Genomic DNA, 230,686 nt, shown 5'->3' with positions numbered 1-230,686 from the left:
AAAGATACCTATTAAAATCTGTGCATATAAGTGTTTGAATACTTTCATTCTTAGTTCACATTTTTATATATGCTAAATTTAATATAGCCCATAACAAAGCTATAAAGCTAGATAATTTTGATAATACATAGTAAAGAAGAAATATTTTTTGATTAGTCTAAATGTGTTTTCTGACTAACCATTAGTATATAAAAGATAATTGATACTGGAATAAATATAGTATAGAAAAGTCCATGATTTGAAATGCTGTCATGGATTATAGCGGCAATAAGTTCAAAAGCTAAATATGCAAATATACTCCAAGATGATGCAAAAGCTTTGATGATTTTATTAAGTTGATGTTTAGAGTTTACATAGGCATATATCACAAAGAATCCTACATGAAGGATTAGGGCTATAACTAGATTAAGTATTCCAGCGATCATTAATAAATATGTTAAAACTAGATACACACAGAATGCTACTAACTGAGGAAGAGGAAGATAGCTAATCGGTAGAGGATCAGATTTGTTAGCTTTAAGCTTTGCATAAGAAACTGGTAGGGCCACACACGACACAAGAATGAAAGTTGTAGTTAATGAAGCAATCATCTGCCAGTTACGGAAAAATAGTATCAGTAACATTGAGCAGATTAGTGTGAAGATCAAAGAAGTACGAGAGACATTCACAGTAGGGTTTACTCTATTAAAATACTCGGGCATTTGCTCTGATTTTGCCATTTCATTAAGCATACGAGTAGAGCCACCTAGATAAACTATCCCAGTACCAGAAGGGCTAACTAAAGCATCTGCATAAAGAACTATAGTTAGAGCATTTAAGCCTAAAATCCCAGCAAGTTGAGCAAGAGGAGATTCAAAATTTAAAGCACCCCAACCATTTTTAACCATCTCTGTAGGCACTGCGCCTATGAATGAGATTTGTAGCAATAAATAAATCATTAGTACTATAACCACACTACTTATAAGCGCAATAGGGATATTACGTTTAGGATTTTCTAGCTCAGCTGAGAAACTTGCTGCCATCTGAAAACCAAAGAAAGAGTAAAAAATACCGCAAGAAACTATAGCACTAAAAATACTTCCAACTCCATTTGGCATAAAGCTAACATATTCACCACTAAAGTTACTACTATGAAAAGCTGTGATCATTACAATAATAGCTGTAGCAATAGGTATTACTATTTTTAGTAGAGTTAGCCAGTTATTTATTTTTGAAAGTGATTTTATACCCCAATAGTTGATTAAGGTGTAAATTATCATAAATAAGGCAACTATAATAACACCACTAAAAGTTAGTGCGCCATTAGCAAATATATAAGGTGTAGATGGTGGATAAATAGATGCTATATATTGTGTTGTAGCCATCGCTTCTGATGGGACAATTATAAGACCTAGCATCCAGTTTGATAACCCTGTCACAAAACCAAAATGTTTATTGTGAGATATAGTCGTTAGTTGTGTGAAAACACCATTATTTGGATATTTAACTGCAATCTCTGATAAAAGAAATGCCATAGCTAATACGATAATTGCACCAATAATCCAAGAAAGTATAGAAGCTGCTCCAGCTGCTTGAGATGCATAGTATGAGGCATAAAGCCATCCACTACCAACCATTGTTCCAACGCTTAGCGCAATTGCAGTAAATAAACTTGGTTTTTTAGTTTTCATTCTTCTTCCTTTATTTAAAAAAATATTTCTAACTAGATTATTTAATAAAGTTATAAGCAATATATTATATTGTGAGTTGATAGAGATCACTATATTTTTATAGAGTCTTTAATTGAGTAAAAATTGTTTATTTGAAAGGAAGATAGTTGGTTTGCTCACAGATATTTTTCCCTACTTCTGGCTTGTAGTATGCATCTAGATCATCCATGTGGATAATCAGTTTTGCTGCAGCTAGCGGTATAAACATTCTATCTTCTGGATCTAAAGCTGACATATTCCATAGAGTTAAATATGCTATACATGCAATCACAAGCTTTTTACCATTAACATGGTATAGCTTCGACTCTTTTAGATTTTCTTCTGTCTTATTATCATCTTGCTTTATAAGAGTTAATAAGAATAAAGGGATAAGATTCCAACATATATCTCTACCCCAGTCAACGGTAATAGCCATAATAGTAAGTGTCATTACAACTGCTGCTAAGAATAGAAGTAAAAGTACTTTGTCTTTAAAGATATATGCTAGTCTTGATCTTATCGGTATGAAAGCTAGGCATGCTAGAGCAAGTCCCAGTGAATAGTAGATGATATATTTTAAGCTTATAATTACTTGTAAATCACATGATAAAAACTCGATAGATCCAGCTTCTTTAAACGTATACCCAAGGGCAGCAAGAGATTTTTTAATCATCAGCATTTGGTCTAATGGGATATATCTAGCAAATATAATTACTCCCCAGAAAACTACAGCAGCGGGTATAGATATAACTATCATCTTAATAAAGCTTTTTATAGTTACTTTATTAACGTATAAATAAGTAATAAGGAAGTATGGTACAAAAATCATAGTAGCTTCATGAGCTAATAGTACGATTGGAAATCCGATCACCATCAGAGCGTAAAAGAAGATATTGAAATGCTTCTTACTTAACTTGTGTGTGAAAACAATTGTTAAAGCTAATAATGCATAGCAAATTGCTGGTTTTCTTATATCCTCAGGAGAGGTTACCTGAAATGCAAGTGTAAACGGTGCAAATACCAAAAATACATAAGGAAGAATATGTTCTTGTTTTTTTAGTAAGTAGTTTATACAGTAGTAATATAAAGAAAATAGGCTTAATAATATAAGAAAAACAAAAGTTCCAGGAGAAATAGCAGTTAGCTCTGAAAGCTCATATATTACTTGACCAATGATTCCTCTTCTTACAAAACCACCCTCATAGTTTATTAGCCAGTCTCCTGCAATCCATTTATCATGGGTGATGATGGTCGTAATAAAAGATGATGTGATAGCTGCAAACCAGCAAAAGGCAACATAATAAGGAATGATTTTTCTGACAGTAGCGTCTCTGTTAGATAGCATTAAAAGGTTAATTTAATATTTTTGAAAAAGGTTATAGTATTTTAGTCTGTGTTGCAACTATGTGGGTTGCTAATATTGGTCAAATTAATTCATAATTTACTTCCAACCTTTTAGGCTATCATTTATCCTATAAGTACTCATTTAAGATGGGTTTATTTTTATCTATGGATCAAAAAAAGATTATTGCCTATACGATTGGGGTGATTATGTTAATGGAGCTCATTGATGGATCTGCTCTAAATACAGCTTTGCCTCAGATAGCTATTAGCTTACAAGTTAACGCTATTACATTAAAAGTTGCTATAACAGTTTATTTATTAACTTTAGGGTTATTTATACCAGCATCAGCATGGTTTGCAGATAAATTTGGAAATAAAAATTTATTATTTATTTCTATAAGTGGTTTTGTAATTTCTTCAATGGCTTGTGGCTTATCAACTAACATTACCTCGTTAATTATTTTTAGAGCATTTCAGGGGGTGTTTGGTGCCTTTACTATGCCTGTGGCTAGATTGACTATGGTTAGGATATTTAAAGGAAATATGTTAGCAGCAATGTCAGTAGTGGCGGTCATTGCTACAATAGGACCTATGATTGGACCATTGGTTGGAGGAATTATTACGACATATATTGGCTGGAGAATGATATTTTTCATAAATTTACCTATAGGGATTGTCGCTATAATATTAGTCTATTTTTATTTACCAAGAACTAAGTTGGAGAAAGTTCAAGCAAAGTTTGATTTAAAGGGATTTTTAATTATAGGGAGTTCTATAGCATTTTTAATGCTTTTTGTTGATTTAATGATTGATCAGGAGATTTCCTTATTATGGAAAACATTATCTCTTACTTTATCGATTATATTAGGATTCTTTTATTTAGGGCATGCTAAAAAATTACAAGATAATGCTGTTATTAACTTAAATGTATTTAAAAATGAATGTTTTAGATATTTTATAGTTATTAGTACGCTTTCTCGTTTAGTTATTATGGGGATGATGTTTATATTTCCTTTATATTTACAGACTAAGCAAGGCTTTAGCGCTTTTTACTCTGGATTATCTCTTATGGCTTTTATTATTCCTGTATGGCTAGTAAAGAAATTAGTCAAATCAATATTGGCAAAGCTTCATTTTTATAAATTCTTTATTATAAATGTAGGTTTAATGGCTCTAATTTATATAGCTATTGGTTATGTGTTTTTATATTTCAATTTTATTGAGTTTCTTGTTTTATTAACTTTGTTAGGTTGTTGTTTTGGTACTTTCACTATAATAATTAATGCAGCAATTTATAATTCTTTAGATAATAATGATCACATGGGCGTAGCAACAATTATTAATAGCACAATAATTCAGCTTACAAGTGCTTTTGCTATTTCTTGGGTAGGGATTGTTTTGGCTACTTTATCCGGAGTAACCAATTTAAGCTTTCATTCAGTAATATCTTTTTCAGCATACGCATGGACTCAGATAATCTATGCGATAGGGCTTTTTATAATAATGTTTTATATTTTTATTTTTAAGCCTAAGAATTTAGAAAATGTCCCAATCACCTAACTTATAATTTGCTTAAGTCTTATTTGGATTTAACATATTAATAATTTATCATGTAAAGGTATGACTTATTTTTAAAAGAGATATTAACTTTTGTTATTAAGCTCAGTAGTAAGAACTTTGAAAAGTTCTTTTGGCAATATTATAGAATGGTATGATTTCTCGTTATATGGGTATTTTGCTACTATAATAGCAATTCAATTTTTTCCCTCTAATAATCATTGGATATCTCTAATGGCTGCTTTTGGAGCCTTTGGCGTCGGTTTTATTGCTAGACCAGTTGGTTCTATATTATTTGGATATATAGGCGATAAAGTTGGTAGGCATTATGCTATGAATATCTCTATAACCTTGATGTCTATAAGTACTATGGCTGTAGCATTTTTACCAACATCTAAACAAATTGGACTATTTGCTCCTTTACTATTAATAATGATTAGATTATTACAAGGTCTTTCAGCTGGAGGACAGTTTGGTAATTTGCTAACTATTACTGCAGAAGATAAGGCTCTGAAGTATAGAGGATTAAGTCTTGGAATAGCTTATTCTACTTCTGTGGTTGGCTATCTTATAGCTGCAGGGGTAAGTTATGGATTGTTTAGTTTATTACCCAAAGAAGATCAGAGTTGGGCTTGGCGAATTCCTTTTGCGTTAAGCTTTATTTTACTGATAATTCACTTATTTTTACGAGAGAATGATAAAGGTGAGGTAAACAATGCCCCAAGAGAAAAGACTCCGGTACAAATTTTGTTAAAACATTATAGTAATAGACTTATTCTTATAGTGGTTTTATCTACTTGTACAGGAGGATTATATTTCTTGGTTGTCACCTATATGGTTTCTTATATGGAAACAGAACTAGGCTTATCAATAAGTACAGCTTTAGGTGTTAGTACATTAGGATTAATAGGTATTTGTATATTAACACCTTTATTTGGGTTTTTATCAGATATTATCGGAAGAAAAAGATTTCATATAGCTGCTTATTTGATAGTAAGCTTAATTATGATCCCTCTAGTTTTAATAATGCATTTACAAAACATTTATATAATTTCAATAAGTGTATTTTTGCTTGCGGTTACTACTGCATTAACACAAGGAGCTTCAAATCCATATTTTACGGAAGTTTTCCCTCCTCAAGTAAGGGCTATAGGGTGTTCTATAGGGTTGGGCTTTGGTAATGCCATTTCTGGATTTATGCCAATGATTGCTACATATGTGATGGGAGTAACATCATCAATTATAGGTTTAAGTATGTTATTAGTATTAATTTGCTCCATTGGTTTGCTAGTAGCCGTAGTCATTCCAAGCCAGCAAGCAGAAGTCAGAAGGATAAATAGTATAAAGATCAGTTAGATGATAGTAATTTTAAGTTATAAGTTTTCTATTTTTCGTCATCATTTTCTCCTCATTTCTTATTTTAATTTTTTTAATTTCTCAAATCTCAAAGGCAATATTATTTGTTTTATTATCTTTTGTCAATTGGCTTAACAAGCCTGATATATTCTTGGCATCATTTTAGCGCTTTAAGATGACATAAGAGTTGACAAAATATTTTGTAACAAATATTATTGAATCAATAGCCTTAATGATTATTCATGGAGTGATTATGCCTTTGATAAAAGGAAAAAATAAAGAAGAAAAAGTTCCTTTAAGAATAAGATTAAATGAAAGTGTTTTTAATGAAATGATTGAATATATGAAGTGGGCTGAAATAAAGTATAAAGATCATTTCATAGAGGAAGCATGTAGATATGTATTAAGTTTAGATAAAAAATGGCAGAAGTATAAGAAAGAAAATTACGAAGAAAATCTTTCTGATAAAGAAGAAACTGTTACTGACTTAGAGCATAAAATGATAGCTGATGATGAGGGTATGATGAATCTTTCAAAAGATGAGAATGTTGGTAATAAACTTCAAAAAAAATGAATAGTAATTATTAAAAATCTTTTTTTGAGTTTTTCTCTAAATATTTTCGCACTTCTGTAGAGTTTGCCGGAGTGTTTTTAAGATTCAGATCTTTTGATTCAATATAATTGATCATAACTTTTGTAGCTATATTCCCAGCAATTTCAGAAGTATCTAAAGAAGCATATATTTCATCTTCAATATATTTTTCATCTACGCTAATACCAGTTTGTTCAAAAATAGTTTCATGGATTTGGTTTAATATATTTTTTTTCATATATAATCTTCTCCAAACTAATAAACTATACTTAAATGTTTACATATAAATACCTATGCGTCAAAGTCGATTTTTAGCAAAAGTAGCTTGCTATAACAAGAATTGCTTAACCGGTTTTAAAGGAGTATCTTAGCTGGTCGTTAGTCATAGGGCATATAAAACTAAGATAAAAGGATATAAAAGATGTGGTCAATTATTTTTGGTAATCCAATATCTAAAACAAAATTAGAACAATATACTCTTTCTAAAAAACATGGGTTAGCTACTTTTTCTTCAGATGCTTTGTCATCAGTTGCTTATGCTACAGGGGAAATTTTAACTACTCTGGCAATGGCTGGGACCTTTGCTTTAACAATGTCTCTTAATATTTCTTTCTTCATCGCTGCTTTAATTATTATTGTAGGGATTTCATATATCCAAACTATTAATGCTTATCCAAATGGTGGAGGAGCTTATGTAGTAGCAAAAGAAAATTTGGGTATATTTATGGGGCTGATAGCTGGAGCAGCTTTACTTGTAGATTATATATTAACCGTTTCTGTAAGTACCTCTGCTGGAGTACTTGCTATTACCTCAGCCTTTCCCTCGCTCTATAATCATTCTGTACAGATAGCAGTTTTTTCAATAGTTATTATAGCTTGGCTAAATCTGCGAGGAATCAGGGATTCAGCTTCTATTCTTATTTGGCCAACTTATGGTTTTATTATCATAATTCTATTGATGATAATAATTGGTTCATATAATTTGTTTACCGGAAACCTTCATCCTATAGACTATAGAAGAACGACTCAAACTCTTGAGACTGTGAATCAGGCTCTTACAGTAACTTTGTTATTAAGAGCTTTCTCTTCGGGATGTTCAGCAATGACAGGAATAGAAGCTATAGCAAATGGTGTTGCTTCTTTTAGACCTGATAAAAGAAGAAATGCTAATATTACCCTTATTTGGCTGATAGTTTTACTAATTTCGATGTTTTTAGGGATAGCTTATTTATCGTTTAAATTAGGCATCCGTCCGGTTGAAGAGCAGAGCTCTCTTTCTCAATTAGCTCATTTAATATTTGGTGATGGCTTCTGGTATTACATTTTGCAATTAGCAACCTGTTTAATATTGCTTGTTGCGGCAAACACATCCTTTGCGGCCTTTCCTGTCTTAGCTTCAATACTTAGTAGGGATGGTTTCTTACCAGCACAGCTAAAAAATAAGGATGAAAGGTTAGCTTTTAGGAATGGAATTATAATATTGGCAATATTGGCGATATGTTTAATAGTAGCATTCCATGCGGATACAAGTGCTTTAATTCCTTTATATTCTATTGGGGTATTTTTAGCCTTTACTTTATGCCAAGCAGGCTTGATAGTCTTTTGGTATAAGAGAAGAAGGAAAGTCAAAAGCTGGGTATTCAGATCTTTTATAAATTTAGTTGGATGTATTGCTACTTTTATAACAGTTTTAGTTATTACTGAATCTAAGTTTACTGAGGGGGCATGGATTGTTATCGTTGCACTTCCAGTACTTATAGCTATTTTTTATAGAATAAGAAAACATTATTTGAAAGTTGATAAGAGCTTAAAATTACGAATAGAGGATGTTTATACAGAAAAGGAGATTTTCACAGAGCAGCCAAAAATTCTAATACCAATATCAAAATTACACAGAGGAACTTTGAAAGCCATAGATTTTGCTAAAACGATATCTTCTAATATAGAGGTAGTTACAATCAATATTGATAGAGAAGAAACTCAAAAACTAGAAGCAGCTTGGAAAGAATTTAATATTAAGCAAAAACTTACTGTTATAGAAACAGACTTTCAATCATTTCTTTATTATTTTGTTAAGTATGTACAAGAAGCTGATGCTCAGAATAAAGATGGAAGCCTATGTACAGTAATTATCCCAAGAGTTGAAGATAGTAAGTTTTGGCATAATATTTTGCATAATCAGAGAGTTTTCTTATTAAAATGGGCATTAAGAGGTGCTAGAAAAGAAACAAAAGGAAAAACTAGAGTTATTATAGAAATTCCTTATCAAATATAAATTAATTCTTCATCAATCCAATATAAGGAAGTTCACGATATTTCTCATCAAAGTCTAGTCCATATCCAACGATAAATTTATCCTCTATCTCAAAGCAAATATAGTCTAAATCAACTTCTCTCTCTAGCCTAGCAGGTTTAAAAAGAAGAGTTGCGAACTTTAGAGATTTTGGTTCATATTTTTTTAAACCCTCCATTATTCTATGAAAGGTATGACCAGTATCTACAATATCCTCGATGACTAATATATTCTTATTTTTAATATATTCTTCTTTTAGAGCATCAACAGTTGAGGCTACTTTGCCTGAGCTTTTTGAACCAGATCCATAAGATGATGCTGTTATGAATTGTGTTCTTACATCTAGATCTAGTTTCCTTACAAGGTCTGCAAAGAACATGAAGGAGCCTTTCAGAACACAAACAAGAGTGAGTTCTTGACCTTTGTAATCATTGTTTAACGTTTCAGCTAATTTAGAAACTTCTTTTTCAATAGCGTCAGCTGTAATATATACATCTGCTTTTGTAGAAGCACCCATTTTAAATTCTCCGTATTATGTAAATTTTAGTGAAATAAATTTATTTAAAATAATCTTCTAAAAATAATATTTGCTCTCTAGAAGGACCGTATGCAACTGCGGATACAGGTATTTCTATGAAGTTTTCAATTATTCTCACAAACTTTCTAAAAGCATTAGGAGCATTTTCTTTTGTAACAGTTTCATCTAGAGTAAACGGGTCTAAATCTACATATATAGGCTCAACCTTATATAAATCTATTCCTGGATAAGCACAATATATTTCTTTTCCTTCATACTTATATCCTATACAGACTTTTAATTCATCCATACCTGATAAAACATCTACTTTTGTTAATGCAATAGAAGTTAAATTAGAACATTTTGCAGAATATTTAAGCAAAGGTAAGTCAAGCCAACCACATCTACGAGTTCTTCCTGTAGTTACGCCAACCTCACCACCTTTTTTCTGTAGGAAGTCGCCAGTATCATTAAAAAGCTCTGTTGGGAAAGGACCTTCACCAACTCTAGTTGTATAAGCTTTAGCAATGCCTATAACATGCTTTATCTCTTTACCTGCTGTGGTTGCACCAGAGTAAACACCAGCAACTGATGTACTAGAAGATGTTACAAAAGGATATGTACCATAATCCACATCTAATAGCACGCCTTGAGCACCTTCATAAACAATGCTTTTGCCTTCTTGAGTTGCCAAGTCTATTAGAGAAAATGTATCAGCAGCAAAACCTTTTAACTCTTGACCTAGTTCATAAAGTCTCTCAACTTCTTCATCTAAAGAAGGATAGTTTACTTTATAAAGATCTTTGAACAATATTTCTTTTTCTTGAAGGCTATTTGCTAGACGTGTTCTTAATAATTCTTTATCAAATAGGTGTTTAAATTTTAGACCTTTTCTTGCAACTTTATCTTCGTATGCTGGGCCAATTCCTTTGCCTGTTGTGCCTATTTTCTCTTTTCCATTACTTTCTCTTAAAGCATCTAAGATTTTGTGGTAAGAAGTGATTATTGAGCAAGATTCAGAAACGAATAGATTTTCTTTAGTTATTTTAATACCACTATTTCTAATTCTATTAATTTCTTCTTTAAGAGCTAGAGGATCAACCACTACACCGTGCCCTATAACGCATTTGGTATGTGGATGTAAAACTCCTGAAGGAACTAAGTGAAGGAAGGTTTTCTTTCCATCAACCACTAGAGTATGTCCAGCGTTATTACCACCTTGGTAACGAACAATGAAATCAGCTTTTTCTGCTAAAGTATCAGCGATTTTACCTTTACCTTCATCACCCCACTGGGCACCAACAATTACTATATTTGTCATATTTTAGCTTTTAGAGAAATATATGATTTAATGTTATCTATATTAATATATTGATTAAGAAATCAAAAGTAATAAATCTTAGGTTATAGGTTTTTTGAGATTAAAATTGTTATAATTTAGCGTTAAATAATTTTTCTAATTAATTGTGTGATAGGAGTTTTCTAAAAAATGTCTAAAATTCAAAGAGTTTTAATATCTGTTTCCGATAAAACAGGAGTTGTTGAGTTTGCTAAAGGTTTAGCTATGTATGGGGTAGAAATTTTGTCTACTGGAGGTACTTCAAAATCATTAAAAGATGCTGGTATAAAAGTTAAAGATGTTTCTGAGCATACACACTTTCCTGAAATAATGAATGGTAGAGTTAAAACCCTACATCCTCTAATTCATGGTGGAATTTTAGCTGATAGAGATAATCCAGAGCATATCAAGGCTATGAGAGAAAATGGTATTCATGGCATAGATATGGTTGTAGTTAATTTATATCCATTTGTTAATACTGTTAAGTCAGGTGCAAGTTTTGCAGACTGTGTAGAAAATATTGATATTGGTGGGCCATCAATGGTGCGCTCTTGTGCAAAAAATCATAAGCACACAACAATAGTTACAAATCCTAGACAATATGAAGAAGTGTTAAGAGAAATGGCAGAAAATGAAGGTGCAACAACTCAGTATTTGCGTAAAAAGTTTGCATTAGAAGCGTTTGCGCATACAGCTGAATATGATGCACATATTGCAGAATGGTTTAGTACACAAGTATGTGAAGAATATCCAGAGAAGCTTTTCTCAGTTGGAACTTTGAAGCATATATTAAGATATGGCGAGAATCCTCACCAAAAAGCTGCTATATATACTACAGATACATCAGAAGTTTGTGTGACTAATGCTAAGCAATTACAAGGTAAAGAACTATCCTACAACAATATTAATGATGCAGATGGTGCATTTGAGATGGTTTGTGAATTCACAGAGCCGTCTTGTGCGATTATCAAGCATGCGAATCCTTGTGGTATAGCATCTGGTAAAAATGCTTTAGATGCTTGGGAAAAGGCTTTATCTAGTGATCCGGTATCAGCATTTGGTGGTATTGTGGCATTTAACTGTGAAGTAGATGAAGCATTTGCAGAATCATTAGGTAAAATGTTTTTAGAAGTGATAGTTGCACCATCTTATACAGAAAAAGCATTAGAAGTTCTAGCATCTAAGAAAAATTTAAGAGTGCTTGAAACAGGAGCTGTGTTTGATACAAAATCTAGCCGTATGATTAGTAAGAATGTTAGTGGCGGTATTTTATCTCAATCTTACGATAATGGTTCGGTGAAGAAAGAAGAGTGTAAAGTAGTTACAGATAGACAGCCAACAGCTGAAGAGTGGGCAGATTTAATGTTTGCATGGAAAGCAGTTAAATATGTTAAATCTAATGCTATCGTCTATGCTAGAGATACTCAGACAGTTGGAATTGGTGCTGGGCAAATGAGTCGAGTTGATTCTGCTAGAATTGGTGCAGAAAAAGCAAATGCTTTTGAAGGGGCTAAAGGTTCTGTAGTTGCTTCAGATGCATTCTTTCCATTTGCAGATGGTTTAGAAGAGTGTATAAAAGTTGGAGCTACTGCAGTTATCCAGCCAGGAGGATCTAAAAATGATCAGGAAGTTATCGATGCAGCAAACAAGGCTGGTATAACTATGGTCTTTACTGGAATGAGACATTTTAGACATTAGTCTCTTCTTCATGTATAAATTGGTTTAAATATTCTGGAAAAAATGGTCTCCCACCTGTTGCTGGAACACAAGTGATTTCACATCTGTTGGTGCTAGCTACTTTGTCATCAACTTTTATTTCTTGTTCAGCGACAAATTTTACTTTTGATAATCTTGTAAATTTGTTTGTTATTTCCACTTCACCAGCAGATATTGGTTTCTTAAATTTTATATGTTCATCTAGTAATACAGCATTTATTCCATCTTTAGCTAATTCTTCAACGCTTTTACCAAATGTTGCAAAATGCTCATGTCTAACTATTTCATAATAATAAGATAGTGGATATTATCTAATATGTTTTGACAATCTATATGGCTAAAATCTATATTAATCTTTTTTGAATACATCAATTTCTCCAAATTATTTAAATTTCTTCTAAAGATGATTCGTTTTTTCTTAAATGATTCCATATTTTTGGAACTAAACCAATATTATTCTATTAGAAAATCTAATATAAATATTTATAATTAACGCATATTGATATGCATGAAGAATAATCTATATATTTAATATGATTTACATTGATTTAGAGAAGATTTATGAAACATACTCCTTTGTTAAGAATAAGATTGAGCTTGAATATAGATCAAGGCTCGAAAAAATATATAAATTAATACTTGAAGATTATAAAAGTACATTCTATATCGATTTAGGCAATTCTCTTAAAATATCATTTGTGCTAAATGAAAATTTAAATTCTGTCGGAATAGAAATACCATGGGTTTTTAAAGATTATATGCCTAAGGGTATTTATCCTAATCAAATGATTATTTTCTGTGTATATATAATATTCTCTAATCATCAAGTACTGAAAAAATATCCAAATATAGCTTACATTAAATTTATAAAGGTAATTGAGAAAAATATAAACCAAGTATATGAAAACACTATAAATAATTCTGATAATAAATTATATTCTTATTTCAAGAATAAGTCTGATATATGGAGTAAATTGCATACTCGTATATACTCTTCTTATATTTATGATGATTTTTATCTTAATGGGTCACATAATCACTTGCAAGATCATCCATTTTATAAGCTGGTATTAAGAATTATTAGATCATTTAATGTTCAGTCCGTTATTTATAGCATTGATTTTAAGAAAAACAATATAGAAGAAAAAATAAATGAAATATCCTACTTTGTTCATGATCATCATTTAATGACAGTCTATGATTCAAAGCAGTTATTTCATAATAGGAATGTTTATAATAGTTTTGAATCAAATGTTCAATCTATGCACAGAATGTCATCAAAATTAGTAATTAAAAATTCTATGAGAGATATTAAAGAGATACGTAATTATATAGAATTATCTAGATATTATAATACATATGATAAATCAGAAATAGCTCATATAGCTCAATTAGAAAGAATTATTTTAAAAGAATTATATTTCTATAAAAACCATTATGCGCAATCATTAAAAAGTGATGTATTATATGGCTTTATAGGATTTTCTTATAAAGCAAAAGATATGTATGAGGCTATTTCCTCTATAATAGAGTGTTTCCAATATAAGTTAAGAGATAGAAAAAAAAATCTAGATCTAAATCAATATATGAATATGTTAATTAGTAGCGATTTAAGTAGATCTATTGAGGAAAAAATATCTACTAAAGAGAGTATTGTGAGTATTTTTAGAAAGGTAGGGCTATAGATAGAATATTCGATAGCATCAACAAATAATTTAATATATGAACTAATGTTTAAAAGAACTCATTTTGAGTGGATATTATAAGAATAATGGAAATTATCTGATATGTTTTGACAATCTATATGGCTAAGATTTATATTAATCTTTTTTGAATACATTAATTTCTCCAAGTTATTTAAATTTTTCTAAAGATGATTTGTTTTTTCTTAAATGATTCTATATTTTTGGAACTAAACCAATATTATTCTATTAGAAAATCTAATATAAATATTTATAATTAATGCCATTGATATACATGAAGATATAATCTTGTAGGTGTATCATATTTATGATGAGATTAAATTATTTTTTGAAAATAATAGAGAGTGAGAAATGATAATAACAAAAGAAATTGCATATCGTGGAGATGGGATATCCTTAAGAGGTTTTTGTGCATATCCAGAAAAAAGAACTCATTTACCTGCTGTTTTGATAGCGCCATCGTGGGCAGGAAGAGATAAATTTACTTGTGAGAAAGCTATATATATGGCTAAAAAAGGGTATGTGGGATTTGCTTTAGACTTCTATGGAGATGCAAAGGTCGGTGCTTCTAAAGAAGAGAATGCATCTTTATTGAATAGCTTATTAGCAGAGAAATATGCGCTAATGACAAGACTTAAAACTGCCTATACAACTGTTAGTAGAATGCATATGGTTGATAAGTCAAATATAGCAGCCATTGGTTTTTGTTTTGGTGGTAGATGTGTATTAGATATGGCAAGATCTAATATATTCCTAAAGGCTGTTGTAAGTTTTCATGGGAAACTAGAGTCTAATATTCATAAAACTGAAGATATAGATACTAAAATACTAGTTTTACATGGATATAATGATCCTATGGTAACTCCAGAAGAAGTTAATAAATTCCAAGAAGAAATGAATCGTCGTAATGCTGATTGGCAACTTCATAGTTTTGGTAATACTATGCATGCATTTACTAATCCTGAGGCGAATGATCCTGAGTTTGGTACTGTTTATAACCAGTTGACAAATAAAAGAGCTTGGAAACTAGCAGAAGATTTTCTTAGAGAATCCTTTATTCCTAGTTATTTCTAGTAAAGCATATAAAATCTTTGTATGTTGAAGAGTCTATTTTAGTAGACCTTCTCAAGTAACATTATAATTCGAAGATAGTAGGATTAAAGAGCTATGGATATTAAAAGAAAAGCTGTAATAGCTCTATTTATAGTTACAATTTTTTGGGGTGTAACTTTTCCATTAATTAAAATATCCCTTGAATATATTTCTCCAGGACTTTTTGTTACTTTAAGACTTTCTTTATCTTTTTTATTGCTTCTACCTATAGTTATAAAAACTAGTTTTAAGCACAAGTTATACTTATTAAAAGTTGGATTTATTTTTGGTTCTCTTGAAGGAGTAAGCTTTTATTTTCAAACTAGAGGGTTATATACAGTCTCCTCAAGTGAATCAGCCTTTTTAACCGCGTTAAGTGTGGTGATGATACCGTTTATAGCGAGTTTCTTTAAGATAGATCGTTTAACAGTGTATGGAGCTATCGCATCTATGATATCTTTAATTGGGATATATGCTTTATCAGGAGCTGATTTTGAAAACTTTACTATAGGGTATTTATGGTCTGTGTTATGCGCCTTAGCCTATGCGGCATCTGTAGTTTATCTTAGCTATGAAACGAGAAGATTTGATAAAAGTGAAGTATTTAAAGATATGAAACTTTTAATAATATTCCAAGTGTTTTTTGGTATTCCTTTACCTTTCATTTCAGATATTTCTTCTATGTATCTTGATTTGAACTATATATTAATATTAGCAATTCTATTTTGTTCAGTTAGTACTATTGTGTGTTACTACTTACAAAATACTTATCAAAAGTATTTAAGTATGTCTCAAGTTGCAGTTATTTTTTCTTTCGAGCCGATATTTGCGACAATTTTTGGTAGGATCATAAATCACGAAGCTATATATGTATCTACAATACTTGGTGGAGTATTAATATTATCAAGTTACTTTATTATAGATTTTGGTAATAAAAGAAGGCTTAAGGTTTAGATTATAGCTATATGCTCTAAGGAGTGTTTACTATTAGTGAAATAATAGTATTGATACTATAAACTAACTATTGATAATAATAATTTATATTTTCTATGACTGATTCAAATAAATTAACAATAAAACAAAAGGTTTTTTCGATTTTCCAACAAAGTAAGATGTTTGTAATGTTTGTATTGGGGTATTCATCCGGTTTACCCTTGATGTTGACAGCATCATCGTTATTTTTATGGTACAAAGATAATGGTATAGAAATAAAAGATATTGGTCTTTTAACTCTTATAGCAGTACCTTATACATTTAAATACTTATGGGCACCAATTTTAGATAAAGTTACTATAAAAGGATTTGGTAGAAGAAAAGGGTGGATTTTATTGACTCAAATACTGATTATATTTTCAATCATATTAATGAGTCAATTTTCTCCAGATAAATCACCTTTGTTAATAGCATTTATAGGGTTTTTGATCTGCTTTTTTTCAGCAACTCAAGATATAGCTATAAATGCTTATCAGACAGAAATACTGGATGAGCATGAAAGAGCTCTTGGTAATGCAGTAGCTGTGATGGGCTATCGAATTGGTATGCTTGTTACTGGCGCTCTAGTATTAATAATTGTAGAAAAATTAAATAACAATTGGAATATGGGGTGGTTGGCAATAGTACCATTTTTTCTAATAGCACCTGTTATAACTTTATTTATTAAAGAGAATGAAGTTCAAGTGATTCCAAAAACTTTTAGAGAAGCTTTTACATTGCCATTTATAGAGTTTTTTGAAAGGAAAGGATTTAAAACCGCTTTAATTATTATAGCTATATTAATAGTTTATAAATTAGCTGATGCGATGGCATTTTCACTAAATTCTATTTTCTTTGTTGATTTGGGATTTGACAAAACAACAATCGCCGTGTCTTATAAAACAGTTTCACTTGTTTTCACTATGGCAGGTTTGGTTTTTGGTGGACTAGTAGCTAAGAAAATAGGAGTTTTTAGAAGTTTTTTATATTTTAGTATTATTATGGCTTTTGCAAACTTAACTTATGTTTTATTAGCAGTAGTAGGGAAAAACTATGCTCTGATGGTTGCTTCTGTTGGAGTTGAATATTTTTGTGGTGCTATGGGTACGGCTATATTGGTGGCAATGATTATGAGTTTAGTAAACACAAGTTTCTCCGCTACTCAATTTGCTATATTAAGTTCAATAGACTCTTTAGGAAGAGTCTTTGTTGGTCCTTTAGCAGGAAATATACAGCAATCTTATGGTTGGGCTAATTTGTTTTTATTTAGCTTTATGGTAGGAATAGTTACATCAGTAGTAATTTATTTCTTTAGAAGAAGAATAAAAGAAATGGCAAATCTTGACTAGTTTTTATCTTTTTTAAATAAAGATAAAGACATAAAAAATAAGAAACTAAGCCAAGGAATTAGTAGTATTCCCATTATTATATTTTTAACAATAGGAGTTAAATGTATGTTTGGGAATATATTTGCAATTAACAATATTACAAATATGAAAAGTACACCTGAAATAAAAGACCAAAGTGTACCTTTTTTAATCTTATCTACGGACACTATTAACTAGCAAGTTGATTTGAAACGAAATCCCAGTTAACAATTCCCCATAAGCTTTCTACATATTTAGGTCTAGCATTGCGATAATCTATATAGTAAGCATGCTCCCAAACATCAAAAGTAAGTAAAGGAGTTTTGTTATCAGTTATTGGGCAGCCAGCATTGCTAGTTGTCACGATTTCTAATTTACCTTCTGAGTTTTTAACTAACCAAGCCCATCCAGAACCAAAAGTTGCAACAGCAGCAGCAGCAAACTCTTCTTTAAATTTATCTACAGATCCCCAAACCTCGATTAAAGACGCTTTTAACTGACTTGATGGTTCAGTTTTCTTTGGAGTTAAACAATTCCAGTAGAAAGTATGGTTATAAACTTGTGCAGCATTGTTAAAAAGCCCACCTGAAGAAGATCTGATGATATCTTCTAGTCTTTGACCTTCAAACTCTGAGCCAGCTACTAGTTTGTTCAAGTTTGTAACATATGTTTGATGATGCTTTCCGTAATGATATTCAATAGTTTCTTTTGATATAACCGGAGCTAATGCATCTTCTGCGTAAGGTAGTTTAGGTAATTCAAATGACATATGATTTCTCCTTTTAATTTTAAACTTTTAGTATGCTTTACTTTAATAATTATACCACTCTAGTATAATATGCTATCATCTTGTCGTAGTAAACCGTTAAATTTGTAAAAAAAGCTGATAAAAGGAAGGAGTTTATGTACACACCTGAAGAACAAGCTGTTGTAGATAGAATAGAAAAACAAATAAAAGAAAATAGTATAATTTTATATATGAAAGGCACACCTAATATGCCTCAGTGCGGGTTTTCAGCACACGCTGCTGCTGCTGTTAGAGCTTGTGGTAAGCCTTTTGCTTTTGTGAATATCTTAGAGAATCCTGATATTAGAGCTATCTTACCAAAGTATGCTAATTGGCCAACATTCCCTCAGTTATGGATTAAAGGAGAGCTAGTTGGTGGTTGTGATATTATAATGGAAATGAAAGAATCAGGCGAACTACAAGAGCTAATTGATAAAGTTTAATTTTATTTCAATAAAGCTGTCTCAAATACTTTCTTTTTATTTATAAAATTATATGTTTTAGTAAAAGTTTAAGAAGAATCAGTAGAGTATCTATATTTAAAATAATTCTTTTTTTAGTATTTCAGGATATGTATCAGAAAGCTTTAGAAGCTTATTTTGTATACTAGAAGAAAGATCGCTTGCCTTATCACTTTTAAGATTTAAATGCTCCTTATATTTTGCGTAAGGAAAATATTTATTTAGACTATCTGCAGCATATTTTGTTACGCTCCATAATTCTTTAATTTGAGCATCCAAGTTGTTTATTTTATCTTCTTTATTTTTATTTTCTATAGTTTTGTAGTTATAAAAAACTTTATGTTTCTTAATATAATCTTCGACCTTATCAAGAAAAACCTTAAAATTTTCATATTTAGGAGTGCCACGAAAAAGATTATGTATGCTTATAATATACTTATTAATATCATTGTAACAAGTGTTAGATATTTTATAATATATATCTTCATATGGGTATTCAGTTAATATATTGGCTGGTGAGAGTATTATATTTGTAACGCCAGACCAATTTTTTTTATCTTTTTTCATATTATAAGTTATATAATTATCATCTCTTATATGTATGTCTTTTTTTGAATAATTTGACCAGTGGCTAGAGGAATCATTATCTATACCAGCATATATAAAGTAATTATTGTTCAAATTAGATAATTCTTTTGGAAAGCTATATACATCTATATCTAGTATATTTTGTTGATTTTTCCAATCAGTTTTTGAGATGTGATAAGAATTTTTGATATTTAACTCTGTTTCTTGAAATAAAAATGATTCTTTTTTATCTTGTGCTAACGTTTCATAAAAATCAGTTAATATGCTTGGTCCTGCTAAGTTAAGAATTTCATTCGTATAATCTTCTTTTTGTATAATTTTAGTATTTAATTTTTCCCAGTAATTATTTCTAGTAAAATTCTTTGTGATCATTTTAATTAAAGAAATTAAATCATTTCTTAAAATGATAGGGACGTTTATTATATTGTTATAAACATAATCATCACATAGATTTACAGTAATTTTTTTTCTTTCACAGAAAAAATTTAAAATATCAATTGCATCACTTTTTTTATAAGCTGTACCAAATTGGTTTTCAGGAGCCTTGTTATATATTTCAACATCTACATCTAAATAAAGGCCTCCATATTCACGTAGTATTAGGTATCGATATAAATCAGACAATAAAGCAAAATTTATAAAAATTGATTTTTGGATGGAATTAATTATTTTTAAATAATATTTGGTATCAACATCCATATTTAATTCATTTAATATATCTATATTTCGGATCTTAATATTTTTGACTTTATTTAGAGTATCGTTTAAATATTCGGTATTATTATGATCAGTCCAAAAGTTCACTGTAATTTCCTTTGAGGAGGAGTTTATGAGTCCACTCCAAAACTTAATATTATGGATGATCTTTTTATTGGGTATTGAGCCAAGCCATATAAAATGGATATTTTTCATAATTTATGATTGAAATTGCATTTTAGCAAAAAATGCTAAGATTATTTTTATGCTTTGTCAAATAAAAATCTTTAATCTAAGTCTAGGTAGCCCTATTTTTTATAAAATTTTTATGAAAATAAAAAACATAGAGTTTGTGTAATCTCAGGCTATTGATAAAAATATAGTTATTGTTTAAGATTGATAGTCCTGATCTTATATTCAGCTTGTAAAGGAGTTTAAATCTTGTGTAGTATTTATGAGTTTATGCATTCGTCAAACTATATAACGATGTCTGCGGGGCTTATCTTGCTATTCGCTATAGTGTCACAATATTTATCATGGAGATTAAAGCTTCCTTCAATTTTATTCCTTATTTTAAGTGGTATTTTATTAGGGCCAATATCAGAGGTTATACTATCTGATGGATTTAGATTAGTTGATGGTAATATAATTTTTGGAAAAGCGCTGCCACCTTTTGTTTCTATATGTGTAGCTATTATACTTTTTGAGGGAAGTTTATCTCTGAACTTCCAAAAAATAAAGCATGTTAGTAGGGTTGTATTTCTTTTGATTACTCTAGGGATAGGTTTGACTGTAGTTTTGACAGCGTTGTTTTGTTATAAGCTACTAGGGCTATCTATGGAAATGTCTTTATTAGTAGCTAGTATAACGTGTGTTAGTGGACCAACAGTTGTTCCGCCTCTTATGCGGACTATTCGCCCAAGAAAGCATGTTGCAAGCATCCTACACTGGGAGTCAATTATAGTAGATCCAATAGGTGCCTTAATAGTTGTATTTATAATGTCTTGGCTTTTTGCATCAGCAAACATTATTGGCGATTTTATTGGATATATTGTTTGGGCTTGTGTATTGGGCTTATTTTCTGGATTAGCTTTTGGATACTTTATTGGAGTGAGCTTTAGAAGGCATTACATTCCAGAATACTTAAAAAGTTTTTTTGTGTTAGCAGTTACTATAGTAAGCTTTATTATAACAGATGCTATTATCCATGGAGCGGGTCTTCTAACTGTTACAGTTGCTGGTTTAGTAATGGCAAATATGAAAGATCTCAAAATGTCAGATATAGTTTCTTTCAAAGAAAACTTAAGTGTAGTGCTTATATCAGTTTTATTCATAGTGCTAGGAGCTGATATTAACTTTAGTATGATAAAAGATTACTGGGCTGATGTATTGCTACTGTTTTTATTCCTACAGTTCATTTTAAGGCCGATAGTAGTCTTCTTATGTACTATCCGTTCAAACACTACGTGGAAAGAAAGAATAGTTTTGGGAATGGTATATCCTAGAGGTATCGTTGCTGCCTCAGTTGCCGCTTTAGTTGCTATGAAAATAATGAAAGTAGCTCCAGAAGAAGCAGATGCTGCAAATACTCTAGTATTCTTTGTTTTCATGATAATAGTTCTAACAGTTATCTTTGAAAGCCTATTTGTACCGTTTCTTTCTCGTGCTTTAAAAGTTTCTGAGCCAGAAGGAAAAGGTTTCTTAATTATAGGTGGCAATAAGTTTGCTAGAGAGCTTGCTGAAGTATTTGCTAAACATGATATTGAGCTAACTATTACTGATTCCTCTTGGGCAAATGTACAGAAATGTCGCCAGTTAGGATTAAATACTTATTATGGAAGTCCAGTGTCTTTACATGCTGACTGGAATATTAATTTGGTTGGTATAGGCTCGATGTTGGGGCTTTCAACAAGTGAATATGTTAATGCAGTTTCGGCTGTGAAATATGTTCATGAATTTGGTGCAAGTAATATTTTTGTATTAAGGACACCTCAAAAAGAAAGTTATAAAGGTATAGGAGCTATTGAGACTAATATAGCAAATCTACTTTTTGAAGAAGGTGTTGATTATAATTATCTTCTTGAAAGGCTAAATAATGGTGCAAGAATTAAGAGTACAAACATTACTGAAAATTATACACTTGATAATTTCCTTTCAGATAATCGAAACGCAGTACCGTTATTTATAGTTGATGAAAATGGATATGTCCAACCTTTTGTGAAAAACAGAAAAATAAAACCTGTGACTTTTAGTTTAATTTCTTTAAGTGATAACTAAAGGAGAAAGCCTTTATGTCAAACATCAGAGAATTTTGTGGTATTGCTCCAGATATTAGTGAAACAGCCTATATTGATCAATCTGCTGTAGTTATTGGTAAAGTAGTTATTGGAGAGGATGCTTCTGTTTGGCCACAAGTGAGTGTGAGAGGAGATCTTTTAAAAATCACAATAGGTAAAGGAACTAATATACAAGATTGTAGTACATTACACACTACAGAATATCCTAGAAATTCAGGTGAAGGTTTTGCATTAAGCATTGGTGAAAATGTGACTATTGGTCACGGAGTGGTTTTGCATGGATGTGAGATAAAAGATAATTCTTTGATTGGAATGGGAGCTATAGTTCTTGATGGGGCTGTCGTTGAAAAAGAAGTTCTTGTTGGAGCTGGTAGTTTAGTGCCTCCAGGAAAAGTTTTGGAGTCAGGATATATGTATTTAGGCTCTCCAGTAAAGAAAATAAGATTATTAACACAAGAAGAAAAAGAAGATATATTAGCTAATGCAAAGAATTATGTTTCTACAAAAAATAAATATAAAGCTTAATTTTTTTATAGTTCTAGTAACTTTATTGTTAACCGCATGCGCAACAGTTAAAAGTAATTCAATACCTGTTGAGGAAACATCTCAATCATTTAATAAGGTGACATTAAAAAATCAGTTAGATAATTTGTCAAAATGGCAGGCTAGTGGAGTAATAGGCATTAAATATGATAATAAAGCAGATTCTGCTAATTTCATATGGAATCAGGATGGAAGTGATTTTCATCTGAAAATATACGGACCTCTTGGTATGGGTGCAATAAGTGTTATAGGAGATGGTGAGTCTGTATCATTAATTGATAGTAAAGGAGATGTAACGAAATCTAAAGATATTAGCTCTCTTTTAGCAGAAAAATTTGGTTGGTATATTCCTATAGAAGGTCTTAAATATTGGATAAAAGGAACATATGTTCCAAAAGAAATTAAAGAAGTAAATTATTCTAAGTTGGGCTTAGTTGATGATCTAAAACAGTCAGGCTGGGAGATAACTTATAAAAACTATATGTTAATTGATAAAAAAGTCCCTTTACCATCAAAAATAGTTTTATTTAGAGATGGTTTGACTTTAAAAATAGTGATTAAGTCGTGGCAAGTATGAAAGGTAGAGAATATTTATCCTTTGCTAAAATAAATCTCTTTTTACATGTTTTAGATAAAAGAGATGATGGATATCATAATCTTCAAACATGGTTTCAGTTTATTGATTTAAAAGATAGATTATATTTTGTATTCAATAATTCAAATTTGATAACTATAAAAAGCAATAAAAATATAAGTTCTGATAAAGATAATTTGGTTTATAAGGCGATAAAGTTATTCCAAGAGACATATACTGTACTAGATGTGGGCTTAGACGTATTTATTGAAAAGAATATTCCAATGGGGGCAGGCTTGGGTGGCGGTAGCTCAAATGCTGCTGTAACTCTTATGGCAATGAGAGATAGATATAGACCAGATATTTCAAATGAGGATATGCTTGATTTAGGTAAAAGATTAGGTGCAGATGTTCCTATTTTTTTATTTGGAAAGTCAGCATGGGCTGAGGGCATTGGTGAGAAGCTATTTTCAAAAAACTATAAAGAACAATATACCTTATTAATAAAACCAGATATCCATATAAGTACAAAAGAGTTTTTTAATAGCCAGTATTTGGTAAAACATGAGAGCCTAATATCTAGGGAGTTAGACTTGGATAGAAGTGTTATGAAAAATGATTTTGAGGTAGTCTTTTTAAAAATGTTTCCAGAATTTAAAAATAGACTTTCAGTAGCAGAAGCACAGTTTCATATGACGGGAACAGGTTCTTGTTTTTATGTGTTATCTGATAATAAATGTCAGCTTGAAAAAGTTGCTGCAAAAATAGATAAAGACCTTGACAAATGGCTTGTTAAGACATTAAACTATGTCTACTGACTTTTTCACAAGTCATGTTCATTGTTGGGCTATCGCCAAGCGGTAAGGCAACGGGTTTTGATCCCGTCATCCCCAGGTTCGAATCCTGGTAGCCCAGCCATAGAAAATAATCAAAAAATCACTTTAAACTAAAAGTTTTGAATAAGAGCTACCTAAATTTATTAGATACTAAAACTCTAGAGTATCTCCATGTTTATCTATGGCTCTATATAAATATTTTTACCTTTATATTTTTAAATATGTTTCATCCATTTTCCAACTGATATAGGCATCGTACTTTTAAAACTATTACTAAATACTTCTTTTAACTCTTTATTATAGGCTCTAACTGTATATTTGGTGGTAAATTCCCGCTACAGTGAAAAATTATCGCAATTTTTTAAATCTTCTGCTAGAAGATAATAAATTAAGCTATAATTTTATTATAAATAAATCTGATATTTAATGTTAATAAGTGATCTGTATTGAAGAAATGCATGCCATTGGTGTTTCTCTTATAAATACAATAAGAGAATACATAAGCTTTTCTACTAACCTTCCAACAATTTCAAATAATTTCTCCACTGACAAATCATTTAAAATTTATGAAGACTTAATAGATTCAACTAGAGATAAGTATAATGATAGATATAACACAGATGAGTATGCAAAAGCGATACTAAGTAATAAATTGGGATATTGTCTAGAGTTAAGTATTCTTCTTACATTTATATCTCAATATATTAATCTTGATACTATGGGAGAAAGATTATATTTAACTGTAGTTGAAACTAATTGTCATATTTTTATTGTAATGCATCAAAATGTTACCATCCATCAAGACAAAACTTTGTTAAAGATGACAGAAAAACAATTTATAAATTACGATAACGTAGGTAATGCTATTATTTTAGATCCTTGGATATATAGTGTAATTCCCTTGAAAAACTATAATAACATATTAAAAGTTGCAGAAAATCTTAATGTTGATGATGACTACTCTACAGGAAAAAAGCTATTCTTTGCATTATATAACTATTCCAAGATCTTTGGTAGTCAAAAAGAAACTAACGATGCGAAAATAACACATCTAATTAAGACTTTTAATAACTACTACTATATTAGTAAATTCTCATATCCTGAAAAGTATGATAATTATAAAATACAAGAAGAATATATATTTAGAACACAGTATGAAACATTAATAGATTCAATCATTTTATTATTTAAACTAATACTTGATGAAGTCTATCCAAACTCTTTTTGTATACTACATAAAACTCACGAGTATATGGTTAAGACTAAACAGCATAAAATAACAATCTCAAGACTCAAGATTATCAGGGTTTTTAATTCTTTTTTTTATATATGCTTTATATCAAAACTTATTGACTATAGTAAACTTTTCAAAATATTAATGTTTAATAGGTTTGCTTTTGAAGATCTTGTAGATGTACCTTTGATTAAAGAGTTAAGAATTCGTTTAAATACAAGACATTCAATAAATAGTTTGAATGAAAGCATTTTAGATTTAGTTACTTCCATACAAGATATAAAAATAATTTATGAGTCAGAACTGAAATTTTTAACATCGTATTAGATCCATTATTTATAATAGTACGTTTGAAACTAAATATAAGGTATACAGAGTATTTTTTTAATATTCTAATAATGAACGTTTACCATAATTCAAAATTATTGCATAACGGGTCTATAACACAATAATATTTATTTAGTTTTACGTAAGAAAATAGGTTAATAGTAAAATAATGAATTTTGGATATATTCGAGTTAGTACTGATAAGCAAAATTTAGATAGTCAGAAAAATATTATTAGTAGATATTGTATTGACCATAGAATAAATATTGACAGGAGGTTTGGATTAGAAATATCATCAAAAAACTACTCAACAAAGAAAAATTGATGAGTTAATAAACTAACTCGATGAAGATGATTTGATTATTGTTTCTGAATTATCTAGGCTTGACAGATCAATAAAAGATGTTTTGGATATAATTGAAAATATAACAAGAATAAAAAGAACCTGCCTAATTAAGGATTAAAAGCTGTTAAAGCTCAAGGGATTAAGCTTGGAAAGCCAAAGTACTTTACATAAATCTATGTATGACGAAGATTTACAAAGAATTGAGCATCTCTATAAGTTAGGTGTTCCAATCAGAATGATAATAGATACACATCTAAAATATGGTAAATATTTATCTTTAAAAATATTCATTTATAAAAAAATTCATAGCTGCGGGAATTTATGACCAAATATGCAGTTAGAGCCTTATATTTAATGACGCAACGATTAATTATACTTTATACTTCTTTCTTTCGTTGCCTCCACATCTCTGTATTTAGTGGATATGATAAGTATCAGCGTAATGCTTGAAGAGCTATTAGTTTAGCAAAGTGTTTACCAGTGAAATTTAATATAAATAAGTGAAGTATGAATTATGATAGTTATGCAATTGCCAGTTTGCGACAGAATGAACCTTAAATATAAATATACTGCTTTAGGTTTGCTCTTCTAATCAAGTTAGAATTTTGAGAAAATGGTTTAAATTAGCGCTTTACCAAGCTTGCATTTCAATTATACATAGATCTCGCGATAAATACTCTCTAATTTCTCTATAATCTGATTCATGATCCAGCTCAGGATCATCCCTAAAATTATGATATTTTATAGTTATATCACTTGCTTTTTCACCAGAAGAGTCAGTAAAATTTTTTCGATCAAATAAAATAATAAGATACTCTCTTCTTGCTAAAGAATTTAACAAAAAACTTATATAAGAGTCTTTGTTTCTATTAATTGAACCTCCAATAAGATGCCCATTAGTATCTCTAATTTGATTCCTAAAAAAACGACCTAAGAATTCTTTAATTGTAAATAAATCACTACTAGCATCATTTTTCAATAATTCCATTAATCTTGATACTTTTTTAATTCCCCTAGAACCATGATATCCAAAAAATGAAAATCCAGAATTTTGAGAACTATGGACTATATATGCAGTACAAGACTCAATTATAGCTTTTTTTAATTCTTCTGGATCTATTTTTATTATTTCGCTAGCTGAAAAAATTTTTCTACAGATCGGACAAGTCTTACAATTCTTACTCCACTCACGAATACATGAGTTACAAAATGAATGTTTACAACTTAAATCAGTTTTATTATCTATTTCCGTTTGACATATAGGACATTCCATATTCAATAAGCTAAATTATATTTTTTATAAAAAAGTATATACTTTTTTAGGACCTTATCTAGTGATTCTGTCGTAAACTGACAATTGCATAAATTGACCTAGCCTGCCAATCTGAGACAGTTGTTAAACTCATTTCCCCAAACTCTATAGGAGTCATATAATTAATTGATGAATGGTGGTGTGTAATAAATCTCGATATATTTAAATTTTGAAGTTTGTGCTTGTGTTTAGTTTTATAACTTTTATCATAATAGCATCCTCTACTACTCATGCTAGCTATGAGATTGTTTTTACTTATTATTTTCCTGAAATCTTTGGAACAATAGAGAAATTATGCCTAAACAAAGCCATATTTAAAACACTATAAACTAAATCACTTTTCATCCTTTTGTCCATTGACCATCATCCCATCATAGAACGTGAAAATAAGTCTATAATTACAACTATCCATCTTGCGTTGGAATATATGTGATGTCAGTGACCAGTTTTTCATTTATATTAATTGCAGTAAAGTTTTGATTCAACAAGTTAGGTGCAACATCTTTGCTATGTTTTGAACCAGTAGGTGCTTTATATTTATTTTGAGATTTATTTTAGATCTAGTATTTTCATATGCCTAGATTCTCTAGGCTATGTAATTTTATAACCAATAGTTTTTTAAAGCTTTATATATGCGTACAACATCATATCTACTTTCATGCTCGTTAAGTATTCTTAGTATTTCTTGATTTAATTCATAATTACTTTTATTTCTTTTACTAATAGGATTTTTTAACCATCTATAATAGTCTGAGCTACTTACACCGACTGTTTCACAAGGAAATGTGACAGAGCTTTCACTTATAATAATATCCCTTCAACTTTTAGATTATTTATTATAACTATTTTGTAGCTTAAGATATTAACCTAATAGCAAAAGCCTGTTAAAATTATAACTTAAAAGTAAGACTTTAAGATATAAAATGACAAATGGTTTAATAAATGTAGCAATTTTTCTAATTAGCACAATTTTTAGCTTATACGCTTTTATTGTCTTATTAAGATTCTTTTTGCAGTGGGTAAAAGCAGATTTTTATAATCCTGTTTCTCAAATGATTATGAAAGCCACGAATGTTGTTGTTATGCCCTTAAGAAGGGTGGTGCCAGGATTTTTTCACTTAGACTGGTCGTGTATAGTAGTAGTTTATTTCATCTTTTTAATAGAGAACCTATTAGTAGGTTTGTTAAAAGGATATGGTTTAGACCTTTTATTTATCTTTGTTAAACCTCTTTTAGATATGCCATTTGCTATAATAAATATGTTTGTTTATTTAATAGTGATAAGAGCTATAGCTAGTTGGTTCATTCATGGTGGATACAATCCTATTTTTGTGGCAATTTTTCAAATTACAGAGCCACTTTTATCTAGAGTTAGAAGATTTATAAAACCTACTGCAGCAGGATTTGATTTTTCACCGATAGTAGTTTTAATTGTATTATTCTGTGTACAAATATTCTTACAGAGTGTAATTGCTGAGATATTTTAGTGAGCTTCCTTTTGTCAGTTTATATACAGCCAAATTCTTCTAAGAGCGAGATATGTGGCGAGCATGATGGAGCTTTAAAAATTAAAATCGCATCTCCAGCTGTAGATGGTAAGGCAAATAAAGAGTTAATTAACTTTTTAGCCAAGTATTTTAAGCTTAAAAAGAGTTTGATAAATATAAAAAGAGGTGAAATTTCTAGGCATAAAGTTTTAGAAATCTTTTTAGAGAAAGAAGATATAAACTCTGAAATAAAAGAATATTTAATCTCTTCGTAGGGTCATTTTATAAGCACTATCTCCATTTTCATAATAATTAGATATAGTTTTAGAGATAACAAAATTATTCTTTTGATATAGCCTAATAGCTCCAAGATTATTTGTATTAACTTCTAGGTAAATATTTTTAGTAGTTAGTTTAAATAAATGATTTAGCAATGATTGAGCTATTCCTTTACCTTGATGAACTGTACTCACAGCAAGTGAGTAAATTCTTATTTGTTTTTTATATTCAAAACAAAGTATATATCCAGCTAAACTATCGTTACTGACAGCAGTGAAAAAGAGTTTCTGTTTTTTTATATTATAAGTCATTTGCCTTCTAGATATTTTATCGCTATTAAATAGAGAGTTTTCTATTTCAATTAGATCATCTAGCTGGTTCAAATTAGCATGAGATATTAATATATTATTAGCTTGCATAAGGTAGTTTCTTAAAATTCATTCTATTTAAGAACTCAAGCATGATAGTGCTATATAAAGCATCACCTATATATGCATCTTCATATCCAGCATCTAAAGAAGGGTTATCATTTATTTCTATAATCATAGGTTTGCCATTTACAACTTTTATATCAACTCCATATAAACCCGTACCTACAAGCTTGGTTGCTTTTAAAGCTGCTTTCATAATAGATTTATCCACTTGATGAGTCGCATAGGCATCTGCACCACCAGCAGTAACTGTATTTTTCTTATAGTTTACAATCTGCCAATGGTTTTTAGCCATGTAGTATTTACAAGCGTATAAAGGTTTACCATTTAAGACACCTATACGCCAATCAAATTCTGTAAAGTAATATTTTTGAGCTATTATTATTGCAGAATCAGCTAACATCTCTTTCAATATAACTTCTAATTCTTCAAAAGATTTTGCTTTTTTAACGCCTTTTGAGAAAGAGCCATCAGGAATTTTTAGAACTATTGGAAAACCTAATTCATTAACTATTTCTTCCAGTTCAGATTTTTTAATATCTTTAAATATAAGCTTGGACTCAGGAGCTGATATTTTATGTTTTGTCATTAAGTTGTGTAAGTAAACTTTATTTGTGCATCTTGTAATAGACTTCGTGTCATCGATTACTACTAAATTATTATCTTCAGCTTTTTTTGCAAAAGCATAACTATAGTGATTAATCGCAGTAGTTGTTCTAATGAAAAGAGCATCATATTCAGGAACTTTCATGTAGTCATCTTTAGTGATTAGATCCACATGTATGCCTAAATCATTAGCAGCTTTTACAAATTTAGAAATCGCTTTTTTATTACTAGGAGGTATTTTTTCAGATGGGTCATGTAAAATCGCTAAATCATATAAGAAACTCTTCTTAACTTTTTTCTTTCTCCAGACTTTACTACTGAAAGCATTTAATGATTCTGCAAATACTGTTTGCTCCTCATCAGATAAGGTACTAATTTTACCTAATGTGATATTGCTAATTTGCCAGATGTCTGCACTTTTAGTAATAGTCAGAGCTAATATCGGTGCGCTATAATATTCAAATACTTTTTTTGCTAATTTTTCAAAACCATTTATAGATGGAACACCAAAAAATACTTTTATATTTATGATATTTTCATCTTTATACATTTTATTTAATTGTTGTTGATTTAGCTTTATACCTGAAGATAGTAAGGCAATATGATCAAAATACTTTAAGCTATTAAGTGTAGTAATATCAGGTAGAACACTATCCTTATTTGCTTCACCTAATAAAGATGCATAATAACCCTCTTCTAGATACTCCATCTTTTCGGATAGGTTGATTATGTAATTTTCATTTTTTGAAGTTTGTTGAAGATAATTCGAAATAGTTATTACATTATCGCTTGGATAATATGGAGACCAGATATCTTTATGATCAATTAAAATTTTAAGTGTTTTCACATAATTCCTTAGGTTAAAGTGCCGTAAAAACGAGAGTATTATCCTCGGTTTTTATTTTTTTGCAATAGGTATTTTTAAAAGAATATTTCTACTCTATTAATATCTGAATTTTAGAATAAATTTTGTTCGAAGAATAGAAATATTACAGATAAATTTTAGTCTTAGATTATTAGTGAATTGCATGCATGATTGAGCCAATATCATTTATTAAAATTCTAATATCAGCATCTTCAATATTACAAGGAACTTTGCGATCAACAACCACCTCAGCAGCAATACGTCCAGGGTGGCTACCTAGTACGATTACTCTGTCAGCCATAAGGACAGCTTCTTCAATATTGTGAGTTACAAGCACAATTGCTTTGGTACTAGTTTGTTTATTTATCCAAAGATCCATAATGTCATTTCTTAATGTTTTAGCAGTTACAATGTCTAAGGATGAGAAAGGTTCATCTAAGAGCAATATTTCAGGCTCTACCATTAAAGCTCTAGCAAAGCCAACACGTTGCTTCATTCCTCCAGAAAGTTCACTTGTGTAGGAATTTTCAAATCCTGATAAACCAATTTTTCTAATAATATTTAAAGCTTTGGGTTTGCTAACTGATCTTGATATTCCTAATGCGTCATTTCCAAAGAGAATGTTATCAGCTACTGTTAACCATGGAAGTAAAGCAAAGTTCTGAAATACCATGCTCATGGCCTTTAAGGGTTCAGTAACGAGGTCTTCTTTATAGTATAGCTGACCAGATGAGGGTTTGATTAGTCCAGCTAATACTCTTAATAAGCTAGATTTGCCGGCACCAGATTTACCCACAATAGCAATTATTTCATTCTCTTTAAGTTCAAAGTCTATGTTTTCTAAGACTCTAGTTTTTCTCTCTTTTTCTTGTTCATATGATAAAGAGATATTTCTACATTTAATGAGAGTTGGATATAATTTATTCATGTTAAACTCCTTTTAAAATTTATTAGTTTAATTCTTTGTTGATTAGCTACATTTGTATTTTGTTTCAGCTAATCTATATAACGGCTTCCAGATAAAAATCACACATAAAGCAACTAAAGAGCATAAGGCAACGACGGCTAAGGCTGCTTCAGGAAGTTGATTGTTGCCTGTAGTTATTGATACTAAAGCTCCAATTCCATCAACTTTGATAGTATTTGCTCCCCAAGTTACAAGTTCAGCAGCGATTGCTGAATTCCAGGCACCACCAGCAGCACTAATGATTCCACATACTATATAAGGAAACACAGCAGGAATCACAAATTTGAACCACCATTTTAGACCTTTCAGTTGGAATGATTTTGTCATTTCAACTATTTCTGTTGGTAAGCTAGAAACACCAGCTATTACATTAAATAACACATACCATGATGTACCAGTCATAATTAAAGGAATACACCATATATTAAGTGATCCGTCACCTGTTAGAATTAAGATTGCAACGATTGGAAAGAAAATTGGCTGAGGTATTGCCGCCAAAATTTGTATAATTGGCTGAACAACCTTAGTTCTTTTTTGAGATATTCCAATCCATATACCTAATGGAGTGCATATAATAACACTTATGCCCATGGCTATAGTGACTCTTAATGTAGTTTCTAGCATAAGAGGGATAAGGTATGTCATATCTCCATTAGGAAAGAACTTCCATAAGGCATAACCACCCCAGCTAAAAAGCCCAATAATACATATGTACCATAATATGCAAAGACTAAATTTAATCTGACTAGATAGCTTAGCTCTGAATTTAATATTTAATTTATAAGTGATCATACTGAAACCATTGATAAACCAGAAAGCAATCAAAGAGAAAATATCTCTAATATAAGAAAATATTGGAGATACTATACATAAATGATATAGCCAAGGTTTACTAGCGTTTCGACTGTTAAGAGACTCATACTTGAATTTTTCAGACCATTTTACAAGAGGCCTAAAAATGATTTGATCAAGTAATATTATGTTGATGATAATAGCCATTAGAGCATATAAAATTGCATAGGTGTCAGAGTTTTGTAAAGCCACTGCAATGTATGATCCGACGCCTGGTAGATTTACATCTCCTGTAGCAACAGGTATTGCTTCACTTGCAGTGATTGCAAACCATGCTGCGGATTGGGATACCATAATATTCCATAATAAGCCTGGTACAGAATAAGGCATTTCTATTTTCCAAAATCTTTGCCAAGCATTTAGGCCAAAAGAGTTAGCAGCATCAACAAGTTCTGCAGGAACAATTCTTATGGTTTGATATAGTATTAGGGCCATATTCCAAGCTTGGGAGGTGAAAATTCCAAATATAGCAGCAGCTTCAAGTCCCATTACTGAATGTGGAAATAAAAATAGAAAAAATGCTGTTGTAAATGTTAAAAAACCAAGTAGTGGAGCAGACTCTAGAAAGTTAATGATTGGCAAACATACTCTTGCAATATGTTTGTTTTTTGCACATGCATAACCTATAGATAATGCAAAAACAAATGAGAATATCATTCCAATGATTAACCTCATGGTTGTTCGTAACATATAGTAAGGTAAATGTCTTGGATCAAGAGAAATTGCTGAAATAGACGAAGCATCAACAAAAGCTTGATGCATGTCATGCCATCCGTAATATAACAATCCAAATGATGAAATTATAAGTAAAGTAATAATAATATCTGGAATGTTGATAAAATTTTTTTGAGTAACAAACATGATAGTACTCCTTATTAATAAATAAAGTTTTAAGTTATTGGATAACTATTTATTAAGTTGGAATAACCACATATATATTTTAGTGATATAGCTATATTGATAATTACAATTAACAAATAAATATATCAATAAAATAAATAATGGTTACAAACTAAAGTTTGCTTTTCTAAAACTAAGAAATGATATTCTTCTCTTTGAAGAAGAATGGTAGTTAGTATTAACTTTACTTAATTTATGAAAAAGCAAATTACTTTGGGATTGTTATTTAGAACAACTTGGTGGTTGTAATGAGTGAGTTATGAACATCATAGACTCCTTTTTTCTTGAATTAATAGTTTTAATGCAAAAAATGCATTAAAGCTAGTTGTGTTGCGGATTCTATAAGCTTTATAACGGGCTGTCAATATAATTTTTAGGAAAAAATAAATAAACTGTAAAAAGACTTAAAATTATATAAGCTTATAAGAGAAATACATTTTTAGAGACATTCTTTGCTTTTAGAAAATACTATAAGGAAATATATAGTTAAGAAACTTTATATTTGTTTTATTATTCTAATTTTATTATCTTTATCTAGTTGTTCTTCAGAACATAAAATAGAGGCTTTTAAGTATCAAGGAACGATTCTTTTAGATGGAATAGTTAGCTCATTACCAAAAATAAAAGATCAAAATATAGAGTTTGTTTTCCATACAGATAAGTATGGGGATTTCTTATTAAAAGCAGATGAAAGCTTAAGTCATTATTTGATTCCTGCAAATGAATTAAAAGTGGAAGTTAAGCTCTATAAAAATTATGAGAGTGAAAATGTAGAAGCATTTAGTTATTCAGAATATTTAAAAAATAAAAATATTGTAGCAGAAGGACGGGTGGCTACGGATACGGAAATTAAGTTTAAGGGTATTGCATTTAGATATTTACCTGAACGGATAAGGTATGAAATAAAGAGTCGAATAGATAATGATTTGCAAAGCTATGATGTTAAATCTTTAGCAGTAGCTTTACTAATAGGAGATAAGGATTTTTCAGATTTTTATAAAAATCTTTTTCAGCAGACTGGAACATCTCACTTAATGGTGATTTCAGGGTTGCATGTAGGGCTTTTAGCTTTGATAGGCTTTATATTAGCTAGAGTTTTATGGTCGTTATCTCCTCGTTTGTGTAGGAAAGTCCCTGCTCAGTATATAGGGGTTATATTTTCTCTTATAGTAGCTTTGTTTTACAGCCTATTGGCTGGATTTAGTGTACCTACACAGCGAGCAATGTTAATGCTCCTAATATTTGGATTGTTTTGGCTTTCTACTAGAAAAGTTACTTTAGTGAGAATATTAATTATTTCATTTTTTATAATTCTGCTATTAGATTACAAATCTATATACAGTGTAAGCATGTGGTTAAGCTTTTGCGCTGTAGCATTTTTAATATTTATATCAATAGTCTTACAACAGTATGAGGGTAAGTATAAGCTTTCGATATTAGCACAAGTTTATTTATCAATATTTTTAATACCAATAACGGTTTATTATTTTACAGGCTTTTCAATTGTCTCAATCATCGCCAATATCATTGCTATTCCATTAGTCAGCTTTGTGATAGTTCCACTACTTTTGTTTAGTCTACTATTATCGTTTATAGGCATAAAGGTATGGTTTTTAGCTGTAATGTTTTTACAGCTCTTAGTTTCTTTTCTAGAATTATTGATTGGGAAATTTAGTTTTATTGATTATTGGGGATATTTTTCATTTACCTCTTTGGTAGTTGTTATCTTTGGATTAGTTTTAGTTGTTTTACCTTTATCGAATTCATTTAGGTTATTAGGATTAGCGATGTGTTTAGTGTTTTTTCAGAGCACAGAGAATGTTTCACAGCAATATGGTGATTTTAGACTACATATCTTTGATACTCAAAATCAACTTGTTTTAGTTCAAGATAAAGGAGTTGATGTGTTATATACAAATGAAGCAAACCTTCAAGATGCTTATACTTTGAATAACGTATTAAAACCATATTTAAGATTAAATGGTATCGATAAACTCGATTATGTAATTGTTAGTAATGCTAATGAAAATATAAATATTAACGAGTTGGATAATATTGTTCTAGTAAGAAATATAATTGCAAATACCATAAATGATAGTTTCAAAGATAGATTTATAAAGTGTGATTATGATAATAGTTTACATATAGAGAAAGACACTTTCTATTTATTGGAGAGTGATGGGTATTGTTATTTGAATCTTCATAATCAATATAAAAATTTTCTTTTGGTGCCTGATAGCCCACATAAAAATCAAAGAAAGGTTTTTAGTTTATATAATCGTTTTATTAAAGCGGATCTAATAGTTTCACCAGTAGATTTATATTACAAATTCTTTCATAAGTTAAAGCCGAAATACTTTATTTATAGTTCTTCAAATCTTTTTGATAAAGATAAACTAAAGTCACTTAATGCCAAAAATATTGGCGTTGTCGATATTCATAATAATGGGGCAATAAATATAATCATAGATAATAAAGGTCATATGCAAATAAAAAGCTTGTTAAAAAACTATTAGAGAAGTGATAAGATAAATTCACTAGTACTATGTATTTTTTAGCGATGTTAGAAAAAATTAAAAATTTTTACTACGGAATGGTTTCTATAGTTTTACTTTTGATTAATACAGCGATTGTTGCAGTTCCTATAGTTTCATTATCTTTACTGAAATTATTAATTCCTATAAAAAGCTTACAGTTTTTCTTAGGATCGATATTGGAATTTTTTGCACGGATATGGGTGAGCCTTAATATTTTTGCTGTGAAACTAATTTCTCCAACCGAGATAATCTTTGAGCAAGATGAAAAATTAAAAAAAGATGGATCTTATCTTGTGATATGTAACCATAAAAGTTGGTTAGACACTTTGCTTTTACAATTAGTTTTTCATAAAAAGATAGCATTTCCGAAGTTTTTCATGAAATACCAAATGATTTATGTGCCATTTATTGGATTAGCTTGTTGGGCTTTAGATTTTCCTGTTATGAGGAGATATTCAAAAGAATATCTTGAGAAAAATCCCGAAAAGAAAGGTGAAGATATTCGTCGTACAAAAGAGTATTGTGAGAAAATGCCAAAAAGACCAACAACTATAATAAATTTTGTTGAGGGTACTAGATATACTCTTCAGAAGGCTAAAAAAAGCAAATACAAGAATTTATTAAATCCTAAAGCTGGTGGTATAGCCGTTATTTTAGAGGCTTTATCGGGTAGGCTTGATGGTATCTTAAATACAATTATTATTTATGAATCTTCTAAAGAGACTTTGTGGAGATTTATGACCAGACAAACAAAGAGAATCAGAATAAAAATGGAATTTATTCCTTTACCAAAAATTCCTCTAAAAGATTATTTTGGTAATGAACAAGATAAAGAAGAATTCCAACAATGGCTAAATAAACTTTGGCAGAAAAATGATAACTATATAACTGCGGCAACAGAAAAAATAAATTATGATAGATAAAGATAGATTTAATAAATTCGATTTTGGATGGCTTATAGTCAGTTTTGGTATGGCTATTGGGGCTGGCATTGTTTTAACCCCTGTAAGTATAGGCGTAGTGGGTTTTACGGTATTTGCGTTATCTATTTTAATTGCTTATCCAGGAATTTATCTCTTCCAAAAATTATATATTCAAACGCTTTTCGCATCGAGTAAACCTAGAGTTTATAAAGAAGTTATAAATGAACTTCTAGGACCTAAGTGGGGAATCTTCTTAGGAATATTATATTTCTTAATGATGTTAACATGGACAGTAATATATGCTGAAGTAGTAGCTAAATCATTAGCTTCTTATTTATATGAGTTTGGACTTATATCAACCCTTCATATTGATCAAAATATAATCTTTAGTGCTATATTAATGATTGTTTTGATTTTTACAGGTATAAAAAGTCAGAGGTTGCTTGTTAGGGTTTCAACATTCTTAGTTTTTATATTGGTTATTTCTATTGTTTTAGCATCAATATCACTAGTACCTTTATGGAAAATTGGTAACTTAACATCTTTACCTGATACGGGTGGAGACTTTATTGCAAAAACTATAATTATGTTGCCGTTTTCATTAACATCTATTTTATTTATACAATCGCTAAGTCCAATGGTTATAGGCTATAGACTTCATCATCATAATGAAACTAAAGAAATAATTATGGCAAAAGCTCTTAGAACAATGAAGATAGCTTTTATATTGCTTGTAATAATTATAGGTGCATATATATTTTCATTTTCTTTAGTTATTCCGCATGATGTTGCAGTTAAAGCTTCTCAGACAAACCAGTCAGCATTTCTACTGTTGGAGAAACAAGGGCATTCAAATATGATTCTTCATATATGTGGAGTCATAATAAGTATTTGTGCAATTTTAACTTCATTTTTAAGTATTTTGGGTGGGATGGCGGAATCACTTAAAGGGATTTTGAAGATAGGATTTAATAGAGTTGGCTTAGAAAAGCAGAGCAATTCTAAATTTATGGATGTCACTGTGGTTGTAGTAATATTCTTAATTACATGGCTTTCTATAGTTTTCCAAGCACCAGTATATAAGCTGGTGCCTTTATCAGGTCCTATATTTGGTATTTTAGGGTGCTTAATTCCAGCATATATAGTTTTTAAAACACCAAGTCTTAAAAGTTATAGGACAAAGAGTATCTATTTTATAATTTTTGTTGGTATCGTTTTAACCATATCTCCACTACTAACTTCAGCACTATCTTAAAAAATATATCTTGAAAAAAAATCCTTTGCCCTTAGTTATATAGATATAAGTCTTAAGGACTTTATTTTATAAGGGGAATATAAGTAATGGATATAAATAAGTTTACAACTAAGTTTCAAGAAGCTTTAGCAGAAGGGCAGTCTTACGCATTTCAGCAGAAAGCAACAGAGTTTGGGTCTATACATGTACTAAAAGCTTTGCTAGATCAAAATGATAGTGTTGCAAAAGCTATATTAAGTGTCTGTGGAGTAAGTCTTTCTAAATTTGAGCAAGCAGTAAATGATGCTGTTGAAAATGTTGCTGTATTAGGAAGTGAAAGCTCACAGCAAATTCAACCATCAAGAGATTTAGTTTTAGATTTGCAAAAAATGATGAGCCATGCAAAAGAAAATGGAGATGATTTTGTTTCAAGTGAATTATTTTTGCAAGCTTCAATTGAGGATAAAAGCTTAACTAGTTTATATAATAAATTTGGTATTACAAAAGAGAGAGTTATAAAAGCGGTAAATGATTATCGCGGAGGAGAGAAAGTGAGTAGTCAAAATCAAGAAGATGTTAAAGGTGCTTTAGATAAATATACAGTTGATTTAACAGAGCTAGCAAGAAAAGGAAAGATAGATCCAATTATTGGTAGAGATAGTGAAATCCGTAGAACTATACAGGTATTACAGAGAAGAACAAAGAATAACCCTGTACTAATAGGTGAGCCAGGTGTTGGTAAAACCGCAATAGTTGAGGGATTGGCACAAAGAATAGTTAATAATGAAGTTCCTGAAGGAGTTAAAGGTAAAAAAGTATTATCTTTGGATATGGGTGCATTATTAGCAGGAGCTAAGTTTAGAGGGGATTTTGAAGAGCGTTTAAAAGCTGTATTAAAAGAGTTATCTAAGCAGGAAGGTAATGTAATCCTATTTATAGATGAGTTACATACTATGGTGGGAGCTGGTAAAGCAGAAGGCTCTATGGATGCTGGGAATATGCTTAAACCAGCACTAGCTAGAGGCGAATTAAAGTGCGTTGGGGCGACAACTTTAGATGAGTATCGTGAATATGTAGAGAAAGATGCTGCATTAGAAAGAAGGTTTCAAAAGGTTTTAGTTGATGAGCCAACTGTGGAAGATACTATAGCTATTTTAAGAGGTCTTAAAGAAAGATATGAACTGCATCATGGTGTGAATATAACTGACTCTGCAATAGTTGCTGCAGCTACGCTATCTCATAGATATGTAACAGATAGACAGCTACCAGATAAAGCTATTGATCTAGTTGATGAAGCAGCTAGCCAAATCCGTATGGAAATAGATTCAAAACCAGAAAAGATGGAACAGCTGTATAGAAGAATTATTCAGCTAAAAATGCAAAGAGAACAGCTTAAAAAAGAAAAAGATGAAGCTACTAGAAAGAGATTGGAAATATTAGAAGAAGAAATAAAAGGACTAGAGTCTGAATATAAAGGTTTTGAAGAGCTTTGGAAGGCTGAAAAGCTTAAAATGCAAGGTACTAGTGAGCTAAAAGAAAAACTAGAAAAAGCTAAGTTCGAGCTTGAAAAATATCAAAGAGCAGGCGATTTAAGTAAAATGGCTGAACTGCAATATGGGAAAATTCCTGAGTTAGAAGCTCAAATAAAAGAAATAGAGAAAACACAAGCAGAACCTTCTGAATCTAAACTTGTTAGAACATCTGTTACAGAAAGTGAAATTGCTGATGTTGTATCTAAAGCAACTGGTATTCCCGTATCAAAAATGATGGAAGGAGAAAAAGAAAAACTTCTACACATGGAAGAATTTTTACATAAGAGAGTGATAGGGCAAAATCAAGCTATTAAAGCGGTATCAAATGCTGTTAGAAGATCAAGGTCTGGTTTATCTGATCCTAATAGACCTATCGGTTCATTTATGTTTTTAGGACCAACAGGAGTTGGTAAAACTGAGTTAACTAAAGCTTTGGCAGAGTTCTTGTTTGATGATGAGAATGCAATGCTTAGGGTAGATATGTCAGAGTTTATGGAGAAGCATTCTGTAGCTAGGCTTATAGGAGCACCTCCAGGATACGTTGGCTATGAGCAAGGTGGTTATTTGACTGAGCATGTTAGAAGAAAACCATATTCTGTGATACTTCTTGATGAGGTAGAAAAAGCTCATGCTGATGTATTTAACATCTTGCTCCAAGTGTTGGATGATGGTCGTTTGACAGATGGTCAAGGTAGAACAGTAGACTTTAAGAATACTGTGATAGTTATGACATCGAACCTTGGCTCTCATAGAATACAAGAAATGCAAGGTGAGGATTATGATAAAGTTAAATCAGCTGTTATGGAAATGGTATTAACACACTTTAGACCAGAATTTGTAAACAGAGTTGATGATGCTATTGTATTTGAACCTTTAGATAAAGAAATGATAGCTCAGATAGCTAAGATTCAGATTAAGCGTTTAGAGAAACGCTTAAGAGACTTGGAAATAGGCTTAGAAGTTACTCCAGAAGCTATGGATAAGTTGGCAGAAGCTGGTTTTGATCCTGTATTTGGGGCAAGACCACTGAAAAGAGCTATACAGACTAACTTAGAAAACCCATTAGCTTTAAAACTTTTAGATGGAGAATTTAAGGCTGGTGAGAAAATCATAGTTAATGTTGATGAAAATAAAAATATAACTTTTTCTAAATAATTTATAATCTTTAAAATTTCTAAATCTTTATTTTTTATAAAATCAATAAACCTTTATAGTATATAATCATAATTAGATACATTATCTTTTTATAGGAGTAGTCGTGAAAAAAATATTGTTTACTATTATGGTTATTTTACCAATGTTTGGGTTTTCAGTATCTGTAACAGATCAAATTACCAATAATGGCGTTGTACAGAGCAATATTGATAAGAATACCGTAAATAATGCTTATTCTATTTATAAAAAATGGAGAAGTAGTCAAGAGCAGAGTGAAGATCCTGATGCTCCTCAATTCGATGAGGAAGATGAGCAAAGGTCTTAATAAATTTTATTTTTTTATATTCAAATTTGCAGCTTTTATAAATTGAGTCCAGTCATACGGAAGTAGGTTATGACCTCCAGATCTGATGTGATAACTTACTATGCCTATTTTCGGATCATCAACTTTTGGTTGCTCAGCTGGTAAAGTAACCTCTTCTCCAAATAAAGCATAAACTGGAGTGGTTGCTTTTGCAGATAGGAATTCTCCTTTTGGATCTGCCCATTGGTCATCATTTGCACTAGCGACATATAGAGGTCTAGGAGCTATTAAAGATAACAACATATGCTGATCAAGTGGTAAAGATTGTGGATCACTATTATACTTTTTGAAGTTATCTGAGAACCAATGAGGGAACTCAGTGTTTATAGAATATACAGTTTCGCCATATTCTCTTTTTGTTAAGCTAGCTCCACCCATTCCAGAATCAACGGATATAACCATAGCAAAATTTTGATCTAAAGCTCCTGCCCATAAAGCAGCTTTCCCTAGTCTAGAAAAACCATATACAAGTATCTCTTTCTGATTAACAAGCGGCTCATCTTTTAAAGCTTTTGAAATTTCTATCAGTCCCCATGACCATAGGCTAATAGCAGAGTATTGTTTTGGATCTTTAATGCTAGAAGAGACATTGTCATAAACTTTATCGGGACTGTCAGGTGCGACATCTCCATAATATGCTGTTACAAAACCATAACCGTTATCTATAATATCTCCTAAGCTATATCTATAAGCCCTTATACCTCTAGATTTTTCTGTGAATTTATCATCAACAACAGCTCCAGCAGGATCATCAGGCTTTTGACAAATGCTAGAGTTAGCCCAGTTAGAGTCTATTAGTACTTTAGAATCTTTTGTGATGCTTTGATTTCCACAAAAGTTATACCCTAAAAATACAGGATAGTTTTCTTTACCTTGTTTAGGAAAGTACATTAATAAGTATACTTTAGTTTCTCCTATAGTAACTTCAGCTTGCTGTTCAATAGCTTTTCCATTTAAAGCATTATCGTCTTTTTGAGTAATCTTGTAGCTTATTGAAACATTATCATTTGGGACATTGCCATAAACGTTATCTTTAAATAGTTTAATTATTTCTAAACGTCTCTTTTGCCATTGTTCAGGATTAGTAACCTTTTCATCATTTTCCATAGTTAAAGGATCTACCAGCTTATATTCAGGAACTTTACTTTCATCATAATTTATATCTCCAATAGCATATAAATTATTAAAGCAGAATAAACTAATTAAGGTTAGAAAATATATTTTTGTACGATTAAGCATAGCTATTTAAATATAGTAAGTACTGACTTAAAGTATATTTAGGTTAGTGAAGGTCTTCAAGCAAAAGGCTACCTTTTTCTTATTAGGTTAACCCCGTCCCCAATTGGAATAATACAAGCATCAACACGACTATCGTTGTGAATTATAGAGTTTAGTTTTCTAATAGTTTCTGTTTGTGAGTCTATATGATTTTTATCAGCTACTTTGCCAGACCAAAGAACATTATCAATAGCTATAACTCCACCATTATTCAGTAGTTTTAAAGACTCTTCATAATAGTTAATATAGTTTTCTTTATCAGCATCAATATAGATGAAGTCAAGTTTTAAGCCATCTTTTTGCAGTTTTTCTAAAGTCTCTAGAGCAGGGGCTATGTGTAACTGAATTTTGTCTTTTACATTCGCTTTTTCCCAGTATTTTATATATGGTTTTATAAAACTATCATTTATGTCACAAGCATATATTTTGCCATTATCTGGTAAAGCTTCAGCCATTGCTAAAGTCCCAAAACCTCTAAAAACTCCAACTTCTAATATTAGCTTAGCATTAAGCATTTTTATTATAAGGCTTATCATTTGAATCTGATTTGGAGAACTAAGCATATGAGAGTATTCATCACTCTGAGCGTTTTCAAAAAGCTCCATAACTATAGGGCTTAAGTTAATAGAGCTCTCATCAATATAGGTTTGTAAGTTTTGATTATTTAGTAAAGTGTTTATAGACATACTTACTATAAATTTATATGAATTATATTAGAAGAATATTGAAGATTTAGAGTGTATACAAAGAAAAATATGGCGTATTATTTTTCTTTATTTAGAGAAAAAGTCCAGAACCAGAAGATTAAAGAGTAAACTCCCCACCATTCGACAATGCTTTGATTCTTATATGTTTGAGCCATAAAAAGTGAAACAATAGCCACTATTAAAGTAATTCCTATAGCTATTCTTCTTAGTGTTACAGGTAGTTTATTAACTTTGCTTGTATATTTACTTTCTATTATGGTGTACCAAACTTGGCAGATTGTCATCGATACAAAAAATATTCCTACAGCTTTTAAATGAAGTTGCATAATGGTTTTATCACCGTCTATTACTGCTGTACCTATTACTAAGCCTATGCAGCCAATAGTTGATATCCATAGCATTATGTTTGCTTGTTTAGTAACTTTAGGGTTATTGCTGCTTATATGAATTAACCATTCTTTTATGAAAAAGAAAATTACAGCCATTAATGTTGCAGTAGGTATTAAAATCGCTTTTAACATATATGATTCATATGGAAAGAAACCAGCATGTGTAATATCAGAACAACCTGATATAAAAGGAAGGCATAATTGATTATGACCATTTATGACAGAAACTATATATGTAATGAAAAATAAAACAGCTACTGATATAGTAGTAAATGAAATTAATTTTTTAGGATTAAATCTAGCAGTCATCATTAAAAGAGATTTAACTTTTTAGTTCTTTAATCCTAGCACATTACAACTAAATTACTAGTTAAATAAGGTAGCCTTATTGTTTATTTAGTAACTTAGAAGATAAATTTTTTAAGAAAAGGAGAGAGTTTATGAGAGGTTTAAAATTTTTACCATGTATCTTAATTTCTGTATTATTTTTCAGCAATAGTTTCTCTCTGGAGTCAACAGAGCAAGAAATCATAGTAAATGATCAACAAATAAGTAGTGAAGGACAATTAGAGCTTGCTGATGATGTTAGCAGTAAGGCTAAAGAAACTGCAAAAAATTTAGATTCTGCTGATCCAACTCCGCAGCAAAGTGTTAAGAATAATAACTTTATGCATAAAATAAGCTAGAGAAAAGAACAGTTTTTTATAAATTATATGTAAACTTTATGATAGTAATAATATTGTCTTCTTAAGAAAGCATTATGAAGCTATTACGCTTTGTGTTGTTTATTGGCTCTATTTTGTTTGTGAATATAACTTTTTCATTAGAGAATACAGTATCAAAAGATATTACAATTATTTCTAAAGGTAAGTTAGATAGTGAAGGTCACATGAAAGTTGAGACTAGTAATAATTATCATGAAGATAATAAAGCACTTTCAAAGATAAATTAATATTATTTGCTTCATAGTATAAAAAGCCTTAGTATTTATCTTTTTTTTATCTATGTTATAATTTTCAAATATTTTTATGTCTGAAATACTATTTAGAAGGTTTTATTTATGCCGTTTGTTGTTACGGAAAGCTGTATAAAATGTAAATATGGTGATTGTGTTGAAGTTTGTCCTGTAGACTGTTTTTATGAAGGTCCTAATATGCTTGTCATTAATCCTGATGAGTGTATTGATTGTGCTTTGTGTGAGCCAGAGTGTCCTGTAAATGCTATTAAGTCAAGTGATGATTTAACAGAGGCAGAAGAGCAAATGTTAGATTTAAATAGAGAGCTTGCTGGGGTTTGGCCAAATATCGTTGAAAAGTGCGAGCCTTTTGAGGATGCTGATAATTGGGCTTCAGTTCCAGATAAGTTAAAATACTTAGAAAAATAATGTCAAAGGCATCAGGATTTTTGAATAAACCATCTTTTATAATTCTAGATAGAGATGGTGTTATAAACGTTGATTCTGATCATTATATTAAGTCTGTAGATGAATGGATTCCTGAGAAGGGAAGCATTGATGCGATAATAAAATTATCAAAATTAAATATTCCAGTGGCTGTAGCAACTAATCAATCAGGAATTGGCAGAGGTTATTTTAGCTATGCCGAGGTTTTAAAAATGCATGCAAAATTTTTAGAGCTACTTGGGGAACACGCTAATATTATTAAATATATTTCTCTTTGTCCTCATTTACCCGAGATTGATTGTGATTGTAGAAAACCTAAAACTGGTTTATTAACTGAGATAGCTGCTAAATTAAATATAGTGTTTGATAAAAATGTATTCTTTGTTGGAGATTCTTTTAAAGATATTGAAGTAGCTAGAAAAGTAGGGTGTACACCTGTTTTAGTGAAGACAGGAAAAGGAAAAAAAGTGTATAATGAGCATAAAGCAGAGTTAAATGACTGCCAAATTTATGAGAATTTAAATGCTTTTGTGGAGACTATTAAATGAAGCTTTTTATAAAAAAAATATGGAACCTATTGATGTTAGCTAGGATGACAGCTTTTCATCTGTACTCTTATGCGGTAATAGGCGGTAGTTGTATTCTTATTAATATTTTTACATTTTTTAAGCTCCCAATTTCTTGGCGCATGGCTGTTTGCTATGTATGGACATATCTATATTGGATAGGCATGTTAGTTTTTTTACAAGTTTATATTAGAGTTACTGGTAGAGAAAATATAGATAAAGATTACCCTTGTATATATGTTTCTAAACATCAGTCAATGTTAGAGACTTTCCTATTTTATGGGTTTATAGGGAAGTGTCATTTTATTATGAAAAAGGAGCTTTTTGAGGCTCCAATATTTGGTACTGCTATGGAAAATCTTGGCAGTATAGCAATAGATAGAGAAAAACCTAGAGAGTCTTTGAAGAAAGTTGTTACTGATGGAAAGGAAAGTCTTAAAAATGGTATAAATGTAGTAATTTTTCCAGAAGGTACTAGAGTTGCAATAGGTGAATACCCAGAGTTTCAGCGTTCAGCAATGAAGCTTGCCACAGATGCAAATGTACCTATTATTCCAGTTGCACATAATTTTGGCAAATTCTTTCCTAAAGGTTTTAATGTAATTAAGCCAGGAATAGCTAGAATGCATTTTGGCAAAAGAATAGATCCAAATGATTATGATTCTAAAGAACTTACAGCATATTGTCATAAAGTCATCACAGAAAAAACAAAAGAATTTAAAGGTTAGTTAAGGCAGTGAAATGAAAAAAATATGGCGAGCTATACTTTTATTTAGAATGCAGGTTTTTAAGTTTTACGCTTATATAACTTTGCTTTTTTGTTGTGTTCTAATGAATATAGTAGGTGCATTGAAAGCCCCTTTACAAGTTAGGCTTTTTGTTTGTTGGCTGTGGTCATTTTTATATCGCCTTGGAGTTTTGTTTATTCTTCAGATTTATGTAAAAGTTGAAGGTAAAGAAAACATCTTAAAAGAACCATGTATATATGTTTCAAAGCATCAATCAATGTTAGAAACCTTTATGTTTTATGGTTTGGTCTATAGATGTTGTTTTGCTATGAAAAAAGAATTAATGGAAAAGCCTATCTTCGGAAAAGCACAATTTCATGCTGAGGCAATACCTGTCGATAGGGAGCATAGTATTTCCGCTTTAAGAAATGTTTTAGCTGAGGGCAAGGATAGAGTTTCAAATAAAAAGCTAAGCATTATCGTATTTCCGGAAGGCACTAGAGTGGCTGTTGGAGAGTATCCAAAATTTCATCGTTCAGCAATGAAACTTGCTACAGTTACTGGTGCGATGATTGTTCCAGTATCACATAATTTTGGAGCATATTTTGGTCGCAGAAAAGGTGACTTTATGAAACCAGGAATAGCAAGGATGACATTTGGATCACCAATAAACCCAAATGATTATAATGTTAAAGATCTTACTGAAAAATGCTATGACATTATAAACTTTAGAACAAAAGAGCTTGGCGGCTAATCTTTACTAAAATAAGTAATAATAGGATTATGGTCTGAGATTTTATTACAATCTAAAGCTAAAGCTTTTTCTAACTTTAAATCTCTATACAATACGAAATCTAAAGGATTGTTTTGGAAAGATTTAATAAGCTCTTTACCATCTAAAAAAGCTACCTTAAAATTAAACTCTCTACAAAAATCCTTTATAAGTTTAATCCTTGTTCTATTCCAAGTATTAAAATCACCAGCAATAATAATAGGGTTTTTGTTGTTTTTGAGATTTAGAAATTCTTTTATTCTCTCAAATTCATATTCATATACTTTATTGCTTTTGAAATTAATAGCATGAATGTTTACTATTATTAAAGTTTGCTTTCCAAATGAAAAATGGCTTATTAAAGATGCTTTATGTGTGTTTATAACAGATTCTTTATGTGTTGTTAAAATCCTTATGTTTTTTTTTGTAGGAATATGGCTAGCAGTTGTTACACCATAGTCATGGTTTTTAAGAGCTATATTTGAAGCGAAGTTGATATGAAATTTGCTTATTGGAAATGTCGTAGCATCAGAGTACTTTGATTCCTGAAGGCAAAATATATCGATATTATGTTCATCATGAGTAGCTTGAATATATTTATTAAAAAGTTCAGTTCTTTTATGATCAATTTTAAAAATATTCCAACTCATCAAACAGAAGTTTTCTGGTATCTTGTCAAAGATCTCTTCGTCAAACATAGCTTCTTGTATAAACACTTGTAGTAAATATTATACTTAAAAAAATATAAATAATTTAGTTAGATTTGTTAGAAGCTATTCTAAGAACAATATAGCCAATAGTTCCAGATAAAATAGAGCCTATTAAAACTCCTAATTTAACTAGGTTTAAAGTATAGTTATCATCAAATGCTAAGGTTCCTATAAATAAACTCATAGTGAATCCAACTCCACAAATAAGTCCTATGCCATATAGTTGTAAGAGAGAAAATTCTTTTACTATATTAAAAAGAGAGGTTTTTCTTAAGATATAAATAGAAGAGAAAATACCTATTTGCTTTCCAATAAATAGTCCAAGAATTATTCCAATAGTCACAGGCTCTAATAACATTGATAAATTGAAATTTGAAAAATTGATTCCAGCATTAGCAAAGGCAAAAATAGGTAGTATAAAGTATATAATCCAAGGCTCTAGTCCATCTTCTAGGAGTTTTATAGGAGACTTGCCTTCATCATTGTTAAAAGGAATACATAATGCTGTTGCAACACCAGCTAGAGTTCCATGGACACCTGACTTTATAGTACATGCCCAAGCAAAAAATCCTAAAACGAGATAAATCGATGTTCTTTTAATATTTAAGAAAAGGTTGCAAATGATCATTATAAAAATAAAAAATAAACCTAAAGCTAAAGATAAAATAGATAGATCAGATGTGTAAAAAACAGCAATAATAATAATTGCGGCTATATCGTCAAAAATAGCTATTGTGACTACTAGGAGTTTGAGTTTTGGAGATATTTTTGAGCCTAACAGAGCAAGAATTCCTAGTGTAAAAGCTATATCTGTTGCTGAAGGAATAGCCCATCCAGATAATAAATCTGAGTGGTTTATATTTATTAAAAAATAAATCAATGAAGGTATAACCAAACCAGTCATTGCTATAATAGCCGGGTTTATTAGGTTTGATGGTTTAGATAATATGCCGCTACTAATCTCTCTTTTAATTTCTAAGCCAATGTATAAGAAATATATTGCCATTAACCCATCATTTATCCACTGAAGTAAATTTTTATCAATTTTTAACTCATTAATACCAATAGATGCATGTACAGATTCAAGGATATTATAATAATCTGCAAAACTACTATTATTAACAATCATTGCTAAGATGGCTGCTATAAAGAGTAATGAGCCACCGATAATTTCTTGCTTGTTGCTACTAGAGTTGCTCATTTGATAATTGATATAAAATTCTTATCTAGAAGTATTATGTACTAATTTGATGAATAACTCTACCACCAGCCTAGGTGACAGAATAATTGCCACCATTGACACTGTTGTTGAGGAGCTGAATTATTATTTACAGGCGTATCATTAGGCTCTTGAGATTCCTCATTCGAAGTAGAATCGTCAGAGTCTATACCTTTTAGAGAGTTTACTGCATTTTCATCTGAGAAATCTCCTATATACTGGCAACCTGGTATGACACTATCTTGTCTGTCAGTTACACAGCTTTGTATAGCGAAGGAAAGATTATTTAAAGTTATTAACATAATAAAAGCCAATATAGTTTTTTTCATATTTTATTCCTTATATCCAGATGGAGCAAAAATTAAAGTTTCTCCGCCATTAATTGTAGTATGAATTTTTATAAATCCACTTTCTAAGATATTTACTGAGTCTATATAGTTACTGGTAAAGGGTTCAGTAATACCAATATCTTCATTGCTGTTAGGAAGCTGTCCATATAAAGAGTAATATTCAGCAACATGATTATTGCATACTCTTAAAGCCTCATGTATTTCAGCAGCTTTTGCTCTATTTGAATAAGAATTATAAAGAGGTATAGCTATAGCTGCGATTATGCTTAAAATAGTTATTACAACCATTAACTCTATAAGAGAAAACCCTTTGCGTTTCTTAAACACTAGTGAAATATATGCATAAAACTTTGCGATTGAAGTATTTTATATTAAATTAATTTATATGAAAATTAAGTTACAGCAGAAAAGGGTTTTATAATAAAAATAGTTAATTAACAGATATTCTTTTATATTTTATTTTTGTAATTTGGTCATAGTTATCGCCTAATCTGCGTTTTTTATCTTCGATGTAAGCATCATAGTTTCCTTCAAACCAAACAACTTCACTATTACCCTCAAAAGCAAGCATGTGAGTAGCTACACGATTTAGGAACCATCTATCATGCGAGATAACCATAATACATCCAGGGAAAGCTAATATGGCTTCCTCTAAGGCTCTTAATGTTTCAACATCTAAGTCGTTTGTAGGTTCATCTAGTAGGATAACATTACCACCGCTTCTAAGTAGCTTAGCAAGGTGAACACGATTTCTCTCACCACCTGATAGTTGAGAAATATATTTTTGTTGATCTGCACCCTTGAAGTTAAATCTGCCAACATATTGACGCGATGGGATAGTAAACTTACCAACAGTGATTACATCTAAGCCATCTGCAATTTCCTCCCAAACAGTTTTGTTATCGTTTAGGGCATCACGTGATTGATCTACATAAGCTAGATTCACAGTTTCTCCAATATTTATATTACCAGCATCAGGAGTTTCTTTGTTTGTCAGCATTTTAAAGAAAGTTGATTTACCAGCACCGTTGGCACCAATAATCCCGACAATCGAACCTGGATATACATCCATATCAAGACCATCGATTAGTAGTTTGTCATCAAACGATTTAACAAGGTCTTTGACCTTGATTACATTATTTCCTAGACGTTCTCCAGGTGGAATATATAACTCTTGAGTTTCATTACGTTTTTGGAACTCTTGAGAGCTTAACTCATCAAATTTTGCTAATCTTGCTTTTGATTTTGCTTGTCGACCTTTAGCATTTTGGCGCACCCACTCTAGTTCTTCTTTAAGTGCTTTTTGATGTGAAGATTCACGTTTTTCTTCCATTTCTAAACGTTTTTGTTTTTGCTCAAGCCACTCTGAGTAGTTACCTTTAAATGGGATACCTTCTCCTCTGTCGAGCTCTAGAATCCATTCAGCAACATTATCTAAGAAATATCTATCATGGGTAATAGCGACAACTGTACCTTTGTACTCAGCTAGGAACTTCTCTAACCATGCTACTGATTCAGCATCTAAGTGGTTAGTAGGCTCATCTAGAAGTAAAATGTCAGGGGTTGATAGAAGTAATTTACATAAAGCAACACGACGAGCTTCACCACCAGATAATTTAGTAACATCAGCATCCCATGGCGGTAAACGCAGTGCTTCTGCAGCAACTTCAAGTTTACGGTCAATTTCCCATGCCCCAGCTGTATCGATAGCATTTTGAAGTTCACCTTGCTCTTCCAAGAGTTTTGCCATTTCATCATCAGACATTGGCTCGCAGAACTTCATACTTATCTCATCAAAGCGAGTAAGCATATCTTTTAAGTGAGAAAGAGCTTCTTCTACATTTCCCCTTACATCCTTTGTTTCATCTAGCTTAGGCTCTTGAGGAAGGTATCCAATTTTTACACCTTTGCGAGGAGCTGCTTCACCAATAATCTCAGTATCTATACCAGCCATGATTCTAAGAAGAGTTGATTTACCAGAGCCGTTAAGACCAAGAACACCAATTTTTGCACCATCAAAGAAAGATAAAGAAATATCTTTTAGTATATATTTGTTAGGAGGAACAACTTTTCCTACTCTATGCATTGAATAAATATATTTTTCAGACATTTAGTAACCCTAAATTTATTTTTTAACGGCTAATTATAGCATTTTATAACTATTTTAGTTTCAGATTTTAGATATTGAAAAATGAATGTTTAATAAAATTTATTAAATATTTTCTTAAAGTTACTAAAAAACTTTTTAAAAATATAATAATTGTATGATAATTTAAATTATAAAAAATTCTTATTTAATATTTTATGAATAAAAGATTTTATATCCTTTTTACAGTTTTAATATTTTCTTTTATGTTAAGTGGATGTAAGGGGCTTCTTGGTCCAGATCCTAATCATTTAAAGATGGGGGATATTGCGATTAGAAACTACATTGTAGGTGCTTCTTTAGAAGAGTTGCCAGAGGGATTAAGATTTGCTGATCAAAAACGACCAACACCAGTTAATTATAAAGTTACAGGTAGTGTTGTTGGCAAGTGTGATTTTGAAAAAATAAGTGTTAAAAATCAAAATTATTTAAAAGCGGAATCTGAAGGAGTTACATATATTTATGATAAATATGATCAAGACTTCTTAATCATATTATGTGCAAATGCTCCAGATGGCGATTATGTGGCTAATGTCCATCTTGATTTTGAAGTGAATGGACAAAAATATAGTGGTGACCAAACTTATAATATAAAGAAAACAAGCGAGAAGAAATTCTCAAACACTCCTGCTTAATATACAATTTATTCATAAGTAATACCTTATTTCATTTAATGAATACTATATCAACAGATTTATATCATGTAATAGGCTATCCAGTTAAGCATAGTCTTTCTCCAAAAATTCAGATGCAATTAGCAAAAGAGTATAACCAAAAAATGCTTTTTACTGCTGTAGAGGTGACCCCTGAAGATTTAGAGCAGAAAATTAAAGAGTTTAAAAATAATCCTAATATAAAAGGTTTAAGTGTTACTGTTCCACATAAAGAAAAAGTATTTGCAATGTGTGATGATGCCGATGGTTTAGCTAAAGATGTTCAAGCTGCAAGTAATGTGATTTTTACTGATAATAGAAAAATGATAGCTCTAAATTATGATGGGTTAGGAATCGTTAATGATATAAAAAACAATCATAAAGTAGCTTTCACAAATAAAAATATTTTAATAATTGGTGCTGGAGGTGCAGCTAAGGCAGTGATTGCTGCAATTATTAATGAGAAACCTAAAAGTATTACAATTAGTAATAGGACAAAATCTAAAGCAGAAGATATTAAGAAACTATTTTCATATAAGTTTGATATATCAGTAGAGGATTTTGATAGTATCTATGGGTGTTATGATATTGTTATAAATTCGACTTCTGCAAGTATTAATGGAGAGATGTTACCTATATATGGCAAAAACTTTTCAGATAATGCTTTTGCATATGACTTAATGTATGCGGAAGGTGGTACAGTTTTTACAAATTGGTGCTCAAAAGAGAAAATAAAATCTTCAGATGGCAAGGGAATGCTTTTAGAATTAAGCAAGGCTGCCTTCTCAAGATGGAGAGGAGTTAACATAAGGTGAATAATAAATTACCTTATTATTTATCTCGAGGTAGATTTTCCAATTCACCAGGGGGCCCTAGACGAACGATGGGAGGGCTGGGTTTTATAAAGTTTCTAATTTCATTATTTTTATTAAATCGTAAACCATCAATACCAGAAAATCATATATTACCTACGCAAGCAGTTTTGGATCAATTAAAAGAATTTTCAACACCATCGGTGACGTGGCTTGGTCATGCTGCTTTTCTAATTCATATGGCAGATAAAATTATACTGACGGATCCTTTTCTAAGCGAAAATGCAGGTCCTTGGTTTCTTGGGCCTAAAAGATTTGTTAGACCAGCTTTAGATTTATCACAACTACCTAAAATTGATATTATGGTAGTTAGTCATAATCATTATGATCATTTAGATTCTAAGGTATTAGATGAATATCCATATAAAGCATATACGCAAGTGGTTGTACCTTTAGGACTTAAACTATTCTTTATTAGAAAAGGATTTTTAAATATTGTTGAATTAAGCTGGTGGCAGCAATTTAAGATAAAGAATATTTCTATTAAAGCCTTACCTGCCGTACATTTTTCGGGTCGAGGATTATTTGATAGAAATAAAACTTTATGGGCGAGTTTTTCTTTCTCTGATGGTAATAAAAAGGTATGGTTTTCTGGAGATACTGCAAAAGGAGATATCTTTAATGAAATTGGAATTAGTGAGGGACCTTTTGATTTAGCCTTAGTAGGCATAGGAGCATATGAACCACGAAGTTTTATGCAATCAGTACATGCTTCGCCGGAAGATGCCATAGAAATAGTTAAAGCAATTAATGCAAAAAAAGCAGTCGGTATGCATTGGGGATCTATCATGTTGACTACTGAACCTCCTTTTGAACCCCCTGTACGATTTAAAAAAGCAGCTATAGATCAAAACTATGGTGAGGATAACGCTTTAATACTAAAAATAGGTGAAACAATATCTATTTAAATATTTATAGCTTAATTTATAAAAATATATAAAAGTGCTACACTAACTGAAAGATATATAATATTTCTGCATAGTTAGAAGGTCTTGTTTGAAAAAGCGAATCTTATTTTTAGGTGTTGGTGGTATAGGTGTTTCAGCCTTAGCCATTGCTGCAAAAAAACTTGGTGCAGAGGTGAGCGGTTATGACACAAAGCCATCAAAAATAACTGCAAAACTTGTACAGAAAGGTATTAACTTATATTTAAGTCTTGATCAAGTTGTAGTTGAAAACTATGATATGCTTGTCTTTTCTTCAGCGGTTTCACAGAAAAACCCTCTTATATTAAAAGCAAAAGAGTTAAATATTCCAACTTTACAAAGAGCTATGTTTTTAGCAGTTCTGATGAAAGACTTTAAGCAGAGTATTGCGGTGACTGGGACACATGGTAAAACAACAGTTTCAAGCGTGTTAGCAACATTACTACATCATCTTGATAGTAAAAGTAGCTTTGTAGTTGGTGGTATAGTAAAAGCGACAGGTTCAAATATAGAGATAAATGGCTCAGGATTTCTAGTTTTAGAAGCAGATGAGAGTGATGCTTCTTTTTTACATCTCAAGCCTCAGGCATCTATAGTTACAAATATAGATTTAGACCATATGGCAACTTATAATAATTCTTATGAGAATCTTTTAGAAAATTTCTATGAGTTTTTAAATAAGAGTAGTATAGAGACGATATTTTTATGTATAGATGATAAAGGCTGTCAAGATTTACTTTCAAAATATAGTCAGTTGCATTCTAAGAAAGTTATAACTTATGGGTTTTCTAAGGAAGCAGATATAAATATATTAGCTTATGAAATAAAAGATAATTTTAACTGTTTTAAAGTGAAGTTTCCTAGTGGAGAGAAGCTTAATTTTAAGACAATCTTGCCAGGAAAATATAATGCTTTGAATTGTTCAGTAGCAATAGCCTGTTGTAAAGAACTGGGTTTTGACTTAAAGAGTTTACAAACTCTTCTGCCTGAAGTTCAAGGAGTTGGGAGAAGGTTTGATATTTATAAAATAAATATTAATGAAATAAATATAGATGCGATAGATGACTATGGACATCACCCTGTAGAGGTATCAAGCTGTTTACAAGCAGTTAAAGATAAATATCCAAATAAAAAAATAATCCATATTTTCCAACCACATAGATACTCAAGAAATAAAGATCTGTTTGACTCTTGGAAGGCTGTTTTGTCTACAGCTGATAATCTTTTTTTATTACCAACTTACGCTGCTGGAGAAGAAGAAATTTTAGGAGCAACTAGTAAAGATTTGGCTGAAGGGCTATCAAATTGTTTATTAGTTAATGATTTTGAACATGTAAAAGAAGAGTTAAAGAATATAGTTGATGAAAATTCAGTTATCTTGATTCAAGGTGCTGGAGATGTGACGAATTTAATAGATTTATTATCCAATGAAAAATAATATAAAAACCGGTGTTTTATACGTTGTAGCAACGCCTATTGGTAATTTGCAAGATGTTACTTTAAGAGCATTAGATGTGTTAAAAAATGCTCAAATCATATTTGCGGAGGATACTAGAGTAACTTCTAAATTACTTGATCAGTTAGGTATTAAAGATTCTCAAAAAATAATATCCTGTCATGATTTTAATGAAGAAAGTCGAATAGAGAGTGTTAAGAAATTCCTAAGTGAACAGCAAATTGTAGCTTTGGTTAGTGATGCGGGAACACCATTGATTTCAGACCCTGGTTATAAAATAGTAAATGAATTAAGAAGAGAGGATTTTGAGATTATCCCAATACCTGGAGTAAGTGCTGTAATCTCTGCTCTTTCAGTGGCAGGTTTACCTTCAGATAGTTTTTTATTTAAGGGTTTTTTGTCTGCAAAGAAAGCCAAAAGGCAACAACAAATTCAAGAGTTTGAAAAAATGGATACTACAGTCGTTCTTTATGAGTCTGTACATAGGATTGAATATTTGTTAGAAGATTTAGTAAATATCATTCCTAATAACAATGTTGTTGTTGCAAAGGAAATAACCAAACAATTTGAAAGATTTGTATCTGGAACTTCTACAGAAGTAAGGAAATATTTTTTAGAAAATAGTGATATCGTTCGTGGAGAGTTTGTTGTTCTTATCGACTGTAATAAAATGGACATGGAAGATTCTTCCCAAATAGATTTATCATTAGATAAATTATTGGTGAAGCTTTTAAAAGAGCTTCCTTTAAAGAAGGCAGTTGCTTTAGCTGTTGATTTAACTGGGCATAAAAAAAATGAAATATATCAAAAGGCTTTGGAACTAAAAAGTGGAGAATATTAATGTTTAAAAGGTCTTTGTATACTTTAGGAAAAATGTTTAAGCATAAAAAACAAATATCTGCAGTAAAAGATAATAGTTGTTTAGATTGTGTAATCAACCTTAGTCAAGATTATTTAGAATCTAAGGGAATAAAATATTTAGCCTTAGATTTTGATGGAGTTCTAACCTCTCATGGTAAAAATGAATTATATCCAGAAGTAGTTGAGTGGCTTAATGCTTTTTCTAAAAATTTTGGTGAGGAAAATATCTTTATTCTTTCAAATAAGCCTGAAAAAAAAAGGTTAGGTTACTTTAAAAAAAAATATCCTAAAATAAGATTTATAGATAACGTTGCTAAAAAACCATATCCAGATGGGATGCTAAAAATCCAAAGTTTAGTTAATTGCGGTTCTCAAGAGTTAGCTTTAGTTGATGATAGACTTTTAACAGGGTGTCTTGCTTGTATATTGGCAGGATCTCAACCAATACTTATTACTAAGCCATATGTAGACCGAGAAAATTATGATAGAAAAGAAAGATTTTTTAATTTCTTAAGGTATTGGGAACAGAAAATATTTTTTTAATCCAAAGCTGGCTTTTTTCTTTTATATTAAATAAGATGTTTAGCAATTAAATAAATAAGATAGAAAATGAAAAAAATACTTTTAACTTTCTTTTTAGTGCTTGTCGGTTATGAAATTTATGCAAATTATACTTCTGCTCAAACATTTTTTGATGACTATAATTATTCAACGGAAGGTAAGTTTTCGAATAAAAATGATGATTATAGAAATGACAATCGAGATGACAACTTTAATGATGTTAGTATTAGAGGTACGAAAGTAACTTCTGGTGCTGACTACAGCTGTCAACTTATAACTAATGGAAAAGTTAAATGTTGGGGCTATAATAATGAAGGAGCTCTTGGTGATGGGACTAATGAGAGCTCACTTCAGCCAAGATATGTTAAATCAGATGTTAAGTTTAAACAGCTTCACTCAGGAGATGACTTTAATTGTGCTCTTGATGATGGAGATGATGTCTATTGCTGGGGTAGTAATGAAAGAGGACAGCTTGGGGCGGGCACTAAACAAAAAAATTCTAGCGTTCCTGTTAAGTTGGATGCAAATGTTAAATTTAGACAAGTTTATACAGAGGCCCACTATGCTTGTGCTTTAGATGAAAATAATTATGCATATTGTTGGGGAGATGGTTCATCAGGAGAGGTTGGTAATGGTGAAAAGGGCTATTTTGATGCTCCTCAAAAAGTTAAGACAGAGATTAAATTCTCTAGACTAACTATGAGTACTACATTTGTTTGTGGTATTTCATATGATAAGCAAAATGTTTATTGTTGGGGTCAAGGAATGAGAGGCGGAAATAGTAAAGGTCTTGATTCATCTGTCCCTGTTAAAATATAAGTTCTAAATGTCTCAAAAAGTCAAAAAAACATTCTTATCTAATTATAAAAGTAAAATTCTTATAGAGATTATTAAGCAATTAGAAGAATGTGATGAGTTTGTTATAAGTGTAGCTTTTATAACGCTATCTGGAGTCACATGTATTTTAGAATCTTTAAGAAAGCTTGAGAAAAAGGGAGTTAAGGGTAAAGTTTTAACTGGGTGTTATCTTAATTTCACAGATCCACAAGCTTTAAAAAGGTTAAGCCAATTTAAAAATGTAGAGCTTAAAATAATTACAGAACAAAACTTCCATGCTAAAGGTTTCTTTTTTAGGAAAGGTAATATATGGAATGTTATCGTTGGCAGCACAAACCTTACACAATCAGCTCTTACGATTAATACAGAATGGAATATTTTTCTATCTGTAGAGCAAAAAGATGATTTTAAAGATAAATTATTTTTAGAGTTTGAAGATGTTTTTGATAAAGCATTTCCATTAGAAAAAATTTTAGAAAAGTATGAACCTTTATATGAATTAGCAAAACACCAAATGCAAAGCTTTAAATTTTCTAGTGTGAGTATATCTCCTAATCAGGTTCAAGAAGAAGCTCTAGTAAGTCTCGAAAATTTAAGAAAAGAGCGAGAAAATAAAGCACTAGTAATAAGCGCGACTGGTACTGGTAAGACATTTTTAAGTGCTTTTGATGTTCAGAGAGTAAAGCCTAAAAGATGTTTATTTATTGTTCATCGAACAAATATAGCTATTAAAGCAAAAGAAACTTTTGAATCCATCATAAAAAATAAAAGAATGGGTTTACTATCTGGTGGAGAGCATGATCAAGAAGCAGATTATTTATTCGCAACTGTGCAAACGCTTAAAAATCCAAATATCTTGTTTAATTTTAAGCAAACAGAATTTGATTATATTATTATTGATGAGGTTCATCATGCAGAAGCAAAGAGTTACAAAAAAGTCCTAGATTACTTTAGTCCCCAGTTCTTGTTAGGAATGACAGCAACTCCAGAAAGAACAGATAATGCTGATATTTTTAAACTTTTTGATCATAATATTGCTTATGAAATTCGATTGCAACAAGCGTTAGAACAAAAATTTCTTTGCCCATTTCATTATTTTGCGATAGAGGATATTTATGTAGGTTCAGAAAAGGATCTTTTACAAAATTTTAATAAATTAGTAAGTGGTGAAAGAGTCGATCATATTGTTAATAAAATTAATTTTTATGGTTATAGCGGTAATAAAAGATCGGCACTAATGTTTGTTAGTAATATGGCAGAAGCTCTTGAACTAGCTAGTAAGCTAACAGATAAGGGTGTCAGGTCAGTGGCTCTCACAAGCAAGAGCTCAGAGAAAGAGAGATTTCGAGCTATAGAAGAGCTAGAAAATGGTGATTTAGAGATTATTGTTACAGTTGATATCTTTAATGAAGGTATTGATATCCCTTGTGTTAATCAAGTTATATTACTAAGGCCAACTCAAAGCTCTATAGTTTATATTCAACAATTGGGTAGAGGTTTAAGAAAGTTTGAGAGTAAAGAATTTGTTGTTGTCTTGGATTTTATAGCAAATTATGAGAATAACTTTTTAATTCCAGTAGCACTTAGTCAAAACAATAGTTATGACAAAGATGAGCTTAAACAATTCTTAATCTCGGGAACTGAGCTTATTCCTGGTGAGAGCACTATTACTTTTACTGAGTTAGCCAAAGAAATTATTTATAAAAATATCCAACAAGCTAATTTTACACAACTAAAAAATATTAAAAGAGATTATAACCAACTTAAAAAAGAGCTAGGTAGAGTTCCTAGTTTATTAGACTTTGAAAAATATAACTTTATCTCTCCAGAAATACTTTTATCTTATAAAGATACTTATTATGATTTGTTGATTTCTCTCAAAGAAAATGAGCTTCCTGAATTAAGCTCTGAAGAATATAATATTTTAAGGTTTATATCTAAAGAGTTCTCTCCAACAAAAAGATTGTATGAGACATTAATTTTTAAAAAGCTTTTGATAGAAGAGAAAATCTTTATTGATGAAATGAAAGCTTTTTTAAGAAGCCAAATTATAGATTTTAATGAAGAGAGTTTTGAGAATTCTCTAAAACATTTATCATTAGAAATTTTTACTGTAAATGCGGGTAGAGAGGGTTATGATTCGTTAATAGAAATCAAAAATAATAAAATTAAACTACTTTCTTTTGTTTTGATTAAAAATAATTTTTTCCTTAAAGAACAAATAACAGACTTACTAGAATATAATGAAATTTTTTATTCTAAAAAATATCTACATGATAAGTCTCATGGATTAGCGTTGTATTCAAAATACTCTAAAAAAGATATAGCGTACTTATTAAATCAAGATTATACAAATGGCGGAGTCAATCTCGCAGGGTATAGGTTTTTTGACGATAAAGCTTTATTGTTTATGACTTTTGATGAGAATAAGAAATTTAGCAGATATGATAATAAATTTCTATCAAAAAACACTTTTATATTTTATTCAAAGTTAAATAAGAAAATAGACGATTCGTTAAATAATAATGAAACTGGTCTAGCTCAAAATAAGTTTGTAAGCTATGTTTTCGTAAGAGTAAATAAAACTGATGAATACTATTTTGTTGGTGTTGTGGAAAAATGCTTAGAAGCTAAAAGCGTTATAAAAGATAACTTAATGATGATAGAGTATACTTTCCAACTTGAGAGAGATATTCCTGAAGTGATTTGGCAATATTTTGAATCAATTCAGAGTAAGAAAAAAGATTAGTCTATCTTTGTATCATGCTTTCTTAACGTTAATACATTTATTATAGCTAAGACAGTTATTACAATACAGGCTATAAGGATGTAACTGTAGCGATCGGTTTTTTCTAGAATAGTACTAGTCCAAAGAGGAGTTAGTCCTGCTCCTAAAATATAAGCTAAGTTATAACACAAAGCTATTCCAGAAAAGCGATTTTCAGTAGTAAAGAGTGTTGCTAAGAAACCAAAGAATATACCATTCACACCAGCTAAAATAAATGAAATTACTATAACAGCAGCAAAAAGATGTTGCTCTAAATCAATAGCATCGGAAAATATTGTTATATATACGACTAATAAAGCGCATAAGCTAAAAGTCATTATGTTTATTGGACGAAAATATTTACATAAGTATCCAAATCCAAGAGACATGACGGCCATTGTTAATGCTCCTGAAGAGGCTATAGTTGTAGCATAACTTCCATCCTGATGATAATACGTCATAAATAAATTAGGTAAAAAAACATGAAATACTGATGTAGTTATAGACACAATTATTGCAAGCATGACGCCATTTATGATTGTTTTTTTATGATCTTTAAAGAGCTCAAATACTGGGATTTTTGATTGAGAATTTAAATGTTCATTAAATGATTCAGATTCTTTTATATTTTTTCTAAAATAAAATCCAATAATTGTTAGCAAGCTTCCAAAAAGAAAAGGTATTCTCCATCCATAATCAAGCATAAACTCGTGACTTGAGTAAAGCATAAGTAGTTTTATTGAGAATGAAGCAAAAAATACTGCAAAATTTGCTCCAAAAGTTAACCATGCACACATGAAGTAGAAGTTTTTATTTTTAAATTCTTCAGCAATATAAGTTATTGATCCGGGAACTTCTCCACCAACTGAAAAGCCTTGAAATATTCGCATTAAGATTAGTAGGGCTGTAGCTGTATAACCTATGTGAGCATAAGTTGGAAGTAAGCCTATAACCAATGCGGGGATAGACATTAGTAATAAAGAAAGAGTAAATATGCTTTTTCTTCCATATTTATCTCCTAGGTGACCAAGCACTAGTCCACCAACTGGACGTAGCAAATAACTTATGGTGATAGCTATATAAGTAAACCATATTGATGATGTACCATATTCAGCAGGAAAGAATACTTGAGCTAATATGGCTGTTAAGAATACAAAAGAAATAAAGTCAAAAATTTCAAATATACTTCCAATAGTAGTTGAGATAAGTAATTTTCTTTGGTCTGTAGCCGTATGCACTGGAGTATTCTTTTATATCGATATTAGAAAAATTTTAAAGCTTAGTTTGGAAAAAATCTAGCCTTAAAGAATATTCATTTGAGCAAAGTGTTTTTTAGCGCTGTGCTGTAGTATAATAAAAGTGAAAATTAGTGTTAAATTGTTAGGACTTGTCCTGAGGAGGTTTTATGTCATATAACAAGATTTTATTAGCAGTAGATGTGTATGAAAAGGCGGATGTTGTTATTAATTCTGCTATAGCATTTGCTAAAAAAAATGGTGTTAAGAAAATTTCAGTAGTTACAGTTGTTGATTGTGTAGCGCCATTTGCCCCATCAGTTGTCGATTTTCAATATACTCTTGAAAAAGAAGCTAAAAAAGCCCTTTCTCAAGTAAAAGATAAACTTGTTGGTTTCGAAGTTAAAGCAGATGTTTTAGTTGGTAATCCATCAGTTGAGATAGTTACATATGCTGAAGAGTCTGCTTGTGATCTAATAGTTATTGGTTCTCATGCAAAGCATGGATTTAACTTAATCTTAGGTTCGGTAGCAAATGCTGTATTACATAAGGCAAAATGCGACGTTTTAACTGTTAGAGTCCAAGAAGAAGATAGAGCTGCAGTGGATTATAAAAATATTCTTATTCCAACAGATCTTGAAAATGACTCATGTATCGTTGCTAAAAAAGCGAATGATATAGCTAAGCTATACGGAGCTTCTGTGGATACAGTTTTCGTTATTCCGAATGATACAGTTTCTCTAATGAGTTATGAAATGGAGAAAGTTGAGAAGGCATTAGAAAATTTCGTTTCTAATAATAAGCTTGGTGGTAAAAAAGCTGTATTAATAGGTGGAGTCGCTAACGGTGTTCTAGAGCAAGCTAAAGAAAATAAAGCTGATCTAATTGTTGTGGGAAGTCATAGAAGAGGAGCTATTGGTAGATTCTTCCTTGGGTCTACAGCGAATGGTATTCTTCATGGTGCCGACTCAGATGTTTTAGTAGTTAAACTTAAATAACTTCTTTCTTTATTTTCTATTATTTATCTTATTCCAAAATATTAATATTAAGCAGATTATTGATAAAGTCACGCATACTATTGTGAACTTCCAAATATATGCAAATGGTATGTAACCCATTATTGTTACACATACTACTGCTGTTGCCATATTTATAAAATTCATTGTTCCAGATGCATTAGCTTTATCTTCTAATGAATTGGAAGCTATGTAAGCAGCTGTTGGATAGATGAAGCTATTAATAAAATAACAACATGTCATTAAGAAGAAGAAAATTGAAGATGTGAATGCTTTATTAATTGTTAATAAACTAAGAAGTAGGAAAACTATTAGTATAAGAATTATAGAACTAACAATGATATGGATGTGACTATATTTATTGATTATTTTTGTTGCTAAGAATGAGCCTGCAATTATTCCAGTAATAGTTATAAAATTCCAATATCCGTATTCTGCACTTGTAAAGCCAAGTATATCTTTAGTGATGAATGGTCCAGATGCTGTATAGCAATAGCTAAAAGCAGAAACCATGCCTAGCGTTAAAGAAAATATTATTAGTTGTTTTGATTTAAAAGCATTTCTGTAGCTATTAAGAATATTTAGAACATTGATTTCTATCTGTAGAATTTTCTCTTCTTTAAACAAAAAGCTTAATCCAAACATTATTAACCCATGAATTAGTAAGACATAAAAGCAGTTAATCCAACTAGAATAGTATGTTATTAAACCACCTATAAGTATTGCAACTCCAACAGATAGGGCAAATGATATAGATGCAAATGACAAAGCTATTTTAGTTTTTTCTTTAGATACTGAATTATTTAATATAATGAATGTACAGACAAGACCAGCAGCAGCTCCTAAAGATGTTATTAGTCTTCCAATTAATAGTATGATTATTGATGAACTATAACCTCCAATTAGGCATATTAATATTCCTAATATATTTATTATTAATCCAGCCCTTAATGCTTTCACTTCACCGTATTTGTTAGCTATCGGTCCATAAATGATTTGACCAATAACATAACCTATTAGAAATATGCTAATTAACCATTCAACATTACCATCAGATAAGGCAAATTCTTTAGCTATATATGGTAAGGCTGGGTTAATGATGACAGTTGAAGCGCTCGCAATACTTATGTAGCTGAGTAGTATTATTATTTTCCAGGTTTTCATTTTTTGTAAATATCTTTTTAATTTTTTGTATATTAAATAAATATTTTTATATATACAATACTTAATATAATAAACAATTGTTAAGTTATTTTTTACAATGATAAGGGATAAAAAAATAAATCTTTCTCAGTTTGAAATATTTTTAATTGTCGCAGATAGCTTGAGTTTTACCTTAGCGGCAAATGCCCTTGGAGTTTCTAGAGCTTCTATTAGTCAGTCGATTAAAGCTTTGGAGAAAGAGTTGGAGGTTCCTTTATTTTTGAGAACAACGAGATCTATTTCTCTTACTAGTGAGGGAGAATCTCTTTTTGAGCAATGTTCTAGGCTTAGATATGAGCTTGATAACACGAGGGATTTAGTGAGATCTTTTCATAATAAGCCTAAGGGTAAGTTGAAAATTAGCTGTAATCCTTTTCTAGCAGAAAAAGTTTTGTTACCAATTTTGATGCAATATAAAGAGCAATTTCCGGATGTTGAGCTAATAATTGTTGTTGAGGAGAGAATTCCTGATTTTGACAAAGAGCAAACAGATATTGCTTTTGGTGTTAATTGGAAAGCTCCTGATGATTTAATTGCCAGAAAAATTGGAGAAACAAGGTATGTACTATGTGCTAGCCCATGTTATTTAAAAAAATATGGAGCTCCAAAAAATCTAGAAGATTTAAAAAAACATAATTTTATTCCTCATATTTCTAGACACACATCCTTAGTTGGTTTAAAAGACGCTAATGCATATATTAATATTTCATCAGATATATCATCTAATAATGTTTCTTTCATAAAGAAATGTGTTCTTGACGGTTTGGGGATTGCCCAATTTCATGAATATGCGGCTATAGAGGAGATTAAAAGAGGAGATCTAATAGAAGTCCTTCCAACAGTTTTTAATGAAAAAGAATCATTGTTTGTCTATTACCAAAAGAATAGGTTTGTGCAGCCAAAGATTAAAGAATTAGTCAAAATTATTTTGGAGAAGGTTCAGATATAAATTAGTTAGATCTTTCTCCAAATAGTGATGAACCTATTCTAACCATGGTTGAGCCATTTTGAATAGCTTCTTTATAGTCAGCACTCATTCCCATAGAGAGTTTTGTTAATTTTAGATTTGTATTTAGTCTATTGTTTATTGTATCGAAAAGATCTTTCATTCTATGAAAGCTTTGTCCACAGTTGTCCGCTTTTGCAGGCAAGCACATTAATCCTGTTAAGTTCAAATTTTTCATATTATTGCTTCTTTCTATACAATCTATTATTTCATTAATATCGCTTGGCTTAAATCCAGACTTATTAGGATCATTATCAATATTTATTTGTAGAAGTGCTTCAATAGTCTTATTTAACTTGCTTGCTTGAGAGTCTATTTTTATAAGTTGCTCAAGTTTTTCTATGCTTTGAATTGTGCTTGCGTATTTAACGATGTTCTTTATCTTTCTTGACTGTATTGAACCAATAAAGTGCCAGTTTAGGTTTGGCAATGCAGTAGCTTTTTGTTCTAATTCCTGTAAATAATTTTCACCAAAATCTTTTTGTCCTATTGTGTGTAAATATTCTATTTTTTCTAAAGTTTGATATTTGCTAACTGCAAGTAAAGAAACTCCTTTAGGAATGTTATTTTTTATCTCTGTATAAGCATTTTTGATAAATTCGCTATCAAACATTTTTCACCTACTTTGTTAATATAACTAAATTTCTTGTCGCTTTTAGAAATGGCACTTTTATTTTATAGGTCTGAGATTTTAGAGGAATTTTCTGTAAATTTTGTTCCTCTATGTCGGGACCTTTCATTGCTAGCATTTGATTTGAGTCAGTTACTAGATTTTTGCAGAGATCATAAAAAGTATCTATGGAGCTGAAGGCTCTCGAAATAATGTTATCAAAACTCTGGTTTTCTAATGATTCAATCCTACAGTTTAAGGGGGTTATATTTTCTAAGTTTAAGGATTTCTTTACATTCTTAAGAAACATGATTTTTTTCCCAACGCTATCAACTAGAGTAAACTTATGTTGAGGGTATAGTATTGCTAGTGGTATACCTGGGAGACCTCCGCCAGTTCCAACATCAACTGTTGAATTACCTTTTATATATCTTGCTATAGATAAGCTATCAAAAAGATGCTTCTCAAGCATATCATCAAAATCTTTTATGGCAGTCATGTTATAGACTTTGTTCCATTTCTCTAGTAGCTTTAGGTATTCAATCCACTGATTAATCTGTATTTGAGTAGCTTGTATATTTAATTCGTCTAAAGCCTTATCTATTTTTTGAAGATGATTCATTATTTGTGGAAATAGCTTTTTTATATATTATATAATGAATATATTACAAATTTTTTAACAATGTTTTAGCTTTTTTAAAGCATTGTTGAAGATAATTAAGTTTTTGATGATTTTATCTAGAAAGTTTGGTGCAGCTATGATTATTTCTGGTACTTGTATTGGTGCTGGAATGCTTGCTATACCAGCGACAGTTGCAAGTTGTGGTTTTTTTATAGGTTCCATTTTAATAATTAGTATTTGGCTGTTAATGACTTTTACGGCTTTAGTTTTGGCAGAAGTTAATTTGAAGATGAAAGATGGATCAAATTTTGTTGAAATGACTAGAGATACCCTTGGCTCTACTGGAGTTGTAGTTGTTTGGATAACTTATGTTCTTCTACTTTATTCTTTAGTGGCAGCATATACTGTGGGTGGAGGGTCTTTAATTTCAACTATTTTAGCTCAGGTGGGTATTAATCTTTCATCAAATTTAACAGGTATAATCTTTGTATTTATTTTTGGAGCATTCGTCTACATAAGTACTAGAGCTGTAGATCATATGAATAAATTGATGTTGTTTCTTAAGTTGACAGCATTTTTTCTGTTGGTTTTAGTCTTGGCTTCTCATATAAAACTGGATTATCTTAAATATACTATTAAAGATGGTAATTATATTTGGGCAACATTTCCTGTTTTATTAACCTCTTTTGGTTTTCATCATATAGTTCCAACTTTGAGAACTTATGTAAACTCTGATAAAAAAGCACTTAGGCAAGCAATAATTTTAGGAAGCACTATTCCATTAATTGTATATTTACTTTGGATTTTTGTTACTTTAGGGTCATTGCCAGTAGAGACGCCAACAGGTATCTTGGGTAGAAAATCTGGAGAAATAACATCTGTGATAATTAATCATTATGGTGGAGGTTCTGGATTAATCTCAACATTATCTTTTGCATTTGGTTTTTTTGCTTTGGCAACATCTTTCCTTGGGGTGGCGCTGGGTTTATTTGATTTTAATAGGAATACTTATGGTCTGGAAAGTAAACAGCATAAGCATAAAGTAGTGGCAATATTTATAACGTTTTTGCCTGCATACATATATGCTGTTTTATATCCTGATGGGTTTATAGCAGCTTTAGGTTATGCGAGTATATTTGTAGCTATTCTGCAAGTTGCCTTGCCGGTTATGATGTTTTGGGTTTTAAAATATAGACAGAAAACAGTAGGCTTTTTTATGAGCTTAGTTACAATCATGGTGATTTTTATCGCAATTTTGATTATTGCATTGCAAATATTAGTTTCTGTAGATCTTTTACCAATTCTTAAACCTTAGTTTTTGTAATTGACTAAATATACCTTTTTCTATAAAATGTCCGAGATTGTTTCTATATATTTATTAAAAATAATAATAATTTATAATTTAAAGAGGAAAAGAAAATGAAAAGAACATTTCAACCTACAAACTTAAAAAGACAAAGAACTCATGGTTTTCGTGCTCGTATGAAAACTTTAAGTGGTAGAAAAGTAATTAGAAATAGAAGAGCAAAAGGTAGACATAAGCTTGCAGCATAATTTTTGCTTGCAAAAAAATAATATACTTGGTTCTGATGAGGTAAAAAAAGCTTTTGCTGATGTACAAAATAAGATAAGTACAGAGCACTTTACTTTTTTAATAGCATTAAGACAAAAAGAAACCGCCGGTGTCTGTGTAATAATAGCTAAAAAAAACGTAAAAAAAGCATTTAAACGAAATTTGTGTAGAAGATTAATAAAAGAATCTTTTAGATTGAATAAGGGTAGTTTTAGCCAAAAGAGTTTGCTGGTAATTGCAAAAAGATCAGCAGCTAATGCTACTAAGGAAAGCTTGTGGGCATCTATAGAAAAATTTTATCAAATTTTAGAAAAGCCAAACTGATTCCTTTTGTGTTTCTAATTAAATTTTACCAATATATTATAAGTCCAGTACTTCCTGCAAGATGTAGATATTATCCAACTTGTTCAGAATATGCACTGGGAGCTTTCAAAACTCACGGGATCGTTAGAGGAGCTTGGCTTTCTGTTCTTAGATTAGCTAAATGCCATCCTTTGTGTAAGAGAGATTATTATGATCCAGTTCCAATTCCTAAAAACCAAAAAGGTCAAAAATAGATGAAACCTAATCATATAAGAATTTTATTTTTAATTGCTATAGGGATAATGTTTATATCTCTTGTGGGTAGGTGGGAGCAAACTTTTCCATCCAATGGAAATGCTCAGCAAAGCACTTCTAAACAAGAAAATAGCCATTATGAAACATCTAAGTCTCCAAATGAGACTGTTGTAGCTAATCCTGGCTCTAAAGATAATGAAACTTTTTCTGATTATGCTAAATCAGGTGTTGAGACCATTAATACGAAAGTTTTTAAAGATCTACAAGTTAGTTTATTAAATGGAGCTATTATTTCTGCTTCTTTAAAAGATTATGATGTTAGTCTTGAAGATAAAAGTCCTATGAGTTTGCTTACAGATAAAGCTGGTTCGCAATACATAGCAAAGAGCTCAATTGTTATTAACAAGAAACCTGTATCAATAAGATTTGAAAATAAGGGTATTAAGAAGCAGTCAAATGGTATTGTGCTTACTCTTCAGGGGTCTGTTGATGGTTTGGAAGTTACTAGGACGTATGCTTTTGATGATAATAAATATGAAATAAAGATTGATCAAAAAATAACAAATACATCAAATGATTCCATAGGTGTAATTGTTGATAATTCATTAGTAAGAGATTTTGATCATGATAGTGATAGCTTTAGCTTATTGAATGCTCATAGCTATACATTTACAGGAGTCGCTTACTCAACAGTAAATGATAAATTTAAAAAAGAGTCATTTAAAGATATAGCAAAAACAAGTAAGCCATCCGTTGTAAATAATGTTGGGCAAGGATGGGTTGCTTTTCTTCAGCATTATTTCATGAGTGCATGGATTCCACAATCTACAGATTCGACTATTTATTATAAGAAGCTTAGTGATGATATGTTTGAAGCTGGTGAGTATACATATAATAATATAGCTCCAAAAACTTCAGTTGATGTTAATTCAGTATTTTATACTGGACCAATTATTAAAACTAACTTGGAAAGTTTAGCTCCAAATCTTGAGAAATCACTAGATTACGGAATGCTTTCATTTTTCTCAGAAATTATTTTCTGGGTAATGAATGAAATTCACTCTTTAGTTGGTAATTGGGGTCTTGCAATTATTCTAGTTACAGTATTAATTAAAGCGATTTTCTATCCTCTTTCTGCGAAAAGTTATCGTTCTATGGCTAAGATGAGAATGCTTCAGCCAAGAATTAAAAGAATGCAAGAAACATATAAAGATGACAGGCAGCAGCTTGGTAGAAAGATGATGGAGCTGTATAAAGAGGAAAAGGTAAACCCATTGAGTGGATGTTTACCTATGGTTATACAGATTCCTATATTTATTTCTTTATATTGGGTATTACTGGAGTCAGTACAACTAAGACAGGCACCTTTTATATTTTGGATTCATGATCTATCAATGAAAGATCCGTACTTTGTTTTACCAATACTTATGGGTCTTTCTATGTTTGTACAACAGAAGTTATCTCCGGCACCTGCAGATCCTATGCAAGCAAAGATAATGATGTTTTTACCTGTGATATTTACTTTTTTGTTTGCATCATTCCCATCAGGCTTAGTATTGTATTGGTTAACTAATAATGTTATAAGTATCTTACAACAGTGGATTATTACAAGAAGTTATAAAGCAGCACATACACATAAAAAATAGATACTTTTGTGTTTGTGTTTTTAAGAGGTTTTAATTGAAAAGAAAATATTTAAAACTAAAGTATTTGCCAGTTTGGCTGCTGATCGGATTTGGTAAGGCTTTTACTCGTTTACCTTATAAGGTTCAAATGAGAGCAGCTATTGTTATGGGAAAGGCGTTGAAGCCTTTTTTAAAGAAGCGTAGAGAGATAACAATAACTAATCTAAAGATAGCTTTTCCAGAAAAGAATGAAAAGGAGTTGGGAGAGCTTGTTTCTAAGTCTTTTGACTCAGCATATATGGCTGCAGCAGAAAGTTTAATTGCTTGGTTTATGCCTGATAAAAACTTTAAAAAAATTAAGTTTGAAATCGAAAATAAAGAGGTCTTTGATAAAATACATAATGACCCAGATAAAGCTTTATTATTTTTGGGTTTTCATTTTCATAGTTTAGAAATAGTAGGAAGATATATTGGCAGTCAGTATAAACCTTTTACATTAGTCTATCAGAAGCATAGTAATGAACTTATGGAAGAAGTCGTCACATCAAGTAGAAAAAGAAGTGTTACAGAATGTTATGAAAGAAAGAACTTATTGCCAATTATAAGAAGCTTAAGAAAAAAAATAACATTATGGTATGCTCCAGATCAGGATTTTGGTCAAGAACATTCAGTGTTTGTTCCATTGTTTGATAAGGAATGTTCGACACTAGTGGTTACTCCATGGCTAGTTAAGAAAACTGGGGCGACAGTAGTGCCAGTATATTACACTAGGAATGACGATTTATCTGGTTATAAGGTTAATATTTCTGATCCTATAGAGGATTTCCCAGAAGATGAAGTAAAAGGGGCTAGATTTACTAATGAAATTTTAGAGAATTTTATCAGAAAGGCACCTGAGCAATATTTATGGCAGCATAGAAGGTACAAAACTCGTCCAGATGGAGAACCTAAAATATATTAAAATTTAGAATTTTGTTATATATATGCTATTATTTATTTTAAAATTTTTAGAATTTGACTTTTATAGATGAGCAAAAGATTTTTAGCGCCAAAATATTTAGGAATTTGGTTTGTTATTGGTTTAATGAAGTTTATTTCTCTATTTCCTTATAAATTTCAAATATATTTTACTTTGCTAATAGGGGCTTTAGTTAAGCCTTTATTAAAGAAAAGAAACCTTATAGCAAAAGTTAACCTAAGAATAGCCTTTCCAGATAAACCAGAAAAAGAGATTGAAACATTAGCTAACGAAAGTTATAAGTCTATGGTTTTAGCAGGTGCAGAAGCTATGATGGCCTGGTTTATGCCTAATAAAAAATTTAATAAGTTAAATTTTGAAAAGGAAAATTTTGAAGTTTTTGAAAAGCTTCATGCAGATCCAAACAAAACAGTAATAGTTTTGGGCTTTCATTTTCACTGTATAGAGATAATAGGTCGATATATAGGTCAAAATTATAGTCCCTTTACTGTAATGTATCAGAAAAATAAAAATGAATTAATAGAAAAGCTTATAAAAGAATATAGAGAAAAACATATTTATAAGTGTCTAGATAGTAAAAATTTTGTTTCTGTAATAAAAACCTTAAAAAAGCATATTTCTATGTGGTATGCTCCGGATCAGGATTTTGGTTTAGAAAGTTCTGGTGTAGATAATTCTATATTCGCTCCATTTTTTGGTAAACTTTGTTCTACTTTAACGGTAACCCCATGGCTTGCCGAGAAAACAGGGGCAGTAGTTGTACCTGCTTATTATGTTAGATTACCAAAATATTCTGGATATAAAATAGTTGTTGGAGATCCTTTAAAATTTACTGGTGATGATTATAAGGATGCTGAGATGACTAATAAGTTTTTAGAAGAGGCAATAAAAAAATATCCAGAACAATATTTATGGCAACATAGAAGATATAGAACAAGACCAAATGGTGAAACCCAAATTTATTAATTTTTGGAATCTTATGATAAAAAAAAATAAAGGATTTTCTTTAGTTGAACTTATGGTAGTAATAGCGATTGTTGCTATTTTAGCAACGATAGCTGTACCTTTATACAGTAATTATATACAAAAGAATAATAGAAGAGATGCGACATCTGCTTTAATGACAGCTTCTTTAGCAGAAGATAACTTTTTTATAAAAAATGATAGATATTCTGATAATTTATCAGAAGTATATAGAACAACAACTGATGAAAATCTTTATACTCTTTCTATTTCTAATGTTACTGATGATGGGTATACTTTAACAGCTACGGCTATAGGTAGTCAGCAAAGTGATACAGAGTGTGCTACTATTAGTTTAGAGGTGGATGGAGCTATACAACGTAAAACTCCAACAGCTTGTTGGGATACTTATTAATTTAATATTATAGGACTAAATATGGCGAGTTATAGCACTAATGAGTTTAAAGGTGGCTTAAAAATATTGATAGATGGCAACCCTATGACCATCGTTGAAAATGAATTTGTAAAACCAGGTAAAGGTCAAGCTTTTAATAGAGTTAAACTTAAAAACTTAATTAATGGTAGAGTGGTTGAAAAGACATTTAAATCTGGTGAGTCAGTAGATGCAGCAGATGTAGAGGAGTTAGAAGCTTCATATTCTTATTTTGATGGGGATAACTATGTTTTTATGCACCCTGAGACTTTTGAACAATATACTATTTCGGAAGAATCTCTTGGGGATGCTAAGAAATGGTTACAAGATCAAGACACATATCAAATAACTTTATTTAATGGACAACCAATATCTGTGACTCCACCAAACTTTGTGAACCTTGAAATTACTGAAACTGATCCGGGTCTGAAAGGTGATACTGCTGGTACAGGTGGTAAGCCAGCAACATTATCTACAGGTGCAGTTGTAAGGGTTCCTTTATTCGTGCAAACGGGCGAGATAATAAAAGTTGATACAAGAACAGCAACTTATGTTTCTAGAGTTAAATAATGCAATCTGAAAATAATCTCGTATGGCTTGACCTAGAAATGACGGGTTTAGAAGTAGATTTATGTCGTATTATAGAGATAGCAGTAATTATTACAGATAAGGATCTTGAAATTGTTGCTGAAATGGAACCGATAGCTATTCATCAGTCTGAAGAGGTTCTTAAAAACATGAATGAGTGGTGTATTAAAACTCATGGTGATACGGGGCTAACAGAGAGAGTAATTAATAGTCAAATATCTGAAACTACAGCAGAGAATCAAGTCCTTGATTTTATAAAACAATATGTACCTTATAAAAGCTCTCCATTATGTGGTAATTCTATCTGGCAAGATAGGAGATTTTTATCTAAATACATGCCAAAAATAGATGATTATTGTCATTATAGGGTTTTGGATGTTACAAGTATAAAGCTTCTTAATGATTACTGGTCAAAGAATAAGAATTGTTTTGTAAAGAAAAACACTCATAAAGCTTTAGATGATATTAAAGAGTCTATTGCAGAATTAAAATACTATAAAGAAAAGCTTTTTTGCATAGCTTAATCATAAATTTGTTATTTCCCCTTTAAGTAAATTCTATTATCAATTTTATATATTGTAATGCTCGAAAGAGTTATTTCCATAATATTAAAATTCTATAAATTTCTTTTACATAGATATATTTAATTATGATACTATTGAAAATGATTTGCATGAGTGTAAATCATAAACATCAAAAGAAACTTTAAAATAAATAACTTGAGAGGAGTTGTAATGTCAAAGTTTGTCTATGCTTTTAGCGAAGGTAATAAAGAAATGAGAGATTTGCTTGGTGGAAAAGGAGCAAATCTAAGTGAAATGTTAAATAGTGGTTTACCTGTTCCTGATGGTTTTACAGTTACTACAGAGGCTTGTCTTAAGTATTATGATGATAGGCAGAAGCTTTCTGAAGGATTAAAGGAGGAGATATTTGCTAGTGTTGAGAAGTTAGAGCAAAGAACTGGTAAAAAGTTTGGAGGTTCAGAGAATCCTTTATTAGTATCAGTCCGTTCAGGCGCTAGAGTTTCAATGCCGGGGATGATGGATACAGTTTTAAACCTTGGGCTAAATGATGATGTAGCTAAAGCGATGATAGCTAAGACAAATAACGAACAATTTGTTTATGATAGTTATAGAAGATTTATTATGATGTTTGCCGATGTTGTTATGGACTGTGAGAAGCATGGTTTTGACAAAATTTTAGAAGCAAAAAAAGCTGAAAGAAAAGTTGCTTTAGATTGTGATCTAAATGGCGATGATTATAAGCAGATTGTTGATGATTATAAGAAACTATATAAAAAGCTAGTTGGTAAAGATTTCCCATCTAATGCGAAAGAGCAGTTGTTAGCGGCGGTTGAGGCTGTATTTAAGTCATGGAATGCTGAAAGGGCAATTATTTATCGTGAAATTAATAATATTTCTAATAACTGGGGTACTGCAGTAAACGTTCAAGAGATGGTTTACGGAAACTCAGGTAATAATTCAGGTACGGGAGTTGCTTTTACAAGAAACCCATCTACTGGCGATAATGAGCTTTTTGGTGAGTATTTAATTAATGCTCAAGGAGAGGATGTGGTTGCAGGAGTTAGAACTCCATCTCACATATCTACTCTTAAAGATGCGATGCCAGAAGTTTATGAAGAGTTTGTTAAGATTGCGACTAACCTAGAGAAAGTTTATAAAAATATGCAGGATATGGAGTTTACTATTGAAGATGGTAAGCTTTTTATGTTGCAAACAAGAAATGGTAAAAGAACTGCAAAGGCAGCTATAAAAATAGCTGTTGATATGGTAAAAGAAGGTCTGATAACAAATGAAGAAGCTGTAATGATGGTTGAGCCTCATTTGTTAGAGCAATTGTTGCATCCTAAATTTGATGAAAAAGCATTAGCTTCTAAAAGAGCTTTAGGTTCTGGATTGGGAGCATCGCCTGGTGCTGCTAGTGGTAGAATATATTTTGATGTTGATTCTTTACTTGCTGCTAAGGCTAGAGGTGAGGAAAAAACAATACTTGTTAGGATTGAAACTTCTCCAGAAGACATTGCAGGGATGAATGCTTGTAATGGTATTTTGACTTTACGTGGTGGTATGACTTCTCATGCGGCCGTTGTGGCACGTGGTATGGGTAAATGTTGTGTTTCTGGATTAGAAACAGCAAGAATTAATGAAGAAGAAAAAACTATTACTTTCGAAAGAGGCCAAGTTTTTGGAGAGGGTGATTATATTTCTTTAGATGGTACAAAGGGTAGTGTTTATAGAGGTATTATTAAAACAGTTGATCCAGAAGTTACAGCTGAATTTGAAGCTTTCATGAAATTTGTAGATGAAGTAAGAAAGTTAAGAGTTAGATGTAATGCTGATACTAGATCTGATGCAGCTACAGCAAGAATGTTTGGAGCTGAAGGAATAGGCTTATGTCGTACAGAACATATGTTTTTTGAAGATACGCGTATTTCTTATGTAAGACAAATGATTCTTGCTAAAAACAAAGTTGAGAGACAAAAAGCTCTTGATAAGTTACTTCCTGTACAACAACAAGACTTTGAAGAGCTTTTTGAAGTTATGGATGGCTTAGCTGTTACAGTTAGATTTATAGATCCTCCACTTCATGAGTTTTTACCAAGAGAACATGAAGAAGTAGAGGCTTTAGCAAGAGAACTTAAAGTAAGTGTAGAAGAGCTTGAGGGTAGGATTGAGTCTTTATCTGAAGTGAATCCTATGATGGGTCATAGAGGGTGTAGACTAGCAGTTTCTTATCCTGAAATTATAGTTATGCAAACAAAAGCAATTATTTATGCAGCTATTTCTGTTAAAAGGATGGGTATAGCAGTAAGTCCCGAGTTAATGATTCCATTAGTAAGTACACTTGGTGAATTTAAGTTATTAAGTGGAATCGTCAGAGAAACAGCAGATGCTATCTTAGCAAGAGAAAAAATGGATATTGACTATAAAGTTGGTGTTATGCTTGAGACTCCAAGAGGAGCTATAGGTGCAGGTATGCTTGCAGAAGCTGGAAGTGAGTTTTTCTCTTTTGGTACAAATGATCTTACTCAGATGACATTTGGCTTTAGTAGAGATGATGCAAATAAGTTTATTAAGGAATACTTAGAAAAAGGTATCTTAAGTTTTGATCCATTTGCTAGATTAGATCCTAAAGGCGTTGGTAAACTTATGCAAATAGCTAAAGAAGGTGTTAAAGCTGTTAATCCTAAGGCTAAGATGGGTATTTGTGGAGAGCATGGAGGAGAACCTTATTCGGTAGCTTTCTGTCATGATCTAGGCTTAGATTATGTTTCTTGCTCACCATTTAGAGTGCCTGTAGCTAGGCTATCTGCAGCACAAGCTAAAATATACGCAGATAAGAATAATTAATTAACTTTTATCTCTTATAAGTCTTGACAAAAATTACTTTAAATATATAATTTACCGCATGTCCCGTTCGTCTAGAGGCCTAGGACACCGCCCTTTCACGGCGGCAACAGGGGTTCGAATCCCCTACGGGATACCAAATTTAAATATCTATTCTTATTAATTCAAATTAATTTCATATATAATTCTTTGTTAAAACATTTAATTAATATTTTTATATGTTAGCTGTTGTACAAAGAGTTAGCTGTGCAAGTGTGTCTGTAGATAATCTGATGGTTGGGTCTATAAATAAGGGCTTAATGGCTCTAGTTTGTATAGAGCCTGATGATTTACCAAATAATTTTGAAAAAATGGCTGATAAGCTAATAAATTATCGTATTTTTGAAGATGAAAATAATAAGATGAATCTATCTGTATCTTCTATAAATGGAGGTATTCTAATTGTTCCCCAGTTTACTCTTGCTGCAGAAACTAAAAAAGGATTAAGGCCTAGCTTCAGTAACGCCTGTCCTCCAAGTAAGGCAAAAGAGCTATTTGAGAGGTTTGTTGAAATTATTAAGTCCAAATATTCAAAAATAGAGACAGGAGTTTTTGGGGCTGATATGAAAGTTTCTTTAGTTAATGATGGTCCTGTTACTTTCAATTTTAAGGTATAAAAATATGAGTAAAAAAATCTGTATAGTTGGTGGTAACGGTGAAATGGGTCAAATGACTCAGAAACTATTCTCAAAGTATTTTCCTGATTATGAAGTGACTATTTTTGGCAGTAGGGATTGGGCGAATCCACAGTCTAAATTAGAAAATAAGGATTTAGTCATAATATCTGTACCTATTTATCTTACGAAAGAAATAATAGATAGAGTGGTTCCATTTTTATCAGAAGAGTGTGTATTAGCAGATTATACAAGTATTAAGCAAGAGCCTTTAGAGGCTATGTTAAGTGCATATCAAGGACCCGTGGTTGGACTACATCCAATATTTGGGCCTACTGTTGAAATTCCTGATAAACAAGTGATAACTGTTTGTGATGGGAGAGGTGAAGAAAAATATAAGTGGTTATTAGATGATCTAGAAAGTATTGGTTTTAGTATAGAGCATATGTCAGCTAAAGATCATGATGAGATTATGACGTTTGTGCAAGGTATTGAGCATTTTAGTGTTTATTGTTTAGGACTCTTTCTAAAGAAAAAGAATATCGATATAGATAGAGTTCTAAAGTTAGCAAGTCCAGTTTATAAGATGGAATTAAATATTGTTGGAAGACTTTTTAGTCAAGGCCCTGGACTATATGCCGATATAATAATGTCTGATGATAGTAGAAAAGAAATGGTAGTGGAGTTTGCAGAATTTGTTCAACAAAATGCAAAGGGTGTAGAAAAGGGCGATAAAGAAACCTTTATAGAAAACTTTAAACAAGTTAAAAACTGGATGGGAGATTTTGCAGATAAAGCTTATAAAGAAAGTGATAAGCTTTTATTAAGAAAATAATATTTATGGATAGATAGCATTAATCAGTATGAGAATAGATAGTTCCAACTGAAAACGGGATTAGAGGAATGCTATCTGGTGAGATATCTGGTGAATATAAAGTTTGTTCGATATTACAATCATTGCCAGTTCTTTCACCAGTTTTACATTCTAAACCATAATTTTTTAAATATATTCTATTGTTAGTTGTATCATGTAGACGTTGAATATTTTGCATTACTGGTAAATTTGAGAAACTAGAAGGAAGAGTATCTTTGCTTTCTTCTAATTGGTTTGTGGCAATGTAATAATATAGATTTCCACTAGATCTATAACTTGCCCAGAAAAGTCCCACACCAGTTATAGTTGCTGTAGGAGAATCAAGCATTGTACCGGACTGGCCTCCACTTAATACTTTCATTGGACTATCTAGCTCACCTATTTTGACTAGACTATCTTGATAGTAAATAAAGTTTTGACTATCTCCAACCTCTAGATAGTTAAAGCTATTGCTACTAGTTGGAACTATTATAGATTCACGACTAGTATCAGAGTAGGTATTCATGTGTTCTCCTGTAATATTAGTAGAAGTCCCCCCATATACTGATAGAAGTTTACTTATATGTTTGTCATTTATATTTCCTACTCTTGCATAAACATATTTTCCACTATTTAGCCCACCAGATGGATTAGGGATAGATAAAAATAGTTTGTCTTCTGTAAAATCTCTATAAGAATCATCATCACCATCATTAAACAGGAATGATAATTCATTTCCTGATATTGCTGAAGGCAAGTAACTATAAAATGCTAAACCTAAGTTATTATCAGTATATAGACCACATTCTCCAATAGTATCACCATTTTCTAAGTGTGTATCTAGAGCGTTATAGTCAATCGACTGTGTATGGGCATTATCTAGATTTCCTGGAGGGTAATGACATATGGTAATTTTGTGATTATTGTTACCGTTGCCATTATCTCCGTTATTGCCATTACCATTACCATTACCATAAGTTTCATATACTTGAACTAGGCCAGCATAATCAAGTTTATCAGCTATAATTAAGCTAGGAGCAGAATTATCAGTTGGTTGGTACCATTTTATTTTTAGTATCAAATATGGAGGCGCTAACTCAGATTTAGGATCATTAATTCCTACAGTTTTCCATACTGCTGAAATAGGTGAGGCGTCAAGTATACTAGTTAATGGAATACTCGTTGTATATATATAGTAATGGTCATATATAGCAATATAAAGTATCCATCTACCGTCAACAAGATCCCAGCCTAATATGGTTTTAAAGTTGGCTTTAAAGTCAGAGCTTGCATCTGATGGAAGAGGTATAGTTTTATTGGCACCTATTAATTTTAAGCTTTCATTTACTCTTTTAAGTGAATCAACATATCCCATCTCTGTATCAAGAATGCTACCATCATTTAATCGATGAGTTTTTTCTGAGTCGTTCATAGCATTTAAATTAACTATAGGAACATTTATAGGGATAAGATCATCACTATACTGTTTGTAAGAGCTAGGAGGTAGAACATTGTATCTAATAGCTCTATTAAAGATAGTGCTATCGTTTTTGTTAAAGCTTTGATTAATTACAAACTGTAAGTAGGCATCAGCATTATAAAGTTCAGCATTATAATATATAGGCTCAAAGCTTTGAATTTCAGAATGAATTATGACATCTCCTACTGATGAGTCTGGGATCTGTTGATTAGAAAAAGGACTTAGTAAACTAGTATCAATTTGATTAGTTAAATCTCCTTTTCTTAAAAGATCACTTTGTAAAGCTTCGTTTATACCTTTATTTCTTAGTAAATTTACCTTTAATGTATATCCCACACCAGCTAATACAATGCCTATTGTAGTTGCAAATATAAGAGTGAGGGCTAAGGAGCTACCTTTTTGTTTCTTAAGCATAATAATTCCTCCCTAATCTTTAAGTCTTATAACTATATTTGAGTTTTCACCATTTATAGTCAGTTGTATTCTCATTGCATCTATTTGATTAAATAGATTTTTTCTATATCTTACTTCATCAGTATCAAACACACTAGGCTCTTTCCAATCACTATCTGCGTTGCCTGTGCCTAGCTTATGTAAAGTAATTTGCATATTAGAGATGTTATCGATTATTTCTAGTTGCTGAGTTGAATTGTTATTTTTAGAGAAGCTGAATAAAGAGTTTATTTGTTGCCCATTTTCATCAACTCTTAGTTCACCATCAGGATCAGAGCTATTCCCAATATAATACACTGTTGGTTGATATCTACCTATGTAGTCACCACTATAAACACTCCATTTAAGGTTGTTCGTGAGAGTTATCTTTCCATCTGCAATGCTACTTACTCTACCTAATGTATAAGCAATGGCACTGCCAATGATTACATAATCATTGGCTGCTAGTTGACTAGCAAAGTCATTACTTACTCCTAGTTCGTTAGAGCCTGACAAGGTATTGTCAGTAAGGGTTGATTCTATATTGCTTCCTTGTAGTAATATATAATCTGTACCAGCTACAGCATTTTCTGGCAGTATCGAATTACTAATTGAATCACCTACTGTTTCAATATAAATCCTAGGCATAATTCTATTATTTTCATGACCAAACTCGGGTACACTATCTTCAGTTATATTTTCAATATCATGCCAAGAAAAGAGACCATATTTTGAATTAAAGCCAGCATTTACTATAGCGCTAGATAATGCAACTTGAGTTTCATTAGCACTAGCTAAAGTTTTTAGCTCTAATTCATTTAAGGTGAAATCTTTTTTTGCAGCTAAATAAACCTCTACTGATATTCCTACAGTTATAATAGTTATAAGGGAAGCAATTAATAATTCAACAATTGTAAATCCTTTGTTTTTTAAGAACATACATTACCTCCGTTTTGGTTTGTTTGAGTATGTGTGCTTTCACCTAAAATAACATCTGAGATGGCAACTAAGTCTTTAGAAATGTTCAAATCTCGATTTGTGGCAGTGAAAGTATATGTTTTAGTAGTGCTAGAAGGACCGTCAGATATATTATAACAGAATATAATAAGCCCATGATTTCCATTAAAGTCATTTTCATTAAAAGTTCCTAGGGTATCAAACATTATTACTCGGTCATCTAATTCACGAAGTAATTCCGTTTGAGTATTTTGCATAACTGCATTCATACGATAATTAGAAATTAAAGAAAAAGCATAAAAAGAAACAAGCATGATGATTATAGTTGAGATTAAAGCCTCAATTAGAGCTACTCCTTTTTGTTTCCTTTTCTTTTTCATAGGTTTGGAACGATTTTATTATGATGATTACATTATTGCATAATTTTTATTTTATTTACATGAATTTAAAATTAATTTTTATATTATTTGCAAATATTTTATTTATTCAAGTAGCTATTTTTTGGTAAAAATTATAAATTTATATAATTGATTAATTTTGATTAAGCTTTAATTAATAAGGGTTATAAGTGCTTCATTCCGCGAGCAATAAATTTAAAGGAGTTTCATTGATTGAGACTTTAGTTGCATTAACGATACTGTTATCTGTTTTATTTATATTTTTCATTTTATTTGATGCACTTATTGCTAAAGACTATAGTTTAAATAAAAAAATTCAAGAATCAGATAACTTACAACAGGCAGCTGCTGAAATGAAAATAGCAGGAGTGTCTAGTAATGCGGCTGTCGGAGCTACAGATAATGGAGATGGTACAAATACTATACTGATTTCCTCAAAAGAGAATTCAAATAATACAAATAGAGTTACTATCATAGCAAATAAACCACAAGTAAAATTAAATCTTATAAGTTGTCTTAATAAGAAATGTGTCTTTAATGCCGAGGGCTCTATTGCAGATGGTGCATTATACAGTTATAGTTCTACAGGAAGTAATGTCAGTATTTCTCCAGAGACTACATCTAGTGCTTCTCAAAATATAGAGATTGAATACTCAGACTATGGACAGTATGAGGTTACACTTACTGTGACTGATAAATATAGTATTAAAGATAGTAAAACTATTCCTGTTACTATCTCGCCACCACCACCTCCAGAACCTATTTTAAACTTTGGAGAATGTAATGCTTCTGAATGTACATTTAATGCATCTGGAACAGTTATATATACAGAAAATGCTATTTATACCTATAATTTCGGTGGTGGGGCTGATGATATTGTTACTACAGAGATTAATCAGAATGTATTAGCTCAATATAGCTCTTATGGTAGTAAAACAGTTTCTCTGACTGTTACTGATGAGGCTGATCAAGAGGTAACAGTAACTAAAGATATTGAAGTTAATCCTTTTGATATTGAGCTTAGATATTTACCAAATTATCTTAATGGGACAGGATATGTTGTAAATCTTATAGGTCAAGATATTGTAGATGGTACGCCAGTAACTGTTAATGTGATTAATAACGCAAATTCGATGTCCGCAATTGGGGTGGATAAATGGGATGCTTATGCATCTAGCTGCCAGTCTACTTTACCTGTTAATTATAATTCTTTTATGGATGGTTACACTAGTTACTATTGTAATACTCTGGGAGGAGATCCTTCTTTTAAAGGTGTGGGAATATTGTATGCAGGACAAAATCCAATAACTATAGAAATCTCATATTTAGATTATAGTGTGACTCAGAGTTTTAACGTTGTGTTATTTAATGAGTAGTAAATATCAGAAAGGAATCACTTTAATAGAATTATTAATATCTATGACTATATCATTAATAGTTATAGGTGGTGCTATAACTACATATATTAGTGTTAAAAAGATCTATAAAAATATTAATGAACAAGCTGATAATAATGTAAAAGCTTTGATGGTAAAACAAGTCTTTGAAAATATCTTAAGTAATATGGGTTTTGCATGTGTGTATGGTTCGCAGAATCAATCTTTTGAAGATAATACAGGAGATAATATGTTAAATATCTTAGAAAAAGGCGTGGCTTCTGTAGGTAATGTGCCTTTTCCTAATGATTATGGTTTACCAAATAGCATGGAAAGTGATTGTATTGGAGAATGTTTTCAAGCTGGGACTGATTATTTAATGATTCAAAGAGATACGGAATACACAAATACGGTATCTGATAGTTCAGGACTTATATTTACCGTGCCAAAAAATTCCATAAAAGAATTAGCAAATGATGAGTATATTATTACTTGTACAGCTAATACCTATAATCTTATGAAGATATCGGATGTTACAAATAGTGGAGAAGAGTCAAGCATAACGATATCTAATAGTATAGATTCTTCTATAGGCAAAGGCGCTTATATTGGTAAGTATGAGTTAGATATATATTATATAAGAGATACAGGTAGACTTGATAAGTCAGGTAATAAGGTGTATTCATTATATCTTTATATTAGAGATAGCTCTTCTAGAGGCGTGTCATATGAGCTTATAGATGGAGTTAGTAATCTGAAAATAGCATACGTAAAGTCAGAAGATGTTTTACAAGGAAGTAATATAAGTTGGAGTAATATTGGCTCTACAACTAAGCTAGATAAGGATGTTTCCGGTTTAAAGCTATCTTTTGATATTAATGGACAAACATATAATAGAATTATTCCGATAAATGTTAGTTAAATACTCAGAAATACAAAAAGGCTCAGCCCTAGTTTATGTGTTAATAATAGCCTTTGTTTTAATGATAGTAATTTCTGGAGCCTCTTATGTAAGTAAGTTGAACACGCTATCTAGTTTAGGATTAGATAATTTGCTTGCATCAAAGTTTTCAGTTGATAGTTATTTAGAGAATTATTTGGGAAATAACTCTACAGTTCAAAATATTGATGAAACAAAAGGAGGATTTCGTTATCAAATAACTAAGATGGGGTCTGGTAGTACAATAGCATTAGGACCTTTTATTAGTGGAGAAGTTTACTCCGATGAGCCTGCGATAGCTAAAGTAGATAAGTTTGCATATAGGGTATTTAATGATGATTCAGATGCAAAACTTATTGGGTCTAGAGAGTTTTTGTATAGTACATCAACTTTTAAAAATATAACTAAATATTCTCAGTATGATAATAGTTTAGTGCCAGTTAATGTTCCTTACATAAATACAAAATTTTTATCTAGCGATGAAAAGGATTTGAGATTAAGTAATAATTCTCTTATTAATTCTGAGGTTGGTTTTATAGGAGCTTTTGAGATTGATGGTACAACAATTAGTTTTAAGTCTAGAGTTGGAGGATCTTTTGATCTGACTTTGCCTGAAGGAGTTGGTAATATTAGTTCACTAAGTGTGGGATGGGATTTGGCTAATGGTAGATGGACTATGTATGTAGCTGTTGTCATTAACGATGGATTAGAGCTTTATACTTCATCAACAGCTTTAAGTACCTTGGTTCAAAATTCAGAGCAAGCAAAAACTGATTTATCAAGTTGGATAATTAGAGCTGACTTTGCTAATAACTCAATAAAAAACTTAGTTTGGTCTAATACGCCGACCACAATATTGTCATTTTTTAGTGAAAATTCTGCATCTCATTGGGAGTATTATCAAGTGGATCTTGCAGATAATTCTTTAGCAGAGAAAATAGGCGAGTATCCTAGTACAGTTTCAGCAAGCTATGGAATACAGACTTCTTCACAACGTACGATGGATTCATTAAATTCGAGAGATATTATAATAAATAATGTAAATGCTTTAGCTAGTGATAATATGAATGGACTAACTATCAACGGCGTTAGTTATCCAGTTATTAGTAAATACCATTCATCAAACTATAATAAGCTACCATTAATAATGATGGTTGATGGTAGTAGTTATATATATGGAATGGTTAATTCTACTAATCTTGATCATGATGGGAATATTGATTTTTTCACTTATGATGTGTCTGATGCTAATCAAGTTTTTGATTCTATAGATGTTAGCTCTATTGGCTCTATAAACTATAATGGAGAAATTACAAAGGCTGTTATAGTAAGGTTTGGATATATATTTTTAATAACTGATAAAAAAATATATATGATTGGTACTGATAGTAGTAATCATATTTCTTTGGCTGAAGATCCTATAAGTATTAGTGTAAGTAATCAAAATATACAAATATTGTTTGATGAGGACAGAAAACAAATTTATGCCATGCCAAATGCTATGGAATGTGATTTGGGGCTAGAAACTGATTGTGGCATAGAAAAAAGGATATATTTCTCAAAAGATTTTTCCAGCATTTTAAATCCGGTTAATGGACTTTTCTATATTAGAGACTCTGTGAGTGTTTAATATTTAATAGTTATAGTTACTTAATTTTGTATGGTAATATGAATTTTAAAGTTACTCCTAAATTTATTATTAATGTTTTCAAAATCTTTTGGTAGTGTGTTGTTAATTATAGGTACAACTATAGGTGCAGGGATGCTTTCTTTACCTCTTATAGTTGCTTCATGTGGCTTTTTTACAGCAATAGTTTTATTAATAATGTCATGGAGTGTAATGTATTTAATGGCACTGAAACTATTAAAAGTATGCTCTGAATATCCATTAGGGGTTAATTTCACAACTATGATGGAATCGCGTTCTTCTAGAGCATATCAACTATTTTTTACAGTTGTATACATGCTACTTTTATATTCATTAATGTCGGCTTACACGACCCAGGGAGCTAGCCTTATTGAAGCTATAGGGCAGGCTGCTACAAAAGATGCTTCATCTGATATAAATACAGCAGTTAGTGCAATTATCTTTATTCTGATTTTTAGCTCATTTATGTATAGTTATAAGATTAGTGATTATGCAAATAGAACATTTGTATTTTTAAAACTGGTATTTTTTATTTTATGTTTGGGATGGATGGTTGTATATATTAATCCAGATTATTTGAAAGTAACTCCATTATCTATACTAGCTTTAGTGTTTGCATGGCCAACGCTTTTACCATCATTTGGTTTTCAAAATATTATTCCGGTTTTATATGAATATCAGGAGGGTGATATAAATAGTATTCGTAAGAGTATACTTATAGGTAGCCTTAGTGTTCTATTCATATATATATTGTGGTTACTTTTATGTTTAGCCTTAATTCCTCAGGCTGGGGAGCATAGTTATCAAAGTATTTTTGCCAAAGGGAACAGCTTAGGTGATTTTGTGGCTGAAATAAAAATGATAACTAGTTCGGCAACAATACAATTATTTTTAAATGTATTTGTTAACGTGGCGATTATCACATCATTTTTATGTGTTGGAATATCACTTATGCATTATATAAGAGATATTTTCTCAAGATTTAATAGGAAGATAAATTATATAAACGTTAGTTTATTGACTTTTATTCCACCATTGATATTTACAATATTCTATCCAAAAGGGTTTATTCTTGCTTTGCAATATGCAGCTATATTTGCAGTAATAGTGTTTGTGTTTACACCAATGCTTTTAGATAAAGAAAATAAAATAAGATTGCCAAATATGTATGCTGCAATATTGGGAGGATTGGTAATTGTTTGTCAAATTATCAGTTTGGTTTTTACAGTAAATCCATTTGCGAACTTTTTTGCTTAGAAGTTTCTTTTAAGATAATGTTTAGAACTCTTCTTAAAGGTTCAGCAGCTCCCCAAAGTAGTTGATCACCAACTGTGAAACAATGAAATATGTCATCAGCTATTAGAGACTGTTTAATACGACCAATGGCAATATCTAACGTTCCAGAAGTTGCTTGAGGAGTTAAATTTTTTAAAGTGTCTTCTTTATTATTTTCAACAACTTTAACCCATTTGTTACCTTTAGATATTTTCTCTTGGATTTCTTTGATGGTTAGTTTTTTCTTTAGTTTAATTGTAAGTGCTTGAGAGTGAGATCTTAAACTAGGAACTCTCACACAAACTCCATCAACAGGGATATATGTTTTAGTAGCAAGTATTTTGTTAAGTTCAGTAGCAGCTTTATATTCTTCTTTAGTTTGTCCATTCTCCATAGCAACATCTATCCAAGGTAGTAGATTGTATGCTAGGGTTTGAACAGTTTTTTCCTGAGGAATTAATGAAGCATTTTTTGACAACTCTCTTAGTGTCTTTTCTCTAGTTAAGATGTCTTTGTTTGCATCATCTTTTTCATTTAAAAGTTTAGTTTGTACCAGTAACTCTTGCATAGCCGCTGCACCAGATCCTGAGATAGCTTGGTAAGTGCTAGAGTTAACCCATTCAACTAAGTCTTCCTTTAATAGACCAGATATTGCTAATGACATTAAACTAACAGTACAGTTACTTCCAATAAAATCTTTCTTACCACTTTGTATAGCTTTTACAATTTGATCATGGTTAAGAGGATCTAAAACTAAAGTGCTATCTTTCTCTAAGCGTAAAGCAGATGCAGCATCTATCCAAAACCCTTTCCAGCTAGAAGCTCTAAGTTTTGGATATATTTCTTTTGTGTACTCTCCACCTTGACAGCTTAGAAGAATATCCATCTTGCTCAATTGCTTAACATCATTAGCATCCTGTAATAGTCCATATTTTTCTATGAAACCTGAACCTTTTTGGCCTACTTGCGAAGTTGAAAAGAAAGTTGGTGCGATATTATCAAAATCTTTTGACTCAACCATTCTAGACATTAAAACAGAGCCGACCATTCCTCGCCAACCAATAAAACCTACTTTAAGCATAAAAATCCCCATAATTCTTAGTGATAAAATTTACTGTTAAAGTATAATACAAAACTAGCTAATTTTATATTTGTTAAACATAAGAGTGTGAGTATGATAGTACATAAGTTTGGTGGGAGTAGTCTTGCTACAGCAGAAAAAATAAAAAATGTTTCTAATATTGTAACTTGTAAAGATGAGGCTATAGTTGTTTCAGCATCTGCAAAAACAACTAGAAACCTGCAGAAAAGTATAGACCAAGCTATAGCTGGACAAGATTATGATGAAACTATTAATTTAATTTTTGATCATCATAATGAAATTATTAAAGAACTAATGCCAAATGATGAGGATTTAAGTTCATTAATACTTACAGACTTGCGTAATATAAAACATATTCTAAGTACAATGACTATTACAGGTTTTTGTGCAGACAGCTTAAGATTTTTCATTTTAGGTTTTGGTGAAATATGGTCTGCTCAGATTTTAACAGCGTATTTGAAGTCAAAGGGTGAAAATTCATATTTTATTGATGCTTCTGAATGTTTAATTGTTAATGATAGTAATTATCCAGTTGCAGTTAATTGGCAGGTAAGTTTAGAGAAACTTGAAGCTATCATAGAAGCTAATCCAGCCGATGTGTATGTAATCACAGGTTTTATTGCTCAAAATAAGTATGGAAAGAGAACTATCTTGGGCTTAAACTGTAGTGATTATTCAGCAGCAATCTTTGCAAGGCTTTTACAGTCAAGAAAATTATATATTTGGACAGATGTTGCAGGTGTATATAGTGCTAATCCACAAGTAGTTCCAGAAGCAAAACCACTTACTAAATTAACTTACAAAGAAGCTTTAGAGTTAGCATATTTTGGGGCATCTGTTGTACATCCTCTTACTATTGCACCTATGGCTTTAGAGAATACTCCTATATATATAAAGAGTAGTTATACACCTAATGAAGAAGGTACAAAAATAAGCGCTGAAAAAGATGAAGATCAAGGACTTATTAAAGGTTTAACAAGTGTGCCTAATGTTGCTATTGTTCGAGTCCAAGGTGCTGGTATGATAGGTGTTTCAGGTATTTCAGTTAAGGTTTTTGGAGCTTTAGAGAAAGCTAAAGTTTCTGTGATGATGATATCTCAGGCAAGCTCGGAATATTCAATATGTTTCGCAATTGACAGTTCTGACGCTGATAAAGCGACAGAAGCTTTAAGAACAGAGTTTGAAAGAGATATAAAGAGCAATCTTATCGAAGAGATAGTGGTTGAGAAGCATTATTCTCTAATTACGGCTGTTGGTGAAGGGATGAAAGCTAAGACTGGATCACTAGCAAAATTAGTTAATTCACTTAAGTTAGCTAACATAAATATTCATGCTATCGCTCAGGGATCATCCGAAAGAAGCGTGACTTTCGCAGTCAAAGCAGAAGATGAAAATCGAGGTGTTCAAGCTATGCACCGTCACTATAACACTGTAAGTGATGATATTGCTATTGCGGTAATAGGAGCTGGAAAAATTGGTAAAGCTTTTATTAAGCAAATGAAACAAACTTATGAAAGCTGGTATGCTAAAGGTGTAAATTTAGTCCTTATTGGAGTAACTAACTCTAAAGGGATGAGAATTGTTTATGAAAATCTTTTATTTGATAACATAGACAATCTGTTAGCTGAAAAAACAGAACCAGTTAATTTAGAGAAATTAGCTGACTTTATGTCTCGCGCATCTGCTACTAAAAAAATTGTTATAGATACTACAGCTAGTGAAACTGTTTCTAAAAACTATATTAAGTTTTTACAGAAAGGACTAAGTGTTGTAACTCCTAACAAATATGCTAATTCAGGTAATTATGAATATTACCAAGAACTAAGAAAAGCAGCTAGTTTAAATGGAGCAAGCTTTTTATATGAAACGAACGTTTGTGCAGGCTTGCCACTTATAAACACATTACAAAATATGGTTGAGAGTGGAGATGATGTTAAATCTATTAAAGGTATTTTCTCAGGAACATTAAGTTATTTATTCACGCAATTAAATAATGGTGTAGTTTTCTCTGATGCTGTTAAGATGGCATATGATGCAGGTTATACAGAACCAGATCCTAGACAAGACTTATCGGGTATGGATGTTGCAAGAAAAACTACAATCTTAGCAAGAGAAATAGGTTTAAATATAGGTTTAAATGATCTGGTTATAGAGAACTTAGTCCCAGAAGAACTAAGAGAGTGTAGTGTAGAAGAATTTTTTGAAAAACTTCCTACATTTAATAATCAGATAATGAAGCAGATTGAAAATAAAAAACAAAATCTTGCAGGAGTTCATTATGTTGGAACTATCGAAAATGGAAGTGCTAATGTAGGTATCCAAGCGTACGATGAAAGTAGTCCGTTTGCTAATGTAAAAGGTACGGATAATATAGTGATGATAACCACTGAAAGATATACTCAACCTATGGTTATCCAAGGTGCTGGGGCTGGTGTTCAAGTTACGGCGGCAGGTGTTTATGCAGATGTTATAACTGTAATAAGAGAAAAGTAATAATTTATATGAAACTTGCTAACATAAATTCATCTAAAGCTTTTGCTCCGGCAACTAGCGCAAACTTTGCAGTTGGATATGATCTTTTAGGTTTTGCTATAGATGGAGTGGGAGATACTATAGAGCTTAAAAAAAGAAATGATTCTAAGCTCGTTATAAAAGAAATAATTGGAGTAACTGGGGCTGATAAACTTCCTTTTGATAGTGAAAAAAATGTTGCAACAGCCGTTATTAAAAAATTTCTTTCAGATAAAAAAATTGATATTGGTTTTGATGTTTATATTAAGAAAGGTATAACGCTTGGTTCGGGTATGGGTGGTTCAGCTGCTTCTTCTGTTGCTGCGCTAGTAGCCATGAATGTTTTTTTTGAAAAGCCATATTCATATGATGATTTGATTGATTATGCTATCTATGGTGAAAGCCTTATATCTGGGTCTTTTCATGGGGATAATGCTGTGCCGTGTATGTTTGGTGGTTTAGTATTGTTACAAAGCTCAAAACCATGTAAAAAAATAGACCTACCAATTGTAGATTGTAATGTTGCTATTGTTTGTCCAGATCTTTCAATAGAAACAAAAAAAGCTAGAGAGCTCTTAAAAGAACCGTATGATTTGTCTAAAATTGTTGAACATAGCTCCTGTTTGGCATCAGTTATAAGTGCTTTATATACTCATAATATAGATCTATTGGGCGAAAGCTTGAAAGATGTACTTATTGAGCCAAGAAGAGCAGGGTTGATAACTGGGTATTATGATGTTCAGAAAGCTGCTAAAGATGCTGGAGCTATTGCATGCGGGATATCTGGCTCTGGACCGACTATGTTTGCTTTGGTTAAAAAAGAAGATAATGTTGATGTGGTTGTTAATGCTATGAGAAATAAATTTAATGAGTTTGGTTTGAGCTCTGATAGCTGGATTAGTGCTATGAGCAAGAAAGGCGCATACTTATTAGAGAAAAAATAATAAAGGTAGAAGAATGAATTTTATTAGTACTAGAGGTAATAATATCAAGGTTTCATTAAGTGAAGCTATGCAGTCTGGACTAGCTCCTGATGGAGGATTATTTGTTCCAGAAAGATTTCCTACAGTTGATTGGAAAAGCTTTGAGAAGGGTATGAGTTATCCAGAATTTGCTGCAAGTATGTTAAAAGAGTTCTTTGAAGGAGATAAATTAGAACCGTTTTTACATAAAATTTGTCAAAATGCTTTTACATTTCCAGTACCAGTAAAAAGGCTAAATAAAAACACCTCTATTTTAGAACTATTTCATGGTCCAACTTTATCATTTAAAGATTTTGGGGCTAGATTCTTAGCAAATTGTTTAAGCTTCATTGAAAGTGATAAACCTTTTACTATACTTGTTGCTACTTCAGGAGATACTGGATCTGCTGTGGCAGCAGCGTTCTATGGAAAGAGAAATATTAGAGTAGTAGTTATGTTTCCTAGAGGAAAAATATCTAAAAGACAAGAAAGACAAATAACTTGCTGGGGCGATAATATTCAAGCTGTTGAAGTTGAAGGAGTCTTTGATGATTGCCAAGCTTTAGTTAAGGAAGCTTTTAGAACACCGTGGTGGATAGAAAGAACAAAACTAAATACTTCAAATAGTATAAATATTGGTCGTTTACTACCTCAATCTACTTATTACGCTTATACATCATGGCAGTATTATTTGGAAACAGGAAAGAAGGCAAATTATATAGTACCTTCTGGAAACGTTGGTAATATTACAGCAGCTTTTTGGGCTAAAGAGATGGGTTTCCCTATAGATGAAATATCTATGAGTTTAAATGCAAATGATACGATCGTTGATTATTTAGATACTGGTAAGTTTAATCCAAGAGCAAGTGTTGAAACATTAGCAAATGCAATGGATGTGGGAAATCCTAGTAATTTTGAAAGGCTATTGTATTTATTAGGAGACTATGAGAGTTTTAGAAAAAATGTGAAAGCTATTTGTGTCTCTGATTTTGAAATTATAGAAGAAATAAAACAAGTATATGACCAATATGGTGAGATTATCTGTCCTCATACGGCAACAGGTTTTGTTGCTAGAAGCCAATATGATAATGATAAAGATTACATAGTTGTGTCAACAGCGCATCCTGCTAAATTTGAATCTGTTATTGAACCTATATTGAACATTAATGTTCCTCCAACAGAAGCATTACAAGAGCTTTTAGAAAGAGAGCAACATAAAGTCACAATCACTAAATCTATGGATGAACTTTGTGAAGTTTATAGATTGCAAAAATAAAATTTAAGTGAGTGTTTATTTACCCTATATTCTAATTGTATTAGCTTTATTTCTTTTATGGAGAAAAGAGCTTCGACCAATAAGTGGCATAGTTTTTGCAGTTTCTATCATATTTGCTTTGAATGTCGGGATAGTTGGGCCACAGGGGTTAATATTAATTTTTCTTACACTATTTATTTCTCTCAGTTTAAATAATTCTTTAAAAAAGCCTTTGATACATATTTTTATAGCATTATTAGCTTTTGTATTTTTGCTGCTTTTATCTGCCCATATAATCTCAGGTTTTAATAATTTAAGATTATTAGATAATGTTTATATATCAAAAGATGCTATACCTTTTTCATTGTATCTTAACTATGATTCGATGGTGATGGCCGTATGGTTTACTTTTGTTTTCTACTCAAATAGAACTATCAAGGTTTACTGAAATACCTTCAGTTATTAAGTTTGGATTATTATATGGTTTAATAAGTATTGTTGTTTTAATTCCAATAATTTTTGTGTTAGGTTTTGCACATTGGGACTTTAAATTAACGAAATTAACTTTGTTATTTGCGGTTGTTAATCTGATTTTTACGTGTATCCCTGAGGAGATATTTTGGAGAGGCTTTGTTCAGAATAGCATAGCGAAATATAGTGGAAATATTCTAGCTGTATTAGTCACCTCTATTCTGTTTGCGGTGATACATATTATTTTTGCAGGTGTCAATTTTGCTATATTAGCTTTTATAGCAAGCTTAATTTATGGATTTAGTTATGTAAAAACTAAGAAATTAGAAGTAAGTATAATTTGCCACTATTTTGTAAATATGGCTCAATTTATATTTGTAACCTATCCTATATTAAAAAGTGCTTGGATAACTTAATTTTAAAGCATTCTCTCTAATATTTTATCTTTGTTTATGAAATGATAAGTAGTTCCAGCAATATGTAAAATTATACAAGTAATTAGTACATAAATAGTAGTAGTGTGGATATTCCATAAAAAGCTAGCTACTGGTTTTATTAATGGAACTGGTAAAGTGACATCTAAGCCCCAAAAAGGTACAGGATGATGACCGAAAGAGCTACATAACCAGCCTGATAAAATCATTGTGAAAACGCTAGCGTAAAGCATAAAGTGAATAAACTTGGCAAAAATAAGTTTAGGTAGAGCTATCTTAATTTCATAATCAGGCTTGTGCATTTTTGTAAAACGCCAAATAAGGCGGAATGTCATTACTATCAAAAGTGTTATTCCAGTAGATTTATGAAACCATATCACGGAATAATTATTTGTAAAAGCAGCAGTAAAGCCTAAGCAGATCATTGTAAATATTAGAATTACGCTGATCCAGTGCAATAGTCTTGAAGTTAAATCGTATTTATACATTTTTTTAGCAAAAGAGATTAATCTTAAAAATAAATTATGAATAATAATTCATATAAAGACAAATGAAAAAAATACCAACTGATAATTTTTTTTCAAAGGTATATAATTAGACTTTATAAAATATATAAAATTTGAAATGTTCTTCTAATTATGAGATTTGTTGATGAAGTAGTAGTTAAATTACAGGCTGGTAAAGGCGGTAATGGATGCGTTAGTTTCCGTAGAGAGAAATATGTCCCAAGAGGTGGTCCAGATGGTGGCGACGGCGGACATGGGGGTAGTATTTACTTACAGGCTGATGAAGGTGTAAATACTCTTATAGACTATAGATATAAGAGAGAATATCAGGCAGAAAATGGACAAGCCGGTATGGGTAGAAATTGCTATGGAAAAGCGGGTGATGATTTATATCTTGTAGTTCCAGTAGGTACAAGCGTCTTTGATATCGAAACTGATATAAAGATGGGTGAAGTGTTAAAGCATGGAGAGACCTTCAAGATTGTTTCTGGTGGAAAAAGAGGTATAGGAAACGTACATTTTAAGAGCAGTACAAACCAAGCACCAAGAAAGTTTACCTTAGGAGAAGAGGGTGAGTATAAAGAAGTTAGGCTTGAGCTTAACTTATTAGCGGATATAGCTCTTTTAGGTTTGCCAAATGCTGGTAAATCAACCTTAATAAGATCAGTTTCAGCAGCTACTCCTAAGGTAGCAGACTATCCTTTTACAACAATGTACCCTCATCTAGGGGTAGTAAAAGTAGGTGTTGATAGCTTCGTAATGGCAGATATTCCTGGAGTTATAGAAGGTGCTGCAGAAGGTGCTGGTTTAGGCTTAAGATTTTTAAAACATTTAACAAGAGCAAGATGTGTGCTGCATGTGGTAGATATTTCACCATTTGATAATTCTGATTCAGCAGAAAACTACTTTGCAGTTGAGAAAGAGTTAAAAAAATATAGTGAAGAACTTTACAATAAACCAAGACTTCTGGTTATAAATAAGATTGATCTATTAGCTGATGAGGTTGATTCTAGATGTCAGGAATTCGTGGAAAAAATAAATTGGAAAGATAAACAATACTATAAAGTATCGGCTTATATGAAGAAAGGTACAGAAGAGTTAGCAAAAAGCTTAAATGAATTTTTAACTAAAGAAGAATAGCGTGTTATTTCTATGAAAATAAGAAATCTTATATTTGGTTCACCGATTCCTAGTGCAGAGCAGCAAGAACAGAAATTAGGTTTACTTTCTGGCTTTGCAATACTTTCTTCTAATGCATTATCATCTATAGCATATGCAACAGCAGAGATTTTTATAGTGCTTGCAGCAGCAGGGGCTACAGCTATAGCGCAATATTCGTTAGAAGTTGGTTTGATGGTGGTATTGTTGATATTACTTATGGGATTTTCTTATGCTCAGGTAATAAAGACTCATCCAGAAGGCGGTGGATCTTACTCTGTTGTGAAAACTAATTTTGGAGAAAAAACTTTATTATTAACAGCAGCTTCTCTAATTATTGATTATATATTGACAGTTGCTGTATCTGTATCGACTGCTACGTTTGCAATAAGCTCGGCTTTTCCTATTTTCTATAAGTATACTGTTGAGATTTCTCTAATTTTATTAGCAATTATTATGATAATAAACCTTCGAGGAGTTAGGTCAACAGCTAAAGCTTTTGTATGGCCAACGTATATGTTTGTTATAGCTATTTTAGTTATGATTTTGATAGGGATGTATAAGTACTATACTGGATCATTAGGGTTTTTTAGTTATTCAGAGGAATATAGAGAACATATTCAGAATACCTCTACAGTTCTAACAATCACACTAATACTTAGAGCTTTCTCATCAGGTAGTTCGGCTTTAACAGGTATCGAATCTTATGCTAATGGGATAGCAACCTATCAGTTCCCTATAATGAAAAAAGCAATAGTTGGTTTAAGTCTTATGATTGCATTATCTGTGGTAATGTTTTCAGGAGTTACATTCTTAGCAGCAAAGATGCAAATATTACCTCAGCAAGCGGAAAGTGCTTTATCTCAGGTGGGGCATATGATCTTTGGTGATGGGGTGGCATATTATTTCTTACAAGCTGCGACCTGTTTAATATTGCTTATGGCAGCAAACACTTGCTTCACTGGATTTCCTAGACTTGCAGCTATTATAAGTAAAGATGGTTATTTACCTGAGCAATTACAAAAACTTGGAGATAGATTAGCATTTAAAAATGGAATTATTTCATTAACTATCTTATCGGGTATATTAATAATTGTTTTTAATGCGAATGTTACAGACCTTATTCCATTGTATGCTTTTGGTGTATTTGTAGCTTTTACTCTTTGTCAGGCAGGACTTATAAAGTATTGGTATAACAATAAAAGATATTATAAGAGCTGGGGCTTAAGAGCATTTCTAAATACAGTAGGATGTATAGCTACTTTTGCAGTTGTCGTGACTATCGTTGAAAGTAAATTCTTTGAAGGTATTTGGATAGTTATTGTAGTAACTCCAATAATCATGTTTATGCTTTATAGAACAAAAAAGCATTATGATATAAGAGAGGCTAATCTTGCATTAAGTATAGATGAGGCTGTAGTTGGAGCTTCAATAAAAGGTTTGGTTAAGCCTAAAATAGTTTTATTAGTATCTAGAATACATAGAGGAACAATAGAAGCTCTTCAACTTGCTAGAAATTTATCTAATGATATTACACCAGTGTATGTATCTTCAGATGAAGAGAAAATTAGTCAAATTAAATACCAATGGAAAAATTTAGGTTTTGACGAAAAGCTTTTAGTCTTAAGACCAGTATATAATTCATTTATAGCTCCAGTACTACAGACATTACGTAAAAATGACTTGAGAGAGGCTGAAAGAGGTCATTCAGTAGTTATTATTCCTGAAGTTGTTAATACAAAATGGTGGCACTTCTTATTGCATAATCAGAATTCTAGGATGCTAAAAATGGCTATTGCTGCAATGGATAGGAAAGATAAAAATTCAGCAACAAGGGTCGTAATATCTGTGCCTTACAAGGCGGATTAGATGAAAAGCTTTTTCAAGAATTATTGGCTTATCTCATCGCCATTTTGGAAAACTAAAAGTGGCTTTATAGCTATTTTCTTATTGATGATTTGTACTGTTTTTGAATTCTCTAGCGTTGGTTTAAGTGTTTATTTAAACAGCTGGAACGTTGATTTTTATAATGCTATTCAACAGTATGATAAAGCGCTTTTGATTCATCAGCTGATTATTTTTGCAGTAATAATTTTCTTTATGTTACTTAATAGCTTTTTAGCATATTTTATTGGACAGTATTTTACAATATTTATGAGAAAGCCTCTGACCGAATACTATGTTAAGAATTGGCTAGGTACAAAAAGTTATTTAAAAGATTCAAAATCATATGATAATCCGGAAGAGAGGATTAGTTATGACATTCAGCAACTTATTGTATTGTCAAAATACTTTTTTTTAGGAACTATTCGTAGTGTTTCTTCATTTATCTCATTTTCGATAGTATTGTGGGGATTATCTGGAATTTTATCTTTTTCTCTATGGGGATCTGAATTTAAAATTCATGGATACCTATTTTGGATAGCCGTGATTCTTGGTTTTACAAATATGTGGCTAGTTTTTAAGGTTGGTAGTCCTTTAAAACAACTCTTATATAACCAACAAAAATATGAAGCAGATTTTAGATATAAATTATCTGTAGTTAGAAACAATAAGGCTTCTATTTATGATAATCAATCTGAAAAAAGGGAGTATTTAACTTCTAGAAGAAACTTTAGTTCAATTGTAAAAAATTTTTATAGTGTGACTTTTAGACAGGCTAAGATAGATATTGTTTCGACTTTTTTTACACAAATATACGCTATTTTGGGTAGTATATTAGCTCTTCCAAGATACTTTGCTAAGGAACTTAGTTTTGGTCAGATGATGCAGGTTAATTCGGCTTTTATGCAAGCAATTTTTCCTATGTTATTTTTTGTATATTCTTATGATAATTTAGCTGAATTGAGGGCTAATATTACTAGGCTTTCTGAGTTAAAGAAGTCTATGGATGAAGACGTTAAAGAGGATAGATTAAGAATAATTAATCCAGAGCAAAAAGAGTTATTAAAACTCAATAATGTTTCAATAACTAGACAAGTAGATACGTTGCTGGAAGGGTTAAGTTTTTCTTTGTTTGAAGCGGATAGCTTATTTATACATGGTAGGACTGGATTAGGGAAGACTAGTTTATTAAGAGTTATAAATGGACATAGTGACTTTTTCCTTGGCGAGATTATCTTTAATAAATTTCCAAAAACTTTATTCTTGGCACAAAAACCTTATTTCCCAGAAGATGACTTCAAAAGAGCTATTTTTTATCCATCATTTGTAAATATTCCATCAGATGAAGAGTTTGAAAAGATATTGGATATTTTAGAGCTAGGATGTTTGAAAAAGTTTATAGGCACTAAGTATGATTGGAGAAACATTCTATCATCAGGAGAACAGCAAAAATTACGTTTCTGTAAAATTTTTATTAAAAAATATGATTTAGTTTTATTAGATGAAGCTACTTCAAATGTTGATGCAAAATCAGAGGAAAAAATATATCAACTACTGAAAGAAAAGCATATGGCATTTATTACAGTTAGCCATAATGAAAGAGCGAGAAAGTTTCACTCTAAAATATTAGAGTTACAGCAGTTTAATTAATAAGTAAGTGAACTATAATACTTGCAAAATACCCGATAGCTATTACCCAAGTCCATTTTAAATGTCCCATGAATGTATATTTGCCTTTAGATTTACCCATTACAGCTACCCCAGCGGCTGAACCTATGGATAACAAGCTTCCACCAACGCCAGCAGTTAGAGTTACTAATAGCCATTGAGAATGCTCCATAACAGGGTGCATACTTAATACAGCGAACATTACAGGGATATTATCAACTACCGCTGATAGTATTCCTATTATTGTATTTGCTTGAGTGTGTGCTGAAAATAAATTTGGAGCTATTGATTGCATATCAGTATAAATATATTGAGAGGCAATTCCTAAGTAGCCTAGAGTTGCTAAACCTTGCACAGCAACTAAAATTCCATAGAAAAATAATAAAGTATCCCATTCAGCATTTTTTATATTTTGAAAAATATCAAAGGCATGAGGATGCATTTTATGTGCATGAGGTAGATCTTTGTTTTCTCTTATTAGTTTTCTACCATATAAGTAGTCAAATATCATTACATATCCAAGGCCAGTCATCATTCCTAATGCAGGAGGTAAATGTAATAAATGTTCAAATGCTACAGCTGTAGCGATGGTGAGGATAAATAGAATTATTATAACTATAGCGCCCCTTTTAAACGCAACCCTTTCTTCGATAATGGTTTGAGCCTGCATTTTTGGTAAAAATATACTCATTATAATCGCAGGGACTAAGAAATTGACAAGCGATGGGATAAAGATTGCAAAAAATTCTGTGAATTTAACAGCACCTGACTGCCATACCATTAATGTTGTTATATCTCCAAAAGGAGAGAAAGCACCACCTGCATTAGATGCAATAACAACGTTTACACAAGCCATTGTTATAAATTTTGTATTATTTTTGCCTATAGCAAGCACTACGGTACTCATTACTAACGCGGTAGTTAAATTATCAGCAACAGCTGAAAGGAAAAATGAGATTATACCAGTTAGCCAAAAAATAGTGAGGTAACCACAACCAGATCTTAATAGAATGCTTTTTAATTTATCAAATACATTTCTATCTTCAAGAAGGTTTATGTATGCCATAGCAACTACTAAAAATAATAATAGCTCTCCATACTCAACCATGATGTGGTTGAAGTTTTCATTAACAATATTGCTTGCACCTAACTCTTTTCCAACTAAAGCAACTAAGATCCATATTAATCCCGCTCCGATAATCACTGGTTTTGACTTGTTTAAATGAGTGACATCCTCAGTCATTACTAGAAGATAAGTTATAATAAAAACTAATACTGCTATTATTGCTAAAGTATGAGTAGTTGCATCCATAGTATTGGTACTAGATTCTCCAGCGAAAGAGAATATGGGAAGTAGAAGTGATATTAATAAAAACAGTATTTTTCTAGACATTATTTATATAAAAATATTTATTTGGAAACAATTATAACATTAAGATATTAGATTCTAATTATTTGTGATGTTAAATATTTACTATTTTGGTACAATTACTGCCCAATATTTTCAAATTTAAAATAATAATAATATTTTTAAGGAGGTTTTATGTGGAAATATTCGCCTCTTAAGACAGTTCTAATTCTGGGGCCAATGGTCTTTGCTTTTGCTTTAGCAATGGATGTTTATATGCCAGTTTTACCGGATATGAAAGAGAGTTTAAATACGACTCAGTCTATGGTCCAAGTAACGCTATCATTATTTTTAATAGTCACAGGCGTTGGACAGTTGTTTTTAGGACCCTTGTCTGATCAGTTTGGTAGATTTAAAATAATGCTTTTATCTACGTTATTATTTTTACTAGGTTCAGTGCTTTGTGCTCTTTCACCAAATATAGAATCTCTGATTGTGTCAAGAGTGATTCAAGCATTTGGCTGTTGTGGAATGTCGGTAGTTGCTTTTGCAGTGGTTAGAGATGCGTATTCTGGTAAAAAAAGCTCAATGATCTATAGTTTTATAAATGCAATAATTTCTATTTCTCCTATTCTAGGTCCATTAATAGGAGTTATCTTGACTACATATTTTAGTTGGCAGTCAGCATTTGTATTTTTGTCGATTTTGGCACTTTTTTCAGTCTTGATGACAGTTTTCTTCGTTAAAGAAAGCTTGCCTGTTGAGAGAAGGAAAAAAGTTTCAATGACAATTTTTTCAAGATACCTAACTGTTACAAAATCATTACAGTTTTGGGCTTATTCTTTGACTGCAGTCTCGGGTATGTCTTCTTTCTTTATATTGTTTTCGATGACACCTTATATTATTAATTATCTTGGATACCCTATATCGAAGATATATATAATGTTTGGTTTAGCTGGTGTAGCTTATTTAGTAGGTTCTATATTCTCTGGATTTATAGTAAATATACTTGGTGTTCGTCGAACAGCTCTTTTAGGTGTTGGGTGTATTTTCTTTGCTGGGATATTATCATCTTTTGTATATTTTGTTTCTGGACTTAGTTTGTGGGGGTTCTTTGCACCATGTTTTTTTGCAACATTTGGTTGTGCTTTAACATCTGGTACAGGTGCTAGTGGGAGTATGGAACCTTTTTTTGAAATAGCAGGAGTTGCTTCAGCGATGTTTGGCACATTAGAGTTTTCTATAAGTGGCCTGGTGGGAAGTGTTGCTATGCTATTTCCTGCAACAACAAATTTGCCTATAGCTATATCAATGTTAGTAATGTCTAGCCTGACTTTTATATTGTTACTAATATTAGGTAGAAATGAAGAAAGTAGAGTGTTAACTAAATAGTTGAGAGAATAGTATGTTTAGATCATTTTGGGAATGGTATAAAGAAGGCTGGCAAAAGACAGCTGGAATGAGATACTTTGGAATATTTATTCTGGTTTTAATTATTATTTATCAATTGTTTTTTGCAAATTAAACTCTTATTGTTCTTGAGGAAGGTTTCTAATTAATAAAGCAAACTTCATATCTTCAGGACTTACATTGTCAAACCTAATTTTTGCTTCATATCCGCTTCCTTTTGCCTCTTCCATATGATTTCCATCTTTATCAGTCATATTATCAAGAATAATTTCTCGACTTCCAGAAGGGAGCATTAATTCTATGCTGTCACCGATAATTATTTTATTTCTAACACTAATAGTTGCACAGCCTGTATGTTCATCAAAATTAGTAACTTCCCCAACAAATTGCTGAGTATTGCTTCTAGAGTCTGAATTTTCATATTTTTGATATTCATCATGCACATGACGACGGTAAAAACCTTCTGTATATCCACGGTGTGCAAGTCCTTCAAGCTTGTCCATTAAAGTCATATCAAATGGTTTTCCAGCAATAGCATCTTTAATGGCTTGATCATAAAGTTGAGCAGTTCTTGCAGCATAGAAGAATGATTTTGTTCTCCCCTCTATTTTAAAGCAATCAATCCCCATTTTTGTTAGATACTCAACATGTTGAATAGCTCTTAGATCTTTTGAGTTCATGATATATGTTCCATGCTCATCTTCAAACATGGGATTATATTGACCTGGTTCTTTATCATTTTCTATTAACAGGACTTTATCTAAAGGTGTCCCAATACCAAGCGTGGGTTGTACAGGTTCATAATCACCCCAGTCATTTTGTTTTGCTTCTGCTATTTTATAATTGTTTCTACAAGCATTATTACAAACCCCTTGATTAGGATCTCTGTGGCTATAGTAACCAGATAACAAACATCTACCTGAATATGCCATACATAAAGAGCCATGCACAAATGTCTCAATTTCCATCTCTGGGCAATGTTCTTTAATTTCAGCGATTTCTTCTAGACTTAATTCTCTAGATAATACGACTCGCTTTATACCCATTTTGTGCCAGAATTTTACAGTTTGATAATTTACAGCATTTGATTGCACAGAAAGATGTATTTCTTGATCAGGAAAATACTCTCTTACTAGCATAATCATACCAGGATCTGACATGATCATAGCATCAGGCTTTAGAGCAATAACAGGTGTTATATCTCTTATGTATGTTTTAATCTTTGCATTATGCGGAGCAATATTATTTGCTAGCATAATTTTTTTGCCCATAGCATGAGCTTCAGTTATAGCTGTTTCTAAAGTTTCTAATTTAGAGAATTCATTGTTTCTAGCTCTTAAGCTATATCTAGGTTGTCCCACGTATACAGCATCAGCACCATATGCAAAAGCATATCTCATAGCTTTTAGTGTTCCAGCTGGCGAGAGAAGTTCAGGTCTTTTCATATATTTCCTCATTTAGTCTGAGATAATTGGCTATTATTTTTTATAATAATTTGAGATTAGTTTTATAGATTTGGATTCTATATGTTTTTATTTGCTTTTCCAACTCTTGAAGTGTACTAAGGTTTTTTTTATTTAGCTATTGTGTTATTATCTCGGCATAAATTTCGTTTTTAATATTTCAGTCATTTTTCAAAGGGTTTTTAGAATGAATTTTGAGTATGCAAAAGAGAATATGATTAAGCAACAAATTCTTCCTGAAGGTGTTCCATTAGGAAGATTAATAGATGCTATTCAAGATATTCCAAGAGAAAAATTTCTGCCAAAAGGGTTCGAAACTTTAGCTTATTCAGATTCAAATTTTACTATTGGTGGAAGGGAAATTAAGAATCCGATGGTTACAGCAAGGATTTTAGATTCTTTAAATATCAAGGAAAAAGATTCTGTTTTAAAACTAGGATTAGAGTGTGGCTATACTTTAGCTCTTATCGCAAAATTAGCCGAAACTATTGATGTATTAGATTATAGTGAAGAGAGTTTAACTTTTGTTAAAAGAAAACTTGCTTCTATAGGTCTTTATAATGCTGAGTTTAACAGCATAGAGTATTTAAAAAATATCTTTGATGAAGAAAGAACTTATGATTGTGTTTATATATCAAATACTGTTAGAGAGAAAGAGATAGATGAATCCTTATTGAAGCTTTTGAAAATCGGAGGCAGAATGTGTTTTTTTGTTAAAACTGCTGTTTGCGATAAAGCTTTTTTAGTAACAAAAACATCAAAAGACGAATATAATAAAAAGTTCCTTTTTGATGTTTACAATAAATAAATAGATATATGAAAAAAACCTTATCTTTCTTATTTTTAATTTTTATATTCACAAATGTTTTTGCAGCATATGAAAAGCCGTTAGGCTCAGATGTTGCTAAAAATCCTTATAGCATTGAAAAGCAATATGCAAAAGCCGATGAAATAAGAGACGGTAATAGTTTTTATAACTTAAAAAGTGCAGCTGATGTTGCAGTGGTTGATGATAAAGAAGAGAAGCAATATAGTTTAATAGAGATTTATAATCTTGCAGCTAAACATAATGCTGAATATCAAGCAGCAAGATCAACTTTTGCTGGGAATATGGAGACAGTACCAAAAGCTTTGGGTTACTTACTACCACAAATTGATTTTGGTTATGGCTTAAGAAGAGATAGATATAATCAGTTTGGTGGTGTGGTTTTAGATACTTCAAACAATCTTATGGTTAATGGTACTCAAACTCTTTTTGATTGGTCAAAATGGAAAACTTTCACTCAAGCTACATATTTGCAAAAATCTTATGCAATGATTTATGCAAAAGCTGAGCAAGATTTGATTATTAATACAGTTACTGCTTATTTTGAGCTTTTAAGAGCTCAACAGGTATTGCAGTTTCAATTTGCAAACGAAGCTTGGAACAAAAAGCTTTATATGAACCAAGAACAACAGTACCATGCAGGAATAGTTTCATATGCTGATTTGAAAACAAGTGATGCTCAGTACAGAAAAGCTATTGCTAGTAGAGCAGATGCTCAAAAACAACTCATTCAAGCAAAAGCAGCTGTGGCAAAACTAGTTGGTAAAAAGATTAGCTCACTTTTATATGTTGCGAAAGGCACTGATTATTTTGGTCCACCGACTCCAAATGATGTTGAATATTGGCTAGAGACTTCACAAAAGTATAATCTTGATATAGCTCAAAAAGCTTTTGATTTCCAAGCAACAACTGAGGGAGTAGGTATTAAGTGGGGTAATTTCTTCCCGAATGTTGGTTTAGGTGGTGGTCTTACTGCTTCATTTAATGACTATACAGGGACTCCTCAAGAGTTGATTCAGTTTCCAACTAATTATCAAATAGCAAATATTCAAGGTAATGTTAATTGGAACTTATTAAGAGGTGGTTCTGATTATGCTCAATTGAAACAAGCTAGTTATGATAATCAAGCCTCAAACTATACTCTTTTGCAAACTCAAAGGGAGGTTTATGCAGGAGTTGTTGAGTCATTTGAAACTGTAAGATTAGATGCTATAAGAATTCAAGCTTATGAAAAATCAGTTTATGCTGGTTTAGCATCAGTAAAGGCAATTTTGGAAGGATATCAAGCCGGTACTCAAACTATTGTGGATTTATTGAACCGTCAAGCAATTTTGGTTGAAGCACAACTTGCTTTTGCAGGATCAATATTTAATTACATTGAGCATTATGCTCAGTTAAAACAACTTCAAGGTAGTCTTACTTATGAAGATGTTGAGCAAATCAATACATCTTTAGGTAAAGAAAATATAATATCTGCGATAGCAGCCGAATAGTTTTAATGAAAGAAGTCTATAGTTTTATATTAAAAATTGATGATTTTAGTCTAGAGAATTTGCAGTTAAATATAAAAAAGCATATTCCAGGCTTCAATGACGGCATGAGGTCACAGAAAATATTCTCTCAATTAGTTAGATACCATGTGTTTTATAATTTCTTTTCTATTCAGAATTTAAAATTTGGAGAATTAGAAAGTGGCAAGCCAACTTTGATAAATAAGGAGTTGGAATTTAGTATTAGCCACACTTCAGAGTATATAATTATGTCTGTTGCTAAAGATGAAATAGGAGTTGATATCGAGCAAGTAAGAGATAAAAGAAATTTAGAAAAAATAGCTTTTCGTTTTTTTTCTAAACTTGAGTATGAACAGTTGAGACAAAGCAGTAATTATAAAAATGATTTTTTTGTATTATGGACTCTTAAAGAAGCGGAAGTTAAGAAAAGCGGGTTGGGCATCTCTAAAGGATTTAAAGATGCTTGTTTTATAAAAAATTTAGATGGAAAATGGATTAGTCCTAAATTTGAGCAAGATTTTCTCACTTTTTTATATGATGATTTGGTAGGGACTGTTTGTTGCAATAATATAAACTCATTATCTAAGCGATTTTTTAGGATTACTAAAAATTTTGAGTTTGAGGAAGTAAAAGTTAGTGAGGTATTATAATATTATGATTTGCCCATTAAAAACAAACCTATACATTTACTATGCTTTGATTATAGTTTGGAGATAGAACAAAATTTAGAAATCTACCAGTACCAGAAATATAAGAATAGCTGTGATAAACGTTTACAGGAATATAAACTGATGCTGGGCTATTAATTATTTTTGTTTCCTGATTATCACCCTCTCCAAAAGTTACACTAACTTTTAGTCCTGTACCATCTTTGTTATTTCCCATGAAAACAAACATACTGTCGCAGTTATGAGCATGAGAATCTACATGTGGTTGATAAGAGTCTGAATAATCAATATCGAAAGTTCTTTCAATAACATATACGTGACTTCTTTCATCAACTCGACTGTCCATAAAAACCCATCTAGAGCCTACCCCATCACGATGATGTAATAATTCTGATGCACCTTTTACAAAAGGTATCTTAACCTCTAAATCAGAATTTATTCGTTGGGTATCTTTTCTGTCTAAGTTATTTACTAGAATAGTTCTTTCACGATTTAAAGAGGCTGGATCTATTGCCTCATAAGCTTCTGGATTATTTTTTGTGGCTTTTATATGATATTTAGAAGCATGTGTGAATACGTTTTTGCCAGTTAAAGGATGGTGTGGTTCAATATTAAAATATCCTATTCTTGATATTGCAGAAGCTAAATCTTGAGAAAGTTTAAAATTGAAGTTTCTGTTATAGAATATTTCTAATGCTTTTGCCAAAGGTATTAAATCACAGATACCAGCTCTTTCTCCAATCCCTAGTATAGAGGCGTCTATAATAGTGGACCCAGCATTAATAGCTGAAATAGCATTTGCTTGAGCAAGTCCTAGATCATTGTGCAAATGAACTTCTATTTCACAATTAAACTTTTCTTTAGCAGACTTAACAATGGCATAGCATTGGTTTGGGTGCCAAATTCCTACAGTATCTGCAAGACTTATTCTATCGGCTCCAGCATTTATAGCAGCTGTTCCTAAATCATGGATAAGATCTAAAGGTGTTCTTGAAGCATCTTCGATACTAAATCTAACTTTAAAACCAAGCTCTTTAGCTAATTTAATGGATTCAATAACTTTTTGCTTAATCCATTCTCTAGATTTATTAGTATATTTAGTAGAGAGAGCTATGTCATTATATGAAGCCCATATACCTATCCAGGTAGCTTTTGTCTCGCTAGCAGCTAATACATCTTCAGAAGTAGCTCTAGAATGTACTAGGATATCGATATTTTTAACTTGTTTAACTATTTTAGCGCATACTTGCTTTTCAGTTTCAGAAATACCAGGGTGACCAATTTCTATTATGTTGACACCAAAATCACGAAGTTTATTAGCTAGAATTATTTTCTCCTCAACAGAGAAACAAATGTTATGGGTTTGTTCGCCTTCTCTTAATGTGCTATCTAATATTAGGATTCGACTCATTATTGTTTCCTATTTAAGAAATTGATTACATCATCAATGAATTCTTGACGGGTTTTTTCATAGATAAGCCAATGTGTCGCATGTTGTATCTCTTTTAACTGCTTGTATTTTGTATTGGTCAGTTTTTCATATAAATAGTGATCTGCAAAAAAGTCTCGATCCCCATAAATAACTAAAGTAGGTGTTTTTAGTTTGCTTATGTCATAGATAGGCTTTCCATTCCAGATAGAGTATAAATCTTTCATAGGACCCATTGGTCTACGTAATGAATTTTTTACATGAGGATTTGGGTTTGGATCTATTTTTACATATACATCGCCAACTTTATTTATAACGCTGTTACTGACAATATCCTCATTTTCACCAATCATCATCTCTCCATGATGATCAATATTTTTCCAAGGAATACCAAGCATCATCTTCCAGTGGTTTTCAACCATTTTCCAAGGAACACTTTGATAAGCTGGAAGGTTGTTACTAAACTGGCCATCTTTTCCTGCGTAAGGTTTAATAAAAAGTGGCTCAAGAGACTTTTTTAGATGAGATGAATACATTGATCCGTATAATACTAAATGATCTACTTTTTGTTGATATTCAATAGAATACATTGCTGCAACAATTGATCCCCATGACCATCCTAGTAAATCTAGACTTTTTTGTTTATTTTTTTCCAAAATGAAATCAATAGCTGCATTTAATTCTTTAACAGCTTCTTTAGCTTGTAATGGATATACGCCTTTTTGAGTTGGATAAAATCCAATAGGGGTATTAAATTTTGTCATTGATTCAGGATAGGAAGATGTTCCTTCACCAATAAAATCTATAGCCCAAACGTCATAGCCATTTTCTGCTAAGCTATCCATTAATGAATATCCATGAATGTCAAAAGCTGAAAGAGAAGGGATGCTTAATGGATTTAAAAGCATAATGGTACCTTTAAAATCTTTTTCAGAAACTCTTTTTTCTTTTAGATGAATTTTTTGATCATTATATTTAATATAATAATCTGATGAATCTATATCTTTTGCATATACACTAGATATAAAAATACTTATGAAAAGTATTATAAGAAATTTATAATTCTTCATTATTCCAACTTCCTTGCTCTGGAGTTAATATCTGTGCAGAACTTGTCTGTCCCATATCTATTTTTAGTAGGTTTGGTGCATAAGTTGGTTGTAGATTTTCTCTATTTAGTATGGTTTTAAAGACTTCAAAGCTAGCAAAAATTCCAACTATATTTGCTACGGGACAGATAACTGTCCAAGGTGCTTCGCCTTTAATATAAGATTCAGCCCACTCAGGTGAGACTCCATATTTCACAGACTCTCTTGCGCGACCATCTTTAATTGAAGCTATCTCTTTTTTTACCTCAGTTGTTAACTCTTTGCCATAAGATGAATGTTGGAGTACTAATTCATATGCAGGAGTTTTGTCAGAAAAAGTCATAACAGCTCCTCTGAAAGGGGGAGTAACGGCTATCCAAGCAGAAGGGATTTTAAGTTTTTGAGCAGTGCGGTGAATGATTACGCGAGACACTAGATTATCAGTAGCATCAACTACAACATCAGAGCCTGAAATTATCTCATCAGCATTGTATTCATGGATCATTTCTTTGTACACGGTAACTTTAATATTTGGGTTAATATCATTTATAGTTTCTTTGGCGCACTCTGCTTTACTTTTTCCTACGCGTGATATGGCTGATAGCATTTGACGGTTTATGTTGCTATAGTCAAATTCGTCCATATCAACTACTTTAATGTTACCTATTCCCATACGAGCAAGACTAATTAAGGTTATGCCACCAACACCTCCAGCTCCTATAACTGTGACTTTGGCATTTTTTAGTTTTGCTTGTTCTTCATGTGTTAGTATTCCGTAGTTACGAAGATAGATTTGTTCTTCTATATTTAGTTGATTATCAAAATCGGTATTCTCGTGATTAGGTAGTTGTATTTCTTGTTCTATGTTTTGCATAATTTTATCCTTATCTCTATATCTTGTAAGCTTCCCAATATCCACACTTTGGGTTTATCACACTAACTGGATTTGTTAAATTACCCATGTCTATGTATATGCCCTTGGGTGCTGGAGCTAGAGGTTTTTGACCTATAAGAATTTGAGTGGCCTCATGGCAGCTAAATGATGCTAAAAGAGAGGCTCTTATTGGTGTTATGATCCATCCGGCTTTTCCATTACAAAAATCATCTGCCCAAGCTTGAGGAGCTCCTTTAGTAACAGAATGTTGAGCTCGCTTTTTCTTAATGCTATGCACAAATTCAGTAACCTCAGGGTCAGATATTGACTTACCTTGAGTTGGAATGTTTAAAGCGTCTTCATAAGAAATTCCATCTGGATAAAATGATGATACAAATCCACGATGAGGAGGGCTGCCAGACATTGATATACTTGGAATTCCAAGTTTTTTTGCTGCACGATGAACTACTATTCTAGAAGGCATGTCATCTAAAGCTTCTAGCACTAAGTCATGTCCCTCCATTAATTCAAAAACATTGCTTTCTGTGACTTTCACATTATGAAAATTAGTACTAAGAAAAGGGTTTATATCTTTTAAATATTTTTCTGTAGATTCACTTTTATATTTATCCATGGTTGATGTCACGGCGATCATTTGACGATTTATATTTGATAGTTCAAAAATATCAGGATCAACTCCGCTGATATGACCTATACCACTTCTAGCACATAATATTGCTTCCATTCCACCAACACCACCTAATCCAAAGATTATTATTCGGCTATTGCGTAGTTTAGTTTGTTCTTTTTCTGTATATACACCTATATTCTTTTTTGTAACCTCGTGATAAAACTTATCAGGAGATAGTTGATCTATCATGCTATTTTTCCTCATTTAATTTTTAAGCCAAAGTTGAATATCTTGGCTTAAACACTACAAATTTTTTACTAGAACTAGTGAAGTTGTAAATTAAATGGACGAACTGTCCTTATTTCTCGTTTGCGATTGTAACAAATTAGAAAAGAAAATCTAAACAGTTTTAGAGCAATTAATAAATAACTTAGAATAATAAGAACTTATAAGCATAAGAGTTATCAACTATTGAGTAAAATATTGTTATAATTATTGAGTTGCTAATTATAAATCTTTAATGTTATAGGTTCTTATGTGTGGAGTTATTGGCGTAGTAGGCCATGGTCAAGTTAGTTATACGCTCTTTGATGGGTTAAGTCTTTTACAGCATAGAGGTCAGGATGCTGCTGGTATTGCTACTTTAGATGAGGGAAGATTCTTTATTCGTAAGAATACGGGATTAGTTAATGATATCTTCTCAGATGATAAGTTAGCAAAGTCAAAAGGCTCTGTTGGCATTGGTCATGTTAGATACCCTACAGCAGGTAGCTTGGGAGCAGCGGATAGTCAGCCATTTTATGTAAATAACCCTCATGGCATAGTCTTTGCGCATAATGGAAATCTTACAAATGTTAAAGAACTTCAAAAAATACTTCACGATATAGAAAGAAGACATTTGAATACTAATTCAGACTCTGAACTTTTATTGAACTTTTTTGCTTGTGGTATGAATAAATCTCGTGGTTGTCCAACTCCAGAATCTGTTTTTAAAGCAACAAGTTTTGTATTTAAACATGCAAAAGGTGGTTATGCTTGTACTGCTATGGTAGCTAATCTTGGGTTAGTAGCTTTCAGAGATCCATACGGAATTAGACCACTGATCTTAGGAGTTAAAGAGATTGGTCAAGGCAAAAAAGAATATATGGTTGCTAGTGAAAGTGTGGCATTAGATATTTCAGGCTTTCGAATTTTAAGAGATGTTGAGCCTGGAGAGGTTATAGTTATTACAGAAGATCATAAGATACACACAAAAATATGTGCGAAAAACCCAGAGCTTTATCCATGCTTATTTGAGTATGTTTATTTTGCAAGACCAGATAGTATTATGAATGGTGTAAGTGTTTATCAAAGCCGAGTTGACTCAGGAAAGATTTTGAGTAAAAGGATCCTAGAGCTTTGGAAAAATAAGGGTATAGATATTGTTATACCTGTTCCTGAAACTGGTAGAGCATCTGCTCAAGAGATTGCTACAGCATTAGGGGTTGAGTATAGAGAGGGTTTTGTAAAAAATCGCTATGTTGGTAGAACTTTTATAATGCCAGAGTCAGTAGATAGAAAAAATTATGTTAGAAGAAAATTAAATCCTATTCCAGCTGAGTTTAAAGATAAGAATGTCTTGTTAGTAGATGACTCAATTGTTAGGGGTACAACTTCAAAAAGAATTATCGAAATGATAAGAGATTTTGGGGCTAAAAGTGTTTATCTAGCTTCAGTTTCACCAGCGGTATGCTACCCGAATGTATATGGTATTGATATGCCAACTAAGTCAGAGCTTATAGCTCATGGTAAGTCTGTGGAAGAGATCCGTCAATGGATAGGTGTAGACGGTTTGATTTATTTATCTTTGAGTGACTTGAAAGATGCTATACAAAAGCAAAATCCTAAAATTAAACATTTTGAGGATAGTGTTTTTTCTGGGCATTATGTCACTGGTGATGTTGATGATAAATATTTAGAAGAGCTAGAAAAAGAAAGAAAAGCTCTAAAAAAGAAGAATAAATAGGGAGCTTTATTGAATATGGTTAGAATCTTTGATGGCTTAAGTGCACTTTCACCATTTAGAAAGAAAAAACTTTTAAAAGATATAAGAAAAATAGCTCCTAGTGTTTTAGCGATAAATGCTAAATTTTTACATGTGTTAGATCTTCACAGTGATTTAACAGAGAAAGATCAAGAAATTATAAAATCTTTACTTAGTTATAATAAAGAATATGGTGTAGCTCATCCAGCAGGTGAACTTTTTATTATAGCACCAAGAATAGGGACAATTTCCCCATGGTCATCTAAAGCAACAGATATTGTTCATAATATTGGTATAACAAAAATTAAAAGAGTGGAAAGAGCTACTTTATATGGGGTAGAGGGAAATATATCTGCCACTGAGTTGGAGTCTATAAAAAAACTAGTTTTTGATAGAATGGTTGAAGAAATTTTATCAAGCCAAGCTGAGTTGGAGAAACTATTTAAGAAGGGTGAACCTAAGCCTCTAGAATATGTAAATGTTTTAGAAGAGGGTGAGAAAGCTATACAAGATGCTGACAAGAAATTAGGTTTAGCATTGAGTACTCAAGAAATAGCTTATTTAGCTGAGCAATATAAGAATCTTCAAAGAAATCCGACTGATACGGAATTATATATGTTTGCTCAAGCAAACTCAGAACACTGTCGTCATAAGATTTTTAATGCTAAATGGACAATAGATAATAAAGAGCAGGATTTATCGCTTTTTAAGATGATAAAAAACACTACTAATAAAGCTCCTAAAGGGGTCTTGTCTGCATATAAAGATAATGCTGCTGTGATAGAGGGTGCAACGGCTCAAAGGTTTTACTCTAATACAAAAACTGGGGTGTATGGATATCATCAGGAAGAGGTTGATATCTTGATGAAAGTTGAGACTCATAACCATCCTACAGCTATAGCTCCATTTAGTGGTGCTGCTACTGGAGTAGGTGGTGAAATTCGTGATGAGGGTGCTACAGGGCTTGGAGCAAAACCAAAAGCAGGGCTTACAGGTTTCACAGTTTCAAACTTAAATATTCCTAACTTTGAACAAGCTTGGGAAATGAAAAAGTATGGTAAACCAAGTCACATGGCTAGCCCTTTGCAAATTATGATAGAGGCTCCTATCGGAGGGGCGCATTATGCAAATGAATTTGGACGTCCTAATTTGAATGGATATTTCCGTACTTATGAGCAGACTGGTAACTCATCAGTTGGTGAGCAAGTATTTGGTTATCATAAGCCAATTATGATTGCTGGTGGTATGGGTAACATCAAAAGAATGCATGTTGAAAAGGGTGATATTAAAGTTGGTTCTAAGCTTATTTGTTTAGGCGGCCCAGCTATGAGAATTGGTTTAGGTGGTGGAGCAGCTTCATCTGTAGTGTCATCAGGTGCTAATTCTGAACTTGATTTTGCCTCTGTTCAGCGAGGTAATGCTGAGATGGAGAGAAGATGCCAAGAAGTTATAGATAAGTGTTGGCAACTTGGTGAGAAAAACCCTATTACATTTATACATGATGTTGGAGCTGGTGGTATCTCTAATGCTTTTCCAGAGCTTGTTAAAGATGGTAATGTTGGTGGTGATTTTGAACTTAGAAAAGTTGTTATAGGTGAAGATGGTTTATCACCTCTAGAGATATGGTCAAATGAATCACAAGAAAGGTATGTGTTATCCGTTTCTCCAGAAAATTTAGAATTCTTTGAGCAGCTTTGTAAAAGAGAAAGATGCCCATTTGCGGTTGTTGGGGAAGCAATCAGTGAAAAGCATATTACATTAAATGATGAGCATTTTAATACTAAGCCTGTTGATCTTCCTATGGGAGTATTGTTTGGAAATACTCCGCAAATGCATATTGAAGTTACTACAGCTAAAGCTCAACAAAAAGTATTTGATACATCTGATCTAGAGTTAGATGATGCTATAGAGAGAATATTAAAAGTTCCAGCAGTAGCTTCTAAGTCTTTCCTTATTACTATCGGAGATAGAAGTATTACGGGGATGGTTGCTCGTGATCAGATGGTTGGTCCTTGGCAAGTGCCAGTGGCAGATTGTGCTGTAACGACAGCTACGGTAGATAGTCAAGCAGGTGAGGCTATGGCAATGGGTGAAAGAACTCCATTAGCTGTAATAAATGCACCAGCTTCAGGTAGAATGGCAGTTGCTGAAACTATTACAAATTTATTAGCTGCGGATATTAAAAATATTTCAGATATTAGACTTTCTGCAAACTGGATGGCTGCAGCTAATCATACTGATGAAAATCAAAAACTTTATGAAACTGTGAAAGCGGTGGGTATGGAATTTTGCCCAGAGCTTGGAATAGCTATTCCAGTTGGTAAAGATTCTATGTCTATGAGAACAAAATGGACAGATGATGCGGAAGCTAAATCTGTTACATCGCCACTTTCTTTGATTATTTCTGGTTTTGCCCCAGTTGAGAATGCTAGAAGAACGCTAACGCCAATGATTCATGAGCGTAATGACACAGTTTTAATACACTTAGATGTCTCTAACCATACTGGTAGATTAGGGGGTTCTTGTTTAGCGCAAGCTTATAATCAAGTTGGTGATGAAGCTCCGGATGTTTCCGCTAAGAAGTTGAAAATTTTCTTTGAAAAAGTTACTGAACTTAAGCAACAAGAAAAAATCTTAGCCTATCATGATATTTCTGATGGTGGATTATTTGTAACTTTAGTTGAGATGGCTTTTGCTGGTAATATAGGTGTTGATATTTCCTTAGATGCTAAAAACTTGTTTGGTAAGTTATTTGCTGAAGAAGTAGGTGCTGTAATCCAGGTTAAAGAGAAAGATATTGAGTTTATAGGCGCATTATTTGCTGATACTGGTATAACAGTAGAAGTTGTGGCTAAGCAGAATACTACTGATACAATCGGTATCTTTAATTTCGGTGAAGAGATTTACTCTAATGATAGAGTTACTTTACAAAGATGGTGGGCTGAAACTTCTTATAATATTCAGGCTCTTAGAGATAATAGTGAATGTGCTAAGCAGGAGTTTGATAATATTTTAGAGACTGAAGATAAAGGTTTGCATTTACATACTACTTTTAATCTTGAGGAAGATATTACAGCACCATTTATAAATATGCGTAAGCCAAAGATTGCAGTGCTTAGAGAGCAGGGTGTAAATGGCCATGTGGAAATGGGCGCAGCATTCACAACGGCTGGTTTTGAGGCTGTGGATGTGCATATGTCAGATCTACACACGGGTAGAGTGAACTTAGATGAGTTTAAAGCATTAGTTGCTTGTGGTGGTTTCTCTTACGGGGATGTTCTTGGTGCTGGTGGCGGCTGGGCTAAGAATGTTTTATTTAGTGAAAAGCTGAAAGCAGATTTTAGTAAATTCTTTAATAGAAATGACACAGTTGCTCTAGGTGTTTGTAATGGATGCCAGATGTTTGCCCAATTAAAACCTCTTATTAAAGGGGCTGAAAATTGGCCAATATTTATAAAAAATGAATCTGAACAGTTTGAAGCTAGAACATCTATGGTGGAAATCCAAAAATCAGATTCTATTTGGTTTGATGGCATGGCTGGCACTAGAGCTCCTATTGCTATTGCTCATGGTGAGGGTCGTCCATTATTTGAAAATGTTGCACAAGAAAGAGCATTGTTATCAAGTAATCAAATAGCTTTAAAATATGTAGATAACAATGGTAAAGCTACTGAAAAATACCCTCAAAATCCAAATGGTGCAAAGGGTGGGATCACAGCTCTTACTGCTTTAAATGGTCGTGTACAAATCATGATGCCACATCCAGAGCGTGTATATAGAGCTATCACAAATTCATGGATTCCAACAGAATACGATGAATATTCAGTTTGGATGAGAATGTTTAGAAATGCTAGGAAGTGGGTTGGGTAAAGGATATTCATGAGTTGGCAAGAAAAGAAGTTTATAAATTCTAATGCAAAAATTAGATTAGCAACAGTTTTTTCAGGTATTGGGGCGATAGAGCATGCTTTTCAGCGTTTAAATTTAGATACAGAGATCGTTTTTGCTGGAGATATTGATAAATTTGTCAAACAAAGTTATATGGCAAATTATAAAGTTTCAGAAAGGGATTGGCATGATGATATAACAACTTTTGATGCTAGAAAGTATCATAAACAAGTAGATATTCTAGTAGGAGGAAGTCCTTGTCAGGCTTTTTCTATGGTAGGTAAAAGAAAAGGTTTGGATGATACTAGAGGAACTTTATTTTATGATTTCGCTAGAGTTGTTAAAGAAGTTCAGCCAAAGGTTTTTATTTATGAGAATGTTAAAGGGTTAATTAATCATGATAATGGGAATACTTTTGATGTAGTAAAAAGTACCTTTAATGAGCTTGGATATAAATACTATTATAAGGTTTTAAACTCTAAAGATTATGGTATTCCGCAACATAGAGAGCGTATTTTTGTTGTTGGTTTTAAAGATCCTAAAGTAAATTTTGAGTTTCCTGAACCTATAGGCTTAGAATTAAAAATGCAAGATTTACTGGAAGACTATATTGATTCAAAATACTATCTGAAAGAAAAAGGAATTAAATTCGTTACTAGTTCAAAGAATAGGTTAAAGAGATATACTCAGATAAATGGAGATATAGCACTTTGTCAAAAAGCAAATCAGCAGTTTAACTGGCATGGAGATTTCATTTTTGAGGAGGTGTATAATTACTATAATGAGTTTATTTTTGATGTTAATGAGGTTGAAGAGAAATATTATTTATCTGATAAAGTAGAGAAATATGTTTTGTCATCAGGTACAAAGAATTTTAAAACTCGAACAGAGACTGACTTAGAAATTGCAAGACCACTTTTGCAAACAATGCATAAAATGCATAGGGCTGGTGTTGATAATTATGTTACTCACACAGGAAGGATTCGTAAATTAACACCAAGAGAGTGTTTAAGATTAATGGGATTTAGAGATGATTTTAAACAAGTTGTTAGTGATACTCAGATGTATAGACAGGCAGGAAATAGTATAGTGGTAGATGTTTTTATAGCTATATTAAAACAGATGGATATTACTAGAGTTGTGTGAGATAAAAGTATGAAAATTGAAATATTAGATAAGCAATATAAAGTCGAGGATACTAAAGAAAAAATTACGATAGCTGATTCATTTGTTGTTCGTCAAAATAAAATAGGTGGGGGAAATGGAGAAGCTAAGCTATATATAGGGAATGATAATAAAGATACAAGAAGTATTTTTGGATTTGAGGGCTTTGAGCTCCCATGTTTCCTTCTGAAAAGAGATTTACTTAAATATTTAGATGACACTAAAGCAGAGTATATAAATCCTGAACAGCCCTATATAAGTAAAGACTTGCTCCCAAAACTTTGGGAGAAAAGAAAAAAAGAGGTAGAGAAACTACCCGAAAAAATTGATTTTATTGTTACAGAGCAAACGCAAATTTCAGGCCCAAGAGTTTATATAAATTCTTCTGATAGGGGATATAAACTTATAAGAGAGTTATCATTACCAAACATAACATATATATCTGTTGTAAAGCTCTTAGGGGAAAATGGTGGGTTAAGCTATTATTTCAGACTTTTTGCAGATTACTTTGGTAATGAGGAACATCCTTATATAATTGAGAAAGAGCAAAGACAAGTTAATAATATTAAAGATGTTCAAGAAAAACGCTTATTAACACAAGCTAGGATTGGGCAGGGTAAATATAGAGAAGAATTATTAAAACTATGCCCATTTTGTCCAATAACATTAGTTTCTGATGATAGAATTCTGATAGCTAGTCATATTAAACCATGGGCAAAATCAAATGACTTTGAGAAAACAGACCCACTAAATGGATTTATGTTGACTCCAACTTTTGATTTTCTTTTTGATCGTGGGTTTTTGTCTTTTACGGATGATAAAAAAAGTATTCTTTCTCCGTTTTTGTCGAATATGACTTACTCAAAGCTAGGAATATCCGATGATAAAATATTTAAACACTTGCAGGTTGATGGTAGAGAAGAATATCTAAACTATCATCGACAACAAATTTTAAAAAGGTAACTGAAATTAGGAGAAAATATAATCTTTTATCAAAAAAGAGGATTCTTTAATCAGCATGGTATTGTTGTAACAATACTAAAAATTAATGTAAAACATTAAGAAATATTGAAAAGTTTTAAATAGGAATTGCTGTTAAATATTATTAGACTTTCATTTCTTTATTAATAGTGAAGAGGGGGTTCTTATGGTGACAATCGAAAGTGATACTTTACAAGTTGAAATTAACTTACTAGGCGCAGAAGTCCAGAGTGTAAGGAATATTGCTAGTAATCATGAGTATATGTGGTCTGGTGATGGTCTAATATGGGCTGGAGTTTCACCTGTACTATTTCCGGTAGTTGGTAAATCACACAATAATAAAATCAAGTATCAAGGTAAAGAATATCCTATGGGTAATCATGGACTTGCTCGTCATACTATATTTGATATTGTTTTTCATAGTGAAAACAGTGTTGTACTAGCAATGGAGACTACAGCTGATAACTATCCATTTAAGTTAAGGTTTGAAGTTACATATACTCTTGACGCTAATAAACTTATCACAGAATACAATATTATAAATCTTGATGAAGGCGTTGCATTCTGTGGTTTTGGGGCACATCCAGCTTTTGCCTGTCCTTTTGATGATAAGCATCAGTTTAGTGATTATGAAATTACCTTTACAGAACAAAAATTAGATTTTCATCCAATTACACCAGAGGCTTTTTATACGGGAGAAACTAAGCATTTTAAAATATCCAAAGTGCAGTTAAGTAATCATACTTTTGATAATGATGCTTTAGTGTATAGCGGTTTCTCGGACAAGAAAGTTAGATTGGCTGAAAAAGGTTCAGATCGATATATAGAAGTTACTTTTGATGGCTTTGAATATTTAGGGCTATGGTCAAAACCAAAAGCTAATGCTCCGTATGTATGTATCGAGCCATGGTGTGGCAGAAGTGATACACTAGGTATGGGTGTTGATATTGAGTATCGTATTGGTAATATTGATATCCAGCCACAAGAAAAATTTAGTCGTAGTTATTCTATAGAATTTGGTTATTAGATTTTAGTTTTCTAGACTTTATTTGTCATGAGTGATTTCTTGTAAAGTATCTAGATACGTTTGATAAAGTGTGAAGTTATTATCATTTATATCTCGGTTAAGACGAACACGATAGAGTATTGCCAATTCTTTGTTCACAGCACCAATATTTTTACAAGAAATTTGATTAGTAACTACCTTTAAATCTTTTGATTCGGTCGGTGTGATTGTTTCAAATATTATGTTGATACAATCTTTATACTCATTATTGTTAACTGTGATACTAGGTATTTCTTTGGTTATAACTAGTTTCTCTGGAACTTCTCCATATTCTTCTTGGTTTATTAGATTTACTTCTTTACCAAGTTCTAGTTTTGCAGGTAATAATAGCGAGCCTTGTTTATATATTTTATCAACTATATGTACAGAGCCATTTTTTATTATATAGTCCATGTTGTACTTACCTTCTAACTTATCATTAGCATTAAATATCTTAGTAGAGTAAGTACATAGTGTTTTATCTTTATTACAGTTTTCTATTTTTATTTCTAATAAGATTTCACTATTATCCTCTAAGGTGACTCTTTTATAATGGTATGTTGTACCCACATCTGTGGAGACATAGTCACTACCGTTAAATATTGGACCCTTATATGATGTCATGAAAGTAGAGCAACTTGATAGGGTGATTGTAACAATTAAGATTAATAGTTTTTTCATATATTTTTATTAAAACTCCAGATTTAATATTTTTATTAATAAGTTTCAATATGCTTTCTAGAGATAGTATAATTATTATTAATTTTTTAAAAGCTCTTAGTTAAATAAATAGGAATTAGGAAATGATAAAGAGATATGATGTAGCAGAGATTTCAAAGATTTGGGATGATGAAAATAAATATCGTAAGATGCTTGAAGTTGAGCTAGCTATTTTAGAAGCGTTAGAAGATAAAATGGTACCAAAAGGTACAGCAGCTAAAATCCGTGAAAAGGCTGAAGTTAGACCAGAAAGAGTAGATGAGATTGAGAAAGTTACAAAGCATGATATTATCGCGTTTTGTACATCTATCGCAGAGCAATTTACTGCTGAAACTGGGAAGTTTTTCCACTTCGGTGTTACATCATCAGACATTATAGATTCAGCTCTTAGTTTACAAATACGCGAGTCTTTAGAGCATGTAGTTGAAGACTTAGAAGCTCTTTGTGATTCGTTATTAGCAAAAGCAGAGCAGACTAAGAGAATTATCACAATGGGTAGAAGTCATGGTATGTTTGCTGAGCCTATGAGTTTTGGTCAAAAATTCCTTGGTTCATATGTTGAGTTTAAGCGTAGGCTAAAAGATTTAAAAGATTTCCAAAAAGATGGCTTAACAGTACAGTTCTCTGGGGCAGTTGGTAACTACTGTATCTTAACTACAGAAGATGAGAAGAAAGCGGCAGATATTTTAGGCTTACCTGTTGAGAATGTTTCTACTCAAGTTATTCCAAGAGATAGAATTGCTAAGCTTATCTCTATCCATGGTATTATTGCATCAGCTATTGAAAGATTAGCTGTGGAAATCAGACACTTACACAGAAGTGATGTTTTTGAGGTTTATGAAGGTTTTTCTAAAGGCCAAAAAGGTTCATCAACTATGCCACATAAGAAAAACCCAATCTCTACAGAGAACTTAACTGGTATGGCTAGAATGCTTAGATCACATGTTTCTATCGCGTTAGAGAATTGCGTATTGTGGCATGAAAGAGATATTTCTCACTCTTCAGCAGAACGTTTTTATCTTCCAGATAACTTTGGAATAATGGTTTATGCGTTACGTAGGATGAAAAATACAATTGATAATCTTGTAGTTCAGAAAGATATTATAGAAGATAGAGTAAGAAACAATAGCTCTTATCTATCTAGTTTCTATTTACATTTCTTAATTGCAAATACACCATTTATGCGTGAGGATTGCTATAAGATAGTTCAACAAGTAGCTTTTGACCTTAAACAGGGTGAATCATTTTCTAAGAAATTAGAGAAAATAATGAAAGATGAGCATGGTACAGATTTAACTGTTCCAGAAATGGATTTTGAAGGTATTAAAAAGACATATCTTAAAGAAATAGATAATGTTTTTGCTCGATCTATCAATAACTAGTTAAAATATATTCCTAAAAGATATTCTGATTGCTATAATTTTCTTAAAATTCATAAAAAAATCGTTATATGAGAATTCTAATTATTAGACTTTCTGCTATAGGTGATATTTTTCACGCTTTTACTGTAGCTAGGGATCTAAGAGAGAAATTTCCAAAGGCGACTATAGATTGGCTCGTTGATGAGAAGTTTGAAGATGTAGCTAGATTGTGTGCAGATATTGATAATATTATACCTATACCTTTTAAGAAGTGGCGGAAAAAGCCATTAAGCTTAATTCAAAATCTTTTAGAGTTTAGAAGAGAGTTGAAGCAAAAAGGAAATAGGTACGACTACATTCTGGAAACGCATGGGCTTTTAAAGCCTGCATTATTTGCAAAATTCTTATTTAAAGGAGAGATTCTTGGTCTTGATAGCAAATCAGCGAATGATAGCGTTTTTGCATCTGTTTTTTATAAGAAGAAGTTTAGAGTTTCGAGAGATAATATAGCTATTGTAAGATTTAGAGAGTTAGCATCAAAGGCTTTTAATACAAATATAAAGAAGCCGTATCAAGTATTAATAAGCTCAGAAGCTAAAGATATTGATATAAAAGATTATATTTTATTGCTACATGGCACTTCAAAAGATAGTAAAAAACTAAGTCAAGAAGATTGGCAGAATATTTCAAAGGGTATTTTAAAAAATACCGATAAAAATATATTAGTCACATATACAGATGATAAAGAAAAACAACTTTGTGACTTTTTGAAGACCAATCTGGATAATTCAAGATTCATAGTTTTAGATACTTTAGGGTTTAAAGATTTTGTTAAGGTTGTTGAGAAAGCAGATTTGGTACTAGGTGTTGATACTGGTTTTATGCATTTAGCTAACTTGCTTAACAAAAAAGTTATTGGAATTTATAAAGATAGTAATCCTAATTACGTGGGTCTCTATGAGTCTGATATTGCTAAGAATTTGGACTATAGATGTAAATCAATAAGAGTTGAAGAAATTAATGAAAATATTTCTGAACTTATAGGTAAATAGGTTATTTTTAATAGTTTTTTGGATATTTTGTAACATGGATAAACAATTAGTAGAACATATAGCAAAACTTTCTAGTTTTAAATTAACTAGTGATGAGCTTGAGAAGTTTACGAAAGATTTGACAAATATATGTGAAATTTTAGATGCAGTTAAAAAAGTTGATACTCAGGGAGTTAAGCCAATGATATCTCCTTTAAGTGTTGATTTTAAATTTAGAGAAGATGTTCCGACAGATCAAGATAATAGAAAGAGTTTTGAGAAATTTGCTTGTGAAATTGTTGATGATTATTTTATGGTTCCACAGGTTATTAAATAGAGGGTAGCATGTCATATATTAAAAAATTACGAGAAAGGCTAGACTCAGGAAGTGTTACAGCAGTTGGGCTGGTAAAAGAGTATTTGAGTAAGATTAAGTTAGAAGATAAAAAGTTGAATTCAGTTATCACTCTTTGTGAAAAAGAGGCATTAGCTGAGGCTGAGACTGCTGATAAACTTATTTCTGAAGGAAAGCAGGGTTTACTTACTGGTATCCCAATATTACATAAAGATTTGTTTTGTACAAAAGATATAAAAACAACAAGTGCGTCTAGAATTTTAGATAACTTTATATCTCCATATGATTCTACAGTAACTAGAAAATGTAAAGAAGCAGGAATGATAACTCTTGGTAAGCTTAATATGGATGAGTTTGCTATGGGCTCAACTAATGAAAATAGTTATTATGGGGCTGTTAGTAATCCTTGGGATTTAGATAGAGTTCCTGGAGGGTCTTCCGGTGGGTCAGCTGCAGCTGTTGCTGCAGGTTTTGCACCAGTTGCTACAGGCTCTGATACAGGCGGTTCTGTTAGACAGCCGGCAAGTTTTTGTGGATTAACAGCAATGAAGCCAACATATGGAAGCACTTCCAGATATGGAATGATAGCTTTCTCCTCATCATTTGATCAGGCTGGAATATTTGGGCATTATGCTGAAGATGTGGCTATTATGCTTGATACTATTTCAGGCGACTGTGAGTTTGATTCAACTTGTGTAGGTGTTTCAGAAAATCACTTTACAAAAGATATCGATAAATCTATTGCTGGCAAAGTAGTAGGAGTAGATGAGAGTTTAATGAAAGATTTAAACCCTGATTTGGCTACTCAAATGAAAAAAGCTTTAGAAAATTTAAAAGCTATGGGAGTCACAATTAAGAATGTTACTCTTCCAGATTTAAAAGAAGCACTATCTACTTATTATATTATTACACCAGCAGAGGTGGCAGCAAATTTAGCTCGATTTGATGGAGTTAGATATGGCCATAGAAGTGATAAAGCAACTGATTTAGAAAGTTTATATCAATTATCTAGATCAGAAGGTTTTGGTGCTGAGGTTAAGCGTAGAATTATGATAGGTAATTATGTATTGGCATCAAGCCAGTATGATTCTTATTATAATAAAGCTCAGCAAATTCGTAGGATCATGACAGATCAAATGAATAAAATTTTTGAAGAAGTTGATGCTGTATTTATGCCAGCTTCTCCTAGTGAGGCATTTAGAAAGGGGGATAAGTTAGATCCGGTATCTGCATATCTTTCTGATATATACACTATTCCAGCGAATATTTCTGGTCTTCCAGCAATATCGTTTCCAGTTGGTTTTGTTAATAATTTACCTGTAGGTGCTCAATTAATTGGTAAAGCTTTTAATGATAATGTTTTAACTCAACTAGTTGTACAGTATCAAAAACATAATTCTGTAGAAGAATTTATATTAGAGCAAGCGAGGATTTAGTAATGAAATGGGAGATGGTGATAGGGCTTGAAGTTCATATTCAGTTAAATACTAAGTCTAAGTTATTTTCAAGTGCTGCTAATAAATATGGTCAACACCAAAATACACAAGCAGCGTTTTTAGATTTAGGATTGCCTGGGACTTTGCCTGTAGTAAATAAAGAAGCAATTCGTAAGGCTGTGATTTTTGGATTAGCAGTAGATGCGACTATTTCAAAAGATAGTTTTTTTGCTCGTAAGAATTATTTTTATCCAGATTTGCCTAAGGGTTATCAGATTAGTCAGTCTAATAATCCAATTGTGCAAGAAGGTAAGTTAGAGATTGAGACATCTAAAGGTAATAAAATTATTCGTATAGAAAGAGCGCATTTAGAAGAGGATGCAGGAAAGTCTGTACATGGTTATGTTGGAGATGAAACAGGTCTTGACTATAATAGGGCAGGCACTCCTCTTTTAGAGATAGTAACTTATCCAGATTTTAGATCTGCTGAAGAAGTAGTTGTTTACCTTAAGAAATTACACCAATTAGTTAAGCATCTAAATATTTGTGATGGAAATATGCAAGAAGGTTCTTTTAGATGTGATGTTAACCTTTCAATTCGTCCTGAAGGTCAAAAAGAATTTGGAACTCGTGCAGAGTTAAAAAACATAAATTCTTTTAGATTTATTGAATCAGCAATAGCATACGAATTTTCTCGCCAAGTAGCTGTTCTTGAAAGGGGAGAAAAGGTGGTTCAAGAAACTAGATTGTATGATGCAGATGCTAATGAAACTAGATCCATGAGAGCAAAAGAAGATGCTTTTGATTATAGATACTTTCCAGATCCTGATTTATTGCCTCTTATAATTACTGACGAGTATATTCAAGATATTAAAACAAATATGCCACTTAAACCTGAGCAAAGAGAAGCTTTATACCGTGAGCATTTAGGAGAGCAAGAGGTTGAGTTTTTATTATCAAATCTTGAAATTGCTGATTACTATGATCAAGTAGCAAAGTCTGTTGGTTACAAAATAGCATATAACTGGATTACAGTAGATCTAATTTCTATACTAAATAGGTTAGAAAAAGAATTTTCTGGAGATATTGTGCCAGCTAATATTCTTGAAGAGATTATTACCAAAACACAAAGCGATGTGATATCTCAGAAAGCCGCTAAACAAGTTATAGGGGCATATATAGAGTCTCCTAAAAATATAGACTCTCTTATAGAAGAACTTGGTCTAAAGCAAGTTTCTGATGAGGGAGCTATTCGCAAACTTGTACAAGGCATTATTAGAGATAACCCTGAACAAGCAGCAGATTTTAAAGCGGGTAAAGATAAGCTCATGGGATTCTTTGTTGGCCAGGCAATGAAGGCTAGTAAAGGAAAGGCTAATCCAAAACAAGTAAACCAAATAGTGCAAGAAGAGTTGAATAAATAAGGTTGGAATGATGAATACAGGTAAAATTTATTTTAGTTTGATGAAATTAAATGTTTTAAATAGTAGTTATGTTGATGATAGTTATAAGATAGCTTGGGAAAATAATATTTATCCATTTTTTCATGATAGCAGGTATGAATATCATCAAGAATTATCAAAATACTTTGATAGAGCCGAAGAAAAAACTTTAGATAAGCTTTGTTTGTATTTAGATAATTATTTAGATGATAGGGCAGACTTTTCTAAGTTTGAAGAGGGTGTAGAAAAGATACTTGGTAAAGGGAATGTTTTCCCTGTTTTACATTACTTTTTTCAAGCAGGACAGTATCCTGATTTATTAAGCAATTTGAGAATGAATTTGGCTAATTTAAGCACTCATTTTGTTAATCGCTTTGAGACCAAGGGTTACTGGAAGTAATACGGGTACTCAGAAGGTGAAAGGGTACTTATCTATTTGTAGGCTATTTATTGCCGCATTAGCACTTTTTGGGATGGGCACATCCCTTATTAAGTCAATATATCTTGTTGAAAGCGTTGGTTCTCTTTTTCATATATTTGCACAGTTTACATACGTTAGTAATTTTATAGTTGCTATGGTGCTAATATTGGTTTCTTTAGGGAAGTTGGAAGATAAATATATTTTGATTCCTTTACCATCTATAGTTGTTACATATATAGTTTTTTCACTGTTTATATCCAAAGGTCTAGAAAGTGAGCCACTTTATAATATTATTGAACATTATGTAACAGCATTTTATCTAATGTTTGACTATATATTTTTTGTAAGTGGCAGGACTACCTTTGTAAGATCTTTTATTTTTGCTATATCTATAGTTCTTATATATTTAATATATGTTTTTATTTATGGCTTTATGGTTGGCTATTACCCATATCATTTTTTTGACTTAAATAAAGAAACAATTGAAAATGTGGTGTTGCTGGTCTTATTTATAAATATTGCCGTTATAATTTTATTTACAGCTTTTTTTGTTCTTAAAGTCTTACAGCTAGCCTTGTATGAGAAAATTGGTATAAATCCTTTTTCTAATAAAAAAGAAGCTATAAATTTACAAAAGAATTAATTTATTATTTACTTTGATTATCCTCTTTGACTAGTTAAAATTATATTTAAATTTTTATTACCAAAGCATATTTAATGAGTCAAACGCTACATGAAGCTTTTTTTGAGCAAGTAAAAAGAGCACCAAATAATATTTGTATAATAGATAATGATTTTTCTTTAACGTATCAGCAAGTAAAAAATCTAATAATTCGTCTAAGTCACGATTTACATCAGCAAGGAGTAAATGAGGGAGATGTTGTTGGAATATATTGTGATAAACGCTATGAAATAATAGTAGCTTTTTTAGCAATATCTTTAGTGGGTGGGCGCTGCTTGCAGCTAGATAAGGCTTTTCCTATACCATTACTGCAAGATATAGTAGATGAAACTAATGCTAAAATTCTATTATGTGATAGCTATTTTGATGAATTAAAAGGAGTTAAAACCCTAAATATTGTAGATATTTGTAGTCAAGATAAGCTTTCTGTAGAAACTTTTTTAGCAATAAATGTTGATCCAGATAAGACTGTTTGGATGGTTTATTCATCTGGTACAACAGGTAAACATAAGGGACTTTCGATTTCTCATAAAGCTATTTTAGCTTCATATGAAACAAGATATAAAATTAAAGATTACGATGATAAGTCTAAGGTTGCTTGTAATATTTATTATTTGTGGGAAGTCTTTAGACCTATATTAAGAGGTGGTACTACATACATCATTAGAGATGAAGTGTTACATGATTTTTATGAGCTAGCAGAATATTTTGTAAATCATAATATAGATGAAAGCCTATTTACGCCATCCTACCTTGAGACACTGTTACATACATCACCAGATCAGGCAGAGATTATCTTAAACCAATTAAAAGTCTGTTGGTTAAATGGAGAAGTGGTTTCAAGTTCCTTATATCATAAGCTTTTGCCATATCTTGATACAGTGAAAATATATAATTTATATTCTATCTCAGAATGCCATGATGTAGCTGTATACCAACTATGTAGAGATGATAAAAATGTTCAGGAGAAAAAAATAGTCCCTGTAGGTTATCTGCTGGATGATGTGGAGGTTGTTTTATTAAATGAAGCGAATCAAATATGTAAGCCTCATGAAAAAGGTGAGCTATATGTTCATAGTAGAGGATTAGCTATTGAATATATAAATAGACCGGAATTAAACTATGAAAGGTTTATTGATGCTAGTAGAAGTCCTATAAATAAAAGGTTATATAAGACAGGGGATTATGCCCAGTTAGATGAAAATGGAAAGTTAATTACCGTTTTTGGTAGATGTGACTATATAGTAAAGTTAAGAGGATACACAATTTCTTTACCTTTTGTTGAAGCAGTTGTAAAAGATAAGTTAAATATAATGCACTGTGTAGTTGAAAAAGAAGGTAGTGGGCTTCTTGATGAACACTTGGTAGCATATATTGAGGTTCCAAAAGATAAGCAAGATGAGTTTTATCATAATTGGGAGTTTTCTAATAGTCATGAAATAAGTCAGAAAATAATAGATTGCATATCTCCTTTTTTAGCTATTTATATGAGACCACAAAGATTTGTGGTTCTAGATAAGATAAATATAAATGCTTACTCTAATAAGCTTGATAGAAGAAGTATTTTATCAGCAGTAAACAATAAGAAAGTAAATGAAGTAAAGTTTTCAGAGGTGAGTACATTAGATGATTATAGAAATCTATGGAAAACTTTATTGAATATCGATGAGGACTTAATTAGAGATGAAAGCAGTTTCTTTAAGCTTGGGGGAACATCTTTATCTGCTATGATGCTTATTAATGCTTTAGCTACACAAGGGTTTCACAGAGTTAAAATAGGTGATTTCATTTCTAATAATAGTTTTAAGGATAGTTATAATCTTTTTACTAATGGTGTTGGGAGCTTGAGTCAGACTAATGACATGGAAATAGTAAATAAAGATGTTAATGAAGCTTTTAATTACTTAGTAAACACTATTAATAAGAAATCTAAAAGACCACTATGTAAGAATGGGAAAAATTGGTTAATAACAGGGGTGACTGGGTTTTTGGGTAAGCAAATATTAAAAGACCTTATAGAAAATACTAATGACCAAATTATTTGCCTTGTTCGTGCTGAGGATGAATCACATTTGTTAAAGCGTTTTAATGAGATTATAAAGAGCCTAAATATTTTAGATGAAGAGAAGAGCAGAATTAAGTTTATTAAAGGAGATATGGCTAAAGAGTCATTAGGTGCAACTTTAGAAGATTGGATATATTTACAAGAAAACGTTACGGGAATTATTAATATTGCCGCAGATGTTAATTTAATTTTGCCATATGAAAAAATTAGGGATAGCTCATTAATAGGAACCAGATCATTGATTGAGTTGTCTTTGGGTTGTGAGTCTATTAAGCCTATATTTCATATTTCCAGTAATGCTGTCTTTGCTGAGAGTGATTCTGTCGAGGTAGATGAAAGTCATGATATTGATAAATTCCTAGTGCAAGGGAAGTCTGGTTATGGTGTGGCAAAATGGGCTGCAGAAAAGTTACTTCTTTTATCAAAAGACTTAGGATTAGAGGTGACAATTTTTAGACCAGGAAATATTAGTGCTTCAGATATTGGGAATATAAATAAAAAAGACACAAACTATCTTATATTAAAATCTATTGTATCAAGTAAATCTATTCCAGAAGGTTTGGCTCTTGAGATGACTCCGATATCTCATTTATCAAAAAATATTATTAAAGCTGTTTTGGATAATAAACTTAACAAAATCTATAACATGACAAATATAAATATTGTTAATGATATTGATCTTATGGAGTTTACAGAATGTCATCTTCTTTCTAGAGATGAATGGATCAATCAGCTTAAAGATATTGAGCTAAAGGCTATAATTGATAATGATGATGAATGTTTACATTCTGTTGCTAATAATTATAAGCAGACTAACTATGAAGAGCTTATGTTTGAATGTGGTGTTAGCTACCCGTTAGTTTCTAGAGAGATGCTTGATCCAATGTTAAACTCATAACCCTTTTGAGGAGATAGTAATGCAGAAATTTAAAAATAAACACGTTGTTATTTTTGGTGCCTCAAGTGGTATGGGCAGGAGTGTCTCTATTGAGTTACTTGAATTAGGTGCAAATATTTCAATTTGTGCTAGACGTAAGGAACACCTTGATGAAATCGTAAATATCAAAAACGATTGTTGTTTAGGTATACCGACAGATGTTACAAACAAGCTTCAAGTTAAAAAATTTATTTCAGAGGCTATTAAGAAATTTGGACCAATAGATTATTTGGTTAATTCGGCTGGGGTTATGTATTATCAAAGAATGACCAATAATAGTTATGATGAGTGGCTGTCAATGGTTAATATCAATGTTATTGGCCTTTTAAATATTTTGCATTCATCATTGAAGTCACTTGTTGAGTCTAAAGGAATGTTAATAAATATCACTTCAGATGCGGGTAGACAAGCTTTTCCTGGATTAGCTGTTTATTCAGGAACTAAAGCTTTTATGGAGTTTACATTAAGAGGATTACGCCATGAGCTTGTTGAGAGTGGGGTTCGGGTAGTAAATATTCAGCCTGGTAATGTGGCAACATCATTACACTCCATGTCTAGTGAAAAAGATGCTGTTACAGATTATAAAAGTGAAAATGATTGTGGGTTTCTAGATCCTGAAAATATTGCTGATTGTATAATTTATGCAATGACTCAGCCAGCAAAAGTAGCAATTAATGAAATATTGATTGAACCTCAAAGTGAGCCAATTTAATAAGTAGTAAGGAACTCTTTTGTGAAAGGATATTTATCAATTTGTAGGTTGCTTATTGCTGCTTTAGCATTATTTGGTGTTACTGGTTCTGTTATAGGGCATGTATATAGGCATGAGTTTAATTCGGTTTTTGAGCTTTTTGCTCAGTTTACATATGTTAGCAATTTTGTTGTGGCAATGATTCTGATTTTTGTTGCTTTGGGGAAATTAGAAGATAGGCATATTATTATTCCTTTGCCTTCTATTGTTTTAACATATATAGTTTTTTCTCTATTTTTGTCAGAAGGAATCCTTAGAGAAGATATTTATAGTGTTATAGAGCATTATGTAATAGCTCTTTATTTAATGTTTGATTTTATATTTTTTGTTAATGGAAAGAATACTTTTTTTAGATCTCTTATCTTTGCTGTTTCAATAGTTGTTTTATATTTGATATATGTTTTTGTATATGGCTATTTAACTAATGGGTACTATCCATATTTCTTTTTTGACCTAAAAACAAAGAGTGTTGAGAGCGTTATGGAGGTAGTGTTTTATATAAATCTAACTTTAGTTGTTTTGTTCATTATTTTCTTTGCACTAAAATTTGTACAAATAGCCTTATATGAAAGATTTAATATTAGCTTCTTTTCTCAAAAACACTAAAAGTAAAATTAAATTGGTTTTTATCATCTTTTTTGTACTCTCTATAACCAATTCTTTCATATTTGCTTTTATCCCATTCAGGAAAGAAAGCATCTAAGTCAGTCATTTCTGTATCAACCTCAGTTATGTATAGCCTATCTGCTAAATCTACAAATTGCTTATAAATTTGAGCTCCACCAATTACAAATATTTCATAATGAGGCTTAGATTTTGCAAAATTTAAAACATCTTGAATATCATGTATTATTAAGCAATTATCTTTTTTATATTCTTTGTCACGAGTTAAGATCATATTTTTTCTATTTGGGAGGGGGCGACCAATTGAATCAAATGTTTTTCTTCCCATAATAATATAGTTATTTTCTGTAATTTTTTTAAAATTCTTTAAATCTTCAGATAGTTTCCATGGTAGGGTATTTTCTTTACCTATTCCATGATTCTTATCATAAGCCACTATTAATGAAATCATTGATCATAGAGTTAATTTTTTTGAGTTTAGTTATTTTAACAGGTTGTTTCATATTTAAATAGTTTTGTGGTTTTAAAAAATGTGTGATAAAATCACGGAGCTTATGTTTTAAGCAAAAAAGTAATTGTTTAATTAAAAAATCATACATCTTGTATAGCTTTATTCTCAAAGGGTGTCTTTTGATTGTTGAGAGTAAAATGGATGTAGGTTGTAACCCAAAATAGAGGATAAAATTATGTCTTTAATGAAAGAAATGTTGTCTGCTGGTGTTCACTTTGGACACAAAAAAGCTTTCTGGAACCCAAAAATGAATGAGTATATCTTTGGTATTAACCATGGTGTTCATATCATAAACCTAGAAAAAACAGTTCCACTTTTCCAAGATGCAGTAAACTTTGTTGGTAAAACTGTAGCTAATGGTGGAAAAGTTCTTTTTGTTGGTACAAAAAGACAAGCTCAAGATATAGTTGAAGCAGAAGCTAAAAGATGTGGTATGCCATTTGTTAGCCATAGATGGTTAGGTGGAATGTTGACTAACTATAAAACTGTTAGACAGTCTATTAAAAGGCTAGCTCAGTTAGAAAAAATGAAAGAAGATGGTACATTAAATTCTTTAACTAAAAAAGAAATGCTACAAAACTTTAGAAATATTGAGAAGCTAGAAAAAGTTCTTGGCGGAATTAAAGAAATGGGTGGAATTCCTGACGCTATCGTTGTTATTGATAGTAATAAAGAGCATATCGCTATTCAAGAAGCTAAGAAATTAGGTATTAAAGTTGTGTCTATTGTTGATACTAACTCTAATCCAGATGATATCGATTACATCATTCCAGGAAATGATGATGCAGTTAAGTCTATTTCTTTCTATATGAGAAAATTTGCTGATGCTGTTATTGATGCTCAAGGTTTAGACAGAGCATTGGAAGCTAAAAATGAAGAAGAAGCTGTAGAGCAAGCACAATAATAAATAGGAGCTAAAAGTAATGTCAAATATTTCTGCTAAATTAGTAAAAGAGCTTAGAGAAAGAACTGGTGCAGGTATGATGGAGTGTAAAAAAGCTCTAGTTTCTGCAAATGGTGATATTGAAAAGGCTGCAGAAGAAATGAGAATTTCAGGTCAGGCGAAAGCTGATAAAAAAGCTTCTCGTGTGGCTGCTGAAGGTGTTATTGAGGCGTATGCTGCTGATGGTAGAGCCGTGTTACTTGAAATCAACTCTGAAACTGATTTCGTAGCAAGAGATGAGAGTTTTAAAGCTTTTGCTGCAAATGCTGTAAAAGCTGCACATGCTGCTAAAGCAACAACTGTAGAGGCTGCTTTAGAAGCTAAAATGCCTAATGGTGAAACTGTAGATGAAGCTCGTAAAAATTTGATCGCTAAAATTGGTGAGAACATCCAAGTTAGAAGAATCAAGACTACAGATGCTCCTGTTCTTGGTGCTTATGTGCATGGTGGTAAAATAGGTGTTATTACTGCATTAGAAGGTGGTGATGAGACTTTGGCTAAAGATATAGCTATGCATGTTGCGGCAGTTAATCCTATGGTAGTTTCTGGTGAGCAAGTTCCAGCTGATGTTGTTGCTAAAGAAAAAGAAATTTTTACAGCTCAAGCAAAAGAAAGTGGTAAGCCTATCGAAATTATTGAAAAAATGATTGAGGGTAGAATTCGTAAGTTCTTAGATGAGGTTGCTCTTCTAGGTCAAGCCTTCGTAAAAGATCCTAGCATTAAAGTGGAAAAACTTGTTAAAGATAAATCTGCAAAAGTTTTAAACTTTATTCGTTTAGATGTTGGTGAAGGTATTGAGAAAAAAGAAGAAGACTTCGCAACAGAAGTGATGAATCAAATAAAAGGTTAATTTATGTCAACTGCTCCGAAGCTTAAAAGAATTTTATTAAAGCTTAGTGGAGAATCTCTTGCTGGAAACAATGGTTTTGGAATAGATGTTTTTAATGCTCAGACTATTGTTTCTCAGATAAAAAAGCTCGTAGATGTCGGTGTTGAAGTCGCTATAGTTGTTGGTGGTGGAAATATTCTAAGAGGTGGGAGAGCTGATTTTGGAGACAAGATTAGAAGATCGACTGCTGATTCTATGGGTATGATTGCTACTATGATAAACGCTTTGGCTTTGCGAGATATGCTTCTGAGCGAGGGGGTTGAGGCTGAAGCCTTTTCTGCTAGGAGTATAGATTCTTTGATAAAATCTGCAAGTGCTCATGAGTTTAATAAGGCGTTAAATGAAGGAAGGGTGCTTATATTTTCTGGTGGGACGGGTAATCCTTTTGTAACTACTGATAGTGCAGCTAGTCTTAGGGCCGTTGAAATAGGTGCGAATGCTTTGTTGAAAGCAACTACAGTTGATGGTGTTTATGATAAAGATCCAAATAAGTATGCTGATGCAAAGAAATTTGATAGCATTACTTTTAATGAAGTTTTGCGTAAAGAACTTTGTGTTATGGATTTGGGCTCTTTTCTTCAGTGTAGAGATTTTAATATTCCAATATATGTTTTTGATATGCAAAAAGAAAATGCTCTATTAGATGCTGTTGTTGATGGTACTTGTGGGACATGGGTCATTTAATTAATTTATAGAATTTATAGAGGTTGTATTTAATAATATGATAAATGAAATTTTAAAAGATGCTGAGATTAGAATGCAAAAAAGCTTGGATGTTTTATCTGATGATTTAGCTAAGGTTAGAACTGGTAGGGCTCACCCGGATCTTCTTGCTCACATTATGATCGATTATTATGGTGTTGACACTCCTATTTCTCAAGCCGCTAGTATAACTGTTTTGGATGCTAGAACATTAGGTATATCGCCTTGGGAGAAGGGCTTGGCTGGTAAAATCGAAAAAGCGATTATTTCTTCAGATTTGGGCTTAAATCCAACTAATTTGGGTGACTCACTCAGAGTGCCTATGCCGGCCCTTAATGAGGAAAGAAGAAAAGAGCTGGTAAAGCTAGTAAGATCTGAGACAGAAAATGGTAAAATTTCTGTTAGGAATATTCGTAGAGATGCTAATGGCGATATCAAAGAGCTTCTTAAAGAAAAAGAGATTACAGAAGATGAAGCAAAAAGGGCTGAAGATAGTATTCAGAAAATAACTGATAAAATGATTGCTCAAGCAGATGCGTTATGTGCTAAAAAAGAGCAGGATCTAATGGCGATATAGCTGTTTCTTAATAATCTCTTGTATTTAATCAGAATCTTTTTTATTATTTATACATTCTAATTTCAAAATTTATTCTATGAGTTTTGGTGAAAAGCCTAGCCTTAGGCATGTTGCTATTATTATGGATGGTAATGGCAGATGGGCAAAGAGTAGGTTTAAGCCAAGAATTTTTGGTCATAGAAGTTCTGTTTCTAGGGTTGATTCTACTATAGAGTATTGTACTGAAAATGATGTACAAACTCTTACATTATTTGCATTTGGTAGAGATAATTGGTCTCGCCCTAAAGATGAGGTTGATGATCTTATGGAGTTGTTTTTGAAGACCCTGGAAAGTAAGGCAGAAAAGCTTCACAAAAATAATGTTAAACTAACGGTTGTTGGAGATAGAAAAAGATTATCATCTGATTTGCTTGCAAAAATTGAAGAGGTTGAGAAGCTTACTGCTCAAAATAGTGCTTTAGACTTGAGGTTGGCTGTTGATTATGCTGGTAGGTGGGAAATACTGGAAGCTGTTAAATCTTTGTGTCTAGATTTTTCAGGAGATGAAGAGAGAATAAAGAATATAGAGATGCAAGATCTTGAAAAAAAGCTTGTAGCAGGGTCTCTGCCCGTTGATCTGCTTATTAGAACGAGTGGTGAAGTGAGGCTTAGTGATTTTATGTTGTGGCAGTTAGCATATGCTGAGATGTATTTCACAAAAGTTATGTGGCCTGATTTTACTAAAAAAGAAATGCAGAAAGCGGTTGATTATTATTATACGAGACAAAGAAGGTTTGGAAAATCTTCGTAGTTTATTAATGTTGTAGGGTGGAAGGGAAATAATGAAACAAAGGATTGTTACTGGAGTATTACTAGCTCTTGTTGTGTTTGGATTTTTACTTGTTGCTTCGGATTATATTTTCGGAGTAGGGGTGTTTTTGGTTGCTATACTTGGTGCCCATGAGTGGATTAGGTTGGCTGGAGTAAGTAATAATGAGGATATTATTAAGTATTTAGCGATTTATGGTGTTTTAGCTATACTGGTTGCAGCGTTATTTAAATATATACAATTCATTTTTCCAATTTTTTGGTTGTATGGCATATATAAACTTTACCAATATGAGAAAGAAAAGATTGAGAAATTAACATCTCTAGAAATACTTATCTTTGGTGCCTTTGCACTAACACCTTTTGCGGCATCTCTATATGTGTTGCATAGTAATGGTATAGCATGGGTATTTTTATTTATATTGATTATAGCTGCTGCTGATAGTGGAGCATATTTTGTTGGAAAGTCTATGGGTAAGACATTGCTACTTCCAAGATTAAGTCCTAAGAAAACTGTAGAAGGCTTGGTTGGTGGACTTGTTTTAGCAATTATAGTTTCTGTTGTATTTCTGTTGTTTATGGATTTAGGTTTTTTAAAATATTTACTTATGATCATTGTTTGTGGGATTGTGTCAATTGTTTCTGTTATTGGAGATGTCTTTGAGAGTATGATAAAAAGAGTTGCTGGAGTTAAAGATAGTGGTGATATCTTGCCTGGCCATGGCGGTATTCTTGATAGAATAGATGGTTATTTACCAACTTTGCCTCTCTTTGTTTTCTTGGGATATGTTGTGGGTGTTTTGAGTTTTTAATTTTGGAGTTTTATTTTGATAGAAAAAGTTCAGATAAAAATATTAAATAAAAAATTGATAAGTGATATTCCTAAATATGCAACTTTAGGTTCTGCAGGAATTGATTTGCTTGCTTGTATCGAAGAGAGTGTTTTTCTTGAGCCTGGGGAATGTAAGCTTATTGGAACTGGGGTTGCAATAAGTATTGGTAATCCTAATTTCGCAGCTTTGATATTGCCTAGGTCTGGATTGGGTCATAAGAAAGGTTTGGTGTTGGGTAATGGAACCGGATTGATTGATTCTGATTATCAAGGAGAGTTGATGGTTTCTTGCTTTAATCGCTCTAAAGATGTTATTGAAATAGCCTCTTTAATGAGATTTGCTCAATTGGTTATAGTTCCTGTGGTGCAGGCAAAGTTTGATTTAGTGGAAGAATTTGATAATGTAACTAGTAGGGCAAGTGGCGGCTTTGGCCATACAGGAGAGATCTAATGTATTTTAGTGTTCCAAATTTATTAACTTTTGGGAGATTGTTTTTGATCCCATTTATGCTTGCTTGCTTCTATATTGATTTTAATCATCATCATGGTGTTACGGCAACGTTATTTTTGCTTGGTGCTGCAACAGATTGGCTGGATGGATATTTGGCCAGGAAATGGGAGCAGACGTCGAAGCTAGGGGCTTTTTTAGATCCTGTTGCGGATAAGTTAATTGTTGCTACAGCTTTGTGTTTATTTGTTGAAATGTATCCTTATTGGTGGGCTACAATCCCAGCGATCATAATGATTTGTCGTGAGATTCTGGTATCAGCATTGAGAGAGTGGATGGCTGAACTTGGTCAAAGAAGTGTGGTGAAGGTTGGTTACTGGGGAAAAGTTAAGACGGCTGCTCAGATGACGGCTTTATTTATATTTTTAATTAAGCCTGCTATGCACTTTGAGGATGCTATCGATTACTCTAGTTTTAATACATGGTTTATTTTGTTAGGCTTTTTTATGCTTTATGTTGCAGTGATTCTTACTGTTTATTCTATGTGCAATTATTTATATGTTGCATTTAAGTCTGTTTTTGGAAAACAAACTAGCTAGTTTTTTGCTTTTCTTTACCTTTCTTTTTTGATATGATTTGTGCGTAATGCTATTTCTATAGTTAAATAGTATTAAGTATGCGAATTAAATACTGATAAATAAAAACGGAGAATAATAACTAATGGCAACAGTCAATCAGTTGGTGAACAGCCCTCGTAAGAGATCGGTTGTTAAATCTAAGGTGCCTGCGTTAAAGGCGTGTCCTCAAAGAAGAGGGGTTTGTACAAGAGTTTATACAACAACTCCTAAGAAGCCTAACTCAGCACTTAGAAAAGTTGCTCGTGTAAGATTAACGAGTGGTTTTGAAGTTACAAGTTATATTGGTGGTGAAGGTCACAACCTGCAAGAGCATAGTGTTGTTCTTATAAGAGGTGGTAGGGTTAAGGATTTACCTGGTGTGCGTTACCATATCGTAAGGGGTGCTTTAGATACTTCAGGCGTTAATAATCGTAAGCATGGTCGTTCTAAGTACGGTACTAAGCGTCCTAAGTCTTAGTTTGTGTTTAAATAAAATTTGAAAAGGTGTATTAATGTCTAGAAGAAATAGAGCTCCGAAGCGTGATATTTTACCTGATCCTAAGTATAAGAGTCAGGTTGTAGCTAAATTTGTAAATCATATTATGCTTGATGGCAAAAAATCTGTTGCAGAGAAAATTGTTTATGGTGCATTTGATAAGATTAAAGCAAAAGACTCTTCAGTTAATGAAGTTGAAGTTTTTGAGAATGCTTTAGAAAGTATTAGTCCTTTAGTTGAGGTTAAGTCTCGTAGGGTTGGTGGTGCTACATATCAGGTTCCTGTTGAGGTTAGACCTGAGCGTCGTCAAACATTGGGTATGAGATGGATTATAGAAGCTGCGCGTAAAAGAAAAGAAAGCACAATGGGTGATAGAGTGGCTGCAGAGTTGCTTGAAGCTATTGAAGGTAGGGGTGCTGCTGTTAAGAAGAGAGAAGATACTCATAAAATGGCGGAAGCAAATAAAGCATTTGCTCATTTCCGTTGGTAATTTAAGGGAGAAATATAGTGTCTCGTAAAACGGTTTTAGAGAAATATAGAAATATTGGTATCTGTGCTCACGTTGACGCAGGTAAGACTACAACTACAGAGCGTATACTTTTCTATACTGGCTTGTCTCACAAGATTGGTGAAGTTCATGACGGTGCTGCTACTATGGATTGGATGGAGCAAGAGCAAGAAAGGGGTATTACAATTACTTCTGCTGCTACTACTACATTCTGGAAAGGTATGGATCAGCAGTTTGATGAGCATCGTATTAATATTATTGATACTCCAGGTCACGTTGACTTTACTATTGAAGTAGAGCGTTCTTTACGTGTGCTCGATGGTGCGGTAGTTGTTTTTTGTGGATCATCTGGTGTTGAGCCTCAGTCAGAGACTGTATGGCGTCAAGCGAATAGGTACGGTGTACCAAGAATTGTCTTTGTAAATAAGATGGATAGAGCTGGGGCAGACTTTGAAAGAGTTGTTCGTCAGATTAGAACTCGTCTTAAAGCTACTGTTGTGCCTGTTCAATTAAATATTGGCGCTGAAGAAGATTTTAAGGGTGTAATAGATCTTGTTAAGATGAAAGCAATTATGTGGAACGAAGAAGACATGGGTTTAACTTATGATCTTGTTGACATTCCTGCTGAACTTCAAGATAGAGCTGAAGAGCTTCGCATGGAAATGGTTGAAGCTGCGGCTGAAGCATCTGAAGAAATGATGGAAAAATATCTTGAAGGTGGGGAACTAACTGACGAAGAGATTCATGAAGGTTTGCGTAAGCGCGTGATTAATAATGAGATTGTTTTGGCATTCTGTGGCTCTGCGTTCAAGAATAAGGGTGTTCAAGCTGTGCTTGATGGCGTGGTGCGCTATTTGCCAGCACCCAACCAAGTTCCTGCTATTAAATGTGAAACTGAAGATGGTCAGCCAGCAGCAAGAAAATCTTCTGATGATGAGCCTTTTGCAGCATTGGCGTTTAAATTGGCTACAGACCCATTTGTTGGTAACCTTACATTTATACGTGTTTACTCTGGTGTTCTTAAATCGGGTGATGCGGTTTATAATCCTGTTAAAAGTAAGAAAGAGCGTGTGGGGCGTATAGTTCAGATGCATGCTAATAAGCGTGAAGAGATTAAAGAAGTAAGGGCTGGCGATATTGCTGCTTGTATCGGTCTTAAGGATGTAACTACTGGCGATACATTATGTGATCTTGATAAAGTAGTGATTCTTGAGAGAATGGAATTTCCTGAGCCAGTTATTTCTGTTGCTGTTGAGCCTAAGACAAAGGCGGATCAAGAAAAGATGGGTATTGCTTTAGGTAAGTTGGCTGCGGAAGATCCTTCATTTAGGGTAAAAACTGATGAAGAGAGTGGTCAGACAATTATCTCTGGTATGGGTGAGCTTCACTTAGATATTATTGTTGATCGTATGAGACGTGAGTTTAAGGTGGAAGCAAATGTTGGTAACCCGCAAGTTGCATACAGAGAAACTATTAGATCAACTGTTGAGCAAGAGTCTAAGTTTGTTCGTCAGTCGGGTGGTCGTGGTCAATATGGTCATGTATATGTAAAATTCGAGCCTTTGTCTGGTCAGGATGAGAATGGTGAAGATAAGGTTTATGAGTTCGTTGATGCTATCGTTGGTGGTGCGGTTCCTAAAGAGTATATAGGTTCTGTTTCTAAGGGTATTGAAGAGCAGTTATCAAATGGTGTTTTAGCGGGGTATCCTATGATAGGTGTTAAAGCTACACTATTTGATGGTTCATACCATGATGTTGACTCATCTGAAATGGCATTTAAGATTGCTGGTTCTATGGCTCTTAAAGAGGGTGCTAAGAAAGCTAATGCTTGTATACTTGAACCAATAATGAAAGTTGAGGTTGTAACTCCTGAAGATTATCTTGGTGATGTTATGGGCGATCTGAACAGAAGAAGAGGTATTATCGAAGGTATGGATGAAAATCCAAGTGGCAGAGTTGTTAGTGCTCTTGTTCCTTTGGCTGAGATGTTTGGTTATGCTACTAATGTTCGTTCTATGAGCCAAGGTAGAGCATCTTTCTCTATGGAGTTTAAAAAGTATGCTGAAGTACCAAACAACATTGCCGATGAAATAATAAAAAAACGTAACGCTTAATAAAAGGGTATAAATAAAATGGCTATAAATAATCAACGTATTAGAATTAGACTAAAAGCCTTTGATCATAAGCTTATTGATGCTTCTACTCAGGAGATTGTTGATACAGCTAAGAAAACAGGGGCTCAGGTTAAAGGACCTATTCCTTTGCCTATGCGTAAAGAGAGATTTACAATTCTTATCTCTCCTCATGTGAATAAGAAAGCTAGGGATCAATATGAAATAAGAACTCATAAGAGATTAATTGATATTGTTCAGCCTACAGATAAAACAGTTGATGCTTTAATGAAGCTTGATTTAGCTTCAGGTGTTGATGTTCAGATTAGTTTGAGTTAATATATACGTTACCTTTTTGAGAGGGTATATTGACTTAGGTCTTCATGGTCAATCGTAATCATGGGGTTAAATAATAATAATAGAGGATAAAATATGTCTTTAGGATTAGTTGGTCGCAAGTGTGGTATGACTCGTATTTTTACTGAAGATGGCGTTTCTATTCCTGTAACGGTAGTGCATGTTGAGCCGAATGTTGTTGCTCAAGTTAAAACTGCTGAAACGGATGGTTATAGTGCTGTTCAGGTAACTACTGGTTTTAAAAAGCGTTCTAATGTTAACAAACCTTTAGCTGGACATTTTGCTAAAGCTGGTGTTGAGCCAGGTCGCGGTTTGTGGGAATTTGTTGTTGAATCTGGTCATGATTTCCAAGTTGGAGCATCTATTGATGCTAGTATCTTTGAAGCTGGTCAGAAAGTGGATGTAAGAGGTGTTTCTAAGGGTAAAGGCTTTGCTGGTGTTGTGAAGCGTCATAACTTTAGAACTCAGGATGCCACTCATGGTAACTCAGTATCTCATAGGGTTCATGGTTCTACAGGTCAAAACCAAACTCCAGGCAGGGTGTTTAAAGGTAAAAAGATGGCTGGTCATTTAGGTAGCGAAAATGTTACTATTCAGTCGCTTGAGGTTGTTAGGGTTGACGTAGAGAATGGTTTATTGCTTTTAAAAGGTGGTATTCCAGGATCTGTTGGTGGAGATATCGTTGTTTCTCCAGCAGTTAAAAGTTAGTAGAAATTATACCGGAGATTTGTTGTGGACTTAAATATTAAATCATTGACTGGTAATGAAGCTGGCTCTTTAGGTGTTGCGGATAGTGTTTTCGCTACGGATTATAATGAGTCTTTGATTCACCAGGTTGTTGTAGCTTATATGGCTGGTGCTCGTCAAGGTACTAAAGCTCAAAAAACTAGATCAGAAGTTTCTGGTGGTGGAGCTAAACCTTGGAGACAGAAGGGTACTGGTAGAGCAAGAGCGGGTACTATTCGCTCGCCTATATTTAGAAAGGGTGGTGTTACATTTGCGGCTAAGCCAAGAAGCTATAAGCAAAAAGTTAATCGTAAGATGTATATTGGAGCTATGAAATCAATTTTATCAGAATTAGTAAGATCTGATAGAATGAGATTGGTTAGCGAATTGGCTTTACAAACTCCTAAAACAAAAGAATTTAAAAGCTTGGTTGATAGTTTAAATGTAAAAGATGTTCTTTTTGTTGTGGGTATTGAAGAGTTTAGTGAGAATTTATATCTTTCTTCTAGAAACCTTAAAAATGTTGCAGTTTGTGATTCTATGGATATTAATCCAGTTTCTCTTATGTGCTTCGAAAATGTAGTAGTTACTGAGAAAGCTATAAAAGAAATAGAGGAGAAGTTGGCATGAATTCACAAGAAAAATTGTTAAGAACGATTGTAAGACCTCATGTTTCTGATAAGTCTTATGGTTTAGCAGATAGTGGCTCAACAATAGTTTTCCATGTAGCTTCTTTTGCTAATAAATATGATGTAAAAGATGCGATTGAGAAGCTTTTTGAAGTAAAGGTTGAATCGGTTAATATCCTTAATGTTAAAGGCAAAGCACGTAAATTTGGTCGTGTTGAGGGCAAAACTAAAGCTTGGAAAAAGGCTTATGTTAAGTTGGCTGAAGGGCATGATATTAATTTTGTTGGTGCAGAGTAATTTTAGGAAGGTTTTATAGTCATGATTGAAATTAAAAAAGCTAAACCTACATCCCCTGGCCGTCGCCACGTTATTAGTGTGAAAAATACGGAACTACATACAGGTAAGCCATTTAAAGGTTTGGTGGAAAAGAAAAAGAAAAATGCTGGTAGAAATAATACTGGTAGAATAACTGTTCGTCATCAAGGTGGTGGGCAAAGACAACATTATCGTATTGTTGACTTTAAAAGAAATAAAGATGGTATAGTTGCGAGGGTTGAGAGGATTGAGTATGATCCTAACCGTAGTGCAAATATTGCTTTAGTTTTATATTCTGATGGTGAGAGAAGATATGTTATTGCGCCAAAAGGATTGAAAAAAGATATGGAAATTATTTCTGGTGAGAAGGTTGATGTTGCTGTTGGTAACTGTATGCCTTTAAGAAATATTCCTCTTGGTACAGTTGTTCATAATATTGAGATGAAGCCTAAAAAAGGTGCTCAGATGATTAGAAGTGCTGGTACTTTTGCTCAGTTAGTTGGTAAGGATAATGCATATGCTATAATCCGTTTAAGATCTGGCGAGATGAGAAGAGTGCTATTGGATTGTAGAGCTGTTGTTGGGGTTGTTTCTAACTCTGAGCATAATCTAAAATCTTTAGGTAAGGCAGGCGCTAGTCGTTGGAGAGGTATTAGGCCAACTGTTAGGGGTGTTGCGATGAACCCGGTAGATCACCCGCATGGTGGTGGTGAAGGTCGTACTTCTGGTGGTAGACATCCAGTAACGCCTTGGGGTATTCCAACTAAAGGTTATAAGACGCGCAAGAATAAGCGTTCTAATAAGTTGATTGTTCAAAAACGTAAGTAATTAGGGAGAAAGTTGTGCCTCGTTCATTAAAAAAAGGACCTTTTGTTGATCATCATCTTTTAAAGAAGGTTTTTGAAGCGCAAGAAAGTAATTCTAAAAAGCCAATCAAAACATGGTCTAGAAGATCGATGATTGTGCCAGATATGATAGGTTTAACTATAGCTGTACATAATGGTCAACAACATGTACCTGTTCTTATGACAGAAGAAATGGTTGGTCATAAGTTGGGTGAGTTTGTTTTGACTCGCAATTATCGTGGACATGCTGCTGATAAAAAAGCTAAGAAAAAATAGTTGAGGGTTAATATGGAAGTACAAGCTAAATTAAAGTTTGCAAGAATTTCAGCTCAAAAGTGTAGGCTGGTTGCTGACCAAGTCAGAGGCTTACCTGTAGATAAAGCTATAAATCTTCTGACTTTTAGTAACAAAAAAGCTGCGGTTTTAGTAAAAGAGGTTTTGAACTCTGCAATTGCTAATGCTGAACATAATGATGGTATGGATGTAGACTCATTGTATGTTTCGACTATCTTTGTTGATGAAGGACCTACTATGAAACGCTTTGAAGCTAGAGCGAAAGGTAGGGGTAATCGTATTTTAAAAAGAACTTCACATATTACTGTGAAAGTTGCTGAAAAAAATTAAGAGGTATAGATAATGGGTCAAAAAGTAAATCCTAATGGTATTCGCTTAGGTTATATTAGAGACTGGCGTTCAACATGGTATGCTGACTCTTCTAGCTATGCTAATAATCTTAATGAAGATATTAAAGTTAGAGAGTTTTTGCATAAGAAACTTGCTTCAGCAGCAGTTAGTAAAATTGTGATTGAGAGACCTGCTCAGAATGCTAAAGTAACTATTCACACTGCAAGACCAGGAATTGTTATTGGCAAGAAAGGTGAGGATGTTGAAAAGCTTCGTTCAGATATTCATAAAATAATGGGCGTTCCTGTTCAAGTTAATATAGAAGAAGTTCGTAAGCCTGAATTGGATGCTAGATTGGTTGCGGAGAGTGTTGCGCAACAGCTAGAAAAAAGAGTTATGTTTAGAAGAGCAATGAAAAAAGCTATTCAATCTGCTATGAAATCTGGTGCTAAAGGTATTAAGATTATGGTTAGTGGTAGACTTGGTGGTGCTGAAATTGCTCGTTCTGAATGGGCTAGGGAAGGTAGAGTTCCTCTTCAAACATTTAGAGCGGATGTTGATTATTCAACTGCACAAGCTTTGACAACTTATGGAATTATTGGAGTTAAAGTTTGGATCTATAAGGGTGAAATTCTTCCAGGTCAAATAGCTGATAAGAATAGTAATAGAAAAGGAGCTAAATAATGCTACAACCTAAGCGTACAAAGTTTCGTAAACAGCAGAAGATGCGTAATAGGGGGTTGGCTCACAGAGGTAATAAAGTAAGCTTTGGTGAGTTTGGTCTTCAAGCTACTTCTAGGGGTAGAATTACTGCTAGACAAATAGAAGCGGGAAGAAGAGCTATTAATCGTCATATTAAGCGTGGTGGTAAAGTTTGGATTAGAATATTTCCAGATAAGCCTATTACAGAAAAGCCTTTAGAAGTTCGTATGGGTAAAGGTAAAGGTTCGGTTGAATATTGGGTTGCTCAAATTCAGCCAGGACGTGTTTTATATGAGATAACAGGTGTTAAAGAAGAGTTAGCTAGAGAAGCTTTTTCAAGAGCTGCTGCTAAGTTACCAGTCTCTACAACTTTTGTTGAAAAACAGGTGATGTAATGAAGAGAAAAGATACTTTAAAAGATTATAGAAATAAAAGTGTTTCTGAGTTGCAGGATTTGAAAATTGAGTTATTGCAACAACTATTTTCACTTCGTATGCAAAAGGGTACTGGGCAATTAAATAAAAATCACTTATTCAAAAGTGCTAAAAGAAATATTGCTCGTATAAATTCGATAATATCAGAAAAAGAAATAGGTGCTTAAGTATGAGCGATAAAATCAGAGTGCTAGAAGGTAAAGTTTCTAGTGATGCTATGGACAAAAGCGTTGTCGTTAAAGCAGAAAGATATGTAAAACATCCTCTTTACGGTAAGTTTGTAAGAAAAACTACTAAATACTATGTTCATGATGAAAATAATGAATGTAAAAAAGGCGATGTTATAACTTTTAAAGAAACTAAACCCTATTCTAAAATGAAGAAGTGGTGCTTAGTGGATATTATCCATAGAGAAAAATAAATAAGTTTGATTTTATTTTTGTTTATTGGTATATTTGTGGGACTTAAAAGTGCTTCCGCTAGCACTGGTCTTATGTTAATGAATAAGGATTTTGTATGATTCAGATGCAAACAGAGCTCCAAGTTGCTGATAACAGTGGTGCAAAGAGAGTAGAGTGTATAAAGGTTTTAGGTGGCTCACATCGTAGATATGCATCTATTGGTGATGTTATTAAAGTTACTGTAAAAGAAGCTGCTCCAAGAGGTAAGGCTAAAAAAGGTTCTGTATATAATGCTGTTGTTGTTAGAACGGCAAAGGGTGTTCGTAGAAAGGATGGTTCAGTAGTTCGTTTTGATGGCAATGCTGCTGTATTATTAAATGCTAATGGACAGCCTATAGGGACTCGTATTTTTGGTCCAGTAACAAGAGAGCTTCGTAGTGAGAAATTCATGAAGATCGTTTCTCTGGCGCCAGAAGTTTTATAGTATATTTTGAGGTGAGAAATGAATAGATTAAAAAAAGGCGATGATGTAATTGTTATTGCTGGTAAAGATAAAGGTCGTAGAGGAACTGTTAAGTCATTTTCTAAGGGCGGTTCTTTGATCTTGGTTGAGGGTATTAATGTGGTTAAAAAACACATTAAGCCAAACCCAAATAAAGGTGTGGAGGGTGGAGTTGTTGAAAAAGAGCTTCCTGTTCACGCTTCTAACGTTGCTATATATAATCCAACTACTGAAAAAGCTGATAGAGTGGGTTATAGATTGGTTGAGGAAAATAAAAAGGTTCGCTATTTTAAGTCAAATGGTGAATTGGTTGATCTATAGGCGGTTATTTTTATGGCAAGACTAAAAGATTATTATCAAAATGAGCTTGTTGCTAAACTAAAGAATGAGCTAAATTTAGATAATGTTATGGAAGTACCTCGTATTGAGAAAATTACTCTTAATATGGGTGTTGGTGATGCGGCAAAAGATAAAAAAATTATGACTTTTGCGGTAAAAGATTTGACTGCTATTGCTGGTCAAAATCCTGTTGTTACTAAGTCTAGAAAATCTATCGCAGGTTTTAAAATTCGTGATGGTTGGCCAATAGGGTGTAAAGTAACTCTACGTGGCGAGCGCATGTATGAGTTTTTAGACAGGCTTATAACAATTGCTATTCCTAGAATTAGAGATTTTAGGGGATTAAGTGCTAAGTCCTTTGATGGTAGTGGGAATTATAGTCTAGGTATGAAAGAGCAAATTTCATTTCCGGAAATAGACTATGATAAGATCGACACTATTAGAGGTTTAGATATTTCAATAACTACTACTGCTAAAAATGATGATCAAGGAAGAGCTTTGCTTAAAGCATTTGGTTTTCCTTTGAAGTCTTAATTTTATATTGGGGTTTTAAATGGCAAAAGAAGGAATGATTCAGAGAGAATTAAAGAGAGAGAAACTAGTAGCTAAATACGCTCAAAAAAGAGCTGAGCTTAAAGCTATTATTCTTGATATTAACTCTACTGAAGAGCAAAAGTGGGAAGCTCAAATTAAACTGCAAAAATTACCAGTGAACTCTTCTGCATCTAGAGTGCAAAGAAGATGTAGAGTAACAGGTAGACCGCATGCTGTATATAGAAAATTCGGGTTATGCCGTAATAAGCTTAGAGAGTATGCAATGGCAGGTGATGTTCCTGGTTTGAAAAAAGCTAGTTGGTAATAAGGAATTAAAATATGAGTATGCAAGATCCAATTTCGGATATGTTTACAAGAATAAGAAATGGTCTTTCTTCTGGTAAAGAAACTGTTTCTGTTCCTTTTTCTAAAATGAAAATGGAAATAGCAAATTTTTTGGTAAAAGAGGGTTATGTAGCTAGTTGTGCTAAAGAGACTAGTGATAAGGCGCATTCTTTTATAAATATCGAACTTAAGTACCATAATGGTTCTCCTGTTATCGAAATGATAAAGAGAGTTAGTAGGCCAAGTTTGAGAATATATAAGTCACATGCTGATTTACCAAAAGTTTATGGTGGCTTTGGCGTTGCTATAATTTCTACATCTAAAGGTTTAGTTAGTGATAGAAAAGCAAGAGCTCTTGGTGTTGGTGGTGAAATTATAGGCTATGTGGCTTAATTAACCGTTGGAGGTAATTGAAAATGTCTAGAATAGGTAAAAAGCCTGTCGTTATTCCAAGCGGTGTTACAATTAGTGTTGCAGCTGGTAATGAAGTTCAAGTTAAAGGTTCTAAAGCTACATTGACTAAGATTTTCTCTTCTGATGTAACATTTGATGTTGCTGCTGATGTTGCTACTATAAAGCCAGTTAATAATAGTCAGAATGCTATTGCTCAGTCAGGTACTGCGAGAGCTATTCTAAGTAATATGGTTGAAGGCGTAAGTAAGGGTTTTGAGAAAAAGCTTAGAATTATAGGTGTTGGTTATCGTGCTAAGGCTCAAGGTAATGAGCTAAATTTAACACTTGGCTTTTCTCATCCGGTTGTTTATAAGCTTCCTCAGGGTGTAACTGCAGAAACTCCTGTTCCTACAGAAATAATTCTTAAAGGAGCAGATAAAGAGCTTTTAGGTAAAGTAGCTGCTGAGATTAGAGACTATAGAAAACCTGAGCCTTATAAAGGTAAAGGTGTTCGTTATGATAACGAATATGTAGCTAAGAAAGAAGCTAAGAAGAAGTAGTATATAAGGTAGTAATTATTATGGATAAAAAAACTGCTCGTTTGAATCGTAGTAAGCGTACTAGAATTAAATTAAGAGAGCTTGAGCAAATTAGACTTTGTGTTTTTAGAACGCCAAGACATATTTATGCGCAAGTTATTTCTGGTGATGGTTCTGTTGTATTAGCTTCTGCATCTACAGTTGAAAAAGATATTAAATCAAAGTGTAAATATACTGGTAATGTTGCTTCTGCTGCCATTGTTGGTGAAGTTGTGGCTAACAGATGTAAAGAAAAAGGGATTGAAAAAGTTGCTTTTGATAGATCTGGATATAAGTATCATGGCCGTGTGAAAGCTTTAGCAGATGCTGCTAGAGAGCATGGTTTGCAGTTTTAACTAAAAAATATGGATGATTTCATTATGTCTAATGAAGTAAAAAAGAATGAAGAACTGATTGAAAAATTAGTTAGTGTTAAGAGACACTCTAAAACAGTAAAAGGTGGTAGAATCATGAGCTTTGCTGCTTTGACTGTTGTAGGTGATGGTAAAGGCAGGATTGGTATTGGTAGAGGTAAATCAAGAGAAGTGCCTGTTGCTATACAAAAAGCTATGGAAAACGCTAAGAAAAATATGGTGTCAGTTAACCTTAATGTAGATACTTTATGGTATCCAGTGATGTCTTCTCATGGTGCTTCTAAAGTTTTCATGCAACCAGCTTCTCAAGGTACTGGTATTATTGCTGGTGGTGCGATGCGTTCTGTTTTTGAGGTTGTTGGTGTTCATAACGTTTTAGCTAAAACTTATGGTTCAACAAATCCTGTGAATGTTGTGAGAGCTACAATTGCTGGATTAGCTAAGATAAAATCCCCAGAAGAGATCGCTGATAAAAGAGGTCTTTCTGTTGAAGAAATTCAGGAGTAATTTAATATGACTCAATCTAAGACATTCAAAGTTACCCTTGTAAAAAGTTTAAATGGTCGTAAAGAAAACCATATAGCTTGTGCTAGAGGGTTGGGCTTAAGAAAAATAAACCACACAGTTGAAGTTCTAGATACAGCTGCAAATCGTGGTATGGCTAATAAAATATATTATATGGTTAAAATAGAGGGGTAGTATAATGAAATTAAATACAATTGCTCCTGCCCATGGCTCTAAAAGTGCACCTAAAAGATTAGGTCGTGGTATTGGAAGTGGTTTAGGAAAAACTTCTAGTAAGGGTCATAAAGGTCAAAAAGCGCGTGCAGGCGGCTATCATAAGGTAGGTTTTGAAGGTGGTCAAATGCCTTTACAAAGAAGATTGCCAAAATTTGGTTTTACCTCTGCTTCTAAGAGATATACTGCTGAAATAAGACTTCATGAATTAAATAGTCTTCCAGTTGAAGATGTAAATTTAGAAGTTTTAAAAGATTTTGGACTTATAAGAAAAGATATAAAAGCTGCTAAAGTTATAGCTAGTGGTGCTGTTGAAAAAGCTATTAACTTAACAGGAATAGCTTGTACAAAAGGTGCTAGAGATGCTATTGAACAGGCTGGCGGTAAAATAGAGTAATATCAAATATGTCAAAATATAGTAATGCTTCCAATTCTGGAGAGTTAAAATCTAGATTGATATTTGTAGTTTTATCTATAATGGTATTTAGATTAGGTGTATATATTCCTATACCAAATATAGATTCAGCTCAGTTAGTAGAACTTATTTCTAGACAGAATTCATCAGGCAATAACGGTTTGATGAGTATGTTTAATATGTTCTCAGGGGGAGCTCTTACTCAAATGAGTATATTTGCTTTAGGTGTTATGCCTTATATCTCAGCTTCAATTATTTTTCAAATGCTATCAGCAGTTTATCCAAAGCTTATAGAGTTGAAAAAAGAAGGAGAATCTGGGCAGAAGAAAATAACTCAATACACTAGATATTTAACTTTAATATTAGCTATTGTTCAGTCTTTTGGTATAGTGGCATATATATTGCATCAACCAGGATTAGTTACTACTAATTCAATGCCTTTGTTTTACCTTACAACAGTTGTTTCTGTAACAACTGGAAGCATGTTTTTGATGTGGTTGGGTGAACAAATGACAGAAAGAGGTGTTGGAAATGGTATATCTCTACTTATATTTTCGGGTATAGTAGCGAATTTACCTTTTGAAATTGGAAACACTTTATATCAAGCAAGTCAAGGGAGTATAACATACCTTTCAGTATGGGTTTTACTAATATTATTGCTTTTGGTTATTGCATTTGTAGTTTTTATGGAGAGTGCTCAAAGAAAGATCACTGTCAATTATGCAAAAAGGCAGCAAGGCAGAAAAATGTATGCTGCGCAGACAAGTCATCTTCCTCTTAAGCTTAATATGGCTGGAGTTATTCCAGCAATATTTGCATCATCTATTCTTATGGTGCCAGGAGTATTATTTGGATGGTTAGCTAATTATAACTCGTTAAGCTGGTTAGGTGATGTTGCAGAAATAATGCAGCCGGGAAGTATTGTTTACACTATAGTCTTTGCTGCTACTATAATCTTTTTCTGTTTCTTTTATACTTCTTTAGTTTTTAATCCAAAGGATACGGCTGAGAACTTAAAAAAATCAGGGGCTTATATCTCTGGTGTAAGACCTGGTGAGCAAACAGCAAAATATATTGATTCAGTTATGACAAGACTAACTCTTGTTGGGTCTTTATATATAACAGCAATTTGTTTATTACCAATATTTGTGATGAAATTTTTTGCACAAGGACTTTCATTTACATTTGGTGGAACATCTTTGTTAATTGTTGTTGTTGTAATGATGGATTTTATGGCTCAAGTTAGATCTCATATGATGTCTACACAGTATGACTCATTATTAAAAAAAGCTAATTTAAGTGGAAAAAGAAAATAGAAAATAATATTGTGGAGAATAAATATAATGAAAGTTAGAGCTTCGGTAAAAAAAATGTGTAGAAACTGTAAAGTTATCAAACGTAATAGAGTAGTTCGTGTGATATGTACAGATCCTAGACATAAACAAAGACAAGGTTAATATTTAAGCTTTAAATAAGGCTTGATTATTTGTTTTTAAAAAGTTATCTTTGTATGTTATTAAAATACTATAGATACAAACTAAATTTTAAAAGTATTAATTAGGAGTGAAAATAGATGGCTCGTATAGCTGGCGTTAATATTCCTGTTCATAAGCATGCTGTGATAGGACTGACTTCAATTTATGGAATAGGGAAAACAAGAGCAATTAAGATTTGTGAAATATGCAACTTGAATCCTACAACTAAAATAAAAGATTTAACAGAAGATCAAGTTGAAAGCTTAAGAACAGAAGTTGCTAAATTTACTGTAGAAGGTGATTTACGCAGAGAAGTATCTATGGATATTAAAAGACTTATGGATTTGGGTTGCTACAGAGGAAAAAGACATCGTCGTAGTTTACCTGTCAGAGGTCAAAGAACAAAGACTAATGCTCGTACTCGCAAGGGTCCAAGAAAGCCAATTAAGGCATAAAATAATTATAACAATAAGTAATAAAAGGTAAAAATTGATATGGCTAAGTCTGTTAGATCAACAAAGAAAAAAGTAAAAAGAGTTGTAACTGATGCAGTTGCTCATATTTACTCATCTTTTAATAATACTATAGTAACTATTACAGATAGACAAGGTAATGCTTTATCTTGGGCTACTTCAGGTGGTAGTGGTTTCAGAGGTTCAAGAAAAAGTACACCATTTGCAGCACAGGTTGCGGCAGAAAGAGCGGCTGATATGGCATTAGAATATGGTGTAAGAAATGTTGATGTTTTAGTTAAAGGGCCTGGTTCAGGAAGAGACTCGGCAGTTAGAGCTTTAAATGCTAAAAATTTAAAAGTGACTAGCATAACTGATGTGACTCCTTTACCTCATAATGGATGTCGTCCTCCTAAAAAACGTCGTGTTTAATATTTTAAAGGGAAATTTATAATGGCTAGATATCTAGGACCAAAGTGTAAACTTTCTAGAAGAGAAGGTACTGATTTATTTCTAAAAAGTGGCGTAAAAGCGGCTGATGAGAAATGTAAAATGAATACTGCCCCTGGTCAACATGGCGGAAGAAGAGCTCGCCTTTCTGACTATGGATTACAGTTGAGAGAAAAACAAAAAGTTCGTCGTATGTACGGTGTTTTAGAAGGTCAGTTTAAAAAATATTATTTTGAAGCAAGTAGAAGAAAGGGTAATACCGGAGCTACTTTGTTAGAGCTTTTAGAATCAAGACTAGACAACGTTGTATATAGAATGGGATTTGCAGCAACTAGAGCGGAAGCTAGACAGTTGGTTGTACATAAAGGAATTACTTTAAATGGTAAAACTTGTAATGTTCCATCTTGTCAAGTTAAGTCTGGTGATGTAATTGCTGTTCGCGAAAAAGCTAAGAAACAGTTAAGAATTCAAAATGCTTTAGAGTTAGCTAAAGGTAGAAAAGAATTCTCTTGGATTGATGTTAATACTGATTCTTTAGAAGGTGTATTGAAAGCTTCTCCAGATAGATCTGAATTATCAACTGATATTAATGAACAGTTGATAGTTGAGTTATATTCTAAGTAAGTAATCATAATTTATAATATTTTTCTTAAGCTATATACAATAGCTTTACTTCAAGGAGATATTTGTGAGTAAAAATAGTTCAAAACAAGAATTTATACCTCGTGTTGAGCTTGTAGAAGAGCTAGGTGCTTTTGGATATAAAATACTGTTGTCTCCTATAGAAAAAGGTATGGCACATATTTTAGGAAATTCTATTAGAAGAGTTTTGCTTTCATCAATGCCGGGTGCTTCTATTGTTAAAGTCAATATAAAAGATGTTTTGCATGAATATTCAACTTTAGACGATGTAAAAGAAGATGTTGTTGAGATAATATCAAACCTTAAGCAAGTTGCTATAGGTTTAGACAAAGATGTTGACTCTGTCTCTTTAGAACTTAATGTTAATAAAAGTGGCGTTGTAACTGCTGGTGATTTTAAGCAAACTAAAGGTGTTTCTATCGCAAACAAAGATCAAGTAATTGCAACATTAACAGATAAAAGAGAATTTAGCTTATCAGCGTCTGTTCTTTCTGGAAGAAATGTAGGTATTTTGTCATATGTTGATGTGGAACTTGAAAAAGTTGGAGATATAGCTGTTGATCCTGATTTTAACCCTATTAAAAGAATTACATTCAGAGTAATAGATAATGGGAATAGTGAAAATCTAGAGATACTTATAAAAACAAATGGTACAGTTGAACCATTTGAAGCTATTAAAACTGCTTTGGAATGCTTCTGTGAGCAAATTTCTGTATTTGTATCTCTAAAAGTTCCTTCTCAAGGTAGAGCATCAGATTCTTTAATAGATTCAAATATAGATCCAATTTTGCTTAAACCAATTGATGATTTAGAATTAACAGTTAGATCATCTAATTGTCTAAGAGCTGAAAATATTAAATATTTAGGTGATTTAGTACAGTATTCAGAGTCTCAGTTAATGAAGATTCCTAATTTAGGTAAGAAATCACTAAATGAAATTAAGCAAATCTTAATAGATAATAGCCTTTCTCTAGGCGTTCATATTGAAAACTTTAGAGAAATTGCTGAAGGTAAATAAATAGTAATAAAATAATTTTAACTATAAAGGAGAAATTACTATGAGACATCATAAGAATGGAAGAAAGTTCGGCAGAACTAGTAGCCATAGAAAAGCAATGTTTAAAAATATGTCTGCGTCTTTAATTAATCATGAAATAATCAAAACTACTTTACCTAAAGCTAAAGAGCTTCGTACAATTGTAGAGCCTTTAGTTACTTTAGCAAAAAGAGAACATTCATTAAGAAATAGTTTAGATACTAATTCTGCAGAATTTAAAGCACAATCAGTTGCATTAAGAAGACAAGCGTTTGATTTTCTAAGAAATAAAGCAGCTGTAACAAAACTGTTTGAAGAATTTGGTACTCGTTATGCAGAAAGAAGTGGTGGATATACTAGAATATTAAAGTGTGGCTATCGTTTTGGTGATAAAGCGCCTATGGCTTATATTGAGTTGGTTGATAGACCAGAAGTTGATGAAATTCCTAACGAGGAATAGTCTATATAATTCTTAATTTTTCTTTCTAATTCTACTAAATTTTATTCTTCTTTTTCACTTTTAGATGTTTTATTTATGATTAAAGCATAAGGTACTATTAGTATAATTAATATAGTTAATGGAATTATTGTGCTAAATTTAAAAGTACTTAATCCTCCAATATTACTAAATAAGTCACCAACTATTCTAGCTGAGACACTGTCAACAAAAGCTCCAAGTATCATTACAATACTAATTGCAGCGGCATGTAATCCTTTATTGTGACAACTCATAAACGTTGAGACTAAGGTTGGATAAACTGGTCCTATAAAAAAACCTACAAGCGGTAAACAATATGCGACTAATGGTAAATTGAAGATATTAGTAGAATTTGAACCAATCCCATGATCCATATTAAACATAACGATACCAATAAAAAATAAACCAATTATAAAGTTTGCAAGAAGGACTTTATGCCATTCGATATATTTAAAAATAATAGTTCCATATAATCTTCCAAGAGCAATAGCTAGAGTAAATAAACTACCTAATTGAACACTTAGATTCTTTGTAATTCCAAGAACTTCATGGTTAAACGTCATGAGCCAAGGACCAACTCCTTGTTCAATAAATTCATAAGCGAAAAACATAATGAAGAAAAAAGGAACACACCACATTAAAATAATGTGTTTAACATCTTTTATTTGATTTTTAAAAGGTTTATTTTTTTCTGTTTCTATAGCATTCTCATTAAGCGGTGTTAATAAAAATATTAAACCTAAGACTAAACATATTCCCGCAATTAACCAAAACATGTATAACCATTCTGTACCGTCAGTATTTTGCATAAAAAAAGAAAATACCCAAACTGCCATCATATTGCCAATCATATGGATTAATTCCATAAAGTTAACAAAACTTGCATGTTCATTAGGATTATTAGTAACTAAAGTAACCATACTATAGCTTGATATTTTAATAACTACAAAAGATATGCCAGTCATTAATAGATAAAGCCGGATCATCCAAATAGAATTTATAAATGGAGCAACTAGACAAAAAATAGCAACAAAGAAGAAAGTATAGCTTAATGGTTTTTTATAACCAAATTTAAGAAAAATAGTAAAAGCAACTAATGATGCTATTACACGAGTTATATTAAAGTAGCTTTCTAAAGCTCCTGCAGAGCCATGAGATATTTTATAGTAGCTTGTAGCCTGCATGATTAAGATCGGAAAACAATAAACAAGAAAGCTTAGACTAAAAAAAGCTAATAGAATTTTGAACTTGGTTAGAAATTTTTCACGATCATTCATTTGCTGTACCTTTTAATTATTATGTTGGAATTAAATGTAAGTCTAGTGTGCTAGTTAAGTTAGATTTTTTGATATTTAATATAACATTGCCTTGCTTATTATTTATTATTGAAACATTTTTTTTCTCTTTGGAGAGTTTGTATGTGTACTTAGGGTTTACTACTACAAGTATAGATATATAGCCTAAAGAATTTTCTCGTGGATAGATTTTTAGAGAAAGTTTTAGATCTGAATAATTACTATTAAATTTTTTTGACACTATTATGGTATCAAAACCTGTGTTTATAGTTCCGATAGTAAAATAAGCATTAAACCAGTTAATTATTGGGCAAGAAAGTCCACTAAATGCATGCCATCCTGCACCTCTTTGAGTTTCAATTATAAAGTGCTCTAAGCTTCTATAGTTACTATCAGTTTCATTCTTCCATAGATTTAAGGCTTTAAGAGCCAGTTTTTCAGCGAATTTATATTCTCCTATATCAAGAAGGCTTTTCCAAAAGAACCATTGATGAGACATCCATACTGTTCCATTCCAGTAACCATCTTTACGATAGTATGATGCTGACTGGTCTACAGCAGATAAGCCAGCTTTTGACCATAGTTTTTTTGGAGATTTAAGTTTACTTAATAGAGTTTTTTCTATTTTAGGATTACATATTCCTGAAACAATAGGATATGCTCCATCTAATCCTTTATTAAAATTTTCTCCTTGCTCATTTATTAGAAAGCTTGTTGGAAAACCAGCACTATCATGGTTTACATAACTATAGTAGCCAGCATTCTTATCCCATGATAACTTATTTAAGGCATTTGATAATATTTCAATATCATGTTTGTAAAAAGCAGAATCATCTTCTAGGCTTAGAAGTTCAGAGTACATAGTTAGAAATTTTGCGATTCTTATACAGTGGGCAGTAGTTATGACAGGAGTAACGTTTTTTATATTTTCCTTGTGCATATGGTATTGTGAAGGATAATCATCCCAGCCGCCCGAATTGTAAAAATAATCCCACGTTTGAAGTAGGTTTGAGTTTAATCTTCTAGTGCTTGAACTACCTAAATGACCACTTAAAAATAAATAATATTGTTTAAGACGAGGATAATAGTGCTCAAGTAATTCAAAAGAGTTTGATCTATTCCATATCTCAAAGAAAAGATAGTGTTGTACTGGTACTGGGCTTCCATGATGAATAAAAGCTGATTGATTATCTGTACTAGTTAGATAAGCATTTAGGTTTTCAATTGCTCTGTCAATGTCATATTCCAAAAGCCCAAGTCCTATAAAACCAGAGTCCCAAGTATATAAGCAGTCCCACCATTTCCCAGGAGCTAAATGACGAATATAACTTTTTTGTGTATATATTGGGAAAACTATATTTGTAAGAATGACATTTTTTAAAATACCTTGAGAGAATTGATATTTTTCACCATTAGGTAAAATATTTTTAGAGTTGTTTTTAGATAGATTCTTTTCTTTAAAGGATTTTATTTTCTTTGATAGATAATTTTTTTGTTCTAGTAATCTTAGTTTATCTTCTATTTCACTTATATTATCAGCTACTGTGGTTGCGCAGAAAATATTCTTTTGATCTTTTTCTTTAACTGTTATTGGCCTTAAGAAAATATTTGTGAAATGTCCGCTCCCTTCTCCGTGAAATTCTTTAAGAACATGTTCGTTTGCCATAAGTTTAAAATATATGTCTAAGTCACGACAAAAAAACTCTCTTATATCGCAATCTTCAAGAGGATAGTCCCAAAATATTCCGTAATATTTCTCAGTATTTTGGTATTTGAGAATAATTGAGTTATTACCAAATTTAGATATTTGAGGTGTTGGATTCCAATTTTGTTGATGAAATCTGCTTTTGTGTACATCATCATGTGATCCAACAATAAAACCATCAAGATTTATAGCTCTATTGTTTGTGGAACTTAGTTTTAAAAAATAATCTCCTATTTCTAAATTCGGTAATTCTACATCTTTGAATTCAGATTCATTTTCTAAGAGTAAGTCACATTCAAAGAGGTTGTCTTTGTCATTATTACTTATTGTTAGTTTGAGGGAAGAATTTTTTTCTAATTTATATTTTAAAAGCAATGTTGGTTTGTTTATGGAGTCTTCTATATTGAATTTAAATATAATTTGATCATCCTTCACTTTTCCAAATTCAATTCCAGATCCGTTAACAAAGTTTTGGGTTCTTCTCTCACCTCTTAATTTACCATCAGCAACTAAATTATCAGTTGGTTTTGGAATTGAGTAACTCAAGTTATAATAATCTGTAGCATCAATCCATTGAGCTTCACCAGAAAGCGCTATAGTTGATGGATATAATAGATTATTTGGTTCATATTCTTTTATTGAGGGGAAATGCATGGAGCCCATTAAGTGAAGAACTAGGCTTTCTGAGTTTGAAGTGTTATTTACAAATTTAGCTTTTATAGCTTGAGTATTATCATCTATTAGAAAATAAGAAATATCACAGTATACTTTATCTTTCCACTCGAGCATGTGCCTAAATTTAAAATAAGTTCCATCAGTTGAAGTATCCCAAGGATAATATTCTGTTTCATAAAACACATTTGGGACATCAACACGTCTTCTGTAATAGCCAGGGAAGATACTTAGGTCGAATCTTAATCCATTTATCTTATCTGTAATATGAGAAGTTCCTATATATTTTTTAGTATAGGGCCCCCATTGAGGTAATGTTTCTAAATCGTGAGAGTTATTAAGTTTTTTTATAAGTTTTAAAAAATTGTTTTCTGCAGAACTCATAAATTTCGATTTCACTCAAATTATAAAGATGTACAATTACAGATTACTCTGAATTATATAAAGAAACTAGTTTTTTATATTTTGTAGAATAGAAAGAAAAAAATCTTGAAAAATAATGTATGACTCTCATATATAAGAATATTGAATGTTTTTATATCTAATATAACAAAAGAGGGTTATGTAAAATGTCTAAGAAAAATTATACTTTTGAAACAGAAGTAGATAAGTTACTTCACTTGGTTATTCATTCTTTATATTCAAATAGAGAGATCTTTTTACGAGAATTAATCTCTAATAGTTCTGATGCTATTGAAAAATTAAGATATGAAAGTATCGCTAATCCAGAACTTAATGAGGGCGATACTAACTATGCTATTAAAATAGATTTTGATAAAAAAGCTAAGACTATTACTGTTAGTGATAATGGTATAGGTATGACTGAGCAAGAAGTTATTGAAAATCTAGGAACTATTGCAAAATCAGGAACTAAAAAGTTCATCGAAAATTTAACTGGTGATGCAGGTAAAGATAGTCAGCTAATAGGTCAATTTGGTGTTGGTTTCTATTCATCTTTTATAGTTGCAGATAAAGTTACAGTAAGAACTAGAAAAGCTGGAGAAAGTAAAGAAACTGCTACTAAATGGGTTTCTACTGCTGAAGAAGGCTTTTCTATTGAGAATATAACTAAAGATAGCAGAGGTACTGAAATAATCCTTCATCTTAAAAAAGAGGATTTAGATCTATTAGATTATAACTCTTTGAAGGGTCTGGTTAATAAATATTCAGACTGTATTAATACTCCTATACAAATGAAAGAAGTAGAGTTCAAAGATGGTAAGGAATTTGTTAAAGAAGAATATGAAACTATCAATAATACTAAGGCTATATGGTTAAGATCAAGAGATGAAGTTACAGATGAGGAATATAATGAGTTTTATAAATATATCTCTCATGATTTTAGTAATGCTCTTACATGGTCTCATAATAAAGTAGAAGGGAATTTAGAGTATAGTAGTCTTTTATTCATTCCGGAAAATAAGCCTTTTGATTTTTGGAATAGAGATAAAGATTATGGTTTATCTTTATATGTTAGAAGAGTGTTTATTATGGAGAATAAGGAGCTTCTTCCAGCATATTTGAGATTTGTAAAAGGTGTTGTGGATTCATCAGATTTACCTCTAAACGTTTCTAGAGAAATTTTACAACACAACAAGGTCATAGATAAAATTAAGAAAGCTACGGTATCTAAAATTTTGAGTGTATTAGCTAAGCTTGCAAAAAGTGATGCTGAAAAGTATCAGAAATTATGGGATAACTTTGGTCAGGTTCTAAAAGAAGGTGTATCTGAGGATGCAGCTAATAAAGAAAAGATTGCAAGCTTGTTAAGATTTTCGTCTACAGAAACAAATGATCCTAAGCAAACTGTATCATTAGACGATTATATTTCTAGAATGAAAGAGGGTCAAGAAACTATTTATTATATTACATCTGATAGTTTTAAAGCTGCTGTTAATAATCCTCAGTTAGAGGTATTTAAAAAGAAAGGTATTGAGGTTCTTTTACTTACAGACAGAGTAGATGAGTGGATGATGTCTTTCTTAACTGAATTTGATGGTAAGCATATGAAGTCTATTATTAAAGGTGATATAGACTTGGATAAGTTTGAAACAGAAGAAACAAAAGAAAAGTTTGAAAAAGAAACTAAAGATTTTGAAAAGGTTTTAAAAGAAGTTAAAGAAACTCTTAAAGATAAAGTGGAAGATGTAAGACTTTCTAAGAGATTAACAGATTCTCCTAGTTGTGTGGTTGTTAATGACTATGGTATGAGTTTACATATGCAAAAAATGATGGAAGAAGCTGGTCAAGCATTTATGCCTGGTATGGGTATGAAACCAGTTTTAGAACTTAATGCAGAGCATCATTTAGTGCAAAAATTAAAAGATGAAGCTGATACTGAAGTTTTTGGAGATATTTCTAATCTATTATTGATGCAAGCAATGTTTGTTGAAGGAGCTAAAATAGAGGATCCAACAGCTTTTGTGAAATTAATAAATAAATATATTAAATAATTTAAATTAAATTCTATTTTTACTAATAAAAGTATTTAATTTCTTCCAAATCATAATTCTATATCCAGTTTCATATAAATACTCTTAATAATGTTCAAAAATAAAGAAAGTGGGTAGTAACTTTTGTCTGAAAATGTTATTATTAGGTTCCATGATTTTTATATTTTCATGTGTCTAAAATGAATTCTAATACTAAAATTATTTTTGTTACTGGCGGTGTGGTTTCTTCCTTAGGAAAGGGCGTTACAGCAGCATCTTTAGCGACCCTTCTAGAGAGTAGAGGCCTTAATGTAACTATGCTTAAACTAGATCCATATATAAACGTTGATCCTGGTACTATGAGCCCATTACAGCATGGTGAAGTTTTTGTTACAGAAGATGGTGCTGAAACTGATCTTGATTTAGGACATTACGAGAGATTTATTCGTAGAAGAATGACTCAAGCTAATAACTTTACTACAGGTAGGGTTTACCAGAGCGTTTTAAAGAAAGAAAGACGAGGGGATTATCTCGGAGCAACTATACAAGTTATTCCTCATATAACTGATGAAATTAAGCTAAGAATCAAACAAGGAATAGCAGATGATATAGATGTTGCTATAGTTGAAATAGGTGGTACTGTTGGTGATATTGAGTCATTACCTTTTTTAGAAGCCATTAGACAATTAAGACAAGAGTTGGGAAGAGAAAGAACATTATTTGTACACTTGACTCTTCTGCCATATATAAAAGTCGCGGGTGAAATTAAAACGAAACCTACTCAACACTCTGTTAAAGAGCTAAGAAGTATAGGAATTCAAGCTGATATTCTTGTATGTAGATGTGAGCAAATATTTAGTGAAGAAGAAAAAAGAAAAATAGCTCTGTTTACAAATGTTAGTAATGACTGTGTATTTACTGCAGAAGATGTTAAAACTATTTATGAAGTTCCTACTAGGTATCATGAGCAAGGTTTTGATGCTAAGTTAGTTGAGCTATTATCATTAAAAGCAGGTGATGCAGATTTATCAGAGTGGAAAAATGTAGTAGATGAAATAGCTAATGTTAAAGGAGAACTTACTATAGCTATGGTTGGTAAATATGTATCTTTAACAGAAGCATATAAATCACTAAATGAAGCTTTATATAATGCTGGATATAAAAAAGGTATTAAAGTAAAAATTAAATTCGTAGATTCAGAAGAAATAAAATCGGATAATGTAGCATCTTTCTTTACTGATGTGGGAGCAATATTAGTTCCTGGAGGATTTGGTAGTAGAGGTATTGATGGTAAAATACTTGCTATACAATATGCTAGAGAGAATAAAATTCCATTTTTAGGTATTTGCTTAGGTATGCAGTTATCAGTTGTCGAATATTGTAGAAATGTTCTAGGCATAAAAGATGCAAATTCAAGTGAGTTGGATCTTAGTACGAAAAACCCTGTTGTAGGCCTTATAACAGAATGGAAAAAAGAAGACGGTACTTTAAATGTAAGAACTTCTAAGTCCGATCTTGGTGGGACTATGCGCTTGGGCGGATATAAATGTAATCTTAAAGAAGGTAGTTTGACTAAAGAGGTTTATGGTCAGGAGCAAATTATTGAAAGACATAGACATAGATATGAAGTAAACAATAACTATGTTGAAGCTTTAGAGTCAAATGGTATGGTGGTTTCAGGAAAGTGCGCTGATATGAGCTTAGTCGAGATTGTAGAAATACCAGATCACCCATGGTTTATAGCATGTCAATTCCATCCGGAGTTTACGTCAACTCCAAGATATGGTCATCGATTATTTGAAGCTTTTGTAGAAGCAGGAATAAAAAATCATTAGTTTTAAATATAAGTAGGGCTTTGTTATTTGGGTTAGAAAAGTGCTATAATCACAAAAGTGATATTTGATTGGAGAATAAATAAAATAATGAATAAACAAAGAACATTATCTATTATAAAGCCAGACGCTGTAGCTAAAAATGTTATAGGTGAAATTTATAGCCGTTTTGAAAAGGCTGGTTTGAAAATTGTAGCAGCAAAAATGAAACAATTATCAAGAAAAGAAGCGGAAGGATTTTATGCTGTACATAAAGAAAGACCATTTTTTAGCGCACTAGTAGAATTTATGATCTCTGGTCCAGTTATGATCCAAGTTTTAGAAGGTAATGATGCAATTGCTAAAAATCGTGAGTTAATGGGAGCAACAAATCCCAAAGAAGCAGCTAAAGGTACAATTAGAGCAGATTTTGCAGATAGTATAGATGCAAATGCTGTTCATGGTTCTGATGCCGAAGAAACTGCAAAAGAAGAAATTGCATATTTTTTTAGCTCTATTGAAATAGCATAATAGTTTAAAGGAGTTTTTTATGAGTTGGTTGACAAGAGTTATAAGCAGAAGCTTAGGTTTAAATTCAGAAAAGAAAAGTGTAAAAGATGGTGTTTGGAGCCAATGTCCAAGTTGTCAAGTAACTTTATATTCTGAGGAATTAGAAAATAATCAGTACGTTTGTCCTCACTGTAATCATCATCATAGAATCTCTGCTAGAGATAGATTAAACATTTTTTTAGATGATGGTACGGCAGTAGAGCATTTTGCAAATATTCAGCCTCTAGATATGCTTAAATTTAAAGATACTAAAACTTATAAAGATAGATTATCTCAAGCTAAGAAAAAAACAGGTGAAGAAGATGCTCTTGTTGTAAAAGAGGGTACAGTTCATGGACTTCCTGTAGTTGCTGCATCTTTTAACTTTATGTTCTTAGGTGGCTCTATGGGATCTGTAGTTGGAGAAAAATTTGTAAGAGGTGTAAATCTTGCTATAGAAAAAAAAGTGCCTTTTATATGTTTTACAGCTAGTGGCGGCGCTAGGATGCAAGAATCTCTGTTTTCATTAATGCAGATGGCTAAAACAAGTGCGGCATTAGAAAAGTTAGCAGAAGCTAAACTACCATACTTAGTTGTTTTAACAGATCCAACAACTGGTGGTGTATCAGCATCTTTAGCAATGTTAGGAGATATACATATAGCTGAACCAAAAGCATTGATCGGTTTTGCTGGCCCTAGAGTTATAGAACAAACAGTTAGAGAAAAGCTTCCGGAAGGTTTCCAAAGAAGTGAGTTCTTAGTTGAGAAAGGTATGGTTGATATGATTGTAGATCGTAGAAACTTAAGAGATCAAGTTTATAAGATCATAGACAAGTTATTACCGACTCTAGCTAAAATTAATGATACTCAAGCTTTAGAGCATAATGCTTAATACTTTTATGGTATATGGATGTTGATGTAAAAATATCTTCAATAATGTCTAATCAAGGTCAAAAATGTGGCCTTGAGGATATTCCTTTAATTCTTTCTAGAGTTAATTTTAATAAGAAATTCCAAATAATTACAATAGCTGGCACTAATGGTAAAGGCACTACTGTGGCTATGTTAGAAGAGTTGTTAACAGCAAATAATAAGAATGTAATTAGTCATACATCCCCTCATGTTTATGAGTTTAGAGAAAGGATCTGTATAAATAAGAAACCAATTTCAAATAATTTACTTTTAGAACTGCTAGAAAGATTACAAGAGTTAACGGAAGATTACAGCTTGGGCTATTATCAGATTGCTTTTTTATGTTGTTGTTTTTTATCTCAGAGAATACCGGTTGATTATTTGATATTAGAAGTTGGTTTAGGAGGAAGACTAGATGCTGCAAATGCTCTTGATCCTGATATTACAGCAATAACTAATATTTCCTTAGATCATTGTGAAATTTTAGGTGATACAGTTGAAAAGATAGGTATAGAAAAAGCTGCAATATGTAGGGGAAAAGTCCCTCTATTTTTAGGGTCTTCAATGCCTAATAGTGTTATTGAGTATGCAAAAGCAGCTCAAGCAAAGATTTTTGATTTGAGATATGAATCTAATCAAGTTGATTGTTTTAAAGATAGTTACAATATAGCCATGGGCATAGCTCAATATTTATTTTCGAAAATGAAAATAAGTTATATTCCTAGACTGGCACATATAAGAGCAAATGCTAGATATCTATTTTTAAAACAAGATTTGAAAAATAATAGTTATGTGGTTGTTGATGTAGCACATAATGAAGCTTCAGTAAGACATTTATTTAAACTATTAGTAGAGAAATTTAAAGATTCAGATAGAGAAATAAAATTTGAAGCTATATTTGGAATTTTAGGAACAAAGGATATAAAAACTATTTTAGAAATAGCTAAGCAATATGTCTATAGGTGGGATGTTATAGACTTACAAAAGGTAGATGATAGAGCTTTAAATATTAATAAAATTAAAGAAGAGTTTGAAAGACAAAATATGGTTTGGGTCGATTATCATAAAGATTTAAGCTCGGTTTATATGTCTAAAAGGGATACTGTAACAGTGGTTTTTGGATCATTTGTTATGGCTGGGGAATTTTTGAAAGAATATGAAAAAAATAGTTCAAAATGAAGAGCAAATGCTAGAGCTTGCTGCAGAGTATGCTAAAACTTTAGAATCTAATACGGTAATATTTTTACATGGTGATTTGGGAGCTGGGAAAACTACTTTTGTAAGAGGGGTTTTAAGAGCTCTTGGGTACACTGGAAATGTTAAAAGTCCTACCTATACTTTGGTTGAGACTTATGATTTTGAGAAGTTTAATATTTATCATTTTGATCTATATAGATTAGCTGATCCTGAAGAACTTGAATGGATAGGTATTAGAGATTATTTTGATAATAAAGCAGTTTCTTTTATAGAATGGTCGGAAAAAGGTCAAGGGTTTTTGCCAGAAGCAGATAGGCATATTTATATAAAGTATATTGAAGCTGGCACTAGGGAGTTAGATTTTAGAGATTAATATTATGAAATTTGAACCAAAGTGGATAGCATGGGAAACTACAAGAGAATGTAATCTTGAGTGTATGCATTGTCGATCTAATGCTTGTTTAGGTAGTTATAAACATCTAGATTTTTCTACTGAGGAAGGATTTGACGTGATTAATAAAATTGCGGAATTTTCTCAGCCTTGTCTAGTTCTTTCAGGTGGAGAGCCATTGTTAAGAGAGGATATTTTTGAATTAGCTAATTATGGAACTAGAAAAGGCTTAAGAATGGCCTTAGCAACAAATGGGACTTTAGTTACAAATAAAATTTGTGAAAGAATAAAAGAGAGTGGTATTAGAATTGTTTCACTAAGTTTGGATGGTTCCTGTGAGGAGACTCATGATACTTTTAGAAAACAAAAGGGTGCATTTGCAGCTACCTTAAGAGCGACAGAATTATTTAGAAATCATAATATTCCTTTTATAGTTAACTCTTCATTTACAAAACATAATCATGATGAAATAAAAGAAACATATCAATTAGCAAAAGAAATTGGTGCGACTTCTTGGTATATGTTTATGGTTGTTCCAACAGGTAGAGGTCAACAATTAATGGATGAACTTTTACATGATGAGAAATATGATGAAGCCTTAGATTGGCACTATAATATGGAGAGTGATGAAGAAGAAATGTTAGTTCGCCCAACATGTGCACCTCATTATTATCGTATTCGTTTTGAGAAAAATAAAGATCAAGGAAAAACTACTAAATCTAGATCTTTATCATTTTCAACAGGTGGATCAAAGGGATGTATCGCTGGTCAATCTATAATGACTATTGATGTTGAGGGTAACGTTAATCCATGTAGTTATTTACCATTAAAAGCAGGAAATATATTTAAGCAAGATCTAGCTGAAATATGGAATGAATCAGGAGTATTTAATAACTTAAGAAATTTTAAAGAATATAAAGGTAAGTGCGGAGCTTGTGAATATATAAAGATTTGTGGGGGATGCAGAGCTAGAGCACATTATATTAATAATGATTATATGGCAGAAGAGCCATTGTGTAATTATATTCCTAAACGGTTAAAAGCTGTCTAATTAGCTATTATATTTCTCTACGAAAGTCTTACACCATAAATATATAAAAGTTCCAAGGTATATGGCTACAATTACATCAGAAAGATAGTGGTCTATAATAATAACTCTAGTGAATGCGACTATTATTCCTAAGAGTATGACAGCTACGGTTAACCATTTTTTCTCAAAAAAATTAGCAAAGGCTAAAAGCCCAGCAAAAGATAGAGTTGTGTGGCCAGATGGCATAGAATTATAAACTTTTTTCATTGAAAAAAAGTGAAATCCAAATTTGTTATCAAAAATAAGAGCCTCAGGTCTATATCTAGCTATTATGATTTTTAAAATAGTTGTAATAATTATCGCCATTATTAATGTTAATGAAAAAGTATATAGTTGATTAGATGACTTGCCATATTTAATATGATTATGTATACAAACAATAGTCGCTACAATAGCAATTACTAACCATATTTTAGGTGAAAATATTTTAGATATGGCAGTTGCAAATTCTGCCTGATCAGAGCTGAATATATCACTATTATGTAATGTTAAAACAATATTCTGATCTAAATAATTATAAGAAAGGATAGCTAGTATAAGAGTTAAGGCACCAAAAATTATTGTATTCTTCATGAGCTTACAGTCTAAACAATTCATATTTATAAGCCTTATGGTTTTTAAAGTGTTTATATCTAGAGTATAATACTACCACAGTTATAACCAAAGATTATTTAATTTCTGATATGTTTAAAAATGGTTGGTATAAAAGAGCAACACATTTACAGTCTCCAAACTTTAATCAAAGACCTGATAATGAAGAGCCTTCTTTGGTAGTTATTCATTGTATAAGTTTACCAGTAGGTGAATACAACAATAACAATGTAGAAGATTTCTTTTTAAATAAGTTAGATATTGCTGCTCATGAAAGCTTTGAAAGTGTTGAATCTATTGCAGTTTCTGCCCACTTCTATATTAAAAGAAATGGAAAAATTATACAGTTTGTATCTGTGAATGACAGAGCTTGGCATGCGGGTAAGAGTGTTTTTAATGGGCGAGAAGGATGCAATGATTTTTCTGTAGGTATAGAATTACAAGGTTCAGATAACGAGGACTATAAAGATAGACAGTATGAATCTTTAAATAGATTGTTAGGAGATTTAAGACAGTCTTATCCAAGCCTTATAAATATAGCTGGACATGAAAATATTGCTCCAGAAAGAAAAACTGATCCAGGTAAGTTCTTTGAGTGGCATAGAGTTATTTTTTAGTATTCAGATCTAATAATTAATAATATTATCGAACTATTTTGAATTCACCATCAATTTTGGCAAAAACTACATTGTAACTAATTGTACCTGGAGATGTGTTGAATTGTAATATACCGTCGCCATCAGCAAAAGTAACATCTGCTAGTTTTCCATCGCCATAAATATTTATGAAAACATCATACTTTATAGTTGCACTATTTAGAGGCTTAACATAGTGATTACTGTTTATTTCTTCTCTAATGCTTTTTACAGTATCAACTCTAGAGTAAAGGGCTTTACTAAGGCTTTTATCTTTATAAGCAAACATTTTTCTTAACTCACTCCAATCTTCTAAACGGATGTTTGACCATATTTGCTCATAAATAGCTATAATTTCTTTTTTAGTTTTGGAATTATTTTTTATTTTTTCTCCATTTATCCAATCCCAGTGAGGTATGTTTATAGGTAGGTTAATGATTTGACTTATTTTAGTACCGTCCATATATTGACGTTTTTTAGTTTCCTCATTGTATCCATAATAAACATTACCATTCTCAAATGTAGGGTTATTTATTACTATATAGCCATTTTTATTTTGTTTAAAGTCATTTCCATCAAATATTAATTTCATGGCTGCTGTAGAATCATCTCTACTATATTTGGGATCATTGCCAAGACTTAAGGTTGTAATTTCTAAAGCATCTTCATTGCTTTGTCCGGCATGCTTAATTTGTAATTTTGTTGAAATATTACAGACCCTATCTTGAGTTTTTGTAACAATTGCTAACACTGTACCAGAATTGTCCATATATTGATTTACAGGAATAATAACATCCTCGGCATTTTGATCTGAATATATAGGGATATCATTTATAAGAACTTGATAATCACATTCTATAGAGTTTATAACAACTTCAGCATATGGTTTGTTACCTAAAGGGTTGTTTTTATCTTTTTCTATAGCTTCTAGTGGAGATGCTGCTTTTGTTACAGGATCTATAGCGGCTATAGCTAAAGTTGAGGTAAAAGATAAAGAAATAATAAGTATTAAATTTCTAAGGAAAATTTTTAATAAAATCATAGTAGGAAGAGCCTTGTAAGAATTTTTATTTTAAATATTTTTAAATATTAAGCATAATTCTACTAAAGTTAAAATTAATTAACAAATTTATTATTGATAAAACAAAGAATATGTTTTTTGATTAGCGAACTACTTTAAATTCACCATCTATTTTGGCAAAAATTACATTATAACTGTTACTAGCAGTTCCTGAAGGGGCATTAAATTGTAATATGTTATCACCATTAGCAAAAGTTGCTTCGGCTACATAACCCTCTCCATAAATATTTATGAAAACATCATTTTTAATAGTTTCATCATTTAATTCCTTAACATAATGTCCACTATTAATTTCATTTTTAATCTCATTTGATGTGTCTATCTTAGTATAATAAACCTCACTAAGCTTTCTGTCTTTACTGGCAAATATTTTTTCTAGTTTACTCCAGTCGCCTCTATGTATATCAGCCCAAATTTCTTTGTAGATAGCCATAATCTCTTTTTTAGTCTGAGAATCATTTTGTATCTTCACGGCACGATGCAACCATTTCCAATCTTTTAAATCTATAGGAAGTTTTACATTTTGACTGATTTTTGTTCCAGGCATATATTCACGTTTTTTGGTTTCGTTGTTATAGCCATAATAGAAATCACCATGTTGAAATCTAGGCCTGCTAACTAATATATAGCCATTTGTATCCTTCTCGAATGAAGTTCCATTAAATCCTAATAGCTCTTTTTCACTAGATTCTTTTATACTTTCTGTTGGGTATCCATTAAATACTAATTTAGTTATTTCTAAAGCTTCGCTATCTTTTTGATCTGTACTCTTTATTTGAAAAATTACAGAAACTTTACAAATTTTATCTTCTCTATAGCTTCCATTTTCTGATGTTATTGAAAAAGTATTAGTTCCATTTGATATATATGGATTTATAGGAATTATAGTTCCTTCAGTATTATTGTCTGAATATATAGGAAAGTCGTTTATAAGAACTTGATAGTTGTGACACTCATTAGCTGTTATGAGAACCTGAGCATATGGTTTGTGACCTAAAGGATTGTTTTTTTCATTTTTTACAATATCTAGAGGACTCGCCTCATAGTGATGAGCAGCTATTATAGTTTCTAAAGATAATCCAATTGAAATTATAATGATTATTAAAGCAATTAGTTTTTTTTGAAATAACATAGCTTCTATTTAATTTAGATTATTTGAAAAGTTTAACAATTTAGATAAATTTAAGCTACTTTTTATGGCTTATTAAATCAGATTGTGAGGCTAGTTTTCTGCAGATGTCGCTAAGTTACCATAGTGTTCTAACCATTCTCTACGATCCTTAGCTCTCTTTTTTGCTAAAAGCTTATCTAACATTTCATTATCAGAGGCTTTATCATAAGCTAAAGTTAATTGTACTAACTTTCTTGAAGTTATATCCATCGTTGATTCCCTTAGTTGGGATGGATTCATTTCTCCAAGCCCTTTGAATCTCATAATGTTAGCTTTAAGATTTTTTCCATGCTGGTTAAGAATGGCATCTTTTTCGAATTCATCAATGGCATAGAAAGTTTTTTTACCAATATCTATTCTAAAAAGAGGGGGTTTTGCAATATATATATGTCCATTTTCTATAAGCTTTTTAAAGTGTTTCAGAAACATTGCACATAACAAAGTTGCGATATGTAAGCCGTCTGAATCAGCATCTGCTAATATACAGATCTTATTATATCTAAGTCCAGATATATCATCATTATCAGGCTCTACTCCTATGGCTGTAGCAATATTGTGAACCTCTTGAGAGCTCATAATTGTATCAGCATCAAGTTCCCAGCTATTTAGAATTTTTCCTTTTAGTGGCATTACAGCTTGAAAATTTTTATCTCTAGCTTGTTTTGCTGAGCCTCCAGCTGAATCTCCCTCAACTATAAAAAGCTCTGTAGTTTTTATATCTGAGCTTATACAGTCAGTAAGCTTTCCAGGTAATCTTATCGAAGAAGACATTATTCTTTTACGAGCTGTCTTTTTGTCACTATTTATTCTTTTTTGAGCAGCTTTAAAGACATTTTCAATTATCTGTCCAGCTTCTTCGGGGTGTTGATTAAGCCATACTATGAGAATATCTCTAACAGCATTGGCTACAAAAGAAGTAACATCTTTATTTGAAAGCTTTTCTTTAGTTTGACCAGAAAATTGAGGGTTTGTTATTTTTACAGAAATTACATAGTTTACATTTACAAAAGTATCATTAGCATTTATTTTTATAGTCTTTTGTCCTAAGTTATTATTTTCTGTATATGCTTTTATTGCATCAAAAATACCATTTCTAAAACCGTTTACATGTGTTCCATCTTGAGGGGTTGGTATAAGATTTACGTAACTGTTTTTGATATTTTCAGCAGGAGCCTCACACCAGCAGAATATGGCATCTAGGTAAGATTCGCCATTAGAAAAATTATCAATAAAGAAAGGTTGTTGAGGTAATGTCTCTGCATCAAGTTTATGCTGAAAATAATCTTTTAATCCATTAGGAAAGTTCCAAGTAATATTTTCCTTTTTTGCTTCATAAAAGAATTTTATAGTGAGATCTTTACAGAGGATGGCTTTTGCTTCTAATAAATTTTTTAAAGCCCTTATGTTAATTTTTATATCATCAAAGTATTTTTTATTTGGCCAAAATCTAACTTTAGTTCCCGTATTTTTTTTGCCTACAGTACCTATTATTTCTAATTCTTTTACTTTAAAACCATCTTCAAAAACAATATGATATATTTCGCCGTTTCTTTTTATTTCGGCTTCTAACCTTTGAGATAAAGCATTGACTACAGATACTCCAACACCATGAAGACCTCCAGAATGAGTATAATTTTTATTATTAAATTTACCCCCGGAATGTAGCTTAGTCATTATTAGTTCGATACCAGACATTTGATGCTCTGGATGAATATCAACAGGCATTCCACGACCATTGTCTATAACTTCAATAGAGCCATCATTATATAAATTGATTTCTATTTTATCTGCAAATCCAGCTAAAACCTCATCGACGCTGTTATCAACTATTTCTTGTATTAAATGGTTTGGGTTTTCTGTGTTTGTGTACATTCCAGGTCTTTTCTTGACAGGTTCTAGGCCTGTTAAGACTTCAAGCGATTTTGCACTATAATCTTGCATTTTATAGAAGAATTTTTATAAGTTTAACTAGTACAAATAGTAATTATTTTTTTAAGAAATAACAACTATAAGGGATAAATATTAAAAGACCGATGAGTGGTAATATTATAAATGCTAATGATAGTGTCGTTTCAGTACCAAAAGTTAGTTGGCTCATTATTGCTGTAGTTAATGAGGCTATACCCATTTGTGAGAATCCCATTATAGATGAAGCGGCTCCAGCAGTCGCATTGAAATTTTCTAAAGCGATTGGGGTGAGTAGAGGTACTGTAAAAGATACTCCAACAAATGTTAGGGAAAGTACGAATGTTAGGCCAAACATTAACCACATGCCATCTAAATATTTAAATATTATGCTACATAAAAAGCCTGAAAGTAAACTTATGAGCATTCCTGTAGTTATGAGATTTTTGTATGGTACTGATTTACTTAGTCTTGCACAAATTAGGCTACCAATAATAACAGCAGATACTATTAAAATTAGGAAGTGTAAAAATTTTATTTTATCTAGATGTAATTTATTTAAAAGAATATCGGGGATTTCGACTAAGCATCCATAAATAATACTTATATTTAAGCCTAGCAATAAAGTTGCTACAACAAATTGATGATCTTTAAATAAAACTAAATAATTTCTTACAAAATGTTTAGTTTTTAGAGCATCTTTATTTAAGTTTCTATTTGTTTCAGGAAAAAATAATAAAACCTTCATAAAAAGAAAAAGTGCAGCACCTAGTAAAACTAAAAATATAACATGAGCTTGAATAAAAACACCAATTATGGCACCAATAGCAGGAGCTAGAGCAAAAGCAATATTCATAATTGCAAATATTGAGCCTTGTTTTTCTATTTCAAAAGCATCTTTTACTGCTACAGTTGCAATTACGCCACCAGCAGCAGCTCCAAACCCTTGCAAAAGTCGTCCATAAATTAAAGTGTCAATACTATGACTATAAAGACATATAACAGAGCTTATGATAAAGAATAAAGATCCAACAAGGATAACTTTTTTTCTGCCATATCTATCAGAAAATGGCCCATATAATAATTGACTAACTGCATAACCTAGAAGATAAGATGTGATTGTAAGTTGAACGTATGCATAGTCTGTATGAAGTAGTTTTTCTATTTCAGGTAGGGCGGGAGCATATATGGTATCTCCAAATGGCCCGAGAGAAACCATAAGTATAAGGATGAAAAGAGAAGGCTTTTTAATTCTGTTCATTATTTACCTTTTGTGGGCTAAGATCTGCAATAATAACATTTACATTCTTGGCCGGAGCTGTAGTTTTTGGTGAGCTACCAGAGCTTATAATCTCGGTACTCTCTTCTTCATCAGACTCTATCACAATTGGATCAATATGGCTAACACTTTTACCTTTATCTAAAACATGATCACTAAGGATGGTAGTATAAATAACAGCATCACTTCCAGCTTCAACAAGATAAGTATCACCATTATCAGCCTCAACAACAATCCCTTTTTCTGTTGGAATAAGTTCACCTTTTATTCCTTTAGTAAAATAAGCATCTTCAGGTGTTGTTAATCTGAGCCTTCCTAAATATTGGCCATTTATGGAGTTAAAAAAGTGTAGATATCCCTCATAATCTCCAACTACGATCATACCTTTATAATAAATGGGAGATGTTACATCTCGCCATTTTAAGATATCTTGTGTCCATAGGATATCACCAGTTGTAATATCATAAGCTTTTATTGAGCTGTCTGCTTGAGTGGTGAAAATAGCATTATCATTAATTTCTATATTATTTATTATGGATGCTTTTTTAGCCCAAAGCATTTTACCTTTATCTTTATCTATACCAACTATAGCACCTTGGTATGCAGAAAAAATTAGATAATCTCCATAAAGTAAAGGAGTGGATACAATATCAACCATTCTATCAGCAGGCGATGAGCCTTGAGAAATAGCTATAGGAATGTTTATTGTTCTGTCACCATCATCTACCGTAAAACCAAGAATTGTTCCATATGAAGAGCCAATCATAACAGTATTATTTAAAACTATTGGTGAAGAGTTTCCAGGAAGAATTAGGTCTGGGAGAATATTCGGCTCTGTCCAAAGTTGTTCACTATTTATAGCATTATAAGCTGATATACTTCCATCATGAGTATAAACATAAACTGAATTGTCATATATAGTAGGTCTAGAGAATAAGCTACTAGGAGCCGTTGTTTTCCAAAGAGTTTGACCATTATCTGTATCTAAAGCGATTAAATCGCCTTTGATTGAGCCAAAAACCACTGCATTTGCTATTGTGTTTGGTTGACTTGATATTTTTACTTCAGTATTTTCTTGCCATTTAACACTTCCATTGTCTATATCAATAGCAAAGACTTTCCCATTTTGGTTTGGAACTATTACAGTGTTATTATCATCTGTGACAGTGGGTGATAAGTTATAATTACCTATTCCCCCATTACCATTTCCTGTGGGAGTTTTCCATTTTACTGTTGTTAAAACTGCTTGAGGAGGATTTTCTTCTAAGGGTGTAGGGGGTGGAATATTACTTTTTGTACAGCTAACAACTGTAAAAGTACAAATTAAAGGAATAACTATTTTCTTAAAAAGGTTTTTCATGTTAGATAATGCTATTTATTTTTTTATTTAATAAATTGTCGATATCAGGGTTTGTATTTAGAGTTTGTGCTTTTTTCCAAGTCTGAGTAGCTTTCTCAATATCGCCTTTTGCTTGATAAGCATCGCCTAGAATTAGTAGTGTATAAGAGGTTTGCTGTGATGTTGCTATCGAATCTATGGTTGAGATTGCTTTGTCTATTTGGTTAGTAGCTATATACAGTCTAGCTAATCTAGTTTTTGTGACATTAGTTAGATTATTACTAGGATTTTCTTTTGCGCTATTTTCAAGAATAGAGATAGCTTTATTATAGTTTGCTTTTCCATTACTATCAGCAGTTTGAAGGTTCTTAATATCAAAGCTGTTAAAGCTAGTATTATTAATAGCATCACTTGCTAAATACCAACTAGAAAAAATAGCAAAAGCAGTATGAGGATACTCCTGAACTACTTTTGAAAAACCATTTGTTTTTGAAGAGCTTGAAATGTTTGAATTTTCATACTCAAGTATAGCCTTTTGATATTCTGTAGCTGCTTGTAGCATTTGCTCTGCATTTTCATGTTTCTTATATTGCCATACAGCTAGAGATATAACAGCTATCACTATTATTAAAGTTAAACCATAAACTAACTTCTTTTGCTTGTTTGGTAAGTCATTTAGAAGTTTTTTCATAAGATTTTCTAAGTTAACAAAATTTTATTTCTAAATCTTATCATAAAAGTCGTTGTGTTGTTAATAATCATTAATATTAAAAATTTAATGTGCTTTGATTTTATGTTAAAATCAGAGAGGTTTTTATTATTGTATTGGCTTTGTTTTAAGCCTGTTTATTTGAGTTTTTATATTTTATGGCATTAGTATCTTTAGCAATTGATTATAAAAAAGCCTCTGTAGAGGTTAGAAGTTTATTTGCTTTAAATCATAATGATAGTAGAGAGCTATATAGTTCTATTCTTGAAATTGAAAATATAGAACATGCTGTTTTTATTTCAACATGTAATCGTACTGAATTGTATTTAGAAATAAGTGAACTACGGGTAGTTGATGAAGCTATTGCTTGGTGGCAGTCAAAAGTTAAAACAACAAAATTTAATTTGAAAGATTATATTAAATTACGTCAAGGTACAGAAGTTATTAAACACCTTATGAAGTTAGCATGTGGTTTAGAATCTATGGTTTTAGGAGAGCCGCAGATTTTAGGTCAAGTCAAATCTTCTTATAGTGAGAGTAAGCAAAATAATGCGCTTGGTAAAGAATTAGATAGAGTTTTCCAGAAAGTTTTTGCAACGGCAAAAAAGGTAAGAAGAGAGACTAAGATAGGTTATTGTCCTGTTTCAGTTGCATTTTCAGCAATATCTTTAGCTAAAAGACAGTTAGATAATATTTCAGAGAAAACAGTGCTTATAATAGGAGCTGGTGAGACTGGTGAGCTGCTGTTTAAACATATAAATTCATTAGAGCCAGAACATATTTATATTGCTAATAGAACTATTGAGCGAGCAGATAATATAACAAAAAACTTTTCAAATGCTACTAGTTTTAATTTAGATAATATAGCTAATTTAGTTAATAAGGCCGATATTATAGTCGCAGCAGTGACTTTTAGTGAATATATAATAAAGTCTGAGGAGGTTGATTCTATTAAAGAAAGAGTCTTTATTGATATATCAATACCTAGAGTTATAGAGCCGGAAATTAAAAATCTTGAGAACTCAGTATATTACTCTATAGATGATATTCAATCTGTTATGGAAGATAGTCGAGATAAGAGATTGGCAGAGGCAAAAAGAGCAACAAAAATAATAGAGAAATCTTTAGAAGAGTATATAGCTAAAGAAAGAGCTATTGTTTCTAATGAGGCTATTAAAGAGCTCTTTGATAAAGCAAGTAATATGGTTGATTCAGAAATAGAGAAAAGCCTGGCTAAACTAAAGAATGGTAAAGATGCTGAAGATGTTCTAAGAAGATTTGCATATGATATCCAAAATAAAGTATTACATTATCCTGTTAAAGGAATGAAGAAAGCTACACGTGATGGTCGAGATGACTGTTTTATGTGTATGAAAAGAATGTTCGGTTTAAATTAGGAAAACTAGAATGAAAGATTCTATAAAAGCAAAATTACAAGGTCTAGTTGAAAGGCACGAAGAAGTTAGTGCTTTATTGGGAGAAGCTAGCGTTATTTCTAATCAAAATAAATTTAGAGAATTATCAAAAGAATACTCTAACTTAGAGCCTATAGTTAAAGCTTTTAATCAATATAAGCAAGCGTTAGGTGATAAAGAAACTGCTTATGAGATGTTAGGTGAAAGCGATCCTGAAATGAGAGAGATGGCTAAGGAAGAGTTAAAGCAGGCTAATGAATCTATAGAAAGATTAGAGTCAGAGCTTCAAATACTTCTTTTACCTAGAGACCCTAACGATGATGCAAACGTGTTTTTAGAAATACGTGCAGGAACTGGTGGAGATGAGGCTTCAATTTTTTCTGGAGATTTGTTTAGAATGTATGGTAAATACGCTGAACAAAGAGGTTGGAAAATGGAGGTTGTTTCAGCTAGTGAAGGTGAGCATGGTGGATATAAGGAGATCATCACAAAAATAAATGGTGAAGGTGTTTATTCGCAACTTAAGTTTGAGTCTGGAGCCCATAGGGTACAACGTGTTCCAGCTACAGAATCGCAAGGAAGAATACATACATCAGCATGTACAGTCGCTGTGATGCCAGAGGTTGATGAGGTTGAGGGTATTGATATAAATCCTGCTGATCTGAAAGTGGATACATTTAGAGCATCTGGAGCCGGGGGACAGCATGTCAACAAAACTGACTCAGCTATTCGTATTACACATATTCCGACAGGTGTAGTAGTTGAGTGTCAAGATCAAAGATCTCAACATAAAAATAGAGCAGCAGCTATGTCTATGTTAAAGTCAAAATTATTACAGGCAGAGATAGATAAGCAACAAAAAGAGCAATCTGATACTAGAAGAAATCTTGTAGGTAGTGGGGATAGATCTGAAAGGATAAGAACTTATAACTATCCTCAAGGTAGAGTTACAGATCATAGAATTAACCTTACACTTTATAAGTTAGATGAAGTTATGGAAGGTTATTTAGATAGTGTTGTCCAGCCACTAGTATTAGAGTATCAAGCAGATTTATTAGCTGCAATGTCAGATGAGTAATAAAAGTATTTTATTTATTCTAAAAGAAAAATTATCTAATTTAAAATCTAATGATATAACTGTTAGAACAGATATTCAGAGCATTATATGTAATGTCTTAAATGTCGATCGAGCATATCTCTATTTATATGGGGATAAAGCTTTAACAGACAACCAAGTAGAAGAAATAGAAGAAAAAGTTGCCAGATATGAGCAAGGTGAGCCATTGGCTTATATTTTAGGCTATAAATATTTTTGGAAACAAAAGATCTTTGTTAATCAACATACCTTAATACCAAGGGCTGATACTGAGACTTTGATTGAAGCAGTATTGAATGATTATCTTAATAAGGACGAAGCTTTAGATATTTTAGATTTGGGTACGGGAAGTGGTGCAATAGCAATAGCTTTAGCAGCAGAATACCCAAATAGTAACGTAGTAGCAGTTGATTTTTCAAAAGAAGCATTAAAACAATCGGAAATAAATGCTAAGCAAAATAGTGTAGATAATATTAAGTTTATTGAAAGTGATTGGTATGAAAATTTAGCAAAATATAAATTTGATATTATAGTTTCAAATCCTCCATATATAGATATAGAAGATTCTGAAATTGATGATGAAGTCAAAAAGTATGAACCGCATTCAGCACTTTTTGCAAATGATGGCGGTTTAGCAGATATAGAATTAATTATATCTAAAGCTCAGGATTTTCTGAAAAATAGTCATGGTAAACTATATATTGAACATGGCTATACTCAGTCTGAAGTCATCTATAAATTATTTGCTAATGCTGGTTTCCTAGATATTAGAGTGATAAAAGATTTAAATGGTAGAGATAGAACTTCTGTAGCTAAAAAGTGAATGTTGTACCGATACCGGCTAAGAGGCATCTCGAATATTATTTGCCTGTGCTTGAAAGGAGTATGGATTTGATGATTTACTTGTTGTGCTCTGAGTGTTTAAGGATTATTTTCATCAGTTTTATTCTTGGGGATATAATCATTATTTGGGAGATAGCTATTATTTGCATAACTAATAAAAGCTACCCCGATAAACAAAAAAGTTAAGAAGACTTTTTTATCATGATAGTTTCCTATATTGAGTAGAATAATAAAGTTAGGGGGCTAAAAACTAAAGTTTCTTTGAAAGGAGATTTTACTTTCTTTAAATATTTGATCATCATTTTGTAATGTATTTTATTCATAATGCGTAGTGGTTTAAGGGCATTATTGGCTTTTATCTTTTTATACTCTTCTAGCCAAGCTTTACATATATTATTAAAGTCATTTTGTGACATATTGGGTAATATTTTTTTATCAAAAATTATTTGGTTATAGTAATGTTTAGGCATGCAAAAAATATGTCTTATAATCTCATTATTTTTGTTTATTTGTTCGATGATTGTTTTGTCTACCTCTTTAAAATTATTAAGGTATAAGGCTTTTAGAGTTTCAATTCCTATGAAATTTACTTTTATATGGTTACTAAAGTCTCTTTCTGTCTGACTACTGTTTTCTATTGAGTGAGTAATATCATTAATAATATTTTTGTAAAGAAGATCTTTATCAAAATGATTTAGTAATAGCTTTAATTGTGGGGATGATACAGTTTTATTATTTTTAATTGAATTCATTTCTTTAATCCACCAATTCATTTTTTCTTTAGCTACTTCTATATTGTCATATAGTTCGGTACATGAAATTATTTGAGATTTTATTTGATCAAGAGCATATAGTATTTGTTTTTTATCATCACTCAGCTTACGGTAGGCAAAATAGGCTACTAAGCCATACGTTGGGAGTTTATCATTTTTATAGTCAAAATAATTATATTTCATAATTTTTAGATTTTCTTAAAAGCGATTATATAGTTTACGTCAACATTTTTTCCAAGATAAAAATCTTTCTTTAATGGATTATAATGTATTCCAATTATTTCGACTGGCTTAAGATCATTGGCTTCAGCTATCTTAGTTAGTTCATAAGGCTTTATGAATTTACTATATTCGTGTGTGCCTTTGGGAACCATTTTTAATATATGTTCGGCAGTAATTATAGATAATAGATAGGATTTTAAATTTCTATTTAAAGTTGATACAAATAGATATCCATCTTTTTTTACTAATTTTGCAGCTTCTATAATAATGCTTTCTGGATTGGGAACATGCTCTAGCATCTCCATGCATGTAACAATATCAAAAGAATCATTTTTATTAATATTTGTAAATTCCTCTATAGTGTTATTGTAATAGTTAATTTTTAAGCCTGTTAACTGAGAGTGTTCTTTAGCCACTTCTATAGCCTTAGAAGAGGCATCGAGCGCTGAGACTTTTGCATCTTTTCTAGCTAGAGCTTCTGCTAGTATTCCACCACCACAACCAATATCTAATATATTTTTATTTGTTAAAGAGCAGAATTTTTCTATAAATTCTAATCTCAGAGGATTTACTTGATGTAGAGTTTTTAGAGGTCCTTCTAGGTTCCACCATTCTTGAGAGAGTTGTGAGAATTTTTCGACTTCTTTAGTATTAATATTCATCAAAATTTTATCTAGAAATTAATTCTTTTATTGTTATAATATCAGAGTTGCGCGAAAAATTAAGTCTATATTAAGTATTCAAAGGGAAATAAATGAAGGTCAATAAGAAGTCAGCTTTTATCTTAGGTTTTTTTGGTTTGTCGTTAGTTGGTTGTTCAACGACATCCGATAATAGAGATCCATATGAAAATTATAATAGAGCAATGTATGATTTTAATGATAAAGCTTATTCTGTATTGAGACCTTTAGCTAAAGGCTATGATGCGGTTGTGCCAGATGCTTTTCAAACAGGGATTTTCAATTTTTTTAATAACCTTAGAGAGCCTGCAAGAATTGTTAATGACTTATTCCAAGGAGAATTTAGCTACGCTGGCGATGATTCAATTAGATTTTTGACTAATACTACAATAGGATTAGCTGGATTTATAGATGTTGCTGATGATTGGTATGGTAAAGAAATGAGATATCATCAAAGCTTCGCTGTAACTTTACATAAGTGGGGATGGTATGATAATGAGGGTGGCAGTAATAATAAGTCTCCTTATATTGTGTGGCCTTTACTTGGTCCAGGAGTCCTTGAAGATGCTGCTACAGGTGTAGATGCTTTATTTAATCCTCTTACTTATTCTTTCTTAATCCCAGGCGTCGGTGTAGCAGCATATGCTATTTCATATGGTACTACAGCTGCATACTATACAAACCAAGGAGTTTCTTATTTACCAGCATACGATAACTTACAAGAAGTTTCTGTTGATCCATATATTGCAATGAGAAATGCTTATATTCAGAATTATGATTATGGTATGTCAAAAGTACTTAAGCAAGAGTTAGAAAAAGATGACTCAACAATAGAGACAGATGCAGCTGTTCTGGGTGTGTTAGGACTTGATGGAGGCTCTTTAGATACATTATCAGCATCTAGTGGTAGTCCTTCAGCAGTTAAGCAAGAGCCGACTTATATGCTTAAGAGTAAGCTTGATAGTGTAAATAAAGCTACGAAAGTAGATGAAGCATTTAGTGAAGCTTATGCTAATGATAGTAGTGTTGTCAGTATAGATGATTTGGAAGGTAAAAAACCTGCTCTAGAGAATCAAGATCAAACTCCAAAAGAGTTGGAGAATGCTGAAAGAATTATTAATGATCCTACTAACTAATAAAGTTTAAATAAAAGATTAGAAGCTCAAATCATTACTAATATATCATATAAAGACAAATGTAAGTACTTTTCAAGTTTTTAAAATGTACCTCTTGTTCATATTTAGGCAAGTGGGATTGGAACAAATTTAAACCTATATACAAGCTCTAATTAACATAGGTGGTTTAATGAAAAATAAATATAATTCAATTATATATGTAATAGGACTCCTAGTTCTAATTTTAGGTTTTTTTATTTTGAAACGACATGGAGAAAATGAATATTTCTCAATCGGAGAAGAAATCGGGAAAAAAGCTAGTCAAGTACAAGGAAATGCAGGGCAAGATTTTACAGAAAAATTGAACTTTGCATTAAAACCTAATGCTCAAAATAATATGGAGATCTTACAAAAATGTGGGATTTGGTTTGATACTTACTCTTTTGAAATAACAGGTTTAACTAATAAATTAAATTTACAAAATAAAGATGATTTAAAAGAGTGTGAAGATCTTAGGCGAGGTATAAAAGCTACCTATAAAAGCCTTAGAGCAACTAAATATAGTGATGGCTATTTATAGGAGAAAAAAGTAAGATATATGGTATTTTGATGATAGTTAGTGATATACAGTTATTTAATGATTTATTAATATTATAAATATCATCTTTGTAAATCTTTAATTGATTTTCTTATATTTCATTATTTCCTAAAACTTTCATAGAAATAGCATGGACTTCACCAGACAATATATGTTGATTTATTTTTGAATAAACTAACTGTTGTCTTTTAACTCTATTTTTAATTTCATTAAATTCATCAGCAATAATAGTTGCATTAAAATGTACATTGTCATCACTTTCTACATTTGCTTTGCAGTTTGTAAAAGCATCTTCAATTATTGATTTAAGTTGTTCTTTTGTCATAAAAGTTCCTTTTAATTTATAAATTCCTTAATAATATCATCAATTCCATGAACCTCTGCTAATGATAAGGCTTTAGAATTTAATTTTTCTAATCTCAGATTTATATTATGGTTTTTTGCGTATTTAATATATTCGATTATTAATGATAAACCCGAACAATCAATATCTTTACTTTTCTCAAAATCAATAGTCCAATCTTTTTTTAATCGAAGTAGGGCTTTTTTATATTTCTTATTAATTAGGGCAACTGTATCTAAGGTCAAATTTGTTTCAATATGCCATACATCATTGATAATATTTATCATACTTCAGCATTTTTATCTTTTAATAGTTCAGGATATGATTTTTCTTTTATTTTCTGAATAGTTTTTTTAACAGCTTCATTCATTTCCGCTACGTTATTGTATGATTTGAATTGAGGCTTATAAGTTTCTAGGATACTAACACCAGCTACATTGATGTCATATATTTTCCATTGATTATCTTTTTTGAATAGTTTTATTGCGAGTTCTGAACTTTGTCCATTATTAGTGTTTGTTATTTTTCCATTAACAATGGCAACTGCTTTAATTTTCCATTCATCGCTAGTAAATGGATATAAAGTTACTTTATATCTACCAGCATATGCCACATTCTTAGCATAAGTGAATGTAAGCATCTCAGTAGTTAAATCAATAAACTCTTTTTTCTCTTCTGGAGTTGCTTTATTCCATTTATCGTTACCTACAACAATTTGTGCAACAACATCAGCAGCTACTATAGGAACAATATTTTGTTTAATAAGTTCGAGTAATTTATATGGGTCTTTTTGGTATTCTGCAGAATTTTCTATTAACTCATCTTGTGTACTAACTACTGTTTTATTAAGTAAATCTACTGGATTTCCGGCATTGGTTTCATCAGCAAACGCATAAAAAAAAGTTAACAATAAAAATATTAAGGTATTTAATTTACGAAGCACAGCTTATCTCCTATAAAGTATAATTTATTAAAAGAAGTTTAATATAGTTTTTTAGTTTTTTTAAGAGCTATTTTTTATCTTCATCCTTTGAAGCTACAAAAGTATTTATTAAAGAACCTAGATCAAGTGCAGATTCTGTGTTCTCTAGAGGTATTATACTACCATTATGTAGGTATTTATCAGTATCTTCATTTGCCTCAATGCCAGCTATAGCCAATATGTCTTCTTTAGGCGGACTCAAAGCTATATAATTATCACCGAGGATTCCTGACATAGCTATAGATGCTGAATAGTTTGAAGGGATTTTTTCTTTATTATTTATTGAAATAGTCACATCAGCAATAAATCCATTATATGATTTAGCTAAGGATATATTTGTTACTTTGCCTACTTCAACTCCAGATATTTTGACTGCAGCATTAGTTCTTAATGAGCCAACATTCTTGAATTCTGCAGTTATAGAGTAAGAATTATTATTGAAACTGGATACTTTAGTTCCACTTACTTTAAATGTTAAGAAAAGTAAGCATATTACTCCAATTATTATGAATAAACCAACAGATATTTCAAAATATTTATTTCTCACTATTTAAACTCCTCCAAACATTATAGATGTAAGAATAAGATCTGCACCAAGTATGCTCATGCAACAATAAACAACAGTTCTAGTAGTTGCTGCAGCTATCCCATTTGAGTTGGGTATACTATAGTAGCCTTGATATAAGGCTATCCATGAAATTATTATAGAAAAAACTATACTTTTAATCATACCATTAGTAATATCGCTGAGGCTAACAGATGCCTGAATGTTGCTCCAAAATTCTCCGTACCCAATTCCTAGTATACTAGAACTTAGAATATATCCTGCTAAAATTGAGACTGAACAGAAAAAAAGCGTAAGTATAGGAACGCTAACTATACATGCCCAAAACCTAGTAGAAAGAATAAAATTTATTGGATTTACATTCATAACTTTTAAGCTATCTATTTGGTCAGTAGCTTTCATTAAACCTATTTCTGATGTTATTGAGCTACACGCTCTTCCTGCAAAAAGCATTGCTGTTACAACAGGACCAAGCTCTCTTAATACACTAAGGGCGACCATTACCCCTAATAATGAATGAGCGCCGAATTTTGAAAGGGTGTAATAGCCTTGTAAGCTTAAAACTAGACCAATAAAAATTCCTGAAGTTACGATTATAATACTTGAATTAATTCCAATCTTTTTTATTTGTAATATGGTGTCTCTTAAATGAACTTTCCCAAAAACTATTTGAAAGAATAGAATGATTGCAGAGTTAACTTTATATAAAGCACTAAAAAAAATACTGTAGATTTTTTGTAAAAGATAGATCATTTATATCTCCAGTAATTTATTTTTTATAGAGCTAAAAGTTTCATTATTTGGTTGTTTACTTTCTTTGTACTCGCCCTTCAAAAATGATTGTATTGCAATATCATTACTATTTTTGATATTTTCTACACTATCACAAGCTAAAATCTTTTTATTAGCAACTATGATTACATTGTCTGAAATATCTAAAGCCTCTTCTATATCATGTGATACGATTATGGATGTTATATTTAAAGACTGGTTTAGAGTTTTTATCAATTTCAATAATGTATTGAATGACGCTGGGTCTTGTCCAGTAAATGGTTCATCATATAACATTATTTTAGGATCCATCGCTATTGATCTTGCTAAAGCAGCTCTTCTAGCCATTCCTCCAGAAAGCTCATTTGGCATCATTTCCGCTGTATCTAATAGACCAACAGCTTCTAATTTCATTAGAACTATATTTTTTATGAGATTTTCATCAAGAGAGGTATTCTTTCTTAAAGGAAAGGCTATATTGTCATAAATATTAAGATGAGTAAATAGTGCGCCAGACTGAAAAAGAAACCCCATTTGTTTTCTTATATTTTTTAACTCTTTTTCTTTAGTTTTATAAGTTAAAGCATGATTTCTATAATTAATGCTACCATTCTTTGGTTTTATTAATCCAGCTATTAGTTGGAGTAAGGTTGTTTTGCCAGCACCAGACGGACCTAGGATACTAGTTATTTTACCTTTTTGAATGATGAATGACACATTATCATATATGCATCTTTCGCCTCTATAAAATGAAACGTCTTTAAATTCAATATTTTCAGACATTTAGAAATTAATTAAAAGGAATATTGACTTCTATTGTAGAGTTTTTATTGTTATCTTCAACTTTGATATCAATATCTCTAATGTTTTCTTCAGATAAGGCAATATATTTTTTTACTACTTCAATAATTTCATCTTTTAATTCAGCTAATAAATGACTACTAATTCTTGATGATTTGGGTCCAAGCTCATTTCTTTGGTGAGCAACAATAATTTGTAGCCTTTCTTTAGCTAAAGAAGCGCTTTTTTGTTTTTTGTTTTTATTTAGATTTATTCCAAAAATTTTTGCTATCATGACTTACCTATTAGCTTTTTGAAGAAACTTGTTTTTTGTTCTGTGTGTCTCATAGGGATATCTTGCCCCAATATTCTATCTACAGCATCAAAATATGCTTTTGCAGCTATGCTTTCTATAGAGTGAGTTATAGGGTGCCCACTGTTAGATGCTTCTAATATGTCTCTAGATTCTGGGATTATACCCACTATAGGAGTGTATAATATTTCACTAACATCTTCAGCTTTAAGCATAGCTCCAGCTTTTGCTCTTGCTGCATCATATCTATTAAGTAGAAGGTGAACTTCTTTGAACTCTCCCTCTTTCTGAGCTTTTAAAGTTTTGCTTGAAAGCATGCCTAATATTCTATCAGAGTCTCTAACTGAAGATACCTCAGGGTTTGTAACTATGATAGCAGCATCAGCACATCTCATAGCCATTAAAGAGCCTTTTTCTATACCAGCTGGTGAGTCACATATAACAATATCGAAGTTTTCCTTTAACTCTGCAATAACTCTATCAACGCCTTCTTCTGTTAAAGCATCTTTATCTCTTGTTTGAGAGGCAGGGATTATAAAAAGATTTTCTATTCTTTTATCTTTTATTATAGCTTGGTTAATAGTTGCTTCTTCTTTTACAACATTCACTAAGTCATAAACTACTCTTCTTTCGCAGCCCATGATTAAGTCTAGGTTTCTTAATCCAACATCGAAGTCTATTACAACAGTTTTTAAATTTCTTTTAGCAAACGCATAAGCAATCGCCGCACTAGAAGTTGTTTTTCCTACGCCACCTTTTCCAGATGTAACAACGAATACTTTACCTTGTTTTTTTTCACTCATTTATTTTAAAGCCTCTTTTATAAATTAAAAACCTTCGATATGGATTTTGTCATCTTTTAAGTAAACAACATAACCTTCTTTATATTGATCTCCAACAGGGATACTTTCATTGTTTAAGGTCACATATTTTCCTGCAATAGATACAAGTTCTGCCTTTAAATCTTTGCATATTATTTTCGCATCTTTATCACCAGAGCTTCCAGCAATAACTCGTCCGCCAATTCTACCATATACAACTATGTTACCATCTGCAATGATTTCTGCACCATTATTTACATTCGCAGTTACAACAACATCGCCATCTCTTGATTCTATGGATTGACCTGTGCGAACAGGAGAAGTTATTATTTTAACACCACCTTTTGGTTTCTCCGGTGCTGCTAAATCATCTTTTGTTTTATTGCTTTTTAGAATATTATAGCCAGCTTTAGCTAGTTTCACCTTAAGATCTTGATTGTTAGTAACAAAACCTACTGGAATCATCCCGCTTGTTTTAAAGAGGCTAATTATTTTCTCAAGAAATTTAATAGTTGTTTCTGGTAAAGTATCTATATCTCTTATATCAATAGCAAAAGGAGTGTTGTGGAAAAAGGACTTCGATTGGCTTATTTTTGAGTTAAGCAAAGATTCTACTTGCTTTAATTCAGTAGTGTTTATATTTATGGCACTAATTGTATAATTGCCACCTTTGAAGTGAAAGGCTTGCCTCATAAAGAAATCCCTTTAAAATAACTATTTTATTTTAGCTTCTTTATAAACAACATGTTGACGAACAACTGGATCAAATTTTTTAATTTCCATTTTGTTCGGCATATTTTTTTTATTTTTTGTTGTAGTATAAAAATGACCTGTTTTAGCTGAAGAAACTAATCTGATTTTTTCTCTCATTTTATAATTCCTAATGTATGGTTTTAAATTAGATTGAGTGTCCTGCTGCTCTTAAGTCAGAAAGTACACTTTCAATACCTTTTTTATCAATTATTCTCATGCCTTTAGAGCTAACTTTAAGCTTCACATACCTGTTCTCATTTTCAACCCAGAAGCGGTGGGTATGAAGATTTGGTAAAAATCTTCTTTTTGTTTTATTTTGAGCGTGAGAAACATTGTTTCCTGTTACAGGTCTTTTACCTGTTACTATACAGAATTTAGACATTATAGTACCCTCCTTTGGGCAAAAAATAGAAGTTTATAAAATATATATCTCAAAAATTCTATTATTTTTATTACGAAATGTAAACTGATTTTACTATTTTTTTTAACCCATGGGGTTACCACCAGCTTGTGAAGAATTATTAATATTTTTGTTATTAAATTGAAATCCAGACTCAGTATCTATTAGTTCTGAAGTTGTTTGTAATTGTGACTGATTTGGTTTACTAGGGTCTAGGCTGTCATATTCAGCACTATCATTAGATGTATTATTTTCTTTAGCATTGGTAATTTCATCTTCCGAACTGCCTTTAACAGAAGCTTGGTTGTTTGTTGAATTAACTGTTGCATTATTGGATGCCTGATTATTTGGAGTATTATTTGAATCTGAGCTAGAGCTAGAGCTAGAGCTAGAGCTAGAGCTGGAGTTAGAACTAGATCCTTGATTCATTGGATTAGAATTAGGAGCTTGATTACTTAAGGTGTTATTCGAATTTAAGCTAGTATTTTGATTATTTTGTTTAGGGTTGGTAGTTGCTGTTTTAGCTTTTGTATTATTAGATGTTTGGCTATTTGGTATGTTGTTTGAATTAGGATTGGTATCTAAGGTTTGATAGTCATATATGTTAGTAGAAGTATTTTGCGAACTAGAAGCATTATAGCTGTTAGCTGTTGAGTTAGCAGCCATAGCAGGACTAGATAAGCTATTATTTGAAAAGCTGCCGCTTGTTATATTGGGGTTGTCAGGTAAATATAAGTCACCTGATTGCCCACAAGCACTTAGTGTAAAAGCACAAAATATAGCGGATATAGAGATTTTGTAAAATTTCATAGTCTTGAAAGTATAATTTTTCTTAAGCTATAATTTAGCACATATTGATCCGCGTAACTAACTTACTTATGAATTTTTATATTTAAATGTTAAAATTTTTTTTAGTACATTTTGTTTGTTTTTATGATTGTGAACTTTTTGGATTTTACGGGAATTGGAGAAAAGACTCTTAAGATATTTAATAAATATGGCTTAAATAAGCCGAATGATTTGTTAACTATTTTTCCAAAAGACTATAAAGATACTACTAATGTTACAGCCATAGAAAGTCTTATCAGTGATCAAAAAGCTCTTATAGAAGGTAGTATTACTAACTTAAATGTTAAAAAGTTCGGTAAAAAACTGTTAAGTTTCGTTGTTAATGATGGTACAGGGTACTGTCAAATTATTCTTTTTAAATTTTATCCTAATCAAGTTAGAATGTTAGAGAATGCAGAGTCTATAAGATGCTATGGAAAAATTTCTTTTTCTAATGGTGTTCAAATGATTCATCCAGAGTGGGCAATAATAAAAGATGGTAAATGTACATTAGAAAAAAAAGTATCTCCAATTTATGGTTTAACTAAAATATCAAATAAATTGATTGTGCAAATAATTTCTGAAATGGTTTCTAAAAATCAAGTTTTTGATTTATTACCAAATAATTTTGTTGAGCAATATTCATTAATGAACTTTTCTGAGGCTTTAAGCTATATACATGTCTTAACAAATACTTTTGATAAGAGCTTATTGCCCAAGGCGAGGTATTCTATTAAGTTTGAGGAGATGTTGGCTTATAAATTGGCAGAAGAAAATATAAGAAAAGATTTTAATGAAACAATATCGCCATTACTAGAAGTTAGTAAAAGCTTGCAAGAAAATTTTTTTTCTAAGTTACCTTATACTTTGACTAAAGCTCAACAAAAGGCGATGGAGGAGATTCTTTCAGATATAAAAGAGCCAAAAACAATGATAAGGCTTCTACAAGGAGATGTTGGTGCTGGTAAGACTATAGTGGCAACTTTGGCATTATATGTTGCTGCTAAGTCAGGATATCAAGCTGCAATAATGGCGCCAACAGAAATATTAGCAGAACAGCACTATGCTTTTTTGAGTAGTTATTTAGCTGCTTTTAATATAGAAGTTATACCTTTATTGGGTAAGTTAACAGCTAAGCAAATAAAAGAAAACCTAAGAAAAATAGCTATGACAGATGCTTGTGTAATTGTGGGGACGCACGCAATCTTTCAAGATAGGGTGATATATAAAAATCTTGGACTAGTTATAGTTGATGAGCAACATAGGTTTGGAGTTGAGCAAAGATTGGCTTTAGTAAAAAAAGCAAAAACAGGAGAAAAGGTTGCGCCACATCAATTAATAATATCAGCAACACCAATACCAAGAACATTGGCGATGACATTATATGGAAATTTACAATTATCAATATTAGATGAACTACCACCCTCAAGGAAAAAAATAGTTACGACTATTTTGAATAGGAGTAAAAAACAGATTCTTATCGATAAGCTAAAAAAAGCTATATCTAAAGGAGAGCAGATATATTGGGTGTGCCCGTTAGTTGAAGAATCAGAAAGTCTTGATTCATTACAGGATGTTAAGAGTTTGTATCAAGAATTATGTTCTTACTTAGAGGTTGAAGCTGTAGGGCTTGTTTATGGCTCTATGAAATCAAAAGAAAAAATTGAAGTTATGGATGATTTTAAGGCCGGTAAATATAGTATTTTAGTAGCGACAACAGTTATAGAGGTTGGGGTTGATGTTCCTAATGCGACTATTATGATTATAGATAATGCTGAGAGACTTGGATTATCACAGCTACATCAGTTAAGAGGTAGGGTTGGTAGAGGCTCAAAAGAAAGTTATTGTGTGCTTTTATATAGTGATAAGATTAGTGAGGTAGGGAAAAGACGCTTATCGTTAATAAGAGAATCTCAAGATGGATTCTATCTAGCTGAACAGGACTTAAAAATCCGTGGTGCTGGCGATATTTTAGGTAAAGAACAGTCTGGTGTGTCAACTTTCAGAACCTTTGATATAAATGAATATTATGAAAACTATGAGACAATTTTAGAAGCTACAGATTCTCTTAAGAAAGAGTATCCAGAGGTTGTTCCTAAAATTATAAATAGATGGTTTGATCGTAGAGTAGATTATGTGGATGTTTAGATAAATTATGATATTGGCAAGTTTAATAGCTATAATAGTAGCTTTATTGGTAACTTTGATATTGGCAAGAATGCTTTATAGATTTAGCTATAAAAAAGGAATGTTACAAAGCCGGAAAGATAGAGTTTTAAATGCGATAATAATAGCTTTTATATTTTTCTGTTTGAGTAGTTTTGTTTATATTGGGGTTATAAATATTATTTGATTGCTGTATATTTAATTGTTTCATCTTTTAAGAAATATTATTATCTTGGATTTAGAAACTTTTTAATTAAACATCTTTGATATACTTCTTTATTATTTTTTTTAGTTATTCTACTTTCTGTTGTTTGTATGACATATATGATATACAAGCTTTTGACTGGGCAAGACCAATATCCAAAGCCAACGTTTAAGCAGAGTGTAATGCTAGCTTTTACAGGTGTTGCTGCATTTGTTGCAGATACTATTGGAGTTGGAAGTTTTGCTATAAATATAGCTCTAGGTAAGACTTTAAAGTTAGTTAAAGATGCTGAGATTCCTGGGTTTTTGAGTGGGGCTCAAGTAATGCCAGGAGCTATAGAGGCAGTCTTCTTTTTAGAGGTATTACATGTTGATGTTCTTACATTAGTTGTTTTAGTTTTAGGGGCAACTATAGGAGGATTTATCGGTGGAATTTTTGCTTCTAAAATAAGTACAGCAGCTATTAGGCTAATAATGATATTCGCTTTTGTTATTATGATGTTTTTGCTTATAGGTAAGTTGCTTAATATTCTTCCTATAGGAGGAACTTTAATGAAATTAACTGGATATAAGCTTGTATTGGGCTTTGTTGGCATGATTTTCGCAGGCTTTTTGGTTTGTTTTGGTGTAAGGTTTTTTTGCATTAGTTCAGGTTATACTTCTGTTATTAGGGATGTCTCCATTTGTTGCATTTCCTATTATGACAACTGCAGGTGCGGTACAACAGCCTATAACAACATTTGTTTTTGCTATAAATAATACAATTCCATTAAGGAAAGTCTTAATAGTAGGTGTATTTGGTATAATAGGTGTTTTTATTGGTTTTCATATTATTACGGCATTATCGATAGAGCAGCTTCAGTGGCTATTAATTTTTGTAATAGGGTATAACATTGTTAATTTATCTAGATCTTATTTTAAGGATAAGAAATAGACATGCTCGCTTTGAGTATTGAGAATCTATTAGCTTAAAATTTGCTTTATTGCTGCTATAATATTTATTTAGTGAGATTTTAATTTTTTCAAATAAAGGGCTACTAAATGGCAGTTATCAAGACAGAAGACTTAATAAATAGTGTTGCTGATGCGCTTCAATATATTTCTTATTATCATCCAAAAGATTTTGTAGATGCAATGTATGAAGCATATCAACGTGAGGAGTCAAAGCCTGCTAAAGATGCGATAGCTCAAATTCTTATTAATTCAAGAATGTCTGCTATTGGTAAAAGACCAATTTGTCAAGATACTGGTATGGTTTGTGCTTTTGTTAAGGTTGGTATGGATGCTAAGCTTGATAAAACTGATAGAACTATAACAGAGCTTGTAAATGAGGGTGTGAAAAAGGGGTATGCAGACGAGCATAATCCTTTAAGAGCATCTATGGTTTTTCCTCCACATGGGGCAAGAAAAAATACTAAAGATAATACGCCGGCAATTGTGCATATTGACCTTGTCCATGGCGATAAAATTGAGATAGATATTGCTGCAAAAGGTGGTGGATCTGAGTTTAAGTCAAAATTTAAGGTATTGAACCCTAGTGATAGCATAATCGATTGGGTAGAAGAAATGTTGCCACAAATGGGTGCTGGTTGGTGTCCTCCAGGCATTATCGGTATTGGTATTGGTGGTACGGCTGAAAAAGCGATGTTGCTCGCCAAAGAATCTCTTGGTGAAGAGATAAATATGCAGGATATTATCAAAAATGGTCCACAAAATGAGACAGAACAGCTTCGTTTAGATATTTATAATCGAGTGAATGCTTTAGGAATTGGAGCTCAAGGACTTGGTGGTTTGACAACTGTTCTTGATGTAAAAATTAATGAGTATCCAACTCATGCAGCGTGTAAGCCTGTAGCACTTATTCCTAACTGTGCTGCTACGCGTCATGTGCACTTTGTACTTGATGGTTCTGGTGCAGTAGATTTACCTGCTCCTAAACTAGAAGATTGGCCAGTGATTGAACAAGGTCAAAATGATGATGTTAAGAAAATAAACCTTGATACGGTAACTAAAGAAGAAATCCAAGCTTTAAGATCTGGTGATAATATTTTGTTAAGCGGTAAGATTTTAACAGGTCGTGATGCTGCCCATAAGCGTTTAAAAGATATGTATGATGCTGGTGAGAAGTTTCCAGTAGATTTAAGAAATAAGTTTATTTACTATGTTGGCCCTGTAGATCCTGTAGGTGATGAGGTTGTAGGTCCTGCTGGTCCAACTACGGCGACTCGTATGGATAAGTTCACACCATTTATGTTAGAGAATGTTGGCATAATGGGAATGATTGGTAAATCTGAACGTGGTCAGGCTACTATCGACTCTATTAGGAAAAATAAAGCAGTATACTTTATGGGTGTTGGTGGTGCAGCATATCTAATTTCTAAGTCTATCAAGAAAGCTAAAGTGGTTGCTTTTGAAGATCTTGGGATGGAAGCAATTTATGAGTTTGAGGTTGAAGATATGCCAGTAACTGTTGCTGTTGATTCTTTAGGAGTGTCAGCACATCAGCAAGGCCCTAAAGAATGGAAGGCTAGAATAGCTAAAATAAAAAAGGTGTAAATTATGCAAGAATTAGTATTTTCTTTTATGCAGATATTTTTTGTGGTTTTAGCAGTATCTGTAGTCGCTATAGTTTCTGTAGTTGTAATGAAAACTATGAAACAAAAAAATGATATGGATGAGTCTTCTAAAAACTCATCTGAAAATAAAGTGTCATCTAAAGAATAGGATTTAAGATCTTATAGTTTAAGTAGTAGTTTCAACCTGATTTTTTCTAAAAAAGCTAGACTCTTTTTATGGCATGGTAGCAATTCTATACTTTAAGTTGTGAAATTTTATATAATCTATTTAGGTATTATCTTATTTAAATAAGAAAGTATGATGCATAAAGATAAAATATTTGAATTTATAAAAAAAGTTCAGGCGATTTCTCATACTGGTGTGACATATTCTCAGTGCCCATATGCTTTAGATAATTACCATGAGTTGTTGGAATTAAGTAGCAAAATGTTACATGAGTATATTAAGTCAGAAGTTCAGCCATATAATATATATAAAGACACATATTACCCAACCCCTCAGCCAGGTGTAAGGGTGCTTATAATAAAAGATAATAAAATATTAATGGCTGAAGATATAGATACTCCAAATGAGTGGACCCTTCCTGGTGGGTGGTGTGATATAGATACATCGCCAGTTGAAGCATCTATAAAAGAAGTAAAAGAAGAAACAGGATTTGATATAAGGGTAACTAAGCTACTAGCATTGATGGATCGAAATAAATATACACAAAGTGAAATCTATAATGTTTATAGTATTGTTTTTCTTGCGGAAATAACTGGTGGAAAAAATGATCCTAATTTTGAAGTGAATAAAGTAGATTTTTTTGATTTAGATAGCTTACCAAAGCTTTCTCATAAATTAACAAAATCAGAATTAGATATTATTCTAGAAGCGTATAAAGCAGATCAAGTATATTTTGAATGATTAGAAACTCTCTACGGTTTACATTCTTTTCCTAGATAGATAAGATTAAGGGCTTAAGTTTATAAACAAGTATTTATTATGATTATATTAGGTGTGCAAATCACGATAGTATTGAAGTTTTTAGTAACGTTACTGGCTATAATTAATCCATTTTCTTGCGCAGGTATATATTTAGATACTGTGAAGAAGTCTGATAATAAAGAAAGAGCAAAGATTGTTATTAGTATGGTATTTGCTGTTTTTATTGTTCTCTCTATAATGGTATGGTTAGGAAGTCCAATACTTAATGCATTTGGGATTAATGAAAGTGCATTTAGAGCGGGAGGTGGAATAATAGTTCTATTTTTTGGCTTAAGAATTGTTGGTGTTATATCATCTAATAATGGTTCTGAGAATAATAAGAAAACTGCTAAGGAGTTAGCTATAGTCCCGCTGGCAATTCCCTTAATTGCTGGACCAGGGACAATAGCTACTGTTATATCAGAATCTCATAAGTATTTTTTATCCCCTGAGGCAAAGTTAGTAGCGACCTTCTGTATATTTGTGCTGGTATTCATATTATGGATGTTCTTTACATTTTTACCTAAAATATCTTCTTTCTTAGGAGAGAATCTGATGGATGTGCTTTCTAAGATTATGGGGCTTGTGTTAGTGGCTATTGCTACAGAAATGGTTTTTGATGGTATTAAAGGTTTCTTTTTTAGTTCATAAATAGGAGAAGTGAAATGATAAAAGTATTTGGAATTAATAATTGTACAAGTGTGAGAAATGCCCTCAAATTTTTTCAAGAAAAAGGAAAAAAAGTGGATTATATAAACCTAAGAGAAAATAGGCCAACTTGGCAAGAAATGAAAGAGATCAAGGATAAAGCTGGTTTTGAAACTATAGATTTATTTAATTCTAACGGTAAGCTTTTTACGAAAATGGGATTAAAAGAAAAGTTTACTAGCCTATCTGAAGAAGAGGCTTTCAAGTTGTTAGTTACTGACGCCTTATTGTTCAAAAGACCATTAGTTGTAGATGGTAATTACGTTAGAACTGGTTGGAATAAGAAAGAATATGAAGCTCGTTGGAGCTAAGAATAGAATTAAGCGTTTACTTCAGCTTTAGCTTTAGCTATTTCTGAATCTAGACTGGCTGCTTTTGAAAGATTTTGTTCAGCTTCTGCATCTAGTACATTTGCATGATCTTTTTCATATTGAGACTTAGAACTATCTTCTTTTACTTGCTTGTCAAGATTGCTTGCATCTGTTTTTAAGTTATCGGACTCTAGTTTTTCATCTTTAGCTTTTTGATTAAGATCATTTTGCTGTTGCTCTAAGTTTGCTAAAGTTTGTTCTTTTTTATTTGGTCCACAAGACGCTAGTAATAAAGTACATGTTCCCGCTACTAATAAAGTCATTAATGTTTTTTTGAAAGTCATTTTGATCTCCTTATTTTATATACTCTAATACATAGCTTGAAATATATAAATTTCAAAGCTATATAGACATTATGAGGGAGAAAAACTTATTAGTAAATATTTTAAACGAATTAGCTAGTTAAAATAAATTAACAGCATGTAAGAACATTATTAAACAAAAGAAGGTTATTATGTTTGCAGTTAAGTTTAGTTCTTTTCTATTACAAAATAATGAGATTATAAACCATATCAAGATTCCGCAAGCAATACCATTAGAGATCGATGATGATAATGTCATTAATAAAATTGTAAAAAAAGCAGGCGTGGCTTGCACGAAATCTTTCCATTCAATATCTACAATTTGTTGCATCATTAATATACCAATAAGTACTAATGCTGGAGATATTACTTCTAATGGTATTGAGCTAATAAGAGGGGATAAAAATAAAAATGGTAAAAATAAAATTCCTGCAAAAACTGCGGTAAGACCAGTTTTGCCTCCTTGAGCGATCCCTACACCAGATTCTACTACAACTGTTGAGGGGCTTGTACCAATAAAGCCTGAAATTGTTGCTCCAGCAGCATCGACGATAAAAGTTTTTTTGAGCTCTTTATCTGTATGATTGTGAGGTTTTCCCATGCTGCCATATAGGCTAGCTATTGTACCTGTTCCATCAAATAAACTTAAAAAGCAGAATGTAAATATTGTAGGCAAGATTGCAAATTTCATTCCATTTATAAAATCAATTTGTCCAATTAAAGAAAAATCTGGCATCGAAACAAAACTATTTGGGATTGTTATTATTTTTTCTCCAGATATTTGCTGGAGAGGATAGCAAATAATATATCCAATAATTATGACCAAAATTATTGGGGCTGGTATTTTTTTTATGAAAAGTATAAGCAAGCTAATTAGGCAAATAAGAAATAAACCATGTTTAGTAGTTAGCGTTGCAAAGGATAATATTCCATTGTCAGTATTTATGATGCCACTATTTAACAATCCTATATATGCAATGAATAAGCCTATGCCTGCACCTAAAGAACTTTTGATAGATTTTGGCAGGTTTATCATAATTCTTGCTCTAATGTTTAGTAGCACTAATAAACTGAATATTATTCCTGACCAAAAAGTTGCACCTAAAACAGTTTGCCATGGTAAGTGGTATACATTAACTGCAGTATATGAAAAAAATATATTCATTCCCATGCCAGGGGCTATCACAAAGGGATTTTTTGTATAGAAGCCCATAGCTATACTAGCAATAGCAGATATTAAAATGGTACTTGTGACCAGAGCATTGCTTGGCATTCCAGTAGCAGAGAGTATTTTTGGATTAACTATGATGATGTATGAAATAGCTAAAAACGATGCTAATCCTGCTAGAAACTCTTTTTTTATAGAGCTGTTATTTTGTGAAAGCTTAAAGAAGTTATCTATAAAATTCATAAAAAATGAAGTTAAGAAAGTTTTACTTTAAAATATTATAATCAATGGCGTTGGTAGTAAAGAAACAAATGAGGTTTAAGCTTATTATTTTTGTTCATGGATTTATAGTAGAAATGATATACAGTTGATTATAAAGCTAATACTCTAATATATCCTCCAGGAACAGACTTTATTAAAGATTCCATTTCAAGGTCAAAAAGTATTTCATTTACTTGTTGAAACTCAAAGCTTGTCGAGTTGATTATCTGATCTATGGTAGTTAACTCTATAGAAATTGAATTTAAAATAAGAATCTCATTTTTAGACAAATTAGTAATATTGTTTGATTTGATTATTTCTTTACTATTTTGAGGATTAATATTTAGCTCACTTAAAATATCCTCAATACAGGTTACAGTTATCGCACCTTGTTTAATAAGATTGTTACAGCCTACACTAGCTTTGCTAAAAATGTTCCCAGGCACGGTGAAGACTTCTTTGTTTTGCTCTAGAGCATATTTAGCTGTTATTAAAGAGCCACTATTTTCTGTTGCTTCAATTATTAGTACTCCTGAGGATAGCCCACTTATTATTCTGTTTCTTTGAGGAAAATTATATCTTTGTGGTGTTGTGCCAAAAGCAAATTCTGAAACTATAAGTCCTGAAGCAACTATTTGATTTGCTAGTTTTTTATTAGCAGTTGGGTATATCACATCTATACCAGTTCCAAGAATTGCAATGGTTTTCCCATTATTTTCTAATGTATATTTATGTGCTAATGTATCAATACCGTATGCTAGTCCACTAGTTATTGTAAATCCATTACTCACTAGCTCTGATACTAGCTTTTTGGTGCAGTTATCACCATATATAGTATTATCACGAGATCCCACAATTGAGATCTGAACCTCTTTAAGTAATGAGATATCTCCCGAGCAATATAGTACTATTGGGGATGTATGAATTTCTTTTAAGTTATCAGGGTAATAATCATCGTCAAAAAAATGGATTATTTTATTAATAGGGTTTGTTAACCATTTTTCTACTTTAACTAAATAATTTAAATACGTTTTGTTTTCTAGAAAGTCTATAGTTTCTTTCCGTAACTTAAGCATTGATGTAAAATTGTTGGGTTTTGAAATTATTTCTGTTAAGTCAATTTTATTGATAATAGCTTGTTCAAAAGTTTTATTTCCAAAATAAGGAGTTATCGAGAGAATAACACAGGATTCGGCTAGTTTATCCATGGCTTTAGATTCTTGTAGTTGCCATAGCTTCGCCACTTATCTCCTGTAAAGAGTTTATTATCAGAATAATCGAGTAGTGATCTGAAAGTCTATATATGAATCCATATCCAAGGTATTTTGGAGGAATAGGGTATCCATCAGCTCTAGTTTCAGGCATGTATAAGAACATTTCAGCACCAGGAACTAAACCATCAGCCTTACCTTTATTAATTATGATGTTGTTAAAACTAGAAGATAGAGTGGTTGTATTTTGGACATCTTCCATTACATTTGCAGTAATTTTTTTATTCATTGTGAAACTCTGTTCTGGGAGTTCAGGAGTTATCATTTTAGTAGGTATTGCATAGTCGCCTATTTTAACTTCTTGGTTGGTGTTTAATATAGTTAGAGCAGTTATGTTTTTGTAAACATAATTATATTTGGCTTCGCCTAATTTAAAGACTTTCATGTCATTATTGAATTCAGATATTGGTTGGGGTTTAGATGCAATAGTGAAAATTTGACCATCATCTGCATAGAATGGCTGATTTACGAAAATAGTAAAATGAGATGTAAGAACTTGTCTTTTTTCTCTACTATCATATATTTGAGCAACATATTCAGAACTCTGTTTATCCATTAAATAAACGTTAGAGAAAAATCTTTTGTAATGGTCTATATTTACATGTTTAAAATGCTTTCTTAAATAATCTAGCTGTTGTACTAGCTGGCTTTTTATGGTTATTTCAACTCTTTGATTAACACTACGATTTGCTTGAGTGTCATTTGTGACAACAGGATCTTGATATCCCATGACCTCAACTTTTATATTGTCAGGGCTTAGACCTTTCTGAACTAGATAAGTTTTTACGCTACTGGCCCTAGCTTGGGATAATTCTATGTTTTGTTTAGTAATTAGATGATCGCTATCTTTAAGTAGAGCAGATTCTGTTTTAGAGGCATAACCTTTTATCGTAAATGGTTGTTCTTTTGTAAGTCTTAAAAAAGCATATAATTCATCTAAAGTCTTTTTGGCGTTGTCTCTCAAAGCAAAGCTGTATGATGCAAATTTTATATTTACTTGAATATTTCTTGTTTCATCATCTATACACATGAAAGAAGAGTCTGAGTTTAAAAGTTGTTGTGAACAAACCTCTAGTGTTGGAAAACTAAGCTTTTCATCTTTTTTATCATCGGCGCAACTTGTTAAAAATAGTATAAATGGAACAACTAGAGCAAGCCTTAATTTGGTTATTTTAATGATCTTCATAAAGTAATTCTTTTTTAAACTTTAAAAAATTATTTAGTTACATTCTACTATAAAAAAAATAAGGATAAATTTTTTTGTTACCAATCTAAAATATTATTTAGATTATATTATGAGCCCTGATTAGGTGACTATATTTTATAAATATGATATTTTAAGGGCAAAATCTTTATTTTATTTTAAGTTGTGATGAGAGTTTCTAAAGACAGTTTTGTTAAAATGCATTTTAAGTTTAGGCTAAAAGATGGTTCCATAGCAGAAGATACTGAAAGTTATGGTAAAGCATTCGTTTTTCAGATGGGTCAAGGCTGTTTTACTGATAAGGTTGAATCAGAATTGCTGGATAGTAATATTGGAGATAAAAAAAGAATTGTCTTAATGCCAGAAGAAGCATTTGGAGAGAAGCATCCAGCAAGTATTTATTCAGTACCTAAAAAAAGATTTCCTCCAAATATGGAATTAGAAGAAGGTTTAATAGTTTCTTTTAGTCAAAAAGATGGCACGAAGCTTCCTGGTATTATAACTGAGTTAGATGAATATGATGTTACTGTAGATTTTAATCATCCACTATCTGGGCAAATAATAGTTTTTGAAGCGAAAATTTTAGAGATAGCTAATAAAGAGGAGGATCTAGATGAAAATCTTATTGGCTAATCCTAGAGGGTTTTGTGCAGGAGTCAGCAGGGCTGTCGAAACTGTAGAAAAAGTTCTAGAAGTTGAGAAACATCCTGTATATGTTCGTCATGAAGTTGTTCATAATAGAGTCGTTGTTGATTCATTGAAACAAAAAGGCGTCATTTTTGTTAAAGAGATAGATGAAGTTCCTAATGATGCTGTTTGTGTTTTTAGTGCGCACGGGGTTTCTCTAGCTGTTGAGGAGGAAGCTGCTAAAAGGAATCTAGTCTTGTATGATGCAACTTGCCCTTTAGTTACTAAAGTTCATAGGGGCGTTAGATTAGCTAGTAATAATGATGCGGAATGCATTTTGATAGGTCATAAAGGGCATCCTGAAGTTCAGGGAACTATGGGGCAATATCGTAGTAAAGTTGGAGCAATTTATTTAGTAGAAAATGAAGAGGATATTAAAAAATTAAATGTTAAAAATCCTCAAAACCTATATTATGCCACACAGACAACACTTTCTGTTGATGAAACAAAAAGTATTATAGAAGCTTTGCAAGAAAAATATCCTCAGATTCAAGGACCTAAAAAAGAAGATATATGTTATGCAACTCAAAATAGGCAAACTGCAATAAAAGCTATGCTTAATCATATTGATATGTTGATTGTAGTGGGTTCAAAAAATAGTTCAAACTCTAATAGGTTGTGTGAATTAGCTAGCTTAAATAAAATTGATTCATATTTGATTGATGATGTAAATGCTATCAAAGCTGAATGGTTTAAAGATAAAGCAACATGTGGCGTTAGTGCAGGTGCCTCTGCTCCAGAATATTTAGTTAAAGAGGTGGTTTCCAAAATATCAGATATTTGTGGTACAGATGTTTTTATTGAAGATTTTGAAGGTATTAAAGAAGAAATATATTTCCCTTTACCAAGATTATTAAAGCAAAAATTGGAAAAGTAATATGCAGAGATCAATACGTGGCGCCATAACCATAGAAAAAGACACCAGAGATAATGTAATAAATGCAACAAAAGAACTATTAAAAAAAGTTATTGAAGTTAATGCAGTTGATATCGAAAGTATAGTTAATATAATTTTTACAACAACTCCAGACATAAAATCAGAATTTCCACCTGTTGCGGCAAGAGAGATGGGTTTTAATGATGTTCCTTTATTAACTTGTCAAGAAATAGACTGTGAAAAAGGGTTAAAGCTTTGTATAAGGATGATGTTGACATATAATACAAATAAGAAACAAAAAGATATTAGGCACATTTATTTAAAGGGTGCTGAAAAACTTAGACCTGATTTAAGTAATTTTTAAGGAGTATACGACATGTTTTTTTTAGATAAAGTCGATATGAAAAAATCTAAATATGTATTACCTAGTTTATTTACTAGTGCAAGCTTGTTATTTGCATTTTTGGCAATTGTATCAGCATTTCATGGAATGTTTATTTCTTGTGCTGGCTACATGCTACTTTCTGGTTTTGCAGATGCATTTGATGGAAGAGTCGCTAGACTAACCCATACTCAAACTGCTTTTGGAGCTGCATTTGATAGTTTGGCAGATGTCGTATCTTTTGGAGCAACCCCGGCTTTAGTAATGTATTTCTGGGCTCTTAAAGATTTAGGAAATTTAGGGGCAGCTATAGCTTTCTTATATCTACTTGCAGTTGCAGTAAGGTTAGCTAAGTTTGATACTCAGCTTCATGTTACTGACTTAACAGAAGATATGGTGATTGAAAGGAAGCTATATTTCTATGGAATGCCTTGTCCTGCTGGAGCAGTTACAATTTCAGGTCTTATTTGGATGGGTGAAAGAACATTTATAGGTAATTATGAAATTTTAACAGTTAGTTTATCTATATTTACATGTTTATACTTAGCCTTTCTTATGGTTAGTGATATTAAGTTTAGAAGCTTTAAAGACAGTGATGGAAAAGGACATATTAGTAAATTATATATAATTTGTTTTATATTAATAATTTTGATGCTGTTCACAATGCCTGAGAAATTATTATATTTATTGATGATTGGATATGCTTTATCTGGACCAGTCTCTACATATAATCATTATAAAGCTAATAAAAATAGTGATTTAAATGGGCCAAGTATCGTTGATGATAAAGAAATAATAGATGCTGAAAAGTAAATTTATTCTCTTATTGTAAAAAAGGAGTTATCACTAGGATTTCCTTGTTCTGCTTCTATTTGTGCGGCAACTCCACCAGGCTGAGTTAGCCATCCTGATTCATTTGAATACATATCTTTATGTTTTGTAGGTTCGCTATACCCTATTGTATCATCACGTGTGTCGGAGCATTTGTATTCTAGAAAACTATTTTGTTCATCAGTGCAGTCTTCAGAATGGCTAACCTGAAAAGAAAGAATTCCTAAACCAATAGCCAAGATAGTTGTTAAAAGAGCATTTTTCATTTTAATTTCCAAATTGTAAGAATTAATTTCATGATAAGCCAACTTTAAATTATTTCCAATAAATTTCATTAAAAATTAATATTCTAAGGCAACTCCTCCAGGAGCTGTTAATGGTCCAATTTCAGCGGAGCTTGAATACATTCCTTCATCACCAGAATACATATATCTAGCATACGTATTGTTAAAGCATGTATTTCCCTGATTAACTGGATAATTAAAGTTATATGCAGAATAAGGTTGAGTTGCGCATGATGAGAGGGTAGTTATGTATAAAAGCACTATGAAAAAATTTTTCATTAAACAAAAATTGGTATAAAAGTTAATGTCTATATTAAGTTAATTTATATCTATTTCCAATAACTCTAACTTTAAAGTGTTTAAAACGTTTATAATTTAGAACACTCATGTATAATATTTAGCGATAACATTTTGTTAAGTAATTAAAAATTTTTTAGGGTAATTTATGGGTGATAATTCTTTATCTTTATGGGGTCTTATATTAAACGCTAACTTTGTTGTTCAGCTTATAATGTTGCTTTTAGTAGCTATGTCTATATATTCTTGGGCAATTATGTTGGAGCTTAATAAGAGATTAAAGAAATACAGATTAGAAGAGTCTAGATTTGATAAGCTTTTCTGGGCAGGGCATCATATTCAAAAACTTTATGACTACTATTTACAGCATAAAGATAATATTTTTGGTAAATCTATAATATTTTGCTCTGCATTAAGAGAATTTAATGGGTTAAAAGAGACGGGTGTCCTTAAGGGTGAAATCATACTAGAAGGTATGGAGAGGACAGTTAATATCGCTATTACTCAAGAAACTAAAGAGCTTGAGAAGAAATTACCTACTTTAGGAACTATAGGTGCTATTGCCCCTTATATTGGTCTTGTAGGAACTGTTTGGGGGATTATGTCTTCTTTTAATACTCTTGGTGGGGTTGAGCAGGCGACTATATCTGTAGTAGCACCTCATATTGCAGAAGCTCTTATAGCAACAGCTTTAGGCTTATTCGTTGCGATTCCTGCAGTTATAGGACATAGTAAATTCTCTAATCAAATAGATGATGTAGTTACTGGATATGAATCTTTTCAAGACGATTTATGTATATTGCTTTTGAAAGAAGCTCATAAAGATGTCGCTAGAGAACAAAACTTTCAATAAGAGACTCTAACATGAAAAAAAATAATAGAAGAGGTGTTAGAAAAAAGAAACCAATGGTTGAAATCAATGTAGTACCATACATTGACGTTATGTTGGTACTTTTGGTAATTTTTATGATTACAACTCCTATATTGACTCAAGGTGTTAAAGTTGATTTACCAAAAGCGACATCTGAAAAAATACCTTCTAATGATAGTAAGCCAATAGTTATTACTGTAAATAAACAAGGCGAATATTTTGCTAATCAAGGTATAAATGATACTAAGGCTGTATTATCTGCAAATGATTTAAAGAAAGTTGTTGTTGATTTAGAAAAGCAATATCCAAATAAGCCTGTATATGTAAGAGGTGATGCTAGTGCAACTTACGGACAGGTGGTTAGTGCAATGGCTTTAATACAGCAGGCTGGAGTAGAAAAGGTGGGATTGGTTACTGAAGATGATAAATCCTAAGCTTAAGCACATTATTGACTCTTTACAAAAGATAATAAATGAAAAGCCATTTATAGCTAAGTCAGTATTTATACATATAGGTATAGTAGTTGCTTTAGTTATTTTATCTAATTTAAGTGCATTAAGATTTTCTTCTGATTTAAAAATTGAAGCAGAAGTTCAAAAAAATAAACCTAAAAATATGCAAATTATCCAAGCAACCTCTATAAGTAGTTCAGAGCTTGATAAACAGATAAAAGCATATGATGATCATCAACAAGAATTAAAGGATGCTCGAGAAAAGCTAATAAAGGCTAAAGAAGAAGCAAGAAAAAAAGCTATAGCGAAAGCTAAACAGAAAGCAGAAGCTGAACGTAAGGCTAAAGAAGAAGCACAGCGTAAGGTTGAAGAAGAGAAAAAAGCTAAGGAAGAAGCTGAGCGTAAAGCTAAACAAGAAGCACAACGTAAAGTTGAAGAAGAGAAAAAAGCTAAGGAAGAAGTTGAGCGTAAGGCTAAAGAAGAAGCTATAAAGAAAGCTAGAGAAGAAGCAGAGGCAAAAGCTAGAAAAGAGGTTGAACAAAATCAAGCACAAAGGGCTATCTCAAGCTATATATCAGAGTATCAAGATAGAGTTGGTAGTAACTGGATTAAAGATGATTGTCGAGGGATTTATGATCTTCCTAGAGCGATCATAAGAAATGGTAAGTTTATGAGGTTAACTGGTTCGAGTGGTAATTATAGATGTGATAAATCATTGATAGATGCTATTCAGAATACCACACCTCCAGTAGTCACAAATAGTATAGCTAAGCAGACTTTAGAAAGAGAAAATGTGAGTTTTATATTTAAACAAAGTTAATGGATTGAAATATGATAAGAAAAATTCTTGGTATTTTTACAATATTTATATTTTTATCAACAAGCTCTTATGCTGATTTAACAGCAGAGGTTACTAGTGGTGTTATACAAAAGCCATTAGTCACAGTTGTAAGTAATAATATAGTAGATGATTTCTCTCAAGGTGTTAATTCTGTAATTACTGCAGATTTAAATAACAATGGCGCAATGGAAGCTAATGATGATATTAAATACGAAATAAAGTCTAGTCATGATGTTCCTTGGAAAGATATAAACTCGGATTATGTTGTTTTAACTAATTATAAAAAGAATTCATCTGATAATTTTAGTGTTGAAGTAATTATCTTAAAAAGAAATGATACCAGTTATATTAGATCAGTATCTTATAACGGTATAAGCACTTCGTTAGAAAGAGTTTTAGCTCATAAGATAGCAAATTATGCTTATAAAGCTATTACTGGAGATGAAGGGTTTTTCTTGACAAAGTTAGCTTATGTGAAAGTTACAAATCCATATTCTAGATATGGAAGAGTATATGAGTTAGTTGTTTCTGACTATGATGGTAATAATAAACATACTATATTAAGACAAACAGATAATCCTATTGCGACACCTTCTTGGTCTCATGATGGTAAGTTTATAATTTATTCTAGTTATGTTGGTGGTAGTATGGGAATTTATACTATAGAGCTGGCTACTGGTAAGGTAAGAGAAATAGCTAAGTTTAAAGGTATAAACAGTGCTCCATCATTCTCACCTGATGATAAGTCGATTGTTTTAGCTTTATCAAAAGGTTATTCAGAGCAAACTAATATCTATGTTATGAATTTAGCAAATAAAGATTTAAAGCAGCTTACTATAAATGGTATAAACACTGCTCCACAATTTTCTCCTAATGGAAGTACTGTTGTATTTACTTCTGATAGAGGAGGTAAGCCTAATATTTATATGGCTGCAGTTAACTCTAAGTATCCACAATCATCTTTAGTTACAACTAGAACTTATCAAGCTTTTGATCCTAACTATACTCCTGATGCTAAGAATTTAGTATTTATGTATCAAAAAGGTAGGGGTGAAGGGACACAAATAGCTAAATTAAATTTAGCAAATAACAGCATTGATGTTTTAACTAAGGGTAAAGCAGATGCTTCGCCAACAGTTTCTCCTTATGGTGATATGGCTGCATATATTTCTACCAACTCTAGAGGATATACTTCTCTAAGTATGGTATCATTAGATGGTGAAAAACAATTTTCTGTTGATAGCTCAAATGATGCGAAAACATTATTACAGTCACCTTCATGGTCACCAAAGAATTTTTAAAGGACTTTTAAAATGAATAAACTAACTAGATATTTTCCTTTGAGTGTTTTAATATTTTATTTAAGTGGCTGTGCTTGGTATCAGGGACCTGAGCCTATGCCAAAACTTAATTCGGATGGTTCTGCATTGTCAGACTTTTATAGTGGCCCTCAATTACCTGAGGAAACTGCTAATAATAGCGGAGATTTTGAAGTTAAAGGTTTTAATAATCAAGGATAGGAGTTAAATTATAATGAAAAAGAAATTATTGAGCTTGGCTTTAGTTGGGTCAGCAGCTTTAATATTAGCAAGCTGCTCTAGCAATAGACCTGATAATAGTGATTTAATAAAAGATAAATATGCTGGCGTAGATAGTTCTCAAGCTTTAGAGTTATCTAGTCAAATCTATGGTTCAGAAAATCTAAGCTCTGATCAGATAGAGGAAATGAAAAATCAGTTAATGAATATTAATTGTAGATCAGTTTATTTCGGTTTTGATAGTTATGATATTACAGATGAAGCTAAGCAATGTTTGGATCAAACAGCTGACTATTTAATCGCTCACCCAGATCAACCTATCAAGTTATCAGGTAATACAGATCCAAGAGGAAGTGAGAAGTATAACTTTAACCTTGGGCAGAAGAGAGCAGATGCTGTTTATAAATATTTGTTAGATAGACAAGTTAAAGCTGATCAAATGTGTGTAGTAAGTTTTGGTAAACTTAAACCTGCTGCTGATCCAACTCAATATTATGATGAGTTTTGTGCAGATGGTGTAAATGATGCATGTACTTTCAAGGCTTCTGAAAAAGCATTCTATTTAGATAGAAGAACTGATTTAGACTTTGGGTCTAAGTGTAATTAATTCTTTTCTACTCTTTTTTCATTTTTTCTTATAAAATAGTCTTTAAATTTTTTCGATTACTTTAAAAAAATATGATAAGTATCCCTAAAATAGGCTTTGTAAGCCTTGGCTGTCCTAAGAATTTAGTTGATTCTGAACGTATAATTACCAAATTAAAAGCGGAAGGCTATGAGCTTTCAGATAGCTATCAAAATGCTGATATGGTTATAGTTAATACTTGTGGATTTCTTAATTCTGCTATAGATGAATCTTTGGAAGTTATTGGTGAAGCTATTGCTGAAAATGGTAAAGTGCTTGTAACAGGCTGTCTTGGTAATAAAGCTGATTTAATAAAAGAAAAACATCCTGAAGTGCTAAGTATCACAGGCCCTCAGGATTATGAAAATTTAATAGAAGCTGTGCATACTCATGCCCCAATATTTGCAAGTGATTTTGTTTCTTTAGTTCCACCTCAAGGGATTAAGCTTACTCCGAGACATTACTCTTATATGAAAATATCTGAAGGCTGTAATAATACTTGTACATTCTGTATTATTCCTGATATTCGTGGTAAGTTGAAAAGTCGCGCTATAGATAACATAATGAAAGAAGCTGAGAAACTAAAAAATGCTGGAGTTAAAGAGCTTTTAGTAATATCTCAAGATACTTCGGCTTATGGTGTTGATATTAAGTATAAGTCTGGAATTTGGAGAGATAAAGAGTATCAAAGTAATATCTTAGATCTATCTACAGCTTTGGGTGAGTTAGATATGTGGACAAGGTTACACTATGTATATCCATATCCACATGTTGATAAAATAGTACCTTTGATGGCTCAAGGGAAAATACTTCCTTATTTGGATGTACCATTACAACATTCGTCTCCAGAGGTTTTAAAAAGAATGAAAAGACCTGCTCATACACAGAAGACATTAGATAGAATAAATAAGTGGCGTGATATTTGTCCAGATATAACAATTCGTAGCACATTTATAGTAGGTTTTCCTGGAGAAACAGAGGAGGATTTTGAGCATCTTTTAAATTTTGCTGAGAAAGCTCAATTAGATAGAGTAGGTTGTTTTAAGTATTCAGAAGTTGAGGGGGCAAAAGCAAATAGCTTTGATAATCTGATTTCTGAGGAGATAAAACAGCAAAGGCTTGATGAGTTTATGGGATTACAAGCTCAAATAAGTGCTGATAAATTACAAAGATTTGTTGGTACAGAGCAGCAGGTGATTATTGACTCTATTAATTCTGATGAAAATTATGCTATAGGGCGTACAAAATATGATGCTCCTGAGGTTGATGGGCAAGTAATTATAGGTGATGCTAAGGAACGTGATTTGGAAGTTGGAGAGTTTGCCAAAGTTGAGATTACTGAGTCAACGGAGTATGATTTAATAGCAGATTAAATTAAAAAAGGGAAATAGTGATTTTTTTATTAGGTGCTTTGATAGGATTTATTTCTAGTTTCTCCTCAGCTTTGTTAGGAGGAGGATCAGCATTGATCAGTATCCCTGCATTCTATTATATAATTGTTAATGCTTATAATACAAAAGCTCATGCGATGCATATAGCTATAACAACGGTATGTGCTGTATCAATGGTTTTAGGGTTGATAGCTTTTTACAAGCACTATAAAGTAAAACATATTACTTTTAACGAAATAAAAAGTTATCTAATATATATAGCTTTGGGAGCTTTTGTAGGAGCTATTATTGTAAAATGTTTAGACACTGCTAGTTTAAAAAATATGTTTGCTATAATATTGTTTATCAGTGCATCTTGGATGTTGTTTCAGAAAGATAGGAAAGCTTTTAAGTCTCGAAAAGTTATTGAAAATGGACTCGCTGGGGTTTGTGGTTTTTTAAGTGTAGTTGTTGGGGCAACTACTTTCGTAACAATGTTTTTTATAAAGATTGGAATGGAGATAAAAAGAGCAATAGCTGCTACTAGCTTTTGTATCTTTTTGAAATCAATGATAGCGATGATAGTGCTTTCATATGGAGCACATACAGACGTGATAGATACTGTAGGTTACTTAAATATTCCTTTATTAGTCTCAGCAGTTCCTTTTACAGTGTTTGGGAGCTTGTTAGCAGTTAGATATTTAGATGTTATTTCACCTAGAATATTAAAAGAATTGTTGATTTTGTTAATGTATACATCATCATTTGCAATGATGATTTAGGATAAGTTTATGTTAATTATATTAGGTGGCTTAGTAGGGTTTGTTGCAGGTTTTGTATCAACTCTTTTAGGCGGTGGAGCTGGACTTATAGCAACACCTGCTTTTTATTATTTGATCGTTCATGTATATGGCGTAAGTCATGCAATGCAGATAGCTTTAGCAACTTGTTGTGGTATGTCTATATTTCTTAGTGTAGTAGCTAGTTATAAACATATTCGCAGAGGTACTGTTAGCTTAAAAGAATTTAAGAGCTATTTGATAGCGTTAGCAATAGGAGCGGTTGTTGGTGCGATTATAATTAAACATATTGATGCTGTGCTTTTAAAACATATATTTGCAGTAATACTTTTTTTAAGTGGAATTTGGATGGTAATGCATAATGAAAGCAAAGTTATAAAACCGCCTAAAAGTGTACAATATGTTATATCTAGTATATGTGGTTTATTAAGTGTGCTTGCTAGCTCAACTACTTTTGCCACTATGTTTTTTATAAAAGTTGGTATAGAAATTAAGAAAGCGATATCAACAGCGAGTATTTGTGTATTTATAAATTCAGTCATAGCAACTATTGTACTGGTCTACGGAATAAATATAGATGTACCAAATACTTATGGCTATATAAGTATTCCATTATTACTTTCTTCAGCGCCATTAACAATAATAGGTAGTTTATTAGCTGTGAAATATCTTAATATAATTTCTCCTATGTTATTAAGAACTTTGTTTATAGGAATAATGTTCTTATCATCAATAGTTATGATGTTATAGACTTTTAAAAAAATAGCTTTTTAGTTATACTTATAAGCTCATATCTGGAGAGGTGTCCGAGTGGTTGAAGGAGCACGCCTGGAAAGCGTGTATAGCTTAACGGTTATCGAGAGTTCGAATCTCTTCCTCTCCGCCAGATTATATAAAAATCTAAAATAATATAACTTTTCTTTATAAGATAGATAAACAATTCTTATTTGACTCACTCTAAAGCCTAACTTATTATTCTTAATATAGGTTAGATATTAAATTTGACTTATAGAAGGTATAAAGATCTATTGTTAGATTTTGTATTTTATATTATTTTATAAAGAGGACTCTTTAATTATGCTTAAAAAAATTGTTACAGCCTTAGGCTTATCAGGTATATTGCTATCAGCAAGTAGTGTAATAGCAGATAGTAAAACTACCAATGGAGATAGCCTTTCTCCACAGAGTGTAGATTTATCACCATTACGTAATTTAAATGCTATAGATAGTCCTATGGGAGATAGTTATAGTTATCATGAAGCATTTAAAAAATTAGATGTTGAGCAGTTAAAGCAAGATATGAAAGATTTGCTAACTCAGTCGCAAGATTGGTGGCCTGCAGATTTTGGTAACTATGGTCCTTTCTTTATTAGACTATCTTGGCATGATGCTGGGACATATAGAATTTATGATGGAAGAGGTGGTGCAAATCGTGGTCAACAACGCTTCTCTCCATTAAACAGCTGGCCAGATAACGTAAACCTTGATAAAGCTAGACAGCTTCTATGGCCTATAAAGCAGAAGTATGGAAATGCAGTTTCATGGTCTGATTTAATAGTTTTAGCTGGTACGGTTTCATTGGAATCGATGGGTATGCAGCCAATCGGATTTGCTTTTGGTAGACAAGATGACTGGCAAGCAGATAATACTAATTGGGGTGTTAGTCCAGAAGAGCTATCAAGTAACGTAAAAGATGGTAAGCTTGAAAAGCCATTTTCTGCTACTCAGATGGGGTTAATATATGTCAATCCTGAAGGTCCAGATGGGAAGCCTGATAAAGCAGGTGCTGCAAGTGCGATACGCCAAGCTTTTGGTGGTATGGGTATGAATGATAGAGAAACTGTTGCTCTAATCGCTGGCGGACATACTTTTGGTAAAACTCATGGTGCAGTGCCAGCTAAAGATGTGAAAAAAGATATTGGTCCAGCACCAGATAAGTCTCCAATTGAGCAACAAGGTTTGGGTTGGCATAACAGCTATGGTACTGGTAATGGTGATGATACTATGGGTAGTGGTTTAGAAGGTTCTTGGACAACTATGCCAACTCAATGGAATCATGACTTCTTACATAACTTATATAATCTAAATTGGAAGAAAACTTTAAGCCCAGCAGGTGCTCATCAGTGGACTCCAACTGATGCTAAGAAAGATAATATGGTTCCTGATGCACACAAGGCTGATACTTATCATAAGCCAATTATGTTTACGACAGATTTGGCATTAAGAGAAGACCCTTCTTTTAATAAATATGCTGAAGAGTTTTATAAAAATCCAGCAGAGTTTAAGAAAGCTTTTGCCGAAGCATGGTTTAAGCTAACTCATAGAGATATGGGTCCTAAATCAAGATATATAGGTCCATGGATTCCTCAACAAAACTTTATATGGCAGGATCCTGTGCCTAAGGCTGACTATAAGCAAGTTTCTCAGCAAGATATACAGCAGCTTAAAGAAGATATCATAAACTCTGGACTAACTAATTCAGAGCTTGTGAAAACAGCGTGGGCATCAGCTTCAACATATCGTAAGACTGACTATAGAGGTGGTGCAAATGGTGCTAGGATTGCCTTAGCTCCTGAGAAAGATTGGGCAATGAATGAACCTGAGCATCTTGAAAAAGTACTTACTAAGTTAAAAGAAATACAAGCTAACTTTAATAATAGTAAGAAAGATGGTACAAAAGTATCGTTAGCAGACTTAATAGTCCTAGGTGGTAATGTAGGTGTTGAACAAGCTGCTAAAGAAGCTGGATATGAGGTCAAAGTTCCATTTGAGCCAGGTAGAACAGACGCTACTCAAGAGCAGACAGATATTGAATCATTCAATTATCTAAAAACTAAGTCTGATGGATTTACAAACTATACTGACGGTAGCGAAGGTTCTGACAAACTTCCTCAAGCATTAGTTGAGAAAGCAAGCATGCTTAATTTGAATATTCCAGAGATGACGGTGCTTGTTGGAGGTTTAAGAGTATTAGGCGCTAACTATGATAATTCTCAAGAGGGTGTATTTACATCAACTCCTGGCGAGCTTAATAATAGTTTCTTTGTTAACTTATTAGATTTCTCTAATGAGTGGAAGAAATCTGACAAAGTTGATGGAGAATATATTGCTTATGATAGAAAGTCAGGCGAGCAAAAATGGACTGCATCTTCTGTTGACTTAATATTTGGTTCTAATTCTGAACTTAAAGCAGTTGCTCAAGTATATGCTGAAAATGGTAATGAGCAGAAGTTTGTGAACGATTTTGCTAAAGCATGGCATAAAGTAATGATGCTAGGCAGATTTGATGTTCAAGAATAATTTCTTATTTCTTTCTTAAAGTTAGTAAACTAACAATTCCTAAAACTATCCATCCAATCATAAGAGTAGTTCCACCTATTGGAGCTAATCTAAGTAATTTGGGAATATCAAAAATTATTGAAAAATAGATGCTAAAACTAAATAGTAGCGTACCAATGATAAATAAAAATCCAGATAGCTTTAAAGTGATGCTATTAGCTAATTTTCCATCATTTAGTATAACTAATCCTATACCGCTGATAATTATCGCATAAAGCTGATTGTAGCGGATAGCTGTCATTATAAAATCAAAATGCTCAGGAGTAATGTTCATTTTTAAACCATGCTCAGCATAAGCTCCAAATGCAACTGAGATAAACCCTAGAATAGCTCCAAGTATTAATATCATAATTTTTCCACAAAATATAAATATTGAATTTAGGATAGTTTTACTTGGTTAGAAAAGCAATATTTAGAATAGTTTTATTTGGTGGTTTTAAAATTTAGCTATAAATACTAAATAATCCTTGTCATTTTTAGTAAGAAATATAAAATTGCTGAGTTGAGGACTATATAAAATTTAAATTGGTATAGTATGAGATGGATGCCAATATCTAGATATCAGAATAGATTCTTTTTAGACTGGAAGAAGCAACGTGATAATATGCATAATGTGTCTATAGTTTATAAACTAAAAGGTGACTTGAATAAAGTTGCTTTGAAGAGGGCATGTGAGCTATTTATTCAGAATAATGATATAGTTCATGCAAAGTTTTCAGTTGATGGAGAAAGCTGTAGTTACATTGATTTTAGTATAGATGATATTTACCAAGAAAGAGAATTTAATACTGACTCTCTTATGATTAAGCAGTTACGAGACCTTTTAGACATTACCTTTGATTTAACTGCTGGAAAATTACTCAGAATTTATTTGATTGATATACCAAATAAAAATGAATTCATTTTTGTGTTATCGAATGTCCACCATGTTATCTCAGATGGTGAGTATATGCTTCAAATAGTTAAGCAGGTTCAATTAGCATATAACGCTATTATTAGGGGAGAAGAGCCTAATATAAAAACGCAAAGTTTCTTTAAAGCTATAGAAAAAGAACAAGAACTGCTTACACAGAATTATATAGATGAGGCAAGGCAGTTTTGGTTATCTTTTATTGGTGATACACCAGTAAGTATTAATTTACCTTATAAAGATGCTCATGTAGATAAAAAAGATAGAACTGGCAGCTTTATATATTTTTTCTTAGATAGTGAAGAAAAGAAAAAGCTAAGGAAGATTGCAAAAAAGAACAATACAACTTTATTTGGAGTGTTGGCAGCTGTCTTTAGTGTAATAATTTATAGGTATAGTAAGCAGAAAAATTTCATGCTTAGTTTTCCAATTAATGTAAGACCTCCTGGGTTTGGTGAAGTAGTGGGGTGTTTTGCAACTAATAATTTATTTAAATTAGATTTTGATAAAATATCAGGTTTTAAAGATTTACTCTCTCAACTTACTGAGCAAAGGAAGATTATAAAGAAGCACTCAAGATATATGTATTTAGATCTTATTAATGATCAAATAAATTTAGGTAAAAAAGCAGAAAGTATGTTTAATGCTAATATAACTCAAACCTATTTAAATTCGGAAGGTTTAGCTTTAGATGGTGTTATAAATGAACAGTTAAATATTCCTTGGTCATCTAATGTTTCTAATGAAATGTCTCTTTATTATGATGATGATTCACCAAATAAAATAAAATTTAGATTCCAGTATAGAAAAGCTTTATTTGACAGTGAACTTATGGAGAAGCTAGTTAAAGACTATAGAGATATATTGGAGAATATTATTAGTTTTGGGGATCTTGATTATCCTCGAAAGGCATCTTAATCATTCCTAAAAGCTTTTGAGTTTGTACAATATTCCTATGCTCACTTAAGCCGATATCCATTGTTGTTTGATCATTAGCTGCATTAGCACGATATGTGGCAAGTAATCTATCCCATAGAGATAAATTAAATCCGAAATTTGAATTAGTCTCCTTTGGTATTACAGAATGATGTATACGGTGCATATCAGGGGTGATGATGAAGTAGCGTAAATATTTATCAATCATCAAAGGAAGTTTAATATTTGAATGATTAAACATTGAAGTGGCATTTAGGACAATTTCAAAAATTATGACAGATTCTACTGATGCACCTATAAAAATTATCACCATAAATTTGATTAACATTGATAATATTATCTCAATAGGATGAAAGCGCAATCCAGTTGTTACATCAAAGTCTAAGTCAGCATGATGTACTTTGTGTATTCGCCAAAATACTGGTAAATAATGGAATAAAACGTGTTGTAAATATATAGCAAGGTCGAGGACTAAAAAAGCTATTATTACCTTTAACCATTGAGGAATATCTAAAGCATTTAAAAGGCCTAAATTATTTTGGCTACACCATATAGCAATACCAATTGCAGCAGCTGGAAATAGTAAACGAATTATTATGGAATTTATAATTATTAGCGATATATTATTAACCCAGCGAATTTTTCTAGAAACTTGCTGTTTCCTTCTAGGTGCAATGATTTCCCAAACCATCATTATTAGAAAAATGCTGAGAAAGAAAAATAAACGTATGGTTAATTCATAAGGCATTTAAAAGTCCTTTTTCTTAAGCTTGCCTATCACAGTTGTTGCTAGCATTTTGAATAAATTATTCCAGCTCGGATTTATAGAGTAATTAGCCATGTATCCATAAAGCTTATCCATAGAAGTTTTATTTATATTTAATAAATGTCCAGGAGAAACAAACTTGTCATAGATGATAGATTTTTCTACATTTTCATAATTTAGTAAGTTACCAAAATTGCCATGACCAGAAACAACTTTGTCTTTATCTTCATTGCCTCCCCAAGTTAAGTAAGGATTGAAGAAGGTTAGTACAGACATAATATTTACGGTTACACTTCCATATTTCATATTTGTAATAGCTTTTTCTAGGATTTCTCTATTAGCTTTTTTTGTGGTTTCATCTATTAGAATACAGCTTGTTAAAGTCCCGTGTAGCTTGGTATTACAGAAATCTACAGCTTTAGGCAAAAACTCTTCTGCAGTTGCTGTAGTATTTAGAGAAATCTCATCCATTATTTGACAAAAAGCTTCTTTAGTTATACAAAAGTCATTCTCATTAACATTTGTGATTAACATAAAATCTGAGGATTTATAAGAATCATTTTCAGGTTTTATAATCTCTGCATTTGGATAGTTTTTATGGAAATCTTCTTTAACTTGGTCTGAGTTTGGATAATAAGTGCCTGTAGCAGGAGTGTCATTTTTTATAGCATCCCTAATAGCATTTAGGAACTCTTCACGTTGAGGCCAGTTTTTCGATGTGATAATAGTTTGTGGGCGACCACATATAGCACCACCATTTAGTTTTGCTATAGTTACTATTTGAAGAGCTTGATGTTTAATCTCTTTCTTTGTCCATAGACGATCTCCAGGTACTATAATACAAGGGTTATTTCCTCCGCATTCTGATATTAAAGGAGTATTTGTTGAATCCATAATCGCCTCAGCTGTTTTAGCTCCACCAGTAAAATAGATTTTTGATAATCTTTTATCTTGAGTTAAGGCTTGCCCATCATTTGGCTCACAAAAGCTGAGTGCTCCAATTTCTATGAGAGGTTCTAAAACTTTTATCCACACTTTGTCTGTTTCATAGTTTATAGGGTGGGGTTTGTGGATTACTGCAGCATTTTCTAGGAAGATAGCTTTTATAATTTCCAAAGATGAGCTATAGTTACCAGCTCCTAATATAGCTATAATTTCTGGAGATTTATTTAAAGGGTCAATTCGCTGTGGATTTCCTTTTACTCGGATATAGTCTTTTCTTCCAAAATAAATAATTTTATCTTTTATGCTTTTAGGGAAAACATGAATATCATATAAATTATCTTCAACTTCTTTAATATTTATAGGTTGTAATATTTTGCCTTTTATAAGTGATTTGTATAGATCTATACAAGAAGATACAGCTGTGGCAAAAGGAAAAACAGTAGCGCTTTTAGAGAATGAGTGACTATATAAATCTTCTCCTAATCTTGAGTTTTTCATATTAGAATCGCAATATGCTAATTCATCAGCATATTTAGCTAAATTTTTACGGATTTTATAAAGTAGATTAAGTCTTTCTTGAGCGTTTACTAAGCCCCATTTGTTGGCATCTAGTTGATCTATAGACTCTGTTGCTGCAAGGTGTTTCATCTTTTTATTCATAACATACCTCTAGATAAAATTACCTACTAAGACAATCAATTATATTGTTTGGCGTATCAAATGGTTTTACATTACTATATTGCCAATTAATTCCATTCCAAACTTGATCTATCGTTTTATCACGACCACAACCTGTTCTGTAATAACAATAACGTTTTGGATTTTTGTCATGATATTTTTGATGATATTTCTCAGCTTTATAAAAATGAGTACTTGGTAATATAGCTGTATAAACCTCTTTATCATTTTTTTTGAATTCGGCTTTTAAATTATTTGTTACTTCTTTAGCTATTTTTTCTTGCTCAGGATCTAGATAATAGATTGCTGATTGATATTGCTCACCTCTATCGCAAAATTGTCCTCCAGAGTCTGTTGGATTTATTCTACGGAAGAAATATTCAACAAGCTCTTTATAGCTTATCTTATTTGGATCATAAACTACTCGAACTGATTCTTTATAGTTTGTAGTGCCAGAGGAAACTAGCTTATAAGTTGGGCTTTTTGTTTCTCCACCATCATATCCAGATGCTACTCTAATGATTCCATTATGGCTAAGCTCTTTATGGTTTCTCATATAGTCAAAATCTGATTCTAAACACCAAAAACAACCACCAGCAAAAATAGCTTCTTTATATTGAGAGCTTTTTGCCCAAGAAAAATTAATAAAAAGTAAGAATATTAATAAGCTAATAACTTTTCTCATAAAGCTTCCTATTAGTAATTATAAAAAGAATTATATCAAACCTTAGCTATAGATGATCTAAGTAAAGTTTTAGTAATGTATAATAAATTTATCAAATAGAAGAGGAGCTTATAGATGAGAATCTTAATTAGTATGATAATTGTTTGTTTGAGTGTAGTAATTTCTTATGCTGAGAATAGTGAACCTTGGGAAAGCTTTGATAAATCTAAAAATATAAAAGAACTCAATAAAGATCAGTTTTATGTTACTCAGAAGGGTGGCACAGAAAGACCTTTTAAAAATGAATATTGGGACAATCATCAACAGGGTATATATGTAGATGTGGTTTCAGGTGAGCCACTATTTAGCTCTACTGATAAATATGAATCTGGAACTGGTTGGCCTAGCTTTACAAAACCGATCGATAGTAAATTCATTGTTGAAAATGAAGATAATAGTTGGTTCATGACAAGAACAGAAGTTCGATCTAAGTATGGTAACTCACATTTAGGGCATGTATTTGATGATGGTCCTGCACCTACTGGTGAAAGGTATTGTATGAACTCAGCAGCCTTAAGATTTATTCCTGTTAGCAAAATGAAAGAAGAGGGGTATGGAGACTATTTATATCTTTTTAAAAGTGAAGATAAACCTTCATGATAAGCTTAGAGAAATTTACTGAAAATGATATAAAAGACTTATTAAACTGGTTAGATGGTACAGATATTAGATTTTTATATCAGTTTGGAGGCATAAACTATAAATTTCCTCTAGATGAGGCGCAAATTAAACAAACTATGCAAAATAATAAAGTCTTATTATTTAAAGTTGTAAACTTTTTAGGAGAATCTGTAGGACATTGTCAAATAATTAGGCTTGATTTAGAGAATCGTACAGCTTCTATAGGTAGATTATTAATTTCTGATAAAGAAAGAAGTAAAGGCTTAGGGTTAGTCATGATTGAAAAGCTTTTAAGCTATGCTAAACAAGAATTAGGTTTGCAAGAGATTAGTCTAAAAGTTTTTGATTTTAATATATCAGCTATAAAGTGTTATGAAAAATTAGGATTTATAGCTTATGATAAAGAGACTTTAGATATCCCCAACTTAAATGAAAGGTGGGAGCTAATTCTAATGAAAAGAGAATTATAAATATACAAATCTTATAGAAAATAGATATATAAATTACTTACCACTACAAGCATCATCGCATTTGTTGCTTATGGGATTACATTTGTCTTGACATTGGTTCATGGCAATATAGTTATTGTCATTTTTATGAGCATTAAAACATATATCTCTACATGTATTGCGTTGCTCGTTACATTTTGATCTACATTGATTTTCTGCATCACTACGGTTATTAGCTGTTGATATAGATGTTGTTATTAATATTAATGCACTAATAAGTAATACTTTTTTTTTCATAAATTTCCCGTGAGGATATTAATTAATATATTTAAGTATATCTTGATGATAGATAGTTAAATAGGAATTATTTGATATATTTGATTGCCTATAATATTTTCAACTATAGACAATGTTTATTGAAAAAAAGATTTCTTAAAAAATTAAGTTTAGTTAAGAATATAGATTTAGACTTATTAATTAATCTTCGATAACTATATCAGGGAAGTGGTGTTTTACACACTTAGTATAGTCACCTGGAGTAAATGCTGAATATGGAGTTTGGTAGCCTACTAGTTGACAAGCATAAGGTTTTCCATCTGGATTACCATTTACCCAGCCAAAATCTTTTTCCCAATATATTTTAGTAGCACCTGCACCTTGATCATCAAATTGTTTCATAAATTTACAACCTAATACTTCGTCATTAGGGATTGGCACATTAAGGTAATTAGCGAAGTTTTCATAGTAGTTGATACGGTTCATAGATTGAGCAACTTCTACGCTACCTCCACACTCTACACCACCATTGATGATTTGTGTAGTAACACCAAAGCCAGGAGTTAATAAGTTTTGCTTATCACGAGCATTTGGCTGCCATGTACCATCGATTACATGTAGCATAGATGGCTTAGGTGGCTGAGGATATACGAAGAAGAATACCGCTGAAGCTAAGTTTAACCATGTATCCGCTACTAATTCAGGTTGATCTAATAATGTTCTTACTGTACCGAACATAGCTTGTGAGAATGGACCATAGTTATAGTTATAACTTAACTGTTTTGCACCTCTACCGAAATATGATTTGAATTGACCTTTGTAAGGACCACTTTCAAATTTACCACATGGCCAAGTCTGTCCTTGCCATACGTCAGGATTACACTCACCATTGTATCCACCAGGTTGACCTTCAGACCATCCCATTTCACGAATGTGAACTAGACCTTGGCGCCATTCTGGAACATCCCAATGAGAAGTATGTCCGCCAGTTTCTTGAGTAAAGTGAGCAAACATAGTTGCTAGAGATTTACGACAAATAGCATCTGAGTCTCTACCATCAGTATAAGTACCACAGAAAGCAGGAAACTTAGCAACTGCTTTTAAGAACTTGTCATAAGTATATTCTAGAGCACGTTTAGGGAACATATAGTCCCAAGCTTGATTTGAAATAATTCCTTCTACACGTTTAACGTTTTCAGGATTACTTGCTAAACCAGGTTTAACTGCTTCAACTACAGCATTATCTCTAGTTTCAATAGATTCTTTAACTTTGCTCATTACAGGACTATTAGTTAACTCAGCTTCTTTAGCATCTAAAGCAGCTTGAGTAGTAACATATTTACCATCTGTATTTTCTTCTGGATTAGTAGGTTCTTCTGGATTAGTAGGATCTGTAGGTTCAGTTGGAGTGCTTCCATCATGTAAATCCCACGCAGAATCCCAAGCTGTTCCTGTTCCAGGAGCATAAGCCCATGCAGCACTAGCACACCAAGCAGCTACACCAGATTTACATACATAAAGTTTTCCATCATTTGCAACTATGTCACCACTCTTATAAGCAGTCCCTTCAACATACTGAGGATAATCACCCGTCGGAGCTGGAGTCGGAGCTGGAGTCGGAGCTGGAGTCGGAGCTGGAGAGCTGCCGCTAATACCAAAGCTTTGAACGCTAAATTCTGGATTACTAGGAGAGAAAGAGATAGTAGCTGATGTTCCAGCAGGTAATACGTATCCTTCTCCTTCAGGCCACCATTTTTCTACTGTAATAGTAGCGTTGCTACCATTTTTAGTCATAGTGCTTTTTCCAGGTAAGCCCCATATGCTTCCAACTTGGGCACCGTTAGATAATGTAAAATTAACAGGATTCTTTAGAAGGTCTGTATTTTTATCACATTTAAATGTGATGCTTCCAGTCCAGCCTTTTTTAAAATCTGTCATATTACAATTAGCAAAAGCAGCAGAACCCATTAGTGCTAATGTTGCTGCTGAAATTAACTTCACTTTCATGTTCATATTCTCAATCCTTAATAACTTTTTAAAAATATTTATGAATATATTAATATTAAATTAATATTTGGATTCTATAACATACATACTCAATAATCTATATATTTATACAGCAAAATTGTTTATTTATGATATGGATGACCTTCCAAAATTGTATATGCTCTATATAGTTGTTCAGCTATGATTATTCTTACAATAGGATGAGGGAAAGTCATTTTAGAAATAGAAATTTTTTCTTTAGCTATTTGCTTAATGCTATCATCAATTCCATCAGGCCCACCTATTAGGATTACAACATTTGGATTGTTAAGTTTCCAGTTTTCCATTTTTTGAGCTAATTCTTCAGTAGAAATAATTTTAGAAGTTACATCTAATATAACTAAGTGATCATTATCATTTAATTTATTCAATATAGTTTTAGCTTCTTGCGCTAGCCATAGAGATGTATTACTTGTTTTAGTACGTTTTGCTATTGGTAATTCTATAAGTTCTATTGGGATAGATTTACTTAATCTTTTTTTATATTCATCAAATCCATCACAAACCCATTTTGGTGGTTTCTCACCTAAAGATAATATTTTTATTTTCATAATTATCTAGTAAAGCAGAAATAATTATCTTTTGAAAAATCTTTATTGAAAGAATAACCTTCGACATTAAACTTCTTAATATCTTGGATATCGTCTATTTGATTCTCCATAATATATCTAGCCATTAATCCTCGAGCTTTTTTTGCAAAAATCCCTATAGTTTTAAAAGAGCCATTCTTGTTTTCTTTAAAATCAATATCTAACCAGTTAGCTTTTAGTTTTTTCGGGTTAATCGCTTGAGAATATTCTTTAGAAGCTAGATTTATTAAGGTTTTATTTTTTTGTTTTGAGAAGAAGTCATTTAGCTGATTTGTAACTTTATCTTGCCAATATTTGTGGAGGATTTTATCATCTACTTTAATTTTTGTTCCCATCTCTAGCCTATATGCTTGCATTAGATCAAGAGGGCGGAGAACACCATATAACCCAGAAATCATTAATAAGTGATCTTGAGCATACTCAATAGTTTTTTTATCTAGACTTTCAGCATCTAGACCCTTGTAAACATCGCCACTAAAAGTAAATATAGCTGCTTTAGAGTTTTTTGTATTAAAATCATCATAATTTAATTTATTATGCTTTTCAAAAACTTCATTAGCTAAGTTCTCACTAATCTTCATTAACTTTTCAATTTCATCTACTTCATAGTGCCTTAGTATATTTATAAGACCTTTTATTTCAGACTTAAATATTGGTTGAGTAAATTTATAGTTTTCTGAAATAGAGTCAAAGTTTTGACTTTTTGCAGGGGATATTATAGTTATCATTTTGTCGTTATTTTTATTTATATTGCTTAATATAAAATAATAACAAGTTGTTTAAAATAATGGAAACTTTTACGGGAAAGTTGGCTTGTAATTTAGCTATATGTTTAGTAGTATATAGCTTGCTGACTTGGTCCTCCCGCAATGATAGATTGTGAACCCCGCCAGGTCCGGAAGGAAGCAACGGTAGCCGTTGATTCGTGTGCCGGGATGTGGCTGAGCCAGCACTTAATTTTTTATTTCTAACTTCTGCCTAATACTCTTCTTATCCCAAAATCAGTATCGCTAGAAGTTGTAATCATTTTATTATCAGCAGTACTCCCTCTTACACTTATTGTTACAGGGCCTGGATTTGGTCTATTTATCATCCATGTTTTATTCTGGAAGTGAGCAGGAGTTGGTATACCATTAACTATAAAAATAGGATGATCATCAGGTCCTAATGAAGGATCTAGCACTATTGCAAGTTTCTCATTATGTACAAAAATATTTGAACCTTTTGTAGGAGAAAGGATTTTTACTCTTAAAATGTTATTTTGAGACTTATTAGAGTTTTGGTTAGTCATTTGCTCATTTGTTGGAGAATTATTTCTAATAGTTGATAGTTGTTCTTCAGCAAGAGACTGCGCACCAAGTCTATTTGTTGGGTTTACGCCAACACGTTCATATTCTTCTTCAAAGATAGGTGCAGTTTGAGAAAAAACGACATTGCCATTTCCAGAGCGCCATGTGTATATATTATTGGCAAAAAGAAAAAAAGGAGCTATAGAAAGGTTAATAAAACAAAAGGCTTTAATAAAGTTTCTCATAGAGTTAACGTAAAATATTTATTATTGCTTTTATTATATAACTTTAGCAGGCATATATAAATTTTATTTGCTCTGGCACACCTAGAGGGACTCGAACCCCCGCATCCGCCTCCGGAGGGCGACGCTCTATCCAGTTAAGCTATAGGTGCTTTATGTACTCTATAAGAATAATAAAATATCAGTAAAAAATCATTATCTAATAAGCCTAATATTTTGCCGTAAATTTTATTTGCCAAATTTTGACAAATAAAATTTGTCAAGTATGATACAAGAGAGAGTTATAAAAATAAGGAGATAATGATGAATAAACATATAGCCGAAGGAAAATGGGAACAATTTAAGGCAACCATTAAAAAGAAATATGCAAAGCTTACGGATGATGAGTTATTAGAGGTTAAGGCAAACTCACAGAAGCTAGCAGGATATCTACAAGCTAAATATGGTTTAGCAAAAGATGAAGCTGAAAAAGAAGCTAAAGATTTTAAAGAGAAATTTCAATAATAAATAACAAAGAGGATTAATTATCATGAATAAAAAAACATTAACAATAGTTGGTATAGTAGTAGCAGTTTTAGTTGTTGGATTTGTGTTATATAGTTCTTCTGGAGAGGTTAGAGATAGTGTAAATGATGCAAGTCAGACAGTAAAAGAAAAAGTTTCTGATGCTGGAGACTATATTAGTGATAAAGCTTCAGATGCTAAAGATGCACTAGATACTAGAGGACCCGCAGAGAAAGCTGGTGATACAATAGATGATGCTGCATCAAATGCTGCAGATACATTAGACACTAGAGGACCTGCTCAAAAAGTAGGTGATAAATTAGATCAAGCATCAAATAATGTTCAACAACAAGTAGCTTAACAAATCTTTCAAGTTTTTCTTTTATTCTTCTTTTCTGAAAATAATTAAATAACTCATATTCTTTGAACAATTAGTTTTTAGAGTAGTAATTAATATTATAAGAATAAGGAATTAGATGAGTTTTTAAGGAAATTAAAGTTTCTATAATATAAATTTTATTTAACTATTCCACAGGCAAGTCTAGCACCACCTCCGCCAAGTTTTTCAGGAGAGTCGGAGTAGTTATCTCCACCAGCATGTATCATTAAAGAATGATTATGCAGGTCATTTATAGTAATTCTAGGAGCTAATACAGGGCTTGTAACATTTCCATTATTATCTGCATATAGTACAGGTAGATCTCCTAAGTGTCCATTTGCATATGGTCCTTCATGCTTTCCAGTACTATCAGGATCATAATGTCCACCAGCATTCATGCCCTTGTTTCCACAATCAGAGTTAACATGTAAATGAAAACCATGATAACCCGTAGGAACATTATGTAAATTAGGTATAAATATAACACCATACTTTGAAGGCTCTATTTCAATATATCCAATAGAGTCATTAGTCTCAGTATTATAAATTTCTACTTTATTTACTGAGCCTTTATTAGCAAAAGCATTAGCAGATAAAATTATTAATAATAGAGCAAAAGTGTATTTACGCATAGAATAATACCTTTGATAAAGTTTTATATGATTTGATTATACTGTATTTTTTATACAAGTTCTAAAAGCTAGAAGTCAGCATTCTGTAATTCAGAAGCAACCCATGGGACTTGGTATTGAGCATTCCCAGTTAAATTATTTTCTTTTGCACTGTTGACTCTCTCTTGCTCCATATGAGCAGCCCATATATAGTCTAGACCATCTTTTATGGGAATGCCACCCTCTGGTCTGCCAGAAGGGGTTTGTTGCTGAAATATGAAATCAGCTCTATAAATATCATAATTTTCTAATCTTTCTAACATAGATATGAAGGCTGCTCTTGGTATAAAGTCGGCATTTGAGTGAAATAGATAATAAATTATATAATTTATAGCAGAATACTTACTTTTATCGTATGGTTGACTAGTTCCATTATAGATTTTGCTTATACTGAAAATACTATCGTCTTCAGCAATATTTGCTGAGTATAAGGCATCTAGAGAAGAGTTTACACAGTCATTTGTTAAGCCGCCATCATCATTATATTCGCGCATATAAGATAAAGATTTTTGAATTTCCTCACTTGCTTTTTTTAGTTTTTCTTCATCTACATTGTATATGATAATAGTATATATTGGTCTGTAGTTGCTTTGTCCTGTAGATAATCCACCATAATAATCTTGATATGTAAGGCTCCCAGGAATAATCCCTTTCCCATTATTTTTAGTATAAAAGTTAAATATTTTAAGATCTTTTATTTTATTATTATCAATAACTCCTGTTCCTATAGCAAAATGACCACCAACACCATTAAAGTCGTCGCCACTCCTACCAGCTAAAGAAATTACTAAAACATGGTCTCCAGTTTTTATCTGTTGCTTATTAAGTATAGTTGTTTTAAATGAGTTTATTTGTTGGGTTATTTGGTTTTTAGGAAGCTCTTCTAATATAAAGTTAAAAGGATCATCTTTAAGACTATCTTTATATTTTGGATCAATAGGAAATTTAGTATTTATGTCATCATATAGACCTTTTTGGACTATTGCAGTAATTTCAAATATTTTATTTTTATAAATGCCAATTACATTCACATTTTTATTAATATAAAAATTGATGGATTTTTCATCAAAATGGTTGCCTCTAAAATTAATAGCCTTAGCAAATTTAACGAGCTGTTTAGTTTTGCCATTATCTAAGAAAAGTTTTTGTCCATCTTTTATGAGTTTTCCACTTGTTTCAATATTTCCGCTAATAATAATAGGAGTTTCACTTACTTCTATTATGCGTTTATCTTCATCTTTAATGTAAGAGTCTAATTTTACGTAAGTACCAAAAGGAATGAGAGTTTGAATTTCACTAATAACTATATCGGAAGAGGTTGTTTGATAAGTATTTTCTCCTTCTGTAAAGAATATCTTTCCATTATTTTCACTGAGTTTACCAATTAAAGAAAAAGAAGAATTACTAATTAGCAATAAGGTACATGAAAATAAGAGTTTAATTTTTGAAGTCATCTATAGTCTTGATTTTTTATTTCTATAAGTCAAAGATGATTAAGAAGTATACTAAAATATAGATTAATAAGCATCTGATTAGCGTAAATAGAAAAAGTTTTATGAAGCTATTTTACTAAAATACTAATATCTAATGAAATAATATATTTTTTTACTTAGAATGGGTTTTATAGCTGTTGATAGTTTAGTAAGTTTTATGCCAAGTTACAGTAATATACAACAAGGAAGAGGAAGAACATGCACAGTAATAGCATTAATACATGCATATTTATATTTGACTAATCAGACGAATATTACTGATTTTGATAATGATGATATTATCAGAAGATATTTGAAAATATTTCATTCTTTTGGCTTAAGGTTAACAGATCTTTACGAAGATACTAAGCCACTAAGAAATATTTTTGATGTTATTGAAAATTTTACTTCCAAAAAAAATTTTAAGATAGCTATATATCCAAATGATCAAGCAATGTTACTTCGTACAATAGATGGAGTAGTGATCAAGAATTTTCATAGTAATAGTAAGAAGATAGATATCTATGGTAATAGCCTTTTTGAAAAAGGTATTCCTATGATTATAAATTTAAAATCTAGTGGTACTACATTCCAGCATAGGGAACATTGCGTATTTTTTGATGGTGAACATATACATACATGGGGGCAGTATAGAACTCCCAAAGAATTCTTTGAAGAAAAGTCTTTATATACAGAATATACAACATGCATGAAAATATATATGCCATCAGAAGTAGCTTATGAAAAAGTATATAATAGTGAAATATTAGCACTTAGCGAGTATGAAGAGCTTTATAAGGAAAATAAATCTCAAAGCTTTCGTCCATCTTTAAGTGCACCTAAATATTCTAAATATTCTTTTATTCAGATGAGACAAAATAAGTTAGATAGTAGTATAGATGAGTCATTCAATAAAGCATCAAATAACTATAATTATTTACTGGCAAATAAAAAGTCTACACATAGTCAGTATAAGTATGTTAATAATAGCCAAATTGAAGTAGAAGAAAAGCGTAAAGAAATAAGTAGAGCGAAAGAGAGTCTAAGTCGAGAAGTAAGCCGAGCAAAAGAAAAATTAAGGATAAGAGATCATCACAATAGAGAATATAAAAAAGAGATAGAAGATGAGACTTTCTCTGCACAGCATATTAGAGAAATGTTAGATAAAGTAAAAAGTAGTGGAAAACAACATAGAAAATTGTATCGTATTAATAAATAGTCAGATTTACATAGAAAAGTTTTCTTTATCTATGCTTAAAACTTCTGAGTTTGTATGAGCATCAATATTAAATTGTTTATCAAATTTTTCAGGTGTCATTAAGATAAGCTTTTCTGCAGGCTCAATATGACCACCCAAATGATAGGATAAACCACAATTTGAGAAAGATACATGAGGACCTTTTTCAAACATTATTATTTCAGTGTATTCATCTAATCTTCTAAGTCTTACTGCAGTTGTAGCACCTCCAACGATACCTCTTATAATTAAGTATTTTTTTGACATGGTAGTTTCATACTTACTTTGAATTCTTATTATATGGTAGGTACATAAGTACTTTTGCCAAAGCACAAGTCCCTGTTACACCAGCAAATAATAAACCAGCTCCAAAAAAAGCACTTAAAATTATAAAGTGATGGTGAACTGTGTAGGATAGGATAACTCCTAGAATTATAATCGATCCTACGATAATCTGTACTTGTCTCATTATAGGCAGAGGAGCCTTTTCATTCTTTTTTGTTTTTAGTCCCTCCCTTTTCCAAGCATTTAATCCACCTTCTAAGATTAGTACTTCTTTAGCATGCATTCTTTTGAATTTTGCAGAACAGTTTTGAGTTCTTACTCCAGACATACAGCTAAAAACTAAAATATCATCATTTGTATAACAAAACTCATCATCAACATGTTCAGCAGGGATATTTTGAGCACCTTCAATATGTTCTCTTTTAAATTCATCTTCACTACGGATATCAATAATTCTTATTTTTTCATTTTGTAGTCTTTTATTTAGTGCAGTTGCAGATATTGTTTCAATCATTTTATTCTCCATATATTATTTTGTTTGTAGGAAAGGTATTTTAATATTACGTTTTACTAGGTTATTTAATATAAACAGTCCAGCTCCACCAAATATGCTTAAAAGTAGGAAATATTTATTCATTGAAAAAGCCATAAAAAAGCCGATTACAATTATCATGAAAATGGCTATTTGAATCTTTCTCATTAGTATAGCCTGCTCATCTTTAACAGTTTCTAGTCTTGTGCTTTTCCAAGCATTAAGGCCACCATCTAAAATAAGTATTTCTTTAGCATCTAATTTTTCAAATAAGCTTGAAGCATTTCTGGTTCTCATTCCAGAAAGACAGCTAAATACCAAGATATCATCTTTAGTGTATTTTAACTCACTACCTATTTTAGTTGCTGGAATGTTCTCAGCTCCTTTAATGTGTTCCCCACTAAATTCACCTTCACTGCGGATATCTATTATTCTTATTGGTTCTTTTTTTAATCTTTTTGCAAGTTTTGTTGCTGAAATTGTTTTAATCATCTTGCTTCTCCTTGTTTACAATAAATTTGATATATGCTTTCTAATATTCTATTAACATCATGATTTTTTATGCTGTAATAAACAGTCTGAGATTGCTTCCTGGTTTTAACTAAGCTTTTTTCTCTTAGTACTTTTAAGTGTTGAGAAAATGCTGATTGACTAAGGTTAGTGTGCTCAAGCAATTCTCCTACAGTCATTTCTTTTTGATTTAGTAAGCAAAGTATTATTAATCTATCTTCATGAGAAATAGCTTTGAGCATTTCAGAAGCTGACTTTGCATGTTCTCCAATTTCTTTCATATTTATAAAAAGCTAAATTAGTTTTATATATATTAGCATATACTAATATAAAGTATACGAATTTAATCACTTTTTTATAAAAAAGCTATTAAAAATCCAATAGTTATAATATTTAGCAGTAATTTCTATTATTTATATTAGGTTTAAAGAAAAATTAATTGCCACAATATATTTCATATAAAGTTTGTAGTATCTTATTTACTGAAGGATCTTTTATACTATAAAAAACAGTTTGCGATTCTTTTCTAGTTTTTACTAATTTCTTATCTCTTAAAACCTTTAAATGTTGAGAAAATGCTGATTGACTAAGGTTTGAGTGCTCTAAAAGTTCACTTACAGACATTTCCTTTTGATTCAATAAGCAGAGTATTTTTAAACGATCTTCATGAGAAATAGCTTTTAACATATCAGAAGCTTGTTTTGCATTTTGTTCTATTTCTTTCATCTAAACTAGCTATGTTAATGTTTCTAAATAAATATTGTAGCAAAAATATTTGTGTTACTTTTCTAATTTTTTCTTGAAAAATGTTTTTATGTCTCAATATTGTAAAGTGTAAAGCAGAAAAACTCAGGTGTAGTTTGAGCTTTATATAAGATTCAAAAAACTTTAAATATAAATAATTACAGAGGAGTAATATTGTTATGAGTATTCGTCCATTACAAGATAGAGTTCTAGTTCGTCGTGCTGAAGAAGAAACAAAATCAGCTGGGGGAATCATATTAACTGGTAGTGCTCAAGAAAAACCTATGGAAGGTGAAGTAGTAGCAGTTGGTAATGGTAAAAAGTTAAGTAACGGTTCTGTTCAGCCTTTAGATGTTAAAAAAGGCGATAAAGTGCTATTTGGCAAATATGCTGGTAGTGAAATTAAAGTTGATGGAGAAACTCTTCTTATGATGAGAGAAGAAGACATCATGGGTATTATCGAGTAACTTAATAAGTTTTAGAAAGAATTTAAAGGAGAAAAAAATGGCAGCTAAACAAGTTTTATTTTCAGATGAAGCTCGTGCAAAAATGTTAGATGGTGTTAATACTTTAGCTAATGCAGTTAGAGTAACATTAGGGCCAAAAGGACGTAATGTCGTATTAGATAAAGCTTATGGAGCTCCAACTATTACTAAAGATGGTGTTTCTGTAGCTAAAGAAATTGAATTAGAAGATAAATTCGAAAATATGGGTGCTCAGATAGTTAAAGAAGTAGCATCTAAAACAGCTGACGTTGCTGGTGATGGTACTACTACAGCTACTGTGCTTGCTCAAGCTCTTCTAACAGATGGCTTAAAAGCAGTTGCAGCGGGTATGAACCCTATGGATTTAAAAAGAGGTATAGATAAAGCAGCAGCTAAATTAGTTGAAGAGTTAAAAGTTTTATCAAAGCCTTGTTCTGATTCTAAATCAATCGAGCAGGTTGGTACTATTTCTGCTAACTCTGATGCAACTGTTGGTAAGATCATTGCTGATGCTATGGCTAAGGTTGGTAAAGAAGGCGTTATCACTGTAGAAGAGGGTAAAGGCTTTGAAGATGAGCTAGATGTTGTAGAAGGTATGCAATTTGACAGAGGTTATTTATCTCCATATTTTGCAACAAACCAAGAAAACATGACTACAGATTTAGAAAGTCCATATATCTTGGTTGTAGATAAGAAAATAGCTAATATCCGTGATTTACTTCCAGTATTAGAAGGTGTTTCTAAATCAGGTAAAGCTCTTTTAATAATTGCTGAAGATGTTGAAAGTGAAGCTTTAGCTACTTTAGTAGTTAACAATATGCGTGGTGTTGTTAAAGTATGTGCTGTTAAAGCTCCAGGTTTTGGCGATCGTCGTAAAGCCATGTTAGAAGATATAGCTGTTTTAACAGGTGCCACAGTTATTTCTGAAGAG

Annotated in this window: 246 protein-coding genes, 4 tRNA genes, 1 other RNA gene and 1 pseudogene (2 of these 252 only partly in view); 168 read left to right on the top strand and 84 right to left on the bottom strand. The window is 31.8% G+C overall.

Annotated elements, in window-relative coordinates:
- From dctA to KX01_RS01540, 3 genes are all read right to left on the bottom strand, one after another.
- Positions 1–48: the 5' portion of a C4-dicarboxylate transporter DctA gene (gene dctA, locus KX01_RS01550; RefSeq protein ID WP_071663323.1), read on the bottom strand. It extends 1,203 nt beyond the left edge of the window; 48 of the gene's 1,251 nt are visible here — the first part of the coding sequence; the start codon lies at positions 46–48; its stop codon lies beyond the left edge, outside the window.
- 104 nt (positions 49–152) lie between these two features.
- Complete coding sequence (locus tag KX01_RS01545) at positions 153–1,670, bottom strand: APC family permease (RefSeq protein ID WP_071663322.1); 1,518 nt, start codon at positions 1,668–1,670, stop codon at positions 153–155.
- Between the two features lie 127 nt (positions 1,671–1,797).
- Complete coding sequence (locus KX01_RS01540; protein WP_071663321.1) at positions 1,798–3,033, bottom strand: hypothetical protein; 1,236 nt, start codon at positions 3,031–3,033, stop codon at positions 1,798–1,800.
- 164 nt (positions 3,034–3,197) lie between these two features.
- Between KX01_RS01540 and KX01_RS01535 the strand changes: the two genes are divergently transcribed.
- From KX01_RS01535 to KX01_RS01525, 3 genes are all read left to right on the top strand, one after another.
- On the top strand, positions 3,198–4,592 hold the full coding sequence (locus KX01_RS01535; protein ID WP_071664720.1) for an MFS transporter: 1,395 nt from the start codon (positions 3,198–3,200) through the stop codon (positions 4,590–4,592).
- Between the two features lie 117 nt (positions 4,593–4,709).
- A complete protein-coding gene (locus KX01_RS01530) occupies positions 4,710–5,945 on the top strand; it encodes an MFS transporter (protein WP_198021098.1) in 1,236 nt (411 codons plus the stop codon).
- Between the two features lie 187 nt (positions 5,946–6,132).
- Positions 6,133–6,519 carry a hypothetical protein gene (locus tag KX01_RS01525; RefSeq protein WP_198021097.1) on the top strand — a complete coding sequence of 129 codons (387 nt, stop codon included), beginning with the start codon at positions 6,133–6,135 and terminating at the stop codon, positions 6,517–6,519.
- Between the two features lie 10 nt (positions 6,520–6,529).
- On the opposite strand, the gene KX01_RS01520 is transcribed toward KX01_RS01525, so the two are convergent.
- Positions 6,530–6,775, bottom strand: coding sequence for a hypothetical protein (locus KX01_RS01520; RefSeq protein WP_071663318.1), 246 nt, complete (start codon positions 6,773–6,775; stop codon positions 6,530–6,532).
- Between the two features lie 183 nt (positions 6,776–6,958).
- Between KX01_RS01520 and KX01_RS01515 the strand changes: the two genes are divergently transcribed.
- Entirely contained in the window at positions 6,959–8,812 is a 1,854-nt protein-coding gene (locus KX01_RS01515; protein WP_071663317.1) for an APC family permease, read from the top strand.
- 1 nt (position 8,813) lies between these two features.
- On the opposite strand, the gene hpt is transcribed toward KX01_RS01515, so the two are convergent.
- Complete coding sequence (gene hpt, locus KX01_RS01510) at positions 8,814–9,347, bottom strand: hypoxanthine phosphoribosyltransferase (protein WP_071663316.1); 534 nt, start codon at positions 9,345–9,347, stop codon at positions 8,814–8,816.
- A 40-nt stretch (positions 9,348–9,387) separates the two neighbouring features.
- Positions 9,388–10,668 carry an adenylosuccinate synthase gene (locus KX01_RS01505; RefSeq protein WP_071663315.1) on the bottom strand — a complete coding sequence of 427 codons (1,281 nt, stop codon included), beginning with the start codon at positions 10,666–10,668 and terminating at the stop codon, positions 9,388–9,390.
- A 168-nt stretch (positions 10,669–10,836) separates the two neighbouring features.
- On the opposite strand from KX01_RS01505, the gene purH reads away from it, so the two are divergent.
- Complete coding sequence (purH, locus tag KX01_RS01500; protein ID WP_071663314.1) at positions 10,837–12,384, top strand: bifunctional phosphoribosylaminoimidazolecarboxamide formyltransferase/IMP cyclohydrolase; 1,548 nt, start codon at positions 10,837–10,839, stop codon at positions 12,382–12,384.
- Here the strand turns inward: purH and KX01_RS09280 are convergent.
- Positions 12,374–12,685 carry an acyl-CoA thioesterase gene (locus KX01_RS09280; RefSeq protein ID WP_083578880.1) on the bottom strand — a complete coding sequence of 104 codons (312 nt, stop codon included), beginning with the start codon at positions 12,683–12,685 and terminating at the stop codon, positions 12,374–12,376. The two genes, purH and KX01_RS09280, sit on opposite strands and share 11 nt — an antisense overlap.
- A 250-nt stretch (positions 12,686–12,935) precedes the next feature.
- Between KX01_RS09280 and KX01_RS01490 the strand changes: the two genes are divergently transcribed.
- The 4 genes from KX01_RS01490 to KX01_RS01475 all read left to right on the top strand — a co-directional run bounded on the left by KX01_RS01490 (position 12,936) and on the right by KX01_RS01475 (position 17,518).
- Complete coding sequence (locus KX01_RS01490) at positions 12,936–14,087, top strand: hypothetical protein (RefSeq protein WP_071663312.1); 1,152 nt, start codon at positions 12,936–12,938, stop codon at positions 14,085–14,087.
- 369 nt (positions 14,088–14,456) lie between these two features.
- Complete coding sequence (locus tag KX01_RS01485; RefSeq protein WP_071663311.1) at positions 14,457–15,179, top strand: dienelactone hydrolase family protein; 723 nt, start codon at positions 14,457–14,459, stop codon at positions 15,177–15,179.
- A 93-nt stretch (positions 15,180–15,272) separates the two neighbouring features.
- Entirely contained in the window at positions 15,273–16,151 is an 879-nt protein-coding gene (locus tag KX01_RS01480) for a DMT family transporter (protein WP_071663310.1), read from the top strand.
- Positions 16,152–16,246: 95 nt separating this feature from the next.
- Positions 16,247–17,518 carry an AmpG family muropeptide MFS transporter gene (locus KX01_RS01475; RefSeq protein WP_071663309.1) on the top strand — a complete coding sequence of 424 codons (1,272 nt, stop codon included), beginning with the start codon at positions 16,247–16,249 and terminating at the stop codon, positions 17,516–17,518.
- A gap of 208 nt (positions 17,519–17,726) precedes the next feature.
- Here the strand turns inward: KX01_RS01475 and KX01_RS01465 are convergent, their stop codons facing one another.
- A complete protein-coding gene (locus tag KX01_RS01465) occupies positions 17,727–18,305 on the bottom strand; it encodes a superoxide dismutase (RefSeq protein WP_071663307.1) in 579 nt (192 codons plus the stop codon).
- A gap of 134 nt (positions 18,306–18,439) precedes the next feature.
- Between KX01_RS01465 and grxD the strand changes: the two genes are divergently transcribed.
- Complete coding sequence (grxD, locus tag KX01_RS01460; RefSeq protein WP_071663306.1) at positions 18,440–18,766, top strand: Grx4 family monothiol glutaredoxin; 327 nt, start codon at positions 18,440–18,442, stop codon at positions 18,764–18,766.
- A 96-nt stretch (positions 18,767–18,862) separates the two neighbouring features.
- Here the strand turns inward: grxD and KX01_RS01455 are convergent, their stop codons facing one another.
- Complete coding sequence (locus KX01_RS01455; protein WP_071663305.1) at positions 18,863–20,176, bottom strand: glycosyltransferase; 1,314 nt, start codon at positions 20,174–20,176, stop codon at positions 18,863–18,865.
- Between the two features lie 354 nt (positions 20,177–20,530).
- Between KX01_RS01455 and KX01_RS01450 the strand changes: the two genes are divergently transcribed.
- The 7 genes from KX01_RS01450 (at position 20,531) to KX01_RS09420 (ending at position 26,204) form a co-directional block, all read left to right on the top strand.
- Positions 20,531–22,345, top strand: a complete 1,815-nt coding sequence (locus KX01_RS01450; protein ID WP_071663304.1) for a cation:proton antiporter — start codon at positions 20,531–20,533, stop codon at positions 22,343–22,345.
- A 14-nt stretch (positions 22,346–22,359) separates the two neighbouring features.
- On the top strand, positions 22,360–22,890 hold the full coding sequence (locus KX01_RS01445) for a gamma carbonic anhydrase family protein (RefSeq protein WP_071663303.1): 531 nt from the start codon (positions 22,360–22,362) through the stop codon (positions 22,888–22,890).
- The gene (gene lolB / locus KX01_RS01440) at positions 22,847–23,485 is read left to right on the top strand and encodes a lipoprotein insertase outer membrane protein LolB (protein ID WP_071663302.1); all 639 of its coding nucleotides are present in this window, start codon (positions 22,847–22,849) and stop codon (positions 23,483–23,485) included. Before KX01_RS01445 ends, lolB begins: the two co-directional genes overlap by 44 nt.
- Positions 23,473–24,300: a 4-(cytidine 5'-diphospho)-2-C-methyl-D-erythritol kinase gene (gene ispE / locus KX01_RS01435; protein WP_071663301.1), complete on the top strand. Its 828-nt coding sequence runs from the start codon at positions 23,473–23,475 to the stop codon at positions 24,298–24,300. Before lolB ends, ispE begins: the two co-directional genes overlap by 13 nt.
- Before the next feature lie 25 nt (positions 24,301–24,325).
- A tRNA-Gln gene (locus KX01_RS01430) sits at positions 24,326–24,400 on the top strand.
- A gap of 354 nt (positions 24,401–24,754) precedes the next feature.
- A complete protein-coding gene (locus KX01_RS01425) occupies positions 24,755–25,879 on the top strand; it encodes a hypothetical protein (RefSeq protein WP_156860358.1) in 1,125 nt (374 codons plus the stop codon).
- Positions 25,880–26,048: 169 nt separating this feature from the next.
- Positions 26,049–26,204: a recombinase family protein gene (locus KX01_RS09420; RefSeq protein WP_198021096.1), complete on the top strand. Its 156-nt coding sequence runs from the start codon at positions 26,049–26,051 to the stop codon at positions 26,202–26,204.
- Positions 26,205–26,856: 652 nt separating this feature from the next.
- Here the strand turns inward: KX01_RS09420 and KX01_RS01410 are convergent.
- The gene (locus KX01_RS01410; RefSeq protein WP_071663299.1) at positions 26,857–27,498 is read right to left on the bottom strand and encodes an RING finger domain-containing protein; all 642 of its coding nucleotides are present in this window, start codon (positions 27,496–27,498) and stop codon (positions 26,857–26,859) included.
- Positions 27,499–28,460: 962 nt separating this feature from the next.
- Between KX01_RS01410 and KX01_RS01405 the strand changes: the two genes are divergently transcribed.
- Positions 28,461–29,024, top strand: coding sequence for a YggT family protein (locus KX01_RS01405; protein ID WP_071663298.1), 564 nt, complete (start codon positions 28,461–28,463; stop codon positions 29,022–29,024).
- Positions 29,025–29,035: 11 nt separating this feature from the next.
- A complete protein-coding gene (locus KX01_RS01400; protein WP_198021095.1) occupies positions 29,036–29,299 on the top strand; it encodes a DUF167 domain-containing protein in 264 nt (87 codons plus the stop codon).
- On the opposite strand, the gene KX01_RS01395 is transcribed toward KX01_RS01400, so the two are convergent.
- The 4 genes from KX01_RS01395 to KX01_RS01380 form a co-directional block, all read right to left on the bottom strand.
- Positions 29,285–29,722 (bottom strand): GNAT family N-acetyltransferase, encoded by a 438-nt coding sequence (locus KX01_RS01395; RefSeq protein WP_071663296.1) that lies wholly within the window; start codon positions 29,720–29,722, stop codon positions 29,285–29,287. The two genes, KX01_RS01400 and KX01_RS01395, sit on opposite strands and share 15 nt — an antisense overlap.
- A complete protein-coding gene (locus KX01_RS01390) occupies positions 29,712–31,187 on the bottom strand; it encodes a RimK family protein (protein WP_071663295.1) in 1,476 nt (491 codons plus the stop codon). Before KX01_RS01390 ends, KX01_RS01395 begins: the two co-directional genes overlap by 11 nt.
- A gap of 169 nt (positions 31,188–31,356) precedes the next feature.
- Entirely contained in the window at positions 31,357–32,133 is a 777-nt protein-coding gene (locus KX01_RS01385; protein ID WP_071663294.1) for an ABC transporter ATP-binding protein, read from the bottom strand.
- Positions 32,134–32,175: 42 nt separating this feature from the next.
- Positions 32,176–33,885 (bottom strand): ABC transporter permease subunit, encoded by a 1,710-nt coding sequence (locus KX01_RS01380; RefSeq protein WP_071663293.1) that lies wholly within the window; start codon positions 33,883–33,885, stop codon positions 32,176–32,178.
- A 491-nt stretch (positions 33,886–34,376) separates the two neighbouring features.
- Between KX01_RS01380 and KX01_RS01375 the strand changes: the two genes are divergently transcribed.
- The 5 genes from KX01_RS01375 (at position 34,377) to KX01_RS01355 (ending at position 41,630) form a co-directional block, all read left to right on the top strand.
- Complete coding sequence (locus tag KX01_RS01375; protein ID WP_232223344.1) at positions 34,377–36,440, top strand: DNA internalization-related competence protein ComEC/Rec2; 2,064 nt, start codon at positions 34,377–34,379, stop codon at positions 36,438–36,440.
- Between the two features lie 44 nt (positions 36,441–36,484).
- A complete protein-coding gene (locus KX01_RS01370) occupies positions 36,485–37,384 on the top strand; it encodes an acyltransferase (RefSeq protein ID WP_071664718.1) in 900 nt (299 codons plus the stop codon).
- The gene (locus tag KX01_RS01365; RefSeq protein ID WP_071663292.1) at positions 37,374–38,639 is read left to right on the top strand and encodes an amino acid permease; all 1,266 of its coding nucleotides are present in this window, start codon (positions 37,374–37,376) and stop codon (positions 38,637–38,639) included. Before KX01_RS01370 ends, KX01_RS01365 begins: the two co-directional genes overlap by 11 nt.
- An 86-nt stretch (positions 38,640–38,725) precedes the next feature.
- Complete coding sequence (gene clpB, locus KX01_RS01360; protein WP_071663291.1) at positions 38,726–41,305, top strand: ATP-dependent chaperone ClpB; 2,580 nt, start codon at positions 38,726–38,728, stop codon at positions 41,303–41,305.
- Positions 41,306–41,408: 103 nt separating this feature from the next.
- Positions 41,409–41,630 (top strand): hypothetical protein, encoded by a 222-nt coding sequence (locus KX01_RS01355; protein WP_071663290.1) that lies wholly within the window; start codon positions 41,409–41,411, stop codon positions 41,628–41,630.
- Between the two features lie 6 nt (positions 41,631–41,636).
- Here the strand turns inward: KX01_RS01355 and KX01_RS01350 are convergent, their stop codons facing one another.
- From KX01_RS01350 to KX01_RS01340, 3 genes are all read right to left on the bottom strand, one after another.
- Positions 41,637–42,908 (bottom strand): glucuronyl esterase domain-containing protein, encoded by a 1,272-nt coding sequence (locus tag KX01_RS01350; RefSeq protein WP_071663289.1) that lies wholly within the window; start codon positions 42,906–42,908, stop codon positions 41,637–41,639.
- 68 nt (positions 42,909–42,976) lie between these two features.
- Positions 42,977–43,633, bottom strand: a complete 657-nt coding sequence (locus tag KX01_RS01345; RefSeq protein WP_071663288.1) for an O-methyltransferase — start codon at positions 43,631–43,633, stop codon at positions 42,977–42,979.
- A gap of 77 nt (positions 43,634–43,710) precedes the next feature.
- Entirely contained in the window at positions 43,711–44,352 is a 642-nt protein-coding gene (locus KX01_RS01340; RefSeq protein WP_071664717.1) for a Frag1/DRAM/Sfk1 family protein, read from the bottom strand.
- A gap of 131 nt (positions 44,353–44,483) precedes the next feature.
- Here KX01_RS01340 and KX01_RS01335 point away from each other — a divergent pair, with 131 nt between their 5' ends.
- The 6 genes from KX01_RS01335 to KX01_RS01310 all read left to right on the top strand — a co-directional run bounded on the left by KX01_RS01335 (position 44,484) and on the right by KX01_RS01310 (position 47,493).
- The gene (locus tag KX01_RS01335; RefSeq protein WP_071663287.1) at positions 44,484–44,729 is read left to right on the top strand and encodes a hypothetical protein; all 246 of its coding nucleotides are present in this window, start codon (positions 44,484–44,486) and stop codon (positions 44,727–44,729) included.
- A 74-nt stretch (positions 44,730–44,803) separates the two neighbouring features.
- Complete coding sequence (locus tag KX01_RS01330; RefSeq protein WP_071663286.1) at positions 44,804–44,995, top strand: hypothetical protein; 192 nt, start codon at positions 44,804–44,806, stop codon at positions 44,993–44,995.
- 108 nt (positions 44,996–45,103) lie between these two features.
- Positions 45,104–45,427: a ferredoxin FdxA gene (gene fdxA, locus KX01_RS01325; protein WP_071663285.1), complete on the top strand. Its 324-nt coding sequence runs from the start codon at positions 45,104–45,106 to the stop codon at positions 45,425–45,427.
- Positions 45,427–45,993 (top strand): D-glycero-beta-D-manno-heptose 1,7-bisphosphate 7-phosphatase, encoded by a 567-nt coding sequence (gmhB, locus tag KX01_RS01320; protein WP_071663284.1) that lies wholly within the window; start codon positions 45,427–45,429, stop codon positions 45,991–45,993. The genes fdxA and gmhB overlap by 1 nt, the downstream gene beginning before the upstream one ends.
- Entirely contained in the window at positions 45,990–46,739 is a 750-nt protein-coding gene (locus tag KX01_RS01315) for a lysophospholipid acyltransferase family protein (RefSeq protein ID WP_071663283.1), read from the top strand. The genes gmhB and KX01_RS01315 overlap by 4 nt, the downstream gene beginning before the upstream one ends.
- A gap of 13 nt (positions 46,740–46,752) precedes the next feature.
- Positions 46,753–47,493, top strand: a complete 741-nt coding sequence (locus KX01_RS01310) for a lysophospholipid acyltransferase family protein (protein WP_071663282.1) — start codon at positions 46,753–46,755, stop codon at positions 47,491–47,493.
- Here KX01_RS01310 and KX01_RS01305 read toward each other — a convergent pair.
- The 5 genes from KX01_RS01305 to ettA all read right to left on the bottom strand — a co-directional run bounded on the left by KX01_RS01305 (position 47,490) and on the right by ettA (position 51,900).
- Complete coding sequence (locus tag KX01_RS01305; protein ID WP_071664716.1) at positions 47,490–48,209, bottom strand: endonuclease/exonuclease/phosphatase family protein; 720 nt, start codon at positions 48,207–48,209, stop codon at positions 47,490–47,492. The genes KX01_RS01310 and KX01_RS01305 overlap by 4 nt on opposite strands.
- Positions 48,210–48,264: 55 nt before the next feature.
- Entirely contained in the window at positions 48,265–49,422 is a 1,158-nt protein-coding gene (gene nhaA / locus KX01_RS01300; RefSeq protein WP_071663281.1) for a Na+/H+ antiporter NhaA, read from the bottom strand.
- A gap of 59 nt (positions 49,423–49,481) precedes the next feature.
- Entirely contained in the window at positions 49,482–49,769 is a 288-nt protein-coding gene (locus tag KX01_RS01295) for a hypothetical protein (RefSeq protein WP_071663280.1), read from the bottom strand.
- 3 nt (positions 49,770–49,772) lie between these two features.
- Positions 49,773–50,078: a pilin gene (locus KX01_RS01290; protein WP_083578878.1), complete on the bottom strand. Its 306-nt coding sequence runs from the start codon at positions 50,076–50,078 to the stop codon at positions 49,773–49,775.
- A 142-nt stretch (positions 50,079–50,220) separates the two neighbouring features.
- A complete protein-coding gene (gene ettA / locus KX01_RS01285; protein WP_071663278.1) occupies positions 50,221–51,900 on the bottom strand; it encodes an energy-dependent translational throttle protein EttA in 1,680 nt (559 codons plus the stop codon).
- A 242-nt stretch (positions 51,901–52,142) separates the two neighbouring features.
- On the opposite strand from ettA, the gene KX01_RS01280 reads away from it, so the two are divergent.
- The 8 genes from KX01_RS01280 to KX01_RS01245 all read left to right on the top strand — a co-directional run bounded on the left by KX01_RS01280 (position 52,143) and on the right by KX01_RS01245 (position 60,851).
- Positions 52,143–52,571, top strand: coding sequence for a hypothetical protein (locus tag KX01_RS01280; protein ID WP_156860356.1), 429 nt, complete (start codon positions 52,143–52,145; stop codon positions 52,569–52,571).
- Positions 52,572–52,609: 38 nt separating this feature from the next.
- The gene (aroE, locus tag KX01_RS01275) at positions 52,610–53,404 is read left to right on the top strand and encodes a shikimate dehydrogenase (protein WP_071663276.1); all 795 of its coding nucleotides are present in this window, start codon (positions 52,610–52,612) and stop codon (positions 53,402–53,404) included.
- A 68-nt stretch (positions 53,405–53,472) separates the two neighbouring features.
- A complete protein-coding gene (locus KX01_RS01270) occupies positions 53,473–54,369 on the top strand; it encodes an MBL fold metallo-hydrolase (RefSeq protein ID WP_071664715.1) in 897 nt (298 codons plus the stop codon).
- 88 nt (positions 54,370–54,457) lie between these two features.
- A complete protein-coding gene (murC, locus tag KX01_RS01265) occupies positions 54,458–55,825 on the top strand; it encodes a UDP-N-acetylmuramate--L-alanine ligase (RefSeq protein WP_071663275.1) in 1,368 nt (455 codons plus the stop codon).
- Positions 55,815–56,684, top strand: coding sequence for a 16S rRNA (cytidine(1402)-2'-O)-methyltransferase (gene rsmI, locus KX01_RS01260; RefSeq protein WP_071663274.1), 870 nt, complete (start codon positions 55,815–55,817; stop codon positions 56,682–56,684). The genes murC and rsmI overlap by 11 nt, the downstream gene beginning before the upstream one ends.
- Positions 56,684–57,247, top strand: coding sequence for a YqeG family HAD IIIA-type phosphatase (locus KX01_RS01255; RefSeq protein WP_071663273.1), 564 nt, complete (start codon positions 56,684–56,686; stop codon positions 57,245–57,247). Before rsmI ends, KX01_RS01255 begins: the two co-directional genes overlap by 1 nt.
- A gap of 66 nt (positions 57,248–57,313) precedes the next feature.
- Positions 57,314–58,084 carry an RCC1 domain-containing protein gene (locus tag KX01_RS01250; RefSeq protein ID WP_071663272.1) on the top strand — a complete coding sequence of 257 codons (771 nt, stop codon included), beginning with the start codon at positions 57,314–57,316 and terminating at the stop codon, positions 58,082–58,084.
- A 7-nt stretch (positions 58,085–58,091) separates the two neighbouring features.
- Positions 58,092–60,851 carry a DUF3427 domain-containing protein gene (locus KX01_RS01245; protein WP_071663271.1) on the top strand — a complete coding sequence of 920 codons (2,760 nt, stop codon included), beginning with the start codon at positions 58,092–58,094 and terminating at the stop codon, positions 60,849–60,851.
- Here the strand turns inward: KX01_RS01245 and KX01_RS01240 are convergent.
- Positions 60,848–62,107 carry an MFS transporter gene (locus KX01_RS01240; protein ID WP_071663270.1) on the bottom strand — a complete coding sequence of 420 codons (1,260 nt, stop codon included), beginning with the start codon at positions 62,105–62,107 and terminating at the stop codon, positions 60,848–60,850. The genes KX01_RS01245 and KX01_RS01240 overlap by 4 nt on opposite strands.
- Before the next feature lie 167 nt (positions 62,108–62,274).
- On the opposite strand from KX01_RS01240, the gene KX01_RS01235 reads away from it, so the two are divergent.
- Positions 62,275–63,102, top strand: a complete 828-nt coding sequence (locus KX01_RS01235) for a universal stress protein (protein ID WP_071663269.1) — start codon at positions 62,275–62,277, stop codon at positions 63,100–63,102.
- 9 nt (positions 63,103–63,111) lie between these two features.
- Here KX01_RS01235 and KX01_RS01230 read toward each other — a convergent pair whose 3' ends face one another.
- The gene (locus KX01_RS01230) at positions 63,112–64,284 is read right to left on the bottom strand and encodes an MFS transporter (protein ID WP_071663268.1); all 1,173 of its coding nucleotides are present in this window, start codon (positions 64,282–64,284) and stop codon (positions 63,112–63,114) included.
- Between the two features lie 97 nt (positions 64,285–64,381).
- Here KX01_RS01230 and KX01_RS01225 point away from each other — a divergent pair, with 97 nt between their 5' ends.
- Positions 64,382–65,272, top strand: coding sequence for a LysR family transcriptional regulator (locus KX01_RS01225; protein WP_071663267.1), 891 nt, complete (start codon positions 64,382–64,384; stop codon positions 65,270–65,272).
- Between the two features lies 1 nt (position 65,273).
- Here KX01_RS01225 and KX01_RS01220 read toward each other — a convergent pair whose 3' ends face one another.
- Together KX01_RS01220 and rsmG are read right to left on the bottom strand one after the other, a co-directional pair.
- Entirely contained in the window at positions 65,274–65,942 is a 669-nt protein-coding gene (locus KX01_RS01220) for a YggS family pyridoxal phosphate-dependent enzyme (protein ID WP_071663266.1), read from the bottom strand.
- Positions 65,943–65,949: 7 nt separating this feature from the next.
- Positions 65,950–66,561 carry a 16S rRNA (guanine(527)-N(7))-methyltransferase RsmG gene (gene rsmG, locus KX01_RS01215; protein WP_071663265.1) on the bottom strand — a complete coding sequence of 204 codons (612 nt, stop codon included), beginning with the start codon at positions 66,559–66,561 and terminating at the stop codon, positions 65,950–65,952.
- 106 nt (positions 66,562–66,667) lie between these two features.
- Here rsmG and KX01_RS01210 point away from each other — a divergent pair, with 106 nt between their 5' ends.
- From KX01_RS01210 to tyrA, 14 genes are all read left to right on the top strand, one after another.
- Positions 66,668–67,876 (top strand): amino acid permease, encoded by a 1,209-nt coding sequence (locus KX01_RS01210; RefSeq protein WP_071663264.1) that lies wholly within the window; start codon positions 66,668–66,670, stop codon positions 67,874–67,876.
- A 104-nt stretch (positions 67,877–67,980) separates the two neighbouring features.
- Positions 67,981–68,115, top strand: coding sequence for a 50S ribosomal protein L34 (gene rpmH, locus KX01_RS01205; RefSeq protein WP_071663263.1), 135 nt, complete (start codon positions 67,981–67,983; stop codon positions 68,113–68,115).
- Positions 68,105–68,458 carry a ribonuclease P protein component gene (gene rnpA / locus KX01_RS01200; RefSeq protein WP_071663262.1) on the top strand — a complete coding sequence of 118 codons (354 nt, stop codon included), beginning with the start codon at positions 68,105–68,107 and terminating at the stop codon, positions 68,456–68,458. The genes rpmH and rnpA overlap by 11 nt, the downstream gene beginning before the upstream one ends.
- Complete coding sequence (gene yidD / locus KX01_RS01195) at positions 68,410–68,691, top strand: membrane protein insertion efficiency factor YidD (RefSeq protein ID WP_071663261.1); 282 nt, start codon at positions 68,410–68,412, stop codon at positions 68,689–68,691. Before rnpA ends, yidD begins: the two co-directional genes overlap by 49 nt.
- The gene (yidC, locus tag KX01_RS01190; RefSeq protein ID WP_071663260.1) at positions 68,692–70,338 is read left to right on the top strand and encodes a membrane protein insertase YidC; all 1,647 of its coding nucleotides are present in this window, start codon (positions 68,692–68,694) and stop codon (positions 70,336–70,338) included. It begins immediately after the preceding gene.
- Between the two features lie 34 nt (positions 70,339–70,372).
- Positions 70,373–71,278, top strand: coding sequence for a lysophospholipid acyltransferase family protein (locus KX01_RS01185; RefSeq protein ID WP_071663259.1), 906 nt, complete (start codon positions 70,373–70,375; stop codon positions 71,276–71,278).
- Between the two features lie 66 nt (positions 71,279–71,344).
- Positions 71,345–72,262, top strand: a complete 918-nt coding sequence (locus KX01_RS01180) for a lysophospholipid acyltransferase family protein (RefSeq protein ID WP_071663258.1) — start codon at positions 71,345–71,347, stop codon at positions 72,260–72,262.
- A gap of 13 nt (positions 72,263–72,275) precedes the next feature.
- Entirely contained in the window at positions 72,276–72,674 is a 399-nt protein-coding gene (locus KX01_RS01175; RefSeq protein ID WP_071664714.1) for a type IV pilin protein, read from the top strand.
- Positions 72,675–72,695: 21 nt separating this feature from the next.
- Positions 72,696–73,262: an elongation factor P gene (efp, locus tag KX01_RS01170; protein WP_071663257.1), complete on the top strand. Its 567-nt coding sequence runs from the start codon at positions 72,696–72,698 to the stop codon at positions 73,260–73,262.
- The gene (gene orn, locus KX01_RS01165; RefSeq protein WP_071663256.1) at positions 73,262–73,804 is read left to right on the top strand and encodes an oligoribonuclease; all 543 of its coding nucleotides are present in this window, start codon (positions 73,262–73,264) and stop codon (positions 73,802–73,804) included. The genes efp and orn overlap by 1 nt, the downstream gene beginning before the upstream one ends.
- Positions 73,805–74,014: 210 nt before the next feature.
- A complete protein-coding gene (gene ppdK / locus KX01_RS01160; RefSeq protein WP_071663255.1) occupies positions 74,015–76,651 on the top strand; it encodes a pyruvate, phosphate dikinase in 2,637 nt (878 codons plus the stop codon).
- Between the two features lie 60 nt (positions 76,652–76,711).
- A tRNA-Glu gene (locus KX01_RS01155) sits at positions 76,712–76,787 on the top strand.
- Positions 76,788–76,866: 79 nt separating this feature from the next.
- A complete protein-coding gene (gene dtd / locus KX01_RS01150) occupies positions 76,867–77,304 on the top strand; it encodes a D-aminoacyl-tRNA deacylase (RefSeq protein ID WP_071663254.1) in 438 nt (145 codons plus the stop codon).
- 4 nt (positions 77,305–77,308) lie between these two features.
- Positions 77,309–78,136: a bifunctional chorismate mutase/prephenate dehydrogenase gene (gene tyrA, locus KX01_RS01145; protein WP_071663253.1), complete on the top strand. Its 828-nt coding sequence runs from the start codon at positions 77,309–77,311 to the stop codon at positions 78,134–78,136.
- A gap of 19 nt (positions 78,137–78,155) precedes the next feature.
- On the opposite strand, the gene KX01_RS01140 is transcribed toward tyrA, so the two are convergent.
- The 3 genes from KX01_RS01140 to KX01_RS01130 are packed head-to-tail and all read right to left on the bottom strand — an operon-like array spanning position 78,156 to position 81,403.
- Positions 78,156–80,048 carry a hypothetical protein gene (locus KX01_RS01140; RefSeq protein ID WP_071663252.1) on the bottom strand — a complete coding sequence of 631 codons (1,893 nt, stop codon included), beginning with the start codon at positions 80,046–80,048 and terminating at the stop codon, positions 78,156–78,158.
- A 12-nt stretch (positions 80,049–80,060) separates the two neighbouring features.
- On the bottom strand, positions 80,061–81,005 hold the full coding sequence (locus KX01_RS01135; protein WP_071663251.1) for a hypothetical protein: 945 nt from the start codon (positions 81,003–81,005) through the stop codon (positions 80,061–80,063).
- Complete coding sequence (locus KX01_RS01130; RefSeq protein ID WP_071663250.1) at positions 80,996–81,403, bottom strand: hypothetical protein; 408 nt, start codon at positions 81,401–81,403, stop codon at positions 80,996–80,998. Before KX01_RS01130 ends, KX01_RS01135 begins: the two co-directional genes overlap by 10 nt.
- Before the next feature lie 188 nt (positions 81,404–81,591).
- Here KX01_RS01130 and KX01_RS01125 point away from each other — a divergent pair, with 188 nt between their 5' ends.
- From KX01_RS01125 to KX01_RS01110, 4 genes are all read left to right on the top strand, one after another.
- Entirely contained in the window at positions 81,592–82,797 is a 1,206-nt protein-coding gene (locus tag KX01_RS01125) for a PKD domain-containing protein (RefSeq protein ID WP_156860355.1), read from the top strand.
- The gene (locus tag KX01_RS01120) at positions 82,790–83,719 is read left to right on the top strand and encodes a PilW family protein (protein WP_071663248.1); all 930 of its coding nucleotides are present in this window, start codon (positions 82,790–82,792) and stop codon (positions 83,717–83,719) included. The genes KX01_RS01125 and KX01_RS01120 overlap by 8 nt, the downstream gene beginning before the upstream one ends.
- Positions 83,709–85,367 carry a hypothetical protein gene (locus KX01_RS01115; protein ID WP_071663247.1) on the top strand — a complete coding sequence of 553 codons (1,659 nt, stop codon included), beginning with the start codon at positions 83,709–83,711 and terminating at the stop codon, positions 85,365–85,367. The genes KX01_RS01120 and KX01_RS01115 overlap by 11 nt, the downstream gene beginning before the upstream one ends.
- Positions 85,368–85,439: 72 nt before the next feature.
- Positions 85,440–86,642, top strand: coding sequence for an amino acid permease (locus KX01_RS01110; protein WP_071663246.1), 1,203 nt, complete (start codon positions 85,440–85,442; stop codon positions 86,640–86,642).
- On the opposite strand, the gene asd is transcribed toward KX01_RS01110, so the two are convergent.
- The gene (gene asd / locus KX01_RS01105) at positions 86,608–87,741 is read right to left on the bottom strand and encodes an aspartate-semialdehyde dehydrogenase (protein ID WP_071663245.1); all 1,134 of its coding nucleotides are present in this window, start codon (positions 87,739–87,741) and stop codon (positions 86,608–86,610) included. The genes KX01_RS01110 and asd overlap by 35 nt on opposite strands.
- Before the next feature lie 93 nt (positions 87,742–87,834).
- On the opposite strand from asd, the gene thrA reads away from it, so the two are divergent.
- Genes thrA through KX01_RS09265 form a run of 5 tightly spaced genes read left to right on the top strand, consistent with a single transcriptional unit; the run spans position 87,835 to position 93,377 of the window.
- Positions 87,835–90,255, top strand: a complete 2,421-nt coding sequence (gene thrA / locus KX01_RS01100) for a bifunctional aspartate kinase/homoserine dehydrogenase I (RefSeq protein ID WP_071663244.1) — start codon at positions 87,835–87,837, stop codon at positions 90,253–90,255.
- A gap of 8 nt (positions 90,256–90,263) precedes the next feature.
- Positions 90,264–91,217, top strand: coding sequence for a homoserine kinase (locus KX01_RS01095; protein WP_071663243.1), 954 nt, complete (start codon positions 90,264–90,266; stop codon positions 91,215–91,217).
- A gap of 13 nt (positions 91,218–91,230) precedes the next feature.
- Complete coding sequence (gene thrC, locus KX01_RS01090; protein WP_071663242.1) at positions 91,231–92,511, top strand: threonine synthase; 1,281 nt, start codon at positions 91,231–91,233, stop codon at positions 92,509–92,511.
- Positions 92,512–92,518: 7 nt separating this feature from the next.
- Positions 92,519–92,938 (top strand): hypothetical protein, encoded by a 420-nt coding sequence (locus tag KX01_RS09415; RefSeq protein WP_083578877.1) that lies wholly within the window; start codon positions 92,519–92,521, stop codon positions 92,936–92,938.
- Positions 92,901–93,377 (top strand): CPBP family intramembrane glutamic endopeptidase, encoded by a 477-nt coding sequence (locus tag KX01_RS09265; protein ID WP_083578876.1) that lies wholly within the window; start codon positions 92,901–92,903, stop codon positions 93,375–93,377. Before KX01_RS09415 ends, KX01_RS09265 begins: the two co-directional genes overlap by 38 nt.
- Before the next feature lie 2 nt (positions 93,378–93,379).
- Here the strand turns inward: KX01_RS09265 and KX01_RS01080 are convergent, their stop codons facing one another.
- Positions 93,380–93,883 (bottom strand): cytochrome b, encoded by a 504-nt coding sequence (locus KX01_RS01080; RefSeq protein ID WP_071663241.1) that lies wholly within the window; start codon positions 93,881–93,883, stop codon positions 93,380–93,382.
- A gap of 150 nt (positions 93,884–94,033) precedes the next feature.
- Between KX01_RS01080 and cgtA the strand changes: the two genes are divergently transcribed.
- From cgtA to KX01_RS01065, 3 genes are read left to right on the top strand one after another with little or no spacing between them, the layout of a single operon-like run.
- Positions 94,034–95,041, top strand: coding sequence for an Obg family GTPase CgtA (cgtA, locus tag KX01_RS01075; protein ID WP_071663240.1), 1,008 nt, complete (start codon positions 94,034–94,036; stop codon positions 95,039–95,041).
- 12 nt (positions 95,042–95,053) lie between these two features.
- The gene (locus KX01_RS01070) at positions 95,054–96,928 is read left to right on the top strand and encodes an APC family permease (protein WP_071663239.1); all 1,875 of its coding nucleotides are present in this window, start codon (positions 95,054–95,056) and stop codon (positions 96,926–96,928) included.
- Positions 96,929–98,593 carry an ABC transporter ATP-binding protein/permease gene (locus KX01_RS01065; protein WP_071663238.1) on the top strand — a complete coding sequence of 555 codons (1,665 nt, stop codon included), beginning with the start codon at positions 96,929–96,931 and terminating at the stop codon, positions 98,591–98,593.
- Here the strand turns inward: KX01_RS01065 and nhaD are convergent.
- Positions 98,586–100,004: a sodium:proton antiporter NhaD gene (gene nhaD / locus KX01_RS01060; protein WP_071663237.1), complete on the bottom strand. Its 1,419-nt coding sequence runs from the start codon at positions 100,002–100,004 to the stop codon at positions 98,586–98,588. The two genes, KX01_RS01065 and nhaD, sit on opposite strands and share 8 nt — an antisense overlap.
- 150 nt (positions 100,005–100,154) lie before the next feature.
- Here nhaD and KX01_RS01055 point away from each other — a divergent pair, with 150 nt between their 5' ends.
- On the top strand, positions 100,155–101,351 hold the full coding sequence (locus KX01_RS01055) for a multidrug effflux MFS transporter (RefSeq protein WP_071663236.1): 1,197 nt from the start codon (positions 100,155–100,157) through the stop codon (positions 101,349–101,351).
- A 137-nt stretch (positions 101,352–101,488) separates the two neighbouring features.
- On the opposite strand, the gene trhP is transcribed toward KX01_RS01055, so the two are convergent.
- A complete protein-coding gene (gene trhP, locus KX01_RS01050) occupies positions 101,489–102,814 on the bottom strand; it encodes a prephenate-dependent tRNA uridine(34) hydroxylase TrhP (RefSeq protein ID WP_071663235.1) in 1,326 nt (441 codons plus the stop codon).
- A gap of 205 nt (positions 102,815–103,019) precedes the next feature.
- Between trhP and KX01_RS01045 the strand changes: the two genes are divergently transcribed.
- From KX01_RS01045 to KX01_RS01035, 3 genes are read left to right on the top strand one after another with little or no spacing between them, the layout of a single operon-like run.
- Positions 103,020–103,640 carry a protein-L-isoaspartate O-methyltransferase family protein gene (locus tag KX01_RS01045; protein WP_071663234.1) on the top strand — a complete coding sequence of 207 codons (621 nt, stop codon included), beginning with the start codon at positions 103,020–103,022 and terminating at the stop codon, positions 103,638–103,640.
- 8 nt (positions 103,641–103,648) lie between these two features.
- Positions 103,649–105,151: a TolC family protein gene (locus KX01_RS01040; protein ID WP_083578875.1), complete on the top strand. Its 1,503-nt coding sequence runs from the start codon at positions 103,649–103,651 to the stop codon at positions 105,149–105,151.
- A gap of 5 nt (positions 105,152–105,156) precedes the next feature.
- Entirely contained in the window at positions 105,157–105,819 is a 663-nt protein-coding gene (locus tag KX01_RS01035) for a 4'-phosphopantetheinyl transferase family protein (protein WP_071663233.1), read from the top strand.
- 28 nt (positions 105,820–105,847) lie between these two features.
- On the opposite strand, the gene KX01_RS01030 is transcribed toward KX01_RS01035, so the two are convergent.
- The 4 genes from KX01_RS01030 to KX01_RS01015 are packed head-to-tail and all read right to left on the bottom strand — an operon-like array spanning position 105,848 to position 110,108.
- Positions 105,848–107,248, bottom strand: a complete 1,401-nt coding sequence (locus KX01_RS01030) for a LeuA family protein (RefSeq protein WP_071663232.1) — start codon at positions 107,246–107,248, stop codon at positions 105,848–105,850.
- Positions 107,248–108,336: an alpha/beta fold hydrolase gene (locus KX01_RS01025; RefSeq protein WP_071663231.1), complete on the bottom strand. Its 1,089-nt coding sequence runs from the start codon at positions 108,334–108,336 to the stop codon at positions 107,248–107,250. The genes KX01_RS01030 and KX01_RS01025 overlap by 1 nt, the downstream gene beginning before the upstream one ends.
- The gene (locus KX01_RS01020; RefSeq protein ID WP_083578874.1) at positions 108,323–109,228 is read right to left on the bottom strand and encodes a HesA/MoeB/ThiF family protein; all 906 of its coding nucleotides are present in this window, start codon (positions 109,226–109,228) and stop codon (positions 108,323–108,325) included. Before KX01_RS01020 ends, KX01_RS01025 begins: the two co-directional genes overlap by 14 nt.
- Before the next feature lie 16 nt (positions 109,229–109,244).
- Complete coding sequence (locus tag KX01_RS01015; RefSeq protein WP_071663230.1) at positions 109,245–110,108, bottom strand: HesA/MoeB/ThiF family protein; 864 nt, start codon at positions 110,106–110,108, stop codon at positions 109,245–109,247.
- A 286-nt stretch (positions 110,109–110,394) separates the two neighbouring features.
- On the opposite strand from KX01_RS01015, the gene purF reads away from it, so the two are divergent.
- The 5 genes from purF to KX01_RS00990 all read left to right on the top strand — a co-directional run bounded on the left by purF (position 110,395) and on the right by KX01_RS00990 (position 118,942).
- A complete protein-coding gene (gene purF / locus KX01_RS01010; protein ID WP_071663229.1) occupies positions 110,395–111,864 on the top strand; it encodes an amidophosphoribosyltransferase in 1,470 nt (489 codons plus the stop codon).
- Between the two features lie 15 nt (positions 111,865–111,879).
- On the top strand, positions 111,880–115,752 hold the full coding sequence (gene purL, locus KX01_RS01005; protein ID WP_071663228.1) for a phosphoribosylformylglycinamidine synthase: 3,873 nt from the start codon (positions 111,880–111,882) through the stop codon (positions 115,750–115,752).
- Positions 115,753–115,761: 9 nt separating this feature from the next.
- Entirely contained in the window at positions 115,762–116,916 is a 1,155-nt protein-coding gene (gene dcm / locus KX01_RS01000; RefSeq protein ID WP_071663227.1) for a DNA (cytosine-5-)-methyltransferase, read from the top strand.
- Positions 116,917–116,925: 9 nt separating this feature from the next.
- Complete coding sequence (locus KX01_RS00995) at positions 116,926–117,897, top strand: HNH endonuclease (RefSeq protein WP_071663226.1); 972 nt, start codon at positions 116,926–116,928, stop codon at positions 117,895–117,897.
- A gap of 184 nt (positions 117,898–118,081) precedes the next feature.
- Entirely contained in the window at positions 118,082–118,942 is an 861-nt protein-coding gene (locus KX01_RS00990) for an aldose 1-epimerase family protein (RefSeq protein WP_071663225.1), read from the top strand.
- A gap of 18 nt (positions 118,943–118,960) precedes the next feature.
- On the opposite strand, the gene KX01_RS00985 is transcribed toward KX01_RS00990, so the two are convergent.
- Positions 118,961–119,641, bottom strand: coding sequence for a hypothetical protein (locus tag KX01_RS00985; RefSeq protein WP_156860353.1), 681 nt, complete (start codon positions 119,639–119,641; stop codon positions 118,961–118,963).
- 122 nt (positions 119,642–119,763) lie between these two features.
- Between KX01_RS00985 and purB the strand changes: the two genes are divergently transcribed.
- From purB to KX01_RS00935, 10 genes are all read left to right on the top strand, one after another.
- On the top strand, positions 119,764–121,062 hold the full coding sequence (purB, locus tag KX01_RS00980; protein WP_071663223.1) for an adenylosuccinate lyase: 1,299 nt from the start codon (positions 119,764–119,766) through the stop codon (positions 121,060–121,062).
- A gap of 68 nt (positions 121,063–121,130) precedes the next feature.
- Entirely contained in the window at positions 121,131–122,093 is a 963-nt protein-coding gene (gene waaC, locus KX01_RS00975; RefSeq protein WP_071663222.1) for a lipopolysaccharide heptosyltransferase I, read from the top strand.
- 34 nt (positions 122,094–122,127) lie between these two features.
- Positions 122,128–122,409: an Asp-tRNA(Asn)/Glu-tRNA(Gln) amidotransferase subunit GatC gene (gatC, locus tag KX01_RS00970; protein ID WP_071663221.1), complete on the top strand. Its 282-nt coding sequence runs from the start codon at positions 122,128–122,130 to the stop codon at positions 122,407–122,409.
- A gap of 8 nt (positions 122,410–122,417) precedes the next feature.
- Positions 122,418–123,863 (top strand): Asp-tRNA(Asn)/Glu-tRNA(Gln) amidotransferase subunit GatA, encoded by a 1,446-nt coding sequence (gene gatA, locus KX01_RS00965; protein ID WP_071663220.1) that lies wholly within the window; start codon positions 122,418–122,420, stop codon positions 123,861–123,863.
- 2 nt (positions 123,864–123,865) lie between these two features.
- A complete protein-coding gene (gene gatB, locus KX01_RS00960; protein ID WP_071663219.1) occupies positions 123,866–125,287 on the top strand; it encodes an Asp-tRNA(Asn)/Glu-tRNA(Gln) amidotransferase subunit GatB in 1,422 nt (473 codons plus the stop codon).
- Between the two features lie 10 nt (positions 125,288–125,297).
- Positions 125,298–125,705, top strand: coding sequence for a hypothetical protein (locus KX01_RS00955; protein ID WP_071663218.1), 408 nt, complete (start codon positions 125,298–125,300; stop codon positions 125,703–125,705).
- Positions 125,706–125,721: 16 nt separating this feature from the next.
- Positions 125,722–126,369: a hypothetical protein gene (locus KX01_RS00950; protein WP_156860352.1), complete on the top strand. Its 648-nt coding sequence runs from the start codon at positions 125,722–125,724 to the stop codon at positions 126,367–126,369.
- 74 nt (positions 126,370–126,443) lie between these two features.
- Positions 126,444–129,371 (top strand): non-ribosomal peptide synthetase, encoded by a 2,928-nt coding sequence (locus KX01_RS00945; RefSeq protein WP_071663216.1) that lies wholly within the window; start codon positions 126,444–126,446, stop codon positions 129,369–129,371.
- A 19-nt stretch (positions 129,372–129,390) separates the two neighbouring features.
- Entirely contained in the window at positions 129,391–130,122 is a 732-nt protein-coding gene (locus KX01_RS00940) for an SDR family oxidoreductase (protein ID WP_071663215.1), read from the top strand.
- Positions 130,123–130,143: 21 nt separating this feature from the next.
- Positions 130,144–130,767: a Pr6Pr family membrane protein gene (locus tag KX01_RS00935; RefSeq protein ID WP_071663214.1), complete on the top strand. Its 624-nt coding sequence runs from the start codon at positions 130,144–130,146 to the stop codon at positions 130,765–130,767.
- Here KX01_RS00935 and KX01_RS00930 read toward each other — a convergent pair.
- On the bottom strand, positions 130,742–131,236 hold the full coding sequence (locus KX01_RS00930; RefSeq protein ID WP_071663213.1) for a dihydrofolate reductase: 495 nt from the start codon (positions 131,234–131,236) through the stop codon (positions 130,742–130,744). The two genes, KX01_RS00935 and KX01_RS00930, sit on opposite strands and share 26 nt — an antisense overlap.
- Before the next feature lie 235 nt (positions 131,237–131,471).
- Here KX01_RS00930 and rpsB point away from each other — a divergent pair, with 235 nt between their 5' ends.
- The 39 genes from rpsB to rplQ all read left to right on the top strand — a co-directional run bounded on the left by rpsB (position 131,472) and on the right by rplQ (position 153,992).
- Positions 131,472–132,200 carry a 30S ribosomal protein S2 gene (gene rpsB / locus KX01_RS00925; RefSeq protein WP_071663212.1) on the top strand — a complete coding sequence of 243 codons (729 nt, stop codon included), beginning with the start codon at positions 131,472–131,474 and terminating at the stop codon, positions 132,198–132,200.
- Positions 132,201–132,219: 19 nt separating this feature from the next.
- The gene (gene tsf, locus KX01_RS00920) at positions 132,220–133,089 is read left to right on the top strand and encodes a translation elongation factor Ts (protein WP_071663211.1); all 870 of its coding nucleotides are present in this window, start codon (positions 132,220–132,222) and stop codon (positions 133,087–133,089) included.
- A gap of 3 nt (positions 133,090–133,092) precedes the next feature.
- Positions 133,093–133,812, top strand: a complete 720-nt coding sequence (gene pyrH / locus KX01_RS00915) for a UMP kinase (RefSeq protein ID WP_071663210.1) — start codon at positions 133,093–133,095, stop codon at positions 133,810–133,812.
- 37 nt (positions 133,813–133,849) lie between these two features.
- Entirely contained in the window at positions 133,850–134,407 is a 558-nt protein-coding gene (frr, locus tag KX01_RS00910; protein ID WP_071663209.1) for a ribosome recycling factor, read from the top strand.
- A 76-nt stretch (positions 134,408–134,483) separates the two neighbouring features.
- A complete protein-coding gene (uppS, locus tag KX01_RS00905; RefSeq protein ID WP_071663208.1) occupies positions 134,484–135,197 on the top strand; it encodes a polyprenyl diphosphate synthase in 714 nt (237 codons plus the stop codon).
- 31 nt (positions 135,198–135,228) lie between these two features.
- Positions 135,229–136,026, top strand: a complete 798-nt coding sequence (locus tag KX01_RS00900) for a phosphatidate cytidylyltransferase (RefSeq protein WP_071663207.1) — start codon at positions 135,229–135,231, stop codon at positions 136,024–136,026.
- Positions 136,027–136,044: 18 nt separating this feature from the next.
- Positions 136,045–136,497: a dUTP diphosphatase gene (gene dut / locus KX01_RS00895; RefSeq protein ID WP_083578932.1), complete on the top strand. Its 453-nt coding sequence runs from the start codon at positions 136,045–136,047 to the stop codon at positions 136,495–136,497.
- Positions 136,497–137,093 carry a CDP-diacylglycerol--glycerol-3-phosphate 3-phosphatidyltransferase gene (pgsA, locus tag KX01_RS00890; protein WP_071663205.1) on the top strand — a complete coding sequence of 199 codons (597 nt, stop codon included), beginning with the start codon at positions 136,497–136,499 and terminating at the stop codon, positions 137,091–137,093. The genes dut and pgsA overlap by 1 nt, the downstream gene beginning before the upstream one ends.
- Positions 137,094–137,214: 121 nt before the next feature.
- Complete coding sequence (gene rpsL / locus KX01_RS00885; protein ID WP_071663204.1) at positions 137,215–137,589, top strand: 30S ribosomal protein S12; 375 nt, start codon at positions 137,215–137,217, stop codon at positions 137,587–137,589.
- A 34-nt stretch (positions 137,590–137,623) separates the two neighbouring features.
- Positions 137,624–138,097 carry a 30S ribosomal protein S7 gene (gene rpsG / locus KX01_RS00880; protein WP_071663203.1) on the top strand — a complete coding sequence of 158 codons (474 nt, stop codon included), beginning with the start codon at positions 137,624–137,626 and terminating at the stop codon, positions 138,095–138,097.
- Positions 138,098–138,114: 17 nt separating this feature from the next.
- Positions 138,115–140,229: an elongation factor G gene (gene fusA / locus KX01_RS00875; protein WP_071663202.1), complete on the top strand. Its 2,115-nt coding sequence runs from the start codon at positions 138,115–138,117 to the stop codon at positions 140,227–140,229.
- An 18-nt stretch (positions 140,230–140,247) separates the two neighbouring features.
- Entirely contained in the window at positions 140,248–140,565 is a 318-nt protein-coding gene (gene rpsJ / locus KX01_RS00870; protein WP_156860350.1) for a 30S ribosomal protein S10, read from the top strand.
- Between the two features lie 93 nt (positions 140,566–140,658).
- Positions 140,659–141,291, top strand: coding sequence for a 50S ribosomal protein L3 (gene rplC, locus KX01_RS00865; RefSeq protein WP_071663201.1), 633 nt, complete (start codon positions 140,659–140,661; stop codon positions 141,289–141,291).
- Between the two features lie 24 nt (positions 141,292–141,315).
- Positions 141,316–141,939, top strand: coding sequence for a 50S ribosomal protein L4 (gene rplD / locus KX01_RS00860; protein ID WP_071663200.1), 624 nt, complete (start codon positions 141,316–141,318; stop codon positions 141,937–141,939).
- Positions 141,936–142,235, top strand: a complete 300-nt coding sequence (gene rplW / locus KX01_RS00855; RefSeq protein ID WP_071663199.1) for a 50S ribosomal protein L23 — start codon at positions 141,936–141,938, stop codon at positions 142,233–142,235. The genes rplD and rplW overlap by 4 nt, the downstream gene beginning before the upstream one ends.
- Before the next feature lie 21 nt (positions 142,236–142,256).
- Complete coding sequence (rplB, locus tag KX01_RS00850; RefSeq protein ID WP_071663198.1) at positions 142,257–143,081, top strand: 50S ribosomal protein L2; 825 nt, start codon at positions 142,257–142,259, stop codon at positions 143,079–143,081.
- Positions 143,082–143,095: 14 nt separating this feature from the next.
- Entirely contained in the window at positions 143,096–143,374 is a 279-nt protein-coding gene (rpsS, locus tag KX01_RS00845; RefSeq protein ID WP_071663197.1) for a 30S ribosomal protein S19, read from the top strand.
- A gap of 12 nt (positions 143,375–143,386) precedes the next feature.
- Positions 143,387–143,722 (top strand): 50S ribosomal protein L22, encoded by a 336-nt coding sequence (rplV, locus tag KX01_RS00840; protein WP_071663196.1) that lies wholly within the window; start codon positions 143,387–143,389, stop codon positions 143,720–143,722.
- Between the two features lie 12 nt (positions 143,723–143,734).
- Positions 143,735–144,406 (top strand): 30S ribosomal protein S3, encoded by a 672-nt coding sequence (gene rpsC, locus KX01_RS00835; protein WP_071663195.1) that lies wholly within the window; start codon positions 143,735–143,737, stop codon positions 144,404–144,406.
- Positions 144,406–144,819, top strand: coding sequence for a 50S ribosomal protein L16 (gene rplP, locus KX01_RS00830; protein ID WP_071663194.1), 414 nt, complete (start codon positions 144,406–144,408; stop codon positions 144,817–144,819). Before rpsC ends, rplP begins: the two co-directional genes overlap by 1 nt.
- The gene (rpmC, locus tag KX01_RS00825; RefSeq protein WP_071663193.1) at positions 144,819–145,025 is read left to right on the top strand and encodes a 50S ribosomal protein L29; all 207 of its coding nucleotides are present in this window, start codon (positions 144,819–144,821) and stop codon (positions 145,023–145,025) included. The genes rplP and rpmC overlap by 1 nt, the downstream gene beginning before the upstream one ends.
- Before the next feature lie 2 nt (positions 145,026–145,027).
- Positions 145,028–145,279, top strand: coding sequence for a 30S ribosomal protein S17 (gene rpsQ / locus KX01_RS00820; protein WP_071663192.1), 252 nt, complete (start codon positions 145,028–145,030; stop codon positions 145,277–145,279).
- Positions 145,280–145,374: 95 nt separating this feature from the next.
- Entirely contained in the window at positions 145,375–145,743 is a 369-nt protein-coding gene (gene rplN / locus KX01_RS00815) for a 50S ribosomal protein L14 (protein ID WP_071663191.1), read from the top strand.
- A gap of 18 nt (positions 145,744–145,761) precedes the next feature.
- Positions 145,762–146,082, top strand: a complete 321-nt coding sequence (gene rplX / locus KX01_RS09260; protein ID WP_083578873.1) for a 50S ribosomal protein L24 — start codon at positions 145,762–145,764, stop codon at positions 146,080–146,082.
- A gap of 12 nt (positions 146,083–146,094) precedes the next feature.
- Positions 146,095–146,634: a 50S ribosomal protein L5 gene (gene rplE, locus KX01_RS09255; protein WP_083578872.1), complete on the top strand. Its 540-nt coding sequence runs from the start codon at positions 146,095–146,097 to the stop codon at positions 146,632–146,634.
- A gap of 19 nt (positions 146,635–146,653) precedes the next feature.
- Positions 146,654–146,959 carry a 30S ribosomal protein S14 gene (rpsN, locus tag KX01_RS00805; RefSeq protein ID WP_071663190.1) on the top strand — a complete coding sequence of 102 codons (306 nt, stop codon included), beginning with the start codon at positions 146,654–146,656 and terminating at the stop codon, positions 146,957–146,959.
- 14 nt (positions 146,960–146,973) lie between these two features.
- Positions 146,974–147,372, top strand: coding sequence for a 30S ribosomal protein S8 (gene rpsH, locus KX01_RS00800; protein ID WP_071663189.1), 399 nt, complete (start codon positions 146,974–146,976; stop codon positions 147,370–147,372).
- Between the two features lie 23 nt (positions 147,373–147,395).
- Positions 147,396–147,932: a 50S ribosomal protein L6 gene (gene rplF / locus KX01_RS00795; protein ID WP_071663188.1), complete on the top strand. Its 537-nt coding sequence runs from the start codon at positions 147,396–147,398 to the stop codon at positions 147,930–147,932.
- Between the two features lie 20 nt (positions 147,933–147,952).
- On the top strand, positions 147,953–148,306 hold the full coding sequence (gene rplR / locus KX01_RS00790; RefSeq protein WP_071663187.1) for a 50S ribosomal protein L18: 354 nt from the start codon (positions 147,953–147,955) through the stop codon (positions 148,304–148,306).
- A gap of 24 nt (positions 148,307–148,330) precedes the next feature.
- Entirely contained in the window at positions 148,331–148,831 is a 501-nt protein-coding gene (gene rpsE / locus KX01_RS00785) for a 30S ribosomal protein S5 (protein WP_071663186.1), read from the top strand.
- Positions 148,832–148,837: 6 nt separating this feature from the next.
- Positions 148,838–149,023 (top strand): 50S ribosomal protein L30, encoded by a 186-nt coding sequence (gene rpmD, locus KX01_RS00780; RefSeq protein WP_071663185.1) that lies wholly within the window; start codon positions 148,838–148,840, stop codon positions 149,021–149,023.
- A 4-nt stretch (positions 149,024–149,027) separates the two neighbouring features.
- Positions 149,028–149,459 (top strand): 50S ribosomal protein L15, encoded by a 432-nt coding sequence (rplO, locus tag KX01_RS00775; protein WP_071663184.1) that lies wholly within the window; start codon positions 149,028–149,030, stop codon positions 149,457–149,459.
- 8 nt (positions 149,460–149,467) lie between these two features.
- Entirely contained in the window at positions 149,468–150,793 is a 1,326-nt protein-coding gene (gene secY / locus KX01_RS00770) for a preprotein translocase subunit SecY (RefSeq protein WP_071663183.1), read from the top strand.
- Between the two features lie 27 nt (positions 150,794–150,820).
- Positions 150,821–150,934, top strand: a complete 114-nt coding sequence (rpmJ, locus tag KX01_RS00765; protein WP_003017816.1) for a 50S ribosomal protein L36 — start codon at positions 150,821–150,823, stop codon at positions 150,932–150,934.
- Between the two features lie 116 nt (positions 150,935–151,050).
- The gene (gene rpsM / locus KX01_RS00760; protein WP_071663182.1) at positions 151,051–151,407 is read left to right on the top strand and encodes a 30S ribosomal protein S13; all 357 of its coding nucleotides are present in this window, start codon (positions 151,051–151,053) and stop codon (positions 151,405–151,407) included.
- A gap of 39 nt (positions 151,408–151,446) precedes the next feature.
- Complete coding sequence (rpsK, locus tag KX01_RS00755) at positions 151,447–151,836, top strand: 30S ribosomal protein S11 (protein WP_071663181.1); 390 nt, start codon at positions 151,447–151,449, stop codon at positions 151,834–151,836.
- Between the two features lie 21 nt (positions 151,837–151,857).
- Entirely contained in the window at positions 151,858–152,478 is a 621-nt protein-coding gene (rpsD, locus tag KX01_RS00750; protein ID WP_071663180.1) for a 30S ribosomal protein S4, read from the top strand.
- A gap of 64 nt (positions 152,479–152,542) precedes the next feature.
- The gene (locus tag KX01_RS00745) at positions 152,543–153,514 is read left to right on the top strand and encodes a DNA-directed RNA polymerase subunit alpha (protein WP_071663179.1); all 972 of its coding nucleotides are present in this window, start codon (positions 152,543–152,545) and stop codon (positions 153,512–153,514) included.
- Positions 153,515–153,554: 40 nt separating this feature from the next.
- Positions 153,555–153,992 (top strand): 50S ribosomal protein L17, encoded by a 438-nt coding sequence (rplQ, locus tag KX01_RS00740; protein WP_071663178.1) that lies wholly within the window; start codon positions 153,555–153,557, stop codon positions 153,990–153,992.
- 41 nt (positions 153,993–154,033) lie between these two features.
- Here rplQ and KX01_RS00735 read toward each other — a convergent pair whose 3' ends face one another.
- Positions 154,034–155,287, bottom strand: coding sequence for an MFS transporter (locus tag KX01_RS00735; protein ID WP_071663177.1), 1,254 nt, complete (start codon positions 155,285–155,287; stop codon positions 154,034–154,036).
- 19 nt (positions 155,288–155,306) lie between these two features.
- Positions 155,307–158,066: an MGH1-like glycoside hydrolase domain-containing protein gene (locus KX01_RS00730; protein ID WP_071663176.1), complete on the bottom strand. Its 2,760-nt coding sequence runs from the start codon at positions 158,064–158,066 to the stop codon at positions 155,307–155,309.
- 185 nt (positions 158,067–158,251) lie between these two features.
- On the opposite strand from KX01_RS00730, the gene htpG reads away from it, so the two are divergent.
- From htpG to KX01_RS00695, 7 genes are all read left to right on the top strand, one after another.
- Positions 158,252–160,135 (top strand): molecular chaperone HtpG, encoded by a 1,884-nt coding sequence (gene htpG, locus KX01_RS00725; protein ID WP_071663175.1) that lies wholly within the window; start codon positions 158,252–158,254, stop codon positions 160,133–160,135.
- A 179-nt stretch (positions 160,136–160,314) separates the two neighbouring features.
- Positions 160,315–161,949: a CTP synthase gene (locus KX01_RS00720; protein WP_071663174.1), complete on the top strand. Its 1,635-nt coding sequence runs from the start codon at positions 160,315–160,317 to the stop codon at positions 161,947–161,949.
- 87 nt (positions 161,950–162,036) lie between these two features.
- Positions 162,037–162,456 (top strand): nucleoside-diphosphate kinase, encoded by a 420-nt coding sequence (gene ndk, locus KX01_RS00715; RefSeq protein ID WP_071663173.1) that lies wholly within the window; start codon positions 162,037–162,039, stop codon positions 162,454–162,456.
- 19 nt (positions 162,457–162,475) lie between these two features.
- Positions 162,476–163,366, top strand: a complete 891-nt coding sequence (gene accD, locus KX01_RS00710; protein WP_071663172.1) for an acetyl-CoA carboxylase, carboxyltransferase subunit beta — start codon at positions 162,476–162,478, stop codon at positions 163,364–163,366.
- A gap of 14 nt (positions 163,367–163,380) precedes the next feature.
- Positions 163,381–164,565 (top strand): bifunctional folylpolyglutamate synthase/dihydrofolate synthase, encoded by a 1,185-nt coding sequence (locus KX01_RS00705; RefSeq protein ID WP_071663171.1) that lies wholly within the window; start codon positions 163,381–163,383, stop codon positions 164,563–164,565.
- Complete coding sequence (gene tsaE, locus KX01_RS00700; protein ID WP_071663170.1) at positions 164,543–164,956, top strand: tRNA (adenosine(37)-N6)-threonylcarbamoyltransferase complex ATPase subunit type 1 TsaE; 414 nt, start codon at positions 164,543–164,545, stop codon at positions 164,954–164,956. Before KX01_RS00705 ends, tsaE begins: the two co-directional genes overlap by 23 nt.
- Positions 164,957–164,960: 4 nt before the next feature.
- Positions 164,961–166,025: a radical SAM/SPASM domain-containing protein gene (locus KX01_RS00695; protein WP_071663169.1), complete on the top strand. Its 1,065-nt coding sequence runs from the start codon at positions 164,961–164,963 to the stop codon at positions 166,023–166,025.
- On the opposite strand, the gene KX01_RS00690 is transcribed toward KX01_RS00695, so the two are convergent.
- Entirely contained in the window at positions 166,026–166,661 is a 636-nt protein-coding gene (locus KX01_RS00690) for a phosphatase PAP2 family protein (protein WP_071663168.1), read from the bottom strand.
- 86 nt (positions 166,662–166,747) lie between these two features.
- Between KX01_RS00690 and ampD the strand changes: the two genes are divergently transcribed.
- A complete protein-coding gene (gene ampD, locus KX01_RS00685) occupies positions 166,748–167,272 on the top strand; it encodes a 1,6-anhydro-N-acetylmuramyl-L-alanine amidase AmpD (protein ID WP_071663167.1) in 525 nt (174 codons plus the stop codon).
- A gap of 25 nt (positions 167,273–167,297) precedes the next feature.
- On the opposite strand, the gene KX01_RS00680 is transcribed toward ampD, so the two are convergent.
- The 6 genes from KX01_RS00680 to KX01_RS00655 form a co-directional block, all read right to left on the bottom strand.
- Positions 167,298–168,332 carry a hypothetical protein gene (locus KX01_RS00680; protein ID WP_071663166.1) on the bottom strand — a complete coding sequence of 345 codons (1,035 nt, stop codon included), beginning with the start codon at positions 168,330–168,332 and terminating at the stop codon, positions 167,298–167,300.
- A 121-nt stretch (positions 168,333–168,453) separates the two neighbouring features.
- Positions 168,454–169,503, bottom strand: coding sequence for a hypothetical protein (locus tag KX01_RS00675; RefSeq protein WP_071663165.1), 1,050 nt, complete (start codon positions 169,501–169,503; stop codon positions 168,454–168,456).
- A 90-nt stretch (positions 169,504–169,593) separates the two neighbouring features.
- Positions 169,594–171,483 (bottom strand): DNA topoisomerase IV subunit B, encoded by a 1,890-nt coding sequence (gene parE / locus KX01_RS00670; RefSeq protein WP_071663164.1) that lies wholly within the window; start codon positions 171,481–171,483, stop codon positions 169,594–169,596.
- A gap of 43 nt (positions 171,484–171,526) precedes the next feature.
- Positions 171,527–172,708 carry a multidrug effflux MFS transporter gene (locus tag KX01_RS00665; RefSeq protein WP_071663163.1) on the bottom strand — a complete coding sequence of 394 codons (1,182 nt, stop codon included), beginning with the start codon at positions 172,706–172,708 and terminating at the stop codon, positions 171,527–171,529.
- A complete protein-coding gene (locus tag KX01_RS00660; protein WP_071663162.1) occupies positions 172,695–174,086 on the bottom strand; it encodes a PQQ-binding-like beta-propeller repeat protein in 1,392 nt (463 codons plus the stop codon). Before KX01_RS00660 ends, KX01_RS00665 begins: the two co-directional genes overlap by 14 nt.
- 1 nt (position 174,087) lies before the next feature.
- Positions 174,088–174,756: a YfgM family protein gene (locus tag KX01_RS00655; protein WP_071663161.1), complete on the bottom strand. Its 669-nt coding sequence runs from the start codon at positions 174,754–174,756 to the stop codon at positions 174,088–174,090.
- A gap of 176 nt (positions 174,757–174,932) precedes the next feature.
- Here KX01_RS00655 and KX01_RS00650 point away from each other — a divergent pair, with 176 nt between their 5' ends.
- The 3 genes from KX01_RS00650 to prmC are packed head-to-tail and all read left to right on the top strand — an operon-like array spanning position 174,933 to position 178,108.
- Entirely contained in the window at positions 174,933–176,171 is a 1,239-nt protein-coding gene (locus KX01_RS00650; RefSeq protein WP_071663160.1) for a glutamyl-tRNA reductase, read from the top strand.
- Positions 176,172–176,181: 10 nt separating this feature from the next.
- Complete coding sequence (gene prfA, locus KX01_RS00645) at positions 176,182–177,267, top strand: peptide chain release factor 1 (RefSeq protein ID WP_071663159.1); 1,086 nt, start codon at positions 176,182–176,184, stop codon at positions 177,265–177,267.
- Complete coding sequence (prmC, locus tag KX01_RS00640) at positions 177,260–178,108, top strand: peptide chain release factor N(5)-glutamine methyltransferase (RefSeq protein WP_071663158.1); 849 nt, start codon at positions 177,260–177,262, stop codon at positions 178,106–178,108. The genes prfA and prmC overlap by 8 nt, the downstream gene beginning before the upstream one ends.
- A 232-nt stretch (positions 178,109–178,340) precedes the next feature.
- Here prmC and KX01_RS00635 read toward each other — a convergent pair whose 3' ends face one another.
- Together KX01_RS00635 and ubiG are read right to left on the bottom strand one after the other, a co-directional pair.
- Complete coding sequence (locus KX01_RS00635; RefSeq protein WP_071663157.1) at positions 178,341–179,084, bottom strand: hypothetical protein; 744 nt, start codon at positions 179,082–179,084, stop codon at positions 178,341–178,343.
- Positions 179,085–179,089: 5 nt separating this feature from the next.
- Positions 179,090–179,788, bottom strand: coding sequence for a bifunctional 2-polyprenyl-6-hydroxyphenol methylase/3-demethylubiquinol 3-O-methyltransferase UbiG (gene ubiG, locus KX01_RS00630; protein ID WP_071663156.1), 699 nt, complete (start codon positions 179,786–179,788; stop codon positions 179,090–179,092).
- Positions 179,789–179,877: 89 nt separating this feature from the next.
- Between ubiG and KX01_RS00625 the strand changes: the two genes are divergently transcribed.
- Complete coding sequence (locus KX01_RS00625) at positions 179,878–180,939, top strand: MlaA family lipoprotein (RefSeq protein WP_071663155.1); 1,062 nt, start codon at positions 179,878–179,880, stop codon at positions 180,937–180,939.
- Positions 180,940–181,108: 169 nt separating this feature from the next.
- Positions 181,109–181,498 (top strand): hypothetical protein, encoded by a 390-nt coding sequence (locus KX01_RS00620; RefSeq protein ID WP_071663154.1) that lies wholly within the window; start codon positions 181,109–181,111, stop codon positions 181,496–181,498.
- A 109-nt stretch (positions 181,499–181,607) separates the two neighbouring features.
- Here the strand turns inward: KX01_RS00620 and KX01_RS00615 are convergent, their stop codons facing one another.
- The 12 genes from KX01_RS00615 to lptM form a co-directional block, all read right to left on the bottom strand.
- A complete protein-coding gene (locus KX01_RS00615) occupies positions 181,608–181,841 on the bottom strand; it encodes a BolA/IbaG family iron-sulfur metabolism protein (RefSeq protein WP_071663153.1) in 234 nt (77 codons plus the stop codon).
- An 11-nt stretch (positions 181,842–181,852) separates the two neighbouring features.
- Entirely contained in the window at positions 181,853–182,146 is a 294-nt protein-coding gene (locus KX01_RS00610) for an STAS domain-containing protein (protein WP_071663152.1), read from the bottom strand.
- Entirely contained in the window at positions 182,143–182,802 is a 660-nt protein-coding gene (locus tag KX01_RS00605; RefSeq protein ID WP_071663151.1) for an MlaC/ttg2D family ABC transporter substrate-binding protein, read from the bottom strand. Before KX01_RS00605 ends, KX01_RS00610 begins: the two co-directional genes overlap by 4 nt.
- 67 nt (positions 182,803–182,869) lie before the next feature.
- Positions 182,870–183,388, bottom strand: a complete 519-nt coding sequence (gene mlaD, locus KX01_RS00600; RefSeq protein WP_071663150.1) for an outer membrane lipid asymmetry maintenance protein MlaD — start codon at positions 183,386–183,388, stop codon at positions 182,870–182,872.
- 3 nt (positions 183,389–183,391) lie between these two features.
- A complete protein-coding gene (locus KX01_RS00595; RefSeq protein ID WP_071663149.1) occupies positions 183,392–184,159 on the bottom strand; it encodes an MlaE family lipid ABC transporter permease subunit in 768 nt (255 codons plus the stop codon).
- Positions 184,160–184,960, bottom strand: a complete 801-nt coding sequence (locus KX01_RS00590; protein WP_071663148.1) for an ABC transporter ATP-binding protein — start codon at positions 184,958–184,960, stop codon at positions 184,160–184,162. It lies immediately after the preceding gene.
- Positions 184,961–184,967: 7 nt separating this feature from the next.
- Positions 184,968–185,252, bottom strand: a complete 285-nt coding sequence (gene minE / locus KX01_RS00585; protein WP_071663147.1) for a cell division topological specificity factor MinE — start codon at positions 185,250–185,252, stop codon at positions 184,968–184,970.
- Complete coding sequence (gene minD, locus KX01_RS00580) at positions 185,249–186,073, bottom strand: septum site-determining protein MinD (RefSeq protein ID WP_071663146.1); 825 nt, start codon at positions 186,071–186,073, stop codon at positions 185,249–185,251. Before minD ends, minE begins: the two co-directional genes overlap by 4 nt.
- 24 nt (positions 186,074–186,097) lie before the next feature.
- Positions 186,098–186,784 (bottom strand): septum site-determining protein MinC, encoded by a 687-nt coding sequence (gene minC / locus KX01_RS00575; RefSeq protein ID WP_071663145.1) that lies wholly within the window; start codon positions 186,782–186,784, stop codon positions 186,098–186,100.
- A gap of 21 nt (positions 186,785–186,805) precedes the next feature.
- A complete protein-coding gene (gene rpmG / locus KX01_RS00570) occupies positions 186,806–186,961 on the bottom strand; it encodes a 50S ribosomal protein L33 (RefSeq protein ID WP_071663144.1) in 156 nt (51 codons plus the stop codon).
- 28 nt (positions 186,962–186,989) lie between these two features.
- On the bottom strand, positions 186,990–187,226 hold the full coding sequence (gene rpmB / locus KX01_RS00565; RefSeq protein WP_071663143.1) for a 50S ribosomal protein L28: 237 nt from the start codon (positions 187,224–187,226) through the stop codon (positions 186,990–186,992).
- 102 nt (positions 187,227–187,328) lie between these two features.
- A complete protein-coding gene (lptM, locus tag KX01_RS00560; protein WP_071663142.1) occupies positions 187,329–188,054 on the bottom strand; it encodes an LPS translocon maturation chaperone LptM in 726 nt (241 codons plus the stop codon).
- A 129-nt stretch (positions 188,055–188,183) separates the two neighbouring features.
- Between lptM and recG the strand changes: the two genes are divergently transcribed.
- From recG to KX01_RS00525, 7 genes are all read left to right on the top strand, one after another.
- Positions 188,184–190,220, top strand: coding sequence for an ATP-dependent DNA helicase RecG (recG, locus tag KX01_RS00555; protein ID WP_071664710.1), 2,037 nt, complete (start codon positions 188,184–188,186; stop codon positions 190,218–190,220).
- A gap of 333 nt (positions 190,221–190,553) precedes the next feature.
- Positions 190,554–191,201, top strand: a complete 648-nt coding sequence (locus tag KX01_RS00545; RefSeq protein ID WP_156860349.1) for a hypothetical protein — start codon at positions 190,554–190,556, stop codon at positions 191,199–191,201.
- A gap of 282 nt (positions 191,202–191,483) precedes the next feature.
- Positions 191,484–192,998: a fumarate hydratase gene (locus KX01_RS00540; RefSeq protein WP_071663140.1), complete on the top strand. Its 1,515-nt coding sequence runs from the start codon at positions 191,484–191,486 to the stop codon at positions 192,996–192,998.
- 3 nt (positions 192,999–193,001) lie between these two features.
- Positions 193,002–193,166 carry a hypothetical protein gene (locus KX01_RS09335; RefSeq protein ID WP_156860348.1) on the top strand — a complete coding sequence of 55 codons (165 nt, stop codon included), beginning with the start codon at positions 193,002–193,004 and terminating at the stop codon, positions 193,164–193,166.
- Between the two features lie 153 nt (positions 193,167–193,319).
- A complete protein-coding gene (locus KX01_RS00535; protein WP_071663139.1) occupies positions 193,320–193,925 on the top strand; it encodes an NUDIX hydrolase N-terminal domain-containing protein in 606 nt (201 codons plus the stop codon).
- Between the two features lie 78 nt (positions 193,926–194,003).
- On the top strand, positions 194,004–194,636 hold the full coding sequence (locus KX01_RS00530; RefSeq protein WP_232223337.1) for a MarC family protein: 633 nt from the start codon (positions 194,004–194,006) through the stop codon (positions 194,634–194,636).
- A 14-nt stretch (positions 194,637–194,650) separates the two neighbouring features.
- Positions 194,651–195,004, top strand: a complete 354-nt coding sequence (locus KX01_RS00525) for an arsenate reductase family protein (protein ID WP_071663138.1) — start codon at positions 194,651–194,653, stop codon at positions 195,002–195,004.
- Positions 195,005–195,012: 8 nt separating this feature from the next.
- On the opposite strand, the gene KX01_RS00520 is transcribed toward KX01_RS00525, so the two are convergent.
- The 4 genes from KX01_RS00520 to KX01_RS00505 form a co-directional block, all read right to left on the bottom strand.
- The gene (locus KX01_RS00520; protein WP_071663137.1) at positions 195,013–195,348 is read right to left on the bottom strand and encodes a hypothetical protein; all 336 of its coding nucleotides are present in this window, start codon (positions 195,346–195,348) and stop codon (positions 195,013–195,015) included.
- A gap of 118 nt (positions 195,349–195,466) precedes the next feature.
- Positions 195,467–196,777 (bottom strand): NCS2 family permease, encoded by a 1,311-nt coding sequence (locus tag KX01_RS00515; protein ID WP_071663136.1) that lies wholly within the window; start codon positions 196,775–196,777, stop codon positions 195,467–195,469.
- 128 nt (positions 196,778–196,905) lie between these two features.
- The gene (gene dprA / locus KX01_RS00510) at positions 196,906–198,039 is read right to left on the bottom strand and encodes a DNA-processing protein DprA (protein ID WP_232223336.1); all 1,134 of its coding nucleotides are present in this window, start codon (positions 198,037–198,039) and stop codon (positions 196,906–196,908) included.
- The gene (locus KX01_RS00505) at positions 198,008–199,252 is read right to left on the bottom strand and encodes an OmpA family protein (RefSeq protein WP_071663134.1); all 1,245 of its coding nucleotides are present in this window, start codon (positions 199,250–199,252) and stop codon (positions 198,008–198,010) included. The genes dprA and KX01_RS00505 overlap by 32 nt, the downstream gene beginning before the upstream one ends.
- Positions 199,253–199,438: 186 nt before the next feature.
- Between KX01_RS00505 and fkpB the strand changes: the two genes are divergently transcribed.
- From fkpB to KX01_RS00485, 4 genes are read left to right on the top strand one after another with little or no spacing between them, the layout of a single operon-like run.
- The gene (fkpB, locus tag KX01_RS00500) at positions 199,439–199,903 is read left to right on the top strand and encodes an FKBP-type peptidyl-prolyl cis-trans isomerase (RefSeq protein ID WP_071663133.1); all 465 of its coding nucleotides are present in this window, start codon (positions 199,439–199,441) and stop codon (positions 199,901–199,903) included.
- Entirely contained in the window at positions 199,884–200,834 is a 951-nt protein-coding gene (gene ispH, locus KX01_RS00495) for a 4-hydroxy-3-methylbut-2-enyl diphosphate reductase (RefSeq protein ID WP_071663132.1), read from the top strand. The genes fkpB and ispH overlap by 20 nt, the downstream gene beginning before the upstream one ends.
- A gap of 1 nt (position 200,835) precedes the next feature.
- The gene (gene aroH / locus KX01_RS00490; RefSeq protein WP_071663131.1) at positions 200,836–201,198 is read left to right on the top strand and encodes a chorismate mutase; all 363 of its coding nucleotides are present in this window, start codon (positions 200,836–200,838) and stop codon (positions 201,196–201,198) included.
- A 12-nt stretch (positions 201,199–201,210) separates the two neighbouring features.
- Entirely contained in the window at positions 201,211–202,029 is an 819-nt protein-coding gene (locus KX01_RS00485; protein WP_071663130.1) for a CDP-alcohol phosphatidyltransferase family protein, read from the top strand.
- A 2-nt stretch (positions 202,030–202,031) separates the two neighbouring features.
- Here KX01_RS00485 and KX01_RS00480 read toward each other — a convergent pair whose 3' ends face one another.
- Both KX01_RS00480 and KX01_RS00475 read right to left on the bottom strand, forming a co-directional pair.
- A complete protein-coding gene (locus KX01_RS00480; RefSeq protein WP_156860347.1) occupies positions 202,032–202,313 on the bottom strand; it encodes a hypothetical protein in 282 nt (93 codons plus the stop codon).
- Between the two features lie 75 nt (positions 202,314–202,388).
- Positions 202,389–202,610: a hypothetical protein gene (locus tag KX01_RS00475; protein WP_071663128.1), complete on the bottom strand. Its 222-nt coding sequence runs from the start codon at positions 202,608–202,610 to the stop codon at positions 202,389–202,391.
- Positions 202,611–202,776: 166 nt separating this feature from the next.
- On the opposite strand from KX01_RS00475, the gene tolQ reads away from it, so the two are divergent.
- The 11 genes from tolQ (at position 202,777) to katG (ending at position 212,425) form a co-directional block, all read left to right on the top strand.
- The gene (gene tolQ / locus KX01_RS00470; protein ID WP_071663127.1) at positions 202,777–203,481 is read left to right on the top strand and encodes a protein TolQ; all 705 of its coding nucleotides are present in this window, start codon (positions 202,777–202,779) and stop codon (positions 203,479–203,481) included.
- Positions 203,482–203,492: 11 nt separating this feature from the next.
- On the top strand, positions 203,493–203,933 hold the full coding sequence (gene tolR, locus KX01_RS00465) for a protein TolR (protein WP_071663126.1): 441 nt from the start codon (positions 203,493–203,495) through the stop codon (positions 203,931–203,933).
- A complete protein-coding gene (locus KX01_RS00460) occupies positions 203,920–204,771 on the top strand; it encodes a cell envelope integrity protein TolA (protein WP_071663125.1) in 852 nt (283 codons plus the stop codon). Before tolR ends, KX01_RS00460 begins: the two co-directional genes overlap by 14 nt.
- A 14-nt stretch (positions 204,772–204,785) precedes the next feature.
- Positions 204,786–206,093 carry a PD40 domain-containing protein gene (locus KX01_RS00455; RefSeq protein WP_198021105.1) on the top strand — a complete coding sequence of 436 codons (1,308 nt, stop codon included), beginning with the start codon at positions 204,786–204,788 and terminating at the stop codon, positions 206,091–206,093.
- A 12-nt stretch (positions 206,094–206,105) separates the two neighbouring features.
- A complete protein-coding gene (locus KX01_RS00450) occupies positions 206,106–206,312 on the top strand; it encodes a hypothetical protein (protein WP_071663123.1) in 207 nt (68 codons plus the stop codon).
- A gap of 10 nt (positions 206,313–206,322) precedes the next feature.
- The gene (locus KX01_RS00445; RefSeq protein WP_071663122.1) at positions 206,323–206,937 is read left to right on the top strand and encodes an OmpA family protein; all 615 of its coding nucleotides are present in this window, start codon (positions 206,323–206,325) and stop codon (positions 206,935–206,937) included.
- Between the two features lie 71 nt (positions 206,938–207,008).
- A complete protein-coding gene (gene rimO / locus KX01_RS00440; RefSeq protein WP_071663121.1) occupies positions 207,009–208,328 on the top strand; it encodes a 30S ribosomal protein S12 methylthiotransferase RimO in 1,320 nt (439 codons plus the stop codon).
- Positions 208,329–208,345: 17 nt separating this feature from the next.
- Positions 208,346–209,107 carry a sulfite exporter TauE/SafE family protein gene (locus tag KX01_RS00435; RefSeq protein WP_071663120.1) on the top strand — a complete coding sequence of 254 codons (762 nt, stop codon included), beginning with the start codon at positions 208,346–208,348 and terminating at the stop codon, positions 209,105–209,107.
- Between the two features lie 9 nt (positions 209,108–209,116).
- Positions 209,117–209,875 (top strand): sulfite exporter TauE/SafE family protein, encoded by a 759-nt coding sequence (locus tag KX01_RS00430; protein ID WP_071663119.1) that lies wholly within the window; start codon positions 209,117–209,119, stop codon positions 209,873–209,875.
- A 46-nt stretch (positions 209,876–209,921) separates the two neighbouring features.
- A tRNA-Ser gene (locus KX01_RS00425) sits at positions 209,922–210,011 on the top strand.
- 191 nt (positions 210,012–210,202) lie between these two features.
- Positions 210,203–212,425, top strand: a complete 2,223-nt coding sequence (gene katG, locus KX01_RS00420; RefSeq protein WP_071663118.1) for a catalase/peroxidase HPI — start codon at positions 210,203–210,205, stop codon at positions 212,423–212,425.
- 4 nt (positions 212,426–212,429) lie between these two features.
- Here katG and KX01_RS00415 read toward each other — a convergent pair whose 3' ends face one another.
- A complete protein-coding gene (locus KX01_RS00415) occupies positions 212,430–212,813 on the bottom strand; it encodes a DUF423 domain-containing protein (protein WP_071663117.1) in 384 nt (127 codons plus the stop codon).
- A gap of 186 nt (positions 212,814–212,999) precedes the next feature.
- Between KX01_RS00415 and KX01_RS00410 the strand changes: the two genes are divergently transcribed.
- A complete protein-coding gene (locus tag KX01_RS00410) occupies positions 213,000–214,292 on the top strand; it encodes a condensation domain-containing protein (protein WP_071663116.1) in 1,293 nt (430 codons plus the stop codon).
- On the opposite strand, the gene KX01_RS00405 is transcribed toward KX01_RS00410, so the two are convergent.
- Genes KX01_RS00405 through msrA form a run of 3 tightly spaced genes read right to left on the bottom strand, consistent with a single transcriptional unit; the run spans position 214,252 to position 217,384 of the window.
- The gene (locus KX01_RS00405; RefSeq protein ID WP_071663115.1) at positions 214,252–215,058 is read right to left on the bottom strand and encodes a sterol desaturase family protein; all 807 of its coding nucleotides are present in this window, start codon (positions 215,056–215,058) and stop codon (positions 214,252–214,254) included. The two genes, KX01_RS00410 and KX01_RS00405, sit on opposite strands and share 41 nt — an antisense overlap.
- Positions 215,059–216,681: an aldehyde dehydrogenase family protein gene (locus KX01_RS00400; RefSeq protein WP_071663114.1), complete on the bottom strand. Its 1,623-nt coding sequence runs from the start codon at positions 216,679–216,681 to the stop codon at positions 215,059–215,061.
- 19 nt (positions 216,682–216,700) lie between these two features.
- Positions 216,701–217,384 carry a peptide-methionine (S)-S-oxide reductase MsrA gene (gene msrA, locus KX01_RS00395; protein WP_071663113.1) on the bottom strand — a complete coding sequence of 228 codons (684 nt, stop codon included), beginning with the start codon at positions 217,382–217,384 and terminating at the stop codon, positions 216,701–216,703.
- Between the two features lie 132 nt (positions 217,385–217,516).
- Between msrA and msrB the strand changes: the two genes are divergently transcribed.
- Entirely contained in the window at positions 217,517–218,023 is a 507-nt protein-coding gene (gene msrB / locus KX01_RS00390; RefSeq protein WP_408606608.1) for a peptide-methionine (R)-S-oxide reductase MsrB, read from the top strand.
- Positions 218,020–218,514 carry a GNAT family N-acetyltransferase gene (locus KX01_RS00385; protein ID WP_071663111.1) on the top strand — a complete coding sequence of 165 codons (495 nt, stop codon included), beginning with the start codon at positions 218,020–218,022 and terminating at the stop codon, positions 218,512–218,514. Before msrB ends, KX01_RS00385 begins: the two co-directional genes overlap by 4 nt.
- 456 nt (positions 218,515–218,970) lie before the next feature.
- Here the strand turns inward: KX01_RS00385 and KX01_RS00380 are convergent, their stop codons facing one another.
- From KX01_RS00380 to yaaA, 3 genes are all read right to left on the bottom strand, one after another.
- A complete protein-coding gene (locus tag KX01_RS00380) occupies positions 218,971–220,782 on the bottom strand; it encodes a glycoside hydrolase family 19 protein (RefSeq protein WP_083578869.1) in 1,812 nt (603 codons plus the stop codon).
- A 116-nt stretch (positions 220,783–220,898) separates the two neighbouring features.
- Complete coding sequence (gene rlmH / locus KX01_RS00375) at positions 220,899–221,366, bottom strand: 23S rRNA (pseudouridine(1915)-N(3))-methyltransferase RlmH (RefSeq protein ID WP_071663110.1); 468 nt, start codon at positions 221,364–221,366, stop codon at positions 220,899–220,901.
- Positions 221,367–221,368: 2 nt separating this feature from the next.
- A complete protein-coding gene (yaaA, locus tag KX01_RS00370; protein WP_071663109.1) occupies positions 221,369–222,133 on the bottom strand; it encodes a peroxide stress protein YaaA in 765 nt (254 codons plus the stop codon).
- A gap of 125 nt (positions 222,134–222,258) precedes the next feature.
- On the opposite strand from yaaA, the gene ffs reads away from it, so the two are divergent.
- Positions 222,259–222,355: signal recognition particle sRNA small type (gene ffs, locus KX01_RS00365), an RNA gene on the top strand.
- Positions 222,356–222,372: 17 nt separating this feature from the next.
- Here ffs and KX01_RS00360 read toward each other — a convergent pair.
- Both KX01_RS00360 and KX01_RS00355 read right to left on the bottom strand, forming a co-directional pair.
- Positions 222,373–222,939: a DUF4124 domain-containing protein gene (locus KX01_RS00360; protein WP_071663108.1), complete on the bottom strand. Its 567-nt coding sequence runs from the start codon at positions 222,937–222,939 to the stop codon at positions 222,373–222,375.
- A gap of 73 nt (positions 222,940–223,012) precedes the next feature.
- Positions 223,013–223,088, bottom strand: a tRNA-Arg gene (locus tag KX01_RS00355).
- 151 nt (positions 223,089–223,239) lie between these two features.
- Between KX01_RS00355 and KX01_RS00350 the strand changes: the two genes are divergently transcribed.
- Together KX01_RS00350 and KX01_RS00345 are read left to right on the top strand one after the other, a co-directional pair.
- Positions 223,240–223,440, top strand: coding sequence for a CsbD family protein (locus tag KX01_RS00350; protein ID WP_071663107.1), 201 nt, complete (start codon positions 223,240–223,242; stop codon positions 223,438–223,440).
- A gap of 25 nt (positions 223,441–223,465) precedes the next feature.
- Positions 223,466–223,801 carry a hypothetical protein gene (locus tag KX01_RS00345; protein WP_071663106.1) on the top strand — a complete coding sequence of 112 codons (336 nt, stop codon included), beginning with the start codon at positions 223,466–223,468 and terminating at the stop codon, positions 223,799–223,801.
- A 155-nt stretch (positions 223,802–223,956) separates the two neighbouring features.
- Here the strand turns inward: KX01_RS00345 and KX01_RS00340 are convergent, their stop codons facing one another.
- Both KX01_RS00340 and KX01_RS00335 read right to left on the bottom strand, forming a co-directional pair.
- Positions 223,957–224,451 (bottom strand): superoxide dismutase family protein, encoded by a 495-nt coding sequence (locus KX01_RS00340; RefSeq protein ID WP_071663105.1) that lies wholly within the window; start codon positions 224,449–224,451, stop codon positions 223,957–223,959.
- Positions 224,452–224,519: 68 nt separating this feature from the next.
- Positions 224,520–225,944: a hypothetical protein gene (locus tag KX01_RS00335; protein WP_071663104.1), complete on the bottom strand. Its 1,425-nt coding sequence runs from the start codon at positions 225,942–225,944 to the stop codon at positions 224,520–224,522.
- Between the two features lie 196 nt (positions 225,945–226,140).
- Here KX01_RS00335 and KX01_RS00330 point away from each other — a divergent pair, with 196 nt between their 5' ends.
- On the top strand, positions 226,141–227,181 hold the full coding sequence (locus KX01_RS00330; protein WP_156860345.1) for a hypothetical protein: 1,041 nt from the start codon (positions 226,141–226,143) through the stop codon (positions 227,179–227,181).
- 18 nt (positions 227,182–227,199) lie between these two features.
- Here the strand turns inward: KX01_RS00330 and KX01_RS00325 are convergent.
- The 5 genes and pseudogenes from KX01_RS00325 to KX01_RS00305 form a co-directional block, all read right to left on the bottom strand.
- Positions 227,200–227,466 (bottom strand): annotated as a pseudogene (locus tag KX01_RS00325) (NAD(P)/FAD-dependent oxidoreductase); the annotation flags it as partial.
- 13 nt (positions 227,467–227,479) lie between these two features.
- Positions 227,480–227,998 carry a rhodanese-like domain-containing protein gene (locus KX01_RS00320; RefSeq protein ID WP_083578868.1) on the bottom strand — a complete coding sequence of 173 codons (519 nt, stop codon included), beginning with the start codon at positions 227,996–227,998 and terminating at the stop codon, positions 227,480–227,482.
- 15 nt (positions 227,999–228,013) lie between these two features.
- Positions 228,014–228,508 carry a rhodanese-like domain-containing protein gene (locus KX01_RS00315; RefSeq protein WP_071663101.1) on the bottom strand — a complete coding sequence of 165 codons (495 nt, stop codon included), beginning with the start codon at positions 228,506–228,508 and terminating at the stop codon, positions 228,014–228,016.
- Positions 228,505–228,807 (bottom strand): ArsR/SmtB family transcription factor, encoded by a 303-nt coding sequence (locus KX01_RS00310; protein WP_232223333.1) that lies wholly within the window; start codon positions 228,805–228,807, stop codon positions 228,505–228,507. Before KX01_RS00310 ends, KX01_RS00315 begins: the two co-directional genes overlap by 4 nt.
- Positions 228,808–228,961: 154 nt before the next feature.
- Positions 228,962–229,252 (bottom strand): ArsR/SmtB family transcription factor, encoded by a 291-nt coding sequence (locus KX01_RS00305; RefSeq protein ID WP_071663099.1) that lies wholly within the window; start codon positions 229,250–229,252, stop codon positions 228,962–228,964.
- Between the two features lie 197 nt (positions 229,253–229,449).
- Here KX01_RS00305 and KX01_RS00300 point away from each other — a divergent pair, with 197 nt between their 5' ends.
- Together KX01_RS00300 and groL are read left to right on the top strand one after the other, a co-directional pair.
- Entirely contained in the window at positions 229,450–229,737 is a 288-nt protein-coding gene (locus tag KX01_RS00300) for a co-chaperone GroES (protein ID WP_071663098.1), read from the top strand.
- 37 nt (positions 229,738–229,774) lie between these two features.
- Positions 229,775–230,686, top strand: partial view of a chaperonin GroEL gene (groL, locus tag KX01_RS00295; protein ID WP_071663097.1) — the 5' portion only. Its footprint extends 720 nt past the window's final position; the window shows 912 of its 1,632 coding nt (coding positions 1–912); its start codon is at positions 229,775–229,777; its stop codon lies beyond the right edge, outside the window.

Origin of the sequence: Francisella frigiditurris (assembly GCF_001880225.1) — a bacterium.
GTDB lineage: Bacteria > Pseudomonadota > Gammaproteobacteria > Francisellales > Francisellaceae > Francisella > Francisella frigiditurris.
The sequence above is the reverse complement of the archived record's forward strand: the minus strand, read 5'-3'. Positions and strand labels throughout refer to the sequence as shown.

Bases quoted from the DNA above. Each gene is read 5' to 3' on its own strand.
- KX01_RS01545 (WP_071663322.1), bottom strand. From the start codon at position 1,670: ATGAAAACTAAAAAACCAAGTTTATTTACTGCAATTGCGCTAAGCGTT.
- KX01_RS01540 (WP_071663321.1), bottom strand. From the start codon at position 3,033: ATGCTATCTAACAGAGACGCTACTGTCAGAAAAATCATTCCTTATTAT.
- KX01_RS01535 (WP_071664720.1), top strand. From the start codon at position 3,198: ATGGATCAAAAAAAGATTATTGCCTATACGATTGGGGTGATTATGTTA.
- KX01_RS01520 (WP_071663318.1), bottom strand. From the start codon at position 6,775: ATGAAAAAAAATATATTAAACCAAATCCATGAAACTATTTTTGAACAA.
- KX01_RS01515 (WP_071663317.1), top strand. From the start codon at position 6,959: ATGTGGTCAATTATTTTTGGTAATCCAATATCTAAAACAAAATTAGAA.
- hpt (WP_071663316.1), bottom strand. From the start codon at position 9,347: ATGGGTGCTTCTACAAAAGCAGATGTATATATTACAGCTGACGCTATT.
- KX01_RS01505 (WP_071663315.1), bottom strand. From the start codon at position 10,668: ATGACAAATATAGTAATTGTTGGTGCCCAGTGGGGTGATGAAGGTAAA.
- purH (WP_071663314.1), top strand. From the start codon at position 10,837: ATGTCTAAAATTCAAAGAGTTTTAATATCTGTTTCCGATAAAACAGGA.
- KX01_RS01490 (WP_071663312.1), top strand. From the start codon at position 12,936: ATGATTTACATTGATTTAGAGAAGATTTATGAAACATACTCCTTTGTT.
- KX01_RS01485 (WP_071663311.1), top strand. From the start codon at position 14,457: ATGATAATAACAAAAGAAATTGCATATCGTGGAGATGGGATATCCTTA.
- KX01_RS01480 (WP_071663310.1), top strand. From the start codon at position 15,273: ATGGATATTAAAAGAAAAGCTGTAATAGCTCTATTTATAGTTACAATT.
- KX01_RS01475 (WP_071663309.1), top strand. From the start codon at position 16,247: ATGACTGATTCAAATAAATTAACAATAAAACAAAAGGTTTTTTCGATT.
- KX01_RS01465 (WP_071663307.1), bottom strand. From the start codon at position 18,305: ATGTCATTTGAATTACCTAAACTACCTTACGCAGAAGATGCATTAGCT.
- grxD (WP_071663306.1), top strand. From the start codon at position 18,440: ATGTACACACCTGAAGAACAAGCTGTTGTAGATAGAATAGAAAAACAA.
- KX01_RS01450 (WP_071663304.1), top strand. From the start codon at position 20,531: ATGCATTCGTCAAACTATATAACGATGTCTGCGGGGCTTATCTTGCTA.
- KX01_RS01445 (WP_071663303.1), top strand. From the start codon at position 22,360: ATGTCAAACATCAGAGAATTTTGTGGTATTGCTCCAGATATTAGTGAA.
- lolB (WP_071663302.1), top strand. From the start codon at position 22,847: ATGCAAAGAATTATGTTTCTACAAAAAATAAATATAAAGCTTAATTTT.
- KX01_RS09420 (WP_198021096.1), top strand. From the start codon at position 26,049: ATGAATTTTGGATATATTCGAGTTAGTACTGATAAGCAAAATTTAGAT.
- KX01_RS01410 (WP_071663299.1), bottom strand. From the start codon at position 27,498: ATGGAATGTCCTATATGTCAAACGGAAATAGATAATAAAACTGATTTA.
- KX01_RS01405 (WP_071663298.1), top strand. From the start codon at position 28,461: ATGACAAATGGTTTAATAAATGTAGCAATTTTTCTAATTAGCACAATT.
- KX01_RS01395 (WP_071663296.1), bottom strand. From the start codon at position 29,722: ATGCAAGCTAATAATATATTAATATCTCATGCTAATTTGAACCAGCTA.
- KX01_RS01385 (WP_071663294.1), bottom strand. From the start codon at position 32,133: ATGAATAAATTATATCCAACTCTCATTAAATGTAGAAATATCTCTTTA.
- KX01_RS01380 (WP_071663293.1), bottom strand. From the start codon at position 33,885: ATGTTTGTTACTCAAAAAAATTTTATCAACATTCCAGATATTATTATT.
- KX01_RS01370 (WP_071664718.1), top strand. From the start codon at position 36,485: ATGTTAGAAAAAATTAAAAATTTTTACTACGGAATGGTTTCTATAGTT.
- KX01_RS01365 (WP_071663292.1), top strand. From the start codon at position 37,374: ATGATAGATAAAGATAGATTTAATAAATTCGATTTTGGATGGCTTATA.
- clpB (WP_071663291.1), top strand. From the start codon at position 38,726: ATGGATATAAATAAGTTTACAACTAAGTTTCAAGAAGCTTTAGCAGAA.
- KX01_RS01350 (WP_071663289.1), bottom strand. From the start codon at position 42,908: ATGCTTAATCGTACAAAAATATATTTTCTAACCTTAATTAGTTTATTC.
- KX01_RS01345 (WP_071663288.1), bottom strand. From the start codon at position 43,633: ATGTCTATAAACACTTTACTAAATAATCAAAACTTACAAACCTATATT.
- KX01_RS01340 (WP_071664717.1), bottom strand. From the start codon at position 44,352: ATGACTGCTAGATTTAATCCTAAAAAATTAATTTCATTTACTACTATA.
- KX01_RS01335 (WP_071663287.1), top strand. From the start codon at position 44,484: ATGAGAGGTTTAAAATTTTTACCATGTATCTTAATTTCTGTATTATTT.
- KX01_RS01330 (WP_071663286.1), top strand. From the start codon at position 44,804: ATGAAGCTATTACGCTTTGTGTTGTTTATTGGCTCTATTTTGTTTGTG.
- fdxA (WP_071663285.1), top strand. From the start codon at position 45,104: ATGCCGTTTGTTGTTACGGAAAGCTGTATAAAATGTAAATATGGTGAT.
- gmhB (WP_071663284.1), top strand. From the start codon at position 45,427: ATGTCAAAGGCATCAGGATTTTTGAATAAACCATCTTTTATAATTCTA.
- KX01_RS01315 (WP_071663283.1), top strand. From the start codon at position 45,990: ATGAAGCTTTTTATAAAAAAAATATGGAACCTATTGATGTTAGCTAGG.
- KX01_RS01310 (WP_071663282.1), top strand. From the start codon at position 46,753: ATGAAAAAAATATGGCGAGCTATACTTTTATTTAGAATGCAGGTTTTT.
- KX01_RS01305 (WP_071664716.1), bottom strand. From the start codon at position 48,209: ATGTTTGACGAAGAGATCTTTGACAAGATACCAGAAAACTTCTGTTTG.
- nhaA (WP_071663281.1), bottom strand. From the start codon at position 49,422: ATGAGCAACTCTAGTAGCAACAAGCAAGAAATTATCGGTGGCTCATTA.
- KX01_RS01295 (WP_071663280.1), bottom strand. From the start codon at position 49,769: ATGAAAAAAACTATATTGGCTTTTATTATGTTAATAACTTTAAATAAT.
- KX01_RS01290 (WP_083578878.1), bottom strand. From the start codon at position 50,078: ATGGTTGTAATAACTATTTTAAGCATAATCGCAGCTATAGCTATACCT.
- ettA (WP_071663278.1), bottom strand. From the start codon at position 51,900: ATGTCTGAAAAATATATTTATTCAATGCATAGAGTAGGAAAAGTTGTT.
- KX01_RS01280 (WP_156860356.1), top strand. From the start codon at position 52,143: ATGTTAAGTGGATGTAAGGGGCTTCTTGGTCCAGATCCTAATCATTTA.
- aroE (WP_071663276.1), top strand. From the start codon at position 52,610: ATGAATACTATATCAACAGATTTATATCATGTAATAGGCTATCCAGTT.
- KX01_RS01270 (WP_071664715.1), top strand. From the start codon at position 53,473: ATGGGAGGGCTGGGTTTTATAAAGTTTCTAATTTCATTATTTTTATTA.
- rsmI (WP_071663274.1), top strand. From the start codon at position 55,815: ATGAAAAATAATATAAAAACCGGTGTTTTATACGTTGTAGCAACGCCT.
- KX01_RS01255 (WP_071663273.1), top strand. From the start codon at position 56,684: ATGTTTAAAAGGTCTTTGTATACTTTAGGAAAAATGTTTAAGCATAAA.
- KX01_RS01250 (WP_071663272.1), top strand. From the start codon at position 57,314: ATGAAAAAAATACTTTTAACTTTCTTTTTAGTGCTTGTCGGTTATGAA.
- KX01_RS01245 (WP_071663271.1), top strand. From the start codon at position 58,092: ATGTCTCAAAAAGTCAAAAAAACATTCTTATCTAATTATAAAAGTAAA.
- KX01_RS01235 (WP_071663269.1), top strand. From the start codon at position 62,275: ATGTCATATAACAAGATTTTATTAGCAGTAGATGTGTATGAAAAGGCG.
- KX01_RS01230 (WP_071663268.1), bottom strand. From the start codon at position 64,284: ATGAAAACCTGGAAAATAATAATACTACTCAGCTACATAAGTATTGCG.
- KX01_RS01225 (WP_071663267.1), top strand. From the start codon at position 64,382: ATGATAAGGGATAAAAAAATAAATCTTTCTCAGTTTGAAATATTTTTA.
- KX01_RS01220 (WP_071663266.1), bottom strand. From the start codon at position 65,942: ATGTTTGATAGCGAATTTATCAAAAATGCTTATACAGAGATAAAAAAT.
- rsmG (WP_071663265.1), bottom strand. From the start codon at position 66,561: ATGAATCATCTTCAAAAAATAGATAAGGCTTTAGACGAATTAAATATA.
- KX01_RS01210 (WP_071663264.1), top strand. From the start codon at position 66,668: ATGATTTTATCTAGAAAGTTTGGTGCAGCTATGATTATTTCTGGTACT.
- rpmH (WP_071663263.1), top strand. From the start codon at position 67,981: ATGAAAAGAACATTTCAACCTACAAACTTAAAAAGACAAAGAACTCAT.
- yidC (WP_071663260.1), top strand. From the start codon at position 68,692: ATGAAACCTAATCATATAAGAATTTTATTTTTAATTGCTATAGGGATA.
- KX01_RS01180 (WP_071663258.1), top strand. From the start codon at position 71,345: ATGAGCAAAAGATTTTTAGCGCCAAAATATTTAGGAATTTGGTTTGTT.
- KX01_RS01175 (WP_071664714.1), top strand. From the start codon at position 72,276: ATGATAAAAAAAAATAAAGGATTTTCTTTAGTTGAACTTATGGTAGTA.
- efp (WP_071663257.1), top strand. From the start codon at position 72,696: ATGGCGAGTTATAGCACTAATGAGTTTAAAGGTGGCTTAAAAATATTG.
- orn (WP_071663256.1), top strand. From the start codon at position 73,262: ATGCAATCTGAAAATAATCTCGTATGGCTTGACCTAGAAATGACGGGT.
- ppdK (WP_071663255.1), top strand. From the start codon at position 74,015: ATGTCAAAGTTTGTCTATGCTTTTAGCGAAGGTAATAAAGAAATGAGA.
- dtd (WP_071663254.1), top strand. From the start codon at position 76,867: ATGTTAGCTGTTGTACAAAGAGTTAGCTGTGCAAGTGTGTCTGTAGAT.
- tyrA (WP_071663253.1), top strand. From the start codon at position 77,309: ATGAGTAAAAAAATCTGTATAGTTGGTGGTAACGGTGAAATGGGTCAA.
- KX01_RS01140 (WP_071663252.1), bottom strand. From the start codon at position 80,048: ATGCTTAAGAAACAAAAAGGTAGCTCCTTAGCCCTCACTCTTATATTT.
- KX01_RS01135 (WP_071663251.1), bottom strand. From the start codon at position 81,005: ATGTTCTTAAAAAACAAAGGATTTACAATTGTTGAATTATTAATTGCT.
- KX01_RS01130 (WP_071663250.1), bottom strand. From the start codon at position 81,403: ATGAAAAAGAAAAGGAAACAAAAAGGAGTAGCTCTAATTGAGGCTTTA.
- KX01_RS01120 (WP_071663248.1), top strand. From the start codon at position 82,790: ATGAGTAGTAAATATCAGAAAGGAATCACTTTAATAGAATTATTAATA.
- KX01_RS01115 (WP_071663247.1), top strand. From the start codon at position 83,709: ATGTTAGTTAAATACTCAGAAATACAAAAAGGCTCAGCCCTAGTTTAT.
- KX01_RS01110 (WP_071663246.1), top strand. From the start codon at position 85,440: ATGTTTTCAAAATCTTTTGGTAGTGTGTTGTTAATTATAGGTACAACT.
- asd (WP_071663245.1), bottom strand. From the start codon at position 87,741: ATGCTTAAAGTAGGTTTTATTGGTTGGCGAGGAATGGTCGGCTCTGTT.
- thrA (WP_071663244.1), top strand. From the start codon at position 87,835: ATGATAGTACATAAGTTTGGTGGGAGTAGTCTTGCTACAGCAGAAAAA.
- KX01_RS01095 (WP_071663243.1), top strand. From the start codon at position 90,264: ATGAAACTTGCTAACATAAATTCATCTAAAGCTTTTGCTCCGGCAACT.
- thrC (WP_071663242.1), top strand. From the start codon at position 91,231: ATGAATTTTATTAGTACTAGAGGTAATAATATCAAGGTTTCATTAAGT.
- KX01_RS01080 (WP_071663241.1), bottom strand. From the start codon at position 93,883: ATGTATAAATACGATTTAACTTCAAGACTATTGCACTGGATCAGCGTA.
- cgtA (WP_071663240.1), top strand. From the start codon at position 94,034: ATGAGATTTGTTGATGAAGTAGTAGTTAAATTACAGGCTGGTAAAGGC.
- KX01_RS01070 (WP_071663239.1), top strand. From the start codon at position 95,054: ATGAAAATAAGAAATCTTATATTTGGTTCACCGATTCCTAGTGCAGAG.
- KX01_RS01065 (WP_071663238.1), top strand. From the start codon at position 96,929: ATGAAAAGCTTTTTCAAGAATTATTGGCTTATCTCATCGCCATTTTGG.
- nhaD (WP_071663237.1), bottom strand. From the start codon at position 100,004: ATGTCTAGAAAAATACTGTTTTTATTAATATCACTTCTACTTCCCATA.
- KX01_RS01055 (WP_071663236.1), top strand. From the start codon at position 100,155: ATGTGGAAATATTCGCCTCTTAAGACAGTTCTAATTCTGGGGCCAATG.
- trhP (WP_071663235.1), bottom strand. From the start codon at position 102,814: ATGAAAAGACCTGAACTTCTCTCGCCAGCTGGAACACTAAAAGCTATG.
- KX01_RS01045 (WP_071663234.1), top strand. From the start codon at position 103,020: ATGAATTTTGAGTATGCAAAAGAGAATATGATTAAGCAACAAATTCTT.
- KX01_RS01040 (WP_083578875.1), top strand. From the start codon at position 103,649: ATGAAAAAAACCTTATCTTTCTTATTTTTAATTTTTATATTCACAAAT.
- KX01_RS01035 (WP_071663233.1), top strand. From the start codon at position 105,157: ATGAAAGAAGTCTATAGTTTTATATTAAAAATTGATGATTTTAGTCTA.
- KX01_RS01030 (WP_071663232.1), bottom strand. From the start codon at position 107,248: ATGAGTCGAATCCTAATATTAGATAGCACATTAAGAGAAGGCGAACAA.
- KX01_RS01025 (WP_071663231.1), bottom strand. From the start codon at position 108,336: ATGAAGAATTATAAATTTCTTATAATACTTTTCATAAGTATTTTTATA.
- KX01_RS01020 (WP_083578874.1), bottom strand. From the start codon at position 109,228: ATGCAAAACATAGAACAAGAAATACAACTACCTAATCACGAGAATACC.
- KX01_RS01015 (WP_071663230.1), bottom strand. From the start codon at position 110,108: ATGATAGATCAACTATCTCCTGATAAGTTTTATCACGAGGTTACAAAA.
- purF (WP_071663229.1), top strand. From the start codon at position 110,395: ATGTGTGGAGTTATTGGCGTAGTAGGCCATGGTCAAGTTAGTTATACG.
- purL (WP_071663228.1), top strand. From the start codon at position 111,880: ATGGTTAGAATCTTTGATGGCTTAAGTGCACTTTCACCATTTAGAAAG.
- dcm (WP_071663227.1), top strand. From the start codon at position 115,762: ATGAGTTGGCAAGAAAAGAAGTTTATAAATTCTAATGCAAAAATTAGA.
- KX01_RS00995 (WP_071663226.1), top strand. From the start codon at position 116,926: ATGAAAATTGAAATATTAGATAAGCAATATAAAGTCGAGGATACTAAA.
- KX01_RS00990 (WP_071663225.1), top strand. From the start codon at position 118,082: ATGGTGACAATCGAAAGTGATACTTTACAAGTTGAAATTAACTTACTA.
- KX01_RS00985 (WP_156860353.1), bottom strand. From the start codon at position 119,641: ATGAAAAAACTATTAATCTTAATTGTTACAATCACCCTATCAAGTTGC.
- purB (WP_071663223.1), top strand. From the start codon at position 119,764: ATGATAAAGAGATATGATGTAGCAGAGATTTCAAAGATTTGGGATGAT.
- waaC (WP_071663222.1), top strand. From the start codon at position 121,131: ATGAGAATTCTAATTATTAGACTTTCTGCTATAGGTGATATTTTTCAC.
- gatC (WP_071663221.1), top strand. From the start codon at position 122,128: ATGGATAAACAATTAGTAGAACATATAGCAAAACTTTCTAGTTTTAAA.
- gatA (WP_071663220.1), top strand. From the start codon at position 122,418: ATGTCATATATTAAAAAATTACGAGAAAGGCTAGACTCAGGAAGTGTT.
- gatB (WP_071663219.1), top strand. From the start codon at position 123,866: ATGAAATGGGAGATGGTGATAGGGCTTGAAGTTCATATTCAGTTAAAT.
- KX01_RS00955 (WP_071663218.1), top strand. From the start codon at position 125,298: ATGAATACAGGTAAAATTTATTTTAGTTTGATGAAATTAAATGTTTTA.
- KX01_RS00945 (WP_071663216.1), top strand. From the start codon at position 126,444: ATGAGTCAAACGCTACATGAAGCTTTTTTTGAGCAAGTAAAAAGAGCA.
- KX01_RS00940 (WP_071663215.1), top strand. From the start codon at position 129,391: ATGCAGAAATTTAAAAATAAACACGTTGTTATTTTTGGTGCCTCAAGT.
- KX01_RS00930 (WP_071663213.1), bottom strand. From the start codon at position 131,236: ATGATTTCATTAATAGTGGCTTATGATAAGAATCATGGAATAGGTAAA.
- rpsB (WP_071663212.1), top strand. From the start codon at position 131,472: ATGTCTTTAATGAAAGAAATGTTGTCTGCTGGTGTTCACTTTGGACAC.
- tsf (WP_071663211.1), top strand. From the start codon at position 132,220: ATGTCAAATATTTCTGCTAAATTAGTAAAAGAGCTTAGAGAAAGAACT.
- pyrH (WP_071663210.1), top strand. From the start codon at position 133,093: ATGTCAACTGCTCCGAAGCTTAAAAGAATTTTATTAAAGCTTAGTGGA.
- frr (WP_071663209.1), top strand. From the start codon at position 133,850: ATGATAAATGAAATTTTAAAAGATGCTGAGATTAGAATGCAAAAAAGC.
- uppS (WP_071663208.1), top strand. From the start codon at position 134,484: ATGAGTTTTGGTGAAAAGCCTAGCCTTAGGCATGTTGCTATTATTATG.
- KX01_RS00900 (WP_071663207.1), top strand. From the start codon at position 135,229: ATGAAACAAAGGATTGTTACTGGAGTATTACTAGCTCTTGTTGTGTTT.
- pgsA (WP_071663205.1), top strand. From the start codon at position 136,497: ATGTATTTTAGTGTTCCAAATTTATTAACTTTTGGGAGATTGTTTTTG.
- rpsL (WP_071663204.1), top strand. From the start codon at position 137,215: ATGGCAACAGTCAATCAGTTGGTGAACAGCCCTCGTAAGAGATCGGTT.
- rpsG (WP_071663203.1), top strand. From the start codon at position 137,624: ATGTCTAGAAGAAATAGAGCTCCGAAGCGTGATATTTTACCTGATCCT.
- rpsJ (WP_156860350.1), top strand. From the start codon at position 140,248: ATGGCTATAAATAATCAACGTATTAGAATTAGACTAAAAGCCTTTGAT.
- rplC (WP_071663201.1), top strand. From the start codon at position 140,659: ATGTCTTTAGGATTAGTTGGTCGCAAGTGTGGTATGACTCGTATTTTT.
- rplW (WP_071663199.1), top strand. From the start codon at position 141,936: ATGAATTCACAAGAAAAATTGTTAAGAACGATTGTAAGACCTCATGTT.
- rplB (WP_071663198.1), top strand. From the start codon at position 142,257: ATGATTGAAATTAAAAAAGCTAAACCTACATCCCCTGGCCGTCGCCAC.
- rplV (WP_071663196.1), top strand. From the start codon at position 143,387: ATGGAAGTACAAGCTAAATTAAAGTTTGCAAGAATTTCAGCTCAAAAG.
- rpsC (WP_071663195.1), top strand. From the start codon at position 143,735: ATGGGTCAAAAAGTAAATCCTAATGGTATTCGCTTAGGTTATATTAGA.
- rplP (WP_071663194.1), top strand. From the start codon at position 144,406: ATGCTACAACCTAAGCGTACAAAGTTTCGTAAACAGCAGAAGATGCGT.
- rpmC (WP_071663193.1), top strand. From the start codon at position 144,819: ATGAAGAGAAAAGATACTTTAAAAGATTATAGAAATAAAAGTGTTTCT.
- rpsQ (WP_071663192.1), top strand. From the start codon at position 145,028: ATGAGCGATAAAATCAGAGTGCTAGAAGGTAAAGTTTCTAGTGATGCT.
- rplN (WP_071663191.1), top strand. From the start codon at position 145,375: ATGATTCAGATGCAAACAGAGCTCCAAGTTGCTGATAACAGTGGTGCA.
- rplX (WP_083578873.1), top strand. From the start codon at position 145,762: ATGAATAGATTAAAAAAAGGCGATGATGTAATTGTTATTGCTGGTAAA.
- rplE (WP_083578872.1), top strand. From the start codon at position 146,095: ATGGCAAGACTAAAAGATTATTATCAAAATGAGCTTGTTGCTAAACTA.
- rpsN (WP_071663190.1), top strand. From the start codon at position 146,654: ATGGCAAAAGAAGGAATGATTCAGAGAGAATTAAAGAGAGAGAAACTA.
- rpsH (WP_071663189.1), top strand. From the start codon at position 146,974: ATGAGTATGCAAGATCCAATTTCGGATATGTTTACAAGAATAAGAAAT.
- rplF (WP_071663188.1), top strand. From the start codon at position 147,396: ATGTCTAGAATAGGTAAAAAGCCTGTCGTTATTCCAAGCGGTGTTACA.
- rplR (WP_071663187.1), top strand. From the start codon at position 147,953: ATGGATAAAAAAACTGCTCGTTTGAATCGTAGTAAGCGTACTAGAATT.
- rpsE (WP_071663186.1), top strand. From the start codon at position 148,331: ATGTCTAATGAAGTAAAAAAGAATGAAGAACTGATTGAAAAATTAGTT.
- rpmD (WP_071663185.1), top strand. From the start codon at position 148,838: ATGACTCAATCTAAGACATTCAAAGTTACCCTTGTAAAAAGTTTAAAT.
- rplO (WP_071663184.1), top strand. From the start codon at position 149,028: ATGAAATTAAATACAATTGCTCCTGCCCATGGCTCTAAAAGTGCACCT.
- secY (WP_071663183.1), top strand. From the start codon at position 149,468: ATGTCAAAATATAGTAATGCTTCCAATTCTGGAGAGTTAAAATCTAGA.
- rpmJ (WP_003017816.1), top strand. From the start codon at position 150,821: ATGAAAGTTAGAGCTTCGGTAAAAAAAATGTGTAGAAACTGTAAAGTT.
- rpsM (WP_071663182.1), top strand. From the start codon at position 151,051: ATGGCTCGTATAGCTGGCGTTAATATTCCTGTTCATAAGCATGCTGTG.
- rpsK (WP_071663181.1), top strand. From the start codon at position 151,447: ATGGCTAAGTCTGTTAGATCAACAAAGAAAAAAGTAAAAAGAGTTGTA.
- rpsD (WP_071663180.1), top strand. From the start codon at position 151,858: ATGGCTAGATATCTAGGACCAAAGTGTAAACTTTCTAGAAGAGAAGGT.
- rplQ (WP_071663178.1), top strand. From the start codon at position 153,555: ATGAGACATCATAAGAATGGAAGAAAGTTCGGCAGAACTAGTAGCCAT.
- KX01_RS00735 (WP_071663177.1), bottom strand. From the start codon at position 155,287: ATGAATGATCGTGAAAAATTTCTAACCAAGTTCAAAATTCTATTAGCT.
- KX01_RS00730 (WP_071663176.1), bottom strand. From the start codon at position 158,066: ATGAGTTCTGCAGAAAACAATTTTTTAAAACTTATAAAAAAACTTAAT.
- htpG (WP_071663175.1), top strand. From the start codon at position 158,252: ATGTCTAAGAAAAATTATACTTTTGAAACAGAAGTAGATAAGTTACTT.
- KX01_RS00720 (WP_071663174.1), top strand. From the start codon at position 160,315: ATGAATTCTAATACTAAAATTATTTTTGTTACTGGCGGTGTGGTTTCT.
- ndk (WP_071663173.1), top strand. From the start codon at position 162,037: ATGAATAAACAAAGAACATTATCTATTATAAAGCCAGACGCTGTAGCT.
- accD (WP_071663172.1), top strand. From the start codon at position 162,476: ATGAGTTGGTTGACAAGAGTTATAAGCAGAAGCTTAGGTTTAAATTCA.
- KX01_RS00705 (WP_071663171.1), top strand. From the start codon at position 163,381: ATGGATGTTGATGTAAAAATATCTTCAATAATGTCTAATCAAGGTCAA.
- tsaE (WP_071663170.1), top strand. From the start codon at position 164,543: ATGAAAAAAATAGTTCAAAATGAAGAGCAAATGCTAGAGCTTGCTGCA.
- KX01_RS00695 (WP_071663169.1), top strand. From the start codon at position 164,961: ATGAAATTTGAACCAAAGTGGATAGCATGGGAAACTACAAGAGAATGT.
- KX01_RS00690 (WP_071663168.1), bottom strand. From the start codon at position 166,661: ATGAATTGTTTAGACTGTAAGCTCATGAAGAATACAATAATTTTTGGT.
- ampD (WP_071663167.1), top strand. From the start codon at position 166,748: ATGTTTAAAAATGGTTGGTATAAAAGAGCAACACATTTACAGTCTCCA.
- KX01_RS00680 (WP_071663166.1), bottom strand. From the start codon at position 168,332: ATGATTTTATTAAAAATTTTCCTTAGAAATTTAATACTTATTATTTCT.
- KX01_RS00675 (WP_071663165.1), bottom strand. From the start codon at position 169,503: ATGTTATTTCAAAAAAAACTAATTGCTTTAATAATCATTATAATTTCA.
- parE (WP_071663164.1), bottom strand. From the start codon at position 171,483: ATGCAAGATTATAGTGCAAAATCGCTTGAAGTCTTAACAGGCCTAGAA.
- KX01_RS00665 (WP_071663163.1), bottom strand. From the start codon at position 172,708: ATGAACAGAATTAAAAAGCCTTCTCTTTTCATCCTTATACTTATGGTT.
- KX01_RS00660 (WP_071663162.1), bottom strand. From the start codon at position 174,086: ATGAAAAACCTTTTTAAGAAAATAGTTATTCCTTTAATTTGTACTTTT.
- KX01_RS00655 (WP_071663161.1), bottom strand. From the start codon at position 174,756: ATGAAAAAACTTCTAAATGACTTACCAAACAAGCAAAAGAAGTTAGTT.
- KX01_RS00650 (WP_071663160.1), top strand. From the start codon at position 174,933: ATGGCATTAGTATCTTTAGCAATTGATTATAAAAAAGCCTCTGTAGAG.
- prfA (WP_071663159.1), top strand. From the start codon at position 176,182: ATGAAAGATTCTATAAAAGCAAAATTACAAGGTCTAGTTGAAAGGCAC.
- prmC (WP_071663158.1), top strand. From the start codon at position 177,260: ATGAGTAATAAAAGTATTTTATTTATTCTAAAAGAAAAATTATCTAAT.
- KX01_RS00635 (WP_071663157.1), bottom strand. From the start codon at position 179,084: ATGAAATATAATTATTTTGACTATAAAAATGATAAACTCCCAACGTAT.
- KX01_RS00625 (WP_071663155.1), top strand. From the start codon at position 179,878: ATGAAGGTCAATAAGAAGTCAGCTTTTATCTTAGGTTTTTTTGGTTTG.
- KX01_RS00620 (WP_071663154.1), top strand. From the start codon at position 181,109: ATGAAAAATAAATATAATTCAATTATATATGTAATAGGACTCCTAGTT.
- KX01_RS00615 (WP_071663153.1), bottom strand. From the start codon at position 181,841: ATGACAAAAGAACAACTTAAATCAATAATTGAAGATGCTTTTACAAAC.
- KX01_RS00610 (WP_071663152.1), bottom strand. From the start codon at position 182,146: ATGATAAATATTATCAATGATGTATGGCATATTGAAACAAATTTGACC.
- KX01_RS00595 (WP_071663149.1), bottom strand. From the start codon at position 184,159: ATGATCTATCTTTTACAAAAAATCTACAGTATTTTTTTTAGTGCTTTA.
- KX01_RS00590 (WP_071663148.1), bottom strand. From the start codon at position 184,960: ATGTCTGAAAATATTGAATTTAAAGACGTTTCATTTTATAGAGGCGAA.
- minE (WP_071663147.1), bottom strand. From the start codon at position 185,252: ATGATAGCAAAAATTTTTGGAATAAATCTAAATAAAAACAAAAAACAA.
- minD (WP_071663146.1), bottom strand. From the start codon at position 186,073: ATGAGTGAAAAAAAACAAGGTAAAGTATTCGTTGTTACATCTGGAAAA.
- minC (WP_071663145.1), bottom strand. From the start codon at position 186,784: ATGAGGCAAGCCTTTCACTTCAAAGGTGGCAATTATACAATTAGTGCC.
- rpmG (WP_071663144.1), bottom strand. From the start codon at position 186,961: ATGAGAGAAAAAATCAGATTAGTTTCTTCAGCTAAAACAGGTCATTTT.
- rpmB (WP_071663143.1), bottom strand. From the start codon at position 187,226: ATGTCTAAATTCTGTATAGTAACAGGTAAAAGACCTGTAACAGGAAAC.
- lptM (WP_071663142.1), bottom strand. From the start codon at position 188,054: ATGAAATTTTACAAAATCTCTATATCCGCTATATTTTGTGCTTTTACA.
- KX01_RS00545 (WP_156860349.1), top strand. From the start codon at position 190,554: ATGACATATATGATATACAAGCTTTTGACTGGGCAAGACCAATATCCA.
- KX01_RS00540 (WP_071663140.1), top strand. From the start codon at position 191,484: ATGGCAGTTATCAAGACAGAAGACTTAATAAATAGTGTTGCTGATGCG.
- KX01_RS09335 (WP_156860348.1), top strand. From the start codon at position 193,002: ATGCAAGAATTAGTATTTTCTTTTATGCAGATATTTTTTGTGGTTTTA.
- KX01_RS00535 (WP_071663139.1), top strand. From the start codon at position 193,320: ATGCATAAAGATAAAATATTTGAATTTATAAAAAAAGTTCAGGCGATT.
- KX01_RS00530 (WP_232223337.1), top strand. From the start codon at position 194,004: ATGATTATATTAGGTGTGCAAATCACGATAGTATTGAAGTTTTTAGTA.
- KX01_RS00525 (WP_071663138.1), top strand. From the start codon at position 194,651: ATGATAAAAGTATTTGGAATTAATAATTGTACAAGTGTGAGAAATGCC.
- KX01_RS00520 (WP_071663137.1), bottom strand. From the start codon at position 195,348: ATGACTTTCAAAAAAACATTAATGACTTTATTAGTAGCGGGAACATGT.
- KX01_RS00515 (WP_071663136.1), bottom strand. From the start codon at position 196,777: ATGAATTTTATAGATAACTTCTTTAAGCTTTCACAAAATAACAGCTCT.
- KX01_RS00505 (WP_071663134.1), bottom strand. From the start codon at position 199,252: ATGAAGATCATTAAAATAACCAAATTAAGGCTTGCTCTAGTTGTTCCA.
- fkpB (WP_071663133.1), top strand. From the start codon at position 199,439: ATGAGAGTTTCTAAAGACAGTTTTGTTAAAATGCATTTTAAGTTTAGG.
- ispH (WP_071663132.1), top strand. From the start codon at position 199,884: ATGAAAATCTTATTGGCTAATCCTAGAGGGTTTTGTGCAGGAGTCAGC.
- aroH (WP_071663131.1), top strand. From the start codon at position 200,836: ATGCAGAGATCAATACGTGGCGCCATAACCATAGAAAAAGACACCAGA.
- KX01_RS00485 (WP_071663130.1), top strand. From the start codon at position 201,211: ATGTTTTTTTTAGATAAAGTCGATATGAAAAAATCTAAATATGTATTA.
- KX01_RS00480 (WP_156860347.1), bottom strand. From the start codon at position 202,313: ATGAAAAATGCTCTTTTAACAACTATCTTGGCTATTGGTTTAGGAATT.
- KX01_RS00475 (WP_071663128.1), bottom strand. From the start codon at position 202,610: ATGAAAAATTTTTTCATAGTGCTTTTATACATAACTACCCTCTCATCA.
- tolQ (WP_071663127.1), top strand. From the start codon at position 202,777: ATGGGTGATAATTCTTTATCTTTATGGGGTCTTATATTAAACGCTAAC.
- tolR (WP_071663126.1), top strand. From the start codon at position 203,493: ATGAAAAAAAATAATAGAAGAGGTGTTAGAAAAAAGAAACCAATGGTT.
- KX01_RS00460 (WP_071663125.1), top strand. From the start codon at position 203,920: ATGATAAATCCTAAGCTTAAGCACATTATTGACTCTTTACAAAAGATA.
- KX01_RS00450 (WP_071663123.1), top strand. From the start codon at position 206,106: ATGAATAAACTAACTAGATATTTTCCTTTGAGTGTTTTAATATTTTAT.
- rimO (WP_071663121.1), top strand. From the start codon at position 207,009: ATGATAAGTATCCCTAAAATAGGCTTTGTAAGCCTTGGCTGTCCTAAG.
- KX01_RS00430 (WP_071663119.1), top strand. From the start codon at position 209,117: ATGTTAATTATATTAGGTGGCTTAGTAGGGTTTGTTGCAGGTTTTGTA.
- katG (WP_071663118.1), top strand. From the start codon at position 210,203: ATGCTTAAAAAAATTGTTACAGCCTTAGGCTTATCAGGTATATTGCTA.
- KX01_RS00415 (WP_071663117.1), bottom strand. From the start codon at position 212,813: ATGATATTAATACTTGGAGCTATTCTAGGGTTTATCTCAGTTGCATTT.
- KX01_RS00410 (WP_071663116.1), top strand. From the start codon at position 213,000: ATGAGATGGATGCCAATATCTAGATATCAGAATAGATTCTTTTTAGAC.
- KX01_RS00405 (WP_071663115.1), bottom strand. From the start codon at position 215,058: ATGCCTTATGAATTAACCATACGTTTATTTTTCTTTCTCAGCATTTTT.
- KX01_RS00400 (WP_071663114.1), bottom strand. From the start codon at position 216,681: ATGAATAAAAAGATGAAACACCTTGCAGCAACAGAGTCTATAGATCAA.
- msrA (WP_071663113.1), bottom strand. From the start codon at position 217,384: ATGAGAAAAGTTATTAGCTTATTAATATTCTTACTTTTTATTAATTTT.
- msrB (WP_408606608.1), top strand. From the start codon at position 217,517: ATGATAATTGTTTGTTTGAGTGTAGTAATTTCTTATGCTGAGAATAGT.
- KX01_RS00385 (WP_071663111.1), top strand. From the start codon at position 218,020: ATGATAAGCTTAGAGAAATTTACTGAAAATGATATAAAAGACTTATTA.
- KX01_RS00380 (WP_083578869.1), bottom strand. From the start codon at position 220,782: ATGAACATGAAAGTGAAGTTAATTTCAGCAGCAACATTAGCACTAATG.
- rlmH (WP_071663110.1), bottom strand. From the start codon at position 221,366: ATGAAAATAAAAATATTATCTTTAGGTGAGAAACCACCAAAATGGGTT.
- yaaA (WP_071663109.1), bottom strand. From the start codon at position 222,133: ATGATAACTATAATATCCCCTGCAAAAAGTCAAAACTTTGACTCTATT.
- KX01_RS00360 (WP_071663108.1), bottom strand. From the start codon at position 222,939: ATGAGAAACTTTATTAAAGCCTTTTGTTTTATTAACCTTTCTATAGCT.
- KX01_RS00350 (WP_071663107.1), top strand. From the start codon at position 223,240: ATGAATAAACATATAGCCGAAGGAAAATGGGAACAATTTAAGGCAACC.
- KX01_RS00345 (WP_071663106.1), top strand. From the start codon at position 223,466: ATGAATAAAAAAACATTAACAATAGTTGGTATAGTAGTAGCAGTTTTA.
- KX01_RS00340 (WP_071663105.1), bottom strand. From the start codon at position 224,451: ATGCGTAAATACACTTTTGCTCTATTATTAATAATTTTATCTGCTAAT.
- KX01_RS00335 (WP_071663104.1), bottom strand. From the start codon at position 225,944: ATGACTTCAAAAATTAAACTCTTATTTTCATGTACCTTATTGCTAATT.
- KX01_RS00330 (WP_156860345.1), top strand. From the start codon at position 226,141: ATGCCAAGTTACAGTAATATACAACAAGGAAGAGGAAGAACATGCACA.
- KX01_RS00320 (WP_083578868.1), bottom strand. From the start codon at position 227,998: ATGATTGAAACAATATCTGCAACTGCACTAAATAAAAGACTACAAAAT.
- KX01_RS00315 (WP_071663101.1), bottom strand. From the start codon at position 228,508: ATGATTAAAACAATTTCAGCAACAAAACTTGCAAAAAGATTAAAAAAA.
- KX01_RS00310 (WP_232223333.1), bottom strand. From the start codon at position 228,807: ATGAAAGAAATTGGAGAACATGCAAAGTCAGCTTCTGAAATGCTCAAA.
- KX01_RS00305 (WP_071663099.1), bottom strand. From the start codon at position 229,252: ATGAAAGAAATAGAACAAAATGCAAAACAAGCTTCTGATATGTTAAAA.
- KX01_RS00300 (WP_071663098.1), top strand. From the start codon at position 229,450: ATGAGTATTCGTCCATTACAAGATAGAGTTCTAGTTCGTCGTGCTGAA.